Source organism: Rhizobium sp. Leaf262 (assembly GCF_001422245.1).
Taxonomy (GTDB): Bacteria; Pseudomonadota; Alphaproteobacteria; order Rhizobiales; family Rhizobiaceae; genus Agrobacterium.
The window spans coordinates 342,900-541,556 of sequence record NZ_LMMM01000018.1 but is presented as its reverse complement, the minus strand read 5'-3'; the positions used below and the strand labels follow the sequence as shown (position 1 = coordinate 541,556).

Genomic DNA, 198,657 nt, shown 5'->3' with positions numbered 1-198,657 from the left:
GGCAAGGAACTGTTGCTCCATGAGATCCAGAACCTCCATGGATGCCATGATGGTGGCAATGTCGCCATGGACCTGCAGGCTCGCCGCCTGGTGGCCCGGTGTCTTGCCAATCACCACGGTCTGAATGAGATCGCGCACGATCGGCATCAGGCGCTGTTTGGCGTTTTCGTCGGCATTGTTACGGGCTAGGAACATCAGCTTGCGGATGGCAACCTCGACATTATCAGGATTGAACTGCTGCTTCAGCTTCGCAATTTTTTCCTGAAAATCCTCCGTCGGCACTTCGGTAGCGGCAAGCTCCAAGGCAAGCTGCTCACGCGTGACTTCCAGTCCATCCAGTTGGTCGTCTAGGATGGCAAGGCGCGGTCGGCCTTCGGCATGCCGGTCCTGGATTTGTTGCATCAGACCCGCCTGCGTCGATTTGATTTTTGCAAGCTCTGTCGCAATCTGATCTTTGCGGAAGGGGACGCTCTTCAGCTTGGTCACCTCATGGGCGATCATCTTCTGCGAAATCCGGTCGAAGATATCGATGGAGTAGAATGCGACCGGTATGCAATTGAGGACGCGTTCTTCGAGTTCATGGCGTGTGATGGTTTTGCTGTTGCTACAGCATTCGCCGCCGAGTTCGTCGATCGGTAGACGCTTCTTGCGGTTGGTGCAGCTATAGCGATCCTTTCCACTGATTGCGTAGGGGCCGCCGCACTCGGCACATTGGAGCATCCGGCTGAGAAGATATTCCGGACGGTGCGTCGCGTTGAGACGGTTTGTCGAGTGCCGGTCGAACTCTTCCCGGCTTTCGGCCTGGCGTTGCTTCGCCCGTTCCCACAGCTCATCCGAAACAATGCGCAGCGCAGGTTTGTCCATGAACTCCCATTCGTCCCTGTCGTTCGCACGAGAGGTTCGCCGTTCTGTCGTCGGGTCCTTGCGGAACTTCTGTTTGTTCCAGATCACCTTGCCGACGTAGAGAACGTTGTTCAGGATGCCGTTCCCGTCAGTGACGCTGCCCCGGATGGTGGTATCACGCCAATATTTGGTGCGTGCCCCTGGAACTCCCTGGTCATTCAGCTTCTGTGCGATGGCTGCCGGTGAGACGCCATCGACATAGTCTTTGAAGATCCCCCGCACGATCTCGGCCTTGACCGGATCGATCTCCCTCAGCCCCTTGATGCGGTCACCATTCGCATCGCGCTGCTGGGAGAGCTTGTAGCCGTAGGAGAGGCAAGTGGTTGCCTTCCCCTTGCGTACTGCTGTCTTCATACCTTCTCGGGTGCGTGTCCGACCCTGCTCGACGAGCTCATGGCTCATCGTGGAGCGCATGTGCAACTCCATATCGGTGACCGCCCGGCCGGCCTCGACAGTCCAGATGGCGCAGTCGTGGTAGTTCAGATCCTTCAGGATCTTCGAGGTGTGCTCGACATCGCGCGACAGACGATCGACATTGACGCAGAGCACGACATCGATACGTTCGCGCTTCACGTGCGCCAAGAGCTGCTGGATGCCAGGGCGAGAGGTGAATGTCGTCCCGCTGATCGCGGAGTCGGAGTAGGTCGCGACCAGCTTCCAGTCCCTGTCGGCAACAAACTTCTTGCCGAGTTCCGTCTGGGTCTCGATCGAAACCTCATTCTGGCGGTCGGTGGAGTAACGGGCATAGAACAAAACGTTCTTCGTCATGTGCTGAATTCCATCTTCAGTATTGTGATTGTGCAGACTGGCCGATGTGGTCGGCCAGTCTGCATCTGTTCCTTTCGACGCTGCACTAAGGCCGGGATGGGGATCCTGCAGCGCCCCGAGCCGCAAAGCTCTGGCGCAGCTTGACGCGGCTCCAGAGCTCATCCGTGATGATGCGCAGTGCGTACGCAGACACGAAGTTCCGGCCAGGGACCCACGAGCGACCTATATAGATTTCGTCGTTGAGGATGCCTGTGCGACGAGCGCGGTCGCCGCGGATGGTGGCGCCACTCCATTTGCGGTCACAAGGGCCGGGGACACCTTCCGATTCGAAGATTGTCGCAATTTTTGCCGGCGACATTCCATCGGCGTACATCTGGAAAATTCGCTGGACGATTTCTGCGGTCCCCGGTTCAGGTACCTGGAAACCGAAAATGTACTGCTGATCGTTGTTGTATGCGCCGGTGTAGCAATAGCCGTATGCAAGGGGAACCAGGTGTTCCACCTCATAAAGGTCATCAGGCATCTGCGAGCGATTGCGACTGCCTCTGATCGGTGTACCTACATCACTAGTGTAGTAATCGATTAGATCGTTGGTCTTGATCCGGATACCCGGATCGGCAGCCCAGAGCTCGATGCCTTTCCTTTTGAGATCATTCATCAGCCGAACTGCAACGGCCAAGCGCGAGCATAAGCGATCCAGGGTATGGCAAAGGATGACGTCGATTGAGCCGACATCTAGCTCTTCCAGGAGTTTCTGGACACCGGGTTGGGCCGTGAAGACAACTTCGCCGATGTCTTCATCGCGGCAGATCAGTTCCGGTTCCCAGCCCTTCTTTTTGACGAAGGACTTCGCGTAATAGAGCTGCGATTCGGCGCATGCGGTGCGCAACGTGTCGCTCGAATTGCGGAGATAAATGAGGACTTTCTTTGTCATAGTATTCTCACAGCGTAAGGTGACGAATTGAGGACATGCTAACCTGGCGCAGGCCGCTTGGGAGCCCGGGCAAGTCGCCAAGCCATCAAGGCCTGGCGGCAGAGCAGAAGGTCGCGGCAATGATTGCCGCGACGACACCTGCTTGCTCGGTGCTATTCGCCCATGGCTTTACGGTAGCTCGCGGCTTCGTCCGTGTCGCCACGAAGACGGCCGTTCGGCTGCGGTCTCAGGATCAGGTCCTCGACGCTGTTGCGGCTACCCAGCCAGTACCAACCACTCTCGTCGTGACGAATGATGAAGACTTCGTTCGGCGTGATCTTGACGCGGATCGCTCCCGTCTCAGCCTTGATCGCTTTACGGAAAAGCTGATCCAATTTGCCACCTGCACCCGTCTTCTTGGTGTAGCCGATCGCCACCCTTGAAAAGATGGGAGTTGGTGCGACGCGCTTGGTCAGCACCAAAACGCGGTCTACCCTTTTGCGACGTCCCTTTGCCTCATCGATGTCCACCACGACACCGCGGCTGGCGACATCGCAGAAGAGACCGCCGCTTACAGCAACGTAGTGCGTGCTCAGGGACAAGACACAAGGATGATCGCGCTCAGCGCCAGTGCGGTCCTTTAGATAGGCCGCCAGCGTGGGTTTGCCAGTGAGGTTACGCCACTCTCCGACATATCCGAGCAGATGAAAGGTGCGCTTGATTTCGCCATGACGCACGCGCTTGATTGCGGGCGTGTATGGGAAGTCGAGCCAGTCCGTGCCGTAGAGCACCTGGCGGACAGCATCATTCACCTGGGATACGGTTAGACCAGTGATGGACGCAATGACACCAGTGGCGGAATACAGGCGGGATTTGGTATCGTTGATGGCGTCGTGGAGGTAACGGGTCTTAATTGCTCCTGGGGTAGGAGCATGATTGTTGAGTTTGGGCACTTTTTGGTCCTTCGGGTCCAGAGTGGATTTGAAGGAATGCGCTCGCCACTATGGATCCCTCAGGCGCCCGCTCGCCCTCGATCCCTTTTATAATGCCTGCTTGAGCTCACCACACGGAATAAGGTGATGCAGGCTGCTCTTCAACTCGATCTCTGTTTCCGCCGGTCGTTTCCCGGTACCGCGACGGAAGTCATCTGGTTTTAAAAAATCACCTTTCTTCATTACGGGGTGAAGATTGGCGCCGGGAGTTATTCTTGCGTTGTCCGTCCCAGGATGTCTATCAATGTCATCAAAACCCCAACCGGACTTTGCAAGAAGTACAGTCGGTGCGCATTCCGGCCTTGGCAATTTGCTTCGGCTAATTGCCGTATGAACGGAGGATCCATTGCGGTCAATCGCATCTTCTCGGCGCGAGCCGCTTTTTTTGCTTTGATGCTGAAAGACATGTAACGGCATTCATTAGAGTTTTACTGAATTATCGCCCGGCATAAGATCTACTTCGGACTACGAAGCGGTCTCGGTTATTCCCGGCGAGCACCAAAATCCTCTGGAAATCCGATTCAGAATCGAACGGCGTTATAAGAAGTAATGGGGGGAGATGCCGTAAAATGGGCAAACGCCGTTAGGCGTGGATTGCCATCGAATGATGGATGGCGGGGGGCGCAATCAGGAAGGGTAGGGATCCGCTTCACGTGTCCCGATCGGCATCGTCAGAATAGAGCAGGTGAACCTTGCGACGAAACGGCAGGCCGCCTTTGCTGTATTTGTGGACGAGTTCGTCGAGCACGACCTCGCTCTCGCGGGTGTCGAAACCCTGCTCGGACAGCATGGTGACGATCCGGTCCTGAAACTCCTCCAGAACCTCAGCCGTCCCCTTGGCCGACATGTTGGAAATCATCCAGTAAAGCGCGACGCGCGCGATGTCGTCACGGCCCGGTCTCTTTGCCTTGCGATTCGCGTCACGCAACTTCTGCTGCCGCTTGCGCTGTTCACCGTTGCGGGCATCATCCGACTTTCTTGGCATAGTGTCTTTCTCCGACCGACAGGCCACGCATGTCAGATGCCAGCACGAGCCGCAACGCCGTTTGCACAGGAATCGCAAATCCCGGTTTATGAATCGTTTTTCCAGAGTTTTGAATCATCGATGCGCAATTTGAGACGAGTTGCGGGCAAGTTGAAGCAAGTCGAGATGAGGTGTTGGCAACAAACGCTGTTTGCAGAATCGCACATCCAGCGGTCTGAATCAGAAATCCAGAACCGAGAATCGAATGAGCGCAATTTGTCTCAACGTGCTGGCAATCTGCATCGATGGATCGCGACCTGATCAGACTTGCGAGCTAGTGATGGACATCACGCCGCATCGATGTTGTCTGCAGCGGGGCCACTGTTCAGTATTGCTCCGACCATAACCGTAAGATGATCTTCCAAACGTTCGTCGCGAGCCGTCGTTTGCGTTTCTGGCTGCAGATTGAGTGTTGCGAAGAGGTGGATCGCGGCGCCTCAAAAGACAATAGGACGTTACTTCAACAAGGCTGGCGGCTTCCGGACTATACGTAGGAACGGCCTAAAATGCGCCGATATTCGAATGTTTGAGGATTGAGTGCCAAATTTATGTTGGTTTGACGCAGGTAACGATAGATTAGAGTCCTGAAAATAATTTTAACTTATAGCAAGAAAATTATTATTATAGCGTAGATATCAATATAGTAAGGATATTTACTTTTTAAAAACCGTCATATTGAATAGATATATTCAATTTATACATCAAAGTGGGAATACTTGCGTTTTGTTGTTTACGGTTTGTGCAGTAAAATAGGTGTGTCCGGTCATTTAGACTGATCGGATGCCCGTAGCAACAACTGGAGACACAAAATGACCTCAACTCAGCAAATCAAGACTGCCGCCGCTTCTTCCGCCGCTTTTTATGCGGATATGGACATCCCGACCGCCGTATATACAAAACTGGAGGACACGGCGTCCCGCATCCATGAGCTTGGCCGCCGCACGACGGAACAGACCTTCGAACTTGGCGATCATCTGGCGCAAGTGGCCGCGATCCTGCCTGAGGGTACGTTCAATAGGTGGGTCGACATCCGCTGTAACCTGAAAGCACGCAGCGCCCGCAATTACATGGCGGTGTTCCGCAACCTCGGGTTCTGCCGTGATGAACTGGTTGATCTTTCGGTTGGATCAACCGTGCTGTTCCACCTGTCATCAGCGACTGAGGACCAGATCGCCGAGGCGATCGCTTTCGCAAATGAGGCCGGCCGTCTAAAGGTTGCCGATGTGAAGACGATCATGGCCAGTACCCACGAGGACGAAGACGACGGGAAACGGAATGATCAGTTCTCGGTCGGCGGCTTGACCGGACTGAAGGCTCTGATCGCGCTCAAGAGCCGCGATGGCCTGAAAGTGTTCATCGACGATATCGTGGCAATCTGCCGGGCAATCGAAGAGGCCCTGTCGCAGAAACGCGTCATCAAGGAGGCGCTCGCCAAGGAGGTTCAGGACCTTTCCCGTGTTGCCCGGCTCGAACTGACAAACCTGGCGCTGTTTGTCGAGACGGAAACTGAGTTGCGTTGCAACGCTCGTGCCATGACGTTCCCGAAGTCGAGCGAATGGGCGCGGGTCCATGACATCCTCTATAAACTGGGAGGTGTTGAGCAGTGGCCGAAGTCGGGCGGTATGCGGGACTGGTTGCAGCTTGAAGTCCTGCCGGTCTTGCTCTGGGTGGTCTCCAAGGAACGCAAACCGAAGTGGCCGCTGGAAAGACCGACGGCTGCAGTTGCGAGCGAACGGGCGGAGATCTCTGATCTGAGCGAGGGCGCTCCGGACGGGGTGGCCGAGGGTGCCGAACCAACGGCGACCCGTGCGCAGATCAATATCGTGCCGCCACTCGCCGTCGAGATCGATGCAAGCGATGTCATTGATGTGAACGCATCAGAAGACGTGGATCCGCCAACTGCCGTGATGGCATGAACTCCACCATGGATAGCGGCTTGCGCCTTCCAGTCAACATTCGAGAGGGCCGCTTGTCGGCCCTTTCTTTTTGCCCGCTTCTAACGGCTGAATTGAGTTGGCGCGGCGACCGCGAAAATCCTCGAAGGCGGATTTGCAGATCGACGTGGTGAAGGCGCGATTGTCAATCGTGAGCCCGCTGTTAACCTTGTACCGGCTTTGTTCTTTTTTGTTGGTTTGGGACCTTGAGCCCGAGCGCCGGTCCTGCCAGGTTAAGGGCGTTCCAGATGACTGGGACAAAACGGCCCAAGCCGATGCTGCAAACATCGACAAGGGCCTGACCCTCAAGCCTTCGCAAAAAGGAATCGGGCTATGACCACGTTTACATCCATCCCCTCAACCGGGGAAGTTCTTCGTTCGACCACCCATCTGAGCGCCAACGGCAGCGCGCCTGCTGTCGCCCGGTACAACGGATCGCGTCAGCGGCCCTACGGCTATGGCCGTGACTCGATTGCGACCATGCATGCCGCTCTCGAACCTGCCGTGCTGCGCCGCCATCCGCACCTGGTTCGCTTTTCCGATGTCGCCGATGACCTCGATCTGCTGATTGATCGCGCCATCGCCGCAATCGCCGATGGCGAACCTGTCGAAGACGAGATCCTTGGCCACTATGTTCACATCGCCTCACTCGTTCGCGCCGTATCGTTCCGGGAAGGCAAGCTTCTGGAACAGGCTGTCGAGCGCCTGGCCAAGACCAATCCCAACATCACCGTTCTGACCCAGTCGCTCAAACTGCCGCTCGTCAAGGCTGCGATGGAAGCTGTGTCCGGCAATGACTGGTCTTCACTCGACGGCATAAAGCTTGATTGCGAGGCACCGGCCAAGGGAACCTACACGCCCGACCTGATCGTCGTGAACCGCATCCGGCACACCGCCTACATTCTCGACCTCAAGCGATCGCTCGCTTCTTACGGCGACACCAGCCGTCTCGAAGAGTTGAAGATGAAGATGATGGCGTCAGCAATGGTTCTGCCCGACTGGCTCTACAAGCATCACAAGCGTCTGATGGTCGACACGGTCGAAGTGGCGATCGTGGATGGTGCCAGCCGCCCGAGCAACCATGCCAATGGGGTATGGGCTTTGTCCGAGATCGACGACCTGCTCGAAATCGACGGTGTCGCCGCCTGCATGGCGCAGTTGCGTCTGCGTTTTGGTCGCAAGGTCCAGCAACTTCTTGAGGCGGAGGCACGCAAGGCGATTGGTATCTACGATCAGCCCGTGTCCGACCTGCCAACCGGGGTCGCCTCGTCGTATCCGGCCGTCCGCTCTCGCATCGATCTCAGCGGTTCGAGCAGGTCCCATAGAGAAGGTCAGGCTGTGCTCTCTCAAAATGAGGATCGCGGTTCTGACGATGTTGGCCCCGATACCATCGACCCGCTCAATGGCGATCAGGATGATGATCACGAAGACGGATCGAAACCGACCTACATCCGGGTTGGCTTTGCGCGCCGTCCTGTGGCGCACTGATCCCCTGACATCGTCCGCCGCTTCCTGACGCTTGTCGTCGGGCAGCAGGCAAGGGTTGTCGCGGCCTGGAACCGTGAATTCCCCACCATTCCTTCATCTTCACTGGCGCCGGACCGATTGCTGTCTGGCCAAGGAGCCGTCATGTCTTCCGACACTCATTCGGATATGCCCGCGCGCGTGCACTGCGAGCCTATCTTGTCCTCTCTCTACCCGACCCTTAGTCGCCGTCCTGCCGACGGCATCATCCTTAGTCATCCCGAACTCCGTCGTGTCCAGATGCTTGCCGATGATCCGGCTCTGCTCATCGGACTGGCACTGTGCCATCTGAGACAGCAGGGCGGGATGGTTGGCACCCTGCCGGATACGATCATGAGCCGATTGCAGGACCATGCCGCGCACGGTGATCCGACCTGCTGCCTGCTGATGGACTGGCTCGTGCGACGCAATGGCGATGTTGCAGACCCGTACGCGCCAGATGCCGTCAATGCGCATTCTAGCGAGGTCCGGGCTGGCCGCCGTCTGATGAGTGAGCGCCGCCATGCAGGGCCAGGTAGGCCGAAACGCCGTAAGCCGTCGAGGGACGGTTCATTGGTTCCCCAAACGGCAATTATTGCCGCGCCAACGGAAGGTGGATCCGATGAATAAGCTGTCACGTCTGTTCGTTCGTCGCCTTGAACGCATTGCCCGGCGTGAGGCTCGCCGCAATGCACATATCAACGGATTGCTGGACGTAAAAATCGTCGAGATCGGCGGGCATGTGGTGCGTCGCTACGCACCGGCGTTCGATACCACGCGTTTCTCCGGTAATCCGGAAAGAGACGTTGCATGGCTGCGCCGGAATTTTGGCGGCTATCTCATGCCGCCTCCGCCCGCATCCGACATTGTCGTCACCGAAACCAAGCCGTTGGCATCGATCTTGCCATTTCTGCTGCCACGAAAGCAGGGGACCAGCTACCAGCCAGCGTTGGATATGGATCATGCGCGCCGTGCCTATGCGGTCGGTCTCGTCGGACGTGCTGGCAGGCCACCGCTGGTCAGTAATATCGTTGCAGCCCTCGTGTTGTCACGTGCGATCGAAAACAGTCGCATGCCGTTTTCCAGGATTGCGCGCGCTGCCGTCATGACGGCTCCGGTCGTATCTCTGCAAGCACCGATCGCAGGCTTCGAACAGGCGATGCGGCGGCTGATCGAGACACAGGGCTTTATTCCCGGTGGTGCGCTCAACGGCATCGATGGTGAATATGTCTTCGATGACGGTGTTTTTGACGGAAGCGCGCAATCGTCCCGGATCTATGTTCAGTTCATGGGGCAGAGCGTCCATCGCCTGACGGCATCCGTATTGCAGCGGCGCCTGGTCAATGCGTTGACGCGAGATTATCCGGTCGTGGCGATTGCCGAACGTGCCGACCACATTCCATCCGAAATCAACATTGCAGCCGACATCGATCTTACTTCCGGCTGGCTCGACTACCCCTTCATCAGCGCCATGATCGAAACGGTGCATGGTGCCAGTGGGCTTGAGGCACTGCAGCAATGGGTGAAGTCATCTGACGCACATTATCTGACGATCGATGATGTCGTGCTTGCCTTCCGGCCGGGGCGCAGCGCAGGCGCGGTGATTGCTGTCCTGGCTTCACTGACAGAACGCAATCGTATCGCTGCCCAGGACGGCGATGACGACGATGATGATGAGACGTCTTCAGGGCAGACAGAAAAGACGGCAAAGACCACGAAGGACTCCACCGGTTCGGGCAAGCCCAATGAAAACCGTGGCAAGTGGAAGCGTGACAAGCCGTCGGGTGCTGAGGTTATCCAGCCGCAGCCACGGGAGTCAGGCGAAGGCGATCGACCGGCGCTCGCTGTCGAGACGCTGTCCGGATACGGCAAGGCGAGTACTTGGGCGCTGGATCTCAAGGCCGATCTGGCCGACTATCTGGCAGGCACGCTTGCCTGGTCTGACATGAGTGCCAAGTTGCTGCTGTCAGGACCGCCCGGCACCGGCAAAACGACCTTTGCAAAGGCGCTGTGCAACAGTCTGCAGGTGCCCCTGGTCGTCACGTCCGTTTCCACATGGCTGCAGGGCGGGCATCTCAATGATGTCATCGACAAGATGGCAAAGAGCTTTGCCGAGGCCCGTGCGTTAGCGCCGTCCATCCTGTTCATTGATGAGATCGATGGCATCGGCAAACGTCAACCAGCCGAACGGGAATATGCTGACTACTGGAATGCGGTCGTCAACAAGGCGTTGGAATTGCTGGATGGTGCTGTGAAAAGCGAGGGTCTGATCATCGTCGGTGCGACGAACCGGCCTGAACAGATCGACGATGCCATCAAGCGGTCCGGGCGGCTGGAAACGCACATCGAAATCCCGCGGCCTGACATTGCCACGCTTGCGGAAATCTTTGCCCATCACCTCGGCAGTGATGTGGAGGGTCTGACCGTCACGTCCAAAAATGACCCCGCCAGCTTCGAAGATCGACCAGATCGGAGTGTCGACGCCACCCACGTCGAGGACGCGCCATATGATAGCCGGGACCCCGACGACAAAGATCCAGACCAGCCAGCCAAGGGAGTTTGACCAATATGGAAACTAGCACCAACAGCGTCCGCAATCCCATTCTGAAACGTCTGGCAACACGCGCCATGGGGCTGACGGGCGCCGACATCGAGCGCATCGTTCGCCAGGCACGCCTCAAGGCCCGCCGTGAGAAGCGGCCACTGCGGTTCGAGGATCTGGAGGCTGGTATCCGGATGGATCGACCTGCCGTGCCATACGATGTTCGCTGGCGTTTTGCCGTTCACGAAGCAGGCCACGCCATCGTCCATCATGTCCTGAAGCTTGGACCGATCCATGGTATCAACATCGATACCGCAAACGGGGGGTACAGCCAGCTTGGCTTCACAGCTTCCGGCAGCGATACGCTTGGCTATATCGAGGATATGCTGGCCATGCTGATGGCCGGGCGGGCCGCCGAGCAGATCGTCGTCGGCAGCGTGTCGTCAGGGTCGGGCGGCAGCGATGACAGCGACCTTGCCCGCGCAACCAAACTCGCGCTTGCTATGGAAAGGACGTTGGGTTTTGCTGCAGTTCATCCGCTGTTGTATCGACATGACAGGGATCAGGCATCCGTTCTCGACGGGAATCCAGATCTTGCTGCGCGGGTTCATGCGCGGTTGGAGACGGCGCTGGCCAAGGCACAGGAAATCCTGCAGCAGAACAGAGGCGCGCTTGATCTGCTTGTTGAAGAGTTGTTCGATATGCAATCGCTCAGCGGAGATGAGGTGTCCAGTATTATTACGAATTTACAAAGTTTTTAATTCATATTTTCTGCGATTAATAAGTAAAGGTATAATATATGAGACAATTTATGTTTATAATCCATTAAAGAGACATTTTATGTGCCAGATTAAAAATATTCACCAGCGTACTTTTAAAGAATTAATTAACACGTTTAAATGTATTGTGATCTTGCCCATTTCCGCGCTGCTACTGTCGATCCTCGATGCGGCGTTCGTATTGTCCAATCTTGACGATCGTATCGCCCGGTCACCCGTCGGTGAGGCTTTGCCGAGCGCTCCCACTTCACCGACGCCTGTGCTTCGTTGTGGATCTACCGTGAATTCGTGCATCTCGAAGGCAAAAAGGGATGGCCGCTGCAAGCGAAACACCTTTGATAGGCGTTGGATATCAGGGCTACTGGGATCATGGTTCGATCGAAGCTGAGCGTTTGTGGGACGAATTTATATACCTTCTCGAAACGGCTTCCATTTTCATAACACTTATTTCAAGTCTGTCGTCGAGACCGGCGTGTGGGAAACCTTATATCTCATCGTCGTCATTTTCACCGCGGCGTGGGGCCATCTGCACCGGTTTTTAACATCCAGCAAGAACCAGGAGTCCTTGCTGCTTTTCGCATTTGTAGCACTTCTCATCTTACGATCATTTGTGGACATCGACGGTCTTTTTGCCTACCAGATCGGCTCGTTTCCTCTCTATTTCTTGGCTGGTAAACTCACAGTCCGGGGCGCAGTCAAATTTCGGCTATTTGTCCAGAAAGGGCAAGTCATCCAGTGCTTGTAGTGCGTGCTGTCGTATTGAGACCTGCTGCATTTGAAATTCGACGCTGAGCATTCGAAACAGATGTGAAACACGCCTCTCCTAAAAGCCAACCCATCGATCGTATCCGTGGACGGTATCGCGGTAAAAATTCAATTCGAACCTGAGCTTAACGCAATCGAGCTTAGAGCTTCAGCTTCTCGGGCATTTTTCCGCTAGCCCCCTGGGATTTCGTTGCGATGAAATGATTTATAGGCATCAATAAAGTTCGAGGTCTTTAATGTATAAAATCCTGCAACAAATTGTGGTTGGCGTAGCATTTCTAAGTTCTACGTCTACGATGGCAAGTGAACGTGTGGTCCATGTCTATAACTGGTCAGATTATATCGATCAGTCAATATTGGAGGATTTCACAAGCGAGACCGGAATCAAGGTCGTCTATGATGTCTTTGATAACAACGAATTACTTGAGACAAAACTGCTTGCGGGCGCTTCTGGTTACGATGTCGTCGTGCCTACGGCCCCCTTTCTTGCGAGACAAATCAAAGCGGATGTCTTTCAAAAGCTCGATAAAACAAAGTTGACGAATATTGGAAATCTTTGGCCGGACATCATGGACAGGCTGGCCGTCTATGATCCAGGGAACCAATATGCGATAAATTATATGTGGGGTACAACGAGTATCGGATACAATGTCGACAAGTTAAAGGCTGCTCTAGGCGATGTGCCGGTCGACAGTTGGAATATTATCTTTGATCCCGCGAACGCAAAAAAGTTGAGTTCATGCGGAATCAATATTCTGGACGCACCGGACGAAACCATGGCTATCGCCTTGGCCTATCTGGGAAAAAATCCGAATAGTAAAGAAACGCCTGACCTCCAAGCTGGTGCTGAAGTCTTCAAAAAAATCCGCCCATCAGTGCGATCGTTCAATTCTTCCGCTTATATCAATGAACTGGCGACAGGCGATATTTGCATCACGATCGGCTTCTCCGGCGACGTGTTGCAAGCAAAAGCTCGCGCTGAAGAGGCTAACAATGGTGTGAATGTCGAATACTCGATTCCTAAAGAGGGGACGTATATGTGGTTCGACAACCTCGCAATCCCTGCTGATGCGAAGCACGTCGAAGAGGCACACGCATTCATCAATTACCTGATGAAGCCGGAGGTCATTGCAAAAGCCTCCAACTACGTCAGATACGCCAACGGAAATCTTGCATCACAGGAGTTCGTGGACAAAGACGTTCGTAAGAATGCATCCGTCTATCCGCCGGATGCTGTGCTGGATAAACTCTTCACAATTTCACCGTATGACCAAAAGCAACAGCGCGTGTTGACCAGGCTTTGGACTGGGATCAAAACGAAAAACTAATTTTGTTTCTTGGTCGATATACTCGATGATAACAAGACGTGTGGCGCGTCGCTCACTATGAGATGCGCCACTAACGCCCGTATGGCTGGCAACGGTTTTTGTCATTCTACTTAGCTTGAGCCACGGCATGAACTCTGGCCAGCGCCAGGAATGCTTTCACACCCGCCGATAGGTTACGGCGCCCGGGATAATTGAGACAAAGTTCCGGAAAGGGCGGTGTCCAATCGTTCAGAATGCGTATGAGCCGGCCTTCGTCAACGTCGGCTAGAACGCTTTGCTCCATTAAGAAACCGATGCCGGTGTCCTCAAGGACTGCCACTTTGGCGAGGCTGGTTTCGTCGAGGATAATCTGACCACGAACATCGATTTGTGCCGTCTCCCCGTCCTTCTCGAAACGCCATCTGAAGACTGCTCCATCTGGCAGTCGTACGCGAATGCACTGATGACTTAGGAGGTCGCGAGGACCTAAAGGATGTGGCGAAATCGGCATCGCTCGAAGAAGTCTGCATGATCTCATTGATGCCGATGGAGATGAACAGCGCGCTGCGAGACCCCATTGACAGTACGTTCGAGGGACGTGGTGGCAACATAATTCCTGAACCGATCGATGCGGTTGCCGCGCTGACATTCGTGGCGAAAGAGAAAATCTCTTCGCGAACGAAGAGCTCGACTGGTGCGCTCGGTAGCCGTCGATAGCGCTGCGTAGGGGCCGCAATATCAATCCTGCGGCTTTAACTACACAAACACTAGCCAATTCAAAAGGGAGAATGATCATGACTATTGAGCTGCCAACGGCAATTGCTGCCTACTTCGATGCAGATAGCAACAGCAGCGCTGAGGATGTCTCACGGTGTTTCATAGAGACCGCTTTCGTAAAAGACGAAGGCAAAACATATCTTGGTCGAGATGAAATTCGGAACTGGAAAAGCAGGTCTTCGAAGGAACACAAATACACGGTTGAACCCTTCGATCTCGCAAAGGACGGCAAGCGGACGGTAGTGACAAGCCATCTGACCGGCAATTTCCCCGGCAGTCCGGTCGATCTACGCTATTTCTTGGTTCTTGACGGCGACCCAATACAAGAGCTTGAAATCACTCTCTAGTTTGCACCGTCTTGTCAGACTCTTAACTTACGCACTCAAGCTCGAACGATGAACGCCATCTTTCGAGCTCTTCGTTATGTGCCAGTGCAGTCTCTTAGATCAGCGAAATTGACATACCTTTCGGAGGACCGTTCAGTTACAGCTTTAATCCAAAATCGTTTCTAGCAATCTCAAAAGTAAATTTCAGCTTCTCCATGTCATTCGTAACAGAAATTGACCGGTTTGAAACCTCGATACCACATCGAGCAGAGACTATCCCTTGTGTCGCAACCCAAACGCGGAAAATTTGAACCGAATGATTACATCGAGTGGTTTGGCGTTCAGCTCCATTGCCATCCAGGGTGATCAAGATTATGAAGGAGCCGAACTTGACCAATCTGTTTTCTGGATATGAGGGCACAGCTCAAGAAGACGCGATAGAAGCTGAAGCGTTTATAGCTTGGCACAGCGTTTGTTCAGGCGAGGTCAAGGATGAGCATAATTTCCAGTGCCTTCCGCTCAATCGCGGATGCGCGCTCTCACTGCCCCGCGCGCCGGGACCTGTGCTCAATCGTGTTTTCGGGCTTTCTACAGTATCCGAACTGGACGAAGCATATGGATGGATGACCGCAAAGGCTGGCGCCAGATTTCTGCAATTAAATATCGAATCTGCGTCCGACGAGGTTAAACGTTGGATAGCGGCAAAGGGGTTGCATGAGAAAGGTCCAGCATGGGCGAAGCTGGTTCGTAGCAGCGAAGCAGATGTAGACTATCCACCGAGTGACGTGACATGCCGTAAAGTCCTTTCAAGTGAAAGTGAGCTATTCGGCTCAATCATCTGCAGCGGATTTGGTTTGCCTGAAAATCTAATTCCTGTCTGGGCGTCGATCGTCGAGAAAGTTGAGTGGTCATGTTTTTTTGCTGTGGATGGAGATACGCCGATTGGTACCGGTGCAATGTATACTTCCGGAAACCGGAGTTGGCTGGGTGGGGGAACCGTGCTGCCAGCTTTCAGAAACCGCGGAGCACAGAAGGCTCTCATTCGCGCCCGCATAGATGAAGGAATGGCCAGAGGGACATCCACATTTGTGGTTGAAGCTAAATTGTCTTGGCTCAGCACAGCAAACATTTCATACGATAATCTGAAAAAGCTTGGTTTTGAACATGTTTACAGTCGCTCCAACTTTGTTATTTGACCGTATTACTCCGATAATCTACTTGCGCTAAGCAACCTTCCACATTCAACGCCTCTGCTCAGAGTTTTGTTTCCGGACGAGAGAAGTGCTCCGCAAACGCTCTGGTCTTTACTCTTCAGCGCATCGGCTTTTCTGCAGTCGTCTTTCATGAGGCGCGCTCACACGCAGTCTGACAATCCTAATCGAGCATATATAAAAGGGTTACAAATGTCTGAGAATTTCATTCCTCGGCTCCAGGAGCTGGCCAAATCCGTAAGGATGTTGGCGCTTGTGGGTGCTTCGATCAAGCTGCGCTCCGATGCTTCCGTTGCTCAGGACATCCGCGAGCAAATCGATGCAGGTGCCCGAATGGCTTTGGGCGAGGTTGGCGATGCAGCCGACGAAGACCAGGTATCGCTTGCTTTGACCATGGTCGAAATGGCGCTGAGCGAGGCGGGCGAGCTCTTTCGCAATCCTGACCGGGGATCAAACTGGGAAATAGTTGATGTTGCGGCGATGCAGGCCATGGGTCGTGCCTCCAAAAGTGTTTTCACGCGCATCCTTTCCATAGCCGAGGCGCATCCAAAAATGCGCAAAACGTTTCAGGGTACTTTTCTCGATGTTGGAACGGGGGTTGCGGGGATTGCACTCGAAGCCGCGCGGACCTGCCCTGATATCAAGGTTGACGGGATCGACATATGGGAGCCGGCGTTGGAACTCGCTCGGCAAAACGTCGTGGAAAGCTTCTATTCGGACCGCGTAAATATCCGTAACCTCGATGTTTCAATGCTGGAGGAGTGCAAGAGGTACTCGCTAGCATGGCTACCAACCATGTTCCTCAAGCGCCCGATTGTTGAGGCAGCTCTCGACCGCATAGCCCGCGCTTCGGTCAGTGATGCCTATCTTTTCGCGGGTGTATATAGCCGTCCGAAGGACCCGTTCTTGGCTCTAATGGCCAACCTTAGGACGCTTCGAAGTGGAGGGGAGATAAGCGATCCGGCAGACATCAAGGCGATGATGGAGGCCCGAGGATATGTTGATGTCGAGATGAGCTCGACGCCGGTTGCAACTTTTGTCTTCGGAAGGCTCCCCTGAGATTTCGCGGATTTCGATCGGACACCGAGTTGCGATAAGCTCGGTGTTCGATCGACGGCGTCTGCCGATGCTCAGCTTTGCCGTCATGCAATATGGTCGGTTCGGTATGTATATTTGCGGAGACCAAGGCCAGATCTTTCTGAACTCCATCGCACGGACGTTATGATGTGGCTGCCTTCATCCTCTTCATTTCTCCCGTCAGTCATGTTGCCGCGATGCAAGGTGGCTACCGGAACACCGTTCTGTTTTGCATTCTGCGTTGACAGAATATTGCTAAGAGGTCGTCGAGTTTGGCAAATTGATCGCGGCAGCTTTTTCAATATACCCAACACCATCACCGGCGTGTCTCGCGTCTTGAGTCCGCTAAGAGCTTTCTCAATGACCAGCCAGTATCAAGCCGCACGTGAACGCGTGGTATCACTTCGATAACGGGCAAGCGCGGCGATGTGTCTGGTCAACGGCATATCAATTCCTTGCATTGTTGCAAGCTCAAGCACCGCTTCGCAGATTGCACCCAGTTCCAGTTCTCGTCCGCTATGGAAATCCTGCAGCATCGAGGTCTTGGCGTCGCCCATCCCGGCTCCAAACCTTAGCAACCCCTCCGGATCAACTTCCAGGCGCGCTCCGAACGATGCGGCCACGAGCATAGCTTCATCAATGAGTTGGCGGCTGATCATAGATAGATCCTCGCGGCCGCAAACATGTTTCAGAGGCGCCTCCGCAATTACCGAAAGTGGGTTCGACATGAGATTGGCGATGACCTTAGTCCATAGAGGGTCGCGTATCCGTGTGCTCAGCCGTGCCTCGATACCGCAGCGATTGAAAATCTCTACCAATAGCTCGGTTCGGCTGCGCTCAACGTCGTCTATTTCGCCCAGAACCATCCTGATGGGATTAAGTGCTATTGCCTTCCCAGGACCTACGCGCTCTGCTGTGAAGGATGCAATCACGCCGATCGTCTGCTCTGGTGGCAGGATGCTTGCAAGTGCGCCTGCAGGATCTACTGATGTGACTGATCTCCCAGAAAAACGCCCCTCTACTCCCTGAAAATACCACCATGGGATGCCATTTACGACGGGCACGATCATGGTGTCAGGACCTATCGCCTTCTTTGAGCTGACCGCGAGGGTTTCGAGATCTTGCGCTTTGGAGCATAGAAGGAGGACATCGTGGACACCTAGATCGCTTCCATCGCTGGTGGCCACGTTCGCACGCACTTGGCCTTTGCGCTGCTCGAGCGAGACACCAGCAGAGGCAATGGAACTGAGACTATCTCCCCGTGCGATAATTGTTACCCGCTCGCCTCCGGCGCCAAGTAATGCGGCGAGTGTGGTTCCAATCGCACCCGGACCGGCGACACATATTTTGAATTCTGTACCAAAAGGAGGTGTTGTATTCATGTTGCTCATCCCTGCATGTTGACAGCTATCCTGTCGCGCTGGGTCATTTCGGGAAGATATCAGAGTGGTCTCCGTCCGTTGCATTTGACATTAAAGTCGAGCAGCTGCGGCAACGTCTGAGAACAGAGCGATATGTAGATCCCGTTGATTGGTCCATAGCAAGGAATCGCCATATCGGCTGGACGTGGTTTATACGACTTCATGTCTCAGCCAGTGCGCAGGATTTTTTGTAAGCTGCGCATACGAAAGTGTAGTTGACGGTCGCCTTGCCTTGCCGTCGGCAATCTTTACTGCTGGTGCCTCCAAAACATCCGTTGCGGCCTAAGGTCTTGCTCCAAGGGCCTATTCGGCCGGCTAACTCCTTTAATTTTAAAATGAGTAGGTTCCGGGAAATGTCAGTTAGCGGTCAGTGGCACTTACGTTGTCTGCACAGTAGTTGCCGAATTGTATCTCCAAGTCAGGCCGGCGCGTTCCATCCGCCGATCTGTGAGTATATGGCATCGCGGAGTTGCCGAACATCCTGATTCAGGGCAGCAAGTTCCTTTGGCGTTTGTGTTGAGGCTGCGAGTAGTGCCTCGCTGAGGCAGCCCGCTTTGTGCTCTAACGCTCTTCCTTGGTCCGTTAGCGCGATCACGACCTGCCGCTCGTTGCTGGTACTTCTCGTCCGGCGCAGCAAGCCGGATGTTTCAAGGCGCTTGAGAAGCGGCGTGAGTGTGCTGGATTCCAGAGCAAGCGCGTTGGCAATGGCTCCCACCGTTTGCCCATCCTTGCCCCACAATATGTTGAGCACGAGGTATTGCGGGTAGGTTAGTCCCAACTCGTCCAAAACTGGCTTATAGGCACGCTGGATGGCGATGCCGGCAGTGTAGATTGCGTAGCACAACTGGTCGTGCAAGGGCGGTGGATTATTCTGCTCTTCGCTCATTCCGATCTCCTGTCCGCAAGAATATAGCCAATGCTATAGCGAAAACCAATATCGCGATAATAATTAAGTTGACGAGTGGAATGACATCTGACATCTTAAATATATTGCGATAATAGTTGTCGTGGTTAAACCGAAAAAACCATGACACGTAAGACCAACACCACCGTCGCTGCAATTGCTGCCGCCGCAGCAATGTCTGCCGCACTGCCGGTCAACGCCGCCGATACAATTTCGCAAGACCAGACCGTGAAAAACGTCTTGCTCGTCCATGGCGCCTTTGCCGACGGCTCCGGCTGGAAGGGTGTCTACGATAATCTGACTAAGCGTGGTTATCGCGTTACCATTGTCCAGAACCCATTGACCTCTCTGGCCGATGACGTCGCAGCGATAAAGCGCGCGCTTGAGCGGCAAGATGGCCCGGTCATTCTGGTCGGTCATTCCTGGGGCGGCACGGTCATCACGGAAGCGGGTGTAGATGAAAAGGTTGCTGGCCTGGTTTATGTCTCGGCACTTTCTCCGGATGCCGATGAAACGACAGCTCAGCAATATGAAGGATTTGCGCCTGCATCGGAGTTTGTCATAGAGACTGCAAAAGACGGGTTCGGATATGTCAGCCCGACAAAGTTCAAGGCCGGTTCGCCCATGATGTCAGCGATGCCGAAGCCGCCTTCATGAGCGCTTCGCAGGTGCCAATCAAGATGGCTGCCTTTGGTACGAAGCTGGAAAATGCCGCATGGCGCACACGGCCAAGCTGGGCAGTCATTGCCACCGAAGACAAGGCATTCGATCAGGCCATGTTGATCCACATGGCAGAGCGCATCAAAGCAAAAGTCACCAAGGTCTCGGCAAGCCACGCTCTGTTCATGAGGCAGCCCGCAGTTGTTGCGGATACGATTGATCAGGCGGCCAATGCTGTTTCGCCGAAAAAGTAACGGCACACGCGGCGACGTCATCGGGGCAATAAACTCTGTTCCGATGACCTAGCAGTTGATCTTTACGGATCCACTCTAGAGATCAACGAAAACGGGAATATGCTGGGACTGAGTTTGTCCGTGTTGAAGAGCGATATTGCGGGTTTTGGTGCAATGACCCGTTATGACTTTGTATCAATTGAGCAGGGCGGTTCGCCTCCACCATGGCGCCTGTTTTACAAATCTCTACGTAATCAGGCTTCTTCGGCAACCAAAGATAACACGTTTTGCAATGGCTTAGACGCATGCAGACGACTAACAGAGCTAGCCGAGCACTGTCTGGGACAGCGAAAGCAGACAGCATGTTAATTGGTTCGGCTCCTCCGATAAGATTAAAATCCTCGTTTTATTTTTTCCAAGCAAAACATCGGCGTTGTATGTTCCTAATCTACGGCACCTCTGCTTTGGGCTGCCGACCTGAGCCCTGACTATCCTCCAAAAAATCCGTAGTGTCTGCTATTATGTCTAGAGTTTCTTGAGAACCAGAGGGTGCTTGGATGTCAGGTCGTGCCAGCATAATTCGCCTGGAAAATGCGTAAGTTTTCGCCTTCCGTGAAGTTATATCACGTCTTCAGCAATGCCTCTCTGATCCCTCTGGCGAGTGCGCTACTGCTTAGTGGCCCCCGAAGTACGCTGAAGCGCAACGCGATTGCAGCGCCAAGCATGTTCTCATTTCCGGCGTGCGAGATCAAAATTACAGATGCTCCACGGGCCATTGCAGCTATGTCGCATGCTGTATAATGTGGCGGTAGAGACCTGATATCGATAATGATCAAGTCCGGGGTCTTCTGGGTGGACAGCCATTCCTCCATGGCGACGATCTCGAGAAAACCAACCGGTTCGTAGCCAAGCGCTGCAATCTTTTCCTCATGCAACGCAACGTCGCGTGCATGGGGTTTCAGAAGCGCGATCAGCTGCCCGTTGCCCAAAGTCACTTTCGGCGTTTCGAAGAATTGGTTGATAGGAGTGGGCAACAGTGTCGAATGGGGAAAATACACTTCAAAAGATGTGCCCTTGGCGCAGTCGCTTTCCACATTGATCCGGCCATCCATGGCCGTTACCAAGCCGTGGACTGCGGAGAGCCCGAGGCCCGTCCCTCCTGTGGCAGCCTTTGTCGTGAAGAATGGTTCAAAGATATGCGGCAGGGCATCTGGTGATATCCCCGTGCCGTTATCCGCGATACGGACCCGCACATATTTGCCTGGTTGCAACAGTCCCAGGGAGAGGGGCTGAACATCCTTGATGACGACAACATCGACATTTATGTCAACCCGGATTTCTCCGCGTGACGCTTCTGCCGCGTTTTTACAAAGGTTCATGACAACCTGTTGGAGTTCAACAGGATGACCGAGAAGTTTGCATTCCTCGTCGGGCTCCAGACGTGCATTGATCTCCATGAGAGGCAACGAGGCCGATATCAGCGGTAGGGCGTCCCGGATCGCTTCCACCATGTTGATCGGACGCCTTTCCTGCTCCCGGTTTCGACTCAAAGTGAGGATCTGGTTCACAATATATTCTGCTCGTCTGGCAGTAGACATCATTTCCGCAAGATAGGGCTCCACCTGACCACCCTCCTGCGCGCGCTGCAATGCCATCTCACCATGGCCGAGCAGTGCGCCCAGGATGTTGTTGAACTCATGCGCTATGCCTCCGGCCAACGTACCAACCGCTTGTACGCGTTCGGCGTGTCTGAGGCGCCGTTCGAGATCTTCCCTGTTTCGGCGCTTGCAATGGTCAGAAGCCGTCTGGATGAGACCAGACAGAGATGAGCACAGCAGCGATACTTCATCCTGTCGAAAAGTTCGTCGAGGCTTGGGAAAGGTCAGGAGCATTATGGCAATGCGTCCGAGTGGCGTTAAAACCGCCGCAGCGACAGTCGTTATTTGGCGGCCAGTGAGCGAGTTGGAATTTGAATTCGCAATGTCGAGGAAATAGCCGGCAGACTGGTCTTCGGAGGTTCGCGATGCGCTGACCCGTGTCAGGAAGTGTGCTTTGACTTCAGGCGAGAGGGGAGGCGGGAATTGTGCACTCAGATATTCTTCGATTGTTACACCCGTCCGCGGCTCCACGATTTCGACCCTGAGCGCGTCCGCCCCGAAATAAAGTGCGAACTCCGAGAGGACTCGCGTTGCAACGACTGTGAACTCGTCCCTGTTGAGGGTCTCGTCAAACGCTTGAGCGAACCTGTGCAGGAGTGATTGTCCATCCAGCAACCGCTTGATGGATGTTGCCTGCCTTATTCCACTGAATGTCAGCCACGAGGCGTAAGCGCACAAACAAAGAGATGCGAAAGCGAAAAACGCACCGGCCAGAGAAAAGCGATCAGTTATGCCACATGCCCTGCATCCCGCCATTACACCGCCGCAGAGCGCAAAATAGGCGAGGAAGAACGCGCCTGATATGCAGACCAGTATCCTCAAAGAATTGTCGAAAAAGATAAATCGAGTCAGCGTGGTGGGCACAGATGGGAGGGTCGTCATATCTGCTCACGTCGTGAAGGGGAAATCGGGTTGCTGAAACGCGTAGATTGAGCCAAGCAATGCGAGTTGACGCCAAGCTCTGAGGCAAGCGCGCGAATTTGAAGGTACGCGCACCTGGAGACAGCCAAATTGATGTGAGGATAAGGCAGTCATATTGGTCCGCAATTTGGTTTACCCGCAGTAAGAGGTGGCGAAGTGTCTAGGCATGAAGGCCATAACGAGACTCTGCCTTTCCCCAAGTGCGACAATGTTTCTGTTTTGACGCACCGCGTTACAATTGAAATTCGTCGCTGCCCGACAAACGCGCCGCGAGCACACGGTCTGTTGCATTTGAAAGCAAATATTGCCGATCTGACACGCATCCGATAATCGGGTCGTCTTTCTATGAAAATTCATCTCCGACACGCTGCCATTCCTGCCACAGTCGGACCCCGATTGTGGCTAAGAGGATCGATCAAATGCCCCAGGTTGAAAGTCTGAAAGCGGCAGCAGCAATAAAATCGGATCCGATGTGCAGTTGCTCAGTCGAGCACTTCCTGGCGACCATTGATGCAGCACGCGGGAGAATACTGCTGACGTCCGACGAGTTGGAAAGTCTGGAGACCGACCCCAGCTTTACGAAAGCTTGGCAGCGCGATCTTGTCCGGATTGATGCTGGCGGAGAGTGGTGTGAAGGGGGAATTGTTTACCTGACCAAGTCTGGACGTTCCTTTTTAAAGGCATCCCGCCCGTCCATGCCTGACGAAAGTATTGTCACAAGGCTTCTGCGTTGGTGCGCAAACCTTTCACGATAAGTATTCCCCGCGTTGCATTTTAAGCCCCCGAGCGGCAACCCGGGCCGCCGGCTAAATTGCTGGGATCACCTAGGCCAAATAAGCGACGTTCAGCATTTTGCTCCCAGCCATTTCGGCTCGTTGCAGATGTAATTCTATTTCGCTTCTCGTTCACATTACGCTTTTGCAGGCCGTCTAGAGGTTCGTCATCGCAATGATGGAGAACGGACGTTGATGCCAATCGAGTTAACCGCAAAGCCGAGGTTACCACGTCTACGTGGCCCCGTGATCCAAGCCAAATCTCCGGGAAGGCACGCCCTGTGCCCAAGGTGGTAACGCCCACAGTGATGCCACTAGCGGCCCCGATCCGTCCGCAGGCTTCGGCCGGTTGATGCGACCAAGTTGGGAGCCACACCTCATATAATCCCGAGAACGCGAGAAGAACCATGACTGGTCCCCTCACTATTCTAGCTCCCGTCCGTTACCCCTCCCTCTTCAACAGCCCAAGAACGTCTCGTCATCACATTCTCCGGCGTCGATTTCTGCCGATGAATTACCTGTCGCCGAAAGTTGAAGGCGTGACGGTATTCCCCCCAAGTTTGCTCGACAGGATTGATCTCATTCATGGGTTCAACCGAATTCCACTCAATCCCAAGCCCTTTGTCATAGGATTTGAGTCACATCTTCCCAGAGGTTTCGGAGTTGAAAACTCATTCTTCTTTACGTTCATGCGAAACCAGTTGTTGAATGAGCGCTGCAGGGCCATCGTCGGAATTTCCGAATATGCGAAACGCACCTTTCTCGCGCAACATGAGGGCACATCTGCATATCATGAACTTGCGGCGAAGCTGGTTGTCCGCATGCCCTCCGTCGTATTGCCAAAGGATCCGCCAGCGAAAAAAAAGACTTTGCCACCAATTCGTCTGCTGTTTGTTGGAAACCACTTTGCGAGAAAGGGTGGTTGCGTGGCTTTGCGTCTTGCGCAGTTGTCGCTGGATGCAGGGTTGCCATTGCAAATTGAAATCATCTCCAAGCTGGAAATTGGTCGCGTCTCGTGGACAGATCCACTGGATGAGAGTTTTTTCGATCGGTATCGATCACTTCTCAATTTGCCTAATGTCCGATGTTGGGGAGAGCTGCCTAATCAGCAGGTGATTGAAAAAATCCGTCAATCCCATTTCCTGCTACTCCCGACCTTTGGCGACAGCTTCGGTTACAGCGCGATCGAGTCTCTCATCAACGGCACCCCTGTCATCGCTACCCGACAATGTGCACTGCCGGAATTTATAAGGGATGGCGTCAACGGCATCATGCTTGACCTGCCTTTGAACGATAAGGGCGAATGGATACATTTGAACAGTCCAGACCGAGGGTCAAAAATATTCGAGAAAATACATGCGCAGGAGGTGGATCGGCTGGCAGAAGAGACGCTTCGTCGTCTGGAGGAACTGTTGAATTCTCCGACCTCTTTCGATGCGATGGCACTGAACGCGCATGAAACCGCGGTCCAGCGATTTGACCCGCGACTGCATGATACGTTTTGGGATGATCTTTATGAAACGGCGGTTTTGCAACCTGTGGAGGCCTATGCCCCGGACGGTGCACATCAGGCCTACCCAATCGACCATTTTGAGACTTGACGGAGCAACCTGCCAGGGGGACGAAACCAGCAATCTCGTCACCCCCAGTGGCATCGGACCTGATTAGCTTGGACCAGAGCTGAACTACAGCCGAAACGAATTTCTATAAATTTTGAAATAATGGCGAGGTTTTGGCGACCGATCATGCTGCCTTCAGTTTGATATCACCCCACCTCACCATTGGAGTCTAGAATGAAGACACTGTTTCAAACGATGGCAGTTTTGGCCGCCCTCATTGTGCCTGCCAATGCTTTTGAACCTATTCCGTTCAGCCTTACATTTCCAACCCAGCCCCGGCCAAAGGTGTCCGCCATTCCAAGCGGTAAAGTTTCGAGGCTGAACAGATCGAACTCGAACGTCGTTTCTGAAAACTCGAAAAAATCCGGTCAGACACAAAATCCTGCTCGACATGAGAAACATTCGCGGTGACGCGTCGCCGACTAGCAGAGCAGGTTGCCTATCACGGATTGCACAGCGTCGATCAAAGCCTGGCCACTGAAGGGCTTGTATAGCAATACTAAGCCACCACATTCAGACACCCGTTCGACCAAGGAATCGTCGGACTTTGCGGTGACGAAAATCACCGCGGTTTCGCAGCCATCGTCGTTCATTTTCTGCTTCATCTCGATTCCTGACATTCCCGGCATGTGAATGTCAGAGATTACGCAGGCCGGGTTCAGGCCTGTGCGAGCTTCCAGAAATTCTGTGGCTGTTGCAAACCCTGCTGTCGCGTATCCAAGGGACCTCATCAAGCCTTCCGTTGCTGTACGAAAGGAATTGTCATCATCTACGATGGCGATGAGCACGTTGCGGTGCTTCGGCATTGCGATTACCCTTGTGGAAAGATACTGGTACGTATCCTACCTCATCGCATAAACGGGCCTGTCACGAAATCATACGGTGGTGTTAGTGCTTCGTTTTGGATCGCGTTCCTGCAAGGCATCGGCCATACGCACCAGATCAGGGACCGTGCGTGCACCCATCTTCCGCATTGCAGCGCCACGATGGATTTTGACCGTAACCTCGCTGATACCCAGATCTCCTGCGATCTGTTTGTTCAGCAAACCCCTCGTCACCATCCACATCACCTGCTGTTCTCGACTGGAGAGCGTTTGGAAGCGCGCTTCAGTCTCGGCAGTCTGTCCGTGCTCCGCGCGCCTCTTTCGATCAAGCTTGAGTGCTGAAGCGATTGCATCCAGCATATCCTGATCGCGAAATGGCTTTGTCAGAAAGTCCACAGCACCCGCTTTCATACCGCGGACCGACATCGGAATATCACCGTGACCCGTCATCAGGATAACTGGAATGAAAATGCCATGGGCGTTCAACTGATCCTGAAAATCGAGCCCACTCGTCCCTTGCAATCGGATATCGAGCACCAGACATCCTTCAGCATCCGAACGATTGGCGGCCAGGAAGGCCTCAGTCGACACATATGACGCAGTCGTAAAGCCGACAGACCGGAACAGGCTGTCCAAAGCAGACCTGAGAGATTCATCGTCATCGATGACGTGAATGATGGGGGGCTGGGGCTTCACGTGTTCCCTCTTGCAAAAACACACATTGCTTTACTTAAAAGCGTTTCCCCTTCATGCCAAAAAAGTAGACATTGTGAAAGTCGTTTTATGTGCGAGCTTTTTAAAGGATGAATCGTGAGCCCTTTGCCTGAGCAAATCGGTCTGATGGACTTGAAGCCAAGCTCCTTGGAAGCGTTAAGCAGGCTTCTCACGGCGATGGGTGCATTCGTGCTGGAGGTCGATGCATCTTCTGCCATGGCTGTGTTGACCACGCTCCAAAAGGAGGGGGTCTCAGATCTCGCAAACCATCTTCAACGTCATCATGACGTCGTCCGTCAGTTGATGCGGGACACAACATGGGCGGTTCAGGTTTCAGATCATGCAGCATCAGGGATCGGTGTCCTTTGGCCAGAAGAAAGCGCGAGCAGTTTTATTGATCTGGTCGTCTCGTCCTTTTTGGGCGGGGGCGAGTGGCGTGGCGAGTGCCGAATGCGCCATGACAACGGTAGTGTCTATCATGCTCAACTGACGTCGGTTATCATCGACCGATCGGAGACAAACCTTCGTCTTCTTCTCGCACTGAAGGACATTTCCGCCGAAAAAGAAGAATTTGACCGGCTTACTGCGAGTGAGCGCCGCTTCAGACATCTTTTCGACTATATGCCGATCGCATTGACGGAGGTCGATGCCAGCCGTCTTGTCGATATATTCCGTAGCCTTCGTGAGCAGGGCGTAGAAGATCTTTCTTCATATATTGACGCCAATCCCGGCTTCATGGCCGACGTGATGAACGCGATGCTTGTTGAAGAAGTCAATCACTACAATGTCGCGATGTTCGGAGCAGAATCTCAAGAGGCGATGAAGGGGCCGATAACGCGGTACTGGCAAGCCGGGATAGCAACGCTTAGACGGTCTATCGAGGCGAGATATCGTGGTGAGAACTTCTTCCAAGAGGAAGGTCAAGTTTGCCAAATGGATGGAACGGTCATCGATGTTCTCTATGCGGCGGCGCGACACGGATCCAGTCCTGACAAGAGTCTTGTGGCTTTCATTGACATTTCGGATCGTAAGAAAGCCGCAGAAGCGCTGCGCCGGAGCGAACGACGTTATCAGGACCTTTTCCAGCATGTGCCGGTTCCGGTGTTGCAGGTGAATGCCAGCGGGCTCCTTGCGCTTCTCACAGAGCTGAAGGAGCAGGGGGTAGACGATCTCGAAGCCTACATCGCCGGGAACCCGCAGTTTCTGTGGGCAGCGATGCAAAGCACCGTGATAGAGGAGGCAAATTACGCTGCGATAAAAGTTCTTGGAGTCACCAACGCGGATGAGTTGAAAGGTCCGATCACGCCGCTTTGGCGCAACCATCCCGAAATCTATTCCCGTCTGCTCAAACATCGTTATCTCGACAATACGACCTATGAGGAGGAGGTTACGATCACCGCCTACGATGGCAGAGTAAGGGAGGGCTCGTTGACTGTCACATTCCCTCCTGAGATGGGCGACAATGGAATAACAATCAATGCCTTCGTAGACACGACTGATAGGAAATTGGCGGAACAGAAGCTGAGGCAAATCGAGGCAGATTACGCACACGCAGCCCGGATTTCCATGCTGGGAGAATTGACGGCGTCTATCGCCCATGAGGTCAATCAGCCCCTTGCAGCAATCACCACCTATGGCGAAGCCGGGTTGCGCTGGCTAGGAAGACCGGAACCTGAGCTTTCCGAGGTTAAGGAAATCGTGGAGCGGATCGTCGCGGATGCCCAACGTGCCGCTAGCGTTATATCCCGAGTCCGAAACCTCGCGCTAAGGCGGGCAACAAGCGAACAGGTTCTGCCGCTCGATGATGTGGTTGCCGAAGCACTGTCATTTTTAAAGCACGAGTGCCATACGCATCAGGTTCGTGTGACGCACCGCCCGGCACTGGGCCGCACGGATGTTGTTGTGGATCGCACGCAGTTGCAGCAGGTCGTCGTCAATCTTACCGTGAACTCAATTCAGGCGATGGCCTCGGTCAGCAAAAATCGACGTCAAATCTCTATTCAAACGGTAGCTGACGGTATCAAGGTGCGGTGCATAGTTGATGATTCCGGGCCGGGCATCATAGATGCAGAGGCTGACAACCTGTTCCAGAGCTTTGTTACGACCAAGGAAAACGGCATGGGAATGGGCTTGGCCATATGTCGCTCCATTGTGGAAGCGCATGGCGGACGCATCCATGCAAGCGCAGACAGCGCGCTCGGCGGCGCGCGCTTTATTTTCGAGTTACCAGCCGCACCATGACGGTTGGCTTTTGAGAGGCACGTCGCCAGAATGCCATGCCTCTCAACCAGTTTTACGTCCTCAGGCCCATGCTGGGCGATCTACAGCTCTCCGCAATTGCTTACGCTGCAACGGATGACGTGGTCGGGACCTGGGAGATTGTCTTTAGAATTTGCGAAGCGATCTGGTAGGGGTCGCCCTGGCTGTTCGGACGGCGATCCTCGAGATAGCCTTTGTAATCGCTCGTCACGAATGAATGTGGAACGCGGACAGATGCGCCGCGATCGGCGATCCCGTAGGAGAACTCGTTCCAAGGGGCCGTCTCGTGTTTTCCGGTGAGGCGTTTGTCGTTGTCAGGACCATAGACGTTGATGTGGTCCATCACGTTTGCCTTGAACTGCGCCATGAGTGCTTCGAAGTAGTCTTTGCCACCGACGTCGCGCATGAATTTGGTAGAGAAGTTGCAATGCATTCCAGAGCCGTTCCAGTCGGTGTCGCCCAGCGGCTTGCAGTGGAACTCGACGTCGATTCCGTATGTTTCGGTGAGACGCTGGAGCAAGTAGCGAGCCATCCAAATCTGGTCTGCTGCGCGCTTTGAGCCCTTCCCAAAAATCTGGAACTCCCATTGGCCCTTGGCCACTTCCGCATTGATGCCCTCGTGATTGATACCGGCGACCAGGCACAGATCGAGATGCTCCTCGACAATCTTGCGTGCGATGGCGCCCACATTCTTATGTCCCACGCCGGTATAGTAAGGACCCTGCGGTGCGGGATAACCCGACTCGGGAAAGCCGAGCGGTCGTCCATCCTTGTAGAAAAAGTATTCCTGCTCAAAGCCGAACCAGGCATCTTCATCGTCAAGGATGGTGGCTCTCTTGTTGGACTCATGCGGCGTCACTCCGTCCGGCAGCATGACTTCGCACATGACAAGAACACCGTTGATGCGCGCGGGGTCAGGATACATGGCGACGGGCTTTAGGACGCAATCAGAATTGCTCCCTTCTGCCTGCATGGTCGAGCTACCATCGAAGCCCCACAGCGGCAGCTCCTCAAGTGTCGGCATTGTCTGGAAATCTTTGATTTTTGTCTTGCCACGCAGGTTCGGTACCGGTGTGTAGCCGTCCAGCCATATATATTCGAGCTTGTATTTCGTCATAAGGATCTCCTGTTTTGAAGAACCTTTATTTGAGGACTGGATGCTTCAAATCGATTTCCCGCTTAACTGTCAAAGTTTCAGATTTAACGTTTAGCCAGCCCTATATTGAAGAGGGTGGCAATTTCATTTGAAGTCCGCCCCCGAAAACCTGAAATCCGTTGATGCGATTTGTACCCGAAGCTCCGGACGTGGCCAGGTCACTCCAGGTCAAAAAAGATGCGCATAACAGGCAGGACTGTCCCGCATCTTGATTGCACAACCAAAACCAAAGCGGATCGCAGCCGTTGCTGGACGGAAGGTTATTTTGCGCAAAGGTCCTGATCATGAAGGCTACGCGCGACGACCGCTTTTCACACAGATAGGATCTTTGATGAGTAAGCGTTTATTTGCCACGGTGGCATTCACCCTTCTGCTTGGCACTACGACCTATGCGAATGCGGACGTGAAGACTGTGGAAACCACATGCCCGTTTGGAGATTGTGATGCAGCTATTTCCTTCTCTTATCTTGGAGAAGTCATCATCCCGACGGGAACCATGGAGAATGGACTGGAATTCGGCGGTATTTCGGGCCTGGATTTCGACCCGTCCAGTGGTCGCTACATTGCTATCAGCGATGATCGTTCCGACAAGGGACCTGCCCGCTTTTACGAGCTTGATATAGACGTGAGCGCTAACGGTTTTAAAAGCGTCAAAGTGGTCAAGCGGGTGACCCTACTGGACGCTGACGGGGAAGCCTTTCCAAAAAACGCTGTAGATCCGGAGGCCATTCGTGTCGGCAAGGAAGGGATATACTGGTCTAGCGAAGGCGGTGGCGATCTGCTGATCGCGCCGTCGGTTCACGTTGCCGCGTCCGACGGCAAATCCATTCGAGAATTGTGGTTGCCGGGGGAATTCGCGCCGACTGCCAACAAGACGAGCGGTGTTCGCGAGAATTTGTCATTTGAAAATCTCGCGGTAGCTCCATCCGGTGCCGTGTTTGTCGCGGTCGAGGCAGCTCTCTATCAGGATGGAGACAAGCCTGGGCTTACCAATGGTAGTCTTGCCCGGATCATCAGTTACGACAGCACCACGGGCGAGCCTGGAAAACAATACGTCTATCCGGTTTCACCAATTCCTCAAGCGGCCATCAAGGCCGACGGGGCAAATGACAATGGCATGTCTGACATGCTTGCACTTGATGATCGCCACATGCTTGTCGTTGAACGCAACTTCGCTCAAGGTTTTGGAAACAACATCAAGTTGTTCATGGTCGATCTCGAGGGTGCGACCGATGTCTCAAAGATTACTTCACTGGTTCGGACCGGGGAGCGGGTTGTTCCTGCTCGCAAGAGCCAGGTGCTCGACTTGCGCGCAATGGGGTTGACGCCAGATAACATCGAGGCGATTTCTCTCGGTAAAGCCAAGGACGGAACAGATGTTCTCATTCTTGCGGCGGATAACAACTTCTCAGATCGTCAGAAAACGCAGTTTTATGCCTTCAAAATTGGAGGTCGGTGGACGGCTCGCGGCACCGCCCGATAATTGAACAGGTTGCGCTCAGCTTAAAACGCCTGGCAAGCAAAACGCAGCCCTTTAAGTCGCATGAGGACTTCAAGGGCTGCAATTTTCGTAATGGTGTAATCACTTCACGGACGGGCAATATCGCCGGATACTCTGAAGCCTTATAAGTGATGTCGCGATGCTTCAATTGTGAAGTGCACGAATGCCGACTGCGACCATTTATTTCGTGAACCCTCGACGTCCAACGCGCACGATGTTTTCGATATCACACCGGCCGATACCGATGTCATTGAGTAAATAATCCTCCAGCTCTTCCAGACGGTTCATTGCCGCTTTCAGCTTTCTTTCACGCATGATTGTCGCGATAAGACTGCGCAATCGCAATACGCATAGGTGTTGAGGTATCATCATGCTCTCCATAAATGCCTTTAGGAAAGTCCAGGCGCCTAAAAGACGTGCAATGGACGATGATTATTTGGGCATTTAAGGCTTATGCAGCGTTTCATACCTGCTGATCTTGATTGCAGTTGTAGGCGGTCAATCCGACCGAAACTATACGGTTCTCGAAATAACTGATGGCATTTCAGCTGAAGTCTAATCGCAGCTTTCTAAAATCAGTCGTTGAGAATTCTCTCCCACACTCCGGGTCTTTGCTTGATCAACCACCGCGAGTAACAAGGAGTAGGCCGCTTGACTGTTCGGAAAATTGTTTCATCTCTCAATCAATTGCTCAGGCAACGGTCTGAGCTCGTGTCGCTAGAGGATCGTACGATTGGCGCACTCGTCAAGGATATGCTTGACACGATGTACGCTGCAGGAGGCGTAGGGCTTGCTGCCGTTCAGATCGGGGTTCTCAAGCAAGTTATCGTAGTCGACCTCTCCGGTGGTGGCCCTAGGGGGCAGCAAATTTTGATTAATCCGGAGGTCATTAAAGCAAGCGGGGAGGAGGTCATTTTCCGTGAAGGTTGTCTGTCGCTTCCGGGCGTCATGGTCAATGTGAACCGCCCGGCGAATGTTCACGTCCGGTATCGATCCCTTGACGGCGAGACGTGTGAGATAATGGCGCATGGTTTGCTCGCAATTTGCCTGCAGCATGAAATCGACCATCTCAATGGCGTACTCATCACTGATCATGCTTCGCCGGAAATAATGTGAGACGGGCGAAACGGTTCTTCATGCGTTAGCAGGTCCCGGCTTGCGTTACGTCTGAAGTTCAATTCCTCAAGTTGACATCATTGACTGAAACGTCTGCATCAAATTGCGCTCCTTGAGTTTGGAGCCCTGCGATGCAAACAGCAGTCAAAAACCCGCCATGTTCGACCCCGTCTTTTCCTCATGCCTTGCGTCTAGTGGCGCTCATTTTCTACGCCTTGCTTTACTCGGTCTCGGTGGTGACGGCACAACCGTATTCGAAGGAGAGCGGGTTATCTGTTTCCTACAATAGCCGGATAGTCGACTTTTGGAACAGGCACGGCCAGCGACGAGATTTCACCGGTCTGGGCGGCGTTCGCATCGCCGCCATGGCGTTTCCACGATCAGATAGCAGTGCAGGAATTGTCATATCGATCGGCTACGGAGAAAGCTATATCAAGTATCGGGAGGTGATCTATGATTTGTGGAATGCAGGATTTCAAATCTATATTCTGGATCACCGAGGACAAGGTTTTTCTGACAGGCTGGTACTTCCAGACACGAAACAGCAGTACGACCCTTCAGCAATAAAGCGCGCGCATGATCTCGGTTACGTCGAACAATTTGGTGACTATGTCGAAGATCTTAAAACCTTCGTGGACGAAACCGCAAAGCCTGCCAATCGCCGTCTGTTCCTTGTTGGGTATTCTATGGGTGGCGCTATCGGTTCGCTCTATCTCGAGACCTATTCTTCTGATTTTTCTGGAGCGGTTTTTACGGCGCCCATGCACCAGCCGGATTTGAGCCCAATTCCCAATATGGCGTGTTGGTTGTTTCGATTTGGCGCTCCAAAGAATTACGTTTGGGGACGCGGACCATTCGCCTTGTCAAAGGACTTCGATCCGGACAGGTCCTCGACCAGTAGTCGCGTGCGTTATGAGATCATCAAACGGGATGAATTCATTCGTCATCCAGAGACCCAATTGGGAGGCCCGAGCTTCAATTGGGTCTATGAAAGTTGCTTGGCTGCAAATCGAAGTGTGCGAAATGCAGAGAAAATTAGGACAAATGTCCTCATCATACAGGCTGGTGATGATAGGCTTGTCAAAGCATCGGGACAGCGAAAATTCTGCACTTTGCTAAACGCCGCCAGACCGGGGGCGTGTCGATTGATTAGGCTTGATGGTGCCAAACACGAACTACTCATCGAAAGAGACGAGTATCGGCAGGTGGTGCTGGATGAAATGATCGATTTCTTTGAGCTGCAAACCAAACGGGCACCCTAATGGCTCGGATCCCGAACAGGAGACTAAATGCGGGTCAGGCGGCACCCACAGCTAAGTATGGGTGATTAGCACGGCAGTGTAGTGTCGATCGCCATGTGTATAATTTTTTTACCCCTCCCTTAAAAAAGATGGGTGGCATTAGGTCAAACCAGATGGGGTCGAACCAGTCTCACCTGTCCCGCGTCTTTTGTGGTATAACCGGAACCACGCCCTCCGTGGGGCGGCGTGCCAGTCGGGTCGCGCGACCTACGCTGCTAAACTTCTCATCGGTACGAGGCTGGCATCGTCAGGTAGCGTAGTATTACAGTTGAAATGAATTTAGCGCCGATTAATCCGAGAAATCGCGGGCAGCTGCTTGAATTTGGATTTCCCGTTGCGTTTCGGGCAACTAGATTGTGCTGAGGTTTTCAAGGGGCGCCCATGGCAAGTAGTGTTACACAGCTTCCTCGTCTCCTGGCGCTTTCTGGGATTGGTGGCGCACTGGAGTTTTTCGACTTCATCATCTTTCTGTTTCTTGCCCCCGTTATCAGCAAGAATTTCTTCCCGCCGGACACTCCGGAATGGATGGCGGACGTTCATGTGCTCGGCATTTTTGCCGCTGGGTACGTCTTTCGCCCGCTGGGCGGTCTCATCATGGCCCATTTTGGAGACCGCTCCGGCCGTAAGCAGGTTTTCCTTTTTTCGATCCTGCTCATGGCTTTTGCGACAACCGGTATCGCGCTGATCCCGAGTTATTCGACGGCCGGTTGGCTGGCGCCACTCCTTCTGGTCTTCCTGCGCATGATGCAGGGCGTCGCAATTGGAGGCGAAGCTCCCGGTGCCTGGACATTCGTCGCGGAACACGTTGCTCCTCGTCATCTCGCGCTGGCTTGCAGCTTCATGAGTTCATCTCTCATTGCCGGTGTCTTGATGGCTTCTCTGGTCACGATGGCGGTGCACAGTTACTTCTCTCCTGCCGCCATGCTTGATTATGGCTGGCGTGTCCCATTTGTCGTGGCAGGGGTTTTGGGACTGTTGGGCGCCATCTTGCGGCGGTGGCTCAGCGAAACACCCGTATTCCTAAGGGCTAGAGAGCAGCGTGCCGCTGCAAAGCGGCTGCCGATTCTGGTCGTGTTGCGCAGTCACTGGGAGGCGCTTTCGATTTCGGTGGTTGCGACATGGATCCTGTCGGCTGTCGTGATTGTCACGACACTTATGACGCCGCTGATCCTTCAAAAGCAGTACCATTTCGATCCCCAGGCGGCACTTGCGATTTCAGCCTTCGGATCGCCCTTTGTTTGTGTGGGGGGCATTTGCGCGGGCTACCTGGCAGATAGGTTTGGCCTCGGCAGATATTTCATGTTTGCCAGTCTTCCTTTTGCGACGGCCAATTACCTGTTCTACTCCTATGTGGATTCCGCGACCGACAATGTTTATCTGCTCTACGGCCTGTCGTCTTTTTTCAACGGCACGGTCGGAGCGATCCCATGCTTCATGGTTCGGGCATTTCCGAGCAGTGTCCGTTTCACCGGCATCTCGCTGGCGTACAACGTGACATTCGCAGTCTTTGGCGGGCTTACACCAGTCGTGATCGGTGCCCTTCTCCCGACTTCGCCCCTGTCCCACATGTACTATCTGCTTGTGGTCGCCGTCGGCATTTTCCTGTTGGGCGCTTATGTAACCGTGAGGCCATCGGCTGTGCGATACAGATCGGCTCGCGACGAAGGTTTGGCGATTTAGCGCTTTCAAGTTGCGCGTCCTCGAAACTGCGCAGACATTTGCAGCTTGCGTAAAGCGCGCAATCGCCGCGTGCCGATGATTTTTGGTTGGTTCTCAGACGGGCCAGCTGACACAGAAGTGGCTCGGCATGCGAACAAAGATATGGCCGTTGAAAACTGGTATGTCTTCCAGCCGCAGCCTCGGCAGTCTTTGTGTGAAAACCGATAGACACTCTTCCAGCTCGATTCGTGCCAGATGATCAGCGACGCATCGATGTGCCCCGGCACCAAATGCAAGATGGTCTCGCGTAAGGTCATCGCGGTGAATGTCGAATGTATCAGGATGCTCGTAGACTGTTTCGTCTCTCAACGCCGATATTGTCGATAAGATCAGCAGCGTTTGCGGGGGGATTATGTGTCCGTGCAACTCGATTTCATCCCTAGTCGCGCGCACCATTCCCGCAATTCCGGGCTGATAACGCATAGCTTCGCTCACAGCTGCGGCCACGAGACTTTGATCCTCACAAACCGCATTCCATTGGCTTTTATGAAGCAAAAGAAGAGATGTCTGTGCGACGATAGCGGCCCGCACGGACTCGTTTCCCCCTATGATGAGTTGAATGATCTGGATAGCTGCTTCCACAGGGCTCACCCCCGCATCCTCTGCCTCTTCCCTGATAGCATCCATGAAACCTGCGCCAGTGTGCGTCTGGGCCATTTTTCGCATCAGGTAATCGCGAAGGAACGTTGCCGCCTCAGCCGATTTTGCAATGTCGGCGGTTGTCGAGACGGGACTGAAGAACCGGCTCAACTCACCCACATGCGAAACGAATACGGCACGCTCTTCCTGAGGAACGCCGAGGATACCTACCAGAGCAAGAACGGGAACCTTGTCAGCAAAGTGACTGACGAATTCAGCGGTGCCCTGCGCGTAGACAGCATCGATCAAGCCTTCGGTCGCGTCTCGGACACTAGCACGCAGTTCCTTGGCCAAAATTGTTGAAAGAGCGCGGGACATGATGGACCTGCGTCTTTCGTGAGGCGCTCCGTTTGCCGTCAACATGCCAAGGCTGAAAAACTCATGCAGGATCCCCTCCGTGACACCTCTGGATTCAGGTATCGCAGCTTCTGTTGCCACAATGCGTGGGTCTGAACTCAGCTTAACGACATCGGCATGGCGAAGAACGAACAGACCGCCCCCCTCATACTCCACAATAGGGCTCTTCGAGCGCCAGCGTTTGAAAGCAGCTTGGGGATTGGCGTCAAGTTCTGCGATCGTGAGCATAATATCTCCTATTGGTAAATATGCCGTCTGGCACCAAAAATATTTTTATCGATATTATCAAATATATCAAATATGTCGAGTTGCATTGGGTTTCAGATGTAACCAAGGCAAGCGAATAGCGTCATTTCGGGATCACCATATGCACGGAAGGGTGGGCCCCAGGCCGGCAGACAGGTGCAAAAAAGGTCTCGATGACAATGGTAATCGTGCATCGGGCCATTGTAGCGCAATCGAAACTTACCGGCTTCAAAGATGCGGGACGCGACTGATGACCGTCTATTGCAAAACTCTCCATAAATGAAAATCGCTGTCCTCTGGGATCGATGGAGAGGTGTGACGTCGTCGCAGAGCCTTGTAATGCTTAGTTGGATACGCTGATATGAAGAATTGCCTTGTAGGTGCTCCACTGCGGCTGAATGAGTTGGCCGTGGGAGCTGAGCTTCCATGGGATGACCATGTTACGTTCATTGGGACAGTTAGAACCCCCTGGAACAAGACGGAGAAGCCACCGAGAATGGGCGAGCGAAGCGGCCCCATCTGCACCATCGAAATCCTTCGTCAGTGGCATCCTGCTCTTGACGGTATTGAGCAATATCCGCTGATCGAGGTACTATACTGGATGCATCTTTCCCGGCGCGACTTGCTGCTGCAGTGTCCCGCCGATGATGGCTTGACGAAGGGAACATTCTCCATTCGGTCGCCGATACGCCCCAACCCTATCGCAACGTCAATTGTCAGACTTGAATCTCGGACGGAAGGTCACCTGTTTGTCAGGGGAATGGATTGTTACGACAACACGCCAGTGTTGGACATAAAGCCTTATCGTGGGCTTTGCAGGCCTTCGAGGTGATCGAACATTCGCAGTGTCGGGGCAGATACAGACGCTCCTCCAGAGATGCTCATGTCAAATGCAATAGTATTTCGTGGCTATGTAATGAGTGCGTCGGATTGAATGGCAAAAAAGCGGTCTCGTTATCGAAGGAACCGCATTTGACCTACTCATCTCCAGTCGCCAGTCCACCTGTTCTTGGTTTCCGTGAGCTCAACTCCCAACCTCATGAGACATTTGCCGAATATCGCTCCGTCGTTCCCTTTTTGAAGAGAGAGGACGGTGCGCATCTCTTATTGAGGGGCCACGACGTTCAGAGGTTCGTGAAGGATCCGAAGACGAAGCAACTAGAGACCGAATTGCTTTATGCTCGCGGCATCACAGCTGGTCCACTCGTCGAGCTCGCAGCGAACAGCATGTTGTTCTCCAACGGCGAGGTACACCGGCGGCGGCGACAGGCGATGGCGAAATGCTTCTCCTTTAGCGTGATGGAACGCGTCAGACCGGAGGTTCGAAGGCTCGCACAGGGCATCATCAACAGCGACGCCCATGCTGAGGGATTCAAGCTTCGTGATGATTTTGCCGCGGCAATACCAGCCGTAACCCTCGCCGCCATACTGGGCATTTCCCAATCGGACATTCCGTTATTCACATCGTTGGCCTACCGGGTGTCGAAAGTCCTGACCACGTCTTGGGGAGCTGAGGATGTTCCAGAGATGGAAGAGGCCACGCGTCAACTCGTATCCTATTGCGAAGATCTCATGGCCGAACGACGCAGGAAACCACAGGATGATTTTCTATCCCAATATGTAGCAAGTGTGGATGCGAATGCTGATCTTTCTCCTGCCGAGGCCGTGATGCAACTGGTTTCCGTGGTTCTCGGGGGCACGGACACGACGCGCGCCGCGATCGTCATCCAGACTGGGCTATTGCTTGAAAGGCCGGATATCTGGAGCGCGATCCAGGAAAACGACAGCCTGATTGCGCCAGCAGTCGCCGAATCGTTGCGATTGGAACCGGCCGTTGCGTCCATTCCCCGCCTCGTGGTTGAGGATATCGATATCGAAGGCCACATGATCCCAAGGGGAAGCGTACTGCTTCTGTCTACGATGTCCGCGCTTCGTGACCCACTTCAATTTCCACATCCTGGCGAGTTTGATCTACACCGCGAACGGCCAAGATGGCATCCTGTCTATGGAGATGGCGAACATCGGTGTCTGGGACAGGCACTGGCGCAGGTCGAACTGGAAGAAGCGCTTCGCGCACTGATCGGATCCAGGCGCAGCTTGCGCATGGACAATCAGACCTTACGTGTCTCGGGACATGCCGGCATAAGGCAGGTCGAAGAAATAATCGTCCAGTTTGCATGACAGTGCTGAGATGAAGCCATTCATTCAAAGTAAGCAACGCGTATTTCGTCTGCAACCGATCTGCCTGTTTGGCAATCAACTTAAAATTTTACGCGGCCAGAGTGGCACAAGTAAACAACTTGGAGAACTCTCATGGCGCTAGATAAATCAATGGACGATGTCGTACTCACGGGCTGCGCTCCGGGTACAGGTCTTGTCAAGCGATGTGCAAGCCTGCTGCGCAGAACAGCAGACTGGCTTGGCTCGTATCAATCCACGGCCAGACATAACGAGGAGTTGCGCGCTCTCGATGACCGTCTCCTCCGGGACATCGGAATCAACCGGCAGGACCTGGAATTTATGATTGTGTTTCCGTCGCGGTCGCATCGGGATTTGTGATGGAGAGATGCTTCATCATGTCTCTTGAGCGCCCGGCAAAGCCGCTCAGCAATGTCGTTTCTTTCAAAGGTTCTCACCAAAGAGAGCAAGGGCTCGACAAAGACCGACGCGGACATTTGGCAAATGCAGCGGCAGGCGCGCAGCAGCCGGAGGCGAAGCCCTCTTTCTGGTTGCGCCTGTTCTTATCGTTCAGCGCGGCCTGTTGCCTCGTCTCCGTCATGCCGGTCCCGGGCGGTGAGCGCGGGCAAGGCAATCACCTGGATGAAGGTCAAGATGGCGACGTCTGACCAGTTCCCTATTTCCGGCCTCTTGATTCATCCACCGGACAGTGAAACCCGAGCACATGAGGATCCCGTGCATTCAAGAACTTTAAAGGCGCCGCGCGTTCTGCTGGCAAGCGTTACGCTTCTCGCATCTCTATGTCTTGGTCCCCTTTGCGCCAAGGCAGAGCCAGACGCCGATCTCATTGCCCGCGGCGCGTATTTGTCTCTACTCGGCAATTGCGAACATTGTCATACTCCGGGGCACTTCCTGGGGAAGCGAGATGACAGCAAGGCCTTATCCGGTTCTGATGTTGGCTTCTGGGACCCTGTTGCCGGGACCGTCATTGGTCCAAACATCACCCCAGATATCGAAACAGGTATAGGCTCATGGTCGAGCGCCGACCTCAAAAAAGCCCTTACAACAGGTGAGCGGCCGGATGGGCGAATGCTGTCCCCTGTCATGCCCTGGCAGGATCTCGCTCGATTGCATGACGAGGACATTACTGCGCTTGTAGAATATCTCAAGTCGCTCAAACCTCTAAAAAATCAAGTGGTTGGGCCATTAGGGCCGACCGAGTCAGTGCCGGTTCACACCCTGCGTCTAACGCCTCCCGAAACTGGAAGCCAACGCTAGGGGCGCGGCCTGGAGAGTGTGGCCAAGCGAAATATTTCGCCGCCATCAAATGTTATTCGCAACCCCTAAGGATAATCTCAATGCCAGATTGCCCCAATTCACAAAGAGCAGCGCGGCCATTCCATCTCTATCTGGTGAGCAAGCAAGAACCGGAGTGTCTGCGAAGAAACGGATATTCCCCCGAGGATCAGTCAAACGGAGGTCCGGCAAGAAAAGCTTGCGAAAGCTCAAAAGGGATGAGGTCCGTCGACAGCTCGCACGGGCTGGTCAATCAGGCCCCGTCTGAGAAGGACGATGGGAGACAGGTCCGGGATCGTGACCGTTTGAACGGTGTTGACGACGTATGGCATTCGGGTGTCTTGCCGATCACTCTCTTGATCGCCATAGGCATAATTCACTTCACTATCTTCTCGGTGATATGGCAGTCGGTGCCGACATATGTCGACTGGCACCCGTAGAGCGAACAAATGCAATTGTAACATTGCTACGATTGCCGGAAACACGCCCGAAACATCGCAACATCATGTTTTATGCTTCTGAGAATTACCAAGTAGCGAAATATGCAGGGGTAAAAATGTGCTTCGGAAGCAAAATCATTCATCGTAAATACGATCAACCTGCGGATTTATCGAAAGTTCGGACCCTGCTAGTAGGTGGAGGCCGGTACATGCATTGTTTTCATCGCCACTTTGCGAGGGCAATATGACGAAGCGTTGCGTCTTGTTTGTCATGATCGATCCACTTGTCGTCTCCGGTCAAATGAGAGGTCTGATGCAGCGGCCATTTGCAGGAAATTTGCATTTCAGCCAAATGCTGGATCCTGATAACGCCAATGCGGATGCCACCGTCACTGGCGAAATCCACATGGCGAAAATGATCATCAGTCTCAATATATATCACGCGCTGGAAGGATATGACTGGAGGAACATCATCCGTGTTGTCGATGGTACGCCTTGCGGTGCCGACGTGGAATTTGCCTCGTATGAAGAGGCGAGGAGGTTTCAGATGGCGAATCCCTCTTCCGTTGATGCCGTTCAGCGGTGCCATGCGTAGCCTCCAGGGCTTTGCCGTTTTCAAGATGCTCCTTGTGAAACGGGAACCACTGGTCAGAGCGGGAATCTCGGTAGATGCGAACCCTTCAAGGGCTGGCTACTGATGCCGCATGATGTTGATTCAATCGTTAAAATTGCCATGGAGCAAGGATTGCTGTCGCTCGTCTATCAGCCAATACGCTGTCTCGAGTCCGGTGAAATCAGTGCTGTTGAGGCGCTGATGAGATTGCGAATGCGTGACGGTGTCGAGGTCCCGCCCCAACAGTTCATACCGGTTGCGGAGAAAACCGGAGGAATTATCCAACTGGGTTACTGGGCCATCCGCGAGGCCTGTTGCAAGCTCCTGACCAATGCAGATTTGCCTCTCGTCAGCGTCAACGTTTCTCCCGTTCAATTGAGGGAACCGAGCTTTGCAGACGAAGTCGGGGCCATCCTTTCTGAAGCGGGGATACGTGGCGACCGGCTGGCCTTCGAGATTACCGAAGGACAGAGAGTTGAAGCTAAATCCGTGGAATTGCATTGCATCTGCAGGCTGCAGGCGCTCGGTATCGCGATATGGCTTGATGACTTTGGAACTGGTTTTGCGGGCTTGGCCCTGCTTCGCCTTGTTGATTTCGACCTTGTGAAAATCGACCGGTCGTTTCTTTACGCAAGCAGCAGCAGGCGAGGTCACATGATGTTACGCAACATCGTTCGGCTCATAAAAGACCATGGACCCGAGACTTTGGTCGAAGGAATAGAAAGCGCCTCACATCTGGAGTTGGCCAAGGCGCTCCACGTGCGCCATGTTCAGGGTTTTCACATCGGTAGGCCAGCCTGAATTTGGCCGATCACTCTCCCACTCTGCACCGCGTTAAGATGGCGCGATAGGAAAGGGGCTTGGTGATTTATATGCAGCACCTTTGCATCCACAGGACATCAAAGCATGGAAAATCAGACGTCTAGAACCAGGATGCCAACGTTTTGTCTCTCGTTATTCGGCGCAATGATCTGCTTTGTAAGCATGTGGTTTTTCGATCGTGCCACACTCCTCACTGTACACGAAATGCCGGATGCAACGAAATACGTCTTCATCCACTTGTCTTACTGGACAGAACCATCAAAAGCGCTGACAGCGATGGCAATGGCTGTGGTCCTGACCGCCTTGTCATCATCAGTATTCGGATTTCCCCGGCCGACGCTTTTGAAGTTTTTAGGATTAAGCCTGGTCAGTTGTGTGTTTGTTCTTTGTTTTGTTTTGCTTGCAAAGACCTCGATAGGTAGGGCACGGCCGTTGCCGTCTTCAGCTTTTGATCCGTTTGTATTTGCTCCCTTTTCCGGCTCAGAGGCATTTGAGTCTTTCCCGTCTGCTCAAGCAGCAATTGCGGCGGCGATCTGTTACTGTTTCATGTTTCGATACCCATCCTACCGCCCTTTGGCGTTTGCACTGATGGTCTCGGTTGGGATTTCACGCGTCGTAATCGAGCGACACTGGATAAGTGATGTTGTGGCAGGTTGGTTGGTTGGATGGCTGGGCGCTACGGTAATCTGCGCCATGGTGCAGAATCGATACGCAAAGCAAAAAGCGCATCGTTGATCGCAGACATCTCAAACCAACTTTCCAAGCTAATGATAGATTTGATGTTTGTGGAAATTCTGAAAGCTGATACAAAGTTTGCTCAATCCCGATGTTGACGTGCATTTCCTGATGGCCGCCTCCACGCTGGACAATATCCATGTACGCAAAGCGCCGCTATTCCAAGTTGATCGTGATAAGCGTGCTGACGAGTTTCCTGGGCGCGATGTTTTCGAGTGCGCTACCCCTGTCGGACGATCTTCTTTACTATTCGGGTGAGGAGAACGCGCTGGCGCCTTTGCCGGCTCCACCTGTTCTGAATTCCGGCAAAGTTTTGATCGGTCGGCGCCTCTTTCATGATCCGGTGCTTTCGAAACAGAAGGCCCTGTCCTGCAGCACCTGCCACAATCTTGAGACGGGCGGTACGGTCCGGATACCGAGAACTGTCGGCTATCAAGGCAAGACCCATGCTTTCAATGCGCCGACAATTTTCAATGTTGGAAACAACTACCGGCTGGGATGGCGCGGGAAGTTCACGTCGCTGCTGGTTCAGAACGAGGCTATCTTGCATGATCCGAACCTCATGGCCGTGGACTGGCCCACCTTGCTGTCGAGGTTGAACGACGACAGCAGCTACGATGCGGTATTCAAAGCCCAGTATGGAAGAGCCGCGGACCGGGAGAGTGTCCTCGACGCACTGGTGACCTATCAACAGTCTTTGTTCACGCCGGATTCGGCATTTGATCTGTATATGCGAGGTGACCAGAATGCCCTTTCGCAAGCTCAAAAATCAGGGCTCAGGCTGTTCATTGAGTATGGTTGCGTGTCGTGTCACCAAGGGTCAAACATAGGTGGCAACATGTTCCAGATATTCGGCGTCTTTGGCGAACCCGGTACAACAACGCTGCCGACGCCTGATGATCTGGACGAGCGCCTGCGATTGCATGATCGGGAGGAAAATGTCTTTCGGGTACCGAGCCTCCGCAACGTAGAGATAACAGCGCCTTATTTTCATGATGGTCGGACCGAGACCCTAGCAGAAGCGATAGCGATCATGGGAATGAGCCAGTTGGGACGTCAATTAAGTGACGAGGATATCGCAGCTCTCGAAGCATTTCTAAAGAGTTTGACTGGAGTATATGATGGCAAACATCTATCGACGGCTGTCGCTGACGAGCCTCGCTGATTTTTTGCCCATCGGGCTATTGAGCATATCAGCGATTGTTATCGGGTTCGCGCTGGCGGGCAGAGATCCAAGCCGGGCGGTCCATGAAGCCGTCATGACCAATCTTAGAGCAATCGATTTTCATTACGCCTCGCTACAACGAGATGTCTTGAGAGCACGTGCGGGAATGCTCCCATCCTACGATCCGCTCGTTCGTTCTGTCGGCAACCTTCAGCGTACAAGCGGCGAATTGGCTGAACTGTTCAAAACCAAGCCTTTCGATGATGACTTGACGCTGCATCGGCTGCTCAAAGACCTCCGGGAGGGCATTGAGAGCGATGATGCGCTCGTAGAAGAATTCAAAACCCGCAATGCTCTTTTGCAGAACTCGATCAATGTCTTTGGGCAGACGATGACGGCTTTGCATGAATCGGACGATGATGTCGTCAAACGGGTTGTTTCGCGCGTAAGTGACCTCGGTACTCTCATGCTGCGCTTTTCGACCAGACCGGATGAAGAGCTGCACGAATTGATTGGACGTAGGCTGACCGAGATTCCTGAGTTTGATACCGCGGCACCAGCCCTCGTAAGCCTTGGCGCTGTGATGGTGCACGCCAAAATGATCCTTGCCGTTCTTCCCCGCGTGGATTCCAAGATTGCGGCAATTCAGGCCTCCACAACGCCTGTGCGGGCGGAAAAACTTCAATCGGAATATGTGAGTATTGCTGCAGATGCAGCGTCTCGGGCATCGACCAGCCGCATCATGCTTGGCGTCGTGGCATCATTTCTTTCCATCTATATCTGTGTGCTTATTTACAGGCTCCGCGCGCAAACAAAGCGCCTCAGGCGTCGTCTCCACTATGAAACGATCATCGCAGATATCAAGGCCCAGCTCGTTGATTGCGAGGCGGGGAAGATCCAATCCTTTATGGACGAAGCGCTGAAGCGGATGTCAGGCTTTTTTGGCGCTCGAAGTGTCGGTTTCGCGGTATTTGGGCCTAGCCAGAACAGCTTCAGACATGCGTATCAGTTCGAGGATCACACTAAGAACCAGCAAATATTGGAGAGTTTCGCCCAACACACTGAATGGCGGCAGGAAACATCGACACGTCTGTTTCAAGAAGATGCGCCGCACGGCAGCCCACTGCCGCTGGGCTGCCTGTTGAAATTGCGAGAATGCAGATTGGTTGTCGGGACGCAATCACATGAGCAGGACATTGCGGCTCTGATATTTGTCTTCGACAAGGCCCAACGTCATTTTACATCCGACGAAGCCCACCTGATGACGGCGACGCTGCAGACCTTTATGGAATTTCTAGAAGCGTATAATGGTTGCCAGGAGCGCCAGGCGCTCGAGCATCGCTTGCAACATTCCCAGCGCCTGGAGGCTATCGGCACCCTTGCGGGCGGCATAGCCCATGAATTTAATAATGTGTTGAGTGCGATTCTCGGTTATGGAGAGATGACAGTTCAGCTGCTGAAAAAGCCATCTGCAGCGCTCAATTATGTTGAGGAGATTTTGAAAAGCGGCACGCGTGCCAAATACATCGTTGATCAGATCCTGACGTTCAGTAGAAAGCGGGAGCGTACGGTCAAACCCTTTGATGTTTCAGACGCCATTGCCGATATTCTTCCCCTTCTGCACGTCACGATTTCCAACCATGTGGAACTGGATTGTCATCTTTCCACGACGCCAGCGGTGATCGAGGGCAACCCGGTCGAGATACACCAACTTGCGATGAACTTGTGCAAGAATGCAAGCCAGGCGTCGGCGAGAGGTCAGAAAGTCACGATAGAGATCCGGACTATCGACGTGCCAAGCGTGCGTCCTTTGACGCACGGCGAGATTTCCCGCGGTGCCTATGTATGCCTGTCCGTCAAGGATGAAGCAGCGGGAATTCCTGCTCACGCCCTACCGCATATATTTGAGCCCTTCTTCACAACCAATTCCAGTTCCGGAGGCTCCGGTCTCGGCCTGTCTGCTGTCCACGGTATCGTGTCCGCACTCGGCGGTGCAATCAATGTTGAAAGCAGGCCTGGAAAGGGATCGACGTTTTCACTGTATTTCCCTGCCTCTCCCCTTCCGCCATTGCCGATAGACAGTTTTTACAACGAGCGTGCGGTGCCAATCGGAAACGGAGAGCAGGTGATTATCGTCGAAGACGACAACGCTCTGCTCGAACTCTACGAGGAGAAAGTCGCAGCACTGGGTTATGAGCCGATAGGCGTTTTGGGCATGGCGACTTTGAGACAAAAGCTGGATGCCGGCCTTCGTGCTGATCTGGTGATATTTAATCATAAGGCCATTAAGACGACGGCCGAGCTTGCACGTGTCGAGAGCAGCATCGGTAACGGAAAATCACTGTTACTCTGCGAGCGAACCTCTGAACTTCTTCCGGAATTTAAAAGCCTCGGTCCGCGGATTCTAAAAACGCCCTTCAGTTCGGCCGTTCTGGCCAGTGCTATCTTTGACAGGCTGAAGCGATCATAATGCAGGGTAACCTGGGTCAGGTTCGCCGAGATAGCTGATGCCTTTGTCTGACGGTGCTGCATAGGCGTCCATTACAAAAGTGGCTCCGTCGAGGACTGCATCACTCAAGGGTTGTTTTCAGCAACAATACCGTTGTTCGCCTGGTGTTCATCGGGGTCGGCCCGCGAACGCACGCGCTTTCCAAGTCTTATCGTCAATACGCTCTCGAGCATGATGATTGCGCATCAGGCCTCGCACGTCGCGCCCATTGCATCTGCAATCTTTGCCCACACTCTCGAAACCGCTTTGAAACCTCGAAGCGCGAGCACAACGCCAGCAGCATCTGTACATTATTTGCTACGCAGGCGCGAAGAAATCATCTTATTGCGCTTTACAAATTGATGGAAATGATACAAATGATATAAACATAAGTACAGCAGACATGTGTACGCGATATTTGCGACTTGTTGAATTGGAAGGAAGCGAACGTGAATGACTTGCTAGCGCACCGGCCGGGCGGAGATCGTAGCCGGCCCATCCAACCGAATCCTGGCTCCGAACAAACTGCAAACTCCGTGCACCGAAAGCGTGGGGCTGCAGGATCGAAACCGCGAATGCCCATCGGCACACCAAAAGCCCGTCTCGCGCGCAGTTGCCTCAAACGAGTTGGAGCAGGCCTGTGAAACACGTATTGGTGATAGATGACGACTCGGCCATTCGCAGTCTGTTGAGAGACTATCTTTCGCAGCACGCTTTCAGGGTAACCGTTGTCAGTGGAAGCCAAGACCTTCCGCGCATTATGGCAACAGATCCGGTCGACTTAATTATCGTCGATCTCAATCTCGGAAACGAAGACGGTTTGGATATTGTCCGGAAGCTTTCGAGTTCATCCGACTATCCCATCATAATCATAAGCGGTGATCGGCTTGAAGAAGCGGACAAAGTCGTCGGCCTGGAACTCGGGGCCGTCGACTATATCACGAAGCCGTTTGGTACTAGGGAACTCCTGGCACGCGTTCGTTCATCCCTACGGGAACGACCGGTCATCGAGACCAAAAAAGACAAGAAAATATATACGTTTAATGAGTGGGAGCTGAATATCAAACTTCGTCGGCTGACCTGCAGAGGCGAACAGGAGGTCAAGCTGACGGCAGGAGAATTTAACCTTCTGACTGCTTTTCTGAGATCACCCCGCCAGGTGCTGTCCAGAGAGCAACTCCTCTCGGCAAGTCGGGTCTATAATGAAGAGGTTTTCGATCGCAGTATAGACGTGCTGATCCTGCGGTTGCGCCGAAAGTTGGAAAAAGACCCTTCGCAGCCCGCCCTGATCAAAACCGAAAGAGGCGCAGGTTACCTGTTTGATGCAGAAGTCGCAGTCACGCACAGGGGAAACGGCAAAATGATCGGAAACGTCTAGAGGTATCACCCAGCTAGGGACAATTGCCACAACAGTTTTTGTCCCAGGCAAGACCATTGGCACTGACAGGAGTGCTTGGTTGAATATTACAGAAGCAACGAAAAATCTTGGTTTGAAACGGCGGTGCAACGCTCGAGCACTAGTGGAGGCTCGTTAGGTCAGGGCGTCGCGGTGGTGCCGCAGCTCAGCATACATGGAAGTGCGGCAGTTGGAAACGCAGCGCCCTGGACCTCAAGACGTTCTGCCTTCGTTTCGGGCAACGTCGTTCCTAGACGCCAACTTACTGAGGGAGCCGACCTGTGGCCCAGCTCGTTGCTACATTAGCATCCACACATCACCCATTTTATTACAAGGCGACCACGACGTCACCTGAAGATCAGATGCCGCAAGCGACCGAATGGAAGCGCAAGATTGAAGCATACCGCGCGACCTTGGCGCGCGCCGAACCAGACATTCTGGTGATGATAGGGTCGGATCATTTTCATCAGATTTTCCTGGATAATTGCCCGCAGTTTCTGATCGGCAAAGCTCCCCAATATGATGCAACATTTTATAATGAGGAGCGTGAATTCGGGTTGCCGAGATATCTGTTGCAGGGTGACGAGGCTATGTCCCGCTTCATGCATCAGTCATTGATGGATCAGGATTTTGATCTGGCGTTTTCAAACGAGTTGAAGGTCGATCATTCGATTGTTTGCCCCATCATAACCCTGCGACCGCAAAATGATCTCCCGATCGTTCCTGTCTACACCAATATCTTTGCCCCGCCTCTCGCTTCCCCCCGTCGATTTTATGATCTTGGGCGGGCGATCAGGCAGGCGATCGAAGACTATCCATCATCGCAAAGAGTGGCGGCGATTGGAACTGGACATCTCTCGCTGGAGCTGGGTGGACCGCGACAATTCATGGAAACTGGCCCCGATCCCGTCTTTGACCGACAGGCCATCGAGTGGCTAAGGGCAGGCGATGTCGATGCCATTCTCGAACACGTCACACACGAAAGCATGGAAAAAAGCGGAAACGCTACTCACGGCTTCCTGAACTTCCTGCTGATGCTCGGAGTGGCTGGCGCTCAGCACGCCGACTATGTCGATAATCTCGATCTTTTTCACACGATGGAAGCCTATTTCACGTGGTATCCGCAGGAGGGAAAACATGAGTAAATATTACGTCAACAAGTTCCTCTACACGGTTGATCGTGATCCTGACCTCCTCAGACGCTATATTGAGGAGCCGTCCAGCCTGGTTGCAAGCTGGGAGCAATCGATAGGCCCTGTGCTATGTGGGAATGCGACCGAGCTATCCACCGTCCATGCGCTGACCGAAGACGAGCGGGATGCAATTGCCGGGCACGACTTCGTTGCGCTGTTCGAAATGGGAGCCCATTTCTTCCTGAATCTGACGATCTTTATCGGGGTCTATGACCAACCCTACATGGCGCGGTCAGGCCCGCTTTCCTTTCAAAGGGAGTTCGCCAGCAAACTGGCTCACTGGAAGGGTAGGGAGTATCCGTCTGTCGCGACATGACCCGAGCGACAGACGGCTCTAGTTCCCCGATGTAAGCTTATTGCGCTCTTCGCGTTGCTGCATGCGGACACGGATGAGATTCGACGTCGCTTCTGCAATAGTCGATAGCGCCTCAAGTTCGCCGCTATCAAGCCTTCGGGGAACGACATCGATGACGCATATTGAGCCGAGCGCGAAATCCTGCGGATCACGGACCGGCGCGCCGGCGTAAAAACGAAATCCGAATGGCTCCGCGAGAGCAGGGTTCTGGACGAAGTTCTCTACCTTGGACAGATCTTCAATCACCGTGAACTGGTTCGCCAAAAGTGTCTGATTGCAGAAAGACCAGTCGCGCGGCGTTGTCTCTCCGTCGAACCCGATGCGTGATTTGAACCATTGTGTATCGCGCGTAATCAGCGTGAACATTGCGACGGGCGTACGGGCAGCGTGAGCTGCGAGGCGAACAAGACGATCAAAACTCGGGTCCGGCGCGGAGCCCAGAAGATCGGATTGTTGGACGGCCTCCAGGCGCGCGCTTTCATTCCAGGGCGGCAGGAAGCCTGCAGATCTCGGCGTGGCAGGTATCGTTGATCGCAAATAGTCCATAATCGCTGAACTCAGTTCCGCGACATTGCCCGACGTTTTCAGCTGTACGCGGTGATGTGCCCGAGCCACCGGGCGCTCAGGACCCTTGTCGACAAGGCTAAAAAGCCCGGTCTGTCTGAACCGAAAATTGCTCCCCACCGATGCAATGAATTTTCTGCGATCATCATCGTCGGCATTCTCAACAATAATCAGCATGGGAGGTGTCACTGCGACCAGCCTGAACGCGGCATCGATATCATCAACCACGTCCAAAAGAAGACCTGAGCCAGGAAGGCCCACAAATCGCCAATCCTCTGCACGACCTTTCGCTGCGACAACGACCGCTCTGGCCGCCATCGAAACCTGCTCCGTATTGTTTTCTTCTACCAGATCCAGCACAGCCTGACGGGGTATTCTTCGGTGCCCACCCGGCGTTTTCCACGAGGGCAACTGGCCGCTTTCCACCCATAGCTGCGCGGTTCGCACTGATACGCCCAGTATTTCTGCTGCACTCGCAGTCGTCAGAATATCTTTCATGTCAATACCCACCCATGTGACGACATATATGGGAAAAAATGAAAAATATGCAAGAAGTGTTAGAATCGGCAGGCTGTTAGCGTAGTGACACCTCGGTGTCCTTCTGCCCATATTACATTTGCCACCACTCTGGTTGGATCAGGTGCACATCCGAAATACGATCCGTCCATGCTGTGACCAAGCCCAGATTGGTAAATCTGAAAGGACTGTCATGGCGCATCATGTTTCACCAAAAGAGAATGTCCCGCGCAAGCGCTTGCGCTCTTTTTTTCTATCCGCCTGCTCGCGAACAAGCAATCTGCTCAAGAAACTCGTCGAAGGTGGATCAGCGGCATACTATCTTTCACCGTATTATCCTCTTCCTGACGATGAACCGCTGACGGCTGTTGAAGAGAAAAAGGATCACCCCAACCCATCTGAGTGATGGACCTCAGCAGCTGCGACCTTCAGCAGATGCATGGGGCCATGCTCCGCAATCTTTCGCGGTAATCGAAGGTGCCTTCGCGCGATCCTTCCCTCTATTTCCGCTTACAAGTCGGGCCCCATCACGCCAGTCGAACGAAAAGGTTCATTGGTATCATACCAATGGATGAGCCATCGATACGCAGGTTCAATGGGCGCTACCGGTCCGTCCTGTCATCTTACTCGTGCTGAACAACGGCTCTGTTGCCTCCTGGAGCCCACGGCACCTGCCTCCCAATGCCGGACAACGGTCCTTCCGTTGTCCGGAGAGGAGACGATCCAAAAACCGTAGAGACCTCAAACGAATAGGAACAAAGTCATGGATTTCGCTCACCTTACTCTCTCTCTCGCTGGTTCGGCTGCGCTGGCTATTGCAGCGCTCACGCCAATGATGGCACAGGCCCAGCCAGTCAAAAATGTTGTTCTTGTGCATGGCGCTTTTGCCGATGGTGCCGGCTGGCGCGGCGTTTACGACGAACTGACGAAACGCGGCTACAATGTGACAATCGTGCAGAATCCGCTGACGTCTCTCGATGATGATGTCGCCGCTACCAATCGCGCGCTTGACCGGACAAGCGGCCCAACGATACTCGTCGGCCATTCCTGGGGTGGCACGGTTATTACAGAAGCAGGCGTCCATCCCAAGGTCGCAGGGCTTGTCTATGTCTCAGCGCTCTCGCCGGATGCTGGAGAGACCACGGCTCAACAATATGAGGGCTTTGCGCCCGCCTCCGAATTTGTCCTGGATATTGGGAAGGATGGCTATGGGTTCGTTGACGCCAGCAAGTTCAAAGTCGGATTTGCCAATGATGTCAGCGATGCCGATGCCGTATTCATGCGTGACTCCCAGGTACCCATCAACATGTCTTCCTTCGCAACGAAACTCAAGAACGCCGCCTGGCGCACAAAGCCAAGCTGGGCTGTGATCGCCACCGAAGACAAGGCTTTCGATCAGGCGATGCTTCTCCATATGGCGGACCGGATCGGCGCCAAGGTCACCAAGGTTTCGGCAAGCCACGCGCTTTTCAAAACCCAGGCAAAAGTAGTTGCCGACACAATTCATGCGGCCGCCGAGAGCATTGACAAGCCTGCAAACTGAACATGCAAAACCTGGCAGGCGGCTGCCGCCTGCCAGACCGGCGTAATGTCCGGCGATACCTCCCATTACAAATGACATCGGAAGCCCGCGGCATGAAATCTGCGCCTGACAGGTCGCCGCTATGTCCGCCCCACTCCTTGCTTTCCAAGCGATGCGGAGTACCCCAACCTGCAAGGTGAAACATGGAACATTCTAGCAAGAACAAAGACGACTCCGAAATATGGGTGAACCCGGCTGATAAGCGGGGTAATTTTCGAACGCATTTTGACTTCATTGTATGCGGCGGCGGCTCGAGTGGTTCTGTGGTCGCTGCTCGCCTCGCGCAGGACAGCAACGTGCAGGTTCTGCTGCTTGAGGCGGGTGGAGATGATACGGCCCCTTCGATCTGCAATCCGGCGCAGTGGCCGCTTAATCTGGGCTCGGCACATGATTGGGCTTTCCAAGGAGAACCATCGCCTTATCTCAATGGCCGCCGGATGCCGCTCAACATGGGCAAAGTCCTTGGTGGAGGATCGAGCATCAACGTGATGGTTTGGGCCCGAGGTCACAAGAGCGACTGGGACCATTTTGCTGAAGAATCCGGCGATTCTGGCTGGGGATATGTGTCCGTTCTGGATTATTATCGGCGAATTGAGAACTGGCAGGGTGATGCCGATTCCCTTCGTCGTGGTGTGGGCGGGCCCGTCTATGTTGCTCAATCGGATACGCCGCAGCCCCTCGCAAACGCGACGGTGGAAGCGGCCAATGAGATGGGTATCCGGAAATTCGAAAGTCCCAATGGAGAAATGATGGAGACGGATGGCGGTGCAGCCATTGCCGATCTTCTGATCCGTGACAATAAGCGGCAATCGATATTCAGATCCTACACCTATCCGAGTATGCACCAGATGAACCTTACGGTCCTGACCGGCGCGCATGTCACCCGGGTTATCTTCTCCGGCAAGAAGGCCCTTGGCGTCGAAGCTGTGATTGACGGCAAGGTGTTGCGTCTGGGCGCCGATCGGGAAGTCATCCTGTCTTTGGGAGCTGTTCATACGCCGAAAGTTCTGATGCAGTCTGGCGTTGGACCGGCAAAAGAGCTCCAGCACCATGGAATTCCGGTTGTTCAGGATCTGCCGGGTGTAGGCGAAAACCATCAGGATCACATCGCCTTCGGTTGTACCTGGGAATATGTGAAGCCCCAACAGGTCGGCGGCGGCGGATGTGAAGCGGTGCTTTATGCCAAGAGTGATGCCAATTTGGCCGCGCCTGACATGGTACAATGCCAACTGGAGTTTGCCGTGCCGCCGCCGCCGGAAGTCGGCATGGAAGCGCCCGAGCACGGCTGGACGATGTTTGCAGGGCTTGCACAGCCCAAAAGTCGTGGACGTGTACGGTTGTCGGGCCCGCGCCCGGAGGACCCGGTCGTTATTGCGCCCAACTCATTGAGTGAGCACGAGGACCTGGAGACAGCATTTCGAACAATCGAATTGTGTAGAGAGCTGGGAAACAGCGACCGTTTACGGCCACTGGTCAAGCGGGAGGTTCTTCCGCTCGGGAGGAGCCGCAGCAGTATGGAGGCCTTCATTCGCAACTCCGCAGTCACCTACTGGCATCAGTCCTGCACGGCCAAAATGGGTCGCGACGAGATGTCTGTCGTAGACGCTCGACTGCGGGTCTACGGGGTTAAAAACCTGCGGATCGCAGATGCATCGATCATGCCCAAAATACCAATCGGAAACCTGATGGCTCCTTGCGTCGTCATTGGCGAGCGCGCCGCAGATATGCTCAAGGCAGATCATGGCATTCAGAGCTGAACCATAAGTCTGCCTTCAGGAACATGGCGATCGATTGCCAGGCCTCTCTCTGGGAGGCACTGGCGTCGGACTTTACTCGCATCTCAGCAATCCCATCGAGTTCGCGCATATTACAGGGGAATATTGCCTATGAAAATCATCGTTGCCGGTGCCGGCATTGCGGGCCTTTCTGTCGCCAAGGCGCTGGAGTTGAAAGGACACGAATGCCACGTCGTTGAGCAATCGGAGTCATCCGGTTCCGGCGGCATGGGTATATTCCTGTTGGGAAACGCGACGAGGGCATTGCGCCAGCTTGGCGTGCTCGAAGCGATCGAGCCCAACGCATACCCGATCGAAAAACAATTGATCTTCGCGAGCAACGGTCGACTGATCCATGAAACAGGGTCACACGAGTTCTGGTCGGAGTGCGGTCCCTGTCTTGCTATGCCAAGATCGCTTCTTATCCAGTCGTTACTGTCTTCGTTAAACAACACCGATATTTCCTACGGAAAGGCCGTCGTGGACGTAGAAAACACCATGTCGGGCGTCCGCGCTTTGTATTCCGACGGCACCTCCCAGTCGTGTGATCTGGTTATTGCCGCAGACGGCATACATTCACGTCTACGCAGCGCCGCGTTCAACATTCAGCCTCGCCCTCTCGGCATCACTTGTTGGAGAACGGTTGTGGACAATACAGCCGGTATTGTCGCGTGGACTGCCATGCTCGGCCGTGGACGTACGCTTCTCGCCATTCCTCTCAGTGAGACAAAGGTTTACTTATACGCGGATTGTCGTACAGCCGATGTCCGAAACAATACCGTCCTCGGTCTTCGGGACCTGTTTGCAGAGTTTCCATCTCCGCTCGGCGAACTTGTTGGTCAGTTGAATAGTCCGACCGAAATTCACTTCGGGGAGCTACAGGAGGTTCCCGAATACAATCGCAACAAACATGGTCTTGTGCTCATGGGCGACGCTGCGCACGCCTGTTCTCCCAGCATGGCGCAGGGAGCGGGCATGGCACTGGAAGACGCACTGGTTCTGGCTGACCTGATTTCAAGATACGCGTCCACTGCGGTGATAAACAGGGCGTTCGTGGCCCAGCGTCGTGACCGTGTGGCGTGGGTCCGAAAACAGTCTCGTGTTCGTGACAAGGTTCGCAATCTTCCGCCCACTGTCAGGAACCTCATGTTGAGGCACTTGGGCGACAAGCTTTATACGCGCTCTTATGCGACACTGAGAAAGCCTCTCATGTAGGCTTCAGCTTCGAAAGGGGCAATTGTTTCGTGTTTAAGAAACGGATGACAAATCGTAATCGCCGCGAAATCTGACGCTGAGATCCTGCTGTCTCAGCAAGAGGAGATTTCCGTATGAAACATCCTAAGGAGCATACCGACGGCGGGCAGCCACCTCGCATTAAGATCTCGGTGGGACGCCTGAGCAGCAAACGTACCCAAAGTCCAATGAAGGGCATGACACGGAGCGGATGTTTGCTTCACGCAAGCTCACGTGCGGTCCGGGTCGCCGCGGTCGAGCCTCCGCCGGAGTTCCGTCCAGGCACGCATAACCAGCAAAAAATGATAAGTGTAAGCCTTGGGGACAACGGTCTGAACGAGACCAAAAAGTTGTTGCGAAGGGGCGTGATGGCGACGTCACTCCTGAGTTTGGTTGCAACATTGCATTTCCCACTTCGCTCTCATTAAGCGCTTGGCCGATTAGGCTGTTTTGGAGCACTGCCCACACCGCACAGCATGGCAAGCTCGCCATCAGATTGCGCATTAAGTTTTATGTAAGAAGGATTGCGGCATGAAATTGGGTTTAAGTCAGGCCCGCACCGTAGGTTTTGACGAGGAGCAAAACACCTGGCGGCATTTGAACCACCCATTCGTCAGTGATGTCGTCTCTCTGCTGTCAATTGGTTCTGGCGAACTTCGCCAGTTCTTCGGGGAACCAAGTTCGACACCCGATGGCCTTCCGTTTTTGCCGGGCACCTTGCGGTCATTTGCTCTGTGGGAAGAGCATATGATCAACGCGGCCAAAGGTATGGTTTCGAAGTTTGGATCCGGATCACTTCAGACCCTTGCCGCTGGGTATGAAAGGGTAACGGGAAAAATGTTGGCGCCGATGCGTCCGCGCGCCAACTACTATCGCTACCCCCAGTATTATATGGGCAATGGGCGCTCTCTGATTGCTGATCAGCACGAACTGCAATGGCCACTATTTTCCACAGTCCTCGATTTCGAACTGGAAATCGGCCTGATAATTTCGAAACAAGTCCGCGATTGTTCTCCAGAAGAGGCTCAGTCCGCGATCGGCGGTCTGTGCATCATCAATGACTGGAGTGCGCGCGACACCCAGTGGGACGATACAAGACGAGGGACTTTTGGCGGCGTGGTCAAAGCCAAAACATTTGCGGGTAGTATGAGCGCGATTGTCGTGACGAGCGACGAGGTGTTGTCACAGTTCAGCAAACTCCAAGGCAGAGTCCGTGTCAACGGCGAGATCTGGTGCGAGGGGCAGACCGCAGGTGCCATGTATGAGCCTTGGGAAATGGTGCGCTATGCTGCCATGGGTGAGACCTTGGTTCCCGGCGATATTCTGGCAACCGGGTGCTTGCCGGGCTGCTCCGGGCTGGAATTGGGCCGTTTTCCAAAAAAAGGGGATCTGGTCCAGCTTGAGATTGACGGTATAGGCACGCTTGCTAACAGAATAAAGTTTTAGCCGATCAAATGAGACGCCATCAACGTGCACGCTTTAATCGACGCGTTGATGGCATTTCTTAACCTTCAGCGGATCGGTTTGATCGCCTTTATCACGTGTCGTAACGGGTCAACGACCCTGTGGCGACGTATTGATCGACAATCTGCCTCTCTACTGAAAATGGGTGTCCGGCCCATCCGGTATGGTTAAATCCGGTTAGCGCAATATCCGCGGACGGGAATCTTCTGAGCGTCTCGACTATGGCTATCAGCCCCGTACTTGGGACGACGTAGGAGGGAGGCACAAAGGCCGAGATCGCTTTGTCTGCAAAAGCATGAATTGCTCTGTCGATGACGACATGTTGCTTGCTGGAAATCTTGCAAAATCTGTCGAAGGCGTCTGTGTAGTCGTCGCAGAGATCATCGAGTTCCGGGTGCGTCTGTGCCAGAGGTTCCCGCATCTCACGAAATAGCGCCGGATCGCGTGCGCTCCATATCTCAACGGTATCTCTGACCGCAGGCAGATTGCGCCATTCATCAGCTTCTGCCATCCGTTTGCCAGGTCTGCCTGTATTGCAAACGGCAACGACGTCGGTGCGACAGGGGCTTGCCGCGTAGGATCGGCACTCGTTGAACCGAATGATGAAGTCGGCCTTGGCAGCGGCCACGCGGCCTGTTTCACCAATTTCACCATTACCAACAATCATGATGTCGTGCCGCATGTTCAGTTGTCCTCTGGGGCGGCTACAAAGGCTTTGAACTCTTCGACACGATTATCAGTTACATCCGCAAGGCAGCCGGCCACGACGACCGGTTGGAGTGTTCCGCCGCCTTGCTGGACGCCCACGGTTTTGCAATGCAAATCACGGAAGCTGATCCATGCTCGTTGTGCATCAAGGAGTGCTTTCTCGACGTCTGGTTCATTGGCAAACTTCGACATTACAAGACTCCATTGGGCGTTCAAAGCTCGGTCCGCGTCCTGATAGCGGGCCTGCTCGCATTGCCGCAATTCTGCTTGTGTTTCCGCCTTGTCGCAGTGGGTGCTCTGTGCTGTAACGCCACTTGAAATCAGACATAGTGCTGCCACCCCCGGCAGGAGTTTTTTTGTCGGCATTTTTGCCCTCCAAATCTCAGATACTACTTCGAATTTGTTATCCGGACAGAGCCGGGGTAGCGCTGCGGACACGAGTGTCTTCTGTCAAGTCTGCATCAGCCATCGCCACGGCATCTTTTTGGAACGGTAAGTTCAATTTAGTGTTTCACCGCCAGGCGATCGTCTTTCATTTGTATTGGGGAGAGTTGCCGCGCCAGCTTTGTTCGCGAGCAAGCAGGAGACATTCAGCACGAACCAGTGCTTATGATCGACGCTCTACACCGCAGCGACATGAACAATCGCTTCACTTCAGATGTAACACCACCGTCTTGATCTGAAATCATCCTGCAAGGTCCAAGCGTCAATCCCGTGTGAATTATTCGTATCCCATGCTCGCGTCCGTGTGAGCCCAGACAGGCGAGGTGCCGCACTTGACGTTCTGAAATTGGCGAGAGGCGCGCTGCCGGGGGCGACACTGGCGTGAAAAGCTGCGTTCGCTTTTTGCTGCCCACATTCTAATTTGGCTGTCCAACGATCTCAATGAAAATTCTGAAATCGACGCTGATCGACCCTGATCAGAATAAAATATATGGTATATTTGCTACGGCAAGCTCGTTCTTGATCTTTGCATATTCGCAACAGATTGGCGCGATTGCTGTCGTTTTTTATTATGGGCTGTGGATCTCGCTCATCTTCGTCAATTACCGCCGTGTTCTGGGCAATTATTCCCGCTATTTCTGGATTTTTGCTTTCCCGGTCTTTTGCTTTCTGTCGGCGTTTTGGTCGCAGGCGCCCGGCGTCTCGTTTAGAGCGGCGATCCAATATTTTTCTCACATTGCTTGCGCGCTGATTGCGATGCGCGTCTTATCGACCGCCACGTTGACGCAAGGTGGGGCGCTGGGGTGCGCTGCTGTGCTTGTTTATTCGCTTATTTTCGGCAGGTACGAAAGTGACGCGCTGGACGGTAGTTACACCTTCGTCGGTGCATTTGCGTCAAAAAACCAACTTGGTCTGTTCGCCTCGCTAGGCTGTCTGCTATCCTACGGGACCTTGATGCTGAGTGCGCGAAAGGGATGGGTTTTTATAGCCCTGATCACTGGTGCGCTATCATTCTATAATCTTCTGGCCTCTCAATCCGCGACGTCAATTATAACGACAATGGCGGTTCTTGCGCTGGCTGTGGCGATGCAATCGACCCTGGTCCTTGCCCCAAAGCATCGCGTCATATTGTGTCTACTGGTTTTTCTCGGTGCACTGTTGTGCGGAACTTTCGTCCTACGGAATGGGGGCCCTGGATCATTGCTTGAGGCTTTCGGCAAGGATTCCACGCTGACTGGCCGCACGTATCTTTGGCAACAGGGTATCATTGCGCTCAGTGAAAGTCCTTTGTTCGGCGTGGGCTACCAAGGCTATTGGGTGACCGGTCTGGCGGATGCAGAGCGTTTGTGGGATGAGTTTTACATACCGTCGCGCAACGGCTTCCATTTCCACAACACCTATATCGAGACCGCGGTCGAAACCGGCATCTTTGGAACAGTGTGTCTCATATTGGTAGTTCTTACGACCCTTTGGGGCCATCTCGCCAGGTTTTTAACGCGGCGCAGACATATGGAATCTCTGCTGTTGTTTGCGGTTGCAACGCTATTTACCTGCCGGTCATTTGTCGAAGTCGATTTGCTTTTTGCCTACCAGGTGGGCTCGTTTCTTCTTTATTTTGTGGCGGGCAAACTGATGGTTCGCCGTGCCGTCATCGCCCCCCCAACCACGCGAATAATAAGAACCGTGCGATACAATTGCACCAATACTACCTGGGCAGAAGGATCAGGAGCCAAAATTCTCTCGTCGCTTAGCCACATGGCAAATTGATGCAATTGAAATGCAACTTGGCGCACTGGAAATATGAATGAAACCGGTTCTCTGTAAAGATCAGCTGTCGATCCCATTTTGAATGGCGTGAAGGCTCTCTGACTGACGATTGGCTTTTCCGGTGGCATGCTACGGGCAAAGGCGCGCGACGAAGAGGCCAGTAGTGGAGTAGATGTACGTAAATCCTTCCAAAGAAGGAATTTACATTTGGTTCGACAATCTTGCGATTCCCATAGATGCCTAGAGCGGCAAAGCGGTTCACGCATTCATCAATCATCTAATGAAACCCAAAGTCACACCCTCTGCAAAAGGAAGAACCGATGTCACAAGCGGAGCCGATCTCAAAATGCGATGCTCGTAGGTCGTTCCTGCTAGACGTAGCTGCGGAACTTTATCTTGAGCGTGGATATGACGGGCTCGAGTTAGATGAGATTATCGAAAGGGCAGGTGGATCACGGCGAAACGTCGACGATGTCTTTGGAGGCCGGGAAGGCATTTTCATTGCTTCGATAAGCCGTCTGTGCAGCGAACTCATTAACCCTCTTGAAGGCGTCGTTGTCCCGCATGATACGCCAGAAAGCAATTTAATGCGTCTTGGAGAACACATCTCCGAGCTATCGCGCGACACTAAGACGCTTGCCTTGCACAGGCTAATGATCGCTGAAGCTGTTCGTTTTCCAGAACTTTCGCAAACCATATACCACTTTGGACGCGGTCGAGGAGTTGGAGCGGTAGAAGCAATTATCGAACAAAACCGCAATCGTCTCAATGAGCCTTTCCAGAAAATTTCATCGCTCTCACTGGCCGAGATGTTTTTTTGTCTCATCATCAATGAAACTGAGGTTCAGGCGCTTATTAGGGTGAATAGAGAGGCGCAAAAATCGGATAATATAGATGAAATGGTGAGATCTGCTGTCACGCTCTTCATCAAAGGTACGTTTCAGAAGGACCAAGCCAACGAGTCATGTCAATGAGTAGGACCTCCGCGTCTTAGAAGTAAGCTTTTTCGGTTACGGGGCGCAAAGGCGCGTTCGTATTACCCCAGAAAGCAATCCTCGTTCACAGTTGTCTTGAGAACTCTGACACATGTTCCATCCGCCTCAAACGTGGTCGTGCGTCCAAAAGCGTTTTCACCCGCATCCAGTCCGTAGCCAAGGCACAACCGAAATTGCGCAAAACGTTTCAGGGCACTTTTCTGGAGGTCGGCACCGGGGTTACGGGGATCGCGCTTGAAGCGGCGCGGCTCTGCTCCGATATCAAGTTTGACGGGATCGATATGTCAATGGGCGTTGAATATTGACCCCGTGGGGGTGCGGATAAAAAGTTGGACTGTTTTATGGGTTAAGACCAAGTCTCTTACGATATTCGCCCGGGCTGAGTGATACCAGCGATATTTTGATACGCTTCTCATTGTACCAGCGGATATAGGCATCCACTTCTCTAACGAACTGGTCGATCGTGATGGCCTTCCAGTCTTGTGGATAGAAGAGTTCCGTTTTCAATCGGCCGAAGAACCCCTCGCAAGCGGCGTTATCTTGTGAGCAGCCCTTTCGGGACATTGAACGAACGAGTTTCGCGTCGCTGATCCGCGTGAGCCAGCCAGGCCAACGGTAATGGGCTCCGCGATCAGAATGGACTATTGGTCGTTCCGCGCTATGTCACGGTCTCGATAGCGGCATGCAGCATAGTATTGACCAGCCCCGCGTCTGGCTGCGTTCCTATCGACCAACTGATGACCATGCCATCGAAGCAGTCGATGATCGGCTAAAGATGTACCTTCCCAGCCGGGATTTGGAACTCGGTAATGTCTGTCAGCCACTTCACATTCGGCGCTTTTGCATGGAAGTTGCGATTGAACAGGTTCTCGGGTGCTGGACTTATTTCTCCCAGGTATGATCCGAAACGCCGTCGGCGCGGTCTGGGTGCGACCAAGCACTCCTGCTTCATCAATCGCTGGACAACCTTTTCCGAGATGATCACACTTTTCCTGGCCAGTGACGCCTGCAGCCTGCGATAGCCGTAACAACGACGGTTTGCTCCAAAGATTTCCACAAGGCTGTGCCGGACGGCAGCATACTTGTCTGCCAGACACGTGCGCATACGGTGGTAAAAGTATGAGCTTCGGGCAATTCGTAGCTGGGCGAGCAGTTCTGGCAAGCGGTAAACTTCCTTTAGGGCGTTAATTAGCTGTGTCTTCTCCCGATTACTCAGGGTCAGCAGATCGACGCCCAGGCCTTTTTTTAAAAGTTCATTGGCCTTCTTCAGGAGATCATGTTCGAGTTGCAACTGGCGGACATCACGCTGTAGAGCTTCAAGCTGTCGCTCGAGTTCCTCACGTTGTGGCGCTTTGGAGTTGGCTTTGCGGCGTTTCATGGATGAAGAAGCCTCATGACCGAGTAGCTGATCTTTCCAGTTGTACAACGTCGGCCTGCATACGCCCAGTCGGTCCGCTACTCGTTGGGCACTTTCCTCTCCACTGCAAAGCTCGATGACACCGACCTGTTTCAAACTCTCAGGATAGGCCGGACGCCACGATCGACCGACTATGGATGTCTTCAATTCCGGAAACGCTTCTCGAACCCAAGCCGTCAAGGTTCCACGACCGGGATAACCCACGGCTCGCATCGTCGCAGAGATACAGCGATCGTGAGTGCGGTAGTGCTCAAGCACCGCCTGCTTCTGCTCATCGGAATATTTCGGCGTTCGGGCCGGATAGCGAACACACAGTTCACGACGCTGCTCGTACTCGCGGTACCAGCTTTTTAGAGCATTCTTGGTGGGATCACCTAACTGGCGAATGGTCGCCTTAACCTGCTTGCCAAGCCTGATGTAAAGCTCAACGGCACGAAGTCTGTCTGCATAGAAATATGAACTACCTCCTGGTGGTCCAAGTTTTCGTCCGCATCCCCCGTATCGGTGTCCAATTTTGACCCCCTGTATGCGATCAGCGCTTGGCCTGCCCGGCGCTGGCTTGGGTTGCAGAGGGTATCACTCTTACCGCTGGTCGACGACGCACTATCACCGCGTGAACACAGTCTTGCCCCGGGTACGACCCTCGATCATGTTGCGGATCGCTTCACGCGCCTCGGTCATCGGAACGACTGCTCCGACCTCTGGCGTGATTTTGTTTGCGATAACGAACTGCATCATGGCCTTCATTTCCTCGAGCGTGCCCATAATGGTTCCGCGGATGTCGATCTGTTCGACGAAAATTCGCACCAGGTTAGTCTCTGCAAGGTGGCCAGTGGTAATGCCGTTGATCACGACGACCCCACCTCGTTTGACGGACTTGAGACTGTGTTCCCAACTTGCGGTCCCGATATTATCAACGACCGCGTCTGCTTGTCGGGGTAGGGCATCGCCATGTCGGAATATCCTGTTTGCACCAAGACGTTCGGCGATGGCTGCCCCTTCATCGTTTCGGGTTGTAACCCACACTTCAAAGCCAGCGGCCCTGCCCATCTGAATAAGAGCGGTCGCCATGCCGCCCGAAGCTCCCTGCACTAGCAATGACTGGCCAGGCATCAGTCGGGATTTGGTAAAAAGCGAGCGATAGGCCGTGAGCCAGGCCGTGCTGAGCAGGGATGCGTTGAGCGGAGAGAGACCTTGAGGAATGGGTAATGCGTTGCGCTTCGGAACCGCGACATAGTCGGCCATCGTCCCGGGCACGAGCTCGCTGATAACGTGCCAGTAAGGGTCGATCGTTTCGTCGCCCTTCCAGTCATCTGTTCCCATCACCGGGTAGAGCACGACCGGCGTCCCGTCGTCGAGCACTCCTGCGGCATCATTGCCTAGAATCATTGGGAAAGGGATAGGCTCCTCCTGGGAAGTCATTCCCCGAAGAGTGAACACGTCGTGCCGGTTCAGGCTGGCGTGGGTTACCTTTACGCGCACCCAACCCTCTTTAACGACCGGATCAGGTTGTTCTCCGACGACTACTGAGGCGAGTGGGTCGTTGAAATTCGCTTCTTTCGCATAAACGGCAAACATCGTCGCTCCTTTTAGCAAGAATTAAAAAGCTTGGCGCAGCGCTGGCGCACCAAGCGCGCTCGCCGGTCGGTTTTGCGGTACCATCGCCCGCGTGCAGGGAAGGAAGCTCGAGCGTTTTGGCGCGCGGTTGTTGTCTTGCGTCGATTTGATTGAGGTTGGCCTCGCACGATGGCAGTTGGCGAATGACGATCGTCTTAGCGCCAACTTTCGGGCTGTGCATGACGTCGAAAGCAGCTAAGAGAGTGATCGTTGACGATGCCGACCGCCTGCATCCATGCGTAGGTGATCGTAGGGCCGACAAATTTGAAACCGCGCCGCTTCAATTCCTCAGAGATCGTCTCGGAGAGGGTCGTGGTCGCAACCCAGCTTTTCCCGTCACCTAGAACAGGAATGCCGTTCGTGAAAGACCAGCAGAATTCCGAGAAATCCTCGCCGCGATCCTGCATCTCGCAGTAGATCTGTGCGCCCTTGATCGTGGCTTCGATTTTGGCCCGCGCGCGTACGATGCCAGGGTCCGCCATCAAGCGCATAATATCTCGCTCGTCAAAAATAGCGACCTTGGCTGGATCAAAATCTGCGAAGGCGGTCCTAAAAGCACCCCGCTTGCGAAGGATGATGCTCCAGGAAAGTCCTGCCTGGAATCCCTCTAGCATGAGCATTTCCCACAGCATGCGCGGATCTCGCTGCGGTACGCCCCATTCGGCATCATGATATTCCCGCATCATCGGATCATCTTGAGCCCAACTGCACCGCTCGCAGGATGAAGTTTTAAGCATTGTTAAGGCTTTCTTTCGATCACCGCCGATCATTGCCAACTGCTCCAAGTAGCAATCCGTGACGGCTTTCCCATGGTCAGGCAACAGCTAGTTCCCGGCATCCGCTCTCGCGCGAATGCCGGGTCGCACCCTTAGACAGTTCGGATAGTCCCGCCATCGATGACAAACTCGGCGCCGTGGATTGCAGCAGCCCGGTCGGATGCGAGGTAGGCGATGAGGTCGGCCACCTCTTCTGGTTCAGCTCCCCGCCCGATAGAGATCCCGCCCAAGACATCGAGCACGGACTGCCGCGCGTCCTCGATCGTGCCGCCATTGGCTTTCCGCAACATTTCGAGAAAGTCTTGAGTAGCATCAGTCATAATCCAGCCGGGAGAGACGGAGTTGACCCGCACGCCCTTGGGACCGAGTTCTTTCGAGATCGACTTGCTATAGGTCCGCAATGCGGCCTTTGCGGAAGCATAACCTGTCGTGGACTCGGGCAGCGGAAGGACGGACTGAATGGAGGTGACATGGACCACAGTGCCCTTGCCCCGTTCAAGCATCTGCGGGATCATCAGGCGATCGAGACGGACGGTCGCCAGCAAGTTAAGGTTCAGTTCGGCGAGCCAGTGGTCATCCGTCAGCGCGGCGAAGCCACCTGCCGGCGAGGCCGAGCCGCCGATAACATGGGCAAGAATGTCGATGCCGCCCAGCCGCTCAAGTGCGACCTTGGCTAGGGCTTCGCTACCTTCCGCATTGGTCAGGTCCGCCTGAACATATTCAACGCCCTCGATCCGATCCTTGATCGTGCGGGCGGCCGTGACGACGCGAGCGCCACCGGCGAGAAACCGCTGAACTGTTGCGCGGCCCAGACCTTTGGTGCCGCCGCTTATGAGGACGCGCTTGCCGGCGAACTCGTTGGGATCTGCCTGAATGCTCATATCGTGGTCTCCAGAACTTTGATGGCGTCATTTGCCAGCGTGAAGCGATAGGTGAAGCGGAGTGGGCTGCCGGGGAATTCACCATGAGCGGGACCCTCGAGCACGACCTTGCCCTCTTCTTCCCGAGAGGTTTCGGGCTCGAAGATCGCCTTCACCGCGATCGCTTCGTCCCTGAGCAACTTGCGGATCTCAGTCGGCCCCTCGTAGCGCTTGCCGTTGTCGATAAAGATGGCGTTTTCGGAGAAGTGCTTCATCATGCCCTCGAGATCGAGATGGGCATTCGCTTCAATATATTCGGCGATCGGTTTGGGTAGGTTCAGTGACATGTTCATCTCCTGGGTGGTGATGACGCCAATTTAGCGGTGGACTTTTCGCCTGATAAGCAAGATAAATCGCCATGAGGTATCACGGAAAGCGGGACAATGACGCGTCATTCGCTGATTGAGCTTGAGGCTGTTCTCGCCATCGTTAGGTGTGGCTCGTTCCGAGCCGCAGCTACCGATCTTGGCATATCGACGACGGCCATCAGCAATGCGGTGGGCAAGTTAGAGCGCCAGCTTGACGTGCGATTATTCAATCGTACAACGCGAAGTGTTTCCCTTACCTATGCGGGACGCATATTCGTGGCACAGGTTAAACCATCGCTTGAGGGTATCCAGAAAGCCATGAACACGGCGCGCTCCCAGCAGGAGACACCTTCTGGCATACTGCGGATCAATGCCTTCGCTACTGCAGCGCGCGAAATCATGGCGCCGCTGGTTTTGAGCTATTTGCAGCGCTATCCGCAGGTCCATATCGATATCGTCACGGAAGGCCGCCTCGTCGATGTCGTGGCGACGGGCTTTGATCTGGGGATCCGAAGCGCGGATTTTGTGCCGAGCGACGCAATCGCCATTCCGCTCGGCAAAATGAGACGCATGGCGATTGCCGCATCGCCAGCCTTTTTCGAAGAAAGGGCTGTCCCACGAGTGCCGCAGGAACTGCTCTCCTATCCTTGCGTTCGAGGGCGGCTTCCCGACGGCACATTGCTCCGATGGCGGTTCGAGAAGGATGGCGAACAACTGCAACTCGACGTCGAGGGGCCTATCACTCTTGACGAAGCATCCCTGGCGCGGATTGCGGTGACGAACGGCGTGGGGATCGGCTATTTCATGGAAGCCGATGTGAGGGATGACTTCGCTACAGGACGGCTTGTACGCATTCTCGACGACTGGACGCCACCTCTTGCGCCGTTGTGCCTCTATTACTACAATCGGCGCAATTCCTCCGCGGCCTTCCAGGCCTTTATCGCGGTTGCGCGTGACTTCGCAGCCGGACGGCTTTCGCCAACCTAAGCGGGCTAATTTGCGTCAGCTACGCTGCGCTTACGGCGGGTTGAACAACGCCGATCACATTGTTTTAAAGCGGGCACCCCGACCCAAGTAGTCGGGGCGAGGCTTGTTTGTTAGCAGTACAATGGGCTAACAAAATGCGCTACGTTAGTCGTTCGGGTCCGTTTTAGATATCTCGATTGCGAAGGGGTCATTGTTCGGATCGTCACTCCAGATATATTCAGCACCTTTGGCGCGACGCTCGGCGGCCTCACGCCCGTAGACCTTCTCGACGATCGCTAGAGACATATCGGTGCCTGCGGATACGCCCGATGATGTGATGTACTTTCCGTCTTCGACCCATCGGGCGTGGCCTACCCATTCTACTTTGCCACTTTGGCTTGTGGCCCATTTCCAGGCGAGTTTATTGGTCGTCGCCTTGCGTCCATCCAGAAGGCCAGCTTTAGCCAGGATCGCAGCTCCGGTGCACACAGACGTCGTGAGCTCAGTGCCCTGATCCTGCTTGCGAACGAAGTCGAGCATAGCCTGGTTGCTCACTTCTTTGCGAGTTCCGCCACCGCCGGGGACCATAACGATGTCAAATTGCGGCGCGTTCGCAAATGAGTAGGACGCGACCGAATCTAGTCCCTGCGCGGAACGAACCGGGCCTGCCTTCTCAGCGACAAAAACGACTTTGTAGTCGGGCAAGCGTCCCCACATCTGGACTGGTCCGAAAACGTCAAGCGTTTCAAATTCAGGGAACAATACAATCCCGATCGTCTTTGTTCTGTCTTTTGCGGGTTCGGTTTGGCTGCTGGTCTGGTTCATCGTTCCATTCGCATTTGATGGGGCGTTTTGAGCAAAAACACTGCCAACTGAAAGGATTAAGCTAAGGCTTAGAATTGTCGTTTTCAACATTGCATTTCTCCATTTTGGCAGCCGAGGGTGGCGCCAGAGTTGTTGATTTATCGATTTGACGCTATCGCGGGTTAGTTGTTGGAGGCAGAGTTGCCGTCCGAGATAAGAGCGTCGTTAAATTTCGCGGCAATCAGGTATGTGAGGGAGGAGCGCGCGGCCATACGGGTGTATGCTTGAGACCGGCAAGGGGTGTCGCTTGGCATGTGCTCGGCATTCTGGAGTTTGAGTTAAGTGGGCGAAGGATTGCCTCTGACCCACCCGGTGCGTGAGCATCCGGGAGCTGAAGAAGAACAATGCAGAGAATGCAGCAAGCGAGGTGTCTGTTGGTCTCTGAACCATCGGGGCTACGGTCGACGCCACCGATGCTACAGATCGGGTTACCGAATGCATCCACCAGCTCGCTCGACACCAGGATGGATGTGGATAAGCCCGGAACGATGGTGAGCTGCATTGCAAGCGCGATCGATAGGCAAAGCACGACAGCGCGGATGAATTGATAGCGGAGGGATAATGATCGCGAAAGCGAACCCGTACGCTCTTTGCCGAATTTCAGATCGGACATAAAGGTTTCCTGAGAGCATCATTTCGCGCGCTACCACAATTTGGTTTGGCTGGCGCATCTGCGGAAACGTCAGGAAAAAATCGGTGGGCCTCGCGGCGCGGTGTTAGGTGGGACAAGTTGCCGATAGAGCGCTTCTTTGCGGAGAGGGGTAGCGCGGTCGGGGCCGCGAAGAAGCCTCAGCCCCACCGCGTCGGACGGGGTCGGCAACAGAATATGAGCACTAAGCCGGCATGTCTCGCAACCCGCCTTGGATCCGTGTCTGTCGTGGCTTTTACGATCGACGTCAGATGGCAGACATAGGATGGGCACGGTTCCGTCGGGAAGAGTGTATTGGGCTAGTTCGTTGAGCGGAATCGAGCAACCGCCAACATCGGGAATTTTATGAGCGAGGCCGATAAATAGAATTGCAATGGCGCAGAGGAAGCGCACCATGCAATATCTAACCGATCTTAGTTGGTCGCTCATCCTACCCCTCGACGGACAATGTGTAATACTACTGTCCGATTGAGCGACACTCAATGCGGCAAAAATGCCGCGCTGTGTTTTGTTGCACCCTCCGTCCGGTGACATGGTAATCGCATCAATATGCAGCGTGCCAGACGACTGACTTAAAATTACAGCTGGGGCAGGGCGTCGTCGCGGTTGTCCATCACTACCAGAAAACCTTCTAAGCGAAGTTCGTGAATTGGCGAGCAATCCGCTCCAGATGGTACTCTTGATCAATTATGGTAGCGCGCTTCTTCAGCTTGGCGATGGCATTGCTCAAGCCTATGACCACACCGAGATCATAGGCGGCTTCCCGGACTGGTCGCGAACAGTAACCACGAGGACCGCGCTGATCCGGTGGGACCAATCCTAAGATTTATCCCTCTTTTCGCAATGCCCCATCCACATTTGTCCCGCTTATGGTGTCGACAATGCTGCGTTATCTTCCAGTCAGTCGCTCGATAGAACGTCGAAAACACGCCCGAAGCGGCAGGCGAAGAAAGGAGGTGTCGATGCGACTAGCTAACGAGGATTTATCAGGTGTCGTGAGAAAAACCGTATAGGCGATCCATATGCAGTCCTGCGTTCTCCGTAGGTTCAACGTCCACTGGTCTTGGCATACCGACCGCCTGGCGGGGTATTCTGGACGGATGTCTCGCGAAACTAGACCGCTCCGGTCAGGCGGGCGCATCCCATCCGCCAATTTGCAGATAGATCTCGTCGCGCAAATGCCGCACGTCGTGGTTCAAAGCTGCGAGTTGCTGCGGTGTCTGCGCAGAGACTGCGAGCAGAGTGTTGCTGAGGCAGCCAGCCTTGTGCTGCAAGGCCTGACCCTGATCGGTCAGAGTAACCAAGACCTGCCGTTCGTTGCTGAGATTGCGTGCCCGTTGCACTAATCCGGCGCCCTCGAGACGCTTTAGAAGTGGCGTCAAGATACTGGAATCCAAGCCAAGCTGATCAGCGATAGACACAACCGTCTGCTGATCTTGGGCCCATAGGACGTTCAGGACGAGATACTGCGGGTATGTCAACCCGAGCTCGTCCAGGAGCGGTTTGTAGGCTCGCTGTAATGCGATACCCGCGGTGTAAATCGCATAGCACAGCTGGTCGCGCAGGGGCGGGGGATCATTATAGCGTTGAGACATTTCGAACTCCTATGACACGCTTATCCCCAACTTATCGCAAAAACCAATATCGCGATAATAAAGACGTTGACGGGCATCAGAAAACGTGAAAGATTAAAGTTATCGCGATAATTATTATCGCTAAAAACATAAGGAGAAAGCCATGACAAGCAAGACAATCACCACCGTTTCCGTAATCGCAGCTGCAGCCACCCTTTCCGCCTCATTGCCGTCAGCCGCTGACACGTTACCGCAAGACCAGAAGGTCAAGAACGTCGTCCTGGTCCACGGCGCATTCGCAGACGGTTCTGGCTGGAAGGGTGTTTACGACAACCTGACAACGCGAGGGTACCGCGTCACGATCGTGCAAAACCCACTGACATCTCTGGCAGACGATGTTGCCGCTACCAAGCGTGCTCTTGAGCGGCAAGACGGTCCGGCCATTCTCGTCGGTCATTCCTGGGGCGGGACTGTCATCACTGAAGCTGGCATTGATCCGAAGGTCGCGGGCTTGGTCTATGTCTCCGCTCTCTCTCCTGATGCCGGCGAGACGACAGGCCAGCAGTACGAAGGATTTGCGCCTGCGACGGAATTCGTCATCGAAACCACGAAAGACGGTTTTGGCTACGTTAGCCCCGCCAAGTTTAAGGCCGGTTTCGCGCATGACGTCAGCGATGCCGAGGCCGCGTTCATGAGCGCTTCCCAGGTCCCGATCAACATGTCGGCCTTCGGCACAAAGCTCGAACATGCGGCCTGGCGCACCAAGCCCAGCTGGGCTGTTATCGCAACCGAAGACAAGGCCTTCGATCAGGCCATGTTGATCCATATGGCTGAGCGCATCAACGCTAAGATCACCAAGGTTTCGGCAAGCCACGCTCTGTTCATGACCCAGCCGGGTGCCATCGCTGATACCATCGATGAGGCCGCCAAGACCGTTTCCGCCAAAACGGAGTGACCAAAAATGCCTCGGCAGGAACAACCAGTCCTGCCGAGGTCTCATGTCTGTCGTTCAAGTGTCGTGTCAATATTCAACGCCGATTGACACGCGTGAGCTCGATGCTGTCATCGCCCAAAGAGGCAAGCCACGAACAGTTGTCTCCAACAACGGCACGGAGATGACCAGCTTGGCCGTTCTGGAATGGTGCCAAAGCACGCATGTCGAATGGCATTGTATCGCACCGGGCAAACCCATGCAGAATGGCTTCGTAGAAAGCTTCAACGGCAGCTTCCGTGACGAATGCCTCAACGAAACACTGTTCTCGTCACTGGCGCAGGCGAGTATCGAAATCACCGCATGGAAGGAGGACTACAATCGGAACAGACCGCATTCTTCACTGGGCAACATTACACCCAGCGAATTCGCAATGAAAATGGCTATGGAAAAACAGGCCGCATAAGGCCAGATTGGAAAACCCAAGACTCTACTGAAAATTTGAGGGACGATGGGTCTCAGGTCACATCATCCGTCCGTCGGAAGCCCGCTTATCTGTCAGTAGGTGGAGATGCCAAGTGTCCGCTGAGTAGTCCGCATGGCTTGCTCGAAAGGTTCGTCGGTGCGAACGATCCGTCCCATCACGCTGGCGCCGAGCCAGAGACTGTAAAGTGAGGCAGCAACATGTCGTGGGTCGTCATCAATCGTGAGTGAGCCTTCGATGGCACCCGATACTAGCGCATCTGCTAACCGTGCTATGACCCGCTCGGTTCCAGCTTTAAGGGCGAGGCGCATGGCTTCAGAAAGGTCAGCAACCTCAGCACCCAACTTCACCGCCAATCCACGCTCTTGAAAATCGTGCTCTTCATTGTCTGGATTCCATTTTTGCCACCAAAGGATCAGCCGCTCGGCCATGTTGAGCCCCGGCATCGCGCATGCGGCATCCATTTCGACATGATAGCGGTCGAAGTAGGAGCTAAGCACTGCTTCGCCAAACGCATCCTTGGACGTGAAGTAATGATAGAAGGACCCCTTTGGAACGCCGGCATTGGCGAGGATCTCATTTAGACCGACAGCCGAAAAGCCTTTTTGGGCCATGATTCTGCGTCCTGCCGCCAGGATGATCGCGCGTGTGTTCGTTTCGGGACTCTTCGGTTGCATCATTTCCGCATAACTCCCTGTCTATCTAACGTCCAGCGCTAAGTTGCAGCCGAACGAGATCTTCCTACAAAAAATCATCCACGAGTCTAGACGACCGGTCTAATTGAAGCTATATAGATTCTCGCACGCCAACGGATCGGAGTGCACCCGGATAAGGTGGTCGGTGTTGTGATGCCTTTCGCTATTCCGTTGTTCTCGAACCCCAGATGGAGAGTTAAATGTCAGACCAGACCAGTTTTGCAGTTGTTAAAGAGTTTTATGACAGTTTCGTGCGTGGCGATATTGATGCCGTGGTCGCGACCTTGAGTGACGAACTCGATTGGCGAGAATCGGAAAACTTCTTGCTTGGTGATCGCAATCCATACTTGTCGCCAGCGGCGGTCGTAGACGGCGTCTTTAGCCGCATCGCCAGGGAATTTTTGGGTTACGACGCTGGGCCTACCGAGTTGATTGACGGCGGCGATATCGTTGTGGCCGTGGGCCGATCCAAAGGGGTCATGGCCTCGACCGGAAAGCCTTTCGACGCGCAATATATGCATGTTGTGCGCGTTGCAAATGGCAAGATCGTCAGTTTCCATCAGGTAATCGACACGCTTGAAATCTGGCGTTCCCAGCAGATCGACTAAGTTCAAATCATGGGCGGCACCGAGGTTTGTGACGATCATTGCTATCGTTGCCGTCGTTTATTCACAAACATTGCGGCCCATTCGCTGCAACGCCACTTGGCGATGCCGTGGCGAGCCGGTGGAGCTTGCTCTCAGACGGCCGCAACAGATTGTTAAGTATACAGGTCGCGAGTGAGTGACTGTGTCTTGAGAGTATAAAGGAGACTTCGATGACGCTTGTAGGTAAGAAGGCGCTCGTGACCGGTGGAAGCCGGGGCATTGGCGCGGCGATTGCGAAGACGCTTGCTGTTGAAGGCGCTGACGTCGCGATCACATATGAAAAGTCAAAGGATCAAGCCGATGCGGTTGTGTCCGAGATCAAGCGGCTTGGCCGCTTCGCCGTGGCGATCCAGGCTGACAGCGCGGACATAGGGGCAATTCAGGCCTCCGTTGACAAGGCGGCCGCAGAACTCGGTGGCCTCGACATCCTTGTCAACAACGCCGGCATCATTCGCATGAACGATCTCGCCGATATTGCCATCGAGGATGTTCAAGCTCTGCTAGATGTCAACTTGCGCGGGCCGATCGTCACGAGCAAGGTTGCCTTGGCCCACCTGAAGGATGGCGGTAGCATCATCACAATTGGCAGCTTCTTTGCGGATCGCGTGCCGTATGGCAGCCTTGGTGTCTACGCTGCCACGAAGTCTGCTCTTACCGCCTTCAATCAGGGACTTGCACGTGAACTTGGGCCGAAAGGCATCACAGCGAACATTGTCCAGCCTGGCTCGATCGACACGGATATGAACCCGGCCCACGGACCCTTTAGCGATCCGATGCGACAGCTGACCGCTTCGGGCCGCTTTGGTGAAGGTGCGGAGATCGGGCATGCTGTCGCCTATCTGGCCAGTGACAAGGCGCGTTACATTACTGGCACAACGCTGACAGTGGATGGAGGCGCCAACGCGTGAGCGGAATTAGTAGGCCCGGCGGGCTTCCCACCGGGCTGCCAGGATGGAGTGATGAAACTGTAATTTGGTCCTCAAGCCGAGGTCCAGATCGTAGCGAATTCCTCGAGGAGATCTGACCGCTCCGCGATCACTCTAACTGCGAGGGCCGCACTCTTCGCGACCGAGACAAGACGCTCTGTCGACCAGCCCTGTCGGGCGTACGCGGACAACCCATGCATGACGGACGCCACCAAGTCGCTGACTGGCTCCGCCACGTCCGGTCTCGCGATGGCAACAAGTTCGCGAACGCGAACGCGGCCGCCCTCGGCGAGTCTTCTGGCCGTGTTCGCTGCGTCAGCATCGCTGCAGTTCCGCGTTGCGTCGAGTACAAGACAGCCCTTTGCCACGTTATCTTCGCTGTACGAGACGGCACGAGCTATGAGGAACTTCTCAATTGCCACCGCCATGGGGTCCTTCTCGACCATCAACTCGTCGATCGAAAGAGCAGAGGCGGCGTAACGGTTCAAAATCTGTTGGAAGAAGTCTGCTTTGCTGCCAAATGCGGCGTAGAAGCTGGGAGCAGCGATGCTGAGCGCGCAAGTTAGGTCCGACAACGAGACGCCGTCGAAGCCGCGCTCATGAAAAAGCCTCTCCCCCACGATCAACGCCGTTTCCATATCGAACGATCGTGGCCTTCCAGGTCGACCAATTTTTTTATCGCTCACTAAAAAAACTCCTTGCGGCTTATCCGTTTCGTATATATATAGTGCGCACTAAAGAAATTCGCAATGCGCGATTATCGACCCGTCAATATTAGGCGAAACGTATGTAGCGCCGGTCCGCCCTGCCTAATCTACGGCCCTCATTAAGGATACGTCTCATGGAAAGCCGGAAAATCAGTGAACTCAACTATCCACCGGAAAAGCGTGAACATGCAGCATGGGGTGCCGTCGTCTCGTTGGCCCTTGGCGTCTTCGGTCTTGTGACGGCAGAGTTTCTGCCGATAAGTCTCTTGACGCCGCTGTCGGAAGATCTGGGCATTAGCTCGGGCGTTGCTGGACAATCCATTACCGTTACGGCTCTCGTAGCCGCCATCGCGGCGCCAGGCGTCGTCATCGGCACGCGCAATATCAATCGGCGCTGGACGCTGCTCGCTCTGACTATCACGCTTATTATTTCCAGCATGCTGGCTGCTTTTGCCACAGGTCTGGTCACACTGTTCGCCTCACGCGTGCTTCTGGGCATTGGTCTCGGCGGCTTCTGGGCAATGGCGGGGGCGCTGGCGTTGCGTTTGGTGCCGTTGCATCTTCTGCCACGGGCAATGGCCATCATCCTTACCGGCGTTTCGCTTGCGACCGTCTGTGCCGCACCTGCCGGGGCGTGGATCGGCTCCACGCTTGGTTGGCGGGCCGCCTTCGTCATCGCTGCCATTGTTGGCGTTGTGGCGATTGTCACGCAAATGCTCACCATTCCATCTTTGCCGCCTGCCGGTGCACCAAGTTTCGGCACAATGCTGAAGCTGCTGCAACGTCCGCGTATCCGCGTGGGTCTGCTTACGATCGTCTTCGTCATGTCAGGCCATTTCGCAGGCTACACCTATGTGCGTCCCTTCCTGGAGGATGTGCCGCATATGGGCGTCGAAACCATCTCGCTGGTGCTGCTGGTCTATGGTGTCAATGGGTTTTTCGGCAATCTCTTCGGTGGCTTCATGTCGGAGCGCAGCACCACTTGGTCGGTCATCATCGCAGCCATGCTGATTGCGGTGTCGGCTTCGGTCCTGGCACTGGCCGGCGCTTCACCTCTCGTCGCAGGTCCTGCCATCGCCGCCTGGGGCTTCGGCTTCGGCGCGGCGCCTGTCAGCGTTCAAAGCTTCATAACCAAATCGGCCTCGGATGAGGCGGAAAGTGCTGGAGCGCTGATGCTGACCACGATCCAGATCGCTATTTCCAGCGGAGCCCTTCTCGGCGGCTTGCTGATTGATCTTCAGGGGCCGGTTATGGTGTTCGTTTTCGTTGCGGTCGCAACCCTGCTCGGCGCATCCGTCATGGCCTCGCGCAGGGGCATGTTGCTGCGCACCGAACCTTCGCAGCCTTGATCGGAACGCCTAGAGCGTTTCTATTTACGCAGAAACGGTCGAAGTTATCCTACCTGATCTCGCGACGCTGTGTGTCAGGAGTCCAAGGCTGGGCTGAGGATTATTCTCAACCCCAATACATCGAGCCGAAGGATCTGTATTTCGCAACCATCTAGGAAACCAAAATGGCAGATGAACTTTCAAGACGGCATCCCATGGCCGTTCTTATAGCTGTGTGCTTAGCCTCCGCATCGATGCCGCTAGCATTTACGGGGCCAACCGTGGCCTTGCCGAGTATAGGCAAGGCACTCGGCGGATCTCCCGTCTCTATCAATTGGGCAACGAATGCCTATCTCCTGACCTTCGGAAGCATGCTTCTCGCGGCCGGGGCACTGGCAGACCGATATGGTCGCAAGCGAGTATTTGCCTTCGCGACGGCCGGGTTCGCCATTCTCTCGGCGATGCTCGCTTTTGTGCCTGACATGACGAGCTTTAATCTAATTCGAGCGGCTGAAGGTGTCATGGCAGCTGCCGCGATGTCGGCGGGGATGGCTGCTTTGGCGCAGGAGTTCGAAGGTTCTGGACGGTTGCGGGCGTTCAGTTTCGTTGGTGTGAGCTTCGGCGTCGGCCTCTCGCTCGCGCCGATAGCATCAGCTTATCTGTACGAGATGTTCGGCTGGCGAAGCATCTTCGGTCTGGTCGTTGCGTTCGATGTAGCCGCTTTCGCCCTCGGCACTTTCTATATGGTAGAGACGCGTGATCCAGCCGCCACAACGGTCGACTGGCCGGGGTGTGTAAGCTTTACGGTTGCACTTGCGGCCCTGACAACAGCGATACTCGAGGGCCCCGGCCGTGGTTGGTCCGACCCGATGGTAGTCGCCTTTTTTGCGGTAGCCATTGCGTTTCTAATCGCATTTGTTTTCATTGAGCGACGCGTTGCCCGCCCCATGTTGGATCTGGATTTGTTTCGCTACCGGCAGTTTGCAGGTGTCCAACTTCTTGCCGCCGCCCCTGCCTATGGTTTCGTCGTGCTTCTCATCCTGCTTCCTATCCGACTCGTAGGAATTGACGGTATGTCCGCTCCAGAGGTTGGCCAAACCATGTTCGCCATGTCGGCACCTTTGCTAGTACTGCCGCTGCTTGCGGGATCGCTGACCCGTTGGCTGTCACCCGCAACGCTTTGTGGCCTCGGCCTCGTCGTCTCCAGCCTGGGCGTGTTTTGGCTCGGCCTCGTTCCGATCGGCGCTCGACCGGCCGACTTCGTTCCGGCTCTCCTTGTCATCGGCGTCGGCATCAGCTTTCCGTGGGGACTGATGGATGGACTTGCGGTTAGTGTTGTGCCGAAAGAGCGAGCAGGCATGGCTGCAGGGATTTTCGGTACCGTTCGGGTCGCTGGCGAAGGCATCGCCTTGGCGCTGGTCACGGCACTGCTGAGCGGCTTAGCGCAGTCCCAGGTTTCGAAAATTGTTTCGCAACCAACGACTTCATCTCTAATTGCGGAGCGACTTTCGACGGGCAATTTTGGAGGTGCTTCTGCGCTCGCTCCTGAGGTCCCGCAACCGACACTTCTCGCAAGTTACGGTGACGCGTTTGGCACGCTTACGCTATGCTTGGCGGCCGTCACACTCATCACGGCGGTGGTTGTATTCGTCTCGTTGCGGCGACCGGCTGTTGCCCAAGAGTGAATACCGAAGTGGCGCGGCCTCACTTTCCACAAGATGAGTGAAAGCCGCGCTGCTACCAAAGATTCGGCATAGTCGAATCGTGAGCCGCGATTGGACAAAATCCCTGGGTGTTTGCTGTTTCGGGCGCCAATGTCATCGTCATAAGATAGTGATGATAGCGGCCTCGTAACCGGGCGACGGGATGCGCGTCTTATTGCACCATGATCCCCATGTGCAGCGGTTGGCCCTGCTTCCCTCACGTGTTCTGCAACCGCGGAGGATTAATTCTCAGAGGTTCTACTTGCCTGGTGATGCCGTGATTATGATAATGGTGGTGGTGATCATCATGGACGTCTAAATTATGTGGAGGCCAGGCGCGTGACAATTCGGCGGCCTGGCCATGCGGCGTATGAAGATAGGACCGATGCCAGTGCTCTGCCGCGTCGGCGACTTCATTCGATGACAGGGGGCCTGCGAAGGTCATGATACTGAATAGATGAAGATCGTGAGCGCAAACCCGCACGCTGGCCGACTTCAGATCGAAAATAAAGGGCTTCTGAAACCTCAGCACATCGTCGCCGGTGTCGTCGCGGACAATGGTTGTCATTTTTTTGGAGGACTAGAGCCCTAGCCTAAATCCCGTCGTCATCAGACATGGATGGTGTGTCTTCGGCTTTAAGTCCCCTCAGTAAGGGTGAAGAATTACTTATCGTAATCACAGGACGCCGGCACCTAACCTGCCACCCGACATACCGTCACGAGTCTTGCAGCCGAAGGCCGTGGCAACAGCGCAAACTGGGGTCCAAGGGAAAAAAACATCGAAAGCGGAGGCGTCAGATACCGAACCCTAAGGACGCAACACCGCAAAATGCGGTGTTGCGCTATTCCGTTACCAGGCAGGCGGACCGGCAAACGCCGCCGGGGAGGTGACGACGGTGATGAGAAGCGCGGCAGCCGCAAGGTTGAGTCGCACCCACACATTTCGGTTGATCATGGACTAATCTCCTCTAAAGAAACACTCAAACCGCTGAGTGCACAGTATTATTAAGGTCGGGTTCACCAGAAACGATTACAGATATTGTCCTTTCGATTTCACCAGTAACGGTTTCAAGATCGCCTGATCATACACTCGGCTTCAACTTTAAGCGTAAGCTGCATGGCTTCGGAAAGGTCTGCAATCTCCGGACCAAGCTTCCAGTTCGAGCTCTTGAATGTCGTGTCCTTGAATGTACGGGTTTCAGTTCCACCGCCAAAATGTGAGATGATCTGCGATGTCAAGACACGTCATCGAGCACGCGTCATCCATCTCGACATAATAGCAGGCAAAACAAGAGCTGAGCACTGGCCCACCGAACACATCTTTGGCGGTTGGACGGCAATACCGAAGAATGACGCCTTGTTGGATTGGCAACGAGACGCCGGACGTTGTTAATCTAAATCTAAACCTTCTTGGAGGATTGACTTCTGCACAGCGCCGCGACTTTTGACACGCTCATACCAACGTTGCAGGTTTTCCAGCCGGTCGAAGTAAATGGGTGTGTTATAATATGACTTTAGCCACGGTGCCTGGCCCCATCCCGTCAAGGCGAACAGGTAGGCGTCGGCAACCGTAAAGTTGTCCCCCATGAGGAAAGGCTTTTCGGAGAGATGTTCGTTGATCCATGCATAGCGTTTTTCTAACTTCGGCCGTGCGGTCTCTATGTAATCGCCTGCCAGACGCGCATAAATAAGCGGAATGAAGCCCTTGTGGATTTCCGTTGACAAGAAGCTGAGCATCTCCTGTAGCTGGTAGCGCTTAAAAGTCCCGTTTGCCGGAGCCAAACCCAGCTCGGGCTTCAGGTCTGCGAGATATTGAACAATAGCAGGACCTTCGCAAAGCACATTTCCGTCGCTCAGTTCGAGCGCTGGAATGTAGCCGTGGGGGTTCACCGTGTAGAAGTTCTGCCCCTCTTCGGTCGTGTGATCGTTGTTATTGACTCTTACGTACTCTACATCGAGGCCTAATTCGTTCGCAACGATATGAGGGGCAAGTGAGCACGCAGCAGGCATGTAGTAGAGCTTCATTATCCACATCTCCGTCGATTTCAGTCGTTTGTTCGCTTAGAGCGTGAGATCGATATAAGCGAAGCGGTATAGAAGCGTAAGAACGCAAAACTTTTTCATCTAGGTACATAAATTATACCTAGTGTGGCGAGAGGTTACGTGATGAAGAACACGGTGTCCGGCTGCTCTGTTGAGGAGGCCATGCAGTTGCTCGGTGGACGCTGGCGTCTGCTTATCGTTTACTTTCTCGTGGACGGACCACGTCGTTTTAATGAACTTCGACGTCTGATGCCTGGCATTTCACAGCGAATGCTTACAATCGATCTCCGTGCTCTAGAAGAAGCAAACCTTGTTCAACGAACCGTCTATCCCACCGTACCTATCAAAGTGGAATATGCTCTCACAGAGGATGGAAAGCGCCTGAACAAAGTGGTGACCGTTGTTCAGGAATTTGGCTTGTGGCTAAAAGGACGGGATGCTGCTTAACTCATTATAGCAACGGCGGGCCTTTGAGACGCCCAGCGAGATTGGACCGCGATATGCCCAGGATATCTGCCAGAGACTTCACAGGGAAGCGTCCTTCAGCAACGAGATCGCCCGCGATATCGGGTTTTTTTATAATTTAAAAGGAACTCCGCAAAGAATCTCGTTCTCCGACATCCTACGCTCAAGCTCGCGCAGCGGTCGGATAGGCGACCACGCTAGCCTCAACGATCTGGCCCTCTGAACATGGCCCGTATGGTCGCTGAAAAATCCGAAGCTATCGTCTCTTTATAGGAAGTTTTCGCGAGCATAGATACGAAGATCCAAGCCCATGGGGCGTCCAAAACTGCAATTGTAACGCTTGCAGCAATTTCTGTCGTGCTTATGAAACAGCGTCTGTCTACCAGTTTCACCGCAAGCGGTAATCGGTCTTGTTGCAGTTAGGCGGACAATAGATATCGCCGCTCGCGATCACGTAATTAAGAGGTTTGCTAATGGTTCAAATAGGTCAAATCGCCCCGAATTTTGTACAGAATAGTACTGATGGGCTGATCGAATTCCACAACTGGCTTGAGGATAGCTGGTGCGTTCTTTTTAGTCATCCGAAGAACTTTACGCCGGTTTGCACGACGGAACTTGGAGAAGTGGCGCGTCTGAAGGACGAGTGGGGAAAAAGAGGCGTAAAGGTGCTTGGCCTGTCGGTTGATTCCCTTGAGAATCATCCAATTTGGGCAGAAGATATAGCCCAGACACAGGGACAAACTGTAAACTTCCCGCTGCTTGCCGATGACGATCGATCTGTATCGGCGCTCTACGGGATGGTACACCCCGACTCTGATCCCCTGCTCACGGTCAGAGCGGTTTTTGTAATCGACCCTAAAAAGAAAGTCCGGCTTACGCTCAACTACCCGCCAAGCGCCGGAAGAAATTTCGTAGAAATTCTCCGTATCGTGGATAGCCTGCAGCTCACTGATCGCGAAAAGGTTTCCACTCCCGTCAACTGGAAACTTGGAGAAAAGGTAATTGTCTCGCCTATGGTGAGTGACGATGAGGCAGCTTCGCGGTTCCCTCAAGGGATTGAAAAGCAGAAAGACTACCTCCGTTATGTGAAGCTTTGAACAAGCTTGGCTGCAGCCGTTAGGGTTAGACGGGCGATTTCGTGAGACACTCGTCTAGCCGTTCCACTGGAACGACGCTCATAAGGAAGCCGACAAGTTTTGCGATGCTCGCGCAACGTCGGAAGGCGGTGGCTTAACCGAACACGTTGGATAGTCTTCATAAGGATGTGTGACCGGAACAGTGACATCTGCTCTGGATTTCCGACCAACGAGAAACTACCTACAATTTTTTCGATCATATGGCGCTTCTGCTAGAGCTTCTGGGTTGTAGGGATCAGTGACTTTCTGTTGTGCCTGCGATAAATTACAAGCCGTTTCTGCGTTGATCAGCGTGTTCGCGAACCCGCCAGTGTTGTTGCCCAACCACCTAAATGGCATCCAGTGATCAGGAGCATTTTCCTCTCCGCTCACAGAATTTTAGTATCAATTTAGTTGCTCAGGATAGCTTCGCGTGAATGGTACCGATTGTCTCTAGCGAAAGCGAAGCCTTGCGGGTTTTGCTCGTCGACAAGTGTTAGCAGCGCTTTTGGTAAAAAGGTGGTAGGTGCGTATTTCATTTGCAACATAAAAAAAATGATAGAAATGATACTGACATTGGGCGCTCCTAAGAAGGGATACCGTTGGGTATTTCAAATGGAGATCGTAGCAATGCAATATATGTCACATGAGGGTGCTGGCTTCGCCGAATGGATGGAGCGTCCGAATTTTGACTTCATCGTGTGCGGCGCCGGATCGAGCGGGTCAGTCGTCGCCGCTCGCCTGGCCGAGGACGGAAATGCTCGTGTTTTGCTCTTGGAGGCTGGAGGTGACGATAATTCGGAAACGGTCTCCAACCCCGCAAAATGGCCGCTGAATCTTGGAAGCGAACGCGACTGGGGCTTTATCGGTGAACCCGAGGAGCAACTTGCAGGACGCCGCCTACCGCTGAGCATGGGAAAAGGGCTCGGAGGAGGGTCCAGCATCAACGTGATGGTTTGGGCAAGGGGCCACCGAGAAGACTGGGAGCACTTTGCAACTGAGTCTGGCGATTCCAGGTGGGGTTATGAGTCTATTCTTGGGTACTATCGAAAGATTGAGAATTGGAAAGGCGCGCCGGATCAACTTCGCAGAGGTGTAGGTGGCCCTGTCCATGTGGAGCAATCAAACAACCCTCAGCCTATCGCAAAGGCGCTGTTGGGAGCTGCAAAGCTCGCTGGAATTCCTATCTTTGAAAGCGCTAATGGAGAAATGATGGAGAGCCCTGAAGGCGCGGCTATCGCAGAATCGCGTATCAATGGAGGCCAGCGAGAAACGGTCTTTCAGTCTTACATTTCTCGAGAGGAAACACGGCGGAACCTTACGATCTTGACTAACGCACTAGTCACCCGTGTTCTCTTCGATGGTCGGAAGGCTGTCGGGGTAGAGGTTGAGATCAACGGTCAAAATTTAAAGTTTTACTCTCGCTTTGAAACCATTCTATCTGCAGGAGCGATACACACACCAAAAATTCTAATGCAGTCTGGGATCGGCGACGCCGATGACCTGAGATCACATGGTTTGCCAGTCATCCAACATCTTCCGGGAGTTGGTCAGAATTTTCAGGATCATATCGCATTTGGTTGCACGTGGGCCTATCGGGAAGCGCAGGAGATCGGCGGAAGTGGGTGCGAGGCTACGCTTTATTTGCGAAGTGATTCCAGCCTTGACCAGCCCGATATTCTTCAATGCCAGCTTGAGTTTCCCGTGCCAGCGCCTGCCGAGGCAAATATTCGAACTCCTGAATACGGCTGGACGATGTTTGCGGGACTTGCTCAGCCAAAAAGCCGCGGAAGCCTACGCCTGAGAGGTCCAGGCGCGGCAGCCAAGGTACTCATTAGTCCCAACCCACTAAGCGAACCTGAGGACGTGACCGCAGCACTTAAAGCAATTGAATTATGCCGTGAGCTTGGCAACAGCCTCCCATTTTCCTCCCTTGTCTCCGGCGAAACGGCACCGGGCCCTCGAGACCGGGATGGTATGATCGACTTTATCCGTCGCACAGCTATGACCTACTGGCATCAATCCTGTACGGCGAAGATGGGGCGTGATGACCTGTCAGTCGTTGACAATGAGCTCCGGGTTTATGGCATTGAGGGCCTGCGAATCGCCGATGCGTCTATCATGCCGCGTATCACCACAGGTAACACAATGGCTCCATGCGTTGTTATTGGAGAGCGTGCGGCGGAACTGATAAGTGCGCAGCACGGGTTGACACAAAAACATGAGCTCCAGATCGCATAGACGGTCACCGCTGTTCGGGTGGGCTTCTTATGGGCCTACCCGAACAACTATGTCTCTTTACCGCTGAACATTAGGCTCGGCACCCGCCAGCAACGAATTTGGAATGCCTGACGATTTGATTGGATCGTTTTTGATTTCCATGTCGTTCGTGCTGTGGAGGCAGCGAAAGATGTGGCTCTGTATCGGTTCGGTGTAGCGGTTTCGTCCGCCGTGAATTAGTTCAGCGTTATCGCGCGACGGTTAGGTCGCTCTCGCCAAGATGTGCGGACACCGCAAGCCGGCGCTGGAGGCGTACCGGGCGTTCATAGTCGAGCGGTTCAACTAGATGCGCCATATGAAACTGCACGTACTGAAGGACCAACTGGTGGCCCGCCGGGTGACGGAATCGCGTAACAAAGTCTGGCTCTTTCTGCGCCGAGAGGGGCTGAGCTTCAAAAAAGTCTCCTCGCCATTGAACAGGCATTCTGACATAGAACGCCGCTGGCAGCGCTGGCGTGCTTGGTAGGCCAGCTCGACCCGAAACGCCTGGTCTTCAATGACGAGACCGGATCTAGACCCAAAATCGGCACTGCATGCGCCGCGCGCAGAAGCGGACCTTCGAAGAGACATAGAAGTACGTCGGGATGCTTGACCAATCCATCGCACCTGCAGAATGCGCCAACCACTTCACGAACGCAAATATGCTTCCGTCAAAACGTGAACTGCTCTAGACACGGTTTATACCTCACCTGTAGCGAAGCTGGAGCCAGGATTATCTGCCCACGACCGGGTTAGTGAAAGGTGGTCTGGCGCATTGGGACAAATCGAGGCGTTTCGCTAAGCGGATTTCGGCCTGGATGAAGCCGGCCTTGCGTGATCCGCAATAAGGTAACGATGCCGACTGGCAGACCACCTGGACTGATGAGGTGCGATAAGATAACGCAGCCACGGCTGAAGCCGAGAGGCTCGCCTGACGCCCACGAACGGCTTTGCTTAATTATTTCTTTCCGCTTGGCATATCAATTTAAGGCCTCGATTTGAAGCGTACTAGCGGCAGATAGCTCCGATGCCGGGGCCGGCCCATCACCCTGCTACGACGGCAAATTCTTGATGAATTGACGATGAGTGAAGACGGTGGTCGTATCCGTAGATGTGGATCGATATGACCTCCTCATTACTTTCATTGCACATCATGTGAATATTCGGACCGCTTGGGATAAGGCAATCAATGAAGCCTTCCTCGCGGACCGCACGCTCTTGCTCGACTACTCGCCCGGTATCGATTGCCTTATATCTCACTTCCGTCAGGCTACCTTGAACAATACCGTAGCAGCAAGAGCATCGGTGATCGTGGATCGAAGTCCGCGAGCCCGGCGCCCACGTCATGGCCCACACGCTGAAGTCGCCACAACCAACGAGCAGGTTGCGCTCGTAGGCGCCGTCCGAAGAGATCAGAGTTACATCTCTAAGAAGTTCTTTTTTGGCGATCATGGTCTCTAAAGTCATTCGCGCTGCCTGGAGATATTGCTGAACAAGAGCTTTTGACTGATCAACCAGCTCACCGAAGATGGCATCTATTCTAGGACTGGCTACAGAATTCGAAACAGGAACCATACTAATCTCCATCATGATGGCGCGTAGATTGCGAACATTATGCTAATAAATAATCATTCTCGGGTAAGACATACCTCAATATTGTATTTTCGCGCTATAAAATTCCGGCATATGATGATTGAATGTTATGAATGTAACTCTTTTTCACGCGAGTATCCGTTACGGCTCGGCGGTTGGCCCTACCGGATGCGGACAAGAACCTGGACCCTGCTGATCATAGGGAATAGAAGCTGGCCACCATCCTGGTTCTGCCTGCTTGCAGCTGCGTGTCGCGTTCAGACTTCCTTGTCACCGCTTACCGATCAGCGCCTTGGAATGCGATAGAAGTGCCTTTGCAGCCGCAGCGTCGACCTCGGTGGCCACGGCATATACTTCAGCGGCGACACCTCGCACGTTTCTTGGCCAGCGATGTATGTGCACTCGCAAGGTCATTTGAGAGCTGCTCGGTCGCGTTGCTAATGGAGATGGAATGCGTTTTCTAGCAAGAGCATCGTCGGGGACGGCTCTTTTGGACGTGTTGGTGAAACCGCCCGGGAACACTGCCGCGGGTCTCGTGAAATCCAAACTCGCCCATGCTCTCTGATATCTCGTGTCAAAGCGTTTTCGAGCGACTTCTAAGCGACGGGCGCATCGAGACTGGCTCTAACAATGTTGAGAGGAATCAGGCCTCTAGCCATTATCAAAAGAACAGCTTTTCCACCGCGAGCGACAACGACGGCAAGACATGGGCGGCGATCGCGACGCTGCTAAAAACGGCAAGAATGAGAACCGTCGAACCCCAGCCTTGGCTCAAGCAAACGCGCTTTCGTCTAGCGAACCAATGGCCTAGCAGCGATATCGACGCCATAATGCCACGGAACTACAAGATCTGAACGACTTTATCTTGTCTACGTTGTATGGGTTGATGGAATGCGGCTGTCTTCGTGGCGTTCTGGTCCGGAACCTGAACCATGATGCCTTCCTCCCGTCGTGTGAGATCGTGCCATCAAGCTGATATTGAACATCTAGTGGGAAACTTCATCCTCCATCGCCAGTTCTAGATTACCGCCGATCCGCCTATCAAAGAGACCGGAATTTTGAGGAATGATCGCCCGTCTGATGACCTGATGGGCGGACTGCCAGCGTTGAGATTCACCTGCATAGCCAACAACATTAGATCGGGAGCCGCCAGGGTCGCATCTCTAGCTTTGCGGAAAGCGACAAATTCATGCGCCACTTTCCCCACAAGATGTATGTTGTCTAGTTGGTCACGGACGGAGCATTCCCATTTGGTCTGCCGCGCATGTGGCGGATAATCATGCCCAACCATTAATCGACAAGAGTTAGGCAACGTCAACATCGCCCTTATTGTTTGCCACAACTCTTCTGCTTTCGCACCAGGGAAGTCTGTACGCGCAGTCCCTACGTCTGGCATGAACACGGTATCATTAACGAATGCGACGTCGTCGTTGTACAGGATTACAGACGCAGCTGTGTGGCCTGGCGCATGCAACACAGCGAGCTCGACGCCAGCAACCTGGACGGTCTCCCCGCTCCGAAGTAGGCGGTCCCATTGGCGCCCGTCGACCGGCAGTTGCGGTAGGTCATACCGGTCCTGCCACAACTTTTGCACGACCCTGACATGCTCACCAATGGCGATAGGCGCACCAGTCTTCGTTGACAAATACTTCGCAGCTGAAAAATGATCAGCATGGGGATGAGTGTCGATGACGCACTCCACTCCAAGGCCATGCCGCATTGTAAAGTCCAAAAGTTGATTTGCACTATCAGCAAAGAACTTGCCAGAATTGCGGTCGAAGTCCAAGACAGGGTCAATGATCGCACATGTTCTACTAGCGGCACCCCAGAGCACATATTGGACTGATCCAGTTAGCTCGTGGAAAAATCCCTGTACATTTGATCTCATTGAATATCTTTCAAAATTTCGAGACCTTTTAATGTCGCACATTGTTCAAGGTTGTTGCTAACGGAATTATTGACTTTGTCCCTACGAAGAGTTGCAATAACAATTGGTACGCAGCTCGTCTTTACACAGCCAGTATATCTCATTGTCGGCTCGCGCATGGTTCACTGGCCAAGTACCCGCCTCACACGCGCGCAGCCTTTTTAGTCAAGTAAAACGTCCCCAGTCTGCCACTTAAAGTGCGTACGCGGGTGGCTCAGTTCTGAGTGTAACCCACTGCCATTGTTTGAATTCCTCCCAATTCGCCGGGCCTCCAATAGTGATCCTTGTTTGCGCGATCCTGCGTAATGAATAAGAGCACTCCGTGTTATCGGTTGATTACATTTACGAAGTCCCTTGTTTCGGATGATATATTTAACCATCCGAGGCTCGCTTGTGGCTTCAAAAGGATTGATTAGCCCCGAGGTTTGTAGACACCTTCTTTCCTAAATTGAGGCAAGAAGATCACCATGAGCAATCGAATTTCAGCGACGAGTTTAAGCGTGACGCGGTGCGTCAGATCACGGAACGGGGCTATCCCGTTGCCGAAGTTTCGCAGCGGCTGGATGTCAGCCAACACTTACTCTACGAGTGGAAGAAGAAGTTCTCCTCGATACCCGGTGGCCGAGGCAGCGACCAGTCAGAGGAGATCAGACAACTCAAGAGGGAACTGGTGCCTGTCCCCGAGGAGCGCGACATATTAAAAAAAGAGACGGCGTATTTCGCCAGGGATGCAAAGTGAAGTACGCGTTCGTTGCCCAGATCAACAGCGGTTTTCGGTGCTAATGATGTGCCGCCTGTTCCGCATCCATCCCAGCGGGTTTTATGCCTGGCTTCGGATGCCCTTGAGCAAGCGTGCTTGTGAGGACAAGCGGCAGATCGATCTACTTCAGACGGCTTGGGAAGAGAGCGGCAAGGTCTACGGGTATGGTCTCGAGTGGCTGGGCGAGCCAGGCCTGCGGATCGACGTTGTTTTATCTTCGCCGTCTGCAGCAGCGTAGCGATTGTTGCTCATGTCCTTCCACCGCCATCGCGGTCGGCGAAGAGGCTGTTCTTTCTCGCAATTGTCTGGGGCCTGATTGCGCGCTCGACTATGTTGTTTTAAAACTCTCTGCCTCTCTCTGGTTACGTCCAGATATTGTCAGGTTTCGATTGTTATGTTGCTTGGGATCCTTGTTCCCTATAATGGTCTGCATCCGTTAAGCTCTGACGAGTGAAACCGCTAAGGCACGCGGAGGCCTCTAAGATCAGCGAACAGAGACATAGATTCCCGCACCTGCTTTCTTTGCTCTGAAACAGGTTGTCCTCTTGGTCGCAGGGCCGGTTCCGCTCTAGGGAAATGCTCTCCTCGAAAGCCTCGATGATGCTCGTTTTCTTTGGCAATTTACATGCTTCAGAGGTCCGGCCATTGTTCCAGATCAATTGTGGAGCGATTGAAGTTGATGGTCGCCTCCGCCTGCTGGTACAGCGAGAGAGATCTGGGAGATGAGCCCCGGAAGAATAAGCCGGCTCCATGTCGAAAGCTGGCCGTCGAGCATTTCTCGTTTGATCTCCAAGCCTACCAGCAGGAAGAACACGGCCATCAGGGCGTCGTTGATCCAGTGTTGCAGGCTGAGTGGCCCGATATAGACATGGAGGAGATCAAAGTAGGTTTTCGCCAGCGGTGAGTTGGCGGTGATGATCGCCAAAACTGCGACGACCATCAGGACGATACCACCGGATGCCTCGTTGTCGAGGAAATGGCGAAGAGTGGATTGGATGCGACCGGGTCTTGTTGCTGAAGACATGGGTTCTCGCTCCCTTGTGAGAGGTTGATCGAAGTCTCCGTCAATTTCGGGAAGGAACCCGTGGCGCACGCAGCACGCGCCAAGACCTTCAACTTAGGGGAGGCGGCCTGTCTTTTCTATAAAAATCGGTCTTTCGTGATCATGAATTTTACCGACGAATGCGCAAATTTCTGTGTTTTAGGCACTGCTGACTTACCGTAAGACCTTAGAAGGCTGTGCATGACCTTGACACCTCGACCCTGCCATTTAGACCTCGCGACGATTCTGGAATTAGGGAGTGAGGATATGAAAACATTAGCAACCATCTCGACGTTTGTAGGCAAGACCTTTGCCGCCTGGGTCATTCTATTTGCGGTCCTCGGTTTCTTTTTCCCTGACACCTTCAAGCAGATCGCTCCCTGGATCGTAACACTCCTGTCGATCATCATGTTCGGAATGGGTCTCACCCTGTCCGTGGATGATTTCCGCGAAGTTGTGAAGCGTCCGTTTGATGTCACCATCGGCGTGCTTGGTCAGTTCCTCATCATGCCGTTACTGGCCGTGTTGCTGACACGGATTATTCCAATGCCTCCAGAGGTCGCGGCTGGCGTCATTCTGGTCGGTTGCTGCCCGGGCGGTACCTCTTCCAATGTCATGACGTATCTATCGAAAGGCGATGTCGCCCTCTCGGTCGCCTGCACGTCGGTGACGACACTTGCAGCACCGCTGGTGACGCCGTTCCTGGTGTGGATGTTTGCCAGCCAGTTCCTGCCGGTCGATGGCTGGGCAATGTTCCTCAGCATCGTCAAGGTCGTACTCGTGCCGCTGGCTCTGGGTGCCGCCTTGCAGAAGGTGCTGCCTGGCGTCGTCAAGGCCGCGGTTCCCGCGCTGCCTCTGGTCAGCGTCATCGGCATCGTGCTCATCGTTTCGGCGGTCGTGGGCGCGTCGAAAGGTGCGATCGCCCAGTCCGGCCTGATGATCTTTGCTGTTGTCGTCTTGCACAATGGCCTGGGTTATCTGCTCGGGTATTTCGCGGCAAAGGCGACGGGCCTTTCGCTCGCAAAGCGCAAGGCAATTGCCATCGAAGTTGGGATGCAGAATTCCGGTCTGGGTGCGGCGCTCGCAACTGCTTATTTCTCACCTCTTGCGGCGGTTCCAAGCGCCATCTTCAGCGTGTGGCACAACATTTCTGGCGCGCTTTTGGCAAATTGGTTTTCGGGACGTGTTGATGGCGATACCGAGTCTCTTCCGGATTACCGAGCGTGAAGTTGTCTCGTACCCGCGTCCGATTTCGGCGATCAGCGAAAAGATTTAAGGCGTGATCCGGACGGCCTTGGTGTTGCGAAGGGGCGAGAGACTATGCGCGAGGTCAGCTGTCAAAAATTCGAGACGGTCATCCCTACGTGGTTGGCGAGGCACCAGCGAACGAACTCCTTGAGTGGAATTTCTAAGTCTTTGACATACCCCAAGGGTTCGGATTGAGATCGACCTAAACGATAGCCCAGTTGTAGGTTCGTTTCTGCTCAAGGCGCAGAATTTGCAAGTCTCCGCGTGATCAGGCCCCCGCAACCAAACAAAACTCCCATAACCGAAGTAATGGTTTTCAAGCTCCTCACCATATAGGTCGAGGAGCTCCGTGCGTCTGGCATCTGGGTCATCAATCCGCCGAGGAGAGCTGCAAACGCCATCGGCATCAGATACTTCGATGGCGATACGCCGGATTTCCGGGCGAATTGAAACGCGACCGGCATCATGATCGCCAGCGCGCCGATATTTTTGATGAATGTTGACAGAATGGCGACAACGATCATCAGGAGCGCGAGCTGGCCATGTAGTGTGTTCAGATTGGGAAAGATTTTTTGATCGCGATATCGACGATACCAGATCGCGCCACACCGGCACTGACAATGAGTGCGCTTCCAACGATGATGACAATATCATCTGCAAAACCCGAGAAAGCCTCATCTGCTGGCACTATGCCCACACAGACTGCTGCGATCAACGCGCAACCAGCGACGACGTCGTAACGGAACCTGTCAAAAATTAAGACAACCATCATGACAGCGATGATGGAAAAACGAGTATCTGTGGCGTTGTCATCTGGAACCGGTCAAAGAGGCTAGCATGTCTGTGACAGCCAGACGCGAGAAGCGCAGATTCAAACGGATTTGCGAGGCACCAAGTTCCGTTTGCGGCACAATAGTATGCGAGTAGGGCGGCTTCATCTCGATGAAATGGCCAATCTCAGCGCTCTTGCCGTGATTGGCCATTTCTGGCGTGATGGACAAGTCTGCAAGCGCTTGACCTCGATATCGAAGCCACTGCTTGCTTGACCGGAGGCTGTTCAGCCGAACAGTTTCAGGATAGCCGGAACGCTGAGGATCGCGGCATAGTAGCCCATGAACTGCACGCCGGTGTTCATGCCGAGCACGCGGTAGAGAAGACCGCCGACAAGGCCCACGGTGACGATGACCAGCAGCGCGAGCAAGCCGCCCTCCCACAGGCCGATCACCAGGATGAGGCCTACGAAAGTGGCGATGATGGCTTCATGGCTGATATATTTCGCCACGAATGCTGCGGCGCTCCGGGCGTGATTCATTGCAAACGGATAGGCGATGGCCGCAGCAATGACGACGGAGATCAGTCCCCAGATCAGAAACTCCGAAACCGACATCATCGTGTGCAGGTTGTTGACGACGCCGGTCCCGGTATCGACTGTGAAGCGCGGCGGGGCGTTGAAGAGCGGTGCCGCAGGGCCAGCCGCAACGGGGCTCAGTGGCAGGCCGAAAGCAATCAGCGGTATGAGCGCTTCGGCGATATAGGTCGATTCCGTCACGCCGTTACGAACAGCGAGCACGGAGGTAAGCCGATGATAGGCGTGCTTGATGCGCGCACCCACGATCTCGCCTGCAATGACCGTGACCGCGACCGGGCTGAACACGAACGTGGCGCTGGTTACGGCTGCGGCGGTTGCCGTAGTCACCACCTGACTTTTGTCCAGCACGCGGAACGGATTTGGGAAGTAGCCGCCCCATCCTTTTACATCGGGTGCAAGCGTGGTCTGGCGCAGCTCGCTACGATTCATGCGTTTGGCTTCGAGCGGCGAAGCCGCGGAAAACAATTCCGCTACAAGCGGCCCGACGGCTATGCCGAGGAAGTAGCTGACGCCCAGCTTGACGCTATATGTTGCCGTGAACCCCTGAAGTGCGACAATCATCAGAGTAAACGGAATCAACGCAAGCACCGACGCCCAGCGGCCCGCAGAAAAATAAGCGATGATGAGGGCTGCACCAATGAAAAGCCACGGCGCAGAGGCGGTGATATAGGTTCCGAACGGTGCCAGGATGACCGCGAACAACACGGCAAGTGGCACGGCAATGAATGCCGAGATAACCGAGCCCGCGAGCATTTTGCGCAACGCCACATGCGGGGCGCCGAGATTTCGCAACGCCGTTGCCTGCTGAAGAAGCGGCAAGGCCATCGTATCGCCGGGAATACCAAGAAGTGCTGTCGGTACTGCATGTGTCATGTGCTTGGAGACGGCTGCGCACATCCAAAAGGTGAAGACCGCCACGGGCGGTGCGCCAAGAAGAACAACGAGAAGCGTGACCGGAGCAATCGTGGTCGTTTCGTCGGTTCCCGATATCAGGCCGATAGCAGAAAACAGGACCGCTCCGAGAAGACCGAGCGAAACGGCCATGATGATTTCGTAAAACATACCATCCATGTCACTCTCCCTGCCTGTCGGCGTCACGGCGGCTTTGGTAGCTCTTGAACAGGTCGTAAAGCCCTACTTCGCGCATTTCCTGCACCACCACGGGCGGAAGATCTTCCACCCTGCCGATCGGGCCGCCCTCCTGTCCGAGCTGTTCAAGGATATCTGTCTGCCAAGTGGTGCCCGTTTCCGCCTGCTCGACGATAATGCGCTTGGGCGCAAAGATCCGGGAGCAAACCGCTCCGCTGATCACGGAGCCAACGATGCCGGCAAGCATCGCAAGCGCCTTGCCGATCGCCGGCGTAGCAGCCAGCGGTGCGATCGTTGCAAGCGTGAGGTAATAGATCGCGACACTCAATACGGCGCCGATCATCATGGCTTTCGCAAGCTGGGGGCGAGAGACGACGTCTCCCCATATCTCAGCAAGTTGGCCATGTGCGCCGATGGCGCGCACAGCATTCTGATCATTCATCGGTAACCCTCCCAAATTCTCGGCTAGGCGGCCATAGGCGGCCGGCAGATGGCCAGGGTTAGGCAAAGCTCCTCTTTTACCTAACCCTGCTTCAGTCTATTTGCGGATTTCAGACAGAATCTCTTCCGCCCTCGCAGAACGAACGTCATGGTCAGCGGCGAGGCGGCGTGCAACGGCATCGATCTCTTCGCCGACTGCACCGGCACCGATCGCGATATTGCGCGCATGCAGCGCCATGTGGCCGCGCTGGATGCCTTCGGTCGCCAGCGCCCGAAGGGCGGCCATGTTCTGCGCAAGGCCCACGGCAACGGTTACCTCGGCAAGTTCCACCGCAGATGTCACGTTCAGGATCTGCAGCGCAGCCTGCGCTGCCGGATGCGTTTTCGTCGCTCCGCCGACCAGACCCAGCGCCATCGGCATCTCGATCGTCCCGACGAGCGTTCCCTTGCCGCTGATTTCCCAAGTCGTCAGCGAGGTATAGCGACCCGAGCGTGCGGCATAGGCATGTGCGCCTGCCTCGATCGCCCTCCAGTCGTTGCCGGTTGCGACGACGACCGGATCGACGCCGTTCATGATGCCCTTGTTGTGCGTTGCGGCGCGGTAGGGATCGACGGCAGCGAATTCATAGGCATCGACGATACCCTCCATCATCCGTCGACCGGAGAAATCCTTGGTAACGAGGGCTTCTTCGGTGAGTTCGATACGGGCTCTTGCAAGCCTCAGATCCGCCAGGTTGGACAGGATGCGAAGACGCACTTCACCGCCGGTGATGCGCTCCACAATCGGTGCTATGGCTTCGGCCATGGTGTTGACGGTGTTGGCGCCCATGGCATCCCGCACATCCACCAGCAGATGCAGAACGACCATCGGCCCGCGTAACGTCGACGGGAAAACATGGACCTCGATGTCGCGGCAGCCGCCACCGAACTTGACGAGGACAGGGTCCTTTGCGTTGGCGGCCGACACGATCTCCTCGCGTGCGGCCAGAACAGCCAGGCGCGCACCATTTGGATCCGACAGGCCGATGATCTGGACCTGGGCGCGCATGATGGGCGCCGTCGACGAGGTCTGGAATCCGCCGCAGCCGCGCACGATGCGAGCCATATAGGAAGCGGCTGCAACGACGGAGGGCTCCTCGACGGCCATCGGGACGAGATAGTCCTGACCGTTGACGAGAAAATTCGTGGCAACGCCCAGCGGAAGTTGGAACGTCCCAATCACGTTTTCGATCATGCCGTTGGCGCGTTCGACGGGCAGAGCGTCCGAGGCTGCAAGAACGGCTCTCGATCGATCGTCCATGTGCGTCGCCGCGGCAACCTGCTCCAAGCGCTCGGCAGGAGACAGGTTTCGCATATTCTCGATACGCGAGGTGGCGGTCTTTCTAGTCAATGGCTCACTCCCAAACCAAAATATCTAAGCTTTGCGTCGGCGACAAACTGTCCTAAGATATGGCTGTGAAGCAAGGGACAGTTGGCTGATTTATGACAGGCACTGTCCCAATGGAAAGGTGGGACGATATTTGAGGGTTGTGGATAACATCGTCGCTCATGTCAGTGGCCAGATCGCTTCCGGGCGTTACAGGGCTGGCCAGAAACTGCCGTCTGTCCGGGGTGGTGCCGAGCAATTTGGCGTGTCCAAGAACACGATGGCGGAAGCTTACGACCGGCTCGTCGCCCGTGGACTTGCCATAGCGCGACAGGGCTCGGGTTATTATGTTTCGGAGAACCGTCCGGGGCCAGTTCCCCGCGTCAGGCCCGACGTCACCGAGGCCACCAGCATTATGTCCCTGCTGCGCGAGCAGCTTGACCAGAATTACCAGACGCGGCCAGGTGACGGCCGTCCGCCAGCAAGCTGGACCGAAGATGCGGACATGCGCCGGATTCTGCGTACGAGCCGCAATGCAAACGCCGAGGTGGATTTCGGCTATGGCAGTTCCTGGGGTTTGAGTGCCCTGCGGGAGTGGCTGCGGGTCTCGCTTGCCGAACGCTCGATCACCACCGAGCCGGAAGGCATCATGCTGACGAGCGGCGTCAATCACGGCCTCGACCTGATCATCCGACATTTCCTAGAGCCGGGCGATACGGTGTTTGTCGATAGCCCCGGATACTATCCGCTTTATGCCAAGCTGCGGCTGGCGAAGGCGAAGGTCGTGCCAATCAGCCGCCTGAAGGACGGTCCCGACCTCGACGAGCTTCGCCAGAAACTGCTCACATTTCGCCCGAAGCTGTTCTTCACTCAAAGCCAGGCGCACAATCCAACCGGTGGCACCCTGTCGCCAGCCCACGCATTTGCCCTTTTGCAGATGGCTGAGGTCCATGACTTCCGTCTGGTCGAAGACGACATTTTTGCTGATCTGATCGCTCCGACGCTGCCGCGGCTTGCGGCCTTCGGACAGCAGCAGCGCGTTCTCTACGTCGGATCGTTTTCAAAGACACTCTCGGCGAGCCTGCGCTGCGGATATGTCGCCGGCGCGCCGGACACCATTCGCAGTCTCGTCGATTTGAAGATGATCACCATGGTCGCAACCTCGCTTCACGTCGAGCGGGTTGTTCTTGAGATGATCGAAACTGGCCAATACCTCAAAAATCTCAGGCGCTTGCGCGGATGGATCGAAGACGGCGCTAAGGCGACAGGACAGGCTCTTTCGGCGGTCGGGCTTGAGGTGTCGCTGCCGAAAGTCCAAGGCTTTTACATCTGGGTGCCGCTTCCAAAAGAGATCGATGAGGCCGCTTTCTGTCTTCGGGCAGCAAAGGCAAACATATTCATCGCGCCGGCGAGTGTCTTTTACGCCGATCGCGAAACGCCGGCGCCAGCTGCAATGCGCGTCAATGTCGCCTATGGCGCCGACCCGCGCTTCTGCGCTTTTCTGAAGGACGAAATTGGAAACATGACAGGAAATGGAGGAAACGATGCCTGATGTTCGGCTGGTTGAAGTGGGCCCGCGTGACGGATTGCAGAACGAGGCGCGCCCTCTGAGCGTCGGTGATCGTGTGCAGATGATCGAAGGCCTGATCGGGGCGGGCCTGAGAACAATCGAAGCCGGCAGTTTCGTTTCGCCGAAATGGGTGCCGCAGATGGCTGGGTCTGCCGAGGTTCTGGCGTCGCTCGGACGCCGTGATGGCATCTGTTTGCAGATGCTCGTCCCCAACCTGAAAGGTTTCGAAGCCGCCCGCGATGCGGGTGCCGAGGAAATCGCGATCTTCGCATCGGCGTCAGAAAGCTTTTCCCAAAAGAACATCAATTGCTCGATCAATGAAAGCTTCGAACGCTTTGTGCCGGTGCTTGAAGGCGCGCGCGAAGCTGGCATGCGGGTTCGCGGTTACGTATCCTGCGTTCTGGGTTGCCCCTATGAGGGAGCGGTGGCGCTGTCCTCCGTTGTCCACGTCGCGCGCCGGCTTCATGATATGGGCTGTTACGAAATCTCGCTTGGTGACACGATCGGTATAGGAACACCGAGAGCGGCGGCCGCTATGGTAAGGGCCGCTGCAGGCGAGGTGCCGGTGAGCGCGCTTGCTTTGCACGAACACAACACCTATGGGCAAGCACTTGCCAATATCCTGGCTTGCCTGGACGAAGGGATAGCAATATTCGATTCTTCCGTCGGCGGCCTCGGTGGTTGCCCCTATGCGAAGGGCGCAACTGGAAATGTGGCGACAGAGGAACTTGTCTTCATGCTTGAGGGCATGGGAATCAAGACCGGTGTCGACCTGCCGAAGCTTGCCCAGGTGGCGGTCGAAACCGCAGCAAAGCTTGGTCGTGACCCCGTGACGCCGATCTCAAAAATTCTTGTAGCGGGCGCTCGATAAAGATCAGAAAATCCAGTCGCGTTCCCTCGAAGAAGAGGCCCCGGTAAGGCAAGTTCGGGGCCGATTTTTACTGGTTGTCAGATTTGGCTGGATCGACAACGAACACATCCCTTCCGTCCATGAAGCTTTTCGTCAGAGGCGAGAAAAGGCGGCGCAGCCACCTTTTCCTCGTGGCGGCCTACGCGACCAAGCGGCACCTGCGCGTTTGCACCATGTGTTTCGACCACGATCTCCGCGAACTAGCAGTCAAACGATCCCTTTACTGAAAATGAAGCAGCCATAGGGTCCCGGATCGGAAGTGCGTACGATGGCAAACGAGGCTTTTGCAGCTTGGTAGAACGCGAAGCGCTCCAGCGGCTCCACCGAAACGGGGTGGCCCGCGGAACGGTCGATGACTGCCTGCATGACTGCGAATATCGGAACCTGGCCGTCAGGGTCGCCGACAACCTGCATGCGTTTGACTGGTGCATCGACGAATGTGTCCAGCGGGAAAAGCTTTAAAATGGCTTCTGCGGCGCGCTCCAGGCCGCAGCCGGAAACATCGATCAGGCGGCCATAAGTCGTTTGACGCGCGATGGTTTGTGCAGGATGATTGATATCGCATAAAACCAACTGATCGCCATGTCCCATCAACATCAGGGCATGAATCAGTTCCGCGTTGATAATGGGGTCGATCCCTTTGAGCACGGCTTTTTCCTCCCAGGAACTGCAGACTTATTCTTCACGAGTTATATCATATTTGTAATGTCTACAATTGTTTTGGGTCAAGATGTGTAAGCAAGAGTGGCAATATCGCGCTGCAAGAGCAGGATTTCCCGTTTATTCTCTGGCAAAACCTCTAGTCGCAAGCTAATTTAAAGAATTCTCAAAAAGTTAGCAAAAGTCTAATTTACAAAAATACAAATATGTGTGAAGTTCATTTAACGGATGTGTCCTCCCAAGGGTAACATGATGATGGCGAGTGCGGCTGGCGGGCTGTACTCGCTCATTTACAGGGAGGCGCACTGTCGCGGGGAGTGCGACGCCGTGGGAGGAGAGCAGCTTTTGGCATCGATGAACATCGTCAATGTCGGAAAAGCCTATGGAAGCCTGACGGTGATCCATGGCGTTTCCGTTGAAATACCCGACGGCGAATTTGTCGTTCTGGTGGGGCCGTCCGGCTGCGGAAAATCGACCCTGCTGCGCATGGTGGCAGGGCTCGAACCGATTACATTTGGCGATATCCAGATCGACGGAAAGGTGGTCAATGACTTGCCTCCGAAAGATCGCGATATCGCCATGGTGTTCCAGAGCTACGCGCTCTATCCGCACAAGACGGTGGCCGAGAATATGGGCTTTGCGCTGAAAATGCGTGGAGAAACGAGGGCGGATATCGACGCCCGCGTTCATAAAGCTGCTGAAATCCTTGACCTTACGCCTTATCTGGCCCGCTACCCGCGCCAGCTTTCCGGCGGTCAGCGCCAGCGTGTGGCGATGGGACGTGCGATTGTGCGCGATCCCAAAGTCTTCCTCTTCGATGAGCCACTGTCCAACCTCGATGCCAAACTGCGCGTGCAGATGCGGGCTGAGATCAAGGAACTGCAGCGTCGTTTGGCGACGACCATGATCTATGTGACGCATGATCAGGTTGAGGCCATGACCATGGCAGACCGTATCGTCGTGCTGCGGGACGGACGCGTGGAGCAGATCGGCTCGCCGCTCACGCTGTATGATAAGCCCGCAAATACCTTCGTTGCCGGTTTCATCGGTTCTCCATCCATGAACCTCATCAAGGGCTATATTCGCGGTGTCGCTGAACCCTATTTCGAGACGGATGATGGCATTCGCCTGCCGCTGTCGCGCGCGCCTGCCAACTCGGATGGCAAGTCTGCATTTTACGGTATTCGGCCGGAGCATTTCACGCTCGGCGGTGCTGTCAGCGCGCAGGTGACGGTGGTGGAATCGACCGGCTCTGAAACGCAGGTCTTTGCCAAGCTCGGCCAGCAGAAAATCATTGGCGTGTTTCGTGACCGCGTGGAAGAGCCCGCGGGCGGCACGATTGCGATGACGCCGAATGTTGCGCTGGTCCATCTTTTCGATGGGGAAAGCGGGCTGAGGCTGGAATGAAATCTTTTCGTCGCGGCGAGGAGAAACGCGACGATATCTAATCAACGGGAGGAGAACCGCATGAAAGTCAGTGATTTCGAGAGAATGATGGCGATCGGCTTGAGCCGCCGTGCCATCTTGAAGACGGGCGCAAGCCTTGGTGCTGTGGCCGCCGCAGGTAGTATGTTGGGTCCGTTTGGAGCAGCTTACGCGCAGGACGCATCCTTGCGCACGCAGATTTTGCAGGTGCCGGGCGTTGGCAAGGGCTCTCCAACCGATGCCGATTGGCAGAAGGTTGGCGAGATGTGCCTGGAAGCGACGAAGAAGAACGTCAAGCAGGGCGAATTTGCCGGCGTCGAGCTGTCCTTCATGGGCCTCAACAACCAGAATCTTCATAACGTTCTGTTCCGTGGCTTTCTGAAGCCATGGGAAGAATATACCGGCGCCAAGATCACCTGGATCGATCTGGCGCAGGCGGATTACAATCCGCGTCTGCAACAGGCCATTGCGACTGGAACAGTCGATTTCGACATTCTGGAAATGGGCGCGCCGTTTGAGGGTGATGTCTGCGGCAAGGGGCTGGCTTCCGAGATGCCAGATTGGGTCAAGGCCCAGATCGACATGGACGATTATGTCGACTACCTGAAAGCACCCGTCGGGACGTGGGATGGCAAGACCTACCGCGTGTCCGTCGATGGTGACTGCCACAATTTCAATTATCGCACCGACTACTTCACCGATGCCGACCTTGCCAAAGCCTGGAAGGACGAGGGCCATGAGGGCGAGTGGGGCGTGCCGAAAACCTGGCAGAAGGTTCAGGAAGTCACCAAATTCCTCAAGGGCAAGACGGTCGCCGGTGGGGATGCGATTGGTTATCTCGATGCGCCAAAGGCCTGGGGCGGTTTCGGCTTCTACTTCCTCGGCAGCCGTGCCACGGCCTATGCCAAGCACCCGGATGACAAGGCGTGGTTGTTCGACGCTGACACGATGAAGCCGCGCATCAACAACCCTGCCTGGGTTCGCGCCATTCAGGACGTTATCGATGCCCTGCCATCGGAAGCGGGTGACCAGTTGAACGCCGACCCCGGCACCACGGCTTTCCAGCAGTTTTTGGCCGGAACCGGCTCGATGGTCTCGTGGTGGGGTGATGTGGGGGCTGCCGCGCGCACAAGCGACAGTTCTGTTGTGGGCGATACCATCGGCTTCGATATTCTGCCGGGTTCTGACGATGTCTATAATTCAAAGACCGGCAAATGGGAAAAGCTTGCCAGCGGCCCGAACCATGCGCCGAACATGGCCTATCTCGGCTGGGGCGTTTACGTCATGTCGCGGGTCGATAGCGATGAGAAAAAGAAGAAGGCGGCATGGAGTGCGGCGGCCCATCTGGGCGGCAAGGACATCGCGCTATGGACAGCGGCCTACCCTTCCGGCTTCCAGTGCTATCGCAAGAGCCAATTCGACATCAAGGAATGGGTGACGGCGGGTTATGACGAGGCGTTCATTTCGAACTACCTCGCGTCTCAGTCCAACTCCTATAACCACCCCAATGCTGCCATCGAGCCGCGTATTCCCGGTATCTTCCAATATTACAGCATCGCGGAAGACGAGCTTGCGAAGGTGTTTGCCGGTCAGGCCAGCGCTCAGGCCGGAGCGGACGCTATCGCTGCCGCGTGGGAAAAGCTGACGGATCAGCTTGGGCGCGACAAGCAGATTGCACTCTATAAGGCCTCGCTCGGGGCATGATGCCCGGTGCAGGCTTCTAGTTTGCAATCGTTCAGGCGGCGGGGTTTCGCCGCCTGAGCCACGAAGTCTTCCATTCGGCTCACCAGCCCAGAGGTCTGCCCATGTCGCATACGATCACGCAAACCATCAGCCCCGTGGAACGGACCATCGTTCCACCCAGCTCCGCGCGGCGCGGAAAGCTGTTGCTGGTGGCCGCGACGGTGCTGCTCTTTGGCGTTCTTCTCGCGCAGATAACCGACGTTGCGGGTATCTCGGCCTTTGGCTTCGTCAGCTGGCGACCGCTGCTGTTTGCCTACATCATCTGGGCGGTTGCGCTATGCGCAGCGCAGGTGATGATCCGCGGGGAGGCGGGCCAGCGGGCGGCTTTCGTGCTGCCTGCTGTTCTCTTTACTGTCGCCATGGTGGTCTTTCCCACCGTCTTTGGCCTCTATATCGCCTTTACCGACTGGAACCTGAGTGCGGTGGCGGGCCGCCGTTTCAACGGGCTGGATAATCTGCGCACGCTGTTTTCGGATCGCTATTTCTGGAACGCGCTGCTGAACATGGTCTATTATGTTCTGTCGGTGCTGGTGCAATATGCCATCGCCTTCGGCTTGGCAATGCTGCTCAACGCGGAGATCAAGGCGCGCAAATTCTTCCGTGTCGCCTTTCTGCTGCCGCTGATGCTCAGCCCCGTTGCCGTCAGCTGGATGATTGGCAAATCGCTGATGGAATATCGTTTCGGACCGGCGGCGACGCTTGCGCGACATCTGGGCTGGGACAATCCGGCATTCTTCTCGACGCCATGGCTGGCGCGGACCTCGATCATGGCCATGGATGCTTGGGTGTCCATTCCCTTCATGATGATCCTGCTGCTGGCGGGCCTTCAGGCTTTGCCTTCCGAAATCAAGGAGGCGGCGAAGGTGGATGGTGCGTCCGGCTGGCAGAGCTTCAAGGAAATCACCTTTCCGCTGATGCTGCCGGTCAGTATCACCGTCATCATTCTGCGCATCATCTTTCAGCTGAAGCTGGCCGATATCGTTATCAACGTGACCGCTGGCGGGCCAGGAGGGGCGACGGATACGGTGTCCAGCTTCATCTTCCGCGAATACCGTGACCGTTCCAATGTCGGTTACGGCACCATGCTTGCGGAATTCTATCTCGTCATCATCATCATTTTCGTCGCGCTCATCCTCAAAGGGGCGAGCCGGTGGATGCAACGCGACAATTGAGGCTGAAGTCGATGGCAACACATGTTGAAACATCCACCCCACGACCAAGCCTCTGGTCCCGCCGCCCGCAGTTTCTGACCAGCAGTCTGCTGATCTATGCTGCCTTGGTGTTCTGGGCTTTCGTGTCGCTGTTTCCAATCTACTGGACCATCACCACATCCTTCAAGACGGCAGTGAATGTCACGCAGGGGCATCTCATTCCCTTTGTTGACTTCACCCCGGACTGGAAGGGCTGGCGCTCACTGGGTCTCTCGCCCGATACGATCTTTGCGCAATCGACGGTTCGTGATGAATTCATCCGCCGCTTTATCAACAGCATCGTGGCCTCCGCTGGCGCATCGTTTCTGGCCGTGTTGATCGGCTCGCTGGCGGCCTACGGCCTCAGCCGGTTTTCCTACAAATTTCTCTGGATGAAGAACAAGGACATATCTTTCTTCTTCCTGTCGCAGCTCATCCTGCCGCCCGTGGTTTTGGCGATGCCGTTTCTGGTTCTCTACAAGCACCTGATGCTGCTCGACACACTTGTCGGCCTTATCCTCGTCTACACGCTTATGGTGCTGCCCATCGTCATCTGGATCATGCGCGATCAGTTCGACACGATCCCGGTGGAGCTTGAGCAGGCGGCGCTTGTGGATGGTTGTTCGATCTGGGGCGCGTTTTTGCGCATCGTTCTGCCCATCGCCTTGCCCGGCATGGTCGCGGCCTTCATCCTTTCGGTCATTCTGTGCTGGAACGAATATTTCTTCGCCGCGCTGCTGACGAGTTCGAACGCCAAGACGCTGCCGGTCATGGTGGCCAGTCAAACCGGGTCGCAGGGCATCAACTGGTGGTCGATGGCGGCGATTGCGACGGCGGCCATCATGCCGCTCGTTCTGGTCGGCATCTTCCTGGAGCGTTACATTGTGAAGGGTCTCACCGCAGGGGCCGTAAAATGAGGTCTGGAATGAAATCTGGCATTTCCATTCTTGGTATTTTCGTTGCCGATACCGCCTATCTCGCACCCCGCATGCCGGCTTTGGGCGAAACCATTACCGGCAGCGGTTTTGCTGTCGGTCCGGGTGGCAAGGGCTCCAATCAGGCCGTTGCTGCGGCGCGGGCCGGTGCTGATGTGTCTTTCATTTCCAAGATTGGCCGCGACACATTCGGTGACTTGGCGCTGAAGACCTATGAAGAGGCTGGAGTGACGGCGAAGCTGACGGTCATGGACGATCAGCCGACCGGTGCCGCTTTCATCTACGTCAACGACGGCACCGGAGATAACGCCATCATCGTTTATGCGGGAGCCGCGGGCACGATTGGTGTTGCCGATGTGGAAGCCGCGCGCGATACCATTGCGCAATCCTCCGTGTTCGTCACCCAGCTGGAGCAGCCGGTAGAGGCTGCGCGCTATGCGCTGGAAATCGCGCGCGGTGCAGGTGTCACGACGATTTTCAATCCAGCCCCGGCAGAGGCCTTCCCGGAAGACATTTACAGCCTTTGCGACTTCATCATTCCCAACGAGACGGAGGCTGCCGCACTTGTCGGTTTTCCCATCGATACGATTGATGATGCCGAACGAGCTGGTGACATTTTCCTGTCTCGCGGTGTTGGAGTGGCCATCATCACACTTGGCGGGCGTGGCGTGTTGTTTCATGCGCCGGGGCAATCCGCGCATGTGCCCGCCGTATCCTGCGGTCCGACCGTCGATACGACCGGCGCGGGGGATGCTTTCGTGGGTGGTTTTGCGGCTGCGCTTTCGCGTGGTGCGGGGCCGCTTCAGGCGGTGCGATTCGGTTGCGCCACTGCCGGTATTGCCGTGACCCGGCGCGGCACGGCGCCTGCAATGCCGATGCTTTCTGAAATCGAGGCCGTGATGGCGCGCTGACGCCAGCGGATTTGGCTGCGTAACTCGTGCATGTCATGCCTAAGCCATTGAGGGCTGCCGGAATTCCGGCGGCTGGATTTCGCGCGTCTTGATGGCGCGGAACAGGGTCGAAAAGTGGCGTGCCCAAAACGAAATGATGCGATGCACAACATATATAGCTTTACAAAATAGTTTTAATTTGTGAAGTTACGATAACAACGACCGAAGTGAGCAAGACCAGTGACCCAATTGAAATTCGCCACCCGACTGAATTCCTTCGCCTCGAAGCCTGCTGCCGAGTGGCCTGATCTTTCCGGCAAGCCGACCATGCTGCAGATGTCAAAGCGTGCTGCGAAGGTTGATGGTCTGACGGATCTAGATCTGAATTATCCCGACCATGTGGCCGATGATCCGGCACTTCTTGCGCGGCAGATCGGCGATCTAGGCCTTGCGATCAATGGCTTTGCCATGCGCTATTACACCAATCCGGCTTTCAAGATTGGTGCTTTTACCAATCCTGATGCGGCTGTGCGGCGTGAAGCGATTGATCTGACGAAGAAGGGCATCGACGCTGCGCGCGCTGCTGGCAGCAACCTGATGACGCTGTGGCTGGGGCAGGATGGTTTCGACTACGCCTTCCAGGCCGATTATCACACGCTGTGGCAACACGAGATTGATGGAATTCGTGAAGTTTGCGCGCACGACCCGGATTGCCTCGTCAGCATCGAATACAAGCCGAACGAGCCGCGTTCCTATAGCTTGATGCCCGATTGCGCGACCACGCTTCTGGCCATCAAGGATGTGGATATGCCCAACCTTGGCGTGACGCTGGACTTTGCCCACGTTCTCTACGCCGACGAGCAGCCTGCATTCGCGGCAGCCCTGATCGCCCGCTACAGCCGCGTCCTCGGCGTCCACCTGAACGACGGTTACGCCAAGCGTGATGACGGCCTGATGGTTGGTGCTGTTCACACGCAGCAGACGATCGAGCTTCTGCGCCAGATTCGCAAGGATGGTTATGATGGCGCAATCTATTTCGACACATTCCCTGACATGACGGGTCTCGACCCGGTTCACGAATGCGAAGTCAACATTCAGACCGTCAAGCGGATGTTGAAAGTGGTGGATCGTATCGAGCAGGACAATCGCCTGTCCGGTGCGATTGAACGTCAGGACGCCGTTTCCGCGCAGGCCGTCATTCAGGAACTGATGCTCGGCTGATCTGCGCAAAAAATCCAAAACCTCGTCACAATGCATGCCGAAGGCGTGCGGACACATTCCATCTGGGAGGAAACCGATGAAGACCTTTTTGAAGACGACACTTGCTGCCGGGCTTGCCGCCAGCTTCCTGTTCAGCGCAGCCTTTGCGCAGGAACTTGCGCCGCTGAATTCCGATACGGAAAAGGATCGCATGGACTGGTCGCAGCTGGAAGCCAAGCTCGGGCCTTTCCCGAAATTGCCTGAAGGCACCAAGGCAGGTGCGGTTTCCAAGACGCTAACCAATGAATATTGGCGCTCGCTGGGTCTCGGATATGAAGCTTTCGGCAAGAAGGTCGGTGTTCCCGTTGCCTATCAGGCCGCGCAGAGCGAAGGCGATCAGCTGGGTCAGTTGACGATTGCCGAAGGCATGATCACGCAGGGCTATAATGTTCTGCTCGTTTCGCCGCAGACGGATGCCAACCTTCAGCCGGTTATCGAGCAGGCCAAGGCCGCCAATATTCCTGTCGTCAACGTCAACGACGCCGTGATCCCACAGGCTGAACATTATGTCGGCAACGTCCAGCGCGATAACGGTGTGCGCGTGGCCAAATGGTTTATCGAAAACCGTCCGCAGGGCGGCAAGGTTGCCATTGTCGAAGGACAGGCCGGTGTTTATGCCGCCGTGCAGCGCACGGATGGCTTCAAGTCCACGATCACTCAGAACGACAAGTTCCAGGTCGTTGCCAGCGTTCCCGGCAACTGGGACCGCCAGACATCTTACGATGCTGCCACCAACATCCTCAACCAGCATCCTGACCTGATTGGTTTCTACGCCAACAATGACGGCATGGCGCTGGGCATTGTTGAAGCTGTCAAGGCAGCTGGCCTTGCAGGCAAGGTCGCGGTGTTTGGCACGGATGGCATTTCCGACGCTTATGCCTCCATCAAGGCGGGCGAACTGACAGGCACTGTTGACAGCTTCCCGGTTCTGACCGGCGAAGTTGCGCTTGAGACAGCGCTTCGTCTGGTGGCCGGACAGAAACTGCCCCGCGTTGTCGCCACGCCGCAGGCCCTCATCACCAAAGACAATCTTAGCCGCTATCAGGGCCAGGGCGTCGATGTGCGCTCCGTGCTGATGGAAGACGCCAAGACTGCCAAGTGATCAATGCTCAAGGAGATGCCGGCGAAACCCAGCATCTCCATCCAGACTGAGAGGTGGAACATGACGCCACGACTGAAATTCGAGACGATTTCCAAGAGCTTTCCCGGCGTCAACGCGCTGACGGACGTTTCGTTTGACGTCGCTCCCGGCGAAATCCATGGACTTCTCGGTGAAAACGGTGCTGGCAAATCCACGCTTTTGCGCATTCTTTCGGGCGTATTTCGCCCCACATCCGGCACCGTCTTCGTGGATGGGGAGGCCGTTGCCTTCAAGAAACCGATGGATGCGCGTGCCGCCGGTATCGCCATGATCCACCAAGAACTTCAGCAGGTGCCGCATTTGAGCGTCGCCCAGAACATGTTTCTCGGACATTCACTGACGCATATGGGCGGCATGTTCGTGTCCCGCCGCGAGCAGGAAGCCCGCGCCGCCGAAGCGCTTGCGATGATCGACAAGACTATTGATCCGTCAGCACCGATATCGTCACTGAAGGTCGCGCAGCGCCAGATTGTCGAAATCGGTCGCGCGCTTCTCGACAAGGCGAAGGTCATCGCCATGGACGAGCCGACATCGAGCCTGACACCAAGCGAGTTCGATCGTCTGGCTGAAGTCATCGCCAGCCTGTCGCAAAGCGGCGTTTCCATTATTTATGTGTCGCACAAGATGGATGAGGTATTTCGCATCTGCCAGCGCTCCAGCATCATGCGCGATGGCAAGCTTGTGGACATTGTGGACCTTGCCAAGGTGTCTGAAACCGATGTGATCGCCAAGATGGTTGGTCGCGAATTGATGCAGGAAGAGCATAATTCCTTCGTCACCAATACCTTAAAGCTCGAAGCCAGAAACCTGTCTTCAGCCACTAGAATTCGCGACGTCTCCTTCACGCTGCACAAGGGCGAAGTTCTCGGCATTGCCGGGCTCGTCGGCTCTGGCCGCACAGAGCTTTTGCGGCTGCTGGCCGGTGTCGACCGCTTAAGCGCCGGATCGATCAGCATTGATGGCAAGGAGCAGAGCTTCGCCAATCCGCGTGATGCCATTGCCGCCGGTATCGGGCTGGTGCCGGAAGAGCGCAAGCGGGAAGGCATCATTCCCTTGCGTCCCGTCGCCACCAATATGGCGCTGGCCTCACTCAGCAGTTTCTCGTCTGGCGGTATGATCAACAATTCCAAGCTTCGCAGCACCGCGAAGGATTTGCTGAAGCGCGTAAATCTCCGACCCTTCCAGCTGGATCGCCCGATCCGCCTGTTCAGCGGTGGGAACCAGCAAAAGGCGATCATCGCGCGCTGGCTGGCGGCGAAGTCGCAGATCCTGCTGTTCGATGAGCCGACGCGCGGCATCGATGTCGGCGCCAAATCGGAAATCTATCATCTGATCGAAGACCTCGCCCGTGAGGGCCATTCCGTCATCGTCGTATCCTCAGAACTGCCGGAAGTCATCCGTCTATCTGACCGCGTGCTGGTCATGCGCGAAGGGCGGATTGCCGCAACCATCGAACGCGAACAACTGAGCGAAAGCGCGATTGTCGCGCATGCCATTCCAGGGGCGAATGCCGATGCGGATGACGCGCGCATTGCGCGACCCGTGTGAACTTACAGGACAGTCCATGACCAGCACTTCGAATGCACCCGCCACCTCCGCTCCGGCCTTCCGCCGCTTCTCGTTTTCGCTGCGCGATGCGGGAACGCTGATCGGCCTCATCGTCATCATGGCGGTGTTTGCCGCATTGGTCCCGGGCTTTATTTCCGAGAGGAACCTCGTCAACATTCTCCAGCAGTCCAGCATCAATGCGTGCCTTGCGCTCGGCATGACGCTGGTCATCATCTCCGGCGGCATCGATCTGTCGGTTGGCCCGACGGCTGCGATATCTGCTGTCGTCACCGCCAGCCTGCTGGTTGCGGGCACGCCGATAGCGCTGGCAATCCTCGCAGGTCTCGGCGTGGGCGTTCTCTGCGGCTTTATCAACGGCGCGCTCGTTGCCTATGTCGGCCTGCAACCTTTCATCGTGACACTCGGCACGCTCAGCACTTACCGGGCCATCGCGCTGATCTATACGGGCGGCAATCCCGTTCTCGGTATTCCCGCCGGGTTCCGCTCGCTGTTCAACGGCAATCTCTTCGGCATCCCAACACCCGTTCTGATCGTCGCCGTCGTTGCCATCGCTGCATGGATTCTACTCAAGAAGACGCCGATTGGCGAATATCTGATGGCAGTTGGCGGCAATGAAGAGGCGGCCTATGTCGCTGGTGTTCCCATCGCGCGAACCAAAATCACGGCCTATGTGATTTCCGGTGGTTTGGCCGCACTTGCCTCGCTTATCCTCATCGGTCGCCTTGGCGCAGCTGAGCCCATTCTTGGCAATCTGTGGGAACTGGATGCCATCGCAGCAGCGGCCATCGGCGGTGCATCGCTTATGGGCGGCAAGGGCAGCATTCTCGGTACCATTCTGGGCGCCATCATTCTGGGTGCAATGCGCAATGGTTTGACGTTGATGAATGTTCAGGCCTTCTATCAACTGCTCGCCACTGGCCTTATAATCCTCGTTGCCATGATGATTGATCGTGCGACAAGGGGAAGAGAATGAATTCCGAAAGCTTCGACACAAAGGCCGTCGGCCCACGCATCCGCATGATGATGCCATTGCTGACGCCACTCGAAGCGAAGGTTGTCGATACCGTGTTCGCCATGCGTGACTTCAGCGATGAGACATCGCTAAAACAGATCGCAGACGATGCCGGTGTGTCGGAAGCCATGGTGGTGAAGATCACCAAGAAGCTGGGCTTTGCCGGTTATCGCGATTTCCGCACCGCCGTCAGCCAATATAACCGCCAGCCGACAGCAGAAATGCATCAGGAGCTTTCCGTCGATGATACGTCGCAGGAAATCGTCCAGAAGGTCTTCCGCACCTCTATCCATGCCCTGGAAGAAACGCTGTCTATCATCGACATGGTGGCGTTCGACAAGGCCGCAGACCTCATCCATGGCGCGAAGCATCGGGATTTCTATGGCGTTGGTGGTTCGGCGCAGATCGCACGGGACGTCGCCCATAAGTTCCTGCGCATCGGCGTGCGCGCCAGCGTGTTTGACGATGTGCACATGATGCTGATGTCTGCAGCGCTTTTGTCTGAAGGCGATATCGCTATCGGCTTTTCCCATTCGGGCAACACAACGGCTATTATCGAAGGGCTTCAAGTCGCCAAGCGCAATGGCGCGCAGACGATTGCGGTTACCAATTACAACTCCTCCGCCTTGGCGCAAGCCGCCGATGTCGTCCTCTGTTCCACAGCACAGGGCTCTCCCCTGATGGGTGAAAACGCAGCGGCACGCATCGCACAGCTGAATATTCTCGACGCCGTGTTCATGGCGGTCGCGCAACGCGACTACCAATCGGCTGAACGAAATCTTGACCGGACCATGTCTGCCGTCAAATCCAAACGGAAAGATAAACCTTCATGACATCCTCGCCTCTCGTCACTGTTTTCGGCAGTCTTCATTACGATATTGCCGTCATGGGGCCATCACGGCCACGCAAGGGCGAGACGGTGACAGGCACGTCATGGCATCCCAAAAGCGGCGGCAAGGGTGGTAATCAGGCGGTTTCGGCAGCACGCACCGGCGTGGCGACATCCATGATCGGAGCGGTCGCCGATGATGATTTCGGGCGGTTCCTGCTTACCAATCTGAAACGCAAAGGCGTCGATCACAGCTTCGTTCGGCGAGACGCATCCCAATCCACCGGCATGAGCGTTGCCATTTTTGATGACGAGGGCGATTACGGTGCTGTTATCGTCTCCGGCAGCAATCTGACGCTTGGTGAAGCCGACGTGAGCGCGGCTCGCGAGTTGCTGTCAAAGACGACACTGCTCGTCCTCCAGAATGAGATTCCCGATGCGGCCAATGTCGTTGGTGCAAAGGCCGTCAGGCAGGCCGGTGGCCGGGTGCTGATCAATGCGGCGCCTGCGCGCGCCCTGTCCAGCGATCTCCGGCCGCTGATCGACATCCTCGTCGTCAACGCCATCGAAGCAGAAATGCTCGCAGGCGTTCCGGTCGTGGAAACGCTTGAAGGCGCGCTTGAAGCTGCAAGGAAGCTCGCGAAGGTCTATCCAGAGGTTGTTGTCACCGCAGGCGGTTCAGGCGTTGCCTATGTCAGTCATAACGGGGAAGAAATTGCCATCGAAGCCGTCAAGGTGAAGGTCGAAAGCACGCATGGGGCTGGAGATGAGTTCATCGGCGTCCTCGCTGCAGAAATTGCATCCGGTAAAACGATGAACGACGCTCTTCAAAAAGCAAATGCAGCCGCAGCAACGCTTGTCGGCACACCTGAAGCAAACCGGATTTAAGCCCACTCCATCAGTCCGTTTAGAAAATGCGTCTCATATCAACGAAACGAGCGTCGAAAATACTGATAAAATCAGCGGTTTTACGGGTATGCTTTGCGTTTCGGAGCCTCGTATGATCGTGAGTTCATCGCGATGGCCCTTTAGCACATGAGAGGCCGTCCGTTTGGTAACGCTTCGCCAAACTAATCCTGTGCCGCAGGACGAACCACAACGCTCCCGATTTCGACGTCATCGGGCTGCTCGATTGCGAATGCAATAGCTCGAGCAATTGCGTCCGGGGAAATCGCTATCTCGTCCTTGCGCTTGTTCATCGCCTCTCTCGCACTCAGTTCCGTAACAGACGACGTCACGAACGTTGTGTCGGTAAAGCCGGGTGATACTTCCGTGACCCGGAGGTGCCCTCCGGATTCCTGCCGCAAAGCTTCCGTGGCGGTGCGAAGCGCATTCTTGGTCGCCGCATACACACCCATTGTAGGCACAATCTTCAATCCAGCGGTAGAAATCACATTCACCACATGTCCGCGCTTTTGCCGCTCGAAAACCGGTAGCGCTGCCGCGATCCCGTAAAGCGCTCCGCGGAGGTTGACGTCGATCATCGCGTCCCAATCCTCAACGCGCAGGGCGTCAAAGCGCGAGACCGGCCCGATGCCGGCGTTGTTCACTATCACGTCCAGCCGCCCGAATTCGATGATGGCTAGATCGACGAGGGCTTGCAGGTCTGATCTTTGCCTTACGTCAGTCGCGCGAAACTTCGCCTCACCGCCCGCAAGTTTGATTTCATCTGCAACTGAGGCCAATTCGTTCCCGTTTCTCGCGCCGAGGACCACCCGAGCACCACGACTTGCAAGCAGAAGTGCGGCCGACCGACCGATGCTGCGTCCCGCCCCAGTGATGGCAATGACCTTGTCTTGAATATTCATAAGAAAGCTCCTTTGATTTCGGAGTTCAGAATACGATCGACCTGCTGGATGTTCTATGCGTGTATGACCGTAGTTTTGTCGCGAAAGGCCAAAAGAGATGCGCGATCCGTTTTCAGAGGTACTTGTTTCACTGGGTACGCGTAGTGTCCGGGGTACGAGCCTCGAGGCTGGGGGAGAATGGGCGTTATCGTTCGACGGTCGCGATCGGCTCAAGTTCGTTGCCATCAGACGAGGTCATTGTTGGCTGCTTCTGCCCGGTCTCGCTCCTGAACTTCTGCAAGAGGGTGACGTCATTCTGCTTGCCGACACCGTTTACACGATTGCGAGCGAACCCGGCGTAACTCCAGTTGACGGCATGTCGCTTTACGCTTCGCCTGGTCAAAACTTGGTGCGCCTTGGCACTTCATCCGAAACCGTGATGATTGGGGGAGGGAGCGCCTTCTCCGAAGGAAGCGGCTGGTTCGTTCTCGATGCACTTCCAAAGTTCATGAGAGTGGATCCAAAGTCCTCAAGCGCACAGGCAATCGCACGAACGTTGGGTGCTTTGTACGATGAAGCGAGCAGCGACGCCGTGGGTGGTTCGCTTGTTGCGGAAAAGCTGGCCGAAATCCTCGTTATTGAGGCTGTTCGAGCATACATCGCTGACGGCGCCTCACTTGGAACAGGCTGGATCGCGGCCCTTGCCGAACCTCGCCTGGCAAACGCGATCAAGCTGATGCATGACAATGTCGCCCGGCGGTGGACGGTTGAAGCGTTGGCCAAAGAGATTGGGATGTCCCGTTCATCCCTGAACTTTCACTTCTCGCAGCGCGTCGGCTTGCCACCACTCGCATATCTGACGCAGTGGCGGATGATCCTGGCCGACAGAAAGCTCGCCATGGGTGCCGCAGTGTCAGAGACTGCGGCTGAGGTTGGCTATCTCTCGCAAAGTGCATTCACGCAAGCGTTCAAACGAACATTCGGTAGAACACCGCGTTCGCGCCAATGATTTAGCCTGGACTTTGAAATCGCCCGGGTATGGGTACGGCCCGTTCAGGCGATAGCTGCTTGGACGATGTGGTCCTTTTAGCGTTCCATCGCCAACAAGCGATGGGCACGTCGCGTTCGCAACGGTCCCATATTCTCGATGCGTTGCTGCGAAGAGCTCATTTCTTGGAGTTTGTGAGCGCACCTGATTTCCGGTCGCGCATGCTGCGCAGGCAACGGCGGTTCATAATATTTTATCATTAGCCTTATTGCGTTTTAGCGATGTGACAATGTTCGAGCGTCAGGCAGGTGAGATGGATTGGAGCATGGCCTCTCGATTGTCTTTTTGGGGTTGACACGTAGAGGCTGCAAGTGGTGTTTTCGCGTCGCAAAGAGCTTACGCGACTGGAAGCACGCATGATCGTCGGCATTGATCTTGGAACGACAAATTCGCTGATCGGGACATTCGAAAATGGACGCCCTGTCCTGTTTCCCAATGCCAGTGGACTCACCTTGACGCCGTCGGTCGTCAGCTTTGACGACAATGGGGTCATCGTAGGTGAAGCGGCGAAGGACCGGCTTGTTACCCACCCGGATCGCAGTGTTGCCACTTTCAAGCGATGGATGGGAACAGCGCGCGAAACACGTCTCGGCGGCCAGGATTTTCGGCCTGAAGAACTGTCTTCCTTTGTTCTGCGAAGCCTGATTGGCGATGCCGAAGCTGCGACCGGTCGTAAAGTCACGGAAGCCGTTATCTCGGTGCCTGCGTATTTTTCCGATAGTCAGCGGCAAGCGACCCGTCTGGCAGCCGAGATGGCGGGACTGAAGGTGGAGCGGCTGATCAATGAGCCGACAGCAGCGGCGCTCGCATATGGTATGCAGGACAGAGAAGGCGAAAGCCGGTTTCTGGTGTTCGATCTGGGCGGTGGCACGTTCGACGTATCGATTGTCGAGATATTTGACGGCGTCGTTGAGGTTCATGCCAGTGCCGGTGACAATTTTCTCGGCGGGGAGGATTTCCTTGATCTGCTGATGAATGCGGCCGCGGCAGACCTGAAGCTCGATCTCGATAAAATATTGCCCTCCGAACGCCTGCAACTGCGCCGCCGGATGGAGTTGATCAAACGACAGCTTTCCGGCACGCAGGAGGTGGTGCTGGAAGCGAAGATCGGCGATCGCGACATCAGATGGTCGATTGATCAGGAACGGTTTGAAGTTTTGGCCGAACCGCTGCTCGCGCGCTTGCGCAGCCCACTCGAGCGTGCGCTTCTCGATGCCAAATTAGGACCGGATGATCTCGACGACATCGTAATGGTTGGCGGCGCAAGCCGCATGTCACCGGTTATCAAGACTGTGACCCGTCTGCTTGGGCGTTTGCCGCTACGTCACGTCAACCCCGACGAGGTCGTGGCCCATGGTGCCATCGTTGCAAGTGGGCTCAAAGGGCGCGATGCCAGCCTGCGGGAAGTGATCCTGACCGATGTCAGCCCATACACTTTGGGCACCAATATCTCACGCCAGGATGTCAGCGGGCAGTTCCAAGGGGGCTATTTCCTGCCACTCATCCCCCGCAACAGCACTGTTCCGGTAAGCCGGGAGGAAGAATTCTGGCCGGTCAACAAGGCTCAGACCACGATAACCTTCGGTATCTATCAGGGTGAACATCCCATCGCCGACAAGAACATTTTGCTCGGTGAGCTGAAGGTTCCTATCCCTCAAGCTCAAAACGCCGCCGACCGCGGTGTCATTGCCCGATTTACCTATGACATCGATGGTATTCTTCAGGTCGAGGCTCGGGTTAAAGCGACAGGCGCTTACCACGAGATCGTCATCGAACGCGGACAGACGGGATTGAGCGAGGCGGAGATCCGAGAAAGGCTGGCCAAGCTGGCGGCGATCAAAGTACACCCGCGTGAGCAGCAGGAAAATCTCGCGCTGATGGCGAGGACAGAGCGCCTTTATGAGGAAAGACTGGAGCACCGGGAGATGTTGCAAAACGCCATCATGCATTTCAACGGTGTGCTGAACACACAGGACGAAAGGCAGATTGCCCGGTTCCGAGACGATCTGGTCAGGGTTCTCAGTGAAATCGATCCGAGATGACCCATCCGCTGGTTGCTTTCGATCTAGATGAGGAGGCTGACGAAAGAGCCGTCAAGCGTGCCTATGCCAAACGGTTGAAGGTAACGCGGCCTGACGAAGACCCTGTTGGGTTCCAGGCATTGCATCAGGCTTATCAGCAAGCATTGGATTTCATCCGCTGGCGCGACCATCAGCACCAGTCCATGCATACGGTTGCAAACGACACTTCGACTTTGCCGCTGGAAAATATGGGTAACGACCCCGAAGCACAGCGAATGCCGCATCCCGGCACCGGGCCACTTTCCGATCCGGTCGACCGCCCGCTTGCGGATACGACGCCAGTCGAGGAAACTTCGCTACTGCCTGCAGAGGACGTTGCGCAGGATGGAGAATTCACATTTTCCATATCGGATTTCGTGGACCCTTTGCTGCAAGAAAGCCAGCATCGTGATCCCAATCGTTTTCGACAGTGGTTGCGGGAACGCATGGCCGATTGGCCGTTGACCTCCAAACCAGTTCTTGCCCGTGCCATCGCTGAACATGTGTTGGAACATCAAGTGCCTTTGAAACCAGATCGCTTCGATATTCTGGTGGAGGAGCTTGGCCTCAACGATGTCCGCAGCGGGCTGGTCGATCCGATGCAGCTTGCTTACTATAGGGAAGGGTTGGTTCTTGACTCGCAATTTATTCCTCCAGTCCGTCGACCTGGCTGGTGGAGATCTTCGATCATCGAACTTGTCTGCCTGGCTGTCTTTTGTCTGGGTGGTCTGGCGTTGATCGCATATTCCGCCGCAAAGACACCGGTACCGAAGCCAATTCCATGGTATGTGTCGTCATCGCCAAGCGATGGCCCGATCAGTACAAGTCTTTTGCCCGGAGCCGATCCGGAGGCGCGTCGCCTCATCGAGCAAGCTTCCACGGCATCGGACGGACAGGTCGTCACAATACTGGATCAGGTGATTGAGCGGTTGTCGGAGCGCTCGGAACTGGCGAACGAGCGTCTGCTGGCACTTGCGTTGTATAACAAGGGCCACAAGCTGCAACACACGGATCGGTCTGCTGCTTATGCTGCCTATGGTCAGTTGCAGAGACGCTTCGGCACGAAGCAGGATGTGGATATCGGCGTGATGGTCGCTGCCAGCTATGTGAACATGGGCCACGAAGACTTCGAAACAAATCGTCTCGAGACGGCGCTGGAGCCTCTCAATGCCGTTATCGAACTCTACCGCAGCATCAACGAAGGACCAATCGGGCGCCAGGTTCTTGAGGCAATGGTTCTACAGGCTGAGACCCTGATTGCGCAACGAAAACCAGAGGACGCAAGGCGTAAACTGGACGAGATCGATGCGAGAGTAGGGCTGTCTAGCGATCCTGCCTATCCCGGATTTAAGGATACCACAAATACGCTGCGGTCCGAATTGGCTCCACCACAAACCTGATCCGCTCCGGAGGCATCTATATTCCCATGACGCAAATCCTAGAGTTCCTGCATGGAATGTTCGGCACGCGCGCGATAGAAATTACGGCGACGATATTGGGGCTGATCAACGTCGCATTGATTATCCGGCGCAGCATATGGAATTATCCCTTCGGCATTGCCATGGTGCTGCTTTACGCCTGGATTTTCTACGATGTTCGCCTCTACAGCGACGCGCTTTTGCAAATCTTTTTCCTAGGCATCCAATTTTTTGGCCTCTTCATCTGGCTTGCGGGGCGGGCCGATGATGGTTTGGTGGAGGCGATCGATCTGCCGTATCAGGCGGGTTTGGTTTGGGCCCTCGGTGCTACTGTCGGGGCCGCGGCATTGGGATATATCATGGCAACCTACACGGATGCGGATTTTCCTTATTGGGATGCGTTGACGACTGTTTTGAGCGTGGTTGCACAATGTCTTCTCGCTAAACGCTATGTGCAGACCTGGGTGGTGTGGATTGCCGTCGACGTGCTCGCAATCGGTCTTTATTGGACAAAAGACCTTGGGCCCACGGCAGCGCTCTATTGCGTCTTTCTCGGAATGGCCATTGCCGGTCATTTCAGTTGGCGGCGCTCCATGAAACTAAGCGGGCAGCCGGTCTGATGACGACACGCGGTTTTCTTCTCGGAAAATTCCTGCCACCGCATGCTGGTCACATCTTTATGTGCAACACGGCAGCCTCGCTGTGTGATGATCTGACGGTTCTCGTCTGTTCGCTGGACAGTGAGCCAATAGACGGCAATCTTCGGTACCAGTGGATGAAGCAGTTGTTACCGCAGGCTCGTATCATACATTTTTTCGATGACGTGCCACAGGAGCCGAAAGATCATCCCGATTTCTGGTCCATCTGGCAGAAAATCTGTCGCGAGGCGCATCCCCAACAGATCGACATCGTGTTCGGATCAGAGCCCTATGTGGTGAAACTTGCTGACGTGCTTGATGCTCGGCCTGTCGTGATCGATCCCGACCGCCTTGCTTTTCCGGTCTCCGGAACTGCCGTGAGGGACAACCCTTTCGCACATTGGGATATGGTGCCGGGTCCCGTGCGGCCCTACTACCAACGACGAGTGGTTCTTGCCGGGGCGGAGAGTACCGGCAAATCAACGCTTGCAAAGCAATTGGCACAGCGTTTGGGAACGCGCTATGTCCCGGAATATGGGAGGGTCTTTGATGCGTTTCGCACAGGCGATTGGCAAAGTGAGAGTTTTCTGCAAATCGAAGCTGGCCATGGCGCAATGCGCCGCGCGATCGCGCCGCACGCTGGGCCGGTCCTGATCGAGGACACGGATGAACTCGTGACTCGTGTATGGGAAGAGGCGCTGACCGGCAAGCGACCACAACGCGCCCGGCCAAGCCAGCTTGCCGACATCTATCTATTGCTCGACACGGACCTGCCGTGGCGGGACGATGGCACACGATATCAGAAGGATATTTCGTTCCGAGCCGACTTCCAGAAGTCGTTGGAGCGAGAGCTTCGCGAGGCTGGTGTTCTCTGGAAAACTGTCAACGGAACCGGCGAAGACAGGCTTGAAAATGCGTTATTGGCTCTGGAGGGCGCGATACTATAAGCCTCGTTTCGAGAGAAAGCGTTCTGAACTCCAATCGCTGATTGCTGATGGCGTTCGTCTGTATCGCTCAAGACGGGTTCTGAAAACGGAGTGGCGTTCAAGCACAATTGCCTTTTCTTTTGTCGCCTCAAAGGTGAACTGTACGTCTTTGCCACCACGCGGGGTAGCTTTCTTTCCATTTGGCGCGTTTTCGCCTCTGTGATCCGGAACAGGAAGCGAGAGTGAATACTTGTTCATCTGACATTCATGTTTCCGATGGAGCCGGTCATGTTCTTGAGCAGTATGTATGACAGCAACAGTTTCAGCTTTGGTTTTGGTGGCAGCGCCAGCGCGCGTTGCGCTGCAATTGAAGCGGAGCTTTGTTATCTTCCAAATTTCTCAGGCCATGAGATCGTGGTTTATGCAGAAGGCCGATGTGTGGTGATAACCGGCTATGTCGAACGGGAAATCGATTTTTACCGGGCGCTCAATATCGCGCACGACATTGCCGGGGCTGACAAGGTGGTCTTTCGTGTCAGCCTTGGCACAGCGGCGTCCGCCTGACGCATAGTGTTCGTCACACACGATCGGGATTGCTTACCGTTTCAGACGCGTTATATTTCCCAAGCGACGAGAAATAGCTTGGGAGGGCGTTTCATGAGACGTATGTGGCCAGACGAATTCAACTTCATCTTGAAGGACGCGCAGGAGGTTACCCTCAACGTGCCTTCGCACGATGCTTCAGAGGCCCAGGGCCAAGCAACGCGTCGACAAGCGCTCAAAGTTCGCATGAGCCAGGAAGACTATGAGCGCATCTGGCCGCTTGCCGAAGCACGCTATAGGGTTCAGGGCGATCTCTCCGGAAAAGCCATCACACTGATTGCCAATAATCCACATTACCAGAAATGGCACCCTGTCGATGGTGGGACAGAAGAGGACATGTCGGATAGCGGCAAGCCGTTTCAGACCAAATATGTCGTGGCGCACTTCCTGCTTGATGACGTCAGCGAAAAAGCTGACGCCTGATTTCGCACAGGATTTGCCTGTTGCTCCTGGAATATAGCAATCTTTGTTCTATTCGGAAACGAACCCTGCGATAACCTCCAGAAAGGCAGGGCCGTAACGATCGAGCTTGGCCTCGCCAACGCCGGGCACTCTTGCCATCTCTGCACGGGATGTCGGCCTCGCGCCTGCCAGCTCGATGAGTGTCTTGTCGTGAAAAATGACGTAGGGCGGCAGGTTCTGGGTCTTGGCAATTTCCATGCGGCGTTCGCGCAGGGCCTGGAATAGGGCGGCATCTTCATCCGGCACGATGGGTGCCGTGCGGCCGCTGCCATTGCGGTCACGACTCGTTTTGCGCGCGGCTTGCGGCTTGCGAAGCATCAGCTGTGGTTTTTCCCGCAGAAACTGTCTTCCCGTGTCAGAAATCGATAGGCCACCATGTCCTGCGAGATCGACTTCGATCAGGCGTGCGGCAATCAGCTGGCGCAGAATCGCACGCCATGTTCTGTTGTCGTATTCAGTCCCAATGCCGTAGGTGCTGATCTTGTCGTGGCCGAAGCGGGTAATGCGATCATCCTCGGCACCCAAGAGCACGCTGATGATATAGGCTTGGCCGAAGCGTTCGCCCGTACGGTAAATGCAAGACAGGATTTTCTGGGCTGCAATGGTGCCGTCGAAGACCTCGGGTGGCTCGGCGCAGGTGTCGCAATTGCCGCAGGGTTCGCAATGATCACCGAAATAGGACAGCAGCGCTTGCCTGCGGCACCCCGCCGTTTCTGCCAGACCCAGCAATGCATCCAGCTTTTGCCGTTCCATATGTTTGCGCTGGTCAGGCGCATCCGAGGTTTCGATGAAGCGGTTGCGCAGCGCGATGTCTTCGGATCCGTAGAGCATCAGCACATCGGAGGGCAGGCCATCGCGCCCGGCGCGGCCGGTTTCCTGATAATAGGCTTCGATGCTGCTGGGGAGGTCGATGTGAACGACGAAGCGCACATCCGGTTTGTCGATGCCCATGCCGAAAGCGATGGTGGCGACCATGATGATGGCCTCTCCGTGCTGAAAACGGGTCTGGTTTTTCTCGCGCTGCTCGCGCTCCATTCCCGCGTGGTAAGACAGGGCATCATAGCCTTCGGAACGCAGCCATTCTGCCGTTTCCTCGGTCTTTCTTTTCGACAAGCAATAGATGATGCCGCTTTGATCCTGATGGTCCCGCAGGAAGCGTTTGACCTGCGCGCGCGGATTATCCTTTTCCATGATGGCATAGCGAATATTGGGGCGGTCGAAACCGGCGATGAAGGCATCGCTGCCCTCGATGCGCATATGCTCGAGGATTTCCGCCCGCGTCGGCTCGTCTGCCGTGGCCGTCAGTGCCATGCGCGGCGTATCGGGAAAACGCTCGATCAACATGTCGAGTTGGCGGTAGGGCGGACGGAAGTCGTGACCCCATTGCGACAGGCAATGGGCCTCATCGATGGCGATGAGCGACAGGGGGACATTCTCCAGAGAATCCAGCACATCCGGCTTCAGCAACGTTTCCGGCGCGGCATAGAGAAGGCTGACTTTGCCGGCGCGGATATCGGCCCATAATGCGCGGCGCTCATCCGGCAGAAGATTGGAGTTGAGTGCTTCCGCCCGAACGCCAGCCTGACGCAGGGCGGCAACCTGATCGACCATCAGCGCGATCAATGGCGAGACGACGAGGCCCATGCCGGGGCGGGAGAGGGCGGGAATCTGGTAGCAGAGCGACTTTCCACCACCCGTCGGCATCAGCACGAAGGCGTTGTTGCCTGCGATGACGTGCTCAACGATATCGGCTTGCTGTCCGCGAAACGTGTCGTAGCCGTAGATGGTCTTTAGAATATGGAATGGATCGGTATTCAAGGGCATCTTCTTCGAGATTCGGTTGCCCGGCACCTCATTCCATATTCATGATAATCACAACCCCTTTAGAGCGTGAAACACAGGCAATCACTCCGCTGCGGTCTTCATGCAACCCTCGATGATCCCTCTGATTTCTGCGCGGCAGGAGCCGCAATTCGTGCCCGCGCTCAAGGTATTGCCGATGTCTTCGACTGTGTGGCAGCCATCGCGGATGGCGGCGGTGATCTGATTGACGCCGACATTGAAGCAGGAGCAGACCGTTGCGCCGGGGTCTGCCTTGCCCGCCCCGGGGCGACCGGCAACAAGGGCAAAGCGCGTGCGCAAATCTTCGTGGCGAGCGGAAAGTTGGGAAATTGCCCAGTTGCGCGCGACGCCAACGGGCTTGTCGGCGACGAACAGGGCGGCCAGCAACGTCTCGCCATCAAAGAAGGCGAGGCGGACTTGATGGGTGCTGTTATCGGCATAGCCGATGGGTTCGATGCCGACATCGATGCCGAAAACGCTGTGCGCCCAACCGCTCCAGTTTTCGGGTATCTCATCGAACGCCATCTCCAGACGATAGCCGCCGTCGGCTTTTGCCAGCGCCCAATAGGCGCAATCGAGAGCCTGCGGTTTTGCCTGCGTTACCGCGAAGGCATAGGCTTTCGCCTGAAAACGGCGTGCGATAACGGCGACGTTTTTCGATGCCGGTTGGCCGGAGAAGGGGTCCGTTACCGGTGGCACCAGCCTGTCGACGCGGGCATTGGCGGCGAACTGGTCGTTCCAGTGCATCGGCACGAAGATGTTGCCGCGCGCCTGCCGTTCTGTGACCAGCGCCCGCACGATGATCTTGCCGAGCGGGCTTTCGATTTCCACGAGATCGGCGCTGTCTATGCCTGCATCCATGGCATCGCGCGGGTGCAGCTCAACGAAGGGTTCTGCGAGGTGGGATGACAGGCGGGCGCTTCTGCCGGTGCGCGTCATGGTGTGCCACTGGTCGCGAATGCGGCCGGTGTTGAGCGTCAGCGGATACTCTGCATCGCTTCGGGATGTTTGCGGCAGGGCGGTGCTGAGGAAGCAGGCCTTTCCATCGGCATGATAGAATTTTCCGTCTGCGAAGAAGCGCGTTGTCTCGCGGTGTCCAGAGGCGGGCTGCGGCCAGTTGAAGGGGGGCAGGCCGTCATAGGCTGGCTTTGTCAGCGTTGAATATGCACCGATATCGAAATCACGCGAACCATCGTTTTCGAAGGCGGATAGATTGGCGTGTTCGATGAAGATTTCAGCTGGGCCGGTGTAATCGAATGCCTCGGCAAAACCCATACGGCGACCAACCTGCGCCAGTTGCCACCAGTCTGCTTTGGCGTCTCCCGGTGCGGGCAGATAGCCGCGCTGGCGGGAAATGCGGCGCTCGGAATTGGTGACGGTTCCGTCCTTTTCGCCCCAGCCCAGCGAGGGCAGGAGGACATGGGCGTATTTTGCCGTGTCGGTGGTTGCGAACATGTCGGAGGCGACGACGAAAGGGCAGGCTTTCAATGCGGCTTCGACGGCGCTGGCATCGGGCATGGAAACGACGGGGTTCGTTGCCATGATCCACAGCGCCTTGATCCGGCCATCGGCCACCGCCTGAAACAGATCGACGGCCTTGAGGCCCGGTTTGTCTGCAATGGCGGGTGAACCCCAGAAGCGCTGAACGCGGTCGCGGTCATCGGCATTTTCGATGGCCATATGGGCGGCCAGCATGTTGGCGAGACCGCCGACCTCGCGACCACCCATGGCATTGGGCTGGCCTGTCAGTGAAAACGGTCCCATGCCCGGTCTGCCGATCCGGCCGGTTGCCAAGTGGCAATTGATGATGGCGTTGACCTTGTCTGTGCCGCTGGCCGACTGGTTGACGCCCTGGCTGTAGCAGGTGACGGTCTTTTCCGTGCGCTCAAAGATTTCGTAGAACTGGATGAGTTCGGCAATGGTCAGTCCAGTTGCCTCCGCAATCTCGGGAAGGCTGTATTCCTCAGCGGATTGGACCGTAGCATCGAAGCCGTTCGTGAAGCTCTCAACATAGGTTCGGTCGACGGCGGGGCCGTTGGCGAGATGGGCAAGAAGGCCGGTAAACAGCGCCACATCGCCATCCGGGCGGATGGCCAGATGCATGTCGGCAATATCGCATGTCATGGTGCGGCGCGGGTCGATGACGACGATGCGCATATCCGGGCGCTCTGCCTTGGCGGCGGCGAGACGCTGGTAGATGACCGGATGGCACCATGCGAGATTGGAGCCAGTGAGGATGACGAGATCAGCCTCGAAAATATCCTCGTAGAGACCCGGCACCGTATCCGAGCCGAAAGCGCGGCGATGGCCTGCGACGGAGGAGGACATGCACAGGCGCGAATTCGTATCGATATTGGCCGAGCCGATGAAGCCTTTCATCAGCTTGTTGGCGACGTAATAATCTTCCGTCAGCAATTGGCCGGAGACGTAGAAGGCGACCGCGTCCGGTCCGTGTTCGGCAATGGCATCTGCAAATTTCGAGGCTACGAGATCAAGCGCGTCGTCCCATTCGACCCTGGCACCATCCACCTGCGGATAGAGCAGACGCCCGTCCAGATCGATGGTTTCGGCCAGTGCCGAGCCCTTGGAACAGAGCCGTCCCAGATTGGCAGGGTGATCGGGATCGCCTTTGACGGTGACAGCGCCATCGTCTTCGATCTTCGCGATCACGCCGCAGCCGACGCCGCAATAGGGACAGGTGGTCTTGACCTCTTGTGCCATGCTCACTCCGCCGCGATCATGAGGCTTTCGATTGCTATCGACAGCTTGCCGTCCACGTTGCGAACGGGAATGGTGCGCACCGCACCTTCGTCCGCACCTAGCGCCTTGCCGGTTTCGAGCGAAATTACCCAATTGTGCAGCGGACATGTGACCGATGCTCCGTGGACGATGCCCTGGCTTAAGGGGCCGCCCTTGTGCGGGCAATGGTCCTCGATGGCATAGACGTCGTTGTCTGCCGTGCGGAACACGGCGATCTTGCCCGATGGCGTTTTCACGCAGCGTGCGCCGCGCAGAGGAATGTCCGAGATATCGCCGATATCGACCCAGTTCATTGCGTTCATCCTGTCCTTGTCGATGATGTCTACGGGTGGGCGGAAACTCCTCTTTCCGCCCACCCGACTGCCCACGCGTCCGTCACGCCTTGCGGCGGTCGGTCACTCTGCGGCTTGATTGAAGCCGATGGTCGCCATCGGTTTGAACTCGTGCTTGTGTTCGCCGGACACGCGCTCCGACCACGGATCGACCTGCGCGAATTTCTGGCTGAAGACGAAGCGCTCGAAATAGGCCTTGCGCTTTTCGGCATCACCCATGATCTGACGGCGAACCTCGTCGTAACCAATGCGCTTTGCCCATTTGTAGATGCGCTCCAGATAACGGCCCTGTTCGCGGTACATCTGCGTCAGCGCCACGATATGCTCCAGCGCCTCGTCCTCCGTCTTAACGAGGCCGAGAACTTCCGTGCCCTTGATGTCGAGACCGGCAGCACCGGCAAAGTGGATTTCATAACCACTGTCGACACAGATCACGCCGATATCCTTGCAGGTGGCCTCGGCGCAGTTGCGCGGACAGCCGGAGACGGCCAGCTTCAGCTTGGCCGGTGTCCAGGAACCCCACATGAACTTCTCGACGCGAATGCCGAAGCCGGTCGAATCCTGTGTGCCGAAGCGGCACCAGTCCGAACCGACGCAGGTTTTGACGGTGCGCAGGCCTTTTGCGTAAGCTTGACCGGAGATGAAACCGGCCTTGCCGAGATCGGCCCAGACGGCGGGCAGGTCTTCCTTTTCGATGCCGAGAAGGTCGATACGCTGGCCACCGGTGACCTTGACCATCGGTATCTCGAATTTGTCGACAACGTCTGCGATCGCGCGCAATTCGTTGGCATTGGTCACGCCGCCCCACATGCGCGGCACGACTGAATAGGTGCCGTCCTTCTGGATGTTGGCGTGAACACGCTCGTTGATGTAGCGCGACTGGTAATCGTCGGCATATTCATCCGGCCAGTCGGAAACGAGGTAGTAGTTCAGTGCCGGGCGGCATTTTGCGCAGCCGCAGGAGGTCTTCCACTCCAGTTCCTGCATGACAGCGGGAATGGTTTTCAGACCCTTTGCCTTGATCAGACGACGAACGTCATCATGGCCAAGCTCTGTGCATGTGCACATGGGCTGAACGGCAGCCGGGTTATAGCTATCGCCCAGCGTCAGCGTCATCAGTTGTTCGACAAGGCCCGTGCAGGAACCGCACGAAGCCGAGGCCTTGGTGTGGGCGCGGACATCGTCCAGCGATGTCAGCCCCTTGCCCGTGATGGTGGAGGTGATTTTGCCTTTGCAAACGCCGTTACAGCCACAGATTTCCGCATCATCCGGCAAGGCTGCAACGGCCGCCATAGGGTCCAGTGGGGACCCTCCCTGATAGGCTTGGCCGAAAATGAGTGTGTCGCGCATCTCCGAAATATCGGTCGCTTTTTTCTTCAGGTCGTTGAACCACGCCCCATCGGAGGTTTCGCCGTAGAGAACGGTGCCGATGATGCGATTGTCCTTGAGGATCACGCGCTTGTAGACGCCTGCGGTGGCATCGCGCAGCACGATTTCCTCACGGTCATCGCCATCGGCAAAGTCACCGATGGAGAAGAGATTGATGCCTGTGACCTTAAGCTTCGTCGGCGTGTCTGCATGCACGAAGGCCGGTGTGGTATCGCCCGCCAGATGCGAGGCGGCAACCCGTGCCATTTCGTAAAGCGGGGCGACGAGGCCATAGACCATGCCATCCACCTCGGCGCATTCACCGACCGACAGAATATCGCCGTCCGATGTCTGCATGCCCGCATCCACGACGATGCCGCGATTGACGGCGAGACCTGCGTCCTTCGCCAGACCCGCATTGGGCCTGATACCAACCGCCATCACCACCAGCGTGGCCGGGATAATGGTGCCGTTGTCGAGTTCGATGCCCTCGACCTTGTCGGTGCCGACAATCTGCTTGGTGTTGGCCTTGGTGATGACCTTGATACCGCGATCTTCCATCGCTTTTTGCAGAAGGTAGCCCGCTGCCGGGTCGAGCTGACGCTCCATCAGCGTCGGCATCACATGCAGCACGGTCACGTCCATGCCGCGTATGGAAAGACCGGCGGCGGCTTCCAGCCCCAGCAATCCGCCGCCGATGACGACGGCCTTTGCGCGGGATTGGGCGGCCAGCAGCATGGCGTCCACATCATCCAGATCGCGATAGGTGATGACGCCGGGCAGGTCCTTGCCGGGAACGGGGATGATGAAGGGAACGGAGCCGGTGGCGATGACCAGCTTGTCATAGCTTTCCGTCACGCCACGGTCGGAGGTGACGGTTTTCGCCGCACGGTTGATGTTGACGATACGGTGGCCCTTATAGAGCGTGATGCCGTGCTGGATATACCAGCCATCGCCATGGATGATGATGTCCTCGTAGGACTTCTCACCCGACAGCACCGGCGACAGCATGATGCGGTCGTAATTGACGCGGGGCTCGGCGTTGAAAATCGTGACTTGATATCGCCCCGGTGCTTTCTCGAAGAGTTCTTCCAGCATGCGCCCGGGGGCCATGCCGTTTCCGATGATGACAAGTTTCTCTGTCATGTTGGTTACTCCGCAGCTTCGACGAAGCGATGACGTTCGTAGAGGAACTTCAACACGGCTTCGCGGCATTTCAGATAGGTTCGGTCGGATGCAAGCTCGATGCGGTGGCGCGGCCTTGGCAAGGGAACATCGAGAATTTCGCCGATATGGGCTGCTGGTCCATTGGTCATCATGACGATGCGGTCCGAGAGCAGCACGGCCTCATCCACGTCGTGGGTGATCATGACCATGGTGTTGCCGAGACGGGCGTGGATTTCCATCACCGCATCCTGCAAATGGGCGCGGGTCAGGGCATCGAGTGCACCGAAAGGTTCATCCAGCAGCAGGATTTTCGGCTCCATCGCCAGCGCGCGGGCAATGCCGACACGCTGCTTCATGCCGCCGGAAATTTCAGATGGCTTCTTGTCCTTGGCATGGGCCATCTGCACGAGGTCCAGATTGCGCATGACCCAGTCGTGGCGCTCAGCCTTGGTCTTGGTGTAGCGGAACACCTTTTCGACGCCGAGATTGACGTTCTCGTAGACGCTCAGCCACGGCAGCAGGCTGTGGTTCTGGAACACCACGGCACGTTCCGGGCCGGGCTCGTTCACTTCCCGGTTTTCCAGGAGAACGACGCCGGAGGAAACCTTGGTCAGGCCCGCGATGAGGTTCAGCATGGTGGACTTGCCGCAGCCGGAATGGCCGATGACCGAGACGAATTCGCCCTTGCCGATGGTCAGGTTGATGCCCTTCAGCACCTCTGCGCGGGTGCCGCCCTTGTCGAAATATTTGTCGATGTTATCGAGCTTTAGATAGGCGTTCATCATGTATTTCTCCTTTGACGCAAACCCGAACGGAAAACCGGTTTCCACTTTTCCTGGAATTGCTTGCCTTCTCAGTTGGCCGCTGCGCCGCGGGTGATGACATTGCCGAGTGCTGCGACCAGCTTGTCCAGCACGAAGCCGACGACGCCGATGTAGGCGAGGGCGACGATGATGTCGGGCAGGCGCGAGGAATTCCACGCATCCCAGATGAAGAAGCCGATGCCGACGCCACCGGTCAGCATTTCAGCGGCGACGATGGCAAGCCACGAGAGGCCGACACCGATGCGCAGACCCGTGAAGATGTAGGGCGCGGCGGATGGCAGCATGATCTTGTAGAAGAACTCCAGCTGGTTCAGCCGCAGCACCTGCGCCACGTTGCGGTAATCCTGCGGGATGTTGCGCACGCCAACGGCGGTGTTGATGATGACGGGCCAGATGGAGGTGATGAAGATCACGAAAATGGCCGATGGATTGCTGTCCTGAAAGGCAGCCAGCGACAGCGGCAACCATGCCAGCGGCGGCACGGTGCGCAGCACCTGAAAGATCGGGTCGAGACCGCGCATGGCCCAGATGGACTGCCCGACGACCGCACCGAGGATGACACCGGCAACGGCAGCAAGGCCGAAACCATAGGCCACGCGCTCCAGCGAAATCAGAACCCGCCAGCCCAGCCCGATATCCTGCGAGCCGTTGACGAAAAACGGATAGACGATCAGGTCGTAGCTTTCCTGAAACACCTGGCTCGGCGGCGGCAGCGTTGCGCCGGGGGCGGAACAGAGCATCTGCCAGACGACCAGCATGATCACCAGCACGACGAGCGGCGGAACGACGTTGCGGGCGATAGTAGCGGCGATCTTTTTGGCGTTCAGTGCCGGTGCCTTGCGGCGGTCGATGGCAATCACGGTGCCGCTTTTCGGAATGGCGGTGGCCGTTGCCATGCTGTCTGTCTTGCGGGCGGTTGCGGTCATGGGTCTATCCTGTTTGCAAGAGGTCCGTGCCCCTCACCCCAAGAGGGAGGGGCGAGAGCGTCTTTAAGATGCGGCTTTGATCGAAAGGCTTTCGAGATAGGCGGATGGGTTTTCCGGGTCGAAAACCTTGCCATCGAAGAAGGTCTCCTTGCCGCGGGATTTCGATGTCGGGATATCGGCAGCAGCAACACCCAGATCCTTGGCCGCTTCGCGCCACAGGTCTTCACGGTTGACCTGGGATACCAGTGCCTTGATGTCGGTGTCGGGCGCGAACTTGCCCCAGCGGACATTCTCGGCAAGGAACCAGCTGTCGTGGCTCTGGAATGGATAGGACGCGCCGTCCTTCCAGAACTTCATCTGCAAATCCGTGCCATGGGCCACACGGCCATTGCCGTAATTGATGTCACCCTTCAGGCGACCCAGCACGTCCTTTGGCGGAACGTTGAACCATTGGCGCTTGCCCAGAATGGCGGACATTTCGTCCTTGTTGTCCATGCTGTCGCACCATTGCTGGGCTTCCATCACGGCCATGAGGATGGCCTTTGCGGCGTTCGGGTTCTTCTCCACCCAGTCGGCGCGCATGCCGAGCGCCTTTTCAGGGTGGCCCTTCCAAAGCTCGCCGGTGGTACAGGCGGTAAAGCCGATGCCCTGGTTGACCAGCTGCTCGTTCCAAGGCTCGCCCACACAGAACACATCCATGTTGCCAACCTTCATATTGGCAACCATCTGCGGAGGAGGTACGACGATGGTGGAGACATCCTTGTCCGGGTTGATGCCGCCAGCCGCCAGCCAGTAACGAATCCACAGATCATGCGTGCCACCCGGAAACGTCATGGCCGCCTTGATTTCCTTGCCCTCGGCCTTCTTTTTCTCGAACGCCGCCCTCAGCTTGGACGCATCCAGCTGCACGCCGGTATCGGCATATTCCTTGGCAACAGAGATGCCCTGGCTGTCGAGGTTGAGGCGGGCAAGAATGGCCATCGGCACGGGCACATTGTTCTGCGTCACCTTGCCGGTGTGGATGAGGTAGGGCATGGGGGTGAGGATATGTGCGCCATCAATACCATTGGACGCGCCGCCGAGAACGAGATTGTCGCGCGTTGCACCCCAGGATGCCTGCTTGGCAACTTCCACATCCGGCATGCCGTATTTGGCGAAGAGACCTTTTTCAGAAGCGACGATGAGCGGGGCGGCATCCGTCAGCGCGATGTAACCGAGCTTGGCGCCGGTGACTTCTGGAGCAGCGGTCGCGGCAAATGCGCCGGATGGGAAAGCGGATTTCATGGCCGTGATCAGGGCTGCGGTGGCAGTGGTCTTCAGCATGCCGCGGCGGCTTATGGTGCCGGTGAATGTCGGTTTCATTCGCATGTTCCCCATTTTTGATCCGCCGTTCTGGCGCTGTTTGCGAAAGGTAAAAATAAAAAAACGCCGCTCGGAGATTGCGTTTGCCGGGAGGGAGGTCCCGGTCAGCAAAAACCTTGCGACGTCAGTGTCGTTGGTAAGCAGCAGTGAAGTGCTTTTATCCTCGATCGCCGTTGACCGAGTGTTTTATACAAAGCAAACGTTGTGCCAGTTTGATTGAGCTTGAATAAGCTTCTGATATGAAATCGTTATTTCAGGAAGGTGTATTGTTTGTTCAAAATTTAATCGCGAAGCTAGCGGCTCATATTTTGCGCACATGATGTCCGTACGGCTTTTTCGGTGCGCAGCATTTGTGCAGTGCGTTACAGTCAAGCGTCTTCAGGGTTGGCGGAACCGAGGTTGCCAGCACTGACTGTGAAGCCTCTCACATAGTCTTCAATCGCGCTTGGATCGAAGACGTGGCCATCCATGAAGCGGTCGCCATCCGTGTTACCTTCGATGCGCGTATCGGCCTCCGGCGGTGTGTTGTCCGCGCCCAAAGCATTGCGATAGAGATCGCTGCGATAGGCGGATGCTGCGGCTTCCGTGGCTTGTTGCGTATAGCGAGCCTGCCCCCAGCGGATCATCTGGCTGTAAATCCACAGCGCCTGACTTTTGCGCGGATAGTTCGCGAAATTATCGTGGAAAGTGAAATAGCGCTCGATCACGCGCTGATTGCCCTGCGCATCGACGCTGAAGCGTCCCGCCAGTACCTGACGGATGATCTCCACCGGTGCGGCGATGTATTTCGCATCCGCCAGTGTCTCGGCCAGTGCGCCGTGATTGTCGGCTTGGTCGCACCAGCGGGCGGCGGCATCCAGCGCCACCAGCAGACGGGAGACGGCTTCGGGCTGTGCATCCGCCCATTCGGGGCGCATGCCGATGACCTTTTCCGGTGCCGATGGCCAGATATCCTGCTTGGCGGCGACGATGCGGCCTATGCCGCGTTCGCTCGCAACCATGTTCCACGGCGCGCCAACGCAGAAGCCGTCGATAGCGCCTGCGGCCAGCGCATCTGACGTCAGCGGCGGCGGCACCACGACGAGTTTTACGTCTTGGTCAGGGTCAATGCCGCCAGCCGCCAGCCAGTAGCGGAATTCGTAATTGTGTGAGGAGAAGGGGTAGGTCACGCCGAAGGTTGGGGTGGCTTCGCCGCGTACGCGCATTTCATCCAGCAGTGTCTTCAGCGACTTGGCATTATCCAGTGCGCCAGCGGTTTCGGACAATCCCGTCACCTCGCGCATGCGGGCAAACAGCCGAGTCGACAGCGTAATCGCATTGCCGCCACGCCCGAGCGAAAACGGCGTGATGGTGGGCGAGGGGTTGGAGCCGAGATCCAGCATCGAGGCGACCGGCATGGGAGATAGCATGTGGGCGATATCGAACTGGCGAAAGGCCAGACGGTCGCGCACATTGGCCCAGGACACGTCTTTCACAAGATCGAGCTTCAGACCTTCCTTCTCCGCAAAGCCAAATTCGGCGGCGGCGATCAGAACGGACGCATCGACCAGCGGAATGAAGCCAGCCCGCAGCGTGCGTTGGCGGTCATTGCCGATCAAGGCAGGCCCGGTCTCGCCGCTACCGCTCTTCGTTACCTTGCTGACGATGGTCGTCATTTCCTATGCTCCATTTCCTCGCCTGCGCCGCTCACATCAACAGGCTCGCAGCCGTCACGACGCTTTGCGCAATCTCGGACAGTTTTTTCTTCTCGTTCATGGCTGTCTGGCGCAGAAGGGCAAAAGCCTCTTCTTCCGAGAGACCGCGCATCTTCATCAGAATGCCCTTGGCGCGCTCGACGATCTTGCGGTCCTCCAGCGCCGACTTCGCGTCCGCCAATTCCCGTTGCAGGCGGCTGAAGGCGTTGAAGCGGCTGACCGCCATATCGAGAATGGGCTTGACGCGCTCTTTCTTGAGCCCGTCGACAATATAGGCCGAAACGCCCGCTTCGACGGCGGCCTCGATGGAGGCCGTATCGGAGCGATCCACGAACATCGCAATGGGTCGGCCCACCGTTCGGGTCAATTGGAACAAGTGCTCCATCATATCGCGATTGGGATTTTCGATATCGATGACGATGACGTCGGGACAGAGCGTGTCGATAATGCGTGCGACGCCATGGACTTCATGTATGACCGTGACGCGGTCATGCCCCGCCTCCCGCAGGCCTTCCTCGATAATGGAGGCGCGGATAGCGTTTTCGTCGATCACCAGTATGGTCAGGTCGCGGTGCGTCATGGTCGAATAGATGCCGCAGCGCACAATGAAATGCAATCTTTTTCGGCTGGCCTATAAAATAGGCATTCAGACATATTTCTTTTATATTTAACACTGCCTCTCGCCGCGCAGTCCCTTGACAACATAGCCTGCTTTAGAAAATGTCGTCTCATGAGTGCTGGGGCGGAATGGTTATCCAAAACAAACCCGATTAGCCGGAAAAGTGCGGCTGAATCGGTCTTCGAGGATTTGCGACAGGCAATTGTCTCCGGACGATTGGCCGTGGGAACACGGCTGCCAGCAGAAACGCATCTGGCGGAAAAATATGGGGTCAGTCGTCCCATCGTTCGCGAAGCGCTACGCTCGCTGCAAACGCTCGGAATGACGCAAACTCGCACCGGCAGCGGCACATTCGTTCTGACTGATCAGCCCAGCCGCGAGTTGAATTATAGCGGCTATTCGGCGCGCGATCTGATCGAGGCGAGACCATTCATCGAAGTGCCCGCCGCCGGTTGGGCCGCCCTTCGGCGCAGCCCTGAACAGATGACTCGCATCCTCAAGCTTTGCGACGCCATGGATGCGCAGGAAGACCCGCATAAATGGGTCAAGCTGGATTCCGAGTTTCACAGTGCCATTGCGGAAGCATCGGGCAATTCGCTTTTTGCAAAAGTCGTCGCAGATGCTCGCGATTCTCTCAGCCAGCAATCCGAATTGTTGAATATCATGGCCCACAGACGGATCGCCTCGAATGTCGAGCACCGGCTGATCGCGGAGGCCATTGCGGTCGGGTCAGGGGAGACTGCCCGGAGTGCCATGGAGGCCCATTTGGGTCAGGTCAAGCAGGTCGTAACATCCATCATCGGCGAAGAGCAGGCACGGGTTTAGCAACGTCTCTCTCAATTTGCATTTCAACGCCCGACGCGATGCAGATCGACATTGTTATGGGGCCGTCAATGATGAGCTTGGGAGTTCATCTCGGACTTTGATTTCTTCTTGTCCAGAATGCTGTGTGACCTCGACCCCGTTTGACACGTTCGAACCCATCACTCTGCTAAACTGATTTTTCCGACCATCAGCCCTGTTTTGCGACGATGGAGCTTGGCCGATGAGGGTTGACGGAAGAAAGGAAGGCCAGTATCTGGCTTTAATCTGTCTTGCAGCATTACAGAAATTTTGCATTTTTATTTGCCGTTGTCGTACCTAATCCGCCGGTTATCGGCAGCCCAGATCAGTCCTGATGGAATGAATCTGTTGGCGGCATAAGCTCTTAGGGAGGGGCCATGTCAGTGAACAACTCAAATCAGACCCATCATGAACGCCAGGTCGAGCTTGCGGAAGAGGCGGGATATCACAAAGCGCTCAAGCCGCGACAGGTTCAGATGATCGCGATTGGTGGTGCTATTGGTACCGGGCTCTTCCTGGGTGCGGGTGGTCGCCTTGCCGTTGCTGGACCTGCTCTGATTTTCGTTTATGCCCTTTGCGGTTTCTTTGCCTTTCTCGTGCTGCGCGCGCTGGGCGAGCTCATCATGCACCGCCCGACATCCGGTTCCTTCGTGTCCTATGCCCGCGAGTTCTACGGCGAGAAAATGGCGTTTGCCGTCGGCTGGATGTACTGGCTGAACTGGGCCATGACGTCGGTTGCCGATGTGACTGCCGTCGCTATCTACATGAATTTCTTCAAGCAATATGTCCCGTGGATGCAGGGTATCGACCAGTGGGTCTTTGCTCTTGGCGCGCTCATCATCGTGCTGGCCATGAACATGCTGTCGGTCAAGGTCTTCGGTGAACTGGAATTCTGGTTCAGCCTCATCAAGGTGATTGCTCTCGCCACCTTCCTTGTGGTCGGAGTGTATTTCGTCATTTTCGGTACGCCCATCGAGGGCCACGTCACTGGCTTCAGCCTGATTACGGACAATGGCGGCTTTTTCCCCAACGGCATTCTGCCTGCCTTCATCATCGTCCAGGGGGTGCTGTTCGCCTATGCCTCGATCGAGCTGATCGGTACGACGGCGGGCGAAACGGAAGATCCCCGCAAGGTCATTCCCGGCGCGATCCGCACCGTCGTTTTCCGCCTGCTGGTCTTCTATGTCGGCTCCGTGCTGCTTCTGTCGCTGCTTTTGCCCTATACGGCTTACAAGGCTGGCGAGAGCCCGTTCGTGACCTTCTTCGGCTCCATCGGCATCGAAGGTGCAGATATCATCATGAACCTCGTGGTGCTGACGGCTGTCTTGTCGTCGCTGAATGCCGGGCTTTATTCCACCGGGCGTATTCTTCACTCTATGGCCGTTTCCGGCTCTGCACCGGCGGCACTTGCTAAAATGAACAAGGCAGGCGTGCCCTATGGCGGGATTGCAGTGACGGCTGTCGTCACCGTCATCGGCGTTATTCTCAATGCCATCGTTCCCGCCGCTGCGTTCGAAATTGCGCTGAATGTAGCCGCACTTGGCATTATTTGCGCGTGGAGCGCCATCGTGTTATGTCAACTCAAGCTGTGGCACCTGTCGCGGCGGGGGGAAATGAACCGTCCTGATTTCAGACTATTTGGCGCGCCATATACCGGCATATTGACGCTTGTCTTCCTCTTCGCTGTGCTGGTCTTGATGGCATTTGATTATCCTGCCGGTACGTGGACGGTCGGTTCGCTCATCATCATCGTGCCGGCCCTGATTGCGGGTTGGTACATGTTGCGCGGTCGTATTCACGAACTGGCGAAAGCCGACACGTCGAAAAGCGCGGTTGCGCGGGGACAGAAGTGAAGAGTTTGGAATCGAAATTGCTGGTGGCCGTCATAGCCACCGGCGGGACAATTGCCAGCAAACGCGACGAAAGCGGTGCAGCCAAGCCCTCGCTTTCGGGCGAAGCCCTTATTTCAGGCCTGTCCAAGGCCAATACGCTGGTCAAGCCGGTCGAGCTCATGGCCAAGGATTCTTCAAGCCTTACCATTGCCGACATGCAGCACATCAGTCGTGCGGTAGGGCAGGAGCTTGCCGATCCAGACGTTGCGGGGGTCGTCGTCCTCCATGGCACAGATGCCATGGAAGAAAGCGCGCTTCTGGTTCATCTCCAGCATCGGCTGAACAAGCCCGTGATTTTCACCGGCGCGCAATTTACCGCAGATCACCCCAACACGGACGGTCCATCCAATCTCTCCGACGCGATTTCGGCGGCGGCCGATCCGGCGAATGGCGACAGGGGAGTCTTGCTGTGTTTCGCGGGCAGGCTTTTGCCCGCATGGGGGCTCTACAAGCGCTCATCCGACGATCCCGATGCATTCGATCTGGCAGGCGATATCGGCGGGCCGCAATGTCCGATCTTCGACGGATCGGTCGAGGATGTTCGTGTGGATATCGTCGCAATCTATCCAGGGTGTGACGCCACGCATGTCGATGCCAGCCTGAAGGCGGGCATCGCCGGTATCGTGCTGGCCGCACTCGGTTCCGGTAATGCCAATGCCCGTATCGTGGAAGCGGTCAAGCGCTGTGCCGATGCCAATGTACCCGTCGTCGTTTCCAGCCGCGTTCCAGCGGGTCGTCTCGTCGCCGGTTATGGCGGTGGTGGTGGCGGGCATGACATGGGTGCGGTGGGAGCGATTCACTCCCGGACGTTGCGGGCAGGGCAGGCCAGAATTCTACTCGCGGCGATGATTGCCTCATCCAAGACGCATGACGAGATGGCTATCGCTTTCGATGATTTTCGAAAAATGGCAAAAGCGTGATTTTTTCAGGAACCTTTGTGATCTGACCTCGTTTCCCGCGTGGGAGACCACCGGGGGCTTTTTATGGCAGTCACATCCACTGCAGTCGTCCTGACGCTTATTGGACTTGCAATTTTCGGTTTCGGTTCTCAGCTCGTTATGCTGGGCGGAAGCTTTTATTATGCATTGGCAGGCATCGCCTTCGTGGTGACCGCCATTTTACTTTTTAAAAGAAACAAGGCGGCATTGCATTTCTATGCCGCTTTCGTCGTCGCGACGCTTCTTTGGGCGTTGTGGGAAGTTGGTTTTGACTGGTGGCAACTCGGACCGCGTGGCGGCTTTATCATCCTCGTCGGGATGTGGTTGCTGATGCCGTGGATCAGAAAGCCTCTGGGGTTCAAGAGCCCGACTGGCGCGACCTATGGCGCCAATGCCGTTCCACTGTTGACCGCCGTTCTGGTATCCGTAGGCGCTGCCGCCTTCGCGATGACGCAGGATCCGCACGATCTGGAAGGCAATCTTCCAGACGAGGTCGTAAACGCGTCGCCATCCTATGGAAACGACGTGCCCGACAATGAATGGCATCAATACGGCCGCACCTCCTATGGCCAGCGTTATTCACCTCTCACTCAAATCAATGCCACCAATGTCGGTGGCTTGAAGGAAGCCTGGCGCTACCAGACCGGTGATGTGAAACTCCCAGACGACGTCGGCGAAACGACCTATCAGGTGACGCCGTTGAAGGTTGGCAATTCGCTTTATCTTTGCACGCCGCACAACTGGGCGATTGCCGTGGATGCGGCGACGGGCAAGGAAAAATGGAAATATGACCCCAATGCGGGCATGAACCCGGATCGTCAGCATCAGACGTGTCGTGGTGTAACCTATTACGCTGATCCGTCTGCACAGGCTGGCTCGCTCTGCGCCGCTCGCGTCTACCTGCCGACTTCGGATGCGCGTCTCATTGCGCTTGATGCCGCAACGGGTCAGGTTTGCACGTCATTTGCGGATCAGGGAACGCTGCATCTACAAGCTGGTATGAAATATAACCCTGCCGGCTACTACTATTCCACATCCCCACCCGCAATCGCTGGCAACAAGATCATCATCGGCGGTGCCGTCAACGACAACTATTCGACGCAGGAACAGTCCGGCGTTATCCGTGCGTTCGACGTCAACACGGGTGCCCTGGTCTGGAACTGGGATTCTGGAAACCCGTCGCAGACCCAACCGCTTCAGCCGGGTCAGACCTATACGACCAACTCTCCCAACAGCTGGTCAGTATTCAGCGTCGATGAAGCGCTTGGGCTCGTCTACATTCCCTTGGGAAATCAAGTTCCGGATCAACTCGGCATGGGTCGGAGCGAGAATGTAGAGAAATATTCCTCTTCCATCGTGGCGCTGGATGTTAACACCGGACAGGACAAATGGGTCCGCCAGTTTGTCCATCACGATCTCTGGGACATGGATGTTCCTGCGCAGCCGGTCCTTCTGGATATCACCAAAAAGGATGGGCAGACGGTTCCGGCGTTGGTTGGGCCTACCAAGCAGGGCGATATCTACGTGCTGGACCGCCGCAGTGGCGAGCCTATCCTTGCGGTGACAGAAGAGAAAGCGCCGGGCGGAGCAATCCCCGAGGACTTCAGTGCGCCGACACAGCCGACTTCGGCTCTGTCCTTCAAGCCCGACAAGCTAGAGGAAAAGAACATGTGGGGTGTCTCCATGTTCGATCAGCTGGCTTGCCGCATCAAGTTTCATCAGCTGAATTACGAAGGCCGATACACGCCACCATCGATAAATGGTTCGCTGATCTATCCTGGCAACTTCGGGACCTTCAACTGGGGCTCGGTTGCGGTCGATCCCGAGCGTCAGGTTATGTTCGGCATGCCGACCTATCTTGCCTTCACGTCACAGCTCGTGCCGCGCGATCAGATCCCGCCGAAAGGGCAGGACGAAAAGGGTAGCGAGCAGGGCCTCAACCGAAACGATGGTGCGCCTTACGGCGTCTTGATGGGGCCGTTCCTCGGACCGCTCGGCGTTCCCTGCCAGGCGCCGCCATGGGGTTACGTTGCGGGGGCCGATCTGCGCACCGGCGATGTCGCCTACAAGCATAAGAACGGCACGGTCTATGACATGACGCCGCTGCCACTGCCCTTCAAGGTCGGCGTTCCCGGTATCGGCGGCCCGATGATCACCAAGGGTGGCGTAGCGTTCCTGGGAGCCGCTGTTGATAACTACTTGCGTGCTTACGATCTGACGTCCGGCAAGCAACTGTGGGAAGCACGTCTTCCCGCGGGCGGGCAGGCGACGCCGATGACCTATGCCATGGATAACGGCAAGCAATATGTGGTCATGGTTGCGGGTGGTCACGGATCTGTCGGCACGAAACCGGGTGATTACGTCATCGCCTACACGCTGCCCTGATCTGCTTTCACGAAGTCGCCGCCTTGTGTGGCGGCTTCCATTGTTTTGACGCCTGGATCGAGCACCTGGTTCTTCGGGCTGTCTCAAGACGACACTGGTGGATTTCGCCCACGGCCACCGGCGGTTTGAGACGACTGGGCTCCTGAAGGAAAACAAGATGCGTTCCCTTTCCACGATCATTTCCAAGACGTCTACGACTGCGATGACCGGTGTCCTGCTGGCCATGGCGACCTGCGTTGCGGCGCAGGCGGCCGATACGGTTCGCGTGCGCGGCACGGTCGAAAGCCTCGATGGCACGACGCTGTCGGTCAAAACCCGCGAGGGTGCCAATGCCAAGATCATGCTCAAGGATGGTTGGCAGGTTTCAAGCGTCGCCAAGGCCTCGGTCGATGACATCAAACCAGGCGATTATGTCGGCATCGCCTCCCTGCCCACAGCCAGTGGCGGAGATGGCGCTCTGGAAGTTCTGATTTTCCCCGCAGCCATGAAAGGCACCGGCGAAGGCAGTTATGCATGGGACCTGAAACCGAATAGCACCATGACCAACGCGACTGTCGCCGACGCCGTCAAATCGGTCGATGGCCGGACGCTTACGGTCGCTTACAAGGGCAAGGAAAAGAAGATTTCGATCCCGGATGGCACGCCCATCGTCACCTTTGCGCCCGCCACAGCCTCCGATATCAAGGCTGGTGCCACGGTCTTCGTGCCGTCCGAAAAGGCCACGGATGGCTCCATGTCCAGTGGTCGGGTCGTGGTCGGTACCAACGGCGTCGTTCCGCCGATGTGAGGCTACCGGAGTCTTAGACAGTAACACGTGGATACAGCAATTTGCGAATGGCCGGGAAAACGCTCCCGGCCATTTTTCTAGCCTCCGCGCAAACAGCTTGCTTTGATATGTAATAACATTACAAAAGAGCTGCTTGACGGCGTATGTCGAATGAGTCTATCTGGTTGTGACGGTTCCAAGCGAGCAATCGTGAGGAATAATAGGGAATACGGTGAGGACGTGTTGTGTCCGATGCCGTGGCTGCCCCCGCAACTGTGAGCGGATTGTCGAACCCTTTGACGCTTTTCTAAGCGTCATGCCACTGCGAAGCGATATCGCGGGAAGGTCGGGTGAAGACGCAAATCCGTGAGCCAGGAGACCTGCCGTCATAAGTTCATTCCAAGTCACGGGCGGGGTTGCCCGGAACAGGAGACGTCATGATTGCATCTAGCGCCTGCCGCGCCTTATTCCATCTGTCATGTCCCGGTTTCGGATCGCCCCAATGCTGCGTTGGTGCGGACTGACTGTCTAAACATGCTCATAAGCGGCTGCAGATGTGCAGTCCATGACGATCGGGGACTATCGAAAATGACATTCCATTTCAGACGGGCCATCTGGGCTGCAACTTTTGCTGCAGCGACAATCGGCGCATCCATGTCTTCGGCACAAGCAGCCGAAACGACATATCCGCTGACGCTCAAGAATTGCGGGCGCGACGTGACATTCACCCATGCGCCGGAGCGGACCGTTTCCATAGGTCAAAGCACCACCGAAATCCTCTATCTGCTGGGTCTGTCCGACAAGGTCGTCGGTACGGCGGTGTGGATCGGCCCGGTCATCAAGGGTTATGAAGAGGCCAATGCCAAGATCGACCGCCTGGCCGATAACGACCCGAGTTTCGAAAGCGTGCTGGCGAAGAAGCCTGATCTCGTCACGGTGCAGTTTCAGTGGCATGTCGGGCCGGAAGGCATTGTTGCCAAGCCGCAGCAGTTCGAAGAGCTTAAAATCCCAGTTTACACCTCGCCTGCCGATTGCACCGGCAAGGACAACACGGGCGGCGGCGACGGCGTACGTCATTCGGTCTTCACCATGGACCTGATTTATCAGGAAGTCACCGAACTTGCACAAATCTTCAATGTGCAAGACAGGGGCGAAAAGCTCGTGGCCGATCTGAAGGCTCGCGAAGAAGCGGCACGCAAGAAGATTGCCTCTGCCGATGGCAAGCTCTCCGCCGTGTTCTGGTTCTCCAGTGCAGAGCTGGATATCGACCCCTATGTTGCAGGTAAGAATGGTGCGCCGGGCTACATCATGTCCGCGCTTGGTATCAAGAACGTCATCGATAGTGAAGAAGAGTGGCCGACGGTGGGTTGGGAAACCATTGTCAAGTCGCAGCCGACCCTTGTCGTTGCCGGTAAAATGGACCGCAGGCGGTTTCCGGCTGACGATATCGTGGTCAAGGAGAAGTTCCTGAAGGAAGATCCGGTCACGAGCCTCATGCCTGCGGTCAAGCAGGGGCGCATCGTTGAAATGGATGCGCAGGCCATGAACCCGACCATCCGCACCATTGATGGCATTGAAGTTCTGGCCGACGCCGTCGTCCATCTCGGACTTTCCAAGTAAGCCATGGGTGCCTGTTTCACCCTTGCCCGTGCCGCGTTGATCGCGGTCGGGTGTCTGCTCCTGGCGCTCTGGCTGGGTGCAGCCATCGGCGAGACATCCATTCCCATGGATGTCGTCGCCAAGACGGTCGCAAACCGTGTGTTCCACGCAGGCTATCCGCTGGATGCCATCGATGAAGGCATCATCTGGAACTACCGCCTCAGTCGGGCGGTGGTGGCGGCCTGCTGTGGTGCGGCACTGGCCATGTCGGGCGTCGTGCTTCAGTCGCTTCTGCGAAATCCCTTGGCCGATCCCTATATTCTGGGGATTTCGGCGGGGGCTTCGACCGGTGCTGTTGGCGTTGCCATTCTAGGCTTCGGCGCTGGTATGCTGACCATGCCGCTTGGCGCATTTATGGGTGCAATCGTGGCATTTGCGCTGGTCAGTCTGCTGGCCTTGCGGGCTGGCAGCGGCAACAGCGCCATCATTCTCGCAGGCGTCGCTGGTTCGCAGCTCTTCAACGCGCTGACCTCCTTCATCGTGACCAAGGCGGCGAATGCCGAGCAGGCGCGCGGCATCATGTTCTGGTTGCTCGGCAATCTGTCCGGTGTTCGTTGGCCGGATGTGTGGCTGGCCTTGCCTGTTGCGGTTGGCGGTTTCGTTGTGTGTCTGTGGCATGCTCGTGCTCTGGACGCCTTTACCTTCGGCTCCGAATCCGCTGCCTCTCTCGGCATACCGGTGCGCCGCGTCTACATTATTCTGACCGGCGTTTCCGCCTTGATGACCGCCATCATGGTCAGCATCGTCGGCTCCATCGGCTTTATCGGTCTCGTTATTCCCCATGCCGCGCGCATGATCGTCGGCGTTCGCCATGGTCGTCTTCTGCCCGCTGCCGCCTTGACGGGGGCGGTGTTCATGATTGCTGCCGATATTCTGTCGCGCACCATCATCGCAGGGCAGGTCCTGCCCATCGGTGTCATCACCGCCTTGTTCGGCGCGCCCGCTTTCGCTCTCATTCTCAGCCAGCGACGGAGGGCGGTATGATGCTTTCAGCCCAGGATGTCTGCTGGTCTGCCGGTGGCGTGAACATCGTCAAAAATGTCAGTCTGGAGATCAGACCGGGTGAATTTCTAGGGATCGTCGGGCCGAACGGCTCTGGCAAGACGAGCCTCATGTCGCTCCTCTGCGGTATTCGCAAATCGAAATCCGGCGAGGTGACGCTGGATGGTAAGGCGATGCAGGACATGAACCGCCGGGACGTCGCGCGCTCCATCGCATTCGTCGAGCAGCAGGCGGAAACGCAGGAGCGGATCAATGCGCGTCAGGCCGTGGAGCTGGGCCGCACACCCCACATTGGTGCTTTGTCGCCATGGTCGGCGCAGGATGATGCTATTGTGGATCAGGCGCTGCGAGATGTGGACGCCGAACATCTTGCAAAGCGCATGTGGCATACGCTGTCCGGCGGGGAGCGGCAGCGTCTGCATATCGCCCGGGCGCTGGCGCAAAAGCCCAATATTCTGCTGCTGGACGAGCCGACCAACCATCTCGATATCGGCCATCAGATTGCGCTTTTGCATCTGGTGCGCCAGCAGCGGCTGACCGTTGCCGCCGCTCTGCATGACCTCAACCATGCGGCCATGTTCTGCGACCGGGTGGCCGTCATGAAAGGTGGCAAGCTGGTTGCGTTGGGCAAGCCATCCACCGTGTTTACCGTCGATCTGATCGGCGATGTCTTCGGTGTGGCGGTGGATGTCGAGCGCGAAGATCGCGACATCTGCCATATCCGCTACCGACCGCCCCGCGATGAGACCTTATCGAATTCAAGGATCGTAACATGAGCATTGTTCGAACGCTTTCCGCTGGCCTGTTTCTCGCTTGCCTCGCCATCTCTCCGGCGCTCGCAGAAACATTCGAGGTGAAGATGCTCAATCAGGGTGAAAAAGGCTCGATGGTGTTCGAGCCGGATTTTCTGGCCTTGAAGCCGGGTGACAAGGTCAGATTCATCGCCACCAACAAGAGCCACAACGCCGCGACCATCGATGGCATGGTGCCGGAGGGCGCGACCGGCTTCAAAGGCAAGATCAATGAGGAAATCGAAGTCGCCTTCGATCATCCCGGCTTTTACGGCATCAAATGCTCGCCGCATTACGGCATGGGCATGGTGATGCTGATCAAGGTTGGGGACGCCACGCTTCCGGAAAGCTACAAGGCGATCAACCATCCCGCCCGTGCAAAACCGCGTTTCGATGCGCTGATGGCCGCTGCCGAAGGCAAGCCTTAAACCGCCATACGACTTTGCGGGATGCGCATCCGTTTTCGGCGGCGCGTCTCTTGAATTGGGAAGACGGCCTCCCACATCTGGATCAACCCGCTGGTCCGGGCCCCTCTGGTGAAAGTCTCGGCGCTTTCACGATGTCGGACCTTTTCCGATGTCTTCGCCGAGTGTGCAGAGGTTAGACCATGATTTCCGATATTGCCGCGTGGTTCATCACGCTTTTCGTTCTCAATCCAATCCAGGCTGATGTGCAGGAGCGCATGCAAGGCGTCAACGCGTCGGCGCAGTCCATTCAGCAATCCCAGCAATGTATTGCAGCGCAGGGGCCAAAACTGCTTCAGCGTGCTGGCGAAGACCCATCATGGGCGATCGCTACTGCGGCTGGCTACACGCTCGGCTGGACGTCACCGGTGCAATTGCTCGATGCGAACGATCCGAATTGCGCCGAACTCACCCGCCTGTTGCAGGCCGGTGAGGGCGAAGAGGCGAATAGCTAAGGACTATCAAAAATCCGGCGGCCTGAGATATCAGGCCTTGCCGGATTGCCAGTTGCGATACCAGTCCACAAACGCGGCAACGCCGGTTTCGATGGTGATATCTGGCGCGTAGCCTGTCAGCGCCCGCAACAGATCGGGCGAGGCGAAGGTGCGCGGCACATCGCCCTGCTGCATAGGCAGCATGTTGCGGATGGCCTTCTGGCCCAGAACGTCTTCCACCGTTTCCACGAAACGCATCAGTTCCACCGGCTGGCCGCCGCCGATATTGACGACGCGGAAGGGCGCGTGTTTCGACAGCGTGTCGGTCACGCCTTCTTCCGTCACGCGGTTGTCTTCCGAGGGCGGTATGTGGCTTAGCCGCACGATGCCTTCGACCAGATCGTCTATGTAGGTGAAATCACGGCTCATCTTGCCTTCGCCGTAGATGTCGATGGGCTGGCCCTTCAAGATCGCATCCACGAATTTGAACAGCGCCATATCCGGGCGACCCCACGGGCCATAGACCGTGAAGAAACGGAAGGCCGTCGTCGGCACCTTGTGCAGATGGGCGTAGCTATGCGCCATCAGCTCCATGGATTTCTTGGTGGCAGCGTAGATCGTCATTGGCTCGTCGGCGCGGTCGCTTTCGGCGAAAGGCACTTTTTCATTGGAGCCATAGATCGAGGAGGTGGAGGCCAGCAGCAGGTGCTTGGGCTGCAGGTTTTTCGCCAGTTCCAGAATATTCCACGAGCCGATGAGGTTCGAGCTGACATAATCCTTCGGGCAATCGATGCTGTAGCGAACACCGGCCTGTGCCGCGAGGTGGATGATCACTTCCGGCTCTGCCAGATCAGCGGCGCGGTTCAGCGCATCCGCATCTTCCAGCATGCCGATCTGGGCCTTGAAGCCGTTGGACCGGGCCAAAATGGCGTGGCGTTTTTCCTTCAGCGCAACATCGTAATATTGCGTCATGCCATCGAAGCCGACGACGAAATGACCGTCGTCCAGCAAACGCTTTGCCAGGTGAAAGCCGATGAAACCCGCCGTGCCGGTGATCAGATATCGCATGTTTTCGCCTTGCTTATGATGGACGGCCGATGCCGGCATAGGTGAAGCCGTGGGCCGTGACCTCATCTGGGCGATAGATATTGCGCAGATCCACCAGAACGGGTGAGGCCATGATGGATTTGAGGCGCTCGAGATCGAGCGCGCGGAACTGATTCCATTCGGTCACGATCACAACCGCATCCGCACCTTGCGCCGCCTCATAGGGCCCGGCCGCATATTCGATGCCTTTCATCAGTGGGCGCGCATTGACCATGCCTTCAGGATCGTAGCCCGTGACCTTTGCGCCCGCATCCTGCAAGGTCTGGACGACGGCAATGGCCGGGCTGTCGCGCATATCGTCAGTGTTTGGCTTGAAGGTGAGGCCCAGCACGGCGATTTTCTTGCCTCTGATGTCGCCGCCCACGGCAGCGATGACCTTGCGGCCCATGGCGCGCTTGCGGTTGTCGTTGACGGCAATGGTCGTTTCGATCAGGCGAACCGGGCTGTCGTAATCCTGCGCGGTCTTGGCCAGTGCCAGCGTATCCTTGGGAAAGCATGACCCACCATAACCGGGACCTGCATGCAGGAACTTGGCACCGATGCGGCCGTCGAGGCCGATGCCACGCGACACATCCTGAATATCGCCACCGACTTTTTCGCACAGATCAGCCATTTCGTTGATGAAGGTGATCTTCATGGCAAGGAAGGCGTTGGCGGCGTATTTGATCAGCTCGGATGTGCGGCGCGTGGTGAACAGCAGCGGCGACTGGTTGAGGTAGAGTGGGCGATAGACTTCCGTCATCACCGGCCGCGCGCGTTCGTCGGACAGGCCGACGACGATGCGGTCCGGGCGCTTGAAGTCATCGATGGCAGCACCTTCGCGCAGGAATTCCGGGTTGGAGACCACGGCGATATCGGCGCTCGGGTTTTCCTCGCGAATGATGCGTTCCACTTCGTCACCCGTGCCGACTGGAACCGTGGACTTGGTGACGATGACGGTAAAGCCGGTCACGGCTGCGGCAATTTCCTTCGCGGCGGCATAGACGTAGCCGAGATCGGCATGGCCATCGCCACGGCGCGATGGTGTTCCGACGGCGATGAAGACGACGTCGGCATCGGCAACCGCGCTCTTGAGATCGGTGGTGAAGCTGAGGCGACCAGCCTTGGCGTTGCTGGCAACGATGACATCCAGACCCGGTTCGAAAATCGGGATCTGGCCGTTTTTCAGCGCCTCGATCTTTTCCGGCATTTTATCGACACAGATGACGTCATGGCCGAAATCGGCAAAACAGGCACCTGAAACCAGCCCGACATAACCAGAGCCAATCATTACAATACGCATCGAAAAACCTTTCGGGATCAAGGCGGACGATCGCTCGCCAGCCGCATTTGCGCGTCAAAACAGCATTTTGAGTAGCTGTTTATCCGCCTTCGCTGCCGGGGCCAAGCGGAGAGCCGGTTTTCAACGGACGATTTCAAGAAATTGTTGTAAATGACACTGACACGAAGGCACCACAGGGCTTGTTAAGCGTTGACTAAACATGTCTTCTGCTGCTTTCCAAGGGAAAACCGGCGTCCATGATCCAGCAATCCAGCCTTTCTGAAATTTCGCTTTGGCTCTCTAAGCAGGGCTATGAAGGGGTTGCCGAAGAAGCCTTGTTGTCGGGCTTTTGCGAGCGCTGCAACGCGGCGGGCATCAGCATTTCCTCGGCACTGATCCTGATGGATACGCTGCATCCCGATTTCGAGGGCCATGCCTTTCGGTGGGACAGCCATGATGCGTTCGAATCCTCCAGCGTCTATGATTTCACCGATGATGGAACGGCGCGTGAAGCCTGGGAAAGCTCGGTCTTCTTCCGTCTCATCCAGGACGATGCGCATGAGGCGCGACATCGGTTTTATCTGGGCGAAGAGGTGAGCTTTCCCAAGTTGCTGGAACTGCGCGACGCCGGACACACCGATTATCTGGCCACGATCCATCGTTTCACCGACCATGGCAGCATCGGCGAGATGAACGCTTTTTATTCGCAGTGGCTGACGCGCCACCCGGAAGGCTTCCACGACGACGAATTGGCGGCGTTGCGCCTGCTGCTGCCGACCCTCGCACTTGCCTTCAAGGCCGCCTGCTGCATGCGTATCATCGGTACGATCAGCGATGTCTATCTGGGCCGCGATGCGGGCCGCAAGGTCATGAGTGGAACGATCACCCGTGGCGAGGTCGAGAGGATCGATGCAGTCCTGTGGTTCTCCGACTTGCGGGATTTTACCGGCATTTCCGACCGGGCCGAACCGGACCAGATCATTCCGTTCCTCAACGACTATGCGGGTCTGGTCATTGATGCCATTCACGCCCATGGCGGCAGTGTGCTGAAGCTGATCGGGGACGGGGTGCTGGCGATTTTCCGCGATGGCGATCAGCAATCGGGATGTGCTGCCGCATTGGCATCGGAAATCACCATGCGAACCAACCTCACGGTTCTCAACCATCGACGTCGCATGGAAGGACTGCCGACGACCGATGTCTATCTCGGCCTGCATGTGGGTGAGGTCTTCTACGGCAATATCGGTAGCCGCAACCGGCTGGATTTCACCGTGGTGGGTCCGGCGGTCAATATGGTCAGCCGCATCAGCGGCCTGTGCGCCTCGGTGGACCGGGATACGGTCATGTCGCGTGAGTTCATGGCGGGTTGCCCGGAAGAGATGCGTGGCCTGATGGTATCCATCGGACGCTTCGCGCTTCGCGGTTTTGCACGGGCACATGAGCTTTTCACCATCGACCCGGAAATCTGCTGACGCCCGAGTGTTCCCAAAAACAAAAGGGGACGATTTTTGTGCTTTCATGCCTTGTCTATGGGCGATGTGAGGTGTAGCCAGAAATGGGGGCTATCGTCACATCACCGTCAACAGCGCATTGATTCGATGCGAGGCGGTGGCCTGTTCTCTGCCGGGATCGGTTGCCATGCAAAAAGGTTTTCTACTGGGGTTGCTCGCCTATGCCAGCTTTTCCTGTGGAGACGCCACCATCAAGTCGTTGGGATCACAGGTCAGCGTCTTCGAGATCGGCTTTTTCAGCATTCTGTCCTCCGCATCGCTTATTTTCTTTCTGAAGCCGAAGGAAGAGCGCTGGCGGCATTTCTGGCGCATGAGCAGGCCGTGGGCTGTGCATGGGCGTGCGATTTCCGGCCTGTTTGCAGGAATTCTCGGCATCTATGCCTTTACCAGCGTGCCATTGGCTGAGGCCTATGCGCTGATTTTCCTGTCACCGCTTTTCGTCACGATTCTGTCGGCGCTGGTGCTAAAGGAAGATATCGGGCTGTGGCGCTGGTCTGCGGTCATGGCTGGCATTGTCGGCGTGCTCCTGGTGGTGCGTCCCGGCTTCAAGACGCTGGAACTCGGGCATTTCGCGGCGCTCTGCGTGGCCTTTCTGGCGGGGCTGACCATCGTTCTTTTGCGCTCGCTGGCCGGGCGGGAAAAGCGCACGTCGATCATGGGCGTGCTCATCCTGTATGGTCTGACCTTCAACGGTATCTTGATGATACCGGAATTTCAGGTGCCGACGCTGAACCAGATCGGCGCTTTCATCGTCATCGGCATGTGCACGGCTGTCGGCCAGATAACCTTGCTGACGGCAACGAAAATTGCGCCTGCCAGCCAGATCGCACCATCTCACTATTCGCAAATCCTATGGGCGGTCGCCATCGGCGCGTCCTTCTTCGGGGAGTACCCGGATACGCTGGCGATCTCCGGTCTGGTCGTCATTGCGTCAGCGGGGTTGTTGACGATGATGCGCGAGAAAATCCGTCTGGGATTCGTGCGCTGGAATCCGTTTTTCCGCAATCGTCTATAGCGGCGTTCCCACCTGTTCCAAAAGCCAGTGTTGAAACGCCCGGGCCAGCGCATTGTCCTGACGTCCCTCGGGTAGGGCGATATAATAGCTGTTTTCGGTTTGCAGTGGCACATCGAAGACGACGCTCAGCAGGCCTGATGCCAACTCCGGCTCGATGAGATATTTCGGTAGAAGTGCAAATCCCAAGCCGCTGATCGCGGCCTCGATGAGCATGGAAAACTGGTCGAAGCGGCTGCCCCGATAGGCCTGATCGGATGCGAGGCCGTTCATCTCGAACCATTCCGTCCATAGTTTCGGGCGGGTGCTGACATGCAGAAGAGGGCCTTCCAGCATATAGGCGTGTTGCCGGGCGGGCATCCTGTCCAGAAGGGTAGGGCTTGCGACCGGAACGATGACTTCGTTGCACAGAAAGGTGCAGGTGCCATGCGCCCAGACCGGTTGGCCGTAATGGATGGCGATATCGAAGCCTTCCTCATCGAAGTCGAAAGGCTGTGAGCGGGAACCAACGGTCAGAACCGTGTCCGGTCGGGCGGCCATGAATTTGTGGAGGCGAGGGGTCAGCCAGCGGCTGCCGAAGGTCGGCAAGGTGGCAACGGCAAGAGATGTGCTGGAGGCTCCGGCAGTGACCGCACGCACCATCAACTGTTCCGATTGCTGCAGCAACCTCTGCACATCCGGCAGGAATTTGCGGCCTGCATCTGAGAGCACGACGCGGCGACGAATGCGCTCGAACAGCAACATGCCGGTCTGCGCTTCCAGATCGCTGATCTGGCGGCTGACGGCACTCTGTGTCAGGTTCAGCTCTTCGGCGGCGCGCGTGAAATTGCCATGCCGTGCAGCGCATTCGAAGGCCTGCAAGGTGACGATATCGGGAACCAATCGTCTGCGTGTGTCCATTCCAGTCTCGCATCAACAGAACCGCTTTCCTCATTTGAAAACGATGCTTGAACCCGTATATGATCAGGAAAGAGAATGAAACGGGTATTGCCCCCCGTCAATATCCAGCTTTCAAGAACCAAGGAGCCACTGTCATGAGCCAAACCACAACCAAGGTCGATGTTGTCAAGGAAGCCGCAGCGCTTTTGGCCAAGATGGGCGTTTCCCCTGAACTCTATCAGGGTGGCGACATGGCCTCGTTCAGCCCCGTCAGCGGCGAAGAAATTGCGCGTCTGAAAACGGTTTCTGCCGGTGATGTGGCTGCTATTGTCGAGACGGCAGATGCGGCGTTCAAGGCATGGCGTCTGGTGCCAGCGCCCAAGCGCGGCGAACTGGTGCGTCTGCTGGGCGAAGAACTGCGCGCCTCAAAGGATGACCTTGGTCGTCTCGTGTCGCTCGAAGCCGGTAAGATCCCGTCCGAAGGTCTGGGTGAAGTGCAGGAAATGATCGACATCTGCGATTTCGCCGTCGGTCTCTCCCGCCAGCTCTACGGTCTGACGATTGCCACCGAGCGCCCCGGCCACCGCATGATGGAGACCTGGCATCCCCTGGGTGTCGTCGGCGTTATCTCCGCCTTCAACTTCCCCGTTGCCGTCTGGGCATGGAATGCGGCACTGGCCATCGTCTGCGGCAACTCGGTCGTGTGGAAGCCATCGGAAAAGACACCGCTGACGGCGCTTGCCGTGCAGGGCATTTTCGAGCGCGCCGTTGCCCGCTTTGGCGATGCGCCTGGAGGTCTTAGCCAGCTTATCATCGGTGATCGCACCGTTGGCGAAGCGCTGGTCGATCATCCTAAGGTGCCGCTCGTCTCTGCCACAGGCTCCACCCGCATGGGCCGCGATGTCGGCCCGCGCCTTGCCAAGCGTTTTGCTCGCGCGATTCTGGAACTTGGCGGCAACAATGCCGGTATCGTCTGCCCCTCTGCCGATCTCGATATGGCTCTGCGCGCCATCGCCTTCGGTGCCATGGGCACTGCCGGTCAGCGCTGCACCACGCTTCGCCGCCTCTTCGTGCATGACAGCGTCTATGATCAGCTCGTTCCGCGTCTGAAGAAGGCCTATGCGTCTGTCTCTATCGGCAACCCGCTGGAAACCTTCGCACTCGTCGGCCCACTGGTCGACAAGGCTGCGTTCGACGGCATGCAAAAGGCGCTGGAAGAAGCCAAGACCCATGGCGGTGTCGTCGCCGGTGGCGAGCGTGTTGCCGAGGCTGGCAAGGACACGGCCTATTACGTGAAGCCAGCGCTGGTCGAAATGCCAAAGCAGGTCGGCCCTGTTCTGGAAGAAACCTTCGCGCCTATCCTTTACGTGATGAAATACAGCGATTTCGATCAGGCCGTGAGCGATCATAATGCCGTTGCGGCGGGCCTTTCCTCCTCTATCTTTACCCGCGATCTGCAGGAAGCCGAGCGTTTTCTGGCAGCTGATGGTTCCGATTGCGGCATCGCCAATGTCAACATCGGCACATCGGGTGCGGAAATCGGTGGTGCCTTTGGTGGCGAGAAGGAAACCGGTGGCGGTCGCGAATCCGGTTCTGATGCTTGGAAGGCCTATATGCGCCGCGCCACCAATACGGTGAACTATTCCAAGGCGCTGCCGCTTGCGCAGGGCGTGACCTTCGATATCGAGTAATCGGAAAAAGATCGGCTGGCGAGCATGCCTCGCCAGCCGATCTTGTTTAGCCGATGGACATCAGGCTGGCATTGCCGCCCGCTGCCGTCGTGTTTACGCTGACGGAAACTTCTTCCAGCAGCCAGTTCAGATTGTAGGGCTGCTCGGTTCCCTGCAACGCCTCGGTTGTTGCGGCCTGAACCAGAACGAGCGGGCCGGGAAGCTCGGCAATCCGGGCATTCATCTGCCGTACCCTCTCAGCATCACCTTCCACAAGCGCACCGGCAAAGGGGCCGGATTTCGCCCAATCATCCGACCATGCGATGTGGGCTGCAACACTGGATGGCAGGCCGTTCAGTTCCGTTTCCAGACCGGTTTGCTTGTCGATTGCGATCGTGTTGCCGGTTGCAAGTGCCGCCGCCAGTTGGCGGAACAGCCCCCGCACCGTCAGTGGGGCCAGAAGAACATGGCCGCGTGGATGCAGGGCGTAAAGATTACGCTCGCCCACCGGGCCCGGAAGCTCCGTTTCGAAACCGAGGCCGGAGAGTTTGGCGGATGTACGGGCGGTTTCCGCCGCAGCCGTCTCGCCTTTCGCCTCCAGCCAGTTGGCGAAATCGGTGATGGACGTATCGTTTTGCTGACCCTTGCGCTCGACAGTGGGCGCAGTCTTCGTCAGGCGACCGAGGTAGAGAGGACCGCCAGCCTTCGGGCCGGTGCCGGACAGGCCGCGTCCACCGAACGGCTGGACGCCGACGACGGCTCCGATGATGTTGCGATTGACATAGAGATTGCCCGCTTTAACACGCGACAGCACATGGGCAATCGTCGTGTCGAGGCGCGTATGCAGGCCGAAGGTCAGGCCGTAGCCGGTGGCATTGATGTCGTCGATCAGACGATCAAGCTTCTCACGCTTGAAGCGGATGACATGCAGAACGGGGCCGAAGACTTCGCGTTTGAGATCGGACAGTGACGTCAACTCGATGATGGTCGGCGGCACGAAGGTTCCCTTGTCGGTCTCACCTGCCAGCCTGATCTGCTCGATACGGTTGCCTGACGCCCGCATGGATTCGATGTGCTTTTCGATGTTGTCTTTGGCTTCCAGCGTTATGACCGGGCCGACATCCACCGACAGGCGATCCGTTCTGCCGATGCGCAATTCATGCAGCGCGCCCTTCAGCATGGTCAGTGTCCGCTCAGCCACGTCGTCCTGAAGGCAGAGAACGCGCAATGCCGAGCAGCGCTGACCGGCGCTGTCGAAAGCGGATGCGATGACATCGGCTACGACCTGTTCGGCCAGCGCCGAGGAATCCACGATCATGGCGTTCTGACCACCGGTTTCGGCAATCAGCGGAATGGGCTGGCCTTCGCTCGAGACACGCGCCGTTAGCTGTTTCTGAATGAGGCGAGCGACCTCGTTTGAGCCGGTGAACATCACGCCTGCTGTTTGCGGAGCACCCACCAGCAGCGCGCCGGTTTTGCCATCGCCCGGCAGAAGCTGCACGGCATCGTCAGGGACGCCAGCGGCATGCAATAGCCGAATGCCTTCTGCGGCAATCAGCGGTGTTTCCTCGGCAGGCTTGGCCAGTACCGGGTTACCTGCAACCAGCGCTGCGGTGACTTGCCCGATGAAGATCGCCAGCGGGAAATTCCATGGGCTTATGCAGACGACCGGGCCAAGCGCCTGTTGCTGCGGGCCGAAGGTGTTGCGGGCCTCGGCGGCGTAATAGCGCAGGAAATCGATGGCTTCGCGCACTTCGGCAATGGCGTTGGGCGCCGACTTCCCGGCTTCGCGCATGATGAGACCGAGGAGCGTCGGCAACTTTGCCTGCATCAGATCGGCTGCCTTTTCGAGGCATGCCGCGCGCTCTTCCATGCTGGTCTGCGGCCATGCGGATCCGGCGGCTGCTTCGAGTGCCTTCGTCACATCGTCTTCGGTTGGTTCGGTAACGAAGCCGACGATATCATCGAGGTCGCCGGGGTTGAGAACAGGGCGCGTTGAGCCTGTGGCAATGGACGATGCGGCTTTCCATTCCGTCTCGACGCTGGCGGACAGCGCCTCGCTGAGTGCGGCGAGGGTGTCTTCATTGGCGAGATCGAGGCCGGAGGAGTTCACGCGTGCGCCGTAGAGGTTGGCGGGCTTGGAAATCTTGTCGTGCTGCGCACCGGGTACAGACATGGATTTGACCACGGCGACCGGGTCTTCCAGCATGGAGTCGATGGCGACATTGGGGTCGGCGATGCGGTTGACGAAGGAGGAGTTCGCGCCGTTTTCCAACAGGCGGCGCACGAGATAGGCAAGCAGCGTTTCATGCGTTCCCACCGGCGCGTAGAAACGGCAGGGGCGGTCAAGGTTTTGTCTGCCGACAACCTCGCTGTAGAGCGGCTCACCCATGCCATGCAGGCATTGGAACTCGTAATCGCCGATTTTGAAATCGGGTCCAGCCAGATGATAGATCGTCGCCAGCGACTGCGCATTGTGCGTCGCAAATTGCGGGAAGATCACGTCGCGGGCGGCAAGAAGTTTGCGTGCGCAAGCGATGTAGGACACATCCGTATGGACCTTGCGGGTGAAGACAGGGAAATCTTCCAGCCCATCCAGCTGCGCGCGCTTGATTTCCGCGTCCCAATAGGCGCCCTTGACGAGACGCACCATGATGCGGCGGTTGGAGCGGCGGGCTAGATCGATGATGTAGTTCAGCACAAAGGGGCAGCGGCGGCTATAGGCCTGCACCACGAAACCCAAGCCCTGCCAATTATCCAGTTCCGGGTCGAGAGCGATGGCTTCCAGCAGATCGAGAGAAAGCTCCAGCCGGTCGGCTTCTTCGGCATCGATGTTGAGGCCGATATCGTAGCGCTTTGCCAGCAGCATCAGGGATTTCACGCGCGGCAAAAGCTCATCCATCACGCGCTGGGCCTGCGCACGGGCGTAACGTGGGTGCAGCGCAGACAGCTTGATGGAAATGCCGGGGCCACCATAAACGCCGCGACCGGCAGAGGCCTTACCGATGGCATGGATCGCCTGCTCATAATCGCGGTAATACCGCTCTGCATCCTTTGCCGTCGTCGCGGCTTCGCCCAGCATGTCATAGGAATATTGAAAGCCTTTCGCTTCCAACGGCTTGGAGCGGTTGATGGCTTCGCCAATCGTCTGGCCGGTGACGAATTGTTCGCCCATCATCCGCATCGCCATATCCACGCCACGGCGGATGACCGGCTCTCCTGCGCGGGAAATGAGCTTGGTCAGCGCAGCCGACAGGCTCTTGTCGTTGACGGTCGAGGTCAGCTTGCCGGTGATGACCAAACCCCATGTGGCGGCATTGACGAACAGCGAACGACCGCCACCGAGATGCGAGCGCCAGTCACCGGTGGCGATCTTGTCGCGGATCAGCGCATCACGGGTGGCAGCGTCGGGAATGCGCAGCAGGGCCTCGGCAAGGCACATCAGCGCCACGCCTTCCTGACTGGAGAGGGAATATTCCTGCACTAATCCCTCGACGCCGGTGCCTTTCGCCTTGGAGCGAAGAGCATGCACTAGCTTGCGGGCTGTGATGCGGATCGTGTCTGCCTGCTCAGGCGAGACGGTCGCCACCTCCAGAAGGGGCGCGATGCAGTCAGGCTCGGCACGGCGATAGGCAGCAGTGATAGCTTGGCGAAGCGGGCTTTGCGGTCGCACCGGTGGAGCGAATTGCGCGAAAATCTCGCCGGTCTCATTGGTCTGCATTGTGTTTATCGTTGCTGCGTGTTCCGCCATCGGCCCGGCCCCTGGATATCTGTTTCGAGCGCGCGTTCTCGTCGCTCTTTTTCAGCGCCCAGAATATCATTGCCGGTGAAATTGCTATGGCCTTATTTTAGCGATATATACGGTCAAAATAACTTATAATGAGCTACATAAAAGGCAAAATGGATGGCAAAACCATCAGAAACAGGCGATCTGGATCACTTCGATCTGAAGATACTGGAAGCGATGAGCGAGGATGGGCGCATGTCCATTCTGCAACTCTCCAAGCAGGTCGGTCTTTCCAAGACACCGTGCCAGACGCGTTTGAAGCGTTTGGTGGACGAGGGTTATATTCTTGGCTTCCGCGCCATGCTCAATCCCGCCAAACTGGGCCTCGAGCATATTGCGTTCACAGAAGTCAAACTTTCCGACACGCGGGAAAAAGCGCTGGAAGATTTCAACACCGCTGTTCGCAAGATCAAGGAAGTGGAAGAGTGCCACATGATCGCCGGTGCCTTCGACTATCTGCTCAAGGTACGCACCACCAATATCCGCAAATACAGGCAGGTGCTGGGCGAGAAAATTTCCAGCCTGCCAAGCGTGGCCAACACATCGACATTCGTCGTGATGCAGTCGGTCAAGGACGTCGGAATATAAAACGGCGCGACTTGAAAAGTCGCGCCGTTTAAAACTTCAAATCTGATCGTGTTACCGGATGGCAGCGGCGGCTGTCACGGCCGTCATCTGTGCATCAGGACCGAATTCATTCTCGTCCTCGATACCCAGAAGCTCCTGAAGGCGAAGACGGGCACGGCTGACGCGGCTCTTGATGGTGCCGACAGGGCATCCGCAAATCTCTGCGGCTTCCTCATAGGCAAAACCTGATGCGCCGATCAGCAGAATCGCTTCGCGCTGATCTTCCGGCAACTTCGCCAGAGCCTGCCTGAAGTCCTGAAGGTCGACCGAGCCATGCTGTTCGGGCGGCACGGAAAGCCGAGATGTGTATGCGCCATCCGTATCCTGAACTTCACGGCCCGATTTTCTGATCTGGCTGTAAAATTCATTTCGCAGGATCGTCACCAGCCATGCCCGCATATTCGTGCCGGGCTGATAGCTTTCCTGTTTCGCCCAAGCCTTCATGATCGTATCCTGCACGAGGTCATCGGCACGGTCACGGGATCTGATCAGGGATATGGCGAATGCGCGAAGATTTGGCAAAGCGGCCAGCATTTCACGCTTGAAATTGTACTCGTTCTTGCTCGGTTCTGTGGCCATTATCGCCTCGAAGCTTTTGCGTTGTTTTCAGCTTCGTCGAGCTTTTCGAGGAGATCGAGGAACTTGTCAGGGATGCCCTCGTCCTGAACTGCATCGTATAATTCTCGTAATTTTCGCGAGATGACGGCTCTGCCCGAGTCCGGGACAGTCGGAGACGACCCCTTGTCAGACGGATCCTGATCCGATTGAAACATATTCATGATTTCCGGTATTCCTTTGGTGACCTCGGTATCAATGCCTAAACAAAAAAATTGTTCCAGCCCGCCGGAACTTTTTTTTGAGTACCACGTTTTTTCGTTTAGGTTTGCGTTGCAGGCCGCATGAACAGGGGAGAATTCCATGTCAGTTTCTACACGCATTGCACCGCATCTGCCATATCTGCGCAGATTCGCGCGTGCTGTTTGCGGTTCGCAATCCACTGGTGACGCTTACGTTGCGGCCAGCCTCGAAGCCCTCATCGCCGATGTCAGCATTTTCCCGCAGACCAGCAGTGACCGGGTTTCGCTTTACCAATTGTTTGTTTCGATCTTTAGTTCCGTCACGATCAACATCAAGAGTGATGAAAACCTGACGGGCTGGGAAAAGCGTGCGTCCGCCAATCTCTCGGCTGTGCCCGCCGTACCCCGCCAGGCCTTCCTGCTGACAACGGTCGAAGAGTTCTCCCTGTCGGAAGTTGCTGAAATTCTGCGCGTTCCCGAGCCTCAGGTCGGCAAACTGATCGACGAAGCCGCATCTGAAATTGCACGTCAGGTCGCAACCGATATTATGATTATCGAGGACGAGCCTCTGATCGCCATGGATATCGAGCAGATGGTGACGGACCTCGGTCACAATGTCACGGGCATCGCACGCACGCACAAGGAAGCACTGGAGCTTTTCCATCGTACGCAGCCCAAGATGATTCTTGCGGACATCCAGTTGGCAGATGGCAGTTCCGGGCTCGAAGCGATGAAGGAGATCCTTCAGATGACGACGCTTCCAGTTATCTTCATCACTGCTTTCCCGGAACGTCTTCTCACCGGTGAACGCCCTGAACCGACATTCCTTGTGACCAAGCCTTTCAATCCGGATATGGTCAAGGCGCTCATCAGCCAGGCGCTGTTCTTCAATGAAAGTTCACGCGTCGCAGCATAACCGACATCGTAGATAGAAGAATTTGGAACTCGGGTTGTGGCCCGGCGTTCAGGGCTGCATGTTTTTTCAAGCAGCGCGACCATGATCGCCGTTACCCGTTAGGAGACCATATTGCATCGGCTGGCGTGGCATAATGCGGGGCGAGATGAGGGAGATCTTCACGATTCACTCGTGTTAGCTCTGCTCGATTCCGACGAGACGGTCATGCTGCAGGACCGCGACAAAGAGTATATCTTTATTGCCAACCTGCCCGATGTCTGGAGCTTGCCCGGCGAAACCGGCGAGGACCCGACAGATCTGTCCATGTTCGGAAAGGACCTTGCCGTCCGTCTTTCGGAACTCAAGAAAGACCTGACATCCGCAGGCAGCCGCGGAATGCTGGAAGTGAGCGCAGGCAAGGATCGCGTTTTCCAGTTTCACGTCTACTCCACCGTGAACATGTCAGGGCAGCGCGTTCTCAAGACGACGATCCGGGAAATTACTGTCGAAAGACGACGCGAGCAGCTTTTGCGATCCCTGCTTCGCGAGGTCAGCCATCGGTCCAAAAACCTGCTGGCAATCATACAAAGTCTTTCGGCGCAGACCGCGCGCTTTAGCTTCACGAAGGAAGACTTCCTGCGCAAATTCCGTGGGCGGCTGCATGCCCTGGCGCAATCGCAGGACTTGATCACTGACTCGGATTGGCGCGGCGCGGAGATCTTTGACTTGCTCAAGCAGCAGGCTGATCTCTATCTGCCGGAATATCCTCATCTGATACAGATGCGGGGCGAAAATCTCCTGCTCAATCCTAATGGCGCGCTTTATGTCGGCCTGGCGTTTCACGAACTCGTCGTGAACACGGTCAGCCACGGCGGAAACCTCTCAAGACATCTGCCGCTCACGTTAGATTGTCGCAAGGACGGTGAGTTTTTCGAAGTCCGCTGGTCGGAACCTCTGGGCGGAAGTGGCGCGGCCTTGTCCACGGGCGATGCTGACAAAAGAAGCCATTTCGGCAGCGTCGTTCTTGAAAAGGTCGTACCTGCTGCACTCGGTGGCGAAGCCAGATATGTGGTCTCTTCCGACACCATCGATTATTTCCTGAGATTCCCCGCACCGCTCCCAACCTGATCCGGGTTGGGCGGAAGCCTTGCGTGATTGCGGTATTTGCTGCCTCACGCTTTGGTCGGCTCATCGTAAAACAAAAAAAGCACGGCTCCGTAGAGCCGTGCTATTCAGGGCAGGTTTTCAGGGGCAAAACCTGCATGCGCCAAGCCTCAGGCGGGGACGGGGAGTGGCTTGGCTTGCCATAAAAACGCATGTCCATGTTTTTGGTTCCAGCAGGTTGTAGAATTTTAATCGCTGCCGTTAGGTTTTTTCTGCGCAAGAAAATGATGAGCAGGTGCGACCAATGTCCAGCGGAATCCGGTTTTGGCATACTCTGTTGTAATAACAGCAGAAAATGCACCTTCTGCATGACGTTTCGTGATTGTGGTGCCAAAGCCGCTACGGGTCGGCTTGACCGCAGGCGGGCCGCCAACCTCGTTCCAGTCTATCGTCAACTGATCGTGATCAGGGCTCGTTTTTCTGCGCCAGGACAAGTCGACATGGGCAGTGGGTACAGACAGCGCGCCGTATTTGATGGAATTGGTGGCAAGTTCATGGATGATGAGACCGAAATTCTGGACGGCCTCCGGCGATAGCAGGAAATCATCACCGTCGAGTTTCACCTGTTCACCCACTTTGCCGAAGACGTGAAGATGTGTCTCGACGAGCTTGCGCATTGGCAACCCTTGCCATTGCACCTCCGATAGGGCGCTGATCGACATGCCAAGACCACGAAGCCGGTGATCGACTTCTTTCTGGAAGTCCTCCACGGTCGTATTTTCCCGCGCAAGCTGACGCATCATGGCCTGAACCAGTGTCAGCATGTTCTTGGAGCGATGAACCAGTTCGTGCAGGATGAGATGTGTTCTGTCCTCTGCCTGGCTCCGGTCGAAGGACGCGTTAGAGAGCGCAATCGCCACCTGATTGGCTTCCTTGATCTTGGTATCGATGGGCGCCACGATCTCGCCTTCGCCAATGCGCTTTGCCATCTCTACCAGTTCGCGGATCGAGCCGCGAAGCTGGCGCCCGACCAGATAGGCGCCAGCAATGGCGATGATCAGAAGAGCGAAACTGCCGATCATCATCTTGCGCCAAGTGCTGGCCAATGCCGAATGGCTGTTGTCTGCCGGTCCCCAAATGACAGCTTTCCAGGACCAGCCCGGCAATTGCGAATAGGCATAGATCATGCCGTCGCCGTCTTCGAAGCTTCCGCTGAAGGCCTGCATCTGCTCGGCAGCAGCCGTGTGGCCGAATGCAGTGCCTGCGGCAATCGAGTGCGGGGTGCTGGAGGCGACCACGTGGCTGTCGCCATCAAGTATGGCAATCGTCCAGCCGGAGGGCAGGCCATCGGTCGAGATCAGCCCCATCAGGTCTCGGGCGTTCTGTGTCATGATTAGGGCGTCGCCGGCAGCCGACAGGGCGGGTGGCAATGGCCGCATGACATTGAAGACCCATTGCTTGCTGGTATTGCCGTAAAAAATATTGGAGACGGCAATCCTGCGTGCCGACAGAACGCTATCGAGCTTAATGTCGGACGGTACCTTCGTCAGAGGCTCGCCATAGGCAACGCGGCTGTTCAGACGCTGCTGTCCGTCCGCTGTGGCGATGATGACGTACAGCCCCTGTTTTTGAAGGCTTTCACTCACACGCTTGTGAAAAGCCTCGAGGTCGCCATTTTCGAGTTCGGGAAACTGCGAGAGCAGATTGAGAGAGGTTGCCATTTCCTGCAAACGACGGTCGATGTTTCGGGCAACCGAACGGGCATCCTCTACCGCTTCCCTTTGTAGATCACCTCTTTCATCCGCCTCGAGCTTAAGCATCAGGTAACCGACGAAAATGATCAGCGGCAGCGTGATAACCGTTGTCATAACAACGAGATAGACTCTGATCGGGGCGGTCGGAAAAAAACCTGCCAGTCGTTGTCTCAATCTGGAAATGAAAGTGTTCTGCATTGTTTCGCGGGTTTTCTGGCGGTGGTCAAATCACCGTTGCATCAGGCACAATGGCTGAAGCAGACAGGCTGCGCAATCCCAGAATGTGTCTGATTATTCGTCATTTTTAGCTGTTGAGCCAGAGCTAACATGCCTAAAAAAATAGCGGAACAATTTTCCACCTGCTGCCGTTTGCAAATCAACAGGCTCACAAAGAAACGGTTCAGCCGTCACGAGCAGGTTAGTTAGAGACAACAAGGAAGGTACGAAATGAAAAAGACACTCACCACGATCGCCGCAGCCGCTCTCTTGGGTTCCACAACGTTCGCACCTCTGGCCTTTGCACAGGGCACAACAGAGCCAGCACCAGCAGCCCCAGGCGCCGCAGCACCTGCGACCCCAGCAACCCCGGCAGCGCCTGCGACCCCTGATGCCTCTGCCACGACGACACCCGCAGCCGGTGGTGCATACCTCACCGAGCAGGGTGCAAACCAGATCAGCGCCAATGACTATATTGGCAGTGCCGTCTACACATCGACCGACGAAAGCATCGGCAGCGTGACCAACCTCATTCTTGAGGAAAATGGCGGCATAGTCGCAGCGGTAGTCGGCGTTGGTGGCTTCCTCGGCATCGGTGCCAAGGATGTCGCGGTTCCGATGGACAAGCTGACCGTCACCCGCGACACGCAGAACGGCACTATCCGCCTGACAACTACTGAGACGGCCGATACCCTCAAAGCTGCCCCTGAGTTCGTGACCATGAAGGACAAGGCAAGCGGTAGCGCAACACCTGCCGCCCCTGCTGCAGATGGTACATCGACAACGGCACCTAAGCCGTAATCTCTTCCTGGGAGAGAGGCGCAACAGCATGACGTTGTTGCGGAAACACCGGTCCATGATGGGCCGGTGTTTTTTTATGCCATCAGTGTCTTATACCGAATGGGACCGGGATAAGGGATAGACGATCTTTCCATCCTCCTCCCCACGCGGGAACGCGCCCTCACGGTGTCGTCGTTCCGCTTCTTTGTATCCCGCCGGGCTGATACCGATATACCGCTTGAACATGCGAGAGAAATAATAGGCGTCGCTATAACCCGACTGCTCCGAGGCCTGTTTGACGTGACATCCGCTCGCCAGCAGGCCCATTGCCCGTTCCATCCGCTTGTATTCCTGAAATTTCACCGGCGTCCAGCCTATCTGCCGCTTGAACTCCCGCTTGAAATAGTCGGGGTTGTAGGGCGCGGTCGCCACGACCTGTTCGGCAACCGTGGGGCTGAGAGGGTCCATGGCAATCTGGTTGGCCGCCACCATGATCGCCAGGGACAGCGCATCCGGATTATTGACATTGCCGACCGATTGTTCGCGCCATTCGACAAACGCTTCGTTGGCAAATTCCATCAGAAACACCATCAAAAGGTGATGTTGCATAAGGGTTGTGGAGGAGGGTGGCGCGATGTCGTGATACCGCTGCACCATCGGTTCTAGAATATCCCAGTGGGGTAACGGCACACATCGTCGAAAACATATCTGGGAAATGAAATCCAGCCGCCCGAAGAGGTCGAGCGTGAAATGCTGCGCGATCCCTGTATAGAGTTCGGGCGAGGTGGAGCGACCGATAAAGCGTGTGTTGGCGGGAATGAGCATTGCCGTTCCCGGCGTCATCAGGATGGTTTGTCCTTCGATTTCATAGGCAGCCGTCCCCGTCAGGCAGATCAGGAAATCATGGACGGTATTGGTCTTGTCGATGCTCCAGGTCGGCGAATGCAGCATCTTGATCGTGGAGCGCGTCAACGTCAGAGCAAGAGCATTCACAGGTATCTCTGCGAAAACGTTACCTTCGATTTTGTCCATCTCTTTTCCCAAAAATGTCGATTTCCATCGTGCCACTTCCAAAGTCATATTATCTCTTGAGCCTGAAAAAGAAACAGGCTGGTGAGGAAAACGGGAGGATTTGAGGATTTCGGCGGTTTTGTTGCCTTCAGTGGTGCATCGTGACCGAATCCTCAATTAGCTGCGATGCAGAATAAAGAATATCAATTCAGGCGCGATGAGCTCTTCATTGCGGTGCTTTCGCTCGGCTGGGTCGTGCATTCAGAGCCCAAACGGGCCGCTGTGGCGGTTCAATGTGGAGCGCGCATATGAGTGGCGACAACCGTTTCCTCGGGCTGTTTTATCTGTCGCCCTATATTATCGGGCTTTTGATTTTCACAACGCTGCCATTTCTGGCGTCGCTCTATCTCAGCTTTACCAATTACAACCTGCTGGATCAACCGACCTTCACCGGCCTTGCGAACTACATCAAGCTGTTCACCAATGACCGGACGTTCCGCAAGTCGCTTTGGGTGACGCTGATCTATGTGTTCACAACGGTTCCGCTGAAACTTGCCTTTGCGCTCTTCATCGCGGTCATCCTGAACTACAAGCTGAAGGCCATCAACTTCTTCCGCACGGCTTACTATGTTCCTTCCATTCTGGGTGGTTCCATCGCCGTTGCGGTGTTGTGGCGCTACATCTTTGCCGATACGGGCCTCGTCAATATGGGTCTTGCCCTGCTCGGCATTGAAGGCGTCAACTGGTTCGGCGATCCGACCAATGCGCTCTTCACCATCACGCTGCTGCGTATCTGGCAGTTCGGTTCGGCCATGGTGATCTTTCTGGCCGCCTTGCAGAGCGTCGACAACTCGCTCTACGAGGCCGCCTCCATCGATGGCGCGGGTAAGTGGAAGACCTTCGTCCACATCACGCTGCCGCTGATCACGCCGGTCATCTTCTTCAATCTCATCATGCAGATGGTTCAGGCGTTTCAGGAGTTCAACGGCCCCTACATCATCACGCAGGGTGGCCCGCTGAAATCCACCTATCTGCTGCCCCTCTACATTTACGATGAAGCGTTCAAGCGGTTCGACATGGGCTACGCCTCGGCCATCGCATGGGTTCTGTTCGTCATCATCATGGTTCTCACCGTCGTTGCCTTCTGGTCCTCGCGCCACTGGGTCTACTACGCTGGCGATAAAAGGAGCTGATCATGGTCGATCACGCTGTTTCCAACATCGACGCGGCCGCAATGGATGCCGAACAGGCGCGCAACCGCGAGCGTACTCGCGCCCGCATCAGCGCAGCCTTCCGCTATTTCCTGCTGGCAGCCGTCGGCCTGCTGATGCTCTATCCGCTCATCTGGCTGATTGGTGCGTCCTTCAAAACCAATTCCGAGATTTTCAACAATCCCGGCTTCTGGCCTGAGAATCCGACATTGGACGGTTATATTCAGGGGTGGAAGACGTCGACGCCCTACACATTCGGGACGTTTTTCCTCAACACGCTGTGGATCGTTCTGCCGAAGATGATCGGCACGGCCATTTCCTGCACCGCTGTCGCCTATGGTTTTGCGCGGTTTGAATTTCCGGGCAAGAAAATTCTCTTTGCTTCGCTGATCGCAACTCTGCTTCTGCCTAATGTCGTTACTCGCATTCCGCAATATCTGCTGTTTCGCGATCTGGGCTGGCTGGATACCTATCTGCCGCTGTGGGTTCCCTCGGCCTTTGCGGGCGATGCCTTCTTCGTCTTCATGCTGGTTCAGTTCCTGCGCGCCATCCCGCGCGATATGGAGGAGGCCGCCCGTGTGGATGGTGCGTCCACCTTGCAGACGCTTTTCTTCATCGTCGTGCCACTCCTGACACCCGCGCTGATTTCCGTCTGCCTGTTTCAGTTCATGTGGACCATGAACGACTTTCTCGGGCCGCTGATCTACCTGTCATCCATCGAGAAATATCCGGTGTCGCTTGCCCTGAAACTGTCGATCGACACGACGGAGGCCTTCGACTGGAACCGCATTCTTGCCATGTCGGTCCTCGCCATCACGCCCGCTCTCGTCGTGTTCTTCGTGGCGCAGAAATATTTCATCGACGGCATCTCCGCTGGCGGCATCAAAGGATAATCGAAATGGCACGTCTTCAACTCCGCAATCTCGAAAAAGACTATGCATCCTTCCGCGCCGTGCACGGCATCAATCTCGATATCGAGGATGGCGAGTTCATGGTGCTGGTCGGCCCCTCCGGCTGCGCCAAATCCACCACGCTTCGCATGATCGCAGGGCTGGAACGCATCACCGGCGGTGAAATCCGCATCGGCGGCGAACTGGTCAACGACAAGCCACCGGGCGAACGCGGTATTTCCATGGTGTTCCAGAACTATGCGCTCTATCCGCATATGAAGGTGCGCAAGAACCTGTCGTTCAGCATGCGCCTCAAGCGTCGCTCCAAACAGGATATCGAGGAGGCCACGCAGGATGTGTCCGAAACGCTGGAGATACAGGCGCTGCTCGACCGACTGCCAAAGCAGCTTTCCGGTGGACAGGCCCAGCGTGTGGCCGTCGGTCGCGCGCTGATCAAGAAGCCGCAGGTCTTTCTGTTCGACGAGCCGCTGTCCAACCTCGATGCAAAGCTGCGCGCATCCATGCGGGTGCGCATCACCGACCTTCACAAGCGGCTGAAAGCCGAGGGACAACAGGCGACGGTTGTGTACGTCACCCATGACCAGACCGAAGCCATGACCATGGGCGACCGCATCTGCGTTATGAAGGAAGGTCACATCATGCAGGTGGCAGATCCTGTGACGCTTTATAACAAGCCCGCCAATTCCTTTGTCGCCGGCTTTATCGGCAGCCCGGAAATGAACCTCATCGATGCAACACTCGAAAGCGATGGTGCCATCAATATTGCCGGGCAGAAGGTCCAGCTCGGGCCAGAGCTGACCGGGCGGTTGAAGGCGGATGCGCCGAAGGACATCATTCTGGGTGTCCGCCCCCAGCATTTCAGTCTGGCGACACCTGAAACGGCCAATGCGCTCTCTGGAAAGATCAGCCATGTCGAATTCATGGGGCACGAAGTCTATCTGCACATTCAGGCAGGCGCTAACCGCGTCATCGCCGTGGTTCCGGCGCAGGCTTACGATCGCAGGAACCTGCGCGACGAGCAGGTCTGGCTGACGGCGGATGCGAAGTCCGCCCATGTCTTCAGCCGCCAGTCCGGTGAAAACATCAGCCTGGCTTAACGACAAACTTCAACATTGAATTCTTGGGAGGAAAGACAATGAAACGTGCAATCATCATGGCAGCCTTGTTCGCTGCGACCAGTCTGGGCAATGCCAATGCGGCCAACCTGCGCATGTCCTGGTGGGGTAGCGACGACCGCCATCTGGCAACGCAGGAGGCGCTCAAAGTCTGTGGCGCCAAACTGGGCCACACGATTTCGCCGGAATTTACCGGCTGGCAGGGTCATCAGGAAAAGATCGCCACACAGCTTGCCGGTCGCACCGAACCGGACATCATGCAGACCAACTGGCCTTGGTTGCCGCTGTTTTCCAAGAACGGTGACGGTTTTGCCGATCTCAACCAGTTCAAGGATGTGATCGATCTCAGCCAGTGGTCCGATGCCGATCTGCAGAGTGCGACGGTCAAGGGCAAGCTGAATGGCATTCCGGTTTCCACGACCGGTCGTATCTTCATGTACAACAAGACCATCTACGAAAAGGCGGGCATCGCGATTCCGAAGACGTGGGACGAGCTGTTTGCCGCAGCCCCGGTTTTGAAAGCCAAGCTGGGCAAGGACTATTATCCGTTTGAGGCCGCTCCTTCGGAAGGCAACGGTCTCAATGCCCGCATCGTGGTGATTTTGCGCGCCACGCAGATGACCGGCAAGACCTTCATCGACCCTGATACCAACAAGGTGGCATGGTCTGAAGCAGAGCTGGCCGAAGCTTTGAATTTCTATCAGTCCATGGTGGACAAGGGCGTTATCGAATCCTGGAAGAGCTCGTCGGCTGGTGGCAACCGCCCCCTGTTTGAAAATCCGAAATGGGCCAATGGCCGTTACGCCAGCACTTATCAGTGGGATACCACCTACGGCAAGATCGCAGCGCCGCTCGAAAAAGGCCTGGAACTTGTGTCTGCCCACTCCCCGAAATCCGAGGGCGGCAAGAGCGAAGGTATTTATCGCAAGCCATCCATGCTGTTTTCCATCTCGAAGAACAGCAAGGAGCAGAAGGCTGCTGCGCAGGTTGTCAATTGCCTGCTCAACGACCCGGAAGCCGTCGCCATTCTGGGTGCGACCCGCGGTATTCCCTCCAGCAAGATCGCCATCAAGACCTTGACGGATGCGGGCAAGATCAAGCCCGTTCAAGCGGACGCCTACAAGGTGGTCGTGGAATCGGAAGGGCCGAAGGTTTCGCCGCTGATCGAACATCCACGCATCACCGAGGCTTTCGATACCAATCTCGAGGCCTTCGCCTACGGCCAGCAATCTGCCGACGATACGGCTGCGGAAATCATCGCAAGCATCGATGAAGCGCTGGCTGGAATCTAAGAAAGCCCGATGATGACCCACGCCGCCATCCAGCTCATCACCGCCTCGTCACGCACTGCAACCTTCAGCGTGAATGCCGACAGGCATCTTTACGCTCTGGCTGCCTCGCTTGACTGGCATGTCACGGGTATGGGTGGCGACGAGGTCGCGCGGGGACAGACCGCCTCGGTGGTTTTCACCATAGGCGGTCTTGGTCCTGCGCAAGACTATAGGCTGATGATCGACGGCAATGCCTTTGCTTTCACCACCAGGCCCGAAAGCGCCATCATCGATATTCGCGATCATGGCGCGTCCAGCGATAAGGGGGATAATGCGGAGGCATTCGCCAGCGCCGTGGCCGCGGTTCCAGAGAAGGGGACGCTTCGAGTTCCGCCGGGTCGGTGGCATACTGGACCGATCTACCTGAAAAGCAACATGACGCTTCTCCTCGATGACGGTGCCGAACTGCTGGGACTGAGCGATTGGAGCGAGCTTGCGATCTTTCCCGCCCGGCATGCCGATGGCCGCGTGTTGGGCACATGGGAGGGGGTCGCAGAGCCGACATTCGCCAGCACCATCAACGCCATCGATTGCGAAAACCTGACCATCACCGGTCAGGGTGCCGTGGACGGTGGCGGAGATCGGGGCGACTGGTGGACGTGGCCGAAGGAAAGCAGACGGGGAGCTCGACGCCCTCGGACGCTGTTCCTGTCGAATTGCCGTAACCTGACCTTGAGCGGCTTTACCGTCCGCAACTCTCCATCATGGACGGTCCATCCGGTGCTGTGCGAAAGGCTTCTTGCAGCGGATCTGCGCATCGAAAATCAACCGGACTCTCCCAACACGGACGGTTTCAATCCCGAATGCTGCCGCGACGTGCGGCTTGTCGGTCTGTTCATTTCCGTCGGCGACGACTGCATTGCCATCAAGGCTGGCAAGAAGCATCCGCTGGGTGGGCCGAACCGGAAAACGCAGCGGATCGATATCATCAATTGCCTGATGGAGCGCGGCCACGGCGCCGTGGTCATGGGTAGCGAGATGAGCGCTGGCATTTCCGATGTTCATATCAGTCGTTGTCATTTCGTCGGGACGGATCGCGGCTTGCGCATCAAGACTCGGCGGGGGCGAGGTGGCGAAGTGGCCAATATCAGTCTCGTGGATTGCCGTATGGACCATGTTGCGACCCCGGTTGCCGTGAATGCCTTCTATTTCTGCGACGCCGATGGGCGTTCCGACTATGTCCAGTCGCGCGAGCCGTTACAGGTCACGGCAGACACGCCCAACCTTTCAGGTTTCACGCTTCGCAATGTCGAGGTCTCCGGCGCGGGCACCGCCGCTGCAGTGTTTTACGGATTGCCGGAAGCCCCTATCCGCGATGTCGTGATCGAAGATTACTGCGTTGCCTTCGATCCGGATGCCGAGCCGCAAATCGCCGAGATGGCAAGCCATCTGCCCGCGCTCAGGCATGCGGGAATCGTTGCCGAAAACACGGTGTTCAAACTCCTGTCGGGACTTTCTCCAGCATCCATCGATCCAACGAAGAATGACAGAGCACATGCTGACCAGCTACTTTGACGATTACACCAGAGATTACCAATATTATAAAGGCGGATCGTGGTGCTACGAGGACGGCTGTCTCTATCGCGGTCTGATCACGCTCCATGAAGCGACGGGCGAGCAGCGCTGGCTCGACCATCTGATACGGCTCGTCAGCGGGCAGGTCGATGCGCAAAACCGGCTAGCTGGCTACCGTATCGATGAGTTCAACATCGATAATGTGCTGGCCGGACGGGCGTTGGTCCATCTCTTTCATCTGACGGGAGAGGCGAAATGGCTGGAGGCGGCAAAACCGCTGGCCGAGCAGCTGCGATTTCATCCGCGCACACAAGCAGGACCCTATTGGCACAAGCTTCGCTATCCGCACCAGGTCTGGCTTGATGGGCTCTATATGGCGCTGCCCTTTAAGCTGGAATATGCCAAGGCGGCTGGTCTGGACGATATGCGGCAGGACGCTGTGTGGCAATTCCTGACGGCGCTCGAGCTGACCCATGACGAAGCCTCCATGCTGTATCGCCATGGATATGACGAGTCGCGGCTACAGGATTGGGCCGATGATGCAACTGGCCTGTCGCCTGCCCATTGGGGACGGGCAATTGGTTGGCTCGCCATGGCCTTCGTCGACATCATCGATAATCTTCCCCCCGGAGCCGAGCGAGCCGACATCGAACGGCGGGCGGAAAAGCTCGCCTCAGCCATCACGCGACTGCAAACGGTGGATGGGCGCTGGTTGCAGGTTATCGACGCGCCTCAGGTGGGGGGCAATTACGCCGAAAGCTCGGCGACGGCCATGTTCGCCTATTTCTTCCTCAAGGGTGCCCGGCTTGGCATTTCAGGGGTTGCGGCTGAGCCGGGGCATAAAGCTCTGGATTCGCTTGTGACACATGAGATGAAGGCGGATGCCCAAGGCAGGCTGCGGCTGGAAAACATCTGCTGCGTTGCCGGTCTCGGCGGCTTCGAGGGTGTCTATCGCGATGGAACCGTCAATTACTACCTGTCGGAAGTCATCCGGGCCGATGATATCAAAGGCGTCGCGCCCCTGATGATGGCCTATGCCGAAACCCGCCGGGCAGCACGCGAACAGCATGTGGTGAAGGCGGCGGAGTGATCCGCCGCCGCCTGTCGCCGTTACATGCTTTCGTTTCTGGATGAGTGCCAGCGCCACGCCGAGCGGATGATATCTTCCAGCGTATATTGCGGCTCCCAGCCCAGCACTTCGCGCGCCTTGTCGTTATTGGCGACCAGCGTCGTGGAATCACCCTCGCGGCGGTCGGTATATTCGACGGGGAAGGGACGGCCGGAGACTTCAGAAATCGTGTCGAGCAGTTCCTTGACGGTGGTGCCGGTGCCGGTGCCAAGGTTCAGCTCAACCGTTTCACCGCCCGCAAGCAGGTAGTCCACGGCGCGCACATGGGCGTCGGCCAGATCGAGAATATGGATATAGTCGCGCACGCAGGTGCCGTCGCGGGTGTCGTAATCGGTACCGAAAACCTTGAAGCCTTCACGACGTCCCAGTGCCGCCTCGATGGCCAGCGGAATGGCGTGAGTTTCAGGCTTGTGCCACTCGCCGATCCGGCCTTCGAAGTCGGCGCCTGCCGCATTGAAGTAGCGCAGCATCACCGATTTCAGGTCCTTGTAGGTGCTGTAGTCCTTCAGCGCCTGCTCGACCACCCATTTGGTGCGGCCATAGGGATTGATGGGTGCCTGGCGGTGGGTTTCGTCCAGCGGCACCCGTTCCGGCAGGCCGTAGGTCGCGCAGGTCGAGGAGAAGACGAAGGCTTTCACGCCCGCATCCATGGCGGATGACAGCAGCGTCAGTGCACCGATCACATTGTTATCGTAGAATGCCACGGGGTTTTTGACGGATTCGCCGACTTCGATCAGCGCTGCGAAGTGAAGAACGGCTTCCGGCTGGTGCTTGGCGAAAACCTCATCGAGGCGCGCGTGGTCCCTGATATCACCCTGCTCGAAAGGTCCCCAGCGGACGAATTCTTCATGGCCATTGGAAAGGTTGTCGAAAACGACAGGCTCGTATCCACGTTCGGCCAGCAGCAGGCAGGTGTGGGAACCGATATATCCGGCACCGCCGACGACAAGGACTTTCTTCCGCATCCAGCAATCTCTCCATTTACAGATGTGTCGGGAGACTGCGTATCATTTTGGTGGAAGAAGGGCAGCGAGAATTTATCGCGGATGAAAAGAAAGCCGCGTCCTGATGGAAGCGGCTCTCCGGGACATTACTTCTTTTTCTTCAGCGATGTTCGGGTGGCGATGAAGCCAATCGCCATTGCTGTCAGAAGCGAGGTAAACGGCCTCTTGCCGATCACGCCTCCAATCATCGCCTGTGCGGCGATGGGTGCAGCCGCCAGCGGCAGAACAGGGCGCGTTGCGTAGACACGGGGTCTGCGCATGATCGCCAGGCTGATGAGCATGATGACGCCCAGCAGAAACGAAGCGCCTGCAATCACCAGCGCCGCCGGGCCCGCACCCAGTTCCTTGGCAAGATAGATCGAACCGCCAATCAATGCCGCGATGAAGGCAATAGCGAAGAACACGCCTGCAAGGCTCCAGAGCAGAGCCTTGGTTTTTATGCGGCGTGTGACGAGTTGACCCTCTCGCTGGGTGTCTGCGATGTAGAGCAGCAGCGCTTCAATCATGGTGCTGCCTTAGCGCCGTGTGACGATGGCGATAAGGAAGCCTGCCGCGGCCGCGATACCGAGTGCCTGAAGAGGGTTCTTCTGCACCTGATAAGCAAGATTGTCGTTAATGGACTGGATTTCGTGGCGAACGTTGTCGACCGTCTCTTCACCGGCAGCGATCGCGTCGTCTGCAACGCGGCTGGCGCGTGCCTTTACTTCGGACGATACGCCTGCGCCAAGCGCCTTGACGCTACTGGCCAGGTTGGCGAGGTCTTCCCGCAACTGCGCGAGTTGAGCGGATACTTCCGCCGTATCTGCGTTGTCGATGGTCTTGCGTACTTCGTCTTCTACGTTGCGAACCGTCGCCATGATGTTTCCTTTTCTAGAATTTTGGTCAAACGCCGTGTCAGAGATAACCGAGGAAATAAAGAATGAGGATGACAGGTAGCGGGATACCGATGGCCCACAGCATTATGCCTCTCATGTCCCGCCCTCCATTGTCGTTTCGGTCTGGTTCCGCTTCGAACCTTTTCACGGCTCACGCGTAATTTCAAAACGTCTGTTGTTGGCTTTTGTTCCTTCGCCATGGCGGCATGTCGAAAAAAGGCAATTGGTGCAGAATCTGTGCTGCGGGTTTGTTTTCCTGTCACAAGCATCATATAAGGCCCGTCAATCAGACCCGTCTTTGACTTCCATCAACATGTGATCCGCCAATGCTTCAGACGCCATACTATCTCATCGACAAGACCAAGCTTCTTCGCAACATGGAGAAGATTGCCTATGTGCGCGAAAAATCCGGCGCGAAGGCTCTTCTGGCCTTGAAGTGCTTTGCCACTTGGTCGGTGTTCGATTTCATGTCGCAATATATGGATGGCACGACATCGTCGTCGCTTTACGAAGTGCGTCTGGGTCGCGAAAAATTCGGCGGCGAGACGCATGCCTATAGCGTGGCCTATGCCGATTACGAGATCGAAGAGGTCATCTCCAACGCGGACAAGATCATCTTCAATTCCATCGGCCAGCTGGAACGCTTCGCTGACAAGGCATCCGGCATTACCCGCGGTCTGCGCCTCAACCCGCAGGTTTCCTCGTCCACCTTTGATCTGGCCGATCCGGCCCGTCCTTTCAGCCGTCTGGGCGAATGGGATGTGGCGAAGGTCGAAAACGTCATGGACCGTATCTCCGGCTTCATGATCCACAACAATTGCGAAAACGGTGATTTCGAACTGTTCGACCGCATGCTGGGTCAGATCGAGGAGCGCTTCGGCACGCTGCTGTCGCGGGCGGAATGGGTCAGCCTTGGCGGTGGCATCCACTTTACCGGTGACGATTACCCTGTTGATCGCTTCTGTGATCGCCTCAAGGAATTCTCGGAAAAATACGGCGTTCAGGTCTATCTGGAGCCCGGCGAGGCCTCGATTACCAAGAGCACGACCTTGGAAACGACGGTTCTCGACACGCTGTTTAACGGCAAGAACCTCGCCATTGTCGACAGCTCCATCGAAGCGCATTTGCTCGATCTTCTGATCTACCGCGAAACGGCCAAGGTCTCTCCCAACGAGGGTGACCATCCCTACATGGTCTGCGGCAAGTCTTGCCTCGCGGGCGATGTGTTTGGCGAGTTCCGTTTCGAGAACGAACTAAAGGTGGGAGACCGCGTGTCCTTCCAGGACACAGCCGGTTACACCATGGTCAAGAAAAACTGGTTCAACGGCGTGAAAATGCCGACGATTGCCATCAAGGAACTCGATGGCACGGTCCGTGCCGTTCGTGAATTCGACTTTGCTGACTTTCAGCAGAGCTTGTCTTAACAACATCCACAAACTCACCCCTACGGGGAAAAGGAGGCATCACCTGAAATGAAGAAGAACGTTCTCATCATCGGCGCCGGTGGCGTAGCACAGGTCGTGGCGCATAAGTGCGCCCAGAACAGCGATGTATTGGGAGACATTCATATTGCGTCACGCACAGTTGATAAGTGCCGCAAGATTGTCGAGTCCGTACGCGAAAAGAAGAGCCTCAAGACAGACGTAAAGCTTGAGGCCCATGCGCTTGACGCGATGGACATCGAGGCGACGAAAGCCTTGATCGTGAAGACCGGCGTGCAGATCGTCATCAATGTGGGTTCTGCCTTCGTCAACATGTCCGTTCTTCGTGCCTGCATGGACACAGGTGTTGCCTATATGGATACGGCGATCCATGAGGATCCGACCAAGATTTGCGAAAATCCGCCGTGGTACGGAAACTACGAGTGGCAGCGTGCCGCCGAATGCAAGGAAAAGGGTGTTACTGCCATTCTTGGCGTCGGCTTCGATCCGGGCGTGGTCAACGCCTATGCGCGTCTGGCCAAGGATGAATATTTCGACAAGGTGACTTCGGTCGATATCGTCGATATCAATGCCGGCAGCCATGGCCGCTGGTTCTCGACCAATTTCGATCCCGAGATCAACTTCCGTGAGTTCACCGGTGTCGTCTATTCCTGGCAGAACAACCAGTGGCAGACGAACCAGATGTTCGAAGTCGGTCAGGAATTCGATCTGCCTGTCGTCGGCAAGCAGAAGGCCTATATGACCGGCCATGACGAAGTGCATTCGCTGTCCAAGAACATGGACGGCGCAGACGTGCGTTTCTGGATGGGCTTTGGCGACCACTACATCAACGTCTTCACTGTGCTGAAGAACCTCGGTCTTCTCTCGGAAAAGCCGGTCAAGACAGCCGAAGGTCTGGAAGTCGTGCCGCTGAAGGTGGTCAAGGCCGTGCTGCCCGATCCGTCTTCGCTGGCGCCTGATTACGTCGGCAAGACCTGCATTGGCGATGTCGTCAAGGGCATCAAGGACGGCAAGGAAACCGAAGTCTTCATCTACAACGTGGCTGACCACAAGGAAGCTTACGAAGAAGTCGGCTCTCAGGGCATTTCCTACACCGCAGGCGTTCCGCCTGTCGCCGCCGCCATGTTGATTGCGACGGGCGAATGGGATGTGAAGCAGATGGCGAATGTGGAAGAACTTCCACCACAGCCATTCCTCAACATTCTGAACCGCATCGGCTTGCCAAGCCGTATCAAGGATGAAAACGGCGACCGCGCGCTGACATTCTGAGTGCGGAAAAAACGCATAGAAAAGCCCCGCTGGTGCCTGACCCCAAGACGTTTTTCAACGGATAGGGTCAGTTCATCCCGGGGCTTTTCCGTATCTTGCAGTCGAAGCTAAATGATTTGGGAGAACATTTACTTCGCTGCGGCTTTGCGGGGTCGTACCTTCGGCTTTGCAGCCTCTGCGGCAAGAGCAAGTTTCACATCTGCTTTTTTGCGGTGCGCTGGTTTGGTCGCCTTCGAGTTCTGCAACAATGAATATTCGTGTTTGGCCTGCTCCCAGTGGTCGGAATCGCGCCCATGCGGACGCCCTTCATTTTCCCATAAAGTGTAAGCTCTTTTGCTGATCCAATCATTTTCTGAAACCGGCATTTCTATCTCCCGTTAGAATGTCATCAGCCAAGGGACGGCTGTCTGCATGCGCCGGCTGCAACGCTGAACGGAATAGCGCGCCGGTATTTCACCACCTCATTACATGCCATGATTCGCAGGACCGTCAAGTTAATTTGCTGCACTGCAAGAACCGGACTTTTCCCGTTTATCGAGCAATTTCAACGCTCAATCGCCTTCATCGTTGCATCCCGAACGATAAATGTTGCGTGAAGTTCCCGCGACCTTCAAACTGTTGTTGCAGCGCATTGTTTTGGAGGAGCAGCATGATGCAGCAGGGCTTGCCGGGTGATGAGGTCATCATCCAAACACAGGGTCATGCCGGACTTATCCGCCTCAACAGGCCCAAGGCCATCAACAGTCTCAACGAAGCGATGGTATCCGGCATGAAGGCCGGGCTGGATGCTTTTGCACGCAATTCTGATGTAACCTGCGTCATCCTCTCGGGCGAGGGTGAGCGTGGTCTGTGTGCGGGTGGAGATGTGCGACAGATTTATGCGGCAAAATCCGCCAGCCCGGAAGATCGCACCCGGTTCTGGCGGGAAGAGTTCCCGCTGAACTACACGATCTCCCACTATCCCAAACCCTATGTCGCGCTGATGGACGGCATCGTGATGGGCGGCGGTGTGGGTATCTCGGCCCATGGCCGCTATCGCATCGTCACCGAACGGACCCGCCTCGCCATGCCGGAAACCGCCATCGGCTACTTTCCGGATGTGGGCGCGACATGGCTTCTGCCAAGAGCGCCCGGGGAGGCGGGGACATGGCTGGGCCTCACAGGCCGTGAAATCGGTGCAGCCGATGCGATCTATGCGGGACTTGCTGATTATCACGTCGCCTCGCAGCGTCTGCCGGAGCTTGTGCATGCGCTTGCCGACGTCTCATTTGCCGCCGATGTGGGTGCGGTGGTCGAAAGCTTCTCAAGCAAGCCGGATGCCGATGGTATCCTCGCCCCCCATCAGCGCCGTATCGACGCCGCTTTCGGCTTCGATACGATTGAAGAGATCATCGACGCACTTGTGTCGGCTGAGGACAGCTTCGCCAAGGAAACGCTTTCGACCCTGCAATTGCGGTCACCGACGAGCCTGAAACTGACCTTGCGGTTGTTACGGTTGGGGCGTGGCAGTTCCGGTCTTGTCGAATGTCTGGAACGAGAGTTCGCGGCTGGTTGCGAAGTGCTGCGCAATCATGATTTTTACGAGGGGGTGCGGGCTGCCCTTATCGACAAGGATCGCAATCCGAAATGGAGCCCCGCCACGTTGGACGAGGTGAGCGATGAAGAAATTGATAGCTATTGTGTCCCCACCGAGCCACCGCTCTTTCGTGGCCATCGCTTGTGATTTTTTGAGCGCGAAACATATGTTCGAATAGAACTGTCGCGGCGGTAAAACATTCTAAGATCGACTTGCGATGCGTAGGACCATTCCTCGCCTCGTAAGCGCCGCTTCCCTATCTTGCAGTACAATTTGCTGCTGTGGGGAATTCCATGAAACGGATCATGCTTATCGGTGCTGCTGTCGCAGCGCTTCTGTCGACCTCTGCCTTTGCGCAGGAGCCGAAAACGCTTCTCAACGCGTCCTATGACGTGGCGCGTGAGGTGTTCGCCGCCGAAAACGAAGCCTTCGTCAAGGCGCATCCGGGCGTGACCATCGATCAGTCGCATGCGGGCACGTCCAAGCAGGCGCGCGCCATCGTGGAAGGTCTGGAGGCCGATGTCGTGACCTTCAATCAGGTCACCGACATTGATTTTCTGGTGAAGCAGGGCTTCGTTTCCGCCGATTGGCAGAAGAATTTTGCCAATGATGCGTCGCCTTTCTATTCCTTCCCATCCTTCCTCGTGCGCGCCGGCAACCCCAAGAACATCAAGGACTGGGACGATCTGGTGCGTGACGACGTGAAGCTCGTTTTCCCGAACCCGAAGACGTCAGGCAATGCGCGCTACACCTATCTGGCCGCGACCGCCTACGCGAAGGAAAAGTTCAATGGCGATGACGCCAAGGTTCAGGACTTCATCAAGAAAATCTTCGCCAACACGCCCGTATTCGACACCGGAGGCCGCGCCGCTACGACGACTTTCGTGGAGCGTGAAGTCGGCGACGTGCTGATCACCTTCGAGGCCGAAACACGCGGCATTGCCAAGCAGTACGGCAAGGACAAGGTCGAAAGCGTCGTTCCTTCCGTCAGCCTTCTTGCGGAATTCCCGGTCGCCGTCGTTGACAAGGTTGTCGACAAGCGCGGTTCGCGCGCACTGGCGAAGACCTATCTGGATTTCCTCTACACCGAGGAAGGCCAGCGCATTGCTGCCCAGTTCGGCCACCGCGTCCACAACGAAAAGGTCGCCGCCGAGTTCAAGGACCAGTTCCCGCAAATCCGCCTCGTCAACGTTACCGACACCTTCGGCGGCTGGGACAAAATCCAGAAAGAGCATTTCGCATCCGGTGCCGTGCTTGATACGCTTTACGGCAATCGCTAATCGTTAAATCATTGAGATGACATCGACCCGGTGGGCCTCCCGCCGGGTCGCTTTTCCATGATAGGGGACGGGTTTGAGACGTAATGTTTTGCCGGGGCTGCGCTTGTCGCTCGGCGTTACCCTGCTTTATGTCGGCATCATCGTCGTCCTGCCGCTGGCCGCCCTTGTTTTCAAGGCGGCCAGCCTTGGCCCTGCCGAATATTGGGCGATCATCTCTTCGCCACGCGCCGTCGCCAGTTATCGCGTCACCGTGCTCTGCGCCCTTGCGGCCACGCTGTTCAACGTCGTCTTTGGCCTGGCGCTCGCATGGGTGCTGACGCGCTACCGCTTTCCCGGCTGGCGTCTGGTCGATGCTATCGTTGACCTTCCCTTCGCCCTGCCCACGGCTGTCGCCGGTATTGCGCTGACAGCCCTGTTTACCGGCAATGGCTGGTTCGGCTCGATCCTTGCCCATGCCGGTATCAAGGTTGCCTATACGCCACTCGGCATTATCATCGCCATGGCCTTTACCAGCCTGCCTTTCATCGTGCGCACAGTGCAGCCGGTGCTGGAGGATCTGGACCCTGCGCTGGAAGAGGCGGCGCAGTCTCTGGGCGGCTCGGATCTGGAAATTTTCCGCAAGGTCATTCTGCCGCTGCTGATGCCTGCCATTCTCGCGGGCCTGTCGCTCTCCTTTGCCCGCAGCCTTGGCGAGTTCGGCGCGATCATCTTCATCGCTGGTAATCAGCCGTTTTCGACCGAAATCACCTCGCTCCTCGTCTTCATCCGGCTGGAGGAATATGATTATCAGGCCGCAGCAGCCATCGCTTCGGTGCTGCTGATAACGGCTTTCGTCATGCTGGCCGTCACCAACTATCTCCAGACACGCGCCTTGCGCTACACCGTGAGGAGCTAGCCGATGAGTGCTCATGCCTCCCGTCGCAAGCCGCCACGCGTGGGTGACGCCCCCTGGGTGCGTCGCTCGCTGATTGCCTTCGTACTGATTATCGGTGCCTTGCTCGTTGTCGCGCCTCTGCTCATCATCGGCGTCGAAGCCTTTTCTCAAGGGTGGAAGACCTACACGGCGACGATCAATCACCCCGATACGCGGCATGCCATTATGCTGACAGTGATCACGGCGCTGATTGCCGTTCCCGTAAACACCGCCTTCGGCATTGCCGCCGCTTGGGCGATTACCAAATTCGATTTCCGGGGCAGGCGCTTTCTGCTCGTCCTCATCGAAATTCCCTTCTCCATCTCGCCCATCGTGGCGGGTGTGGCCTATCTCTTCGTTTATGGCTTGCAAGGCCTGCTCGGCCCATTCTTCGCAGCTTACGATATCAAGGTGCTGTTTGCCCTGCCGGGCATCGTCATCGCCTCCATGTTCGTCACGGCACCCTTCGTGGCGCGGGAACTGATCCCGCTGATGCAGGCGCAGGGGCGGGATCTGGAGGAGGCTGCCACCTCGCTCGGCGCATCCGGCTGGCGCACGTTCTTTTCGGTCACGCTGCCCAATATCAAATGGGCACTTCTCTACGGCGTCGTCCTGTGCAATGCGCGTGTCATGGGTGAATTCGGCGCGGTGTCCATCGTATCAGGCAATATTCGCGGCCAGACCAACACGCTGCCTTTGCATATCGAACTTCTCTACCACGATTATCAGGCCGCAGGCGCTTTCGCCTCGGCATCCATTCTCGCGGCTCTCGCTGTCGTCACCATCATTGCCAAGGTCGCGCTGGAAAAGCGCGGGGCAGGGCGTGGCGCCAAGAAAACCGCTGCCATTTCGGAGACAACTGCATGAAAATCCGCCTCCAAAATGTGGTGAAAACCTTCGACACCTTTCGTGCCGTGCGGGATGTCTCGCTGGATATCGAAAGTGGTGAGCTGCTGGCGCTTCTCGGTCCGTCGGGTTCCGGCAAGACGACGATCCTGCGCATGGTCGCAGGTCTGGAATATACCGATGGCGGCCAGATTTATTTCGGAGAGGAAGACGCCACCAATATTCCGGTGCGAGACCGCGGCGTCGGCTTCGTGTTCCAGCATTATGCGCTGTTCCCGCATATGACACTTCACGAAAACATCGCTTTCGGCATGAAGGTATCCCGCGTCAAACGCGATAAAGCTGCCATCGATGCGCGCGTCGATGAATTGCTGCGGCTGGTGAAGCTGGATGGTCTGGGCGAGCGTTTCCCGGCGCAAATCTCCGGCGGTCAGCGCCAGCGCGTGGCGCTTGCCCGTGCGCTCTCGGTCGATCCCAAGGTTCTGCTGCTGGACGAGCCCTTCGGCGCGCTGGACGCCAATGTGCGCCGCGATCTGCGCCGCTGGCTGCGCGAAATCCACACCGAACTCGGCATCACCACCATTTTCGTGACGCATGATCAGGAAGAGGCACTCGATCTCGCCGATCGCGTCGTCATACTCAATCAGGGTGAAATCGTGCAGCAAGGCACCCCGAAAGAAGTCTGCCGCCAGCCCAACTCCTCCTTCGTCATGCGCTTTCTGGGCGATGCCAACCGCATTTCCGGCACCGCCCGTGCAGGCAAGGTTTTCGTCGGCTCAGCCGAAGTGCCCTTCGCCTATAGCCAGGCCGATGGCCCCGTCGATATCTACGCCCGTCCCAATGATCTGGAATGGGAAGATTTGCATGATGGCATTCCGGCCCAAGTAACCCGCGTGCTGGACCGCGCAGGGGACCGCCGCGTGATTGCCTCGACCATGGAAGGCGATCTGCTGGAGTTCGACGTGCCGCCCGAAACGGCCGTCGAAGCCGGTGACCGGGGCCACATCGTCATCCGCCGCGCCAAGATTTTCCCGGCGGGTTAAACACTGAGTTCGAACGCCGTCTCGGCCAGCGCTTCGCCATTCACCATCAGCTGTATCAGGTGCAGGCCGGGATAGTGTTTGCGGGTGGTGAAATCCCGGATGGCACGGGTGATGGACAGTGTACAGCCTTCGCCCGGTTGAAGGCTCAACTCTTTCCATTTGAAAATCTTGGGTGAGGTGCCGCCGCCCTTCTTCACATAGTGGACGGCGTAATCGATGACCAGCTTCTGTGGCTTTTCGGATGTTGAGCGAAGCGATGCCGTAATCCGCACATTGCCGCCCAGTGGGAGAGCGTCCGGGCTCACCTGAAACGCCTCTATCGCAATATCCGCTTTCTCATGTGCGCCCAGATGCGCAAGTGCCGACGCGTCGCCCTTCTTCACGAGTGTTCGCAGAGCCTGCCGGATGATCCATGCGGTATGCCTGTTCTCCTTCGGCCAAGTCGCGATACGCTCGAGAACCCACTGCGGATTGTCCTTGGTGATATCGTTCAGATGGTTGGCCACGGATTTGCGCACATAGAGTGCGTCATCGCTTTTGAGGTTTTCAAGAATGGTCGCGACGGGCGAAGGGTCATCAATCAGCGCCTTGATCTGGAACGACCAAGGCAAACGCGGGCGGCAACCTTCGCTCGCCAGTCTGCGCACATGTTCATTTTTATCTCGTGACCATTCCTCCATCGTCGCCAGCGCGCGGGGCATATCGGCGAGGATGAAGTGACGAATGGCGAATTCCGACGAGCCGAAGCGGGTGAAAAATTTGAGCGCATCCATAGAGGCATCGAAATGCTCCAGCCCGTAGAGCGCCACATATTCCGACAGGGAAATCGAGGCAAAGCCGTGGTTGATGCGCGGTGCCAGTGCCATCAGGATTTCGATGTTGCGGGCGTAATCCCCGGGCAGCGTGGCATGAAGACTGGTCGCCACCTGCCGCATGCGCTGCATGATGCCGAGTGTGTCGAGGTCGATCTCTGCCAGTGCCAAAAACGCCTGTTCATCGAATGGCGGATAGACGGCTTTCGTTTCGGCGGCGATGGAGCGCAGACGGTCACGGTTGAAGATTTCCTTCAATGCCGGTGCTGCCGTGACGCTTGCCTCTGCCATCTAAGCTCCTCATTGTTCCTTATTTGTTCTTAAAGGCGAGTGCGAAATTTTGCAAATGAAAAGCCCGGCGTCGCAAAACGCCGGGCTTTAAAATTTTAGCTCAAATCAGCTGGCTATCAGTTCATCTGGCTGACGAAGCGCGTTTCCAGATAAGCGCCGACGGCTTCCGAACCACCTTCCGTGCCGTAGCCCGAATCCTTGATGCCGCCGAAAGGTACTTCCGGCAGAGCAAGACCGTTGTGGTTGATGGTCAGCATGCCAGCTTCAACCTGACGGCCGAGCTCGTGGGCTGTCTTGACCGAGCCGGTGAAGGCGAAGGATGCGAGGCCGAAAGGCAGGCGGTTGGCTTCCGAGATCGCGTCATCGAAGGACTTGAACGTGTTGACGATGGCGACGGGACCAAAGGGCTCGTCGTTCATGATCTTGGCAGATGTGGGAACGTTGGCCAGCACCGTCGGTTCGAAGAAGTTGCCCTTGTTGCCGATGCGCTTGCCGCCGGTCTTCAGTTCCGCGCCGTTGGAAACGGCATCCTGAATGAGCGCTTCCATCGCCGGGATGCGGCGCTCATTGGCGAGCGGTCCCATGGTCACGCCATCTTCCAGACCGTTGCCGACCTTGACGGCCTCAGCGGCTTTGACGAAGCCATCAAGGAACTGGCTGGCAACGCCTTCCTGAACGAGGAAGCGTGTCGGTGCAACGCAAACCTGCCCGGCATTGCGGAACTTCGACATGGCCATGATTTCGACGGCCTTTTCGATGTTGGCATCATCGAAGATCATCACCGGCGCGTGGCCGCCCAGCTCCATCGTGGCGCGCTTCATGTGCTTGCCAGCCAGTGCCGCGAGATGCTTGCCGATCGGTGTGGAGCCGGTGAAGGAAATCTTGCGGATGACCGGGTGCGGGATGAGATATTCGGAAATTTCGGCAGGCACGCCGTAAACGAGGTTGACGACGCCAGCGGGAACGCCCGCATCCACGAAGGCGCGGATGAGTTCGGCAGGCGATGCCGGTGTTTCCTCGGGAGCCTTGACGATGATCGAGCAACCGGCGGCCAGCGCTGCGGAGAGCTTACGCACGATCTGGTTGATCGGGAAGTTCCAAGGCGTAAAGGCCGCAACGGGACCGACCGGAACCTTGATGGCAAGCTGCGAGACGCCGGTTGCGCGGGCCGGGATGACCTGACCGTAGGTGCGGCGTGCTTCTTCGGCAAACCAGTCGATGGTATCGGCAGCACCCATGACTTCCATGGCGGACTGCGCCAGCGGCTTGCCCTGTTCGCGGGTCATCAGCCAGGCAATCGTGTCCTTGCGCTCACGCAGAAGGTCGGCGGCCTTGCGCATGATCTTGGAACGCTCATAGGCGGATGTTTCGCGCCAGACCTTGAAGCCCTTGTCGGCAGCGTCGAGTGCCAGATCGAGATCAGCCTTTTCCGCATGGGCAATCTGGCCGAGGATTTCGTCTGTTGCCGGGTCGGACACGGCAATGGTCTTGCCGGACAAGGCATCGCGCCATTCGCCGTTGATGAGGAGCTTGACGTCGGGATAGCTGTGCATGTGAAATACCTTCGTGACTTGACCGACCGGCACGGTGCCGATGCTTGGCGTTTAATTGCGGTCTCGGAATGTACCGGCGCTGCATGACATGTCGTCCGTGCGGGACAATCGAATGCAGCGATACCGGATATGGCAAATGGATTTGCCAGAGACGATGATGACATCTCTATATTAATTCGCGCGGCGGCGGTTTCAACCGGTCAGCCCATTAAAAAGTATTATTTATTTCGCAATGCAGCAAAACCGGCGACGCGTGGCCGCCGGTCGCTTGATCGTTCAATCTCAGAAAAACGCCTGAATGCCGGTCTGGGCGCGGCCGAGGATCAGCGCATGTACGTCATGCGTGCCTTCATAGGTGTTGACCGTTTCCAGGTTTTGGGCGTGGCGCATGACGTGGTATTCGATCTGAATGCCGTTGCCGCCGTGCATGTCGCGGGCCTGTCGAGCGATATCCAGCGCCTTGCCGCAATTGTTGCGCTTGACGATGGAGATCATTTCCGGGGCCATGCGGTGCTCATCGAACAGGCGACCGACGCGCAAGGACGCCTGAAGGCCAAGCGTGATTTCCGTCTGCATATCGGCCAGCTTCTTCTGGTAAAGCTGCATGCCAGCGAGCGGCTTGCCGAACTGCTTGCGGTCCATGCCATATTGGTGGGCGCGGAACCAGCAGTCTTCGGCGGCACCCAGCACACCCCAGGAAATGCCGTAGCGGGCGCGGTTGAGGCAGCCGAACGGTCCCTTGAGGCCGGAGACGTTGGGCAGCAGCGCATCGTCGCCCACTTCGACACCGTCCATGACGATTTCGCCTGTTATGGAGGCACGCAGCGACAGCTTGCCGCCGATCTTCGGTGCGGACAGGCCCTTCATGCCTTTTTCCAGCACGAAGCCGCGGATCTGGTTGTCATGCGCTTCGGACTTGGCCCAGACGACGAAGACATCGGCAATCGGCGAATTGGAAATCCACATCTTGGAGCCGCGCAGGCGATATCCGCCTTCGATCTTTTCGGCGCGCGTCTTCATGCCGTTCGGATCGGAACCCGCATCCGGCTCCGTCAAGCCGAAGCAGCCGATCAGCTCGCCGGAGACGAGGCCCGGCAGATATTTGTCCTTTTGCTCTTCCGAGCCATAGGCAAAGATCGGGTAGATGACGAGCGAGGACTGCACGCTCATCATCGAGCGATAGCCGCTGTCGATGCGCTCCACTTCGCGGGCGACCAAGCCGTAGGCCACATAGCTGGCTTCGGCAGCACCGTATTTTTCAGGAAGCGTCACACCCAGAAGGCCGGTCTGGCCCATCAGGCGGAAGAGTTCGGGCTCTGAGCTCTCGGACAGATAGGCTTCGTTGATGCGCGGCAGAAGCTCCGATTGGGCAAAGGCCGCTGCCGTATCGCGGATCATCCGCTCATCTTCGGTCAGTTGGTCCTCGAGAAGAAACGGGTCCTGCCAATTGAATGCTGTGCGTTCGCTCACGGTAAATCTCCAAAATTGCTGGTGTGATTATTGGCATTTGGCGGCATCGCGGCAAGCCATGTTTACTCATTTTGCTATTACAGATAGGAATGCGCCATGACCTCGCTCAGCCGCAAACTTCTGCCCTCCACCAGCGCTCTCGCCGCCTTTGATTCCGTGGCGCGGTTGGGCAGTTTTTCGCTGGCCGCCGATGAGCTTTCGCTGACGCAAGGGGCGATCAGCAGGCAGGTTCTGTCGCTGGAAGAACAGCTTGGCGTGCGGCTGTTCGAGCGCGGCGCGCGCGGCGTTTCGCTAACGGCAGAGGGCCAGACCTATGCCAAGGCCATCGGCACGGCGCTGGGCGATATCCGCTCCGCGTCTCTTCATATTATGACCAAAACGCATGGCAACACGCTGAACCTCGCCATGCTGCCGACCTTCGGCACGCGCTGGCTGTTGCCGCGTATTCCCAAGTTCGTGGCCGCACACCCGGAAATCACACTCAATTTCGCCACCCGCATCGGCCAGTTCGATTTCGAAAAGGAAGGCCTCGATATGGCCATCCATATCGGCCAGCCGGATTGGCCAGCGGCGGAAAGCACGTTTCTGATGGACGAGATGGTGGCGCCGGTGTGCAGTCCGTCTTTTCTCGCGCAGCACCCCATTGCCAGGGCGCAGGATATCTCAACCCTGCCGCTGCTGCATATGGCATCGAGACCCGGCGCATGGGATCACTGGTTCCAGAGCCTCGGACTTGGCGTGCAGAATGCACCCGCTATGCGGTTCGAACAATTCTCCAGCGTGGCGCAGGGTTGCATCGCCGGACTGGGCGTGGCGCTGATGCCGCTGTTTCTGATCGATATCGAATTGAAAGCCGGACAACTGGTTGCGGCCTTTGACCACCAGGTCAAAAGCCCAAGTTCATATTACGCCGTCGCCCCGCTCTCGCGCATCAACCACGCACCCGTGGTGCTGTTCAAGCAATGGCTTCTGGCCGAAGTCGAGGCGTTTCGAGACGAAACCGGGCGATAATTTCGCCCTTGTTTTCGGCACTTAGAGTTTTCGCACAAAAATCCACCCGTCCCCGACTCGACAAAAACGTGCATTCGCCTTACGCTGATTAAACGTTTAATCATGCGGGTGGGCAGGCCATGACCTCGGGTCGTGCGGGTGCAAATTTGACGGCGATTGCTGCGGCACTTGGTGTGTCGGCGGCAACCGTGTCCAATGCGCTGTCCGGCAAGGGGCGCGTCTCCGCAGAGCTTTCCGATAAAATCCGCCTCAAGGCCGATGAGCTGGGCTATGTGCCAAGCGTGGCGGGACGTGCCTTGCGTACCGGCAAAAGCGGCGTTCTCGGCCTCGTTTTGCCGGATATCGCCAATCCGCTTTTCCCACAGATCGCGCAGGCCATCGAAAAAGCCGCTGACAAGGCCGGTTACGGCGTGTTGATTGCCGACTCCCATGGCGATGTCGCCAAGCAGACGGACGCCATCAACCGGCTGATCGAACGCGGCGTCGAAGGCATGGTAGTGGTGCCGCGTCGTGGTACGCGCATCGGCAATGTCGATTGCCCGGTCGCCGTCATCGATTCCCCGTCCACACCCGGCAACACGGTTGCTGCCGATCATTGGGAGGGCGGCGTCCAGATCGGTCGTCATCTGGCGGAGCTTGGTCACCGCAAAGTGGTCATCATCGGCAACAATCCTGACTCCAACGTGCAGAACGACCGTGTCGGCGGCATCCGCTCCGGCCTTTCAGGCGGTGCCGAAGCCGAGACGTTGTGGATCGCCTCTCTGGAAAAGCAGGATGGGGCAGGCTGCCCCCTGGGCGTTGCAGCCAAGGTTTCGCAGGGCTTTACGGCGTTTGCCGCCGTCTCCGATCTTCACGCGCTTCGCGTTCTCACCGAATTGCAGCGCGATGGCATCACCGTGCCCGAACAGGCGAGCGTCACCGGTTTCGATGACCTCATCTGGGCACCTGTCGTTACCCCGGCGCTGACCACCATTCGCATGGATATGGTGCGGATTGCCGATCTGGCTGTTACTGCGCTGGTGCGCAGCATCGATGCGGAAAATCCGGCGGACCGCACTGCAACGGGCGGTGTGGTGGCAGATATATCGAAAGTTGCAATGGAAATGGTCATACGCCATTCTTCCGGGCCAAATAAGAAGAAGCAAATAGCAAACAAAACCTCGACAGCAGGAGAACTCACATCATGAAGAAGATCATTTTGGCATCCGGCACGGCGTTGATGCTGTCCATGGGTGCCGCGCAGGCGCAGGACAAGACGCTGACGATTTCCGTCTATGCCTTCGCGCAGGACGAATTCAAGGAACTGGTCTATACGCCGTTCGAAGCCAAATGCGGCTGCAAGCTGGTGGTGGAAACCGGCAACAGCGTCGAGCGTCTGGCCAAGATGGAAGCCAACAAGGCAAGCCCGGTCATCGATCTCGCCATCGTTTCCATGGCTGACGCGCTGTCCGCTGCCCGCAAGGATTTGGTCCAGAAGATCGATACCTCCAAGGTGCCGAATGTCGGTAAGCTCTATGACATTGCCAAGGACCCGAATGGCGATGGCATGAGCGTCGGCGTCAACTTCTACGCCACCTCCATCGTCTACCGCACCGACAAAATGAAGATCGAAAGCTGGGCCGATCTTTTGAAGGACGGCGTCGTCGATCACGTCGCCTTCCCGAATGTCACCACCAACCAGGGCCCACCCGCGCTCTACATGCTGGGCAAGGCCATAGGCAAGGATACGCCTGATCTCTCCGGCGCTATCGAGGCTGTTGGCGAAAAGAAGGACGAGATCGTCACCTTCTACGTCAAGTCTTCGCAGCTGGTGCAGTTGATGCAGCAGGAAGAAATCTGGGCCGCCCCCATCGGCCGCTTCTCCTGGGCACCCTTTACCAAACTCGACCTGCCGCTGGCATGGGCAACACCAAAGGAAGGCCAGACGGGTGGCATGAATGTTCTCATCGTGCCCAAGAACGGCAAGAACGAAGACCTCGCGCTGCAATTCATGGATTTCTGGCTTTCGACGGATGTGCAGAAGGCGCTGGCCGAAAAGCTGGTCGATAGCCCGACCAACAAGGAGGTGAAGGTCTCCGACGAGGTGGCGAACAACATCACTTACGGCGATGAGACGGCGAAAAGCCTCCAGCTTATTCCGTCTGCTTCGACGCTCGATAACCGCGACAAGTGGCTGTCGGAGTGGAATGCGAAGGTTGGGCAGTAATTAAGGTTCGGGCGTGGGGCTACGTGCTGGCGCACGTCACCCCCCTCTGTCCTGCCGGACATCTCCCACTCAAGGGGGGAGATCGACCCGGGGCAACCCGTCCTCTTCCAGTGAGCGTCGCGGTTAGACTGTGACGGCGCGCCCAGCCAATCTCCCCACCTGAGGGGGAGATGCCCGGCAGGGGAGAGGGGGCTGGCACACACCAACGCTCAATACAAATCCTCCGCCAAGCAGGCGGAGACATTTCAACACCGGAGAAGACTCCATGTTTCAAAACCGGGCTGAAGCCTTGGCGCTTGCCTTGCCCGCTGCAATCTTTGCGGCGGCGGTGTTTCTTGTGCCCGTGTTCATTCTGCTGTCGGAAGGATTTCGCACCGCCGATGGCTGGACCTTTCAGGCCTATGTGGATTTCTTTTTCGATCCGCTGAACCGCGCCGTCTTCCTGCGCACGCTGAAGCTCGGCGCTCTTGTGACCGTGGTCTCGGCCATCATCGGTTATGCGGCGGCCTTCGCCATCGTCAATCTACCGGCAAATTCCAAAGGCCATATGATCAACCTCGTCATTCTGCCGTTGATGATCTCGCCCGTGGCCCGCACCTATGCCTGGATCGTCATTCTCGGCCGCACCGGCATGGTCAACGAGTTGCTGAAGCTGGTGGGGCTCACGGACGCGCCGATCCGCATTCTGTTTTCCGAAACCGCCGTCTTCATCGGCCTGCTGCAACTGTTTCTGCCGCTGATGATCATCTCCCTCATCAGCGCGCTGGAAAACATGCCGAAAGACGTGATTGCCGCCTCGCGGGTGCTCGGTGCAAACTGGTTGCAGGTATTCTGGAAGGTTATTCTGCCGCTGACCAAGGAAGGTCTTGTCGTGGGCGGCACGCTGGTCTTCACCGGCTCGCTGACGGCCTATATCACGCCCGCCATTCTCGGCGGCTCCAAGGTGCTGATGCTGGAAACGCTGCTTTATCAGCAGGTCACGGTGTCCAATAATTTCGTCGCGGCCAGCGTCATCGCCTTCATTCTGATCGTCATGAGCTTTGCGGCCAATATCCTGCTCAAGCGCATCGCCACGGCAAGGAACAAGAAATGACCCGGCACCTCTTCATTCCGCTGACGCTTGCGCTGGTCATCGGCTTTCTGATCGGCCCGTTCCTGATCATCGTCGCGGCCTCCTTTTCGGCGGGCGATACGCTGGCCTTCCCGCCGCAGGGCTTTTCGCTGAAATGGATCGCCAAGGTCTTTACGGTCGAAAGCTTTCGCGAAAGCTTTGCCATGTCGATGTTCCTGGCCATTGGCGGCACATTCGCAGCGCTGATCCTTGGCATTCCAGCCGCCTATGCCATGTCGCGCTACAAGCTGCCCTTTTCAGAAACCATCCGCACCATCGTTTCGGCCCCGATCATCGTTCCCGGCATCATCGTAGGTCTTGCGCTCCTGCGCTATTTCGTCGTGCCCTTCGGCATCGGCATAACGCTTGCGCTGTTTCTGGCGCATACGGCGCTCATCCTGCCCTATGCGGTGCGCGTGGTGTCGGCCAGTCTTACCAATCTGCGCTCGGATATCGAGGAAGCCGCAGTCCTGCTCGGTTCGTCGCGGCTCGGTGCATTCTTCCGCGTCGTGCTGCCGAATATCAGGGGTGGCATTCTCTCGGCCTTCATTCTGGGCTTCGTAACCAGCTTCAACCAAGTGCCGGTGTCGCTGTTCCTCTCCGGTCCCGGCGTGCGCACCCTGCCCATCGATATGCTGGGTTATATGGAAATCGTCTTCGACCCATCCGTGGCAGCCCTGTCTTCGCTGCTCGCCTTCCTGTCCATCGGCATTGTCTTCATGGCCGAACGTTTTCTGGGGTTCTCCCGTTATGTCTGATGCAAATTATCTCTCGCTCCAGAACCTGTCGCTGGCCTATGGCAATTCCATTGCGGTCAAGGACCTGAACCTCGACATCCGCAAGGGTGAACTGCTGGCACTGCTCGGCCCATCCGGCTGCGGCAAGACCACGACGATGCGCGCCATTGCCGGGCTGATGCCAGTGGCTGCCGGTCGGATCGATCTCGATGGTGCAGATATCACCCGGGTCTCCGCCAACAAGCGGGCGGTGGGGCTGGTGTTCCAGTCATACGCGCTGTTTCCGCATCTGACGGTTTACGAAAATGTCGCCTTCGGTCTGAAGCTGAAGGGCGTGAAAGGCGCGCCGCTGGATGAGAAAGTCGCCTCCGGTCTGAAATCCGTCGGCCTGTCCGCTTTCGCCTCGCGCAAACCGGCGGAACTCTCCGGCGGGCAGCAGCAGCGCGTGGCGCTGGCCCGTTCCATGGTCATGGACCCCAAGGTTCTGCTTCTGGACGAACCGCTGTCGAACCTCGATGCGCGGCTGCGGCTGGAAATGCGCACCGAGCTTCAGCGTGTGCAAAAGGCCACCGGCGTCACCATGATTTTCGTCACCCATGATCAGGTCGAGGCCCTGGCGCTCGCCGACCGCATCGTGGTGATGAAAAGCGGTGCCATCGAGCAGATCGGCACGCCGGAAGAAATCTATAACGCGCCTGTCTCATCCTTCGTGGCTGACTTCGTCGGCTTTGAAAATATCTTTCGTCTAGAGGGTGGTTTGCTCAAGACTGATAACGGAAGCATCCCCCTTTCTGGCCAGGTTCCGAGTACGGCGGGACTGGCATGGAGGCCGCGCATGGTCACCCTCGGTTCAGGACCTTTCGAGGGCACCGTGCGCGGCACGTCTTTTGCGGGCAATGCCCGTGAATATCTGCTGGACACACCGCTTGGGCCCATTAAGGCCGAAGTCGACGCGGCCCTGCCGGTGCAGGACATCGGCACACCGCTCGCCTTCGACCTGCCGGTCAAGCGCGCCGCCAGCCTGAAAGTGTTCAGCTGATCATGGGTATCTGGATCGATTGCGACATGGGCTTCGATGACATCGCCGCAATTATGGTTGCGACGGCGCACGGGCTTGATATCGATGGCCTCTCGCTTGTGTTCGGCAACGCGCCGCTGGCGCAAGTGCGCCGGAATGCGGCGGGTGCCGCAGCTGCCTTCGGCTGGACGTTTCCCATCCACACGGGGCGAGAAAACCCCGTTCTGGGGACGCTCGAAACCGCACAGATGATCCTTGGCGACACCGGCATCCCAACAGTTGGCGCTGGCCTGCCCGACGCTGCCGATCTGCCGCACAACGATGCTTTCCAGGCGCTTTGCGATTGGCTGGGAGAGGACGGCGAAGATAAGCGCATTCTGGCGCTCGGGCCCCTCACCAACATCGCCGCCATCTGCCTCGCACGGCCCGATCTTGCAGCTCGCATCACCGAGCTGACATGGATGGGTGGTGGTGTAACGGCCGGAAACCACACCGCCTCTGCCGAATTCAATGCCTTTGCTGATCCCGAAGCGCTGGCCATCGTCATCGCCCACGAATTGCCGTTGCGCATGGTCGATCTCGATCTCTGCCGCAAGGTGACGGCAGCGCTTTTCGACGTTGCACCCATTCGCGTTGCTGGCGGCAAGAATGCCAATTTGATCGCCGATATGCTGGAAGGCTTCATCAACATAGCCACCAGTCGCGGGCGTGATGCCATGGCGCTTTACGATCCCTGCGCCGCCGTCGCCCTCGTGGCCCCGGATTGCATCGGATGGAAACAAGCGCGCATCGATGTCGAGCTTCATGGCACGCTGACGCGGGGCCGAACCGTGGTCGAAGCGCGTGCCGCCCATGCTGAAAGCTTCAATGCGCAATTTGCCGAAACGGTCGATGCTATCAGCGCCAAATCCATCATTCTCGATGCCCTACGTCTGGAGGCCAGCCGATGAAAGAGCAGACCATTATTGTCGATCGCGACGGAATGAATGACGATGCGCTGCGCGCCCGCGCGGTTGCCGCCGCCCGAGGCCACCAGCCTTTCGACATCCTCATCAGCGGTGGAACGCTGGTCGATGTTGTGACGGGTGAACTTCGGCTAGCCGATATCGGCATCGTCGGCCCGCTGATTGCCAGTGTTCACGAGGCCGGGTCACGCAAGGATGCAACGCGCATTCTCGATGCCACGGGCGCCTATGTCTCGCCGGGGCTGATCGACATGCATATGCATATCGAAAGCTCGATGATCACGCCTGCGGCCTACGCCAAGGCCGTCGTTGCGCGCGGCGTGACCACCATTCTCTGGGACCCGCATGAATTCGGCAATGTCCACGGCATCGATGGTGTCTGCTGGGCCACACGCGCTGCCAAGGGTCTGCCGTTGCGGGCCATCCTGCTGGCACCATCGTCGGTGCCGTCAGCGCCGGGTCTGGAGCAGGCGGGTGGCGATTTTGACGCCTCCGCCATGGCGGAAATGCTGTTCTGGCCAGAAGTCGGCGGTGTAGCCGAAGTCATGAACATGCGCGGCGTCATCGAGCGCGATCCGCGCATGAGCGCCATTCTTCAGGAAGGCCTGTTCTCCGACAAGCTGATCTGCGGCCATGCGCGCGGTCTTGAGGGTGCCGATCTCAACGCCTTCATGGCGGCGGGCATCACGTCCGATCATGAGCTGACATCGGCTGCCGATCTCATGGCAAAGCTGCGGGCCGGGCTGACGATAGAGCTGCGCGGTTCGCACGACCATCTCCTGCCGGAATTCGTGGAAGCCGTGAACGCGCTTGGCCATCTGCCGCAAACGCTGACACTGTGTACCGACGATGTCTTCCCCGACGATCTCCTCAAAAAGGGCGGTCTCGATGATGTGGTGCGGCGTCTTGTGGGCTATGGCTTGAAACCCGAATGGGCCCTGCGCGCCGCCACGCTGAATGCGGCCATGCGCCTTGCCCGCAACGATCTTGGCCTCATAGCCGCCGGTCGTCGTGCCGACATCGCCGTCTTCGAAGACCTGTCACACTTTGTCCCGCGCCATGTGTTGGCCAGCGGCACGCCGGTTGCTGAAGGTGGCAAAATGCTGGTTGATCTCACCGAGATGGATGCCGCACCGCTCCAGAATTCGGTAAAGCTCACACCGCGCTCCCCCTCAGATTTCAAAGTCAAATCGGAAGGCAAAAAGGTCAAACTTGCAACCATCGATAAGCCGCGCTTCACCCGGTGGGGAGAGGTGGACGCTGCCGTGGAAAACGGTTTCGTGGTGGCGCCTGAAGGCGCAACCATGATTTCCGTCACCCACCGCCACGGCAAGGCCGATCCTGTAACCCGCACCGGTTTCCTCACCGGCTGGGGCAAATGGGACGGCGCTTTCGCCACCACCGTCGCGCATGACAGCCATAATCTGACAGTGTTCGGCGGCAATGCCGATGATATGGCGGTTGCCGCAAACGCGGTCATCAAAGCAGGTGGCGGCATGGCCGTTGCATCCGGCGGCGAGGTCACGGCGCTTCTACCACTCCCGCTCTCCGGACTCGTCTCCGACGCAGGTCTGGAAGATGTCGCATCGGGTTTTGAAGCCGTGCGCGATGCTGTCGGTCAGATCGTGGAGTGGCAGCCGCCCTATCTGGTCTTCAAAGCCTGCTTTGGCGCAACACTCGCCTGCAATATTGGCCCGCACCAGACGGATATGGGCATTGCCGATGTTCTGAAGGGCAGGGTGCTGGAAACGCCGGTGCTGGAGGTTTTGGCTTAGAGCGTTCCGGCTTCACGTCCGTCATGCTCGGGCTTGTCCCGGGCATCTAACAACGTTGAGGCAACCGAGAGGGTGGTAGATCCTCGGGACAAGCCCCAGGATTACGAAAGAGGTCTTTGTGGTTACTCCACCGCCAACTCCTGCTCCACCAGCGTCGTCCAGAAGGCCATACCCGACGCAATCGCATCATCGTTGAAATCATAGGACGTATTGTGGTGCAGCGCGCCGTCTACTGCCGGACCGTTGCCGAGCCAGACGTAACAGCCCGGCGCTTCACCCGCAAAGAACGAAAAATCGTCTCCCGCCGTTGAGGGCGGGAAGGTGGTTCTGGCCTTTTCGCCGAATACGCTTTGCGCCGCTTTGAGTGCCCGGCTTGCCGCATCCGCATCATTGATCACGGGCGGAATGCGGCGGATGAAGTCGTAAATCACCTCGATCCCGAACATAGCAGCGGTGCCATGGGCCAGTCGTCCGATTTCCTCTTCCAGCTGGTCGCGGACATGCGCCGAATAGGCCCGCGCCGTGCCGCCGATTTCGACGATATCGGGGATGACGTTCAGCGCTTTAGGATCACCCGCCTGCACTGAACAGGCGCTGACGACAGCCGGTTGCAGGGGATCGATCACGCGCCCGACGATGCTTTGCAGTGCGGCCAGAAAGCTTCCTGCCGCGGTGATCGGGTCGCGCCCCAGATGCGGCTTTGCGCCATGGGTGCCGATGCCCTTGAACGTCACCCGCCAGCTATCGGAGGACGCCAGTTGCGGCCCCTCGACCACGGCCATTTCGTCCACATCCAGCCCCGGCATATTGTGCAGCCCGTAGACGGCATCGCAGGGAAAAAGATCGAACAGTCCGTCTTCCACCATCTGTTTCGCGCCGCCACGACCTTCTTCGGCGGGCTGGAAGATGAAGTGAACCGTGCCGGAAAAATTGCGGGTCTCGGCCAGATGCCGTGCGGCACCCAGCAGCATCACCGTATGTCCGTCATGGCCGCAGGCGTGCATCTTGCCGGGAACGGTCGACTTATAGGGTCGCTCTGCAAGTTCGGGCATGGCCAGCGCATCCATATCTGCACGCAGGCCAATGCGGCGTGTGCCATTGCCGACTTGCAGCGTGCCGACGACGCCGGTTTTGCCCAGGCCACGGTGAACCGTAATCCCGGCCTCCTTCAGATGCTTGGCAACCAGCGCGCTGGTGCGCTCTTCCTCGAAGCCGAGTTCGGGGTAGGCATGCAGGTCTCGCCGCAGAGCGGTCAGAAAGGGCAGGTCGTTTCCGAACCGGGCGAGCGGGGTCATGGGCGGTAATTCCTTGCGAAAGCAGAACAGTCTTCTTTTTCTAGTGCAGAAGACCCTGAAAATTAATAGGACCGACTGGCAAAACCGAAATAATCTCGCCGCGAAAGGAATGGTCATGAAGCCGCACGAGTTCTGGCAGGGGATCCACGCACCCAGCAGCTTCGATCTTGCAGGCCCCCATTCCGGCTTCTTCCCTGTTACGCTCGATGATGGCAGACAGTTGCGCCTGCCGATCCGCCCACTGGCCGATGCGGAACATGCGCTCGCATCGCTCATCATCAATCAGGCGTCCTTTTCCGTGGTCGAAGCGCTGTCAGATGACCTGGCGGCCAAGCTCAAGCCTTTCGAGATCGACATTGTCGTTGGCCTTCCAACGCTGGGCCTGACGCTGGCGGCAGAAGTCGCGCGCCGCCTCGGTCACAGCCGGTATGTGCCTCTCGGAACGTCACGCAAATTCTGGTATCTCGAAGAACTGTCCGTCCCCATGTCATCCATCACCACGCAGCAACAGAAGCGGCTCTATATCGATCCACGTATGTTGCCGCTTCTGGAGGGCAGGCGGGTTGCACTGGTGGATGATGTGATTTCCAGCGGCACCTCCATCATTGCAGGTCTGTCGCTTCTCGCGGCCTCCGCCATCGAGCCAGTCGTCGTCGGTGCCGCCATGCTGCAATCGGACAGATGGCGCGACAAGCTGGCGGATTTCGGCGCACAATGGCCGGGCAGGGTGCAGGGCGTTTTCACCGCACCTATGCTGAAAAAGACAGGTGACGGTTGGATTTCCTGAAGGACACCAATCGCCAGTAGTCGTTGATTGGCTATTTTTTCATCCTGCTCAATTTCTGACTTGCGGAGGCTTGGACGATGGGCCTAGGATTGTCTTCAATTGAGTAAGCCCATGGCTTTAAATATAAAAAAATGGCCACGCCGTTTGGAAGTTCTGCATGCAATTGGTTTTCGATGGTCACAATGATGTGCTCTTGCGGCTGTGGCGCAACGCCAAATCGGGAAGCGATCCCGTCGCTGAGTTCATGCAGGGCACGTATGAAGGCCATATCGATGCGCCGCGTGCCAAGGCTGGCGGTTTGGCTGGCGGCATCTGCGCCATCTATATTCCCTCCGGTGATCTGATCCTTCAGGAGCCGGATGCATCAGGGCATTATGTAACCCCGCTTGCAGCCCCGCTGGAGCGCCAGCCATCGCTCGATATTGCGTTGGAAAAGGCAGCGATTGCCCTTCGGCTAGATCAGGCTGGCGGCTGGAAGCTCTGCCGCTCGACCGCAGACATCCGCAAGGCCATGGAAGACGGCGTCTTCGCCGCCGTGCTGCATATGGAAGGCTGTGAGGCGATTGCCGCCGACCTCGATGCGCTGGATGTGTTCTATGCCGCAGGCCTGCGCTCGCTCGGCCCGGTCTGGAGTCGTCACAATATTTTCGGCCACGGCGTGCCTTTCGCCTACCCCATGTCGCCAGATACCGCACCTGGCCTGACCGATGCCGGTTTCGAGCTGGTGAAACGCTGCAACCAGCTTGGCATTCTCGTCGATCTCGCGCACATCACCGAAAAAGGCTTCTGGGATGTGGCAAAGACCACCGACCAGCCGTTGATCGCCAGCCACTCCAACGTCCACGCCCTGACGCCCGTGGCGCGCAATCTCACCGATAAGCAAATGGACGCCATCAAGGAAAGCAAAGGCCTGGTCGGCCTCAACTACGCCGTCACTATGCTGCGCCCGGATGCGCGCGATGACGCCAACACGCCGCTTTCACTAATGGTTCAGCATATCGATTACATGGTCGAGCGTATGGGCATCGATTGCGTGGCGCTGGGTTCGGACTTCGATGGCGCGACGATACCCGCGGAAATCCGCGATGCCAAGGGCAACAATAATCTTGTTGCGGCGCTCAAATCTGCGGGCTACGCTGATCAAGACCTTGCTAAAATTTGCCGGGAAAACTGGCTGCGCGTTTTGGCTCAGGCATGGCACGAACCGGCCTGAGACCGAGTATAAACCGAGATACAAACAGGGGAAGACGATGAACAAATCGCTCAATAAAGCCGCCCGCATCCTTGCCACCAGCGTGGCCCTTTCGATGCTCTCTCTCGCGCCACAGGCCTTTGCGGCAACGCCCGCCGATACGCTGGTCGAAGGTTTCGCCATCGATGACATCATCACGCTTGATCCGGGCGAGGCATTCGAGCTATCGACAGCTGAAGTCACCGGCAACACCTACAGCAAGCTCGTCTCTATCGATATCGCTGACACCTCCAAGGTCAAGGGCGATCTGGCTGAGAGCTGGACGACATCTGATGATGGCCTGACCTACACATTCAAACTGAAGCCCGGCCTGAAATTCGCCTCCGGCAATCCAGTGACAGCAGAAGACGTAGCCTTCTCCTTCGAGCGCGCGGTCAAGCTGGACAAATCTCCCGCATTTCTGCTGACGCAGTTCGGCCTGAAGGGTGACAACGTCACGGAGAAAGCAAAAGCAACGGATGCCAACACATTCGTGCTGACGGTCGATAAGCCCTATGCGCCCAGCTTCGTTCTCAACGTTTTGACTGCAACCGTTGCCTCCGTGGTGGACAAGAAGTTCGTTATGGAAAAGGCCAAGGCGGTGACGCCAAGCGCCGATTACAAATATGACAGCGATTTCGGCAACGAATTCCTGAAGACAGGTTATGCCGGTTCCGGCCCCTACAAAATTCTTGGTTGGAAAGCCAACGAAGCGGTTATTCTGGAAGCCAACCCGAATTATTATGCCGAAAAGCCAAAACTGAAGCGTGTCATCTATCGCCACATGAAGGAAAGCTCTGGCCAGCGTCTGGCGCTGGAAAATGGCGATATCGATGTGGCCCGTAACCTTGAGCCGGGCGATATGGAAGCCGTGTCCAAGAAAGAAGGCTTCAGCATCACCTCCGCCCCAAAGGGCACCGTCTATTATTTCAGCCTCAACCAGAAAAATGAGAACCTGAAAAAGCCGGAAGTCATCGAAGCGTTCAAATACCTTGTCGATTACGAAGGCATTGGTGCCACCATCATCAAGGGCATTGGTGAAATTCACCAGACATTCCTGCCAAAGGGTCAGTTGGGCGCTCTGGATGAAAACCCTTATAAGCTGGATGTTGCCAAGGCCAAGGAATTGCTGGCAAAGGCTGGCCTGAAGGATGGCTTTACCGTAACCATGGATGTGCGCAACACGCAGCCTGTTACTGGCATTGCGGAGAGCGTACAGCAGACTTTGGCACAGGCTGGAATCAAACTGCAAATCATCCCCGGTGATGGCAAGCAGACACTGACCAAGTTCCGCGCTCGAACACACGATATTTACATCGGACAGTGGGGCTCAGACTATTTCGATCCGAACTCCAACGCTGAAACCTTCACCATCAATTACGACAATGCCGATGATGGTAAGAACAAAACGCTGGCATGGCGCAATGCCTGGGACGTTCCGGAACTGACGAAGGAAACGCAGTCGGCGCTTCTTGAGAAGGACAGTGCCAAGCGCGCCAAGATTTATGAGGATCTTCAGAAGAAGGTTCTGGAGACAGGTCCGTTTGTGGTGATCTTCCAGCAAACCGAAGTGGCCGGATATTCCAACAAGCTGAAGGGTCTGAAGCTCGGGCCAAGCTTCGACACGAACTATGTCTATCCGATCTCCAAGGAATGATCCGGCAGGATTGATCCAGTGACCATCATTGAAACAGTACCAAGGCCAAGGCGCGGCAAAAGCCGCGCCAACAAGCGCCTGATCGCCGTTTTCGGCTTTCTCATAACTGTCATCACCACATTCCTGGGGCTGCTGGCAGTTACATTTTTTATCGGTCGCGTCATCCCCATCGATCCCGCCTTGGCGATCGTGGGTGACCGTGCGCCTGCCCATGTGGTGGAACGTGTGCGCGAGGAACTCGGCCTTAACCTGCCGCTCTGGCAGCAGTTTTTCCTCTACATCAAGCAGGCTCTATCCGGTGATTTCGGCACATCCGTGCTGACCACCAACCCTGTGATGACCGATATCATCCGGGTCTTCCCCGCCACCATCGAGCTGGCTACCCTCGGCACGCTGATTGGTGCCGTCTTCGGCATTCCGCTCGGCGTGTTAGCTGCCGTCAAGCGCGGCAGCATCATCGACCAGATCGTGCGCATCATCGGCCTCGTCGGTTATTCCGTGCCGATCTTCTGGCTCGGGCTTCTGGCGCTCTTGGTGTTTTACGCCAAGCTGAACTGGGTCGCTTATCCCGGTCGCATGGATATCGTCTATGAATTCACCTTCACCTCGACCACAGGATTTTTCCTGCTGGATGCATTGTGGCAGCGGCAATGGGACGTGCTGTGGGACCTCTTCCGCCACATCATTCTGCCCGCCGGATTGCTGGGCTATTTTTCGTTGGCCTATATCAGCCGCATGACGCGCTCCTTCATGCTCAATGAACTCTCCCAGGAATACATCGTCGCGGCACGTGCCAAGGGCCTGTCGGAAACCCGCATCATCTGGTTTCACGCTCTGCGCAATGCCGCCGTGCCGCTGTTGACGGTCATCGTGCTGTCCTATGCCGGGTTGCTGGAAGGCTCGGTTCTAACGGAAACCATCTTCTCCTGGCCGGGGCTTGGGCTTTACATCACCAATTCCTTGCAGAATGCGGATATGAACGCCGTTCTCGGCGGCACCATCGTGATTGGCGCTGTGTTCATAAGCATCAATCTCCTGTCCGATCTGCTCTACCGGACGCTCGATCCGAGGACGCGCAGCCGATGACGACAGCTTCGACACCATTGAAACCCTATAGCCGCGAGTGGCTGCTCTCCGATCGCCCCGCCTCGCGCGGACAGGCCCGACTTGGCCGCGCTTACGTCATCTGGCGGCGCTTTTCGGAAAACCGGCTGGCGCTCGCCGGGCTCGGCATTATTCTCGCACTGGTGCTGGTCGCCATCTTCGCCGATGTGCTGGCCCCGCATTCCGCCGTGCAGGGTGATTTGCGCAATGCCCGCCTGCTACCACCCGGTAGTGCAGGCTATCTGCTCGGCACGGATGATCAGGGTCGGGATATTCTCTCGCGCCTCATCCACGGTTCGCGGCTGACGCTGTTCGTGGTTCTGCTGGTTGCGATCATCGCAGCCCCCGTCGGCCTCATCGTCGGCACGGTTGCCGGTTACGCCGGTGGCTGGGTGGATGCCGTATTGATGCGCATTACCGATATCTTTCTGGCGTTTCCGAAGCTCGTTCTGGCACTGGCGCTGGTGGCGGCTCTGGGGCCGGGCATCGAGAATGCGGTGCTCGCCATCGCCATCACCTCATGGCCGCCCTATGCCCGCATTGCGCGTGCAGAAACCATGACCTTCCGCAATTCCGATTTCATTGCGGCGGTGCAATTGATGGGTGCTTCGCCGTGGCGCATCGTGCTCAAACACGTCATGCCGCTATGCATGTCCTCGCTCATCGTGCGTGTAACGCTGGATATGGCGGGTATCATTCTGACCGCCGCCGGTCTCGGCTTCCTCGGCCTCGGCGCACAGCCGCCGCTGCCGGAATGGGGCGCGATGATCGCATCCGGCCGCCGCTTCATTCTCGATCAATGGTGGGTCGCGGCCATGCCCGGCATCGCCATCCTTATCGTCAGCCTGGGCTTCAACCTGCTGGGCGATGGTCTGCGCGATGCGCTGGACCCGAAGGAGGCTGGCCAATGAGTGCGCCGCTTCTGACCGTCGAAAACCTGCGCGTCTCCTTTCCCACCCGCACCGGGCTCGTGGAAGCGGTGCGTGGCGTGTCGTTTACGCTCGGCAAGGAGCGTCTCGGCATCGTTGGCGAATCCGGCTCTGGCAAATCCCAGACGGGCCGCGCGATCATGGGGCTGACGCCGTCTGCCGCGAGAATCGAAGCGGATGCCCTGCGCTTCGGCGATATCGATCTGCTCAAAGCCTCAGCCAAGCAGCGCCGCAGCATTCGCGGCAAGCGCATCGGCATGATCCTTCAGGACCCGAAATATTCGCTAAACCCGGTCATGCCCATCGGTCGCCAGATCGTGGAAACCTTGCAAACGCATGAACGCATTAGCACATCGGCAGCCAAACAGCGGGCACTCGATATGCTGGAGGCCGTGCAGATTCGAGAGCCGGAACGCGTCTACGGGCTTTACCCGCACGAAGTGTCAGGCGGCATGGGCCAGCGCGTGATGATTGCCATGATGCTGGTTTGCGGGCCGGAATTGTTGATTGCCGACGAGCCGACATCGGCGCTTGATGTGACCGTACAGCTGGAAGTTCTCGGCATTCTCGACAAGCTGGTGCGCGACCGCGGCATGGGCCTCATCTTTATCTCGCATGATTTGCGACTGGTCTCGTCCTTCTGCGACCGCGTCATCGTCATGTATGCGGGGCGCGTGGTGGAAGAACTTCAGGCATCCAATCTGGACAATGCTCAGCACCCCTATACGCGCGGGCTGCTCAACTGCCTGCCGAAGATCGGCGAGAACAGGCACCCGTTGCCGGTTCTGGACCGCAAGCCGGAGTGGCGCGCATGACCACAGTTCTTTCCGTCAAAGACATGGTCGTGGATTTCGACGGCCATATCGCGCTCGATGGTGTCAGCATCGATG

171 protein-coding genes, 8 pseudogenes and 1 riboswitch (1 of these 180 cut by a window edge) are annotated in these 198,657 nt (G+C 56.2%); of the genes and pseudogenes, 115 read left to right on the top strand and 64 right to left on the bottom strand.

Translation table 11 applies throughout. The annotated features are described in order from the left end of the window. The 5 genes from ASF29_RS19990 to ASF29_RS19975 form a co-directional block, all read right to left on the bottom strand. Positions 1-1,671, bottom strand: a 1,671-nt coding sequence (locus ASF29_RS19990) for a recombinase family protein (protein ID WP_062452377.1), incomplete at its 3' end; no start/stop codon positions are given. Between the two features lie 85 nt (positions 1,672-1,756). Next, positions 1,757-2,605, bottom strand: a complete 849-nt coding sequence (locus ASF29_RS19985; protein ID WP_062452376.1) for a recombinase family protein — start codon at positions 2,603-2,605, stop codon at positions 1,757-1,759. Positions 2,606-2,757: 152 nt separating this feature from the next. Further along, a complete protein-coding gene (locus ASF29_RS19980; protein WP_062452375.1) occupies positions 2,758-3,537 on the bottom strand; it encodes a hypothetical protein in 780 nt (259 codons plus the stop codon). 87 nt (positions 3,538-3,624) lie between these two features. After that, positions 3,625-3,993, bottom strand: coding sequence for a hypothetical protein (locus ASF29_RS24525; RefSeq protein WP_156462746.1), 369 nt, complete (start codon positions 3,991-3,993; stop codon positions 3,625-3,627). 232 nt (positions 3,994-4,225) lie between these two features. Then, positions 4,226-4,561: a hypothetical protein gene (locus ASF29_RS19975; RefSeq protein ID WP_062452374.1), complete on the bottom strand. Its 336-nt coding sequence runs from the start codon at positions 4,559-4,561 to the stop codon at positions 4,226-4,228. A gap of 848 nt (positions 4,562-5,409) precedes the next feature. Between ASF29_RS19975 and ASF29_RS19970 the strand changes: the two genes are divergently transcribed. From ASF29_RS19970 to ASF29_RS19935, 7 genes are all read left to right on the top strand, one after another. Next, positions 5,410-6,516 (top strand): hypothetical protein, encoded by a 1,107-nt coding sequence (locus tag ASF29_RS19970; RefSeq protein WP_062452373.1) that lies wholly within the window; start codon positions 5,410-5,412, stop codon positions 6,514-6,516. Between the two features lie 133 nt (positions 6,517-6,649). After that, positions 6,650-6,871, top strand: coding sequence for a hypothetical protein (locus ASF29_RS19965; RefSeq protein ID WP_062452372.1), 222 nt, complete (start codon positions 6,650-6,652; stop codon positions 6,869-6,871). Further along, complete coding sequence (locus tag ASF29_RS19960) at positions 6,868-8,022, top strand: hypothetical protein (protein ID WP_062452371.1); 1,155 nt, start codon at positions 6,868-6,870, stop codon at positions 8,020-8,022. The genes ASF29_RS19965 and ASF29_RS19960 overlap by 4 nt, the downstream gene beginning before the upstream one ends. A 141-nt stretch (positions 8,023-8,163) precedes the next feature. After that, on the top strand, positions 8,164-8,667 hold the full coding sequence (locus tag ASF29_RS24630; RefSeq protein ID WP_162237920.1) for a hypothetical protein: 504 nt from the start codon (positions 8,164-8,166) through the stop codon (positions 8,665-8,667). Then, positions 8,660-10,600, top strand: coding sequence for an ATP-binding protein (locus ASF29_RS19950; RefSeq protein ID WP_062452369.1), 1,941 nt, complete (start codon positions 8,660-8,662; stop codon positions 10,598-10,600). Before ASF29_RS24630 ends, ASF29_RS19950 begins: the two co-directional genes overlap by 8 nt. A 5-nt stretch (positions 10,601-10,605) precedes the next feature. Continuing rightward, positions 10,606-11,340, top strand: a complete 735-nt coding sequence (locus tag ASF29_RS19945) for an ATP-dependent Zn protease (RefSeq protein WP_062452368.1) — start codon at positions 10,606-10,608, stop codon at positions 11,338-11,340. A 1,019-nt stretch (positions 11,341-12,359) separates the two neighbouring features. Next, positions 12,360-13,451, top strand: a complete 1,092-nt coding sequence (locus ASF29_RS19935; RefSeq protein WP_062452366.1) for a polyamine ABC transporter substrate-binding protein — start codon at positions 12,360-12,362, stop codon at positions 13,449-13,451. A 106-nt stretch (positions 13,452-13,557) separates the two neighbouring features. Here ASF29_RS19935 and ASF29_RS24985 read toward each other — a convergent pair. Beyond that, positions 13,558-13,923: pseudogene (locus tag ASF29_RS24985) on the bottom strand (LysR substrate-binding domain-containing protein); the annotation flags it as partial. A 2-nt stretch (positions 13,924-13,925) separates the two neighbouring features. Between ASF29_RS24985 and ASF29_RS24980 the strand changes: the two are divergent. The 4 genes from ASF29_RS24980 to ASF29_RS19910 all read left to right on the top strand — a co-directional run bounded on the left by ASF29_RS24980 (position 13,926) and on the right by ASF29_RS19910 (position 16,803). Further along, positions 13,926-14,147: a hypothetical protein gene (locus ASF29_RS24980; protein WP_244473613.1), complete on the top strand. Its 222-nt coding sequence runs from the start codon at positions 13,926-13,928 to the stop codon at positions 14,145-14,147. A 77-nt stretch (positions 14,148-14,224) separates the two neighbouring features. Continuing rightward, positions 14,225-14,554: a hypothetical protein gene (locus ASF29_RS19920; RefSeq protein ID WP_062452363.1), complete on the top strand. Its 330-nt coding sequence runs from the start codon at positions 14,225-14,227 to the stop codon at positions 14,552-14,554. 368 nt (positions 14,555-14,922) lie between these two features. Beyond that, positions 14,923-15,729, top strand: coding sequence for a GNAT family N-acetyltransferase (locus ASF29_RS19915; RefSeq protein WP_244473605.1), 807 nt, complete (start codon positions 14,923-14,925; stop codon positions 15,727-15,729). Positions 15,730-15,936: 207 nt separating this feature from the next. Beyond that, complete coding sequence (locus ASF29_RS19910; protein WP_062452361.1) at positions 15,937-16,803, top strand: class I SAM-dependent methyltransferase; 867 nt, start codon at positions 15,937-15,939, stop codon at positions 16,801-16,803. A 392-nt stretch (positions 16,804-17,195) separates the two neighbouring features. Here ASF29_RS19910 and ASF29_RS19905 read toward each other — a convergent pair whose 3' ends face one another. Then, positions 17,196-18,203, bottom strand: coding sequence for a 2-dehydropantoate 2-reductase (locus ASF29_RS19905; RefSeq protein ID WP_162237919.1), 1,008 nt, complete (start codon positions 18,201-18,203; stop codon positions 17,196-17,198). 457 nt (positions 18,204-18,660) lie between these two features. Continuing rightward, entirely contained in the window at positions 18,661-19,128 is a 468-nt protein-coding gene (locus ASF29_RS19900; protein ID WP_062452359.1) for a MarR family transcriptional regulator, read from the bottom strand. Between the two features lie 141 nt (positions 19,129-19,269). Between ASF29_RS19900 and ASF29_RS19895 the strand changes: the two are divergent. Continuing rightward, positions 19,270-20,060: pseudogene (locus ASF29_RS19895) on the top strand (alpha/beta hydrolase). Between the two features lie 602 nt (positions 20,061-20,662). Here ASF29_RS19895 and ASF29_RS19890 read toward each other — a convergent pair. Continuing rightward, positions 20,663-22,579 carry an ATP-binding protein gene (locus tag ASF29_RS19890; protein ID WP_062452358.1) on the bottom strand — a complete coding sequence of 639 codons (1,917 nt, stop codon included), beginning with the start codon at positions 22,577-22,579 and terminating at the stop codon, positions 20,663-20,665. Between the two features lie 458 nt (positions 22,580-23,037). On the opposite strand from ASF29_RS19890, the gene ASF29_RS24520 reads away from it, so the two are divergent. The 3 genes from ASF29_RS24520 to ASF29_RS24515 all read left to right on the top strand — a co-directional run bounded on the left by ASF29_RS24520 (position 23,038) and on the right by ASF29_RS24515 (position 25,421). Further along, positions 23,038-23,373 carry a hypothetical protein gene (locus tag ASF29_RS24520; protein ID WP_156462744.1) on the top strand — a complete coding sequence of 112 codons (336 nt, stop codon included), beginning with the start codon at positions 23,038-23,040 and terminating at the stop codon, positions 23,371-23,373. 527 nt (positions 23,374-23,900) lie between these two features. Continuing rightward, positions 23,901-24,992: a glycosyltransferase family 4 protein gene (locus tag ASF29_RS19885; RefSeq protein WP_162237918.1), complete on the top strand. Its 1,092-nt coding sequence runs from the start codon at positions 23,901-23,903 to the stop codon at positions 24,990-24,992. Positions 24,993-25,184: 192 nt separating this feature from the next. Then, on the top strand, positions 25,185-25,421 hold the full coding sequence (locus ASF29_RS24515; RefSeq protein WP_156462743.1) for a hypothetical protein: 237 nt from the start codon (positions 25,185-25,187) through the stop codon (positions 25,419-25,421). An 11-nt stretch (positions 25,422-25,432) separates the two neighbouring features. Here ASF29_RS24515 and ASF29_RS19880 read toward each other — a convergent pair whose 3' ends face one another. Together ASF29_RS19880 and ASF29_RS19875 are read right to left on the bottom strand one after the other, a co-directional pair. After that, positions 25,433-25,816, bottom strand: a complete 384-nt coding sequence (locus tag ASF29_RS19880) for a response regulator (protein ID WP_062452356.1) — start codon at positions 25,814-25,816, stop codon at positions 25,433-25,435. Between the two features lie 69 nt (positions 25,817-25,885). Beyond that, positions 25,886-26,530 carry a response regulator transcription factor gene (locus ASF29_RS19875; RefSeq protein WP_062452355.1) on the bottom strand — a complete coding sequence of 215 codons (645 nt, stop codon included), beginning with the start codon at positions 26,528-26,530 and terminating at the stop codon, positions 25,886-25,888. A 114-nt stretch (positions 26,531-26,644) separates the two neighbouring features. Here ASF29_RS19875 and ASF29_RS19870 point away from each other — a divergent pair, with 114 nt between their 5' ends. Further along, entirely contained in the window at positions 26,645-28,789 is a 2,145-nt protein-coding gene (locus tag ASF29_RS19870) for a PAS domain-containing sensor histidine kinase (RefSeq protein WP_156462742.1), read from the top strand. A gap of 100 nt (positions 28,790-28,889) precedes the next feature. Here ASF29_RS19870 and ASF29_RS19865 read toward each other — a convergent pair whose 3' ends face one another. Continuing rightward, positions 28,890-29,924 carry a glutamine synthetase beta-grasp domain-containing protein gene (locus ASF29_RS19865; RefSeq protein ID WP_062452353.1) on the bottom strand — a complete coding sequence of 345 codons (1,035 nt, stop codon included), beginning with the start codon at positions 29,922-29,924 and terminating at the stop codon, positions 28,890-28,892. A 370-nt stretch (positions 29,925-30,294) separates the two neighbouring features. Here ASF29_RS19865 and ASF29_RS19860 point away from each other — a divergent pair, with 370 nt between their 5' ends. After that, entirely contained in the window at positions 30,295-31,446 is a 1,152-nt protein-coding gene (locus ASF29_RS19860; RefSeq protein WP_062452435.1) for an esterase-like activity of phytase family protein, read from the top strand. Positions 31,447-31,644: 198 nt separating this feature from the next. Here the strand turns inward: ASF29_RS19860 and ASF29_RS24170 are convergent, their stop codons facing one another. Then, positions 31,645-31,833, bottom strand: coding sequence for a DUF1127 domain-containing protein (locus ASF29_RS24170; protein WP_280136432.1), 189 nt, complete (start codon positions 31,831-31,833; stop codon positions 31,645-31,647). A 282-nt stretch (positions 31,834-32,115) separates the two neighbouring features. On the opposite strand from ASF29_RS24170, the gene def reads away from it, so the two are divergent. The 3 genes from def (at position 32,116) to ASF29_RS19845 (ending at position 35,561) form a co-directional block, all read left to right on the top strand. Further along, a complete protein-coding gene (gene def, locus ASF29_RS19855; protein ID WP_062452352.1) occupies positions 32,116-32,580 on the top strand; it encodes a peptide deformylase in 465 nt (154 codons plus the stop codon). A 131-nt stretch (positions 32,581-32,711) separates the two neighbouring features. Further along, entirely contained in the window at positions 32,712-33,842 is a 1,131-nt protein-coding gene (locus ASF29_RS19850; protein WP_062452351.1) for an alpha/beta fold hydrolase, read from the top strand. 420 nt (positions 33,843-34,262) lie between these two features. Continuing rightward, the gene (locus ASF29_RS19845) at positions 34,263-35,561 is read left to right on the top strand and encodes an MFS transporter (RefSeq protein ID WP_062452350.1); all 1,299 of its coding nucleotides are present in this window, start codon (positions 34,263-34,265) and stop codon (positions 35,559-35,561) included. 93 nt (positions 35,562-35,654) lie between these two features. Here ASF29_RS19845 and ASF29_RS19840 read toward each other — a convergent pair whose 3' ends face one another. Then, a complete protein-coding gene (locus ASF29_RS19840; protein ID WP_062452349.1) occupies positions 35,655-36,824 on the bottom strand; it encodes a cytochrome P450 in 1,170 nt (389 codons plus the stop codon). 379 nt (positions 36,825-37,203) lie between these two features. Here ASF29_RS19840 and tsaA point away from each other — a divergent pair, with 379 nt between their 5' ends. From tsaA to ASF29_RS19815, 3 genes are all read left to right on the top strand, one after another. Further along, a complete protein-coding gene (gene tsaA / locus ASF29_RS19835; protein WP_062452348.1) occupies positions 37,204-37,674 on the top strand; it encodes a tRNA (N6-threonylcarbamoyladenosine(37)-N6)-methyltransferase TrmO in 471 nt (156 codons plus the stop codon). A gap of 98 nt (positions 37,675-37,772) precedes the next feature. Next, positions 37,773-39,023 carry a cytochrome P450 gene (locus ASF29_RS19830; RefSeq protein WP_156462741.1) on the top strand — a complete coding sequence of 417 codons (1,251 nt, stop codon included), beginning with the start codon at positions 37,773-37,775 and terminating at the stop codon, positions 39,021-39,023. Between the two features lie 639 nt (positions 39,024-39,662). Next, positions 39,663-40,298 (top strand): cytochrome c, encoded by a 636-nt coding sequence (locus tag ASF29_RS19815; RefSeq protein ID WP_244473603.1) that lies wholly within the window; start codon positions 39,663-39,665, stop codon positions 40,296-40,298. A 678-nt stretch (positions 40,299-40,976) separates the two neighbouring features. On the opposite strand, the gene ASF29_RS19805 is transcribed toward ASF29_RS19815, so the two are convergent. Then, a complete protein-coding gene (locus tag ASF29_RS19805) occupies positions 40,977-41,345 on the bottom strand; it encodes a hypothetical protein (RefSeq protein WP_062452343.1) in 369 nt (122 codons plus the stop codon). A 108-nt stretch (positions 41,346-41,453) separates the two neighbouring features. Between ASF29_RS19805 and ASF29_RS19800 the strand changes: the two genes are divergently transcribed. From ASF29_RS19800 to ASF29_RS19770, 7 genes are all read left to right on the top strand, one after another. Further along, a complete protein-coding gene (locus ASF29_RS19800) occupies positions 41,454-42,170 on the top strand; it encodes an EAL domain-containing protein (RefSeq protein WP_062452342.1) in 717 nt (238 codons plus the stop codon). A gap of 105 nt (positions 42,171-42,275) precedes the next feature. Continuing rightward, positions 42,276-42,926, top strand: a complete 651-nt coding sequence (locus tag ASF29_RS19795) for a phosphatase PAP2 family protein (protein WP_082453607.1) — start codon at positions 42,276-42,278, stop codon at positions 42,924-42,926. Positions 42,927-43,065: 139 nt separating this feature from the next. Next, a complete protein-coding gene (locus tag ASF29_RS19790) occupies positions 43,066-44,091 on the top strand; it encodes a cytochrome c peroxidase (protein ID WP_062452340.1) in 1,026 nt (341 codons plus the stop codon). Further along, positions 44,048-46,561 (top strand): two-component system VirA-like sensor kinase, encoded by a 2,514-nt coding sequence (locus tag ASF29_RS19785; RefSeq protein WP_062452339.1) that lies wholly within the window; start codon positions 44,048-44,050, stop codon positions 46,559-46,561. Before ASF29_RS19790 ends, ASF29_RS19785 begins: the two co-directional genes overlap by 44 nt. Positions 46,562-47,219: 658 nt before the next feature. Beyond that, positions 47,220-47,957 carry a response regulator gene (locus tag ASF29_RS19780; RefSeq protein ID WP_062452338.1) on the top strand — a complete coding sequence of 246 codons (738 nt, stop codon included), beginning with the start codon at positions 47,220-47,222 and terminating at the stop codon, positions 47,955-47,957. A 299-nt stretch (positions 47,958-48,256) separates the two neighbouring features. Then, on the top strand, positions 48,257-49,120 hold the full coding sequence (locus tag ASF29_RS19775; protein WP_062452337.1) for an extradiol ring-cleavage dioxygenase: 864 nt from the start codon (positions 48,257-48,259) through the stop codon (positions 49,118-49,120). Beyond that, positions 49,113-49,484, top strand: a complete 372-nt coding sequence (locus ASF29_RS19770) for a hypothetical protein (protein WP_062452336.1) — start codon at positions 49,113-49,115, stop codon at positions 49,482-49,484. Before ASF29_RS19775 ends, ASF29_RS19770 begins: the two co-directional genes overlap by 8 nt. An 18-nt stretch (positions 49,485-49,502) precedes the next feature. On the opposite strand, the gene ASF29_RS19765 is transcribed toward ASF29_RS19770, so the two are convergent. Continuing rightward, entirely contained in the window at positions 49,503-50,585 is a 1,083-nt protein-coding gene (locus ASF29_RS19765; protein ID WP_162237916.1) for a helix-turn-helix domain-containing protein, read from the bottom strand. Between the two features lie 211 nt (positions 50,586-50,796). Here ASF29_RS19765 and ASF29_RS19760 point away from each other — a divergent pair, with 211 nt between their 5' ends. The 5 genes from ASF29_RS19760 (at position 50,797) to ASF29_RS19735 (ending at position 56,639) form a co-directional block, all read left to right on the top strand. Then, positions 50,797-51,009 carry a hypothetical protein gene (locus tag ASF29_RS19760; protein WP_062452334.1) on the top strand — a complete coding sequence of 71 codons (213 nt, stop codon included), beginning with the start codon at positions 50,797-50,799 and terminating at the stop codon, positions 51,007-51,009. Between the two features lie 426 nt (positions 51,010-51,435). After that, a complete protein-coding gene (locus ASF29_RS19755; protein WP_244473612.1) occupies positions 51,436-52,146 on the top strand; it encodes an alpha/beta hydrolase in 711 nt (236 codons plus the stop codon). Positions 52,147-52,328: 182 nt separating this feature from the next. Next, positions 52,329-53,942 carry a GMC family oxidoreductase N-terminal domain-containing protein gene (locus tag ASF29_RS19750; protein ID WP_062452332.1) on the top strand — a complete coding sequence of 538 codons (1,614 nt, stop codon included), beginning with the start codon at positions 52,329-52,331 and terminating at the stop codon, positions 53,940-53,942. A gap of 129 nt (positions 53,943-54,071) precedes the next feature. After that, entirely contained in the window at positions 54,072-55,175 is a 1,104-nt protein-coding gene (locus ASF29_RS19745) for an FAD-dependent monooxygenase (protein WP_062452331.1), read from the top strand. A 549-nt stretch (positions 55,176-55,724) separates the two neighbouring features. Then, positions 55,725-56,639, top strand: a complete 915-nt coding sequence (locus tag ASF29_RS19735) for a fumarylacetoacetate hydrolase family protein (protein ID WP_062452329.1) — start codon at positions 55,725-55,727, stop codon at positions 56,637-56,639. A gap of 91 nt (positions 56,640-56,730) precedes the next feature. On the opposite strand, the gene ASF29_RS19730 is transcribed toward ASF29_RS19735, so the two are convergent. Then, positions 56,731-57,339 carry a Urease operon accessory protein gene (locus ASF29_RS19730; RefSeq protein WP_244473602.1) on the bottom strand — a complete coding sequence of 203 codons (609 nt, stop codon included), beginning with the start codon at positions 57,337-57,339 and terminating at the stop codon, positions 56,731-56,733. Positions 57,340-57,341: 2 nt separating this feature from the next. Continuing rightward, positions 57,342-57,731 carry a lysozyme inhibitor LprI family protein gene (locus ASF29_RS19725; RefSeq protein ID WP_062452328.1) on the bottom strand — a complete coding sequence of 130 codons (390 nt, stop codon included), beginning with the start codon at positions 57,729-57,731 and terminating at the stop codon, positions 57,342-57,344. A 519-nt stretch (positions 57,732-58,250) separates the two neighbouring features. On the opposite strand from ASF29_RS19725, the gene ASF29_RS19720 reads away from it, so the two are divergent. After that, positions 58,251-59,576: an O-antigen ligase gene (locus tag ASF29_RS19720; RefSeq protein ID WP_082453601.1), complete on the top strand. Its 1,326-nt coding sequence runs from the start codon at positions 58,251-58,253 to the stop codon at positions 59,574-59,576. A 320-nt stretch (positions 59,577-59,896) separates the two neighbouring features. After that, a complete protein-coding gene (locus ASF29_RS19715) occupies positions 59,897-60,550 on the top strand; it encodes a TetR/AcrR family transcriptional regulator (RefSeq protein WP_062452327.1) in 654 nt (217 codons plus the stop codon). Positions 60,551-60,910: 360 nt separating this feature from the next. Here ASF29_RS19715 and ASF29_RS19710 read toward each other — a convergent pair. From ASF29_RS19710 to ASF29_RS19690, 5 genes and pseudogenes are all read right to left on the bottom strand, one after another. Continuing rightward, positions 60,911-62,405 (bottom strand): annotated as a pseudogene (locus tag ASF29_RS19710) (IS3 family transposase). Between the two features lie 189 nt (positions 62,406-62,594). Then, positions 62,595-63,566 (bottom strand): zinc-binding dehydrogenase, encoded by a 972-nt coding sequence (locus ASF29_RS19705; RefSeq protein ID WP_062452326.1) that lies wholly within the window; start codon positions 63,564-63,566, stop codon positions 62,595-62,597. Positions 63,567-63,760: 194 nt separating this feature from the next. Beyond that, positions 63,761-64,390, bottom strand: coding sequence for a DNA-3-methyladenine glycosylase I (locus ASF29_RS19700; protein ID WP_244473601.1), 630 nt, complete (start codon positions 64,388-64,390; stop codon positions 63,761-63,763). A gap of 83 nt (positions 64,391-64,473) precedes the next feature. After that, positions 64,474-65,262, bottom strand: coding sequence for an SDR family oxidoreductase (locus ASF29_RS19695; protein ID WP_062452325.1), 789 nt, complete (start codon positions 65,260-65,262; stop codon positions 64,474-64,476). Continuing rightward, positions 65,259-65,588 carry a nuclear transport factor 2 family protein gene (locus ASF29_RS19690; protein ID WP_062452324.1) on the bottom strand — a complete coding sequence of 110 codons (330 nt, stop codon included), beginning with the start codon at positions 65,586-65,588 and terminating at the stop codon, positions 65,259-65,261. The genes ASF29_RS19695 and ASF29_RS19690 overlap by 4 nt, the downstream gene beginning before the upstream one ends. Before the next feature lie 96 nt (positions 65,589-65,684). Here ASF29_RS19690 and ASF29_RS19685 point away from each other — a divergent pair, with 96 nt between their 5' ends. Continuing rightward, the gene (locus ASF29_RS19685) at positions 65,685-66,596 is read left to right on the top strand and encodes a LysR family transcriptional regulator (RefSeq protein WP_062452323.1); all 912 of its coding nucleotides are present in this window, start codon (positions 65,685-65,687) and stop codon (positions 66,594-66,596) included. Positions 66,597-66,740: 144 nt separating this feature from the next. Here ASF29_RS19685 and ASF29_RS19680 read toward each other — a convergent pair whose 3' ends face one another. Then, positions 66,741-67,490, bottom strand: a complete 750-nt coding sequence (locus ASF29_RS19680; protein WP_200925555.1) for a DJ-1/PfpI family protein — start codon at positions 67,488-67,490, stop codon at positions 66,741-66,743. A 1,268-nt stretch (positions 67,491-68,758) separates the two neighbouring features. On the opposite strand from ASF29_RS19680, the gene ASF29_RS24510 reads away from it, so the two are divergent. Beyond that, a complete protein-coding gene (locus tag ASF29_RS24510) occupies positions 68,759-68,911 on the top strand; it encodes a hypothetical protein (RefSeq protein ID WP_156462740.1) in 153 nt (50 codons plus the stop codon). 304 nt (positions 68,912-69,215) lie between these two features. Here the strand turns inward: ASF29_RS24510 and ASF29_RS19670 are convergent, their stop codons facing one another. Next, positions 69,216-69,683, bottom strand: a complete 468-nt coding sequence (locus tag ASF29_RS19670; protein ID WP_062452321.1) for a MarR family transcriptional regulator — start codon at positions 69,681-69,683, stop codon at positions 69,216-69,218. A gap of 142 nt (positions 69,684-69,825) precedes the next feature. On the opposite strand from ASF29_RS19670, the gene ASF29_RS19665 reads away from it, so the two are divergent. Then, on the top strand, positions 69,826-70,617 hold the full coding sequence (locus ASF29_RS19665) for an alpha/beta hydrolase (protein WP_062452320.1): 792 nt from the start codon (positions 69,826-69,828) through the stop codon (positions 70,615-70,617). A 91-nt stretch (positions 70,618-70,708) separates the two neighbouring features. Then, positions 70,709-71,059: pseudogene (locus ASF29_RS19660) on the top strand (integrase core domain-containing protein); the annotation flags it as partial. 92 nt (positions 71,060-71,151) lie between these two features. Here the strand turns inward: ASF29_RS19660 and ASF29_RS19655 are convergent. Then, a complete protein-coding gene (locus ASF29_RS19655) occupies positions 71,152-71,757 on the bottom strand; it encodes a TetR/AcrR family transcriptional regulator (RefSeq protein ID WP_062452318.1) in 606 nt (201 codons plus the stop codon). Positions 71,758-71,972: 215 nt separating this feature from the next. Between ASF29_RS19655 and ASF29_RS19650 the strand changes: the two genes are divergently transcribed. After that, positions 71,973-72,380, top strand: a complete 408-nt coding sequence (locus ASF29_RS19650; RefSeq protein WP_062452317.1) for a nuclear transport factor 2 family protein — start codon at positions 71,973-71,975, stop codon at positions 72,378-72,380. A 209-nt stretch (positions 72,381-72,589) separates the two neighbouring features. Beyond that, entirely contained in the window at positions 72,590-73,327 is a 738-nt protein-coding gene (locus ASF29_RS19645) for an SDR family oxidoreductase (RefSeq protein ID WP_062452316.1), read from the top strand. A 71-nt stretch (positions 73,328-73,398) separates the two neighbouring features. Here ASF29_RS19645 and ASF29_RS19640 read toward each other — a convergent pair whose 3' ends face one another. Beyond that, positions 73,399-73,983 (bottom strand): TetR/AcrR family transcriptional regulator, encoded by a 585-nt coding sequence (locus tag ASF29_RS19640; RefSeq protein ID WP_062452315.1) that lies wholly within the window; start codon positions 73,981-73,983, stop codon positions 73,399-73,401. 203 nt (positions 73,984-74,186) lie between these two features. Here ASF29_RS19640 and ASF29_RS19635 point away from each other — a divergent pair, with 203 nt between their 5' ends. Together ASF29_RS19635 and ASF29_RS19630 are read left to right on the top strand one after the other, a co-directional pair. Next, positions 74,187-75,401, top strand: a complete 1,215-nt coding sequence (locus ASF29_RS19635) for an MFS transporter (protein ID WP_062452314.1) — start codon at positions 74,187-74,189, stop codon at positions 75,399-75,401. Between the two features lie 164 nt (positions 75,402-75,565). After that, complete coding sequence (locus ASF29_RS19630; protein WP_062452313.1) at positions 75,566-77,065, top strand: MFS transporter; 1,500 nt, start codon at positions 75,566-75,568, stop codon at positions 77,063-77,065. Between the two features lie 235 nt (positions 77,066-77,300). On the opposite strand, the gene ASF29_RS19625 is transcribed toward ASF29_RS19630, so the two are convergent. Both ASF29_RS19625 and ASF29_RS19620 read right to left on the bottom strand, forming a co-directional pair. Then, positions 77,301-77,651, bottom strand: coding sequence for a hypothetical protein (locus ASF29_RS19625; RefSeq protein ID WP_062452312.1), 351 nt, complete (start codon positions 77,649-77,651; stop codon positions 77,301-77,303). An 821-nt stretch (positions 77,652-78,472) separates the two neighbouring features. Next, positions 78,473-79,108 carry a glutathione binding-like protein gene (locus ASF29_RS19620; RefSeq protein ID WP_062452430.1) on the bottom strand — a complete coding sequence of 212 codons (636 nt, stop codon included), beginning with the start codon at positions 79,106-79,108 and terminating at the stop codon, positions 78,473-78,475. A 141-nt stretch (positions 79,109-79,249) separates the two neighbouring features. Here ASF29_RS19620 and ASF29_RS19615 point away from each other — a divergent pair, with 141 nt between their 5' ends. From ASF29_RS19615 to ASF29_RS19605, 3 genes are all read left to right on the top strand, one after another. Next, entirely contained in the window at positions 79,250-79,573 is a 324-nt protein-coding gene (locus tag ASF29_RS19615) for a helix-turn-helix domain-containing protein (RefSeq protein ID WP_062452311.1), read from the top strand. A 491-nt stretch (positions 79,574-80,064) separates the two neighbouring features. Beyond that, positions 80,065-80,688: a peroxiredoxin gene (locus ASF29_RS19610; protein ID WP_062452310.1), complete on the top strand. Its 624-nt coding sequence runs from the start codon at positions 80,065-80,067 to the stop codon at positions 80,686-80,688. A gap of 648 nt (positions 80,689-81,336) precedes the next feature. Then, complete coding sequence (locus ASF29_RS19605) at positions 81,337-82,947, top strand: GMC family oxidoreductase N-terminal domain-containing protein (protein ID WP_062452429.1); 1,611 nt, start codon at positions 81,337-81,339, stop codon at positions 82,945-82,947. Positions 82,948-84,009: 1,062 nt separating this feature from the next. On the opposite strand, the gene ASF29_RS19595 is transcribed toward ASF29_RS19605, so the two are convergent. Then, a complete protein-coding gene (locus ASF29_RS19595) occupies positions 84,010-84,540 on the bottom strand; it encodes a cysteine dioxygenase family protein (protein ID WP_062452309.1) in 531 nt (176 codons plus the stop codon). Between the two features lie 1,036 nt (positions 84,541-85,576). Then, the gene (locus tag ASF29_RS19585) at positions 85,577-86,446 is read right to left on the bottom strand and encodes an MBL fold metallo-hydrolase (protein WP_062452307.1); all 870 of its coding nucleotides are present in this window, start codon (positions 86,444-86,446) and stop codon (positions 85,577-85,579) included. 487 nt (positions 86,447-86,933) lie between these two features. Here ASF29_RS19585 and ASF29_RS24975 point away from each other — a divergent pair. Continuing rightward, a pseudogene (locus ASF29_RS24975) lies at positions 86,934-87,411 on the top strand (transposase); the annotation flags it as partial. Here the strand turns inward: ASF29_RS24975 and ASF29_RS24150 are convergent. After that, positions 87,367-87,583: pseudogene (locus ASF29_RS24150) on the bottom strand (transposase domain-containing protein); the annotation flags it as partial. The pseudogenes ASF29_RS24975 and ASF29_RS24150 sit on opposite strands and share 45 nt — an antisense overlap. A gap of 356 nt (positions 87,584-87,939) precedes the next feature. Continuing rightward, a pseudogene (locus ASF29_RS19570) lies at positions 87,940-88,269 on the bottom strand (Na+/H+ antiporter NhaA); the annotation flags it as partial. 285 nt (positions 88,270-88,554) lie between these two features. On the opposite strand from ASF29_RS19570, the gene ASF29_RS19565 reads away from it, so the two are divergent. Next, positions 88,555-89,514, top strand: a complete 960-nt coding sequence (locus ASF29_RS19565; protein WP_062452303.1) for a bile acid:sodium symporter family protein — start codon at positions 88,555-88,557, stop codon at positions 89,512-89,514. Positions 89,515-89,894: 380 nt separating this feature from the next. On the opposite strand, the pseudogene ASF29_RS24145 reads toward ASF29_RS19565, so the two are convergent. The 4 genes and pseudogenes from ASF29_RS24145 to ASF29_RS19540 form a co-directional block, all read right to left on the bottom strand. Further along, positions 89,895-90,348: pseudogene (locus ASF29_RS24145) on the bottom strand (SLC13 family permease); the annotation flags it as partial. A 244-nt stretch (positions 90,349-90,592) separates the two neighbouring features. Next, complete coding sequence (locus tag ASF29_RS19550) at positions 90,593-91,975, bottom strand: tripartite tricarboxylate transporter permease (protein WP_062452300.1); 1,383 nt, start codon at positions 91,973-91,975, stop codon at positions 90,593-90,595. Position 91,976: 1 nt separating this feature from the next. Continuing rightward, positions 91,977-92,435 carry a hypothetical protein gene (locus ASF29_RS19545; protein ID WP_062452299.1) on the bottom strand — a complete coding sequence of 153 codons (459 nt, stop codon included), beginning with the start codon at positions 92,433-92,435 and terminating at the stop codon, positions 91,977-91,979. A 96-nt stretch (positions 92,436-92,531) separates the two neighbouring features. After that, positions 92,532-93,824 (bottom strand): hydroxymethylglutaryl-CoA reductase, degradative, encoded by a 1,293-nt coding sequence (locus ASF29_RS19540; protein WP_244473599.1) that lies wholly within the window; start codon positions 93,822-93,824, stop codon positions 92,532-92,534. A 139-nt stretch (positions 93,825-93,963) separates the two neighbouring features. Here ASF29_RS19540 and ASF29_RS19535 point away from each other — a divergent pair, with 139 nt between their 5' ends. Beyond that, the gene (locus tag ASF29_RS19535; protein ID WP_244473598.1) at positions 93,964-95,352 is read left to right on the top strand and encodes a PLP-dependent aminotransferase family protein; all 1,389 of its coding nucleotides are present in this window, start codon (positions 93,964-93,966) and stop codon (positions 95,350-95,352) included. Further along, positions 95,345-96,241, top strand: coding sequence for a hydroxymethylglutaryl-CoA lyase (locus tag ASF29_RS19530; protein WP_200925554.1), 897 nt, complete (start codon positions 95,345-95,347; stop codon positions 96,239-96,241). The genes ASF29_RS19535 and ASF29_RS19530 overlap by 8 nt, the downstream gene beginning before the upstream one ends. Before the next feature lie 246 nt (positions 96,242-96,487). Here ASF29_RS19530 and ASF29_RS19525 read toward each other — a convergent pair whose 3' ends face one another. Further along, the gene (locus ASF29_RS19525; protein ID WP_062452295.1) at positions 96,488-96,928 is read right to left on the bottom strand and encodes an RbsD/FucU domain-containing protein; all 441 of its coding nucleotides are present in this window, start codon (positions 96,926-96,928) and stop codon (positions 96,488-96,490) included. 357 nt (positions 96,929-97,285) lie between these two features. Here ASF29_RS19525 and ugpC point away from each other — a divergent pair, with 357 nt between their 5' ends. The 11 genes from ugpC (at position 97,286) to ASF29_RS19470 (ending at position 109,822) form a co-directional block, all read left to right on the top strand. Further along, a complete protein-coding gene (gene ugpC, locus ASF29_RS19520) occupies positions 97,286-98,347 on the top strand; it encodes a sn-glycerol-3-phosphate ABC transporter ATP-binding protein UgpC (RefSeq protein ID WP_062452294.1) in 1,062 nt (353 codons plus the stop codon). A gap of 60 nt (positions 98,348-98,407) precedes the next feature. Further along, the gene (locus ASF29_RS19515) at positions 98,408-100,069 is read left to right on the top strand and encodes an extracellular solute-binding protein (RefSeq protein ID WP_062452293.1); all 1,662 of its coding nucleotides are present in this window, start codon (positions 98,408-98,410) and stop codon (positions 100,067-100,069) included. A gap of 101 nt (positions 100,070-100,170) precedes the next feature. Next, positions 100,171-101,280 (top strand): sugar ABC transporter permease, encoded by a 1,110-nt coding sequence (locus tag ASF29_RS19510; protein WP_062452292.1) that lies wholly within the window; start codon positions 100,171-100,173, stop codon positions 101,278-101,280. Positions 101,281-101,291: 11 nt separating this feature from the next. Further along, a complete protein-coding gene (locus ASF29_RS19505) occupies positions 101,292-102,215 on the top strand; it encodes a carbohydrate ABC transporter permease (protein ID WP_062452291.1) in 924 nt (307 codons plus the stop codon). Positions 102,216-102,223: 8 nt separating this feature from the next. Then, positions 102,224-103,144: a ribokinase gene (gene rbsK, locus ASF29_RS19500; RefSeq protein WP_062452290.1), complete on the top strand. Its 921-nt coding sequence runs from the start codon at positions 102,224-102,226 to the stop codon at positions 103,142-103,144. Between the two features lie 228 nt (positions 103,145-103,372). Beyond that, positions 103,373-104,344, top strand: a complete 972-nt coding sequence (locus ASF29_RS19495; protein WP_062452289.1) for a TIM barrel protein — start codon at positions 103,373-103,375, stop codon at positions 104,342-104,344. 76 nt (positions 104,345-104,420) lie between these two features. Further along, complete coding sequence (locus ASF29_RS19490; RefSeq protein ID WP_062452288.1) at positions 104,421-105,485, top strand: substrate-binding domain-containing protein; 1,065 nt, start codon at positions 104,421-104,423, stop codon at positions 105,483-105,485. 60 nt (positions 105,486-105,545) lie between these two features. Continuing rightward, positions 105,546-107,072 (top strand): sugar ABC transporter ATP-binding protein, encoded by a 1,527-nt coding sequence (locus tag ASF29_RS19485; protein ID WP_062452428.1) that lies wholly within the window; start codon positions 105,546-105,548, stop codon positions 107,070-107,072. Between the two features lie 16 nt (positions 107,073-107,088). Continuing rightward, the gene (locus ASF29_RS19480; protein WP_062452427.1) at positions 107,089-108,066 is read left to right on the top strand and encodes an ABC transporter permease; all 978 of its coding nucleotides are present in this window, start codon (positions 107,089-107,091) and stop codon (positions 108,064-108,066) included. Continuing rightward, positions 108,063-108,938, top strand: a complete 876-nt coding sequence (locus ASF29_RS19475; protein WP_062452287.1) for a MurR/RpiR family transcriptional regulator — start codon at positions 108,063-108,065, stop codon at positions 108,936-108,938. Before ASF29_RS19480 ends, ASF29_RS19475 begins: the two co-directional genes overlap by 4 nt. Further along, the gene (locus ASF29_RS19470; protein WP_062452286.1) at positions 108,935-109,822 is read left to right on the top strand and encodes a ribokinase; all 888 of its coding nucleotides are present in this window, start codon (positions 108,935-108,937) and stop codon (positions 109,820-109,822) included. Before ASF29_RS19475 ends, ASF29_RS19470 begins: the two co-directional genes overlap by 4 nt. A gap of 182 nt (positions 109,823-110,004) precedes the next feature. On the opposite strand, the gene ASF29_RS19465 is transcribed toward ASF29_RS19470, so the two are convergent. Next, the gene (locus ASF29_RS19465) at positions 110,005-110,742 is read right to left on the bottom strand and encodes an SDR family oxidoreductase (RefSeq protein WP_062452285.1); all 738 of its coding nucleotides are present in this window, start codon (positions 110,740-110,742) and stop codon (positions 110,005-110,007) included. 97 nt (positions 110,743-110,839) lie between these two features. Between ASF29_RS19465 and ASF29_RS19460 the strand changes: the two genes are divergently transcribed. From ASF29_RS19460 to ASF29_RS19430, 7 genes are all read left to right on the top strand, one after another. Continuing rightward, on the top strand, positions 110,840-111,730 hold the full coding sequence (locus tag ASF29_RS19460) for an AraC family transcriptional regulator (RefSeq protein ID WP_062452284.1): 891 nt from the start codon (positions 110,840-110,842) through the stop codon (positions 111,728-111,730). A 395-nt stretch (positions 111,731-112,125) separates the two neighbouring features. Beyond that, positions 112,126-113,811 carry a molecular chaperone HscC gene (locus ASF29_RS19455; protein WP_062452283.1) on the top strand — a complete coding sequence of 562 codons (1,686 nt, stop codon included), beginning with the start codon at positions 112,126-112,128 and terminating at the stop codon, positions 113,809-113,811. After that, positions 113,808-115,229 (top strand): hypothetical protein, encoded by a 1,422-nt coding sequence (locus ASF29_RS24745; RefSeq protein WP_062452282.1) that lies wholly within the window; start codon positions 113,808-113,810, stop codon positions 115,227-115,229. Before ASF29_RS19455 ends, ASF29_RS24745 begins: the two co-directional genes overlap by 4 nt. Positions 115,230-115,285: 56 nt before the next feature. Next, positions 115,286-115,867 carry a nicotinamide riboside transporter PnuC gene (pnuC, locus tag ASF29_RS19445; RefSeq protein ID WP_062452281.1) on the top strand — a complete coding sequence of 194 codons (582 nt, stop codon included), beginning with the start codon at positions 115,286-115,288 and terminating at the stop codon, positions 115,865-115,867. Then, positions 115,867-116,832: an AAA family ATPase gene (locus ASF29_RS19440; RefSeq protein WP_062452280.1), complete on the top strand. Its 966-nt coding sequence runs from the start codon at positions 115,867-115,869 to the stop codon at positions 116,830-116,832. The genes pnuC and ASF29_RS19440 overlap by 1 nt, the downstream gene beginning before the upstream one ends. A 246-nt stretch (positions 116,833-117,078) precedes the next feature. Continuing rightward, positions 117,079-117,375 (top strand): BON domain-containing protein, encoded by a 297-nt coding sequence (locus tag ASF29_RS19435; protein ID WP_062452279.1) that lies wholly within the window; start codon positions 117,079-117,081, stop codon positions 117,373-117,375. Positions 117,376-117,477: 102 nt separating this feature from the next. Then, positions 117,478-117,837: a hypothetical protein gene (locus ASF29_RS19430; RefSeq protein WP_062452278.1), complete on the top strand. Its 360-nt coding sequence runs from the start codon at positions 117,478-117,480 to the stop codon at positions 117,835-117,837. A 48-nt stretch (positions 117,838-117,885) separates the two neighbouring features. Here the strand turns inward: ASF29_RS19430 and recQ are convergent, their stop codons facing one another. The 9 genes from recQ to ASF29_RS19385 all read right to left on the bottom strand — a co-directional run bounded on the left by recQ (position 117,886) and on the right by ASF29_RS19385 (position 130,731). Then, on the bottom strand, positions 117,886-119,694 hold the full coding sequence (gene recQ / locus ASF29_RS19425) for a DNA helicase RecQ (protein WP_156462738.1): 1,809 nt from the start codon (positions 119,692-119,694) through the stop codon (positions 117,886-117,888). A gap of 87 nt (positions 119,695-119,781) precedes the next feature. After that, positions 119,782-122,439 (bottom strand): nitrate reductase, encoded by a 2,658-nt coding sequence (locus ASF29_RS19420; protein ID WP_062452277.1) that lies wholly within the window; start codon positions 122,437-122,439, stop codon positions 119,782-119,784. A 2-nt stretch (positions 122,440-122,441) separates the two neighbouring features. Beyond that, positions 122,442-122,771 carry a nitrite reductase small subunit NirD gene (gene nirD, locus ASF29_RS19415; RefSeq protein WP_062452276.1) on the bottom strand — a complete coding sequence of 110 codons (330 nt, stop codon included), beginning with the start codon at positions 122,769-122,771 and terminating at the stop codon, positions 122,442-122,444. 102 nt (positions 122,772-122,873) lie between these two features. Next, positions 122,874-125,324 (bottom strand): nitrite reductase large subunit NirB, encoded by a 2,451-nt coding sequence (nirB, locus tag ASF29_RS19410; protein WP_062452275.1) that lies wholly within the window; start codon positions 125,322-125,324, stop codon positions 122,874-122,876. Between the two features lie 5 nt (positions 125,325-125,329). Next, on the bottom strand, positions 125,330-126,127 hold the full coding sequence (locus ASF29_RS19405) for an ABC transporter ATP-binding protein (RefSeq protein WP_062452425.1): 798 nt from the start codon (positions 126,125-126,127) through the stop codon (positions 125,330-125,332). A 71-nt stretch (positions 126,128-126,198) separates the two neighbouring features. Beyond that, positions 126,199-127,095, bottom strand: a complete 897-nt coding sequence (ntrB, locus tag ASF29_RS19400) for a nitrate ABC transporter permease (RefSeq protein ID WP_062452274.1) — start codon at positions 127,093-127,095, stop codon at positions 126,199-126,201. 63 nt (positions 127,096-127,158) lie between these two features. Further along, entirely contained in the window at positions 127,159-128,457 is a 1,299-nt protein-coding gene (locus ASF29_RS19395) for a CmpA/NrtA family ABC transporter substrate-binding protein (protein ID WP_062452273.1), read from the bottom strand. A gap of 368 nt (positions 128,458-128,825) precedes the next feature. Next, the gene (locus ASF29_RS19390) at positions 128,826-130,112 is read right to left on the bottom strand and encodes a CmpA/NrtA family ABC transporter substrate-binding protein (protein ID WP_156462737.1); all 1,287 of its coding nucleotides are present in this window, start codon (positions 130,110-130,112) and stop codon (positions 128,826-128,828) included. A gap of 31 nt (positions 130,113-130,143) precedes the next feature. Continuing rightward, positions 130,144-130,731: an ANTAR domain-containing response regulator gene (locus tag ASF29_RS19385; RefSeq protein ID WP_062452423.1), complete on the bottom strand. Its 588-nt coding sequence runs from the start codon at positions 130,729-130,731 to the stop codon at positions 130,144-130,146. Between the two features lie 150 nt (positions 130,732-130,881). Between ASF29_RS19385 and ASF29_RS19380 the strand changes: the two genes are divergently transcribed. From ASF29_RS19380 to ASF29_RS19335, 10 genes are all read left to right on the top strand, one after another. Next, entirely contained in the window at positions 130,882-131,595 is a 714-nt protein-coding gene (locus ASF29_RS19380; RefSeq protein ID WP_062452272.1) for a FadR/GntR family transcriptional regulator, read from the top strand. Positions 131,596-131,990: 395 nt separating this feature from the next. Continuing rightward, positions 131,991-133,466 (top strand): amino acid permease, encoded by a 1,476-nt coding sequence (locus tag ASF29_RS19375; protein WP_062452271.1) that lies wholly within the window; start codon positions 131,991-131,993, stop codon positions 133,464-133,466. Further along, positions 133,463-134,425, top strand: a complete 963-nt coding sequence (locus ASF29_RS19370) for an asparaginase (RefSeq protein WP_062452270.1) — start codon at positions 133,463-133,465, stop codon at positions 134,423-134,425. The genes ASF29_RS19375 and ASF29_RS19370 overlap by 4 nt, the downstream gene beginning before the upstream one ends. A gap of 63 nt (positions 134,426-134,488) precedes the next feature. Then, positions 134,489-136,828 (top strand): glucose/quinate/shikimate family membrane-bound PQQ-dependent dehydrogenase, encoded by a 2,340-nt coding sequence (locus ASF29_RS19365; RefSeq protein ID WP_062452269.1) that lies wholly within the window; start codon positions 134,489-134,491, stop codon positions 136,826-136,828. 157 nt (positions 136,829-136,985) lie between these two features. Continuing rightward, positions 136,986-137,615, top strand: coding sequence for a hypothetical protein (locus ASF29_RS19360; protein ID WP_062452268.1), 630 nt, complete (start codon positions 136,986-136,988; stop codon positions 137,613-137,615). Between the two features lie 153 nt (positions 137,616-137,768). Continuing rightward, a riboswitch (cobalamin riboswitch) is annotated at positions 137,769-137,997 on the top strand. Between the two features lie 251 nt (positions 137,998-138,248). Next, positions 138,249-139,214 carry an ABC transporter substrate-binding protein gene (locus ASF29_RS19355; protein WP_244473610.1) on the top strand — a complete coding sequence of 322 codons (966 nt, stop codon included), beginning with the start codon at positions 138,249-138,251 and terminating at the stop codon, positions 139,212-139,214. Positions 139,215-139,217: 3 nt separating this feature from the next. After that, the gene (locus tag ASF29_RS19350) at positions 139,218-140,237 is read left to right on the top strand and encodes an iron ABC transporter permease (protein WP_062452266.1); all 1,020 of its coding nucleotides are present in this window, start codon (positions 139,218-139,220) and stop codon (positions 140,235-140,237) included. Next, positions 140,234-141,031 (top strand): ABC transporter ATP-binding protein, encoded by a 798-nt coding sequence (locus ASF29_RS19345; RefSeq protein WP_062452265.1) that lies wholly within the window; start codon positions 140,234-140,236, stop codon positions 141,029-141,031. Before ASF29_RS19350 ends, ASF29_RS19345 begins: the two co-directional genes overlap by 4 nt. Beyond that, a complete protein-coding gene (locus ASF29_RS19340) occupies positions 141,028-141,474 on the top strand; it encodes a pseudoazurin (protein ID WP_082453587.1) in 447 nt (148 codons plus the stop codon). The genes ASF29_RS19345 and ASF29_RS19340 overlap by 4 nt, the downstream gene beginning before the upstream one ends. A gap of 179 nt (positions 141,475-141,653) precedes the next feature. Beyond that, on the top strand, positions 141,654-141,965 hold the full coding sequence (locus ASF29_RS19335; RefSeq protein WP_062452264.1) for a hypothetical protein: 312 nt from the start codon (positions 141,654-141,656) through the stop codon (positions 141,963-141,965). Positions 141,966-141,995: 30 nt separating this feature from the next. Here the strand turns inward: ASF29_RS19335 and ASF29_RS19330 are convergent, their stop codons facing one another. Both ASF29_RS19330 and ASF29_RS19325 read right to left on the bottom strand, forming a co-directional pair. Beyond that, a complete protein-coding gene (locus ASF29_RS19330; protein ID WP_062452421.1) occupies positions 141,996-143,012 on the bottom strand; it encodes an NAD-dependent epimerase in 1,017 nt (338 codons plus the stop codon). A 13-nt stretch (positions 143,013-143,025) separates the two neighbouring features. Continuing rightward, positions 143,026-144,333, bottom strand: coding sequence for a UDP-glucose/GDP-mannose dehydrogenase family protein (locus ASF29_RS19325; RefSeq protein WP_062452263.1), 1,308 nt, complete (start codon positions 144,331-144,333; stop codon positions 143,026-143,028). A gap of 236 nt (positions 144,334-144,569) precedes the next feature. On the opposite strand from ASF29_RS19325, the gene ASF29_RS19320 reads away from it, so the two are divergent. Both ASF29_RS19320 and ASF29_RS19315 read left to right on the top strand, forming a co-directional pair. Beyond that, a complete protein-coding gene (locus ASF29_RS19320; RefSeq protein ID WP_062452262.1) occupies positions 144,570-145,784 on the top strand; it encodes an adenylate/guanylate cyclase domain-containing protein in 1,215 nt (404 codons plus the stop codon). A gap of 166 nt (positions 145,785-145,950) precedes the next feature. After that, positions 145,951-146,838 (top strand): DMT family transporter, encoded by an 888-nt coding sequence (locus ASF29_RS19315; protein ID WP_062452261.1) that lies wholly within the window; start codon positions 145,951-145,953, stop codon positions 146,836-146,838. On the opposite strand, the gene ASF29_RS19310 is transcribed toward ASF29_RS19315, so the two are convergent. Then, the gene (locus tag ASF29_RS19310; RefSeq protein ID WP_062452260.1) at positions 146,833-147,735 is read right to left on the bottom strand and encodes a LysR family transcriptional regulator; all 903 of its coding nucleotides are present in this window, start codon (positions 147,733-147,735) and stop codon (positions 146,833-146,835) included. The two genes, ASF29_RS19315 and ASF29_RS19310, sit on opposite strands and share 6 nt — an antisense overlap. Positions 147,736-147,869: 134 nt before the next feature. Here ASF29_RS19310 and ASF29_RS19305 point away from each other — a divergent pair, with 134 nt between their 5' ends. Further along, positions 147,870-149,405, top strand: coding sequence for an aldehyde dehydrogenase family protein (locus ASF29_RS19305; RefSeq protein WP_062452420.1), 1,536 nt, complete (start codon positions 147,870-147,872; stop codon positions 149,403-149,405). Positions 149,406-149,451: 46 nt separating this feature from the next. Here the strand turns inward: ASF29_RS19305 and putA are convergent, their stop codons facing one another. Further along, a complete protein-coding gene (putA, locus tag ASF29_RS19300; RefSeq protein ID WP_062452259.1) occupies positions 149,452-153,135 on the bottom strand; it encodes a trifunctional transcriptional regulator/proline dehydrogenase/L-glutamate gamma-semialdehyde dehydrogenase in 3,684 nt (1,227 codons plus the stop codon). 153 nt (positions 153,136-153,288) lie between these two features. Between putA and ASF29_RS19295 the strand changes: the two genes are divergently transcribed. After that, entirely contained in the window at positions 153,289-153,759 is a 471-nt protein-coding gene (locus ASF29_RS19295; RefSeq protein WP_062452258.1) for an Lrp/AsnC ligand binding domain-containing protein, read from the top strand. 51 nt (positions 153,760-153,810) lie between these two features. Here ASF29_RS19295 and ASF29_RS19290 read toward each other — a convergent pair whose 3' ends face one another. Further along, complete coding sequence (locus tag ASF29_RS19290; protein WP_062452257.1) at positions 153,811-154,377, bottom strand: sigma-70 family RNA polymerase sigma factor; 567 nt, start codon at positions 154,375-154,377, stop codon at positions 153,811-153,813. Next, positions 154,377-154,577, bottom strand: a complete 201-nt coding sequence (locus tag ASF29_RS19285) for a NepR family anti-sigma factor (RefSeq protein WP_062452419.1) — start codon at positions 154,575-154,577, stop codon at positions 154,377-154,379. Before ASF29_RS19285 ends, ASF29_RS19290 begins: the two co-directional genes overlap by 1 nt. A 139-nt stretch (positions 154,578-154,716) precedes the next feature. Between ASF29_RS19285 and ASF29_RS19280 the strand changes: the two genes are divergently transcribed. Both ASF29_RS19280 and ASF29_RS19275 read left to right on the top strand, forming a co-directional pair. Then, complete coding sequence (locus tag ASF29_RS19280; protein WP_062452256.1) at positions 154,717-155,511, top strand: response regulator; 795 nt, start codon at positions 154,717-154,719, stop codon at positions 155,509-155,511. A 111-nt stretch (positions 155,512-155,622) separates the two neighbouring features. Beyond that, positions 155,623-156,618 carry a sensor histidine kinase gene (locus ASF29_RS19275; protein ID WP_062452255.1) on the top strand — a complete coding sequence of 332 codons (996 nt, stop codon included), beginning with the start codon at positions 155,623-155,625 and terminating at the stop codon, positions 156,616-156,618. A 224-nt stretch (positions 156,619-156,842) separates the two neighbouring features. On the opposite strand, the gene ASF29_RS19270 is transcribed toward ASF29_RS19275, so the two are convergent. Then, positions 156,843-158,546: a sensor histidine kinase gene (locus ASF29_RS19270; protein ID WP_062452254.1), complete on the bottom strand. Its 1,704-nt coding sequence runs from the start codon at positions 158,544-158,546 to the stop codon at positions 156,843-156,845. A gap of 249 nt (positions 158,547-158,795) precedes the next feature. On the opposite strand from ASF29_RS19270, the gene ASF29_RS19265 reads away from it, so the two are divergent. Beyond that, positions 158,796-159,365, top strand: a complete 570-nt coding sequence (locus ASF29_RS19265) for a PRC-barrel domain-containing protein (protein WP_062452253.1) — start codon at positions 158,796-158,798, stop codon at positions 159,363-159,365. Between the two features lie 90 nt (positions 159,366-159,455). Here ASF29_RS19265 and ASF29_RS19260 read toward each other — a convergent pair whose 3' ends face one another. Beyond that, complete coding sequence (locus tag ASF29_RS19260) at positions 159,456-160,376, bottom strand: AraC family transcriptional regulator (RefSeq protein WP_062452252.1); 921 nt, start codon at positions 160,374-160,376, stop codon at positions 159,456-159,458. A 287-nt stretch (positions 160,377-160,663) separates the two neighbouring features. On the opposite strand from ASF29_RS19260, the gene ASF29_RS19255 reads away from it, so the two are divergent. The 6 genes from ASF29_RS19255 to ASF29_RS19230 are packed head-to-tail and all read left to right on the top strand — an operon-like array spanning position 160,664 to position 167,528. After that, complete coding sequence (locus ASF29_RS19255) at positions 160,664-161,548, top strand: sugar ABC transporter permease (protein WP_062452251.1); 885 nt, start codon at positions 160,664-160,666, stop codon at positions 161,546-161,548. Between the two features lie 41 nt (positions 161,549-161,589). Beyond that, complete coding sequence (locus ASF29_RS19250; RefSeq protein ID WP_156462757.1) at positions 161,590-162,459, top strand: carbohydrate ABC transporter permease; 870 nt, start codon at positions 161,590-161,592, stop codon at positions 162,457-162,459. 5 nt (positions 162,460-162,464) lie between these two features. Next, positions 162,465-163,574, top strand: a complete 1,110-nt coding sequence (locus ASF29_RS19245) for an ABC transporter ATP-binding protein (protein ID WP_062452249.1) — start codon at positions 162,465-162,467, stop codon at positions 163,572-163,574. A gap of 38 nt (positions 163,575-163,612) precedes the next feature. Then, positions 163,613-164,884 carry an ABC transporter substrate-binding protein gene (locus ASF29_RS19240; protein WP_062452248.1) on the top strand — a complete coding sequence of 424 codons (1,272 nt, stop codon included), beginning with the start codon at positions 163,613-163,615 and terminating at the stop codon, positions 164,882-164,884. Positions 164,885-164,893: 9 nt separating this feature from the next. Then, positions 164,894-166,438, top strand: coding sequence for a glycoside hydrolase family 28 protein (locus ASF29_RS19235; RefSeq protein WP_244473597.1), 1,545 nt, complete (start codon positions 164,894-164,896; stop codon positions 166,436-166,438). Next, positions 166,419-167,528, top strand: a complete 1,110-nt coding sequence (locus ASF29_RS19230; RefSeq protein ID WP_062452247.1) for a glycoside hydrolase family 88 protein — start codon at positions 166,419-166,421, stop codon at positions 167,526-167,528. Before ASF29_RS19235 ends, ASF29_RS19230 begins: the two co-directional genes overlap by 20 nt. A 20-nt stretch (positions 167,529-167,548) precedes the next feature. Here ASF29_RS19230 and galE read toward each other — a convergent pair whose 3' ends face one another. From galE to ASF29_RS19215, 3 genes are all read right to left on the bottom strand, one after another. After that, complete coding sequence (gene galE / locus ASF29_RS19225; protein WP_062452246.1) at positions 167,549-168,532, bottom strand: UDP-glucose 4-epimerase GalE; 984 nt, start codon at positions 168,530-168,532, stop codon at positions 167,549-167,551. Between the two features lie 125 nt (positions 168,533-168,657). Then, positions 168,658-169,077, bottom strand: coding sequence for a hypothetical protein (locus ASF29_RS19220; protein ID WP_062452245.1), 420 nt, complete (start codon positions 169,075-169,077; stop codon positions 168,658-168,660). A 9-nt stretch (positions 169,078-169,086) separates the two neighbouring features. Beyond that, positions 169,087-169,428 carry a DUF883 family protein gene (locus ASF29_RS19215; protein ID WP_062452244.1) on the bottom strand — a complete coding sequence of 114 codons (342 nt, stop codon included), beginning with the start codon at positions 169,426-169,428 and terminating at the stop codon, positions 169,087-169,089. A 344-nt stretch (positions 169,429-169,772) separates the two neighbouring features. Between ASF29_RS19215 and nspC the strand changes: the two genes are divergently transcribed. Continuing rightward, a complete protein-coding gene (gene nspC, locus ASF29_RS19210; RefSeq protein WP_062452243.1) occupies positions 169,773-170,870 on the top strand; it encodes a carboxynorspermidine decarboxylase in 1,098 nt (365 codons plus the stop codon). Between the two features lie 48 nt (positions 170,871-170,918). Continuing rightward, positions 170,919-172,157: a saccharopine dehydrogenase family protein gene (locus tag ASF29_RS19205; RefSeq protein WP_062452242.1), complete on the top strand. Its 1,239-nt coding sequence runs from the start codon at positions 170,919-170,921 to the stop codon at positions 172,155-172,157. Positions 172,158-172,285: 128 nt separating this feature from the next. On the opposite strand, the gene ASF29_RS19200 is transcribed toward ASF29_RS19205, so the two are convergent. After that, positions 172,286-172,522 carry a DUF2934 domain-containing protein gene (locus ASF29_RS19200; protein WP_062452241.1) on the bottom strand — a complete coding sequence of 79 codons (237 nt, stop codon included), beginning with the start codon at positions 172,520-172,522 and terminating at the stop codon, positions 172,286-172,288. Between the two features lie 287 nt (positions 172,523-172,809). On the opposite strand from ASF29_RS19200, the gene ASF29_RS19195 reads away from it, so the two are divergent. The 5 genes from ASF29_RS19195 (at position 172,810) to ASF29_RS19175 (ending at position 177,815) form a co-directional block, all read left to right on the top strand. Then, complete coding sequence (locus ASF29_RS19195; protein WP_062452417.1) at positions 172,810-173,880, top strand: enoyl-CoA hydratase/isomerase family protein; 1,071 nt, start codon at positions 172,810-172,812, stop codon at positions 173,878-173,880. A 146-nt stretch (positions 173,881-174,026) separates the two neighbouring features. Then, the gene (gene cysP / locus ASF29_RS19190) at positions 174,027-175,013 is read left to right on the top strand and encodes a thiosulfate ABC transporter substrate-binding protein CysP (RefSeq protein WP_062452240.1); all 987 of its coding nucleotides are present in this window, start codon (positions 174,027-174,029) and stop codon (positions 175,011-175,013) included. Positions 175,014-175,086: 73 nt separating this feature from the next. After that, positions 175,087-175,908, top strand: a complete 822-nt coding sequence (gene cysT / locus ASF29_RS19185) for a sulfate ABC transporter permease subunit CysT (protein ID WP_062452239.1) — start codon at positions 175,087-175,089, stop codon at positions 175,906-175,908. Positions 175,909-175,911: 3 nt separating this feature from the next. Continuing rightward, a complete protein-coding gene (gene cysW, locus ASF29_RS19180) occupies positions 175,912-176,793 on the top strand; it encodes a sulfate ABC transporter permease subunit CysW (protein ID WP_062452238.1) in 882 nt (293 codons plus the stop codon). Further along, positions 176,790-177,815: a sulfate/molybdate ABC transporter ATP-binding protein gene (locus ASF29_RS19175; protein ID WP_062452237.1), complete on the top strand. Its 1,026-nt coding sequence runs from the start codon at positions 176,790-176,792 to the stop codon at positions 177,813-177,815. The genes cysW and ASF29_RS19175 overlap by 4 nt, the downstream gene beginning before the upstream one ends. Here the strand turns inward: ASF29_RS19175 and ASF29_RS19170 are convergent. The 3 genes from ASF29_RS19170 to ASF29_RS19160 all read right to left on the bottom strand — a co-directional run bounded on the left by ASF29_RS19170 (position 177,812) and on the right by ASF29_RS19160 (position 181,941). Further along, positions 177,812-178,918, bottom strand: coding sequence for a DNA alkylation repair protein (locus tag ASF29_RS19170; RefSeq protein WP_062452236.1), 1,107 nt, complete (start codon positions 178,916-178,918; stop codon positions 177,812-177,814). The genes ASF29_RS19175 and ASF29_RS19170 overlap by 4 nt on opposite strands. 116 nt (positions 178,919-179,034) lie before the next feature. Then, a complete protein-coding gene (locus tag ASF29_RS19165; protein WP_062452235.1) occupies positions 179,035-180,471 on the bottom strand; it encodes an NAD-dependent succinate-semialdehyde dehydrogenase in 1,437 nt (478 codons plus the stop codon). Between the two features lie 282 nt (positions 180,472-180,753). Beyond that, positions 180,754-181,941 carry an acyl-CoA dehydrogenase gene (locus ASF29_RS19160; protein WP_062452234.1) on the bottom strand — a complete coding sequence of 396 codons (1,188 nt, stop codon included), beginning with the start codon at positions 181,939-181,941 and terminating at the stop codon, positions 180,754-180,756. 96 nt (positions 181,942-182,037) lie between these two features. On the opposite strand from ASF29_RS19160, the gene ASF29_RS19155 reads away from it, so the two are divergent. From ASF29_RS19155 to ASF29_RS19120, 8 genes are all read left to right on the top strand, one after another. Continuing rightward, the gene (locus tag ASF29_RS19155) at positions 182,038-182,952 is read left to right on the top strand and encodes a LysR family transcriptional regulator (protein ID WP_062452233.1); all 915 of its coding nucleotides are present in this window, start codon (positions 182,038-182,040) and stop codon (positions 182,950-182,952) included. Between the two features lie 119 nt (positions 182,953-183,071). Next, positions 183,072-184,139 (top strand): LacI family DNA-binding transcriptional regulator, encoded by a 1,068-nt coding sequence (locus ASF29_RS19150; RefSeq protein ID WP_062452232.1) that lies wholly within the window; start codon positions 183,072-183,074, stop codon positions 184,137-184,139. Continuing rightward, positions 184,136-185,158, top strand: coding sequence for an ABC transporter substrate-binding protein (locus ASF29_RS19145; protein ID WP_062452231.1), 1,023 nt, complete (start codon positions 184,136-184,138; stop codon positions 185,156-185,158). The genes ASF29_RS19150 and ASF29_RS19145 overlap by 4 nt, the downstream gene beginning before the upstream one ends. Before the next feature lie 265 nt (positions 185,159-185,423). After that, on the top strand, positions 185,424-186,251 hold the full coding sequence (locus ASF29_RS19140; RefSeq protein ID WP_062452230.1) for an ABC transporter permease: 828 nt from the start codon (positions 185,424-185,426) through the stop codon (positions 186,249-186,251). Further along, on the top strand, positions 186,248-187,027 hold the full coding sequence (locus ASF29_RS19135; RefSeq protein WP_062452229.1) for an ABC transporter permease: 780 nt from the start codon (positions 186,248-186,250) through the stop codon (positions 187,025-187,027). The genes ASF29_RS19140 and ASF29_RS19135 overlap by 4 nt, the downstream gene beginning before the upstream one ends. Next, positions 187,020-188,045 carry an ABC transporter ATP-binding protein gene (locus ASF29_RS19130; RefSeq protein ID WP_062452228.1) on the top strand — a complete coding sequence of 342 codons (1,026 nt, stop codon included), beginning with the start codon at positions 187,020-187,022 and terminating at the stop codon, positions 188,043-188,045. Before ASF29_RS19135 ends, ASF29_RS19130 begins: the two co-directional genes overlap by 8 nt. A 2-nt stretch (positions 188,046-188,047) precedes the next feature. Further along, positions 188,048-188,974 (top strand): nucleoside hydrolase, encoded by a 927-nt coding sequence (locus tag ASF29_RS19125; RefSeq protein ID WP_062452227.1) that lies wholly within the window; start codon positions 188,048-188,050, stop codon positions 188,972-188,974. Further along, on the top strand, positions 188,971-190,764 hold the full coding sequence (locus ASF29_RS19120) for an adenine deaminase (protein WP_062452226.1): 1,794 nt from the start codon (positions 188,971-188,973) through the stop codon (positions 190,762-190,764). Before ASF29_RS19125 ends, ASF29_RS19120 begins: the two co-directional genes overlap by 4 nt. A gap of 122 nt (positions 190,765-190,886) precedes the next feature. Here ASF29_RS19120 and ASF29_RS19115 read toward each other — a convergent pair whose 3' ends face one another. Beyond that, positions 190,887-192,059: a M20 aminoacylase family protein gene (locus ASF29_RS19115; protein WP_062452225.1), complete on the bottom strand. Its 1,173-nt coding sequence runs from the start codon at positions 192,057-192,059 to the stop codon at positions 190,887-190,889. Between the two features lie 115 nt (positions 192,060-192,174). Between ASF29_RS19115 and ASF29_RS19110 the strand changes: the two genes are divergently transcribed. The 7 genes from ASF29_RS19110 to ASF29_RS19080 form a co-directional block, all read left to right on the top strand. Further along, positions 192,175-192,846, top strand: coding sequence for a phosphoribosyltransferase (locus ASF29_RS19110; RefSeq protein WP_244473596.1), 672 nt, complete (start codon positions 192,175-192,177; stop codon positions 192,844-192,846). A 157-nt stretch (positions 192,847-193,003) separates the two neighbouring features. Then, positions 193,004-194,059 (top strand): dipeptidase, encoded by a 1,056-nt coding sequence (locus ASF29_RS19105; RefSeq protein ID WP_062452224.1) that lies wholly within the window; start codon positions 193,004-193,006, stop codon positions 194,057-194,059. A 37-nt stretch (positions 194,060-194,096) separates the two neighbouring features. Then, on the top strand, positions 194,097-195,734 hold the full coding sequence (locus tag ASF29_RS19100) for an ABC transporter substrate-binding protein (protein ID WP_062452223.1): 1,638 nt from the start codon (positions 194,097-194,099) through the stop codon (positions 195,732-195,734). 18 nt (positions 195,735-195,752) lie between these two features. After that, positions 195,753-196,820, top strand: a complete 1,068-nt coding sequence (locus tag ASF29_RS19095; RefSeq protein WP_062452222.1) for an ABC transporter permease — start codon at positions 195,753-195,755, stop codon at positions 196,818-196,820. Next, positions 196,817-197,749, top strand: coding sequence for an ABC transporter permease (locus ASF29_RS19090; protein ID WP_062452221.1), 933 nt, complete (start codon positions 196,817-196,819; stop codon positions 197,747-197,749). Before ASF29_RS19095 ends, ASF29_RS19090 begins: the two co-directional genes overlap by 4 nt. Beyond that, the gene (locus tag ASF29_RS19085; protein WP_062452220.1) at positions 197,746-198,582 is read left to right on the top strand and encodes an ABC transporter ATP-binding protein; all 837 of its coding nucleotides are present in this window, start codon (positions 197,746-197,748) and stop codon (positions 198,580-198,582) included. Before ASF29_RS19090 ends, ASF29_RS19085 begins: the two co-directional genes overlap by 4 nt. Beyond that, positions 198,579-198,657 carry the 5' portion of an ABC transporter ATP-binding protein gene (locus tag ASF29_RS19080; protein ID WP_062452219.1) on the top strand. 671 nt of this gene lie beyond the right edge of the window, so 79 of the gene's 750 nt are visible here — the first part of the coding sequence; it begins with the start codon at positions 198,579-198,581; its stop codon lies off the right edge, out of view. Before ASF29_RS19085 ends, ASF29_RS19080 begins: the two co-directional genes overlap by 4 nt.

Bases quoted from the DNA above. Each gene is read 5' to 3' on its own strand.
- ASF29_RS19985 (WP_062452376.1), bottom strand. From the start codon at position 2,605: ATGACAAAGAAAGTCCTCATTTATCTCCGCAATTCGAGCGACACGTTG.
- ASF29_RS24525 (WP_156462746.1), bottom strand. From the start codon at position 3,993: ATGCCGTTACATGTCTTTCAGCATCAAAGCAAAAAAAGCGGCTCGCGC.
- ASF29_RS19975 (WP_062452374.1), bottom strand. From the start codon at position 4,561: ATGCCAAGAAAGTCGGATGATGCCCGCAACGGTGAACAGCGCAAGCGG.
- ASF29_RS19970 (WP_062452373.1), top strand. From the start codon at position 5,410: ATGACCTCAACTCAGCAAATCAAGACTGCCGCCGCTTCTTCCGCCGCT.
- ASF29_RS19960 (WP_062452371.1), top strand. From the start codon at position 6,868: ATGACCACGTTTACATCCATCCCCTCAACCGGGGAAGTTCTTCGTTCG.
- ASF29_RS24630 (WP_162237920.1), top strand. From the start codon at position 8,164: ATGTCTTCCGACACTCATTCGGATATGCCCGCGCGCGTGCACTGCGAG.
- ASF29_RS19950 (WP_062452369.1), top strand. From the start codon at position 8,660: ATGAATAAGCTGTCACGTCTGTTCGTTCGTCGCCTTGAACGCATTGCC.
- ASF29_RS19945 (WP_062452368.1), top strand. From the start codon at position 10,606: ATGGAAACTAGCACCAACAGCGTCCGCAATCCCATTCTGAAACGTCTG.
- ASF29_RS19935 (WP_062452366.1), top strand. From the start codon at position 12,360: ATGTATAAAATCCTGCAACAAATTGTGGTTGGCGTAGCATTTCTAAGT.
- ASF29_RS19920 (WP_062452363.1), top strand. From the start codon at position 14,225: ATGACTATTGAGCTGCCAACGGCAATTGCTGCCTACTTCGATGCAGAT.
- ASF29_RS19910 (WP_062452361.1), top strand. From the start codon at position 15,937: ATGTCTGAGAATTTCATTCCTCGGCTCCAGGAGCTGGCCAAATCCGTA.
- ASF29_RS19905 (WP_162237919.1), bottom strand. From the start codon at position 18,203: ATGAATACAACACCTCCTTTTGGTACAGAATTCAAAATATGTGTCGCC.
- ASF29_RS19900 (WP_062452359.1), bottom strand. From the start codon at position 19,128: ATGAGCGAAGAGCAGAATAATCCACCGCCCTTGCACGACCAGTTGTGC.
- ASF29_RS19890 (WP_062452358.1), bottom strand. From the start codon at position 22,579: ATGACGACCCTCCCATCTGTGCCCACCACGCTGACTCGATTTATCTTT.
- ASF29_RS24520 (WP_156462744.1), top strand. From the start codon at position 23,038: ATGCCCCAGGTTGAAAGTCTGAAAGCGGCAGCAGCAATAAAATCGGAT.
- ASF29_RS19885 (WP_162237918.1), top strand. From the start codon at position 23,901: ATGAATTACCTGTCGCCGAAAGTTGAAGGCGTGACGGTATTCCCCCCA.
- ASF29_RS24515 (WP_156462743.1), top strand. From the start codon at position 25,185: ATGAAGACACTGTTTCAAACGATGGCAGTTTTGGCCGCCCTCATTGTG.
- ASF29_RS19880 (WP_062452356.1), bottom strand. From the start codon at position 25,816: ATGCCGAAGCACCGCAACGTGCTCATCGCCATCGTAGATGATGACAAT.
- ASF29_RS19865 (WP_062452353.1), bottom strand. From the start codon at position 29,924: ATGACGAAATACAAGCTCGAATATATATGGCTGGACGGCTACACACCG.
- ASF29_RS19860 (WP_062452435.1), top strand. From the start codon at position 30,295: ATGAGTAAGCGTTTATTTGCCACGGTGGCATTCACCCTTCTGCTTGGC.
- ASF29_RS24170 (WP_280136432.1), bottom strand. From the start codon at position 31,833: ATGATACCTCAACACCTATGCGTATTGCGATTGCGCAGTCTTATCGCG.
- ASF29_RS19850 (WP_062452351.1), top strand. From the start codon at position 32,712: ATGCAAACAGCAGTCAAAAACCCGCCATGTTCGACCCCGTCTTTTCCT.
- ASF29_RS19845 (WP_062452350.1), top strand. From the start codon at position 34,263: ATGGCAAGTAGTGTTACACAGCTTCCTCGTCTCCTGGCGCTTTCTGGG.
- ASF29_RS19840 (WP_062452349.1), bottom strand. From the start codon at position 36,824: ATGCTCACGATCGCAGAACTTGACGCCAATCCCCAAGCTGCTTTCAAA.
- tsaA (WP_062452348.1), top strand. From the start codon at position 37,204: ATGAAGAATTGCCTTGTAGGTGCTCCACTGCGGCTGAATGAGTTGGCC.
- ASF29_RS19815 (WP_244473603.1), top strand. From the start codon at position 39,663: ATGAAGGTCAAGATGGCGACGTCTGACCAGTTCCCTATTTCCGGCCTC.
- ASF29_RS19805 (WP_062452343.1), bottom strand. From the start codon at position 41,345: ATGGCACCGCTGAACGGCATCAACGGAAGAGGGATTCGCCATCTGAAA.
- ASF29_RS19800 (WP_062452342.1), top strand. From the start codon at position 41,454: ATGCCGCATGATGTTGATTCAATCGTTAAAATTGCCATGGAGCAAGGA.
- ASF29_RS19795 (WP_082453607.1), top strand. From the start codon at position 42,276: ATGGAAAATCAGACGTCTAGAACCAGGATGCCAACGTTTTGTCTCTCG.
- ASF29_RS19790 (WP_062452340.1), top strand. From the start codon at position 43,066: ATGTACGCAAAGCGCCGCTATTCCAAGTTGATCGTGATAAGCGTGCTG.
- ASF29_RS19785 (WP_062452339.1), top strand. From the start codon at position 44,048: ATGGCAAACATCTATCGACGGCTGTCGCTGACGAGCCTCGCTGATTTT.
- ASF29_RS19770 (WP_062452336.1), top strand. From the start codon at position 49,113: ATGAGTAAATATTACGTCAACAAGTTCCTCTACACGGTTGATCGTGAT.
- ASF29_RS19765 (WP_162237916.1), bottom strand. From the start codon at position 50,585: ATGAAAGATATTCTGACGACTGCGAGTGCAGCAGAAATACTGGGCGTA.
- ASF29_RS19760 (WP_062452334.1), top strand. From the start codon at position 50,797: ATGGCGCATCATGTTTCACCAAAAGAGAATGTCCCGCGCAAGCGCTTG.
- ASF29_RS19755 (WP_244473612.1), top strand. From the start codon at position 51,436: ATGATGGCACAGGCCCAGCCAGTCAAAAATGTTGTTCTTGTGCATGGC.
- ASF29_RS19750 (WP_062452332.1), top strand. From the start codon at position 52,329: ATGGAACATTCTAGCAAGAACAAAGACGACTCCGAAATATGGGTGAAC.
- ASF29_RS19745 (WP_062452331.1), top strand. From the start codon at position 54,072: ATGAAAATCATCGTTGCCGGTGCCGGCATTGCGGGCCTTTCTGTCGCC.
- ASF29_RS19735 (WP_062452329.1), top strand. From the start codon at position 55,725: ATGAAATTGGGTTTAAGTCAGGCCCGCACCGTAGGTTTTGACGAGGAG.
- ASF29_RS19730 (WP_244473602.1), bottom strand. From the start codon at position 57,339: ATGCGGCACGACATCATGATTGTTGGTAATGGTGAAATTGGTGAAACA.
- ASF29_RS19725 (WP_062452328.1), bottom strand. From the start codon at position 57,731: ATGCCGACAAAAAAACTCCTGCCGGGGGTGGCAGCACTATGTCTGATT.
- ASF29_RS19720 (WP_082453601.1), top strand. From the start codon at position 58,251: ATGAAAATTCTGAAATCGACGCTGATCGACCCTGATCAGAATAAAATA.
- ASF29_RS19715 (WP_062452327.1), top strand. From the start codon at position 59,897: ATGTCACAAGCGGAGCCGATCTCAAAATGCGATGCTCGTAGGTCGTTC.
- ASF29_RS19705 (WP_062452326.1), bottom strand. From the start codon at position 63,566: ATGTTTGCCGTTTATGCGAAAGAAGCGAATTTCAACGACCCACTCGCC.
- ASF29_RS19695 (WP_062452325.1), bottom strand. From the start codon at position 65,262: ATGAGCATTCAGGCAGATCCCAACGAGTTCGCCGGCAAGCGCGTCCTC.
- ASF29_RS19690 (WP_062452324.1), bottom strand. From the start codon at position 65,588: ATGTCACTGAACCTACCCAAACCGATCGCCGAATATATTGAAGCGAAT.
- ASF29_RS19685 (WP_062452323.1), top strand. From the start codon at position 65,685: ATGACGCGTCATTCGCTGATTGAGCTTGAGGCTGTTCTCGCCATCGTT.
- ASF29_RS19680 (WP_200925555.1), bottom strand. From the start codon at position 67,490: ATGTTGAAAACGACAATTCTAAGCCTTAGCTTAATCCTTTCAGTTGGC.
- ASF29_RS24510 (WP_156462740.1), top strand. From the start codon at position 68,759: ATGGTACTCTTGATCAATTATGGTAGCGCGCTTCTTCAGCTTGGCGAT.
- ASF29_RS19670 (WP_062452321.1), bottom strand. From the start codon at position 69,683: ATGTCTCAACGCTATAATGATCCCCCGCCCCTGCGCGACCAGCTGTGC.
- ASF29_RS19665 (WP_062452320.1), top strand. From the start codon at position 69,826: ATGACAAGCAAGACAATCACCACCGTTTCCGTAATCGCAGCTGCAGCC.
- ASF29_RS19655 (WP_062452318.1), bottom strand. From the start codon at position 71,757: ATGATGCAACCGAAGAGTCCCGAAACGAACACACGCGCGATCATCCTG.
- ASF29_RS19650 (WP_062452317.1), top strand. From the start codon at position 71,973: ATGTCAGACCAGACCAGTTTTGCAGTTGTTAAAGAGTTTTATGACAGT.
- ASF29_RS19645 (WP_062452316.1), top strand. From the start codon at position 72,590: ATGACGCTTGTAGGTAAGAAGGCGCTCGTGACCGGTGGAAGCCGGGGC.
- ASF29_RS19640 (WP_062452315.1), bottom strand. From the start codon at position 73,983: ATGGAAACGGCGTTGATCGTGGGGGAGAGGCTTTTTCATGAGCGCGGC.
- ASF29_RS19635 (WP_062452314.1), top strand. From the start codon at position 74,187: ATGGAAAGCCGGAAAATCAGTGAACTCAACTATCCACCGGAAAAGCGT.
- ASF29_RS19630 (WP_062452313.1), top strand. From the start codon at position 75,566: ATGGCAGATGAACTTTCAAGACGGCATCCCATGGCCGTTCTTATAGCT.
- ASF29_RS19625 (WP_062452312.1), bottom strand. From the start codon at position 77,651: ATGACAACCATTGTCCGCGACGACACCGGCGACGATGTGCTGAGGTTT.
- ASF29_RS19620 (WP_062452430.1), bottom strand. From the start codon at position 79,108: ATGAAGCTCTACTACATGCCTGCTGCGTGCTCACTTGCCCCTCATATC.
- ASF29_RS19615 (WP_062452311.1), top strand. From the start codon at position 79,250: ATGAAGAACACGGTGTCCGGCTGCTCTGTTGAGGAGGCCATGCAGTTG.
- ASF29_RS19610 (WP_062452310.1), top strand. From the start codon at position 80,065: ATGGTTCAAATAGGTCAAATCGCCCCGAATTTTGTACAGAATAGTACT.
- ASF29_RS19605 (WP_062452429.1), top strand. From the start codon at position 81,337: ATGCAATATATGTCACATGAGGGTGCTGGCTTCGCCGAATGGATGGAG.
- ASF29_RS19595 (WP_062452309.1), bottom strand. From the start codon at position 84,540: ATGGTTCCTGTTTCGAATTCTGTAGCCAGTCCTAGAATAGATGCCATC.
- ASF29_RS19585 (WP_062452307.1), bottom strand. From the start codon at position 86,446: ATGAGATCAAATGTACAGGGATTTTTCCACGAGCTAACTGGATCAGTC.
- ASF29_RS19565 (WP_062452303.1), top strand. From the start codon at position 88,555: ATGAAAACATTAGCAACCATCTCGACGTTTGTAGGCAAGACCTTTGCC.
- ASF29_RS19550 (WP_062452300.1), bottom strand. From the start codon at position 91,975: ATGGATGGTATGTTTTACGAAATCATCATGGCCGTTTCGCTCGGTCTT.
- ASF29_RS19545 (WP_062452299.1), bottom strand. From the start codon at position 92,435: ATGAATGATCAGAATGCTGTGCGCGCCATCGGCGCACATGGCCAACTT.
- ASF29_RS19530 (WP_200925554.1), top strand. From the start codon at position 95,345: ATGCCTGATGTTCGGCTGGTTGAAGTGGGCCCGCGTGACGGATTGCAG.
- ASF29_RS19515 (WP_062452293.1), top strand. From the start codon at position 98,408: ATGAAAGTCAGTGATTTCGAGAGAATGATGGCGATCGGCTTGAGCCGC.
- ASF29_RS19510 (WP_062452292.1), top strand. From the start codon at position 100,171: ATGTCGCATACGATCACGCAAACCATCAGCCCCGTGGAACGGACCATC.
- ASF29_RS19505 (WP_062452291.1), top strand. From the start codon at position 101,292: ATGGCAACACATGTTGAAACATCCACCCCACGACCAAGCCTCTGGTCC.
- rbsK (WP_062452290.1), top strand. From the start codon at position 102,224: ATGAAATCTGGCATTTCCATTCTTGGTATTTTCGTTGCCGATACCGCC.
- ASF29_RS19490 (WP_062452288.1), top strand. From the start codon at position 104,421: ATGAAGACCTTTTTGAAGACGACACTTGCTGCCGGGCTTGCCGCCAGC.
- ASF29_RS19485 (WP_062452428.1), top strand. From the start codon at position 105,546: ATGACGCCACGACTGAAATTCGAGACGATTTCCAAGAGCTTTCCCGGC.
- ASF29_RS19480 (WP_062452427.1), top strand. From the start codon at position 107,089: ATGACCAGCACTTCGAATGCACCCGCCACCTCCGCTCCGGCCTTCCGC.
- ASF29_RS19475 (WP_062452287.1), top strand. From the start codon at position 108,063: ATGAATTCCGAAAGCTTCGACACAAAGGCCGTCGGCCCACGCATCCGC.
- ASF29_RS19470 (WP_062452286.1), top strand. From the start codon at position 108,935: ATGACATCCTCGCCTCTCGTCACTGTTTTCGGCAGTCTTCATTACGAT.
- ASF29_RS19465 (WP_062452285.1), bottom strand. From the start codon at position 110,742: ATGAATATTCAAGACAAGGTCATTGCCATCACTGGGGCGGGACGCAGC.
- ASF29_RS19460 (WP_062452284.1), top strand. From the start codon at position 110,840: ATGCGCGATCCGTTTTCAGAGGTACTTGTTTCACTGGGTACGCGTAGT.
- ASF29_RS19455 (WP_062452283.1), top strand. From the start codon at position 112,126: ATGATCGTCGGCATTGATCTTGGAACGACAAATTCGCTGATCGGGACA.
- ASF29_RS24745 (WP_062452282.1), top strand. From the start codon at position 113,808: ATGACCCATCCGCTGGTTGCTTTCGATCTAGATGAGGAGGCTGACGAA.
- pnuC (WP_062452281.1), top strand. From the start codon at position 115,286: ATGTTCGGCACGCGCGCGATAGAAATTACGGCGACGATATTGGGGCTG.
- ASF29_RS19440 (WP_062452280.1), top strand. From the start codon at position 115,867: ATGACGACACGCGGTTTTCTTCTCGGAAAATTCCTGCCACCGCATGCT.
- ASF29_RS19435 (WP_062452279.1), top strand. From the start codon at position 117,079: ATGTTTCCGATGGAGCCGGTCATGTTCTTGAGCAGTATGTATGACAGC.
- ASF29_RS19430 (WP_062452278.1), top strand. From the start codon at position 117,478: ATGTGGCCAGACGAATTCAACTTCATCTTGAAGGACGCGCAGGAGGTT.
- ASF29_RS19420 (WP_062452277.1), bottom strand. From the start codon at position 122,439: ATGGCACAAGAGGTCAAGACCACCTGTCCCTATTGCGGCGTCGGCTGC.
- nirD (WP_062452276.1), bottom strand. From the start codon at position 122,771: ATGAACTGGGTCGATATCGGCGATATCTCGGACATTCCTCTGCGCGGC.
- nirB (WP_062452275.1), bottom strand. From the start codon at position 125,324: ATGACAGAGAAACTTGTCATCATCGGAAACGGCATGGCCCCCGGGCGC.
- ASF29_RS19405 (WP_062452425.1), bottom strand. From the start codon at position 126,127: ATGAACGCCTATCTAAAGCTCGATAACATCGACAAATATTTCGACAAG.
- ntrB (WP_062452274.1), bottom strand. From the start codon at position 127,095: ATGACCGCAACCGCCCGCAAGACAGACAGCATGGCAACGGCCACCGCC.
- ASF29_RS19395 (WP_062452273.1), bottom strand. From the start codon at position 128,457: ATGAAACCGACATTCACCGGCACCATAAGCCGCCGCGGCATGCTGAAG.
- ASF29_RS19390 (WP_156462737.1), bottom strand. From the start codon at position 130,112: ATGACGACCATCGTCAGCAAGGTAACGAAGAGCGGTAGCGGCGAGACC.
- ASF29_RS19385 (WP_062452423.1), bottom strand. From the start codon at position 130,731: ATGACGCACCGCGACCTGACCATACTGGTGATCGACGAAAACGCTATC.
- ASF29_RS19380 (WP_062452272.1), top strand. From the start codon at position 130,882: ATGAGTGCTGGGGCGGAATGGTTATCCAAAACAAACCCGATTAGCCGG.
- ASF29_RS19375 (WP_062452271.1), top strand. From the start codon at position 131,991: ATGTCAGTGAACAACTCAAATCAGACCCATCATGAACGCCAGGTCGAG.
- ASF29_RS19365 (WP_062452269.1), top strand. From the start codon at position 134,489: ATGGCAGTCACATCCACTGCAGTCGTCCTGACGCTTATTGGACTTGCA.
- ASF29_RS19360 (WP_062452268.1), top strand. From the start codon at position 136,986: ATGCGTTCCCTTTCCACGATCATTTCCAAGACGTCTACGACTGCGATG.
- ASF29_RS19355 (WP_244473610.1), top strand. From the start codon at position 138,249: ATGTCTTCGGCACAAGCAGCCGAAACGACATATCCGCTGACGCTCAAG.
- ASF29_RS19350 (WP_062452266.1), top strand. From the start codon at position 139,218: ATGGGTGCCTGTTTCACCCTTGCCCGTGCCGCGTTGATCGCGGTCGGG.
- ASF29_RS19345 (WP_062452265.1), top strand. From the start codon at position 140,234: ATGATGCTTTCAGCCCAGGATGTCTGCTGGTCTGCCGGTGGCGTGAAC.
- ASF29_RS19340 (WP_082453587.1), top strand. From the start codon at position 141,028: ATGAGCATTGTTCGAACGCTTTCCGCTGGCCTGTTTCTCGCTTGCCTC.
- ASF29_RS19335 (WP_062452264.1), top strand. From the start codon at position 141,654: ATGATTTCCGATATTGCCGCGTGGTTCATCACGCTTTTCGTTCTCAAT.
- ASF29_RS19330 (WP_062452421.1), bottom strand. From the start codon at position 143,012: ATGCGATATCTGATCACCGGCACGGCGGGTTTCATCGGCTTTCACCTG.
- ASF29_RS19325 (WP_062452263.1), bottom strand. From the start codon at position 144,333: ATGCGTATTGTAATGATTGGCTCTGGTTATGTCGGGCTGGTTTCAGGT.
- ASF29_RS19320 (WP_062452262.1), top strand. From the start codon at position 144,570: ATGATCCAGCAATCCAGCCTTTCTGAAATTTCGCTTTGGCTCTCTAAG.
- ASF29_RS19315 (WP_062452261.1), top strand. From the start codon at position 145,951: ATGCAAAAAGGTTTTCTACTGGGGTTGCTCGCCTATGCCAGCTTTTCC.
- ASF29_RS19310 (WP_062452260.1), bottom strand. From the start codon at position 147,735: ATGGACACACGCAGACGATTGGTTCCCGATATCGTCACCTTGCAGGCC.
- ASF29_RS19305 (WP_062452420.1), top strand. From the start codon at position 147,870: ATGAGCCAAACCACAACCAAGGTCGATGTTGTCAAGGAAGCCGCAGCG.
- putA (WP_062452259.1), bottom strand. From the start codon at position 153,135: ATGGCGGAACACGCAGCAACGATAAACACAATGCAGACCAATGAGACC.
- ASF29_RS19295 (WP_062452258.1), top strand. From the start codon at position 153,289: ATGGCAAAACCATCAGAAACAGGCGATCTGGATCACTTCGATCTGAAG.
- ASF29_RS19290 (WP_062452257.1), bottom strand. From the start codon at position 154,377: ATGGCCACAGAACCGAGCAAGAACGAGTACAATTTCAAGCGTGAAATG.
- ASF29_RS19285 (WP_062452419.1), bottom strand. From the start codon at position 154,577: ATGAATATGTTTCAATCGGATCAGGATCCGTCTGACAAGGGGTCGTCT.
- ASF29_RS19280 (WP_062452256.1), top strand. From the start codon at position 154,717: ATGTCAGTTTCTACACGCATTGCACCGCATCTGCCATATCTGCGCAGA.
- ASF29_RS19270 (WP_062452254.1), bottom strand. From the start codon at position 158,546: ATGCAGAACACTTTCATTTCCAGATTGAGACAACGACTGGCAGGTTTT.
- ASF29_RS19265 (WP_062452253.1), top strand. From the start codon at position 158,796: ATGAAAAAGACACTCACCACGATCGCCGCAGCCGCTCTCTTGGGTTCC.
- ASF29_RS19260 (WP_062452252.1), bottom strand. From the start codon at position 160,376: ATGGACAAAATCGAAGGTAACGTTTTCGCAGAGATACCTGTGAATGCT.
- ASF29_RS19255 (WP_062452251.1), top strand. From the start codon at position 160,664: ATGAGTGGCGACAACCGTTTCCTCGGGCTGTTTTATCTGTCGCCCTAT.
- ASF29_RS19250 (WP_156462757.1), top strand. From the start codon at position 161,590: ATGGATGCCGAACAGGCGCGCAACCGCGAGCGTACTCGCGCCCGCATC.
- ASF29_RS19245 (WP_062452249.1), top strand. From the start codon at position 162,465: ATGGCACGTCTTCAACTCCGCAATCTCGAAAAAGACTATGCATCCTTC.
- ASF29_RS19240 (WP_062452248.1), top strand. From the start codon at position 163,613: ATGAAACGTGCAATCATCATGGCAGCCTTGTTCGCTGCGACCAGTCTG.
- ASF29_RS19235 (WP_244473597.1), top strand. From the start codon at position 164,894: ATGATGACCCACGCCGCCATCCAGCTCATCACCGCCTCGTCACGCACT.
- ASF29_RS19230 (WP_062452247.1), top strand. From the start codon at position 166,419: ATGCTGACCAGCTACTTTGACGATTACACCAGAGATTACCAATATTAT.
- galE (WP_062452246.1), bottom strand. From the start codon at position 168,532: ATGCGGAAGAAAGTCCTTGTCGTCGGCGGTGCCGGATATATCGGTTCC.
- ASF29_RS19220 (WP_062452245.1), bottom strand. From the start codon at position 169,077: ATGATTGAAGCGCTGCTGCTCTACATCGCAGACACCCAGCGAGAGGGT.
- ASF29_RS19215 (WP_062452244.1), bottom strand. From the start codon at position 169,428: ATGGCGACGGTTCGCAACGTAGAAGACGAAGTACGCAAGACCATCGAC.
- nspC (WP_062452243.1), top strand. From the start codon at position 169,773: ATGCTTCAGACGCCATACTATCTCATCGACAAGACCAAGCTTCTTCGC.
- ASF29_RS19205 (WP_062452242.1), top strand. From the start codon at position 170,919: ATGAAGAAGAACGTTCTCATCATCGGCGCCGGTGGCGTAGCACAGGTC.
- ASF29_RS19200 (WP_062452241.1), bottom strand. From the start codon at position 172,522: ATGCCGGTTTCAGAAAATGATTGGATCAGCAAAAGAGCTTACACTTTA.
- ASF29_RS19195 (WP_062452417.1), top strand. From the start codon at position 172,810: ATGCAGCAGGGCTTGCCGGGTGATGAGGTCATCATCCAAACACAGGGT.
- cysP (WP_062452240.1), top strand. From the start codon at position 174,027: ATGAAACGGATCATGCTTATCGGTGCTGCTGTCGCAGCGCTTCTGTCG.
- cysW (WP_062452238.1), top strand. From the start codon at position 175,912: ATGAGTGCTCATGCCTCCCGTCGCAAGCCGCCACGCGTGGGTGACGCC.
- ASF29_RS19175 (WP_062452237.1), top strand. From the start codon at position 176,790: ATGAAAATCCGCCTCCAAAATGTGGTGAAAACCTTCGACACCTTTCGT.
- ASF29_RS19170 (WP_062452236.1), bottom strand. From the start codon at position 178,918: ATGGCAGAGGCAAGCGTCACGGCAGCACCGGCATTGAAGGAAATCTTC.
- ASF29_RS19165 (WP_062452235.1), bottom strand. From the start codon at position 180,471: ATGCACAGCTATCCCGACGTCAAGCTCCTCATCAACGGCGAATGGCGC.
- ASF29_RS19155 (WP_062452233.1), top strand. From the start codon at position 182,038: ATGACCTCGCTCAGCCGCAAACTTCTGCCCTCCACCAGCGCTCTCGCC.
- ASF29_RS19150 (WP_062452232.1), top strand. From the start codon at position 183,072: ATGACCTCGGGTCGTGCGGGTGCAAATTTGACGGCGATTGCTGCGGCA.
- ASF29_RS19145 (WP_062452231.1), top strand. From the start codon at position 184,136: ATGAAGAAGATCATTTTGGCATCCGGCACGGCGTTGATGCTGTCCATG.
- ASF29_RS19140 (WP_062452230.1), top strand. From the start codon at position 185,424: ATGTTTCAAAACCGGGCTGAAGCCTTGGCGCTTGCCTTGCCCGCTGCA.
- ASF29_RS19135 (WP_062452229.1), top strand. From the start codon at position 186,248: ATGACCCGGCACCTCTTCATTCCGCTGACGCTTGCGCTGGTCATCGGC.
- ASF29_RS19130 (WP_062452228.1), top strand. From the start codon at position 187,020: ATGTCTGATGCAAATTATCTCTCGCTCCAGAACCTGTCGCTGGCCTAT.
- ASF29_RS19125 (WP_062452227.1), top strand. From the start codon at position 188,048: ATGGGTATCTGGATCGATTGCGACATGGGCTTCGATGACATCGCCGCA.
- ASF29_RS19120 (WP_062452226.1), top strand. From the start codon at position 188,971: ATGAAAGAGCAGACCATTATTGTCGATCGCGACGGAATGAATGACGAT.
- ASF29_RS19115 (WP_062452225.1), bottom strand. From the start codon at position 192,059: ATGACCCCGCTCGCCCGGTTCGGAAACGACCTGCCCTTTCTGACCGCT.
- ASF29_RS19110 (WP_244473596.1), top strand. From the start codon at position 192,175: ATGAAGCCGCACGAGTTCTGGCAGGGGATCCACGCACCCAGCAGCTTC.
- ASF29_RS19105 (WP_062452224.1), top strand. From the start codon at position 193,004: ATGCAATTGGTTTTCGATGGTCACAATGATGTGCTCTTGCGGCTGTGG.
- ASF29_RS19100 (WP_062452223.1), top strand. From the start codon at position 194,097: ATGAACAAATCGCTCAATAAAGCCGCCCGCATCCTTGCCACCAGCGTG.
- ASF29_RS19090 (WP_062452221.1), top strand. From the start codon at position 196,817: ATGACGACAGCTTCGACACCATTGAAACCCTATAGCCGCGAGTGGCTG.
- ASF29_RS19085 (WP_062452220.1), top strand. From the start codon at position 197,746: ATGAGTGCGCCGCTTCTGACCGTCGAAAACCTGCGCGTCTCCTTTCCC.